We start from the raw sequence: 230,686 nt of genomic DNA, 5'->3' as shown, positions 1-230,686 counted from the left end.
GGGCGAGGGCAGGGTGGGTGACGGCCTGGGACACATTCAGGTATCGCAGGTCCTGCTCGACGTCACCCCATTGCTCAGCTGTCTTGCCGATCACTCGGCAGCTTCGGTGGCCCATACCCCGGCATTCCACCTCGCGAAAAATCACCATCTGCCCAAAGAGGCCGCTGACAAACCCTATGGCATAGCCGGTTTCAGTCCAGCACACCGGGTCCTGGCCGATGCCATAGGCGCCCACATGTTCATCGGCCTCGCACGAGTGGTGCCAGAGAAACTCACCTTCATAGAACCCCGAGTCGGCATCGAACTTGAAGTGCAGCGGTTCGACTTTGGTCATGCCTTCCAGGGTGTGCAGGTGGGTCCCGGCGCGAAATACAGCGGCGGCATCGGCCTGTGGCCAGCGTTCGCGTATCAAACGCGCATCCCGCGCACCGGAGGCGTAACCGGTGTGGGTGAACAGGCCGCGAGCCTGCTCCAGCCCCAGGCGCTCGATGACTTCCCCGCGCAAGGCGCCAAACGAGGAACTGTGCAGCAACACCATGCGTTGGTCGTTGAGCCAGATACGCCCGTCTTCGGGAGAAAAGAACAGACAGTCGGTCAGCTCCGCCGGCGTGGGCGAGCTGCTGTCATTGAGGTGGCGGCTGTCGCCCCGTGGATGATAGGGCGCGGTGGCCGCCCGGTCGTCGGGCAGCGCGCTGTGGGGATTAGTCATTGTTATGCCCCTGCAAAGCGAGTGATCGATATGAGTAACTGCGTAGATAGTTATTAAACATAACCTTATATTGAACAAGTGGTGCGCCGCGGTTTTTGCGGCCGATCGGCGAGTGATGTGTGAGCGGCGCGTGGCAGGCCCCGGCCAGAGCCTTCGCCGGTTTATGTCAGCGTCCGCGTGCGCAAGCGGCACAGCCTTTGCTCAAGGCTGGATGCGGCGTTTGCACACAATTACAAGAACCGGAGTTGCCATGCCAGTGTCTGAAACCACCTACCTGTTACAGCGGGCGATTGAGTCCGAATGCCTGTTCAACGGCGATTGGATACCCTCCTCGGGGTCCGTGATGCCGGTGATCGAACCGGCCACCGGCGAACCCCTGATGCGCTGTGCCATGGCCAGCCCGGCCGACATCGCCATCGCCAGCCGCAGCGCGGCCCTGGCCCAACCGGCGTGGGCGGCACTCGGCCCACGGGAGCGTGCCGAGGTGTTTCGCAAGGCGGCGGACCTGGCTCAGCAGTCCTTCGTCGAACTGGCGCTGTATGTCGCCCGTGAAACCGGAGGCGGGCTGTATAAGGGCGAACACGAAGTGCGCGAGGCGATTGTGCTGCTGCACCAGGCGGCGGGCCTGTTGTCGCAACCTCACGGGTTGGTGCTGCCGAGTGCGGCGGGTCGCCTGTCGTATGCGCGGCGTCAGCCCCATGGCGTGGTCGGGGTGATTTCGCCGTTCAACTTCCCTCTGGTGCTGTCGCTGCGCTCGGTGGCGCCGGCGCTGGCGGCGGGCAATGCGGTGGTGCTCAAGCCCGACCCGCAAACCCCGGCCAGCGGCGGTTTTCTCATCGCCCGGCTGTTCGAGGAGGCGGGCTTGCCCAAGGGCCTGCTGCATGTGTTGCCAGGCGCTGCGCCGGTGGGTGAAGCCCTGTGCCGCGACCCTAATGTGCGGATGATCGCCTTCACCGGTTCCACGGCGGCGGGGCGCAAAGTCGCCGAGGTGGCCGGGCGGCACCTGAAAAAAGTCGCGCTGGAACTGGGCGGCAAAAACCCGCTGATCATTCTCGAAGACGCCGACCTCGACCTGGCCGCGAACAACGCAGCCTGGGGTGCCTGGTTGCATCAGGGGCAAATCTGCATGGCGACCGGCTTGATTCTCGCCCATGAGTCCATCGCCGAAAGCCTCACACGCAAGCTGGTGGACAAGGCCCGTGCACTGACCGTGGGCAATGCTGCCCGGGGTGAGGCGGCGCTCGGCCCGTTGATCAATCAACGGCAATTGCAGCGCGTGCACGAGATCGTCAGCGACAGCCTGCAGGCCGGTGCACGGCTGGAGGCGGGCGGCGAATATGACCGGCTGTTCTATCAGCCCACCGTACTCAGTGGGGTACGGCCGGGCATGCGCGCCTTTGAAGTTGAAATCTTCGGCCCGGTGGCCACGGTGGTCAGTTTTGCCACGGACGAGGAGGCCATCGAACTGGTCAACCGCACGGAGTACGGCCTGGCGGCCGTCATCATCTCGCCGTCGGTCGGCGCGCCATGCCATTGGCGAGCGGCTTGATTGCGGCCTGTTGCACATCAACGACCAGACCGTGGCCGACGAATGCATCAACCCCTTCGGCGGGCGCGGTGCCTCTGGCAATGGCGGCAGCGTCGGCGGGCCGGCCGACTGGGACGAGTACACCCAATGGCAATGGGTCACGGTAAAAAACACGCCGCCGACCTATCCGTTCTGAGCCCTGGCTCATCCGTTTGATCCACCCATGCCTATACAAAAACAAGAGGGCTTGAACATGAACCTGCATAACAAAACCCTGATTGTCACCGGTGTCGCCTCCGGCATTGGCGCCGAGCTGGCGCGGCTCGCACGTTTCCGGGGGGCCACTGTCATTGGCGTTGATCGCCATGAACCACAGTTGACCCTGGATGGCTTCTTCCAGGCGGACCTGGGCGACCCTGCCAGCATCGATGCGCTGATAGCGCGCCTGCCGGTGCAGGTCGATGCGTTGTGCAACATTGCCGGCGTGCCCGGTACGGTGCCCGTGCAAACGGTGGCCGAGGTCAATTACCTGGGGTTGCGGCATCTCACTCAATCCCTGCTGCCACGCCTAGCGGCGGGTGGCAGCATCGTTAATGTCGCTTCGGTCCTCGGCGCGCAATGGCCGCAGCGCCTGGAACTGCACAAGGCCCTGGCCGCTACGCAGGACTTTGGGGCAGGGCAGCAGTGGCTCGCGGCCAATCCGGTGGAGCAGGCCAGCTGTTATCAGTACTTCAAGGAAGCGCTGATTGTGTGGAGCTTCCAGCAATCCCAGGGCTGGTTTCGCGATCACTCGGTGCGCGTCAACTGCGTTGCGCCAGGACCGGTGTTCACGCCGATTCTCGGGGACTTTGTCAGCATGCTCGGGCCTGAGCGGGTGGCCGAGGACAGCCAGCGCATCATCCGCCCAGCCCTGGCCGATGAGGTGGCGTCGGTGATCGCCTTCCTTTGCTCGGACGCCGCGCGCTGGGTCAACGGGGTCAATCTGCCGGTGGACGGCGGTTTGGCCGCCACCTACGTGTAGGCGTTGCAACAGCGGTTAGCCCCGGTGCGGGTCCACCGTGCCGGGGGTCTTGAACAACAACAAAAATACAGGACATCCAAGATGCTCAAGCCAATCTTGCGGACGGTTGCGGCCACGACTTTTGTCGCACTGTCATCAACTGCACACGCTTATGACTTGCCCGGACTCAACCTGGGCAGCACCAGTTTCTACGACGGCTCACCGGTACCGGCCGGGCCTGGCTGGTATCTGGAGGAATACCTGACGTATTCGCGAGCCAGCCGTTTCAATGATGCCAACGGCAACAAATTGAACGTGCCCAGGCAGGACCTGGTGGTCGTCGCACCCACCACGCAAATCATCTACGTTGGACAGCCCTGGGCGAATGGTGCGATGCCCGGCTTCACCCTGATCAATACGTCGCTGGCCCATGTTGATGTCGACGACGGCCTGCACAATGCAGCGTTGAGTTCCCGCGCGGGGTTTGGTGATTTGACGGTGGGCCCTTTCCTGCAACTGCCAACGATGACCCGCGAGGATGGCAGCCCGCTGCTGACTCAGCGGGTCGAGGCCGATATCACGATTCCGGTGGGTGCCTATGACCGCAACCGCTCAATCAATCCGGGCAGCAACTTCTGGTCGTTCAACCCGTATTACGCGGCGACTTACTGGTTCAGCCCTACGTGGTCGGCGAGCGGGCGTTTCATGTACCTGTGGAATGGCAAGAACAATGATCCGCAGGCGGGCTTTGGTGATGTGTCCAACACCCAGGCGGGGCAGGCGCTGCATGCCAACCTGACCGTGCAATATGCCCTCAGCCAATCACTGAGCGTAGGGTTGAATGGGTACTGGTTGAAGCAAATCACCGACACCCGGGTGGAGGGGCATGCCGTGAGCGGGCGCCGGGAAAAGGTCTGGGCCATTGGCCCAGGCCTGATCTATGCCTTCAGCAAGGAAGACGTGCTATCGGTGAATGCCTACTTCGAACAGCAGGCTGAAAACCGTACCGAGGGCGACAAACTGGTGCTCAATTGGCTGCACAAATTCTAGGCGTTGGTGTGCCCGGCAGCCCCGGGCGCATGCCGGTTCAACGGCGCCTTGCGCACCATGACGCTGATGATGGTCAGTGCGGCAATCACCACCCCGGGGGAGGTCGCCAGCAGTACCCCCGCGGTGCCGGCGCCGGCTGCGAGGAGTTGCCCGGCGGCCAGCGGTCCGGCCACCGAGCCCAGTCGGCCGACGGCCACGGCGGCACCGACGCCGGTGGCGCGCACCGAGGTGGGGTAGGAGGGCGGCGCCGAAGCGTACAGCACCAACTGCGCGGCCATAACGAACAAGCCGGCGGCGAAGCCGGCAATGGCCATGGGCACGATGCCCACTGACAGACCGACTCCGGCCAGCGCCGCCAGCAACCCGGCATACACGAACAGCACCACTTTGAGGGCATTGCAACGGTCCAGCAGCACGCCGCCGAGCAGCGAGCCAAGGGCACCGCCAATATTGAAAAGCATCTGCACCATGCCCGCCTGGGGCTTGCTGAAGCCCTGTTCCAGCAACAGCGACGGCAGCCAGTTGAGCAGCATGTACATCACGGTCAGCGTGAAGAAGTAGCTGAGCCACAAGGCCAGTGTGGTGCGTGCACGGCCTTCGCCAAACAGCGCCTGGCCGGTGGAAGGGCGAGGGGTATGGGTGCTGTCGAGTTGTTGGCGAAAGGCCGTGGACTCGGGCAGCAGCAGGGCCATCAGCGGCACGACCAGCAAGGGTGCCAGGCCGCCGATGATAAACGTGGTCTGCCAGTGCTCACTGGAAAACATCGCCACCACCGCGGCCAATGCGCCGCCCAGTGGCACGCCGCAGTACATGACGCTGATCGCGGTGCCACGCTTGCGTTCACTCACCGCTTCGGCGCACAGGGCGATCAGGTTGGGCAGCGCGGCGCCCAGGCCCAGGCCGGTCAGGAAACGCACCAGCAACAGGCTCGAGTAGCTTTCGACAAACGCGGTGCTCAGGGAAAACAGCCCGAACACCAGCACCGCCATCACCAGGATTTTCTTGCGCCCGATACGGTCGGCGACCCAGCCGCCGAAGAACGCCCCCGGCAGCAGGCCAATGATGCCGACGCTGAATACCCAGCCGAGCATCTTCGGGTCCAGAGCAAAACTCTGGCGCAACCCTGCGGCGGCGGTGCCGGCGGCTTGCAGATCGAACCCTTCGATCAGCGCAACGATAAAGCACAACGCAATAGTCAGCGTCGAACGACGCGATGGACTGTCCATGGGCAAACCTCATTGTTGTTTTTGTTGTGGTGGCGAGCTCGAGTGGCTGCTGGTTATTAAGATAACAAAGATAACTAAAAAATGAATCGTGGATTAAAAATGCCAAAAAATCGTAATAAATTAATTAAATTCATATAGTTGAGATGTAGATCCATAAGCAACTAAAAAATAGATAGTTTTATTAATGTTCGATTATCGCTCATTTGCAGTTGACGAGCACCGTCGGCTGTTTCCATTCTTGGCTCGCGAAGCTGACTGGGCCGAGCGTGTGCCACCCCAAAAACAACAACAAAAAATGGACATCGAACATGCCAGAACTCCCGATGGAGGGCGCCGTTGCCACGGCGTCAGTCTCCTGTGTGTCGAACAACACTCCACGCCTGCTCACGGCATTGCTGGCCTTGAGCGTGCTGCCCAGCCCGCTTTGGGCGGCAGGCTTTATCGACGACAGCCACGGCACCTTGACCTTGCGCAATTACTACCTGGACCGTGATTACAAGGACGACGGCGCGAAGACCGCCGCACGTGAATGGGCCCAGGCGTTCATTCTCAACCTGGAATCGGGATACACCCCAGGCCCGGTGGGCTTTGGCCTGGATGTGCGCGGGCTGATGGGGGTCAAGCTCGACTCGTCGCCAGACCGCAGCGGCACCGAGTTGTTGCCGGTGTCGGCCAGCGACAAGCGTGCCGCCGATGAGTACTCGCGCCTGGCGCCGACTGCCAAGCTGCGGTTTGCCCAAACCACCGTGAAGGCCGGCGACGTGTCGATCTTCCTGCCGTTCGCCTTTGCCAGTCCGTCGCGCCTGCAGCCGCAAACGTTTCGCGGCACCACCTTGAGTTCCAAGGACATTGATGGCCTGACCCTCAACACCGGCTATATCGACCGTATCAACAAGCGCGACTCTACTGACTACCAGGCCATGACCATCGCCTCGCCCAACCGGCGTTTCAACGCCACCGCCACCACCTCGCACCTGGCTTACGTGGGAGGGGATTACCAGGTCACCAAAGACCTCAGCCTGCGTGTCTATCACTCGGAAGTAGCGGACCTCTACCAGCAGGACACCTTCGCGTTGCTGCACAACCTGCCGTTGGGCGAGGGTGTGCTCACCAGCGACCTGCGCAGTTTCTTCAGCCGCGAGGACGGCAGTGCCAAGGCGGGGGAGGTGGATAACCGCAACCTCTCGGCCCTGTTTGGTTACCGTCTGGGCGGCCACCGCGTCAGCCTTGGCTACATGCATTCAAGCGGGGAGACGGCCACGCCCTATATCTCCGGGACCGAGTTGATGGGCATGAGCGAACTGACCATGAGTTCGGACTTTCTCAACGCCAAGGAGCGCACCTGGCAGGCCATCTACGACTATGACTTCGCGGCAGCGGGTGTGCCGGGGCTGAAGAGTCGGCTGCGTTATGTGCGTGGCGACAACATCGAACTGGCGGCTTTCAATGCCGAGGATCGCAAGGAGCGCGAGTTCCAGATGGAGCTGGGTTACGTGATTCAGAGCGGCCCGCTGAAAAACGTCGGGTTCATGGCGCGCAAGTCGATCTACCGCAATGACTTTCCGGGCGGCGCGGCCTTTCGCGATGAAAACCAGACCCGTTTCCTGGTGCTCTACACCTTGGCGCTCTGGTAAGTCGATCAGTCCTGATACACCTTCTTCAGCAAGCGCAGCAGCTCTTCACGCTCCTGGCCGTCGAGGGCGGCGGTGGCGTCAAGGTCGCTCTGTGCGGCGATTTCCTTCAGCGCTTTGAGCAAGGTTTCGCCGGTCTTGCTGAGGAAGATTCCGTAGGAGCGCTTGTCGGGTTTGCAGCGCACTCGCACGGCGAGGGCGCGGCTTTCCAGCTTGTTCAACAAGGGCACCACCTGGGGCGGCTCAATCGCCAGGGCGCGCGCGAGGTCGGCCTGCATCAAGCCGGGGTTCTGCTCGATGATCGCAAGGGCCGAGAACTGCGCGGGGCGCAGTTCGTGGTCCGACAGTCGGCCGATCAGGTTCTGGAACAGCTTGAGCTGGGCGCGGCGCATGGCGTAACCGATCAACTCGTCCAGCGCCGAATCGAGCGGCGCGCGTACCTCGGCGTGGTCGGGCAGGGCCTGGCTGGCGTCGGCGAGGTTGGAAGGCTTGGCCATGAACAGTGCAATCCTCAAAAGGTGGAGGTTAAGAAGGCTATCTAGTTTGCCGAGGTTGGCGAGCTATGGCTATGCCGGCTTTTCACGACGCCTGAAAAACGCAGGTTTCACATCGAAAAAATATTGGTTATTAAGATTAATAGTTAATTGACACAACTATATTTGCGGTTTAATTTCGAATCATCTTCACACCCAGAACAAGAGAGCACCGTCATGAGCAATTACGAAGGCCGTTGGACCACCGTCAAGGTTGAGATCGAGGAAGGCATCGCCTGGGTCATTCTCAATCGCCCGGAAAAGCGCAACGCCATGAGCCCGACCCTGAACCGGGAAATGATCGACGTGCTGGAAACCTTGGAGCAGGACCCTGCCGCCGGTGTGCTGGTACTGACCGGTGCCGGCGAAGCCTGGACCGCCGGTATGGACCTCAAGGAATACTTTCGCGAGGTGGATGCCGGTCCGGAAATCCTCCAGGAAAAAATCCGCCGCGAAGCCTCGCAATGGCAGTGGAAATTGCTGCGCATGTACGCCAAGCCGACCATCGCCATGGTCAATGGCTGGTGCTTCGGCGGTGGCTTCAGCCCGTTGGTGGCGTGCGACCTGGCGATCTGCGCCGACGAAGCCACCTTCGGCCTTTCGGAAATAAACTGGGGCATCCCGCCGGGCAACCTGGTCAGCAAGGCCATGGCCGACACCGTGGGCCACCGCCAATCGCTGTACTACATCATGACCGGCAAGACCTTTGGCGGGCAGAAAGCCGCCGAAATAGGCCTGGTCAACGAAAGCGTGCCCCTGGCCCAGCTGCGCGACGTGACCATCGAACTGGCGCGCAACCTGCTGGAGAAAAACCCGGTGGTGCTGCGGGCCGCCAAGCATGGCTTCAAGCGTTGCCGCGAGCTGACCTGGGAGCAGAACGAGGATTACCTCTACGCCAAGCTCGATCAGTCGCGCCTGCTCGACACCGAAGGCGGTCGCGAGCAGGGCATGAAACAGTTCCTCGACGACAAGAGCATCAAACCTGGCCTGCAGGCGTATAAACGCTGAAGAGCGCGGCCTTCTGGCCGCGCCGCTGTACCCTGCTTGAACGTATTCCCGATAAAGACAATAAAGAGGAATCACCATGCTGGACGTGCCCCTGTTGATCGGCGGCCAGTCGTGCCCCGCCCGCGACGGTCGAACCTTCGAGCGTCGCAACCCGGTGACCGGTGAAGTGGTCTCGCGGGTGGCCGCCGCGACCCTGGAAGATGCCGACGCCGCCGTCGCCGCTGCCCAAGCCGCGTTCCCCACTTGGGCGGCGCTGGCGCCCAACGAGCGGCGCACCCGTTTGCTCGCCGCCGCCGAGCAATTGCAGGCGCGCAGCGCGGAATTTATCGCCGCGGCCGGTGAAACCGGCGCCATGGCCAACTGGTATGGCTTTAACGTGCGCCTGGCGGCCAACATCCTGCGCGAAGCCGCGTCGATGACCACCCAGATCACCGGCGATGTGATCCCTTCCGATGTGCCAGGCAGTTTCGCCATGGCCCTGCGTCAACCCTGCGGCGTGGTGCTGGGTATCGCGCCATGGAATGCCCCGGTCATCCTCGCCACCCGTGCCATTGCTATGCCGCTGGCCTGTGGCAATACCGTGGTGCTCAAAGCCTCGGAGTTGAGCCCGGCGGTACACCGTTTGATTGGCCAGGTGCTGCAGGATGCCGGGCTTGGCGATGGCGTGGTCAACGTCATCAGCAATGCCCCGGCGGATGCTGCCGCGATTGTCGAGCGGCTGATCGCCAACCCGGCCGTACGCCGAGTCAATTTCACCGGCTCGACCCATGTCGGGCGCATTGTCGGCGAACTCTCGGCGCGTCACCTCAAACCGGCCTTGCTGGAGTTGGGCGGCAAGGCACCGTTGCTGGTGCTCGACGACGCCGACCTCGACGCTGCTGTGGCGGCGGCAGCGTTTGGTGCCTATTTCAACCAGGGCCAGATTTGCATGTCCACCGAGCGTTTGATTGTCGATGCCAAGGTCGCCGATGCCTTCGTTGCCAAGCTGGCGGCCAAGGTCGCAACCCTGCGCGCCGGGGATCCCGCTGCAGCGGATTCGGTGCTGGGTTCCCTGGTGGATGCCAGCGCCGGTACGCGCATCAAAGCCCTGATCGACGATGCGCTGGCCAAAGGCGCACGCCTGGTGGCAGGCGGTCAACTGGACGGCAGCATCCTGCAGCCGACCCTGATCGATGGCGTCACCGAGCACATGCGCTTGTACCGCGAAGAGTCCTTTGGCCCGGTGGCGGTGCTGCTGCGCGGTGACGGTGATGAAGCATTGCTGCGCCTGGCCAACGACTCCGAGTTCGGCCTGTCGGCGGCGATCTTCAGTCGCGACACCGGGCGTGCACTGGCCCTGGCGCAGCGGGTGGAGTCGGGCATTTGCCATATCAACGGCCCGACTGTGCATGACGAGGCGCAGATGCCCTTTGGCGGGGTCAAGTCCAGCGGCTACGGCAGCTTTGGCGGCAAGGCCTCGATCGAGCACTTCACGCAATTGCGCTGGGTGACCTTGCAGAACGGGCCACGGCATTACCCGATCTGAACCGGCGCCGCGACATAACAATAACAAGGCGGCTGTGATCCGCCTTGATGGAGGACATCCCTGTGAGTTCCGAATTCAGACCGCAACCCCGGCCCGCGCCGCGATACCGCGAGGTGTCCATCGGCCACGCGCCGGTGCAGGTCACTGAAGAGCAGGGCGTGCTGCATATGCGTTCCCTGGAGCCGCTGGCCGAATTACCGGCGCGCCTGCTTGATCGCTTGGTGCATTGGGCCCAGGTGCGGCCCGAGCAGACGTTTATTGCGGCACGCCAGGCGGGCGGTGATTGGCGCCGTGTCAGTTACAGGGAGATGCTCGACAGCGTGCGCGCGATTGCCCAGGGCCTGCTGGGTTACGGGCTCTCGGCGCATAAGCCGCTGGCGCTGCTGTCGGGCAACGACATCGAGCATTTGCAGGTGGCGCTCGGCGCCATGTACGCCGGCATTCCTTACTGCCCGGTGTCGCCGGCGTATTCGTTGTTGTCCCAGGATTTCGCCAAGCTGCGGCATGTGTGCGACCTGCTGCAACCGGGGTTGGTATTCGTCAGCGATGCAGCGGCGTACCAGCGTGCCATCGACGCTGTATTGCCAGCCGAGACACCGCTGATCTGCGTGCGCGGTCAGGTGCCCGGGCGCAGTCAGGTCAGCTTCGCCAGCCTGCTGCAAACACCTGGAGGCAGTGCAGCCGACCAGGCATTCGATGCAACCGGCCCCGACAGCATCGCCAAGTTTCTCTTCACCTCGGGCTCGACCAAATTGCCCAAGGCGGTGGTCACCACGCAACGTATGCTCTGCGCCAACCAGCAAATGCTGTTGCAGACGTTTCCGGTGTTTGGTGAAGAGCCGCCCGTGCTGGTGGACTGGCTACCGTGGAACCACACCTTTGGCGGCAGCCACAATGTCGGCATCGTGCTCTACAACGGCGGTACGTTTTACCTCGACGATGGCAAACCCACGGTCCAGGGGTTTGCCGAGACCCTGCGCAACCTCAAGGAGGTTTCGCCCACGGCCTACCTGACGGTGCCCAAAGGCTGGGAAGAACTGGTCAACGCCCTGGAACAGGACGCCGAGTTGCGCGAGCGCTTTTTTGCGCGAATGAAACTGTTCTTTTTCGCCGCCGCAGGTCTGTCGCAAAGTGTCTGGGACCGCCTCGACCGCGTGGCCGAACAGCATTGCGGTGAACGCATTCGCATGATGGCCGGGCTGGGCATGACCGAGGCCGCACCGTCCTGCACGTTCACCACCGGGCCGTTGTCCATGGCCGGCTATATCGGTTTGCCCGCGCCGGGGTGCGAGGTGCGCCTGGTACCGTTGGGCGGCAAGTTCGAAGGGCGCTTTCGCGGGCCGCACATCATGCCCGGATACTGGCGGGCGCCCGAGCAGACCGCCGAGGTGTTCGACGAGCAGGGCTTCTACTGCTCGGGTGACGCGATCAAGCTCGCTGACCCCCAGCAGCCGCAACTGGGGCTGATGTTCGACGGACGTATCGCCGAGGACTTCAAGCTGTCCTCCGGGGTATTTGTCAGCGTCGGGCCGTTGCGCAATCGCGCGGTGCTCGAAGGTTCGCCCTATGTGCAGGACCTGGTGATTGCCGCACCGGACCGCGAATGCCTGGGTGCCCTGGTGTTCCCCAGGCTCTACGAGTGCCGTCGGCTGTCGGGCTTGAGCGCCGACGCCAGTGACGCCCAGGTGCTGGCCAGCGCGCCGGTGCGCCAGTGGTTCGGTGACTGGTTGCAGCGGCTCAATCGCGAGGCCACTGGTAATGCCAGTCGCCTGGAATGGATTGCCGTGCTCGATGAGCCGGCGTCCATCGACCGTGGGGAAATCACCGATAAAGGCTCGATCAACCAGCGTGCGGTACTGCAATGGCGCGCGGCGAGGGTCGAAGCACTGTATCGCGGTGAAGACCCTACGATTCTGCGCGCCGGGCCCAAGCCTTGAACAGCATCGGGCAGTATTCGGCGTTTGCCGATGCGGCGGTTTTCGAGGCGGTGCGCACCCCGTGGGTCGACCTCGGTGGCGCCCTGTCCCAGGTGTCGCCCATCGATCTGGGGATCAAGGTTGGTCGCGAAGTGCTGGCGCGAGCCGGCATCGACCCTGGGGCGGTGGACAGCGTACTGGCCGGCTCCATGGCCCAGGCCAGCTTTGATGCCTACTTGCTGCCACGGCATATCGGCTTGTACAGCGGGGTGGCGCAAGCGGTGCCGGCACTGGGGGTGCAGCGCATCTGCGCCACCGGTTTCGAGCTGTTGCGCCAGGCCGCTGAACAGGTGCGTGACGAGGTGCAATTGGCCTTATGCGTGGCCAGTGAATCCATGTCGCGCAACCCGATTGCCGCCTACACCCACCGCAGCGGGTTTCGTCTGGGAGGCGAGGTGCAATTCAAGGATTTTCTCTGGGAGGCCCTGTACGACCCGGCCCCTGGCCTGGACATGATCGCCACCGCCGACAACCTGGCGCGCCGCTACAGCCTGAGCCGCGAGGCCGTCGACCGCTACGCCTGCGATAGCCACCAGCGCGCCTTGCAGGCGCAGCGTGACGGCGCTTGGGCTGAAGAAATCGTGACGGTCGATAACCAGGTGTTCGAGCTTGAGGGGTATCAACCCAGAGGCATCAGCCTGGCACGTCGGGCCAGTGCCGTCAGTGAGGACAGCCACCCACGGCCCACCGATCTTGCGGCCCTGACGCGTTTGCGCGCCGTGCATCCAGGCGGCGTGCAAACCGCCGGCAACAGTTGCGCAGTGGTCGATGGCGCAGCGGCAGCGCTGGTGGGGCGTGCCTCGGCCTGCACGCGTCCGGTCCTGGCCCGGCTGCTGGCCAGCGCGGTGGTCGGTGTGGCCCCCGAGTTCATGGGCATCGGCCCGGCGCCAGCGATCCGTCTGCTGCTGCAACGCAGCGGGTTGAACCTGGGCGACATCGGCCGTTTCGAGATCAACGAAGCCCAGGCGGCCCAGGTGCTCGCGGTGGCGCAGGAGCTGGAGCTGGACAGCACCCGGCTCAACGTCCAGGGCGGCGCCCTGGCCGTGGGTCATCCGCTGGCGGCCACCGGCCTGCGCCTGGTGATGACCCTGGCTCGACAACTGCGTCAGCACAACCTGCGCTACGGAATTGCCGCGGCGTGTGTGGGCGGTGGGCAGGGCATGGCGTTGCTGATCGAGAACCCTGTCTACCGCGCTTGATTTTTTTTAGTCGATGAGGTGTCTTGATGTGGAGCTATGAGGCGCCCTTGCGCGATATGCAATTTGTCCTGGAACACTGGTTGCAGGCGCCCGACACCTGGCGGTGCAGCCCGGCGTTCGAGGCCCTGGACCTGCCGCTGGCGCTACAGGTGCTGGAGGAGGCGGCACGCTTCAGTCAGGGCGTATTGGCGCCGTTGAATAGCAGCGGTGATCGCCAGGGCTGCCGCTGGCAGGCGGGGCAGGTCAGCACCCCGGACGGCTTTGCCGAGGCCTATCGCGCTTATGTCGAAGGTGGCTGGCCGGCGCTGGCGTGTGCCGAGGCCCAGGGCGGGCAGGGCTTGCCGCAGCTGCTCGATGCGGCGCTCCAAGAGATGCTCTACGCCAGCAATCACGCCTGGGCCATGTACACCGGGATCGCCCACGGTGCCTACTTGTGCCTCAAGACCCACGCGGCGCCCTGGCTGCAGGCGCGCTACCTGCCCGACATTGTCAGCGGCCAGGCCTTGCCCACCATGTGCCTGACCGAGCCCCAGGCCGGCAGCGATGTCGGCTTGCTGCGCTGTCGCGCCGAACCCCGGGCGGATGGCAGTTATCGCCTCAGCGGCAGCAAACTGTTTATTTCCGGCGGCGAGCACGACTTCACGGCTAATATCCTGCACCTGGTGCTGGCGCGCCTGCCCGATGCGGCGCCGGGCAGCCGTGGCATCTCACTGTTCCTGGTGCCCAAGCAACTGGACGATGGCCAGGCCAATGGTGTGCGGTGTGACGGCATTGAGCACAAGATGGGCATCAAGGGCAGTGCCACCTGTTCGCTGGTATTCGATGGCGCCCAAGGCTGGCTGATCGGCGAGGCCAATCGTGGCCTGGCGGCGATGTTCGTGATGATGAATTCGGCGCGCCTGCATGTCGGCCTGCAAGGTCTGGGGCATGTCGAGGCAGCTTGGCAGAATGCCCGTCAGTACGCCGCCGAGCGCTTGCAAATGCGCGCACCGTCAAGGCCGGAAGAGGTGGTGGCCCAGGCGGCTGACCCGATCCGCTATCACCCGGCCATGCGCCGTGTGTTGCTGGCGTTGCGCACCACCAGCGAGGGCATGCGCGCCATCGGCTATTGGGCGGCGCACCTGCTTGATCAGGCCGAGCATGAACAGGACGCGTCGGCCGCCGAGTTAGCGCCGTTGCTGACCCCCGTCATCAAGGCGTTTTTCACTGAACAGGGCTTTCGCCAGGCCAGCAATGCGTTGCAGGTGTTCGGCGGTTACGGCTATGTCACCGAGTTCGCCATCGAGCAAACCCTGCGGGACAGTCGCATCGCGATGATCTACGAGGGCAGCAATGAGATCCAGGCCAATGACCTGTTGCTGCGCAAAGTGCTGGGGGATGAGGGCCGAGCCTTTGGCCTGCTGCTGGCCGAGCTGCGCGCCGAGGCCGGGCAGGGCGGCCAGCATGTCGAATGCGCAGGGTTCTCCCGGGCGTTGGACAGCCTGTGCGACTCACTGGCCAGTGTGGTGAGCGCCCTACGTGAACGCTCGCACGAAGACAGTGAATACCCCTATCGGGCTGCGCCGGATTTCCTCCAGCTCTGTGGCGTGGCGTTGCTGGCCTTTGCCTGGGCGCGTGCGGCGCGGGTGTCCAGGGCGTTGCCCGAAGATGATCCGTTGCGTGCCGCCAAGCTGCAAAGCGCCGGTTTCTTTTTCGATTACCTGCCGTCCCGGCTGGCACAGCACCTGGGCGCCATAAACGGCGCACGCGCGGCGCTGGCGTTCATCTGACGGCGTCAGGCGCTTACGGTACTATGGCAGCCCACGTGTTCTGGAAGTTGCCTGGATGAGTAAACCCGGTCAATTGGTGCTGGTTGCACTGCGCAAGATGATTGCCAGCGGGGAGTTGGCGGCGGGCGAGCGGCTGATGGAAATTCCCACGGCGCAGCTGTTCGGCGTGTCGCGCATGCCCGTGCGCATGGCGTTCCGTACGCTCGAGCAGGAAGGGCTGCTGGTGCCCTTTGGTGGGCGCGGCTATCAGGTGCGCTCGGTCAGCCCCAGCGATATTGCCGGCGCCGTCGAAGTGCGTGGCGTGCTTGAGGGCCTGGCAGCGCGTCAGACCGCCGAGCTTGGTTTATCCGATGCGGCACGTGCGGCGCTGGAGCGCTGCCTGGTGGAAGGCGATCAACTGTTCGAAAAGGGCTACGTGACCGAGGATGACCTTGAGGTTTATCACGACCTGAACATGCGCTTTCACCAGGTCATCGTGGCAGACAGCCACAACCCTGCGATTGCTGATGCACTGGCGCGCAACGATCATCTGCCGTTCGCCTCGGTGACGGCGCTGGCGGTGGATCGCGAGGACATGGCCCGTGAATACCGGCGCTTCAACTTTGCCCACATGCAACACCACTCGGTGTTCGATGCCCTGGTCAATCGCCAGGGCGCACGGGCCGAAGCCATCATGCGTGAGCATGCCAACGCCACCTTGCGCTACGCCGAAATCTTCAGTGCAGCCACCGCCGACGCGCGCATGAAGGTGATCTTGCCCGCGTCGTGACGCGGTTCAGATATCGAGCACCAGCAGTGGGGTTTTCGAGCGCGAGCAGCAGGGCGTGAACTGGTCATTGAGGGCTTGTTCCTGCTCGGTGAGGAACAGGTCGCGGTGCTCCGGTACGCCTTCGAGCACACGGGTCAGGCAGGTGCCGCAAATCCCTTGTTCGCAAGACACGGCAATCTCGATGCCGTGGCTTTCCAGGACCTGGACCACGGTCTTGTCAGCCGGTATTTCAAACACCTGGCCGCTGCTGCCGAGCTTCACCGAAAAGCCGCCGTCGAGGCTGCTGTCCACCGGCGCCGCCGTGAAGTATTCGCGATGCAGGCAATCTTCCTGCCAGCCCTGGGCGCGAGCGCTGTCGAGCACATGCTGCATGAAGCCGCCGGGTCCGCAGACATACAGGTGCACGTCCTGCGCTGGCGCCGCCAGCACCTGGGCGGCATTCAGGGCGGTGTGAGGCTGCTCATCGAAATGCAGGAACACCTGCTCGGCAAACGCAGAATCCTTGAGCCGCTGCACAAACGCCGCCCTTTCACTGGCGCGGGCGCAGTAATGCAGTTCGAACTCGGCACCCGCGTGGGCCAGGCGTTCGGCCATGCATAGGATCGGCGTGATGCCGATGCCGCCGGCAAACAGCAGGCTGCGCCGCGCGTCGTGCGCCAGGGCAAACAGGTTGCGCGGTTCGCTGATCTTCAGGTGGGTGCCCTCGCGTACTTGCTCGTGCAGGCTGCGCGAGCCGCCCCGGGAGGCCGGGTCCTTGAGCACGCCGATCAAATAGCGATGCCGTTCTTCAGGGTGATTGCACAGGGAATACTGGCGCACCAGCCCGTCAGGCAGGTGCACGTCAATGTGTGCGCCGGCACTGAAGGCCGGCAGCGGCTGGCCGTCGACACTCGCCAGTTCATAGCTGCAAATGTCCTGGGCTTCGTTGTTACGGGATACCACCACCACATCGATCATGTTCAGTCCTCGCAAAGTTGTCGCGCTGTTCAGGCGGTGGTGGTGGCGATCAGTTGTGGTTCGGTGGCGCGTTCCTTGGCGATCAGACGCTCCAGGATCTTGCGTGACTGCACGCCGCCGGCATCGATATTCAGCTTGAGCAGGTTGCGCTCCGGGTGGGCGAGCAGGTTCTGCTGCTGGCGTTCGAGCATTTCCAGGTCTTCGCTGAAAATCTTGCCCTGGCCTTCGCGAATGCTGGCGGTCAGTGCCTGGTCCTGAGGGTTGAAGTTGCGCGCCATGCCCCAGAAGTACCAGATCGAAGTATCGGTTTGCGGCGTGATGAAGTCCACCACGATGCTTGCAGCCTTGTGCTCGGGCGCGGCGTTATAGCCGCCCTTGCCGGCGTGGGCCACGCCAACTTCGATCAGCACATGGCTGGGCGGGGTGAAGCGGCAGATCTGCCAGCGGTCCACCGGCACGTCATCGGCGAGGTTGTTGCCGCGTAGGGCCATGCGCCAGAACGGTGGGGCCATGATGTTTTCCATATGGCGTGCGGTGATCACTTCATCGCCTTGCACCGTGGTCACGGGCGGCGCTTCGTCGATTTCCTTCTGGCCGATGCTGGAGGCGTGAACGTAGGTTTCGTGGGTCAGGTCCATCAGGTTGTCGATCATCAGGCGGTAATCGCACTGGATATCAAACAGCCCACCGCCGTAGGCCCACTGGTCACTTACAGCCCATTCCAGATGATGAATCAGCGCCGGGTCGGCCTGGCTCTGATCGCCGGGCCACACCCAGATGAAACCGTAGCGCTCAACCACAGCAAAGGTATTGTTGCACGGGAAACCACGCACCCGCTGCCCGGGCATTTCGACCGTCTTGCCGTCGCCGCCCATGACCAGCCCGTGGTAGCCGCAGACCAGGTTGCCGTTCTCGACATAACCCAGCGAGAGCGGCGCGCCGCGATGGGGGCAGAAGTCTTCCACGGCCACCACAACGCCTTGCTGGCCACGATAAAACACCATTTTTTCGCCGCAGATCTGTCGACCCAAAGGCTTTTGCGCGATTTCATCGGGGGTGCAGGCTACATACCACGTGTTCTTGGGGTACATGACGACTCTCCAGGCAATGGATTATTTTTATTTAGTGGATCCATTAGATGTGGCGATGCAAAGAGAGTCAATCTTTCTTAGGTGTTTTGCTGGGCGATTATCGGACGTTTTGGGTTTTAATGGATCCACTGATGAGTTTTCAGTAACGAATCATCACCGACTTCAGCTCGGTGTAGTCATCAATGAATGCACTGCCGAACTCCCGGCCTATCCCCGAGGATTTGTTGCCGCCAAACGGCACCGCCGGGTCCAGCATCGTGTGCATGTTCACCCACACGGTACCGGCTTCGATGGCGGGCACCATGCGCAGGGCCTTGCCCAGGTCGTTGGTCCAGAGGCTGGCGCTCAAGCCGTACGGGGTGTTGTTCATCAGCGCCAGCAGTTCTTCTTCGGTGTCGTAGGGGAAGAAGGTCGCAATCGGGCCGAAGGTCTCCTCGTTGAGCAAGGTGTCGTTGACGCTGTTGGCGAGGATGATCGTCGGCTCGACGTAACAGCCCGGACGGTCGATCAGGTTGCCGCCATGAATGATGGTGTTGTTTTCGGCGCGAGCCTTGGCGAAGAACTCGCCGAGTTTGAGTTGATGCTGGCGGTTGGTGACCGGACCGAATTCGGTGCGCTCATCCAGGGGCGAGCCGATGTTCAGCGCGCTCAAGCGTTCGGCCAGTTTGGCCATGACCGCCTCGATCTGCGAGCGATGCACAAAGAAGCGTTCGGCGGCGGCGCAGATTTGCCCGGAATGTAAAAAGCCCGCTTCGATGATGCCGTTGACGGCCTTGTCCAGCTCCACATCGCGCAGGAACCCGGCCGAATTTTTCCCGCCCAGCTCAAGGGTGGTCCGGGTCAGCCCGGCACCCATGGCGCTCTGGCCCACCGCAATCCCGGTCGGCACGGAACCGGTGAACGACACCTTGTTTGTGCCGGGGTGCTCGATCAGCCCTTTGCCCACCATGCCGCCCCCGGTCAGGACATTCAGCGCACCGGCGGGAAGGCCGGCTTCAATCGCCAGTTCGGCGATGCGCAGGATGGTCAGTGGCGTGAATTCACTGGGCTTGATGATGATGCTGCATCCGGTTACCAGCGCCGAGGCGAGTTTCCAGATGGCGATCATGGTCGAGAAATTCCACGGCACGATGCCGACCACCACCCCCACGGGTTCGCGCAGGGTGAACGCGGTGTAGCGCTCGCCAGCGAAGGAGGGCAGCGACGGGGTGATGGTCTGGCCGCTGATCTTGGTGGCCCAGCCGGCGTAGTAACGCAGGAAATGCGCGGCCTGGTCGACTTCGAAGGCTCGGGAAATCTGGATGATCTTGCCCGACTGGCAGGTCTCGATCTGCGCCAGTTCTTCGCGGTGCTGCTCCAGCAGGTCGGCCAGTTTGAGCAGCACGTTGCCGCGTGTCGCCGGTGCCACTTGTGACCACTGCGTGAAGCCGCGCCGCGCCGATGCCACGGCCGCATCGATATCAGCCGGGTCGGCGTCGGCGACCTGGGCGATGACCTGGCCGTTGGCCGGGTTGATCACGTCCAGGGTCTGGTTGGAATGACTTTGAACGTAGCCACCGTCGATGAACAGCGCATGGTTTCGACTGAGGAAGGCTTCAACTTGGGGCAGCAGTGGAATATCGCTCATGGGGTTTTCCTGGTGGCAGACATTGAAAAGTCCGAGGTTAATCCCAGTGGCCTGGCCGGGCTTGACTGTGGCTGCCGCCTGTCATGTCTGTGGCTGCCAGCGCCTGTGGACGGCTGATCACCGCACGCCTATGAAAAGTACAATCTTGACTCTGGAAGGTGCATGTTCTGCCAGCAAGGCTCGCACCATACTGGCCCTGCATCCGGCGCCACTCCTGGATTTCACGAGTGGCCTGGACATCCAATAATAAGCAGGGCCATCCATGAAAAAGCCAAACCCGCTCCTCGAAGACCTCAAATCCATCCTGCCGACTATCGCTGCCAATGCCTTCATGGCCGAGCAAGACCGTAAGGTGCCCGCCGAGAATATTGCACTGCTCAAAAGCATCGGCCTGCACCGCGCCTTTCAGCCCAAAGCGTTCGGCGGCATGGAACTGTCGCTGCCACAGTTTGCCGACTGCATCGCCTTGCTCGCCGGGGCCTGCGCCAGCACCGCCTGGGCCATGAGCCTGTTGTGTACCCACAGCCATCAACTGGCCCTGTTCTCGGCCCAATTGCAGCAGGAGGTTTGGGGCACTGACCCGAACGCCACGGCCAGCAGCAGCATCGCGCCGTTCGGGCGCACCGAGGAAGTCGAGGGCGGTGTGTTGTTCAGCGGTGAAATGGGCTGGAGCAGTGGGTGTGATCACGCCGAGTGGGCGATCGTGGGGTTTCGTCGCAATAACGCTCAAGGCACTCAGGACTACTGTTTCGCGGTACTGCCGCGCAGCGATTATCAGATTCGCGATGACTGGTTTGCGGCGGGCATGAAAGGCAGCGGCACCAAGACCTTGATCATCGACAAGGTCCGGGTGCCGGAGCACCGCATCCAAAAAGCCAAGGACATGATGGAGGGCAAGTCCGCAGGCTTCGGGTTGTATCCCGACAGCAAGATTTTCTATTCGCCGTACCGGCCGTATTTTGCCAGTGGTTTTTCCACGGTCAGCCTGGGCGTCGCCGAGCGGATGCTCGAGGTGTTCCGTGAAAAAACCAAGACCCGCGTACGTGCCTACACCGGCGCAGCGGTCGGTGCCGCGACCCCGGCGTTGATGCGCCTGGCCGAGTCGACTCACCAGGTGGCCGCCGCCCGTGCCTTCCTCGAAAAAACCTGGGGCGAACACGCTGAACACAGTGAGCAGCAGCGATATCCAAGCCGTGAAACCCTGGCGTTCTGGCGCACCAACCAGGCCTACGCCACCAAAATGTGCATCCAGGCAGTGGACCGCCTGTTCGAGGCTGCCGGCGGCAATGCCTGGTTCGAACACAACGAAATGCAGCGCCTGTTCCGCGATTCGCACATGACCGGTGCCCACGCCTACACCGACTACGACGTCTGTGCACAGATCCTCGGCCGCGAGCTGATGGGCCTGGAACCCGACCCAAGCATGATCTGAACCGGCTTTTGATAACAACAATCAGGGCTGCGCCCGACGCAGCCCGGGAGTCTTGCATGTCTGAATCGACCTTTGACCCACGCGCCTTTCGCCGCGCCCTGGGCAACTTTGCCACGGGCGTGACCGTGGTCACCGCAGCGGATGCCTCTGGCCGCAAGGTGGGCGTTACCGCCAACAGCTTCAACTCGGTGTCCCTGGACCCGCCGCTGGTATTGTGGAGTATCGACAAACGCTCCAGCAGCCACGGGGTGTTCGAGGAGGCCAGCCATTTTGCGGTCAACGTGCTGGCGGCGGACCAGATCGACCTCTCGAACAATTTTGCCCGGCCCAAGGATGATCGCTTCGCCGAGATCGCCTATGAACCGGGCGAGGGCGGGGCGCCCGTGTTCGCCGATTGTTCGGCGCGGTTTCACTGCGAGAAATTCCAGCAGGTGGACGGCGGCGATCACTGGATAATGATCGGCAAGGTCGTGGCCTTCGATGATTTCGGCCGTGCGCCGCTGCTTTATCATCAGGGCGCTTATTCCATGGTCCTGCCCCATACGCGCATGACCAAGCGTGACGAGGGCCAGCCCCCCAGCAGTCATTTTCAGGGGCGCCTGAGCCACAACCTGTATTACCTGATGACCCAGGCCGTGCGTGCCTACCAATCCAGCTATCAGCCCCGGCAACTGTCCACCGGCCTGCGCACCAACGAGGCGCGGATGCTGATGGTGCTGGAGAACGACGCCCGCCTGAGCGCCAGCGACCTGCTGCGGGAAGTGGCGATGCCGGTGCGGGAAATCGAGGATGCCGTGGCTAACCTCAAGCGCAAGGGGCTGGTGGCCGACGACAACGGCGTCTATTTGACGCCGGCTGGTATCGAGCAGACGGAAGACCTGTGGGCCATCGCGCGTGAACAACAGGAGAAGGTATTTGCCGAGTTCAGCGCAGACCAGGTCGAAACCTTCAAGACCGTGTTGAAGCAACTGATCAGCCACTGCTGATTACCTTAGTCAAGGATAACCACTGTACCTGTGGCGAGGGAGCTTGCTCCCGTGGCGGCCTGACATTCGCTCGAACCCTATCAGGTGTAAATTGATCAAAATGTGGGAGCTGGCTTGTCGAATCGTCGCACCGCTGCGAAGGCGGCCTGCGAGTCGACCATGTGCTTGGGTTGGAATGAGTACATATCCATTTCTGCGGTAACGGCTAATTTGGGTTCCGCCCTTACGGCGGCTCACTTTTGATGGAGCGCAAAAGTAAGCAAAACGCTCTTGCCCCACCACTCTGCACCTCGCTTAGGCTCGGTGTGCCCTCACTCCGGTTTGAATCCGTGGGCCGCCGCAATGGGCCATCCTTGGCCCAGTGCGGCTAACCCGGCGTCCTGCCGGGTTACCCACGGATTCAAGCCTGCGTTCGGCCAGCGTGGGTGACGGGGCGCCTGAGATCAAAAGCAAAAGCACGGCGGCCTTATAGCCGACCGGATTCTTACTGTCGATCTGGGTCAACTGTGGGAGCTGGCTTGCCTGCGATGGCATCACCCTGGTTTACCTGATGTACCGAGTTGCCTGCATCGCAGGCAAGCCAGCTCCCACAATTTGAATCTCCATTCATAAGGCAGATATCCCCCCGGTGTCAGGGTAGTTGTCGTGTCCTCCGCTTTTTAAAGTATTCCGAGGGCGGCAAGAGTAAGGTCATGCCTTTCTACTCAGAAGGGCACAGCCACGGTCAGTTGACTGTAGAGGTTGGTGCCATTGCCACCCACCTGGTTACCCCCGGTGTCGGCATCCTTTTTGGGTTGGTAAATACCCACCAGCGGGCTGATGATCAGGTGGCTGTTGACCGCCCATTCGGCGTACAGGTCCAACTCCCGGGCATCCAGGTTCAATGCATCGTTTTTGCGCAGGGTATTGAAGTCGAAGTACAGCGCGCCGACCGTCAGGTTCTCCAGCGGCGTCGCCTTGAGACCGACGTGATGGACGCCGGTGTTGCTATTGAACGGGCCGGCATAGTTGGAGGCCACTTCACCCTGGAACCAGGTGCCGTAACCGGTGCTGAGCCCGGTAAACAGCGGGTCCCATTTTTGCGAGTAACGCGTGTAGCGGTAGGTCAGCTTCGGTGCCCAGCCAACATCGGCGAAGGTGTAGCCGGCCTCGGCATACCAGGCTTTTTCGGGGCCGGCATCCTTGTCTTGCCAGGCGTATTCGAAGGCGAAGCTGGCGTTGTCGATGCCCGCGCTGCCTTCGCCGCGCACGCTGTAGGTGTCCAGGCCCTCGCGCTGTTTCTGGAAGTCGCTGGCCCACTGGTTGGTGACGTTCATGCCGTGGACCCAGGTCAACCCCAACGTACCGGCGGCGCCCGTGTAGTCGAGGGTGCCCGCCGCCAGTTCGGTTTCTGCCTGGGCGCGGTTATCCGACTTGAGCCACAGCACCGAACCGTGCAGGCCCTCTTGCCCGCCCAGGCGCAGCACGGCAGTGCGGTCGAAGGCGTGCCGTGCCGCCAGGTAATAGGCGCCGCCACGGTTCAGCGCACCGTCAGCCGGGCCGTTGCCCAGGTTGGGGCCGTCGTCGTTGATCAGGAACCCCCGGCCAATCTTGACCACCTGGCGACCGACGGAGAAATCCACACCGTCCTTGCCCAGCGCCGGGAACAGGTCGGCTGAGCGCCATCCCAGGTACGCGTCTTCGATTTTGGTTGTGCGCTCGCTGCCATCGGTGTTGCCCGCTGCATCGCCGTCGCCCCAGGTGCCGGAGCTGACCCAATTGAGCGCGCCATACGCGCTGCCATGCCCGGCCAGGCCCTGATCGCCGCTCACCCCATACTTGATGAAACCTTCGCGCCAGGTCGAGCCGCCGGGAGTACCGTCGTAGTTGTGACGGCTGTTGAACAAGCCGTACACCGCCAGGAAGTCCGCGTTCAGATGCGTGTCATCGTCGGCATACAGCTCGTACGCCTGGGCCGAAGAGTGGCCGATCAGGAGCGCGATACCCAGGCCAACGGCCTTGGACAGCGTGCGGGTTTTCAGTGTGTGCTCCATTGTTATGTTCCCCAGCGTGGTTGGACAGCCAATAGGTCGAGGACGCATTAAGATGACCGGGAGCGGGGGAAGTCTTTCACCTGCGTGCCACGCAATTGATCCTGCCCGCCAAGCCGTATGCCTTGGCAGGCAGCAACAAAAGCGACGGCAGACATGGGCAAGACGATCAGCGTGTGTGAGGCGCACAGTGATTTTGCGCACGATGCCGTTTCGATCAAGGACTGGCTGGGGAGGGCTTTATTGCCGGCTCCTTGTACGGCTCGATGCATCCACTCAGAAATCCGCTTTCGAGGATCCGTACCATGTCGATCAATGACCGACTCACACAGCATTTGAAACGCGGCAGCGTCGGGTTTCCGACCGCACTGGCCAGCACCATTGGCCTGATCATGGCCAGCCCGGTGATTCTCACCGCGACCATGGGCTTTGGTATCGGCGGCAGCGCCTTCGCGGTGGCCATGCTGATCGCGGTAGTCATGATGCTGGCCCAGGCGACGACCTTTGCCGAAGCGGCCTCGATCCTGCCGACCACCGGTTCGGTCTACGATTACATCAACTGCGGCATGGGCCGTTTCTTTGCGATCACGGGCACGTTATCGGCCTACCTGATCGTGCATGTGTTCGCCGGGACGGCGGAGACGATTCTGTCGGGGGTCATGGCCCTGGTGAACTTCGAGCACCTCAACACCCTGGCGGAATCTGCAGGCGGTTCCTGGTTGCTTGGGGTCGGGTTTGTGGTGGTGTTCGGCATTCTCAATGCCTTTGGCGTCAGCGCCTTCGGCAGGACCGAGATCATCCTGACCTTCGGCATGTGGACCACACTGATGGTGTTTGGTGTGATGGGCCTGATCGCGGCACCGGCGGTGCAACTGGAGGGGTGGTTCGGTGTATCGCTGGTGGGCACCGACCTGGTCACCATTCTGTCGTTGGTGGGCATGGCCATGTTCATGTTCGTTGGCTGTGAGTTCGTTACGCCGTTGGCGCCGGACCTGCGCAACTCGGCCAAGGTCATGCCCAAGGCCATGATTTTCGGCTTGTTGAGCGTGGCCACCTGCATGTTCATCTACGGCGCCGCGATGAAGCGCCAGGTGGAAAACGTGTTGCTGGATGCCGCCACCGGCGTGCACCTGCTCGACACGCCCATGGCGATTCCCCGCTTTGCCGAGCAGGTCATGGGGGATATCGGCCCGCTGTGGCTGGGCATCGGTTTTCTGTTTGCCGGTGCCGCCACCATCAACACGCTGATGGCGGGTGTGCCGAGGATTCTCTACGGCATGGCGGTGGATGGCGCGCTGCCCAAGGTGTTCACCTACTTGCACCCGCGCTTCAAGACGCCGCTGCTGTGCATCCTGGTGGCGATGCTGATTCCGTGTCTGTACGCCCTGTGGTTGGGCGGCAACACCGATAACATCATGCACCTGGTGCTGGCGGCGGTGTGTGCGTGGAGTTTTTCCTACCTGCTGGTGACGCTGTCGGTGGTTATCCTGCGTATCCGTCGTCCCGATCTGCCACGGGCTTATCGCTCGCCGTTCTTCCCGTTGCCACAGATTCTTTCCAGCGTGGGTATCTTGCTGGGCATGTGGTTCATTACCCCGCCCGGCATGAACCCCGCGGATATTTATGTGCCTTTTGGGGTGATGCTCGGGGTCACGGCGGCCTACGCGTTGTTCTGGACATTGGTGGTGCAGAAGGTCAATCCATTCAAGCCCGCTTCGGTTGAAGAAGTGCTGGCCAAGGAGTTTTCCCATGAGCCTGGTAACCCTCACAACGCTTATCTCGAACAGGCTGCAAAAGCTGTCTGAGCTGTTCAGTGCCCAGCGGGCCCCGGCCGGGTACCGTCCCGGGGTCACGCTGGAGTACCTGCGACGCAACCTCGGGCAGGCAAGTTTTACCGCGACCGGGCCAGCCCGTGCTGCGTTTTGCCTGGATGATGTCGGCCTGCGGGTGGACGTTACCGAACGCACCGAAGCGCAATTGCTGATGCACCTGGTCATGACTGAATTCATGATCAAGGTGCCCGCCTCAGAGCAGGGCAGCGCACGCTTTGAGCTGCACCACAGCGGGTCGATTCGGCGCATGGGGCTGACCTGTCGGCAACGGGCCGGAGCGCCGGCGTTGCTGACCCGGCTCCAGGCTGCTTTGAACAACGACCTCGCCCTGCACCAGGCGTTGATGGTGCTGGACTTCAAACGCCTGCACATCGAGTTGAGCGGGCACCAGTGGCAGGTGCGGCTGGAACATATGGGCGGCAGCGAGGTGGTCAACCGCATGCCGTCGTTTCGTCGCTACATTCCGTTGAGCAGCGTGCAGCGGACAGGGTTGTTCACTGTTCTGGCGGGTTTGCAGCGAGTGTTGAGCTCGGTCTGATCGGGATACTTGGCATCATTAGTGCTTCAACAGTGGCTATCACGTACTTGTTGCGCCTATATAGATAACATGTTAACTATTAGCCAACAAAAACAAGAAGCCATTGTGGAGATGCCATGAGCACCTATCAGTCTGCGCGCTATGGGTTGGAAACCTGGACTCGGGACCTGCGAGCGGCCTGCGGCCATTTCGACACGGAACTGGCCTTCAACCGTGCGCTGTTCATCGGTGAAGTGTCCGTGCACTCCCGTGGCGGTCTGTCACTAGCCAACCTGCGGACCAATGCCGGCTTGATCAAGCGCGAGCGGCATAACGCCGATCACGATATGGACCAGCATTGTTTCCTCCTCAGCCAGCGCAGTGGCTATTGCCAGATCACCCAGAACGGCGAGGTCATTCAGTTGGCGCCCGGCGATATGTTGCTGATGGATTCCACGGGATCGATCGAGATCAGCCCTTTTGGCCTTATCGAACATACGTCCCTGTCACTCTCACGCAACGAAGTGTGCAGGCAGCTGGGCAGTGCATCGAAAACGTTCGGCAAGATCTCCTCGAGCAAGGCCTGTGGCCGCATGCTCCATGTGCTGATGGACCAACTGTGCAGAGAAGGACTGGAGGGGCAGGATTCGATTGAAGAGGCCGAGGCACTGCAAGCGGCGTTTGTCTCCTTGCTGGGTTCAGCCTTTGAGTTGCATGACGCACCGGGCGACTGCGCCGCGTCGTTGCAAGGCAGCAACCTGCGCAGCTACGTACAGAAAGTTATCGATGAGTCCCTGACCCAGCCCGGTTTGAGCCCGGTGGGCCTGGCCAGCCGCTTGAACATCTCGGTGCGTCATTTGTACCGTTTGTTTGAAGAGCAGGACGACAGCGTCTGCCGCTACATCCAGCGTGCACGGCTCAAACGCAGTGCGGACGATTTGACCAACCCCTTCCTCAAAAGTGAGTCGATCACATCGATCGCCTACAAGTGGGGCTTCACCGATTCCGCGCATTTCAGTCGCTCGTTCAAGAAGCAATTTGACCTGTCGCCCAAGGACTTTCGGTCTACCCATCTGCAGCAAGCGGTCGGTGCGGCGTAGGTTATCCATCGATCAATGAAACCGCTCACCCTGTCGGCCCACAACATCTGCGCAGTGGCGGTCGAACACTTTGCCGATCATGGCTACGACGCTTCATCGCTGAACGAAATTGCGGGGCGGGCCGGCATGCGCAAGGCGTCGCTGTATGCGCATTTTGTCAGCAAGGCGGCGTTGTTCCAGAAGGTCTTCGAGATTGCCCTGGCGCATGAGCATCAGTACATCACGCAGTGTTTCAAGGAGGAGGCCGGGCACACAGGAGTGCCGGGGCGATTGCACCTTGAGCGGCTGAGCGGGCGGTATGAAGGGTCGGCGCACCTGCGCTTTTTGTTGCGCACGGCGTACTTTCCGCCAGCGGATATTCGTAGCGTCATTACCGCAGGATTTGAGGGATACCTGGCGCGCATTCGCCAGGCCTTTCAGTCTGCCGCGCAAGATCGCTACAAGACGGTGCAACCTGGAACGCTTGAAGTGTTTAGCGACGCCTACCTGGGCATCGTCGACAGCCTGCATGTGGAACTGATCTATTCGACGCCCCAGGGCTATGTCAAACGGCTTGCGGCTTTGTCGCGGGTGTTCAGTGATTCACTGTCAATGCTCGAAAGCGCCGACCGCTATCTACCTGATACACCTCGATCAACATGTGGGAGGGGGCTTGCTCCCGATGAGGGCTGACACTCTGCCATCGGGGCATAAGTATCTACATATCTTAGAGCGAGCCCTCTGCGTAGCAGCTGTCGAGCCCCGGCGAGGCTGCGTCAGCGGTGTGTCAGACAGGCCGCAAACGCAGCCTCGCCGGGGCTCGACAGCTGCTACGCACTCTCACATTTGAAATCTGTAGATACCTATGGCCATCGCGGGCAAGCCCACTCCTACATTTGATCCAGGTTACACCCCGATTGAGGTCATTTCACTTCAGGCAACGTCGACCCGCCATCCACCACGATGGTCTGCCCGGTGATGTAAGCCGCCAGCTCAGACGCCAGAAACACCATCGCCCCGGCGATATCCTGCGCGGCGCCGAGGCGTCCCAGTGGCACGCGGCTGGCGATGTCGGCATTGACCTGGCTGTCGCCCAGGTTATCCATGGCCGGCGTGGCAATCATCCCAGGCTCCACACCGTTGACGCGCACCTGATAGGCGGCCAGTTCCAGCGCCGCATTGCGAATAAAGCCGTTCACCCCGGCTTTTGACGCCGCGTAGTGGCTAAGCCCCGGGTAGGCAACCCGTGGCCCGGTGACTGATGAAGTGACCAGTACACAACCGCCGCCCTGGCGCTGAAACATCGGCAAGGCGGCCTGGGTCAACCAGAACAGGGCCGAGAGATTGACCGCCAACGTGCGCTCAAGAATCGCCGGGGTGATCTGCGCGAACGGCGTCAACGGAAAGTAGCCGGCGTTGTGCACCAGAATATCCAGGCGGCCCCAGCGTCTTTCTATCCCCGCTACCAATTCGAGCACCGCCGCAGCATCGGCCAGATCAACGTCGATGGCCTCGACCTGACACGCTCGCGCCGTCAGGTCATCGGCCAGCGCCTGGGCTTGCGCCAGCCGAAGGTCGGCGATCATCACACGCGCGCCACGCACTGCAAACGCCTCGACGATGGCCCCACCGATGCCTTGGGCACCGCCGGTGACCAGCACGGTTTTACCGCTGAAATTCAAGTCGTCAGGCATGTGCGGTCTCCATATGGGCGTAGGCCAGCGTGGGCACATCGACGATGCTTGAACCGCCGTCGGCGACCAGGCTCGCCCCGGTGATGATCGAGGCATCGGGGCTGGCCAGGAAGCGGCACACCTTGGCGATTTCCGTGGCGCTGGCGGGGCGCCGCAACGGCACGTCGGCGCACACGCGGGCGTAGGCTTGCTGCAGCGTGTCGCCATGGAAACTCATCAGCGGCTGCATTTCCTGGTCTGCCATCGGCGTGGTGACCCAGCCTGGGCACACCGTGTTCACGCGCACGCCGCGTGGTCCGTAGTCCCTGGCCAGGGAGCGGTTGAGCCCGAGCAGCGCATGCTTGGCAGTGGTGTAGCCGCACACTTCGGGGCCGGCGGCCAGCGAGGCGATGGAGCCGAGCAGCACGATATTACCGGCGCTTTCGATCAGCAGCGGCAGGCAGGCGCGGGCACTGTAGAACGCGCTGTCCAGGTTGCTGCGCAACGCGGCCTCCCACGTCTGCGGGCTGGTTTGGGTGGCGCTGCCGACGCCATGGCCGCCGGCGCAGGCCAGCAGCACATCGAGGCGGCCGTAGCGCTCACGAATCTGTGCGACGAAGCCTTCCCAGGTAGCTGGGCAGGCTGCGTCGCCGACCAGGACCAGGCCGCCGGCGTCCCGGGCGACCTGCTCCAGAGGCTCGCGGCGACGGCCGATCAGCACCAGGTTGGCCCCTTCGGCGGCGTACAGCCGGGCGCAGGCGGCACCGATGCCCGTGCCGGCACCGGTGATCACGATGGTCCGCGGATCAGGCATCGGGATACTCCGTGCGGTTGAGCACTTGGCAGTAGGAACTGACGGGAAAGTTCGACAGCTCATCGAAGGACGCACCGGCATAGCCGAAAATCTTGCCGTCGCTGCGGTGCTGTTGCAGGTCGATCAGTACCAGGCCGAGGGTGGGGATGATCTTTTCGCGCCAGACGAACAGGTACAGTTGATCGGCAACCTTGTAGTAATGGCAGCGGTCGGTGTCGCACAGGCCTTGCTCCACGCCCTTGAGGCACTGCCAGGCATAGAACTGATCGTTCAGGTAGATGTGCTCGTAGACCTCGCTGGGGCTGTAGCGATACAGGTTGCGCAGGCCGGTCAGTTCCTGGGTCGGCGCGTGGGGGCATTGGCCGGCTTGCCAGGGTTGGTCCAGGCTGCCGTGCAGGAAGTCCACTTCCACTGAGGTCAGGGCCTTGCCGGCCAGGGCGCGGCTGTAAAGGTCTTGCTCGGTTTGCTCGCGGTTCGGCATACGCCCGATCACGGCGGTGAACGACGCCGTGGTGGTGTCCAGCACCAGGCTGATCGACCAGGCCTGGCCGGCTTCGTGCTTGATGAAATCGACCAAGTACAGGCCCGGGCGTACCGAGGTGGCGCGGTACGCGGCAGACCCGCTGGAGTGACCATCCGCCGCGTGCCAGTGCAGCGCCTCGGTGTCAAAACGATGCTCGATCTGCCAACCGTTGGCAAAATGCAGGGTGAAGGTCTTGCCGTTGAGGTCGGCAAGGTTGGGCAGGATGAACGCGTCGGTGGCAAAACCGTCGGCGAGGGCGCCTACGGTGATCCAGTCGGATGATGTGGTCATTGCATGGCTCCGGTTGATGGAATGGACATCCCGGATCATGCGGCGGGCAATCGGGCCCGCCTATCAACCGAAGGGTTGAGGCGGCTTAAAGAAACAGCGCGGCAACCAACTCGGTACGGCTGGTCACACCTGTCTTGCGAAACAGATGGATCAAGTGAGTCTTGATAGTGGGCAGGCCGACGTCCAGATCCAGCGCCAGTTGTTTGTTGCTCGCACCCTGACGCAACAACCACGCGATCTGGCGCTCCTTGGGCGTAAGCCCGGCCAGTGCATCGTCGCAGGGCTGCATATTGGCCACGGCCATTTGCAGCAACGCCTGCAAGGCATTGAGCTGAGCCAGTTGGTCGCTGGTAAACACCCCTTGCTCAGCGGTGCGCAGCAAGGAGATAGCCGCCTGAGGTTGGCTGGCGCGATGGGCGACGATCTCCACCACATCGACCACGCCATAACGCTGCAGGAAGTCTCGATAGCGGCGGCTGTCACGCAGCGGCTGGCGCGCCATGGCGAAACCCAGCGGCACCACCGTCAACCCGCTGGACAGGCAATTGCGCGGTTGCAGCGGGTCGAATTGACGGTAGTTGTCCAGATAGTCGCGGTGCATTTCACCGCTCATTCCGTGTAACTGGAAGTCGCGGGCTTGCAGCTGGCGGTCGACACAATAGAACGCCGCCTGGCTGACGGGGACCAGTTGCGTGAAAGCCTGCAGGCAATGGCCGGCGACTTCTTGAGCGGGGATGGCGTGCATGGTCAGTCACCTGCGCCGGAGAAAACACTGCCGGTCGAAGCCGGCAGGGGAGAGCGATCAGGCTACCGCGAAATAGTGCTTCACAAAACTCTCGCTCACCACCTCCCACAGCACCGGCGTGCCCTTGGTCACGAACCAGCTGTCGCCGGCCTTGTAGCGAGTGCTCTGGCCAGTGCTTTCGTCGGTCAGCACCACTTCCCCGGTGACCACGGTGGCTTGTTCGGCGAACGGGTAGACCATCCGGAACTTGCCTTGGGTGGTGCCGAAATAGGCACTGCTGACGGGGTCGGTCGGTGCACCAAAGGTCATTTTGCCAAAGGCTTTGACTTCACCTTCGAGGATCTCGGAGCCCAGGTCGGCAACCGTGCCCCAGGCATCGAGTTGCGACAGTTGGATATCTTTCTTGAGGGTGGTAACAGACATGGCAGTTCTCCTGTGAATGAAACAGCGGGGCTCAATCAACGGCGACCGTTGAAATAGCCCGAGAGTTGGTGAAGGCTTTTGCCGGCCGTGAGCAGCAGTGGGCGGATATGGTCCTTGCCCAGGATCTGCGCATGCTTGACCGAACTGATCAGGTCGTAGCGCGACGAGCCTTCGCTCATGCCTTCGGCCAAGACCTTGCAGATGATGTGGCTGGGCGTGACCCCGAAACCGGCGTAACCCTGTACATAAAAGGCGTTGGGGCGCCCGCTCAGCGTGCCGATCTGCGGAAACAGGTTGGCTCCGGTCGCCATCGGCCCGCCCCACGCCAGGTCGATTTTCACGTCCTTGAGGTACGGGAAAATCTTCAGCATCAGGTTACGGTTCCAGGCTTTGAGGTCCAGCGGGATGTGCTCGACGAAGGGCGTGGCCGCACCGAACAACAGACGGTTTTCGTTGGTGACCCGGTAGTAGTCGATCACCGGCCGAATATCGCTGTAGGCGCCGTGTATCGGGCTGATGCGGTTGATCATCTCGTCCGACAACGGTTCGGTCATCAGCTGGAAGGCGTAGGTATTGACGGTGGTCTTGTGCAGTTCCGGTTCCAGTTTGTTGAGGAAACTGTCGCAGGCCCACAGCAGCTTGGACGCTTTGACCGAGCCTCGGCCGGTGCGCACGGTGATGCGTTCGCCGTAGCTGACTTCCAGGGCCGGGCTGTGCTCAAAGATACGCACACCGTGGTCGGCCAGGGCTTTGGCTTCGCCCAGCAGCAGGTTCAGCGAGTGCACGTGCCCGCCACCCATGTGCAGCAACGCGCTGGTATAGGCGTCGGAGCCAATGATCTGATTGACCTCGGACCCCGCCATAAAGCGGATTTCGTCCTTGGTGTTGATCGACTTGAAGTCCTTCTCCCACGCGCGCAGGGTTTTTTCCTGGCGGGCGTTGAAGCCCATGTAGCCGTAGCCGTGGCAGAAGTCGGCGTCGATCGCGTATTTGGCGATGCGGTCCTTGATGATGCTGGCGCCCAGCTCGCTGATTTCAAAGATCTGGCGCAGGCCTTCGTCGCCGACTTGCTGCTTGATCTTTTCCAGGTCATGGCCTATACCCGCCATGATCTGCCCGCCGTTGCGGCCCGTGCCGCCGAAGCCCAGGTAGCGGGCTTCCAGCACCACAATGTTGGTGATGCCTTTTTCAGCGAGTTCCAGTGCGGTGTTGATGCCGGAGAAACCACCCCCAATCACCACCACATCGGCTTCCACGTCCTGCTCGAGCGTCGGGAAGCTGAGGTTGTATTTCTTGGTTGCCGAATAGTAGGTAGGCGTTTCGATATTGATCATGGCGCAGCCTGGAAAAGTGAAGGGAACGCGCTGCAGAGCCAACAAGAAGCTCTGTGCCTGTTGGGTGTATTAAGTGCCTTCCGAGCGGTAGGTGTCTTGATTCTGTGTGCCGCCGGTCTTGACCGTGGCTGCCAATATCAACCATGAACCTGGCCGGGCGGTAAAGCAGCACGCGGCGATCGGCGGTCAATGCTAGAATGTTGTTAATCTGTTAACTAATCACGACGCCGACATCCATGTCCAAACCGCGCCAATCCTTGACCCTTACTTTGCTCCAGGCGCGTGAAGCCGCCATGGGGTTTTTTCGTCCCTCGCTCAATCAGCACGGGCTGACCGAGCAGCAGTGGCGGGTCATTCGTATCCTGAGCCAGCACGATGAGCTTGAGATCAACCGCCTGGCCGAGCTGGCGTGCATCCTCAAACCGAGCATGACCGGTGTGCTGGTGCGCATGGAGGCGGCGGGCATGGTTGAGCGGCGCAAGGCGCAACAGGATCAACGCCGTGTGTTGGTGCGGCTGGCCGAGAAGGGGCAAGCCTGCTTCGACTCGATGAGCCAGAGCATGGAAGCCAATTACCAGCGCTTGCAGGCGGGCTTTGGCGAAGAGAAGTTGCAGACGTTACTGACTTTGCTCAACGAGCTGAAAACCCTCAAGCGCTAGTCAAGCGTGTTTGACGGGACGACCGCAGATCAAAAGCAAAAGCGCGACGGCCTTAGAGCCGACCGGCGTAGTAGTGAGCGGGCTTACCCCGCGCTGGGTGGCGAAGCCGCCCCAATAAGGACGCTGCGGTGTTTCAGAAAAACCGCGGTGCCTGGGTTTGGGGCGGCTTCGCCACCCAGCGCGGGGCAAGCCCGCTCACTACAATGATGTGTGGATAGTTATGCTCATCGGGGGAAAGCCCCCCTCCCACAGTTTGATCTTCATACATCCTAAGCCTACGTCAGTAGACACCGCCTGCAGTGCTTGCAGGCGCCGGTGAACCCTTGAAGGCCGCCGCCAGGGTTTGCAACCCGCGCATCAGCACCGTGGTATCCACGCCCACCGCTACAAACGCCGCACCCAGTTCGATATAACGCCGGGCCAGTATCGGGTCGGCGCTGAGAATACCGGCGGCTTTGCCGGCGTTGCGGATACGCGCGATGGCGTCTTCGATCGCCGCCTGCACTTCAGGATGGCCCGGGTTACCGCGATAACCCATTGATGCGCTCAGGTCCGCCGGCCCGATAAACACCCCGTCCACCCCCTCTACAGCCGCAATCGCGTCCAGGTTGGCCAGGCCTTCGCGGCTTTCGATCTGCACCAGCAGGCACATCTGCTCGTCGGCTTTGTCGAGGTAACCGGGGATGCTGTTCCAGCGTGACGCCCTTGCCAGCGCACTGCCGACACCGCGAACCCCGTTGGGCGGGTAGTGGATGGCCTTGACCAGCTCCCGCGCCTGTTCCGCACTTTCCACCATGGGGACCAGCAACGTCTGCGCGCCAATATCCAGCACTTGCTTGATCAGCGCGGTGTCGCCGATGACCGGGCGAATCACCGGATGGCTGGGGTAGGGCGCCACGGCCTGGAGCTGGCCGAGCATGCCGCGCAGATCGTTGGGCGCATGTTCGCCGTCGATCAACAGCCAGTCGAAGCCGGCATTGGCGGCCAGTTCCGCGCAGTAGGCATCGGACAATCCCAGCCACAGGCCGATCTGCGCTTCACCGCTGCGCAGACGATGTTTGAAGGTGTTGACAGGCATATCCATCAAGCGATCTCCGGTTAAACGAATCGGCAGGCAATGGAGCCCAGCATGTCGTAGTCGGCATGGAAGGTATCGCCCGGGTTGGCCGCGACAGGGCGGGTGAAGGAGCCGCCCAGGATGATTTGCCCAGGTTGCAGGGTCACGTCATAGGTGGCCAGTTTATTGGCGAGCCAGGCCACGCCCTTGGCCGGGTGATTGAGCACCGCCGCCGAGACGCCGGACTCTTCGATCACGCCATTGCGGTAGAGCACGGCGGGCACCTTGCGCAGGTCGATCTCGGTGGGGCGCACAGCGCGCCCGCCCATGACCACGCCGGCATTGGCAGCGTTGTCGGAGATGGTGTCGAACACCTTGCGGGTCGCCTTGGTGTGCGGATCGACCTGCTGGATGCGCGCGTCGATGATCTCCAGCGCCGGGATCACCCATTCGGTGGCGTCCAACACATCAAACATGGTCACGTTCGGGCCTTTGAGCGGCTTGCCCAAGATGAACGCCAACTCCACCTCGACGCGCGGCACGATAAAGCGTTCGAAGGGGATGTCGGTGCCTTCATCGAAAAACATGTCATCGAGCAGCGCGCCGTAATCCGGCTCGGTGATGTTGGATGAGACCTGCATGGCCCGGGAGGTCAGGCCGATTTTATGCCCGACCAGCTTGCGGCCGTCCTTGATTTTTTGTGCCACCCACGCGCGTTGAATGGCGTAGGCGTCTTCGATGGTTATTGCTGGGTGGTCCAGGGAAAACTGGCGAACCTGCTCGCGAGAACGTTCGGCCCGGTCGAGGCGGGCGGCGGCTTGCAAAATGAGCTGTTGATCAAGCATGACAAAGGTCTCTTACTGAGGGTTGACGATGGCTGCCTGGGTGCGCAGCACCAGCAAGCCACCGAGTGCAATGAGCAGCGCCAGGACGTAGAGGGCCAGGCTGGCGCTCTGGGTGGTGTCGCGCATCCAGCCGATCAGGTAGGGCGCAAAGAACGAGGCGATGCTGCCGAAGGAACTGATCAGCGCAATACCGGCCGCTTGGGTGTTGTTGGACAGGAAGGCCGGCGGCAGCTGCCAGAACATCGGCAACGCCGCGCTGGCACCCATGCCGGCGACGATCAAGCCGCCCAGCACCAGGGCCGGGTTGGCCGGGGCGAGCCCGGCGATGGCAATGCCGGCCGCCGACATCAGCAAAGGCACGCAGAGGTGCCAGCGGCGTTCACGGTGACGGTCGGACGAACGCCCGCAACCGATCATGAAAAAACAGCCAGCCAGATATGGCACCGCACTGAGCAGCCCGACCTTGCCGTCACTGCCGATGCCGGCGCCGTGGATCAGCGTCGGCATCCAGAACGCCAGGGTGTTGACCGCCAGCATCACCGCAAAATACACCGCCACCAATAGCCACACCTGCGGGTTACAGAGAATGGCCGAGAACGAGATGATCGATTTGCGATGTTCTTCCCGGTGCAGTTGCTCGCGCAGTTGTTGCTTCTGCGCGGGCGTCAGCCACTTGACCGTCTCAAAGCTGTCCGGCAGGCACTTGAGCACCACCAGCCCGAGCAGAATCACGGGGGCGCCTTCGATGACAAACATCCATTGCCAGCCGCGCAAGCCGCCCAAGTCGTGAAAGTGTTCAAGGATGCCGCCGGAGAGTGGCCCGCCGATCACGCCGGCCATCGGCACCGCGATGGCAAACAGCGCGATGACTTGCGCGCGACGACCGGCCGGGTACCAGCGGTTCAAAAACACCAGGATGCCCGGGAAGAAACCGGCCTCGGCCACGCCGAGCAAAAAGCGCAGCACATAGAAGCCCATCGCGCTGTCGATCAGGAACATGCACGTCGACAACGCCCCCCACACCACCATCAGCGTGGCGATCCAGCGCCTGGGGCCCACGCGGTCCAGGGCCATGTTGCTGGGTACGCCAAACAGCGCGTAAGCCACGAAGAACAGGCCGGCGCCGAAGCCGTAGACCGTGTCGCTGAAGTTCAAGTCAGCGCTCATCTGCATCTTGGCGAAGCCGATGTTGATGCGGTCGAGGTGGGCGAAGAGGTAGCAGATCAGCAACAACGGCATCAGCCGCCAGGTGATGGTGCCGTGGGTTTGGTCGTGTACGACGGTGTCTGGCGTGTCGGCGGTATTGGCTGTGCTCATGGTTTTATACTTTTTGTCTGAGAGGCCGATGGAACGAACAGGTGAGCGTGTTAACCCACCTGCGCTTTGAGGAAGGCGTGCACGTTGTTTTGCTTGAAGTTGAGCTGCTCGTGCAGCTCGATCATCTCAAACGACAAGGCCAGCAGGCGTTGGGCCTGCAGCTCGGCGAAGTGCTGGGTAATCACCGCGAAGAGTTGTTCGGCGACCTTCTGGCGTGTCGCCAGGTCGCGGCCATGCCCGACTTTCAGGGTCATGTGCATGAAGGAGTAGTCATGCTTGCCGTCGGCCATGCGCCAGGTGTCCAGGCGCACCCCGCGGCTGCGGATCCCGCCCAGGGGAAACACGCCGCTGTCGCCCAGGGTTTGGTGGACTTTTTCGAACAGGCCAGGCAAGTCGGCTTGCTGTTCAATGTTGTCGGTGTATTCAGCGATAAAGTGGGGCATGCAGGGCTCCTTCAGGCCGCGCGGCAATACCGTGCGGCCATACGGTCAAACAGGGAAAATAGCGTTGATCTGCCCGGTGCCCGAGCTGCCGAACGGCGCGGTGATGATCTCGGCCGGCTTGTCGTAATCCGGCCCGCCGAGCAAGCCCAGGAGCATGGCGGTGTCATGCATCTTGCCTTCGCCAAAACAATGCTCGGCGTAGTCCGGGAGCATGGCGCAGAACTCTTTCCAGCGGCCCTGGCGCCAGAGTTCCACCACGTGCAGGTCGACCTGCTTGTCGAATTCACGCGTCCAGTTATGGATATTGGCTTCGGCATTGCGGTCGTCGGAGAAGCGGTGCGACAGCGAACCCGAGGCCAGCACCACAACTTTGCGGTCGCTCTTCTCGATGGCCCGGCGTACGGCGGCGCCGAAGGTGAAGCTGTCTTGCAGGCGATGCCAGGCGCACCAGGCGGCAATCGAAACTACGTTAAGTTTTTGCGCGTCCGGTACGCCCATGTGCATGTAACGCATCGGCACCAGGGTGCCGTATTCCAGCTCCAGGCTCGGGATGTTGTGGGCCAGGGTACGCACGTCGGCGGCGTTGGCTTCGGCCGCGATCAGCTCGCCCAGCTCGGGGCAACCCGGGTACTCGTATTCCATGTTCTTGATGAAGTGCGGCAACTCGTTACTGGTGTAGATGCCCTTGAAGTGTGCGCCGCTGTTGACGTGATAGGCACTGTTGACCAGCCAGTGCACATCGAACACCACGGCGGTATCGGCGCCCAGCTCGCGGGCGCGACGGCCGATCTCCTTGTGACCGGCAATCGCCGCTTCGCGGCAGCCATGGTGTTTGCCGGGAAGCTCCGACAAATACATCGAGGGTACGTGGCAGATTTTCGCCGCCAGGATGACTTCGCCCATGCTGATTCTCCTGAAATTGTTGTTGTTGTCTTAGGTGCTTCTTGTGTCGCTCAGACGCCCCAGCGTGGAATGTGATGGCTGCCCATCGAGATGCACACGTTCTTGATTTCGGCGAACACTTCGAAGCTGTACTGGCCGCCTTCACGGCCCGTGCCAGAGCCTTTCACGCCGCCGAAGGGTTGGCGCAGATCGCGCACGTTCTGGCTGTTGATAAACACCATGCCCGCTTCGATGCCATAGGCCAGACGATGCGCCTTGCCGATGTCCTGAGTCCAGATGTAGGACGCCAGCCCGTATTCGGTGTCGTTAGCCAGTCGCAAGGCTTCGGCCTCATCCTTGAACGGGATCAGGCACACCACCGGGCCGAAGATTTCTTCCTGGGCAATGCGCATGTTGTTGTTCACGTCAGCGAACACCGTCGGCTGGATAAACTGGCCTTTGCTCAAGTGCGCCGCCAGGTTGGCCGGGCGCTCCAGGCCGCCGGCGAGCAGGGTGGCACCTTCTTCGATACCAATCTTGATGTAGCCGGTGACCTTGTCGTAATGGGCCTGGGTGATCATCGAGCCGACCTGGGTTTTCGGGTCTTGCGGGTCGCCGACGATCAGGCGTTTGGCGCGCGCGGCAAACTCGGCCACGAACTGCGGGTACACGCTTTCCTGGATGAAGATCCGGCTACCGGCGGTGCAGCGTTCGCCGTTGAGCGAGAAGATAGTGAACAGCGCGGCGTCGAGGGCGCGTTCCAGGTCGGCATCTTCAAAGATCAGTACCGGTGACTTGCCGCCCAGTTCCATGGAGTACTTTTTCAACCCGGCGGTCTGCATGATTTTCTTGCCGGTGGCGGTGCCGCCGGTGAAGGAAATCGCGCGCACGTCGGGGTGGCGCACCAAGGCATCGCCGGCGGTGGCGCCGTAGCCTTGGATCACGTTAAACACGCCCTTGGGAATGCCGGCTTCGACAGCCAGGCGCCCCAGTTCGTTGGCGGTCAGCGGCGACAGCTCGGACATCTTCAGCACGGCGGTGTTGCCCAGCGCCAGGCATGGCGCGGTTTTCCAGGTGGCCGTCATGAAAGGCACGTTCCACGGCGAAACCAGCGCACACACACCCACCGGTTGGTAGAGGGTGTAGTTGAGCATCTGGTCATCGACCGGGTAGCTGTGGCCGTCCATGCGTGTGCAGACTTCAGCGAAGAAATCGAAGTTGTGCGAGGCCCGTGGAATCAACACATTTTTGGTCTGGTGAATCGGCAGGCCGGTGTCGAGGGTTTCCAGTTCGGCCAGGTACGGCACGTTCTGTTCGATCAGTTCACCGAGCTTGCGCATCAAGCGTGCACGCTCTTTGGCCGGTGTGCCCGCCCACTTCGGGAAGGCCTCCTTGGCGGCTGCCACGGCTTGCGCGACTTCCTCGGCACCGCCGCTGGCCACTTCGCCGATGGCTTCACCGGTGGCCGGATTGTAGTTGACGAACACGTCTTTGCTTTCGACCTCACGGCCGTTGATCCAATGTTTGATCATGCTGCTCAAGCCTCTTTACGGGCGCTGAAGAACGCCGCTTCGCTGACAATTCGGTTAACCAGGCGGCCTACGCCTTCGACTTCCACAATCACTTCATCGCCGGGCACCACATCGGCCAGGCCCTCGGGCGTGCCGGTGGCGATCATGTCGCCGGGTTGCAAGGTCATGAAGCTGGTGAGGTATTCGATCAGGTAGGGAATGTCGAAAATCATGTCCTTGGTGCTGCCTTCCTGGCGCAGCTCACCGTTGATCCAGGTGCGCAGCGTCAGGTTGCCGGGGTCCGGCACATCGGCGACGTCGACGATCCACGGGCCGACAGGCGTGGTGGCGTCGCGGTTCTTCACGCGCAGGTTGGGGCGGTAGTAGTTTTCCAGGTAATCGCGAATGGCGTAGTCGTTGCACACCGTGTAGCCCGCTAGGTAGTCCAGGGCATCTTCGCGTTTGACGTTACGCGCCGGCTTGCCGATGACGGCCACCAGTTCGCACTCGTAGTGCATGTAAGCGACGTTATCCGGGCGCCAGGTCACCTGGTTGTGGCCGGTGTACGTGCCCACGGATTTGATGAAGGCCAGCGGTTCGGTCGGAGGCGTAAAGGCCAGTTCGGCGGCGTGGTCGGCATAGTTCAGGCCCAGGGCGAACATGCTGCCGGTGGCCGGTGGCAACCATTGCACCTGATCTTCGGCCAGCAGGCGGCCGTCGGCCAGGCGTACGGCGTTGTTGTCTTCGACATGGGCGAGGTGGACTTCGCCTTCAAAGGCTATACGGGCGTGTTTCATGCAAGCTCCTGTGACGCGGCCACGATGGGGTTGACGAGGCGGCCCAGACCGCTGATTTCGACTTCTACGGTGTCACCCGGCTGCACATCGACGCGACCTTCCGGGGTGCCGGTGATCAGCACATCGCCTGCGTGCAGGGTCATGAACTCGCTGATCTCGGCGATCAGCAAAGGGATATTGCGCACAAAGTTGGCCGTGCTGTTTTGCTGGCGAACCTCGCCGTTGACGTACAGCGTGATCGCCAGGCTATGCGGGTCGTTGATCTGTGCAGTAGGGATCAGCTCAGGCCCGACGGCACAGAAACCGTCACGGCATTTGGCTTTGACGGCAGGGCGGTAGTAGCTGTCTTCCGGCAGGCTGAATTCATTGACGATGGTATAGCCGGCCACGTAATCGAGGGCTTCGGCCGCGCTCACACGGCTGGCGCTCTTGCCCATCACCACGCCCAGGGCCGGGCCGGGTTGCAAGCGTTCGCCCGGGCCTGGGTGCACAACCTCGGCACCGTGCTGATTGCGCGTGTTGGGCGTCTTGATGAACAGCACCGGTTTGACCGGCGGCTTTTGATACGGCGGCTGTTCGAATTCGGCGAGGCGCTGCTTGAGCAGCCCCTGATAGTTCAGTGCGACACCGAACAGAGTGCCGGTCGCGACGTCATGCAAGGCACGGCTCATGCTTTCTCCTGGCAGAGCCATGGGGCAGCTCCGGATATTGTTAATGTGTTAACAGTTATAATTAAGATGTTAACTATCGTCAAGCGTGGCACACTCATTTCGCGGTGGTTGCGCTGTGCGAATCGGTGCAGGATGAGCGCCACCGCCATCACAAAAACAACGAGCAGCGTGCGATGACCGACCGTCAACCCATCCCGAACATCAACATCGGCCAGGTCTATGACCAGCGCTACAGCGACGCGCAGGTGCATTACGATCGGCTGGCCAACCTGGCGGGTTTCTTCGGACGCAACATGCCGGTGCACCGGCATGACCGGTTCTTCCAGGTGCATTACGTCAAAAGCGGCGCAGTGCGGGTGTACCTGGACGACCAGCAGTACGTCGAGTCGGGGCCGATGTTCTTCCTTACGCCGCCCACCGTGCCGCATGCCTTCGTGACCGAGGCCGACAGTGACGGACACGTGTTGACGGTGCGTCAGCAACTGGTCTGGCAATTGATCGAGACCGACCCCAGCCTGGCACCGGCCGGCGCGCAATTGCCGGCCGCGTGTGTGGCCTTGGCGCAGTTGGGGCCGCAATACGCAGGCGATATCTGCAGGGTGGACGCTTTGTTCGAGGCGCTGAGCGAAGAGGTGAAAGCCCCGCGCTCCGGACGCAGTGCGGCCCTGGACAGCTTGACGCGGTTGATCATGATCAGCCTGTTGCGGCTGTGCTCCCAGTCGCTGAAAGCCACACCTGCCCGCCACGAAGACCTGAAAATCTTCCACCGCTTCAATGAGCTGATCGAGGCGCACTACCAGCAGCACTGGCCGTTGTCGCGCTATGCCCAAGGCATTGGGGTGACGGAAGCGCGGCTCAACGATGTGTGCCGACGCATTGCCGACCTGCCGTCCAAGCGCCTGATCCTGGAGCGCCTGATGCAAGAGGCCAAGCGCCTGCTGTTGTTTACCGGCAGCTCGGCCAACGAAATCTGCTACCAGCTCGGTTTCAAGGACCCGGCCTATTTCAGTCGTTTTTTCCAGCGCTACGCACAGCTCACTCCGGGGGAGTACCGCCAGCGCCAATCGGGGTTGCGTTGAGCCAGGCATGGGGTCTTCGCGCTTTGGTCGGTTGATCGTGTACCGATCATCTTGAGCATTGCAGCGGTACGACAGAATGGCTTTTACGCGGAACCGATTGCACTTTTCACAGCGCCAACGCTGCTTGCAGCCACTGGCCGGCGACACTAAGCTGCCGACTCGCCCATTCAAGTGGTGCCGTTATGGCCAACCCCAGACCTTCGCTGACACTGACCCTGCTGCAAGCCCGTGAAGCCGCAATGGCTTTCTTTCGCCCGGCGCTGAACAAGCATGAACTGACGGAACAACAGTGGCGGGTCATTCGCATACTGCGCCAGCAGGGCGAACTTGAAAGCCATCAACTCGCCCAGCAGGCCTGCATTCTGAAGCCGAGCATGACCGGTGTGCTGACGCGCCTGGAGCGCGATGGCCTGGTGCGTCGACAGAAGTCGAGCCAGGATCAACGCCGGGTTTTCGTTGGCCTCACCGAGCGCGGGCAGCAATGCTTTGTCTCCATGAGTGAGGGGATGGAAAGCAACTACCAGAAAATCGAGGAACAGTTTGGCGCCGAGAAAATGGAGCAACTGCTGGCCTTGCTCAATGAGCTGAAAAATATCAAGCCTTGAGCGGGTCATAATTTAATTAATAAGTGAACGTCTTTGCCCGCTGACGGCATCGCAGCCGCGAATGCTCACTATCCATTTTCGGCACAAATGCACGACCGGTCCCAGGTTCGGAATGGAACTTGCGTGCTATCTGACCTGTAAGCCTTGGAACTGAAAAAGGTTGGGTCGATGAACAATAATAATGTGCTGATGCCTGTGGCCTCGGTGGTGCTTGCACCGGTGTTGCCCTTCCAGCGTTTTCTGACCAGCGACATCGATGAGCACGCGCGCAATATGGGCGGCTGGCAGGTTCGCTACGATCAGTTGTCCCCTGGCCCCTTTGAGGGTGAGCTGGTGGAGTTTCGCTCGGACTGGATGCAACTGGTGCGCGACCGCTCTAATCAGGCCATGATCAAGAGTGGTGTGGCCTGGAAAGGCGCAATCACCTTCAGTATTCCCTTGAGTGCCGACGGCCCGGTGTATTGCTCGGGGCATCCGGTCCACGAGCCCAGCCTGTTGGTGGCCCACGGTGAAAACCTTCCCGAGCTGCACACGCCACAGCATCTGGATTTGCTCGGCGTGGCCATTGAGGAGCACGCCCTGGAACATGCCCTGGAGCGTCAGGGCAGTGAGTTTCGAATTACCGATCTTCCCAAGTGTTACCGCTTGGGTGATTCATCTGTGCAGCGTGAACTCGCGGCGTTGTTCGATGAACTGGCGCGCTGCGACCAGAGCCGTGATGCAGTGCTGGGGCATGACTCGATTCGGCGCGGCATACGGGATGCGGTGATGCTGCATGTACTGGAATTGATCGCGCCGGATCGAGCGCCGCCCCTCAACCCCACGGCGCGCAAAAGGATGGTCGACCGGGCGCGCGAATATGCGCTGAGCCACCTCGACGAACCGCTGTCGATTCTTGATCTGTGCAACCACATCGGCGCCAGCCGGCGCAAACTCCAATACTGTTTTCAGGAAACCCTGGGCATCAACCCGGTGGCCTATCTGCGTGCGCTACGCCTCAATGCGGTGCGCCGCGAACTGCGAACCAGCACGCAACCTCATGGTGTGCAGGAAGTGGCGGCGCGCTGGGGTTTCTGGCATTTGAGTCGGTTCGCAAGCGATTACCGCACCCTGTTTGGTGAAAGCCCATCACAGACCCTGCGTCGCACTCAACTCTGCTGAAATCGGATAACCGGCGCACGGTGCCGCTGACTAGGATGGCCCACACCACTTGATGGGAGGGGCATTCGATGATTCATAACAATAACGCAAGCGCCGCACGTTTGACGGTGCTCACCCTGGGGCTGCTGGGTTGCTGCGCCAGCGTCCATGGCACCGAGAGCGGTGCGCCGACCACCGCCGTCGGTGTCTACGATTTCGGCGCGGGGATGATGCCGCCGGCCACACCGTTCGGGACCCTGGGGCTGCGCACGGCGTTTTACTCGGCCAACGTGCAGAAGGACCGCCACGGGCGCTCCGTCGACAACCACTTCTCACTGGATGTGTTGTCCATCGGCGTCGCCTACATGCGCATGACGGATCACACCGTGCTGGGCGCCACGTACGGTTTCGGCGCGGTGGTGCCGTTTTTCAAGATGGACGCCTCAGTCAAGGTGCCGACGCCGGTCGGTCCGCTGAGCCTGGAGGCCGATCCGTTTCGAATGGCTGACGTGCAATTGCTGCCGGTGATCCTGCAGTGGAACCTGTCGCCGAATCTGTTCATCAACACGCAGCTGCAGATCCAGACGCCCACCGGTGACTACGACAAAAATCGTTTGATTTCCCCCGGGCTCAATCACTGGACGTTCTCGCCGATCGTCAATGCCACCTACATCACCGACAGCGGCTTTGAGGTTTCTTCAAGCTTAGAAGTCGACGTCAATACCCGTAACCCCGCGACCGATTACAAAAACGGTATCGAGTACCGCCACGAGTTCGCCGTGGGCCAGCATGTGGGGCCTTGGACCTTGGGCCTGGGCGGTTACTACTACCGCCAGTTCACCGATGACGATGCGCCCGGGCTGCAATCGGGCAACCGCGCGCGGGTGCTGGCCATCGGGCCGGCAGTGAGTTACTTCAAGCCCGGTCTGCCGCCCGTGTGGCTGCATGCCTACAAGGAAACCGATGCCCGCAACCGTGCCGAGGGTTACACCGTGGCGCTGCGTATTTCTCAAAGTTTCTAAGGGGCTGGCCATGAATCCATCACGTTCCGATTGCGCATCACCACGGCAAGCCACCGGACGCCGTGAAGGGCTGGTGCTGATGCTGGGCAGCAGCCTGACCATTATGGGCGCGGTCATGGTTGCGCCGATCCTGCCCAAGTTGGCGGCCGAGTTCGGCCCGCTGGAGCCCCGCGCCGACCTGCTGGTACCCCTGGCGGTGACCGGGCCGGCGCTGGCGATTGCAGTGTGCGCGCCGCTGGCCGGCTGGTTGGCCGACCGGGTTGGGCGTAAGGCGTTGCTGGTGATCGCCACCCTGTTGTATGCCGTGCTCGGGGCCATCCCGGCGTTGCTCGATAACTTGCCCGCCATCGTCGGTGTGCGCCTGTTGTTCGGTGCGGCAGAAGCGGCGGTTATGACGTGCTGCGCCACGCTGATTGCCGACTATTGGCACGGCGAAGAACGGCTGCGCTACATCAATCGGCAAGTGGTGACCATCGGCCTGGTGGGCTCGCTGTTCTTTGTGATGGGCGGGGCGTTGGGCGAGCATTCCTGGCGCCTGCCGTTCCTGTTGTACCTGCTGCCACTGCTGTTGGTGCCGGTGATGATCAAGGTGCTGTGGGAGCCCGCGGCCACCCGGCAACCCATCGAGACGCCTGGGCAGGGCAGGGTGGCGATCCTGCCCTTGGTGATCGGTTATCTGCTGATTCTCAGCGGTATGGTCCTGACTTTTATCGTGCCGATCCAGACGCCGATTCTGCTGGTCAGCCTTGGGGTGACGTCGAGCACGATGATTGGGCTGTCGGCGGGCTTGGGTCTGCTGGCGACCTTGGGCGGTTCGTTGGCCTGGCCGCTGCTGCGCCGCCGCTTCGGTGTCGCCGGGTGCAATGCGCTGTTGCTGACCCTGTTGGCCCTGGGGTTATGGCTGCTGATGCGCGGGCAAAGCTACAACACGGTGTTGGTGGCGGTGCTGATCCATGGCCTGGGCGCGGGGCTGCTGGTGCCTAACGCAATGGCGCCGGTCATGAATGCCCTGAGCGCCAGGACCCGAGGGCGCGGCCTGGGGGGATTTACCGCGTTTCTGTACGTCGGCCAATTTGTCAGCCCGCTGGTGGTGGCCGTGCTCAGTGCTTACTCGGGCGACCTGCGCCACGCCATCCAGTGGCTGGCGTTCGCCAGTTTTGCCTCGGCACTGGTCTGGGCGCTGGCAGGCCTGCACGCACGGCGCAAAGCGCTCCCCCAGTCTTTCGGCTCAAGTCATTCATAATTAAGAGGAGATGATGATGGACATCCAGAACCTGCTGGACAATGAAGACGCCACCGGCCTGGCCGAGTGGGTCAGGCGCGGTGAAGTGCAACCTGGCGAGCTGCTGGAAGCAGTGATTGATCGTATCGAATTGGTCGAGCCGCATCTCAACGCGGTCGCCGAGCGGCTTTACGATTCCGCTCGCGAGGCCGCACTCGCAGCGCGGCCGGGGCGCGGCGTGTTTGCCGGGGTACCGACCTTGATCAAAGACCTGTTTTCGCCGGTCAACGGCGCGGCGATGACCAACGGCTCGCGCGCCCTGGGAGGCTTTCGCGCAGACTTTGAAGCCGAACATGTGAGCCGTATCCGCCGTGCCGGGTGTGTGATTCTCGGCACCAGCACCTCACCTGAATTCGGCACATCGTACTCTACCGAGTCCAGCCGTTTTGGCGCGACGCGCAACCCCTGGAATATCGACCACAGTGCAGGCGGTTCCAGCGGCGGCGCGGCAGCCCTGGTGGCCGCACGCGTCGTGCCCTTTGCCCATGGCAACGATGGCGGCGGTTCCTTGCGTGTGCCGGCGTCCTGCTGTGGTGTGTTCGGCCTCAAACCCAGCCGTGGGCTGCTGCCTTCCGGGCCGATGGTCGGCGAGGGCTGGGCCGGGATGGGCACCCCCCATGCCATTACCCTGTCGGTACGCGACAGCGCCGCGCTGCTGGATGCCACGGCCGGCATCGATCTGGGCGCACCTTACGCCGCGCCAATGCAGGCGCAGCCCTATGTCACGGCCCTGCAGCGTGACCCCCGGCCGCTGCGTATCGCCCTGGTGGAACAACTCGGGCCTTGGCCGACCTCCAGCGAGAGTCTGGACGCCGTGCGCCAGGCCGCGAGGTTGTGCCAGTCCCTGGGTCACCACGTTGAACCGGCCGGCCTGCCGGTGGCGCTGCCGACGTTTCTCGATCAGGTCTTCACCATCATCGGTGCAAGCACTCGCCACTATGTCGACGTGCTGGGCCAGATGCGCGGCTTCGCGGTGCAGCCTGATGAGCTGGAAGCCCGTACCCGCATTATTTTGCGCAGCAAGGGCGATGTCAGCGGTGCGCAGTACGCTGGGGCGGTGGAGTGGATTCATGCCTTGGGTCGGCAACTGGCGGTGTTCATGCAGGATTACGACCTGATCCTCTCGCCGACCCTAGCCCGCGAACCGGTGCCCATTGGCGAACTGGACCTGCAAGACGATCGCATGAGCCTGGATGAGCTGATCGAACGGTTCCACAGCTACTCACCGTACACGGCGCTGTTCAATGCCAGTGGGCAACCGGCAATGTCGGTGCCGCTGTACTGGAGTGCTGCCGGCCTGCCGATGGGCGCGCACTTTGCCGGCCGCTTTGGCGAGGAAGCGACCTTGTTCGCACTCGCCGCACAGTTGGAGCGCGCCCAGCCTTGGCGTGCACGCATACCGCCGATGAATGCCTGCGCCTCCCACCGTTAAAACCGCTGAAAGGCATTACGTGGCGCATGTTGTCGTACAACTGCTTGAGCTATGATGAGTGCTCATTCAAAAATCGAGAACAATGCGCCCGATGGACAAAAACCCCTAGAATTCAAAGGGTCGGAGGCCAGATGCGAGTCTCGTTTCCGCTCCAATCTCCTGGTTTGTATTCGCTGTATCGTCAATCTGTGGTTATTCGCGCCGCGTTTTGACGCAACTGATCTAGGTAGTTCGCCCATTGTTGGGCAGCCTCTCGGCGTTGCGCCAGCAATTGAGCCCGTGCATACACTGCCCCGAGCGCACCCGGCATTCGGTGGGATAAAGACAGTTCAAGCACGATAGGATCTATACCCAAATGCTCGTGGGCTATGGTCCGGTAGGTGGCGCGAAAGCCGTGGGCAGTAATGTTGTACTCCGGCCAGATACGCTGAAAGGACTTGAGCATGGAGGTCGGGTTTATGGGGCGTCCCGGATAGACCGGCGAGACGAACACCCAGCCTTTGCCTTCTTCATCCACCACGCGGGTTTTATGTAGCTCGCGTAACAGAACCAAGGCTTGTTCAGGCAACGGCACAATGTGTTTGCTCTTGTCCAGATGCTTGGTCTTGCTCACCACATAACGCCAATCGGCGCCCACCAAGTCGACATCTTCCCAGCGCATCTGCACCAGTTCGCCTGGGCGGACCGGCAACATGACCAGCAGGCGCATTGCGGTGGCAACGCTGCCGTCGTTGCAGTCATCAAGGCGTAGAAGAAACCTGCCCAGGTCGGATGGCCTTTCGATCGCCGGGTTGCTGGTCACGATGTGGCGGATCTTCAACTCCTCGATGTTGCTGAGCGCCACGTTGCGCTCCACCCAGCCGCGACCTTCGGCAAAGCCCAGAACGGCACGTATGATGGTGCGCACGCGCCGGGCCATGGCCATGGTGCGCTGGCGGCGCAACTCAGTGATGATCGTAGTGATGTGCTCCAACTTGATCTCGCTGATCGGTTTTTTGCCAATGGCAGGCAAGATGTGGTTGTTCAGCGCTCCGTTAAACCCCGAGATGGATTTTGTCACCAGTTCGGCAGACTTGAATGCCAACCATTGCTCGGCCACGTAAGCGAAGGTGCGCTCTTCATTGAGCAACTGTGCCTCGATCTTGGCGGTCTTGGCCTTGAGCGGAGCGGTGTGGTTAGCCACGTCGCGGCGTGCGCCGCGGGCAATGTCGCGCGCCTCCTTGAGGCTAATGTCGGGGTAAGCGCCGATGGAGAAGCGGTTTTCCTTCCCATGCAGCCGATACTTCAATCGCCAAACCTTGGAAGGGGATTTGCCGACCTTGCTCGACGCCCTCACCTCCAAGTAGAGGCCAGGAACTTCGCCATCGGCGTGTTTGCCAGGTTCGGTCAGTGAGCGGATCAAGGCATCGCTGAGTTTTCGTTTGAAAACAACCACATTATCTGGGGGCATCGGTGGGGGCATCCTTTTTAAGGAACCGAAATTTGCCCCCAATTATGCCCCCATGAGTCGTGGAATCCATTGGATTTAGACAGGCGGCAATGGACTGAAATTACCAATAAGCACTTGTTATAAAACAGTTTTATGGAATTTACTAGAATTCCATTACAGGCTATCGGGGTCCCCAAAAAACATCTGAATCCTCGACCTCAACCACCGCTCCCCCGGATCATTATCCTGCGACCCGCGCCACGCCATATGCAGCTCAAACGTGCGCACCGGCAACGGTGGGTCTTCGGCGCGCAACCCGCCCGCTGCGGTCAATGCCTCGGCGGCGTAGTCCGGTACGGTGGCGAGGATGTCGGTGCCCGCCAGCAATGTGCCCAGCCCGTTGAACTGCGGTACAGCCAATACCACGTGGCGTTTGCGATCGAGTTTTTCCAGCTCTTCGTCGATAAACCCGCTCAGGTCGCCGGCGAAGGACACGAGGGCGTGGGGGCGGGCGCAGAAGTCGTCCAGGCTCAAGGAGCCGGGTACGCTGTCGGCGCGCAGCAGTTTCGGCAGGCTGCGGCGCAGCACCTTGCGTTTGGCGTTGGCGGGCAGGTCGGCGGTGTAGCTCACGCCGATGGAAATTTCCCCGGAGGCCAGCAGGCCAGGCATCAGGATGTAGTTGACGCGGCGCACCACCAGCACGATGCCTGGCGCCTCGGCGCGCAGGCGTTTGAGCAGTTGCGGCAGCAGGGCGAATTCGACGTCGTCGGACAGGCCGATACGGAACACGGCGGTGCTGGTGGCCGGGTCGAATTCGGCGGCGCGGCTCACGGCGGTGGAGATCGAGTCCAGGGCCGGGGAGAGCAGGGCGAAGATTTCCACGGCGCGCGCCGTCGGCTCCATGCTGCGCCCGGTGCGCACGAACAGCGGGTCATCGAACAGCCCGCGCAGGCGCGACAACGCCGCGCTGATGGCCGGCTGGCCAAGGAACAATTTCTCGGCAGCGCGGGTCACACTGCGCTCATGCATCAAGGTTTCGAATACGATCAAGAGGTTAAGGTCGACACGACGCAGGTCGTTACGGTTCATCTTGTGTCCTGGAAGAGTCAGCAAACTTGACGTGAGCGGCCACATGTAAACAATGACCGGCATGAATCTTACGGGGAAAGGCTGGTACTCTGCACCGGATAATTGAGTTTTCCTACGATACTTGAGGTGAATGCCTCACTTGCGGAATCAATGACAGACATGTCGACTATTAATGGCGACCGGTGGCCTTACCCGGAAAGCCCAGATAGAGTTCATGGCATTAGAGGTTACTTTGACGAGGTTTGCGATGTCCCGCACGATCCGTTTTCACAAGTTTGGTCCGGCCGAGGTGCTCAAATGCGAAGAGCATGCAGCCGCACAGCCCGCACCGGGCGAAGTGCAGGTGCGTGTCGAAGCGATTGGCATCAGCTGGTATGACATTCTGTGGCGCCAGAACCTGGCGTCCTCCCATGCACGCTTGCCGTCCGGCCTTGGCCATGAGATGGCCGGTGTGGTGGTGGCCCTCGGTGAGGGCGTGGATGACTTGGCGGTAGGCGATAAAGTCGCCAGTTTTCCGGCCGAAAGCCCCAATGATTACCCGGTATATGGCGAGCAAATCGTATTGCCGCGCTCGGCATTGACCCGTTATCCGGATGTACTGAGCCCGATTGAAGCCAGCGTGCATTACACGCCGCTGTTGATCGCCTACTTTGCTTATATGGATCTGGCGCGGGTCAAACCCGGCCAGTTTGCCCTGGTGACCGACGCCAGCCACTGTGCCGGCCCCTCGTTTGTACAATTGGGCAAGGCGCTGGGTGTTCGGGTAATCGCCGCCACCAAGGACAGCGCCGAGCGTGAGTACCTGCTGTCGCTGGGCGCCGAGAAGGTCATCGTCACCGAAGAGCAGGACCTGCTGATGCAAATCAACAAGTTCACCGATAACCGCGGCGTGGATGTGGTGTTCGATGGCTTGGGCGGTCCGCAGATGTCGATGCTCGGTGACGTGCTGGCGCCCCGTGGCAGCCTGGTGCTCTACGGTTTGCAAGGCGGCAACCAGACGCCGTTCCCGGCCTGTGCAGCGTTCCAGAAGAACATCCAGTTCTTTGTGCACTGTATCGGTAACTTCACCGGCAAGCCGGAACTGGGCATCATTCAGGACCATGTTGCCTTGCAACGCGCATTGCGTGACATCAACCAACTGACGGCCGACCGCGTGTTGGTGCCACTGAAAACCACCGTATTTGCCTTCAACCAGTTTGTAGAAGCGCACCGTTACATGGATGAATGCCCGTGCCGCGAGCGTGTTGCGTTGCAGGTTGAGGCTGTTTGAGGTGTAGGAAGATTCGTAAATGAGTTTTGCAAACCCTGGGCGCATGGGGCAAATGCGCCATATGACAGGGTTGAATCCGCGCGTTGTCTGAAACGCGCAACGGCCGTCCGGTCCCGCAAACGATGCCCTTTTCCCCGCCGCCGCCCTGAAATTCAGCGCGGCGTTGTTGTGTCTGCGCCCTGCGCATTTGCCCCCGTCATTATCTGAACTGCTTTTTGGTCAGCTTCTGTATCTGTTAATCATTATTTCAGCCCTGATAATTAGCACTTCACTTTCAACTCAAGGACTGAGTTATGAATGATTTTCGGATTCATCAGCGGGCACTTCCTGCAACTACGAGTGCTACAGCCTCTGCCAGGACGCGAGGCGGTCGGCCCTCCAAGGGCGGATTTCAAACGATGCATGACTGGAGATTTAAGTTTGACAATTTTTATTTGTCAGATGGATCTTTGAATTCAAGGTTAAAGCGTTGTAGGAGCCTGTCTGAATATTCCTAGGAGCATTGCTGCCAATCGCCAGGATGCTGTGGTACGGCGCTTTCGCCCCAAAGATGCTGGGAGACGAGCCGCCTGAGCAGCACTTATCGATTTGTAACCGGGTGCTAGTGTTTATCTGTCGCACACACTGCACCGCAGGCAACGTTCTTACACACGCAATAGATCGGGCAACTACGCTCGGTAGTTGTTTTGAACTGATATTTCAACTCAGGTAGTAGAACTATGAGCGCTATTCACGAGCAGGCCATGAATTATGTTTACCAGCAAGTTCAACAACGCTTGGTTGGGTATTTCACGCGCGCGGAGCGCACTGCACTTCAATTGTTGATTCAGCGTATTGTCGTGGCCGCCGGCGGCATGGAACAAGTGGGTGATTACAAAGTGCTGGTGGCCCATGGCGGTGGTGAAGTCAGCAGCTACACCCTGGCGTTACTGCGTGCCGCACAGTTGAGTATCGCCGCGCGTGCGCCCAGGACCTTCCAGTTACGGGTGGCGACGCTACGCCACGCGGGTATGACGCAAGACACCCTCGAGGCGATTCATCGCGGTTACAGCCGGCTGTTTTTCCATGATGACGACCGGGTCGAGTTGTTGATGGTCGAAAACGAACAGGTGTTGCCCTTCAACCATCAGCGCCCGGCCTCCAGCCGCGGCTGTGAAGCTCACCAGCGCAACATGTTGATGGTGGGGCATCTGACCTCCGGCGATGTGCGCGCCACGCTGTGCAACGATGCCTACCTGGCACTGGGGGATTTCTATCAGCGCGTCACCGCCTGGAACGGTGGCGTGCACGCACTGGTCAGTGGCGACTCCGCGCGCAAACAGAGCCAACTGCTGGTCTGGCTGAAAAAAGCCGCCCAGGCTAAAACCGTCAAGGCTGCCAAGGGTAAACCGACGTCGCTTGGCGGGTTGTTTACGCGCATGGATGAGTGGAGCGGCGATTTCTACCGTGACCTCTACGGCGAGCACTATGTGCCCAAGGCTGACGTCAGCCCGGGAGGGTATCGGCACCTGGCCTATATCGGTATTGCCGACTTGCTTGAAGGCATCGACCGCGCCAGTGCACCGTTGCTCGTCGATTTCATGGCTTATACGCCAGATCTGCTGGGCTTTCACTTCAGCCACCCAAGCTTTGCCAACCCACCGTTGATGGCGCACCTGCGCGGCCTGCAAGCCGAATGCCTGCGCGAGCTGCATTACGAGGAAGGTGTCGAGGAGTTCCTCGAGCAGGCGCGCAATTACCTGCGGCGTCGGCGGGTGCCCGAAGAGCTGGTAAGCCAGGTGGCCGATCGCGGGGAGCGGGCGTTGGCGAGCAGCCTTGCCCAGCAATTTTTCGGCTTGGACGAGAACCAACTGGTCTGCCTGCTGTTTTCGCCTTTCATTCATCACGGCGAACGGCTGGAAGGCTATTTGCGTCAGTGCCACCCCGGCATGCTGGTGGCATTGCCTGAACTGCACAAGGTCTTGCAGGGCAAACCGGCAGCCGAGATGCTGCAGCAATGGGTCGCCGATGCCAGCGGGTTGCCGCTGCCTTTGCTCCAGCATCTGTACCGCAAGCGGCCGATGAACCTGGCCCTTCGCGGTGCCCACAATGCACCCGTGCAAAGGTCTCAAGCCCGTGACGGCATGGCCTTTCAGCTGTCTGGGCGATGACGCTGCGGGGCGCACGGCAGGCTGACTTTGCTTATCAGGCGGTTTATCGCTACATGATCAACCTGATTAACGAGGTCAGCACGGATACGCGCGTAAAGCTGCCGTCGCTGCGCCAGTTATCCCAGCGACTCAATGTGTCGATCTCCACCATCCAGTATGCGTATTCGCTGCTGGAAAAGGAGGGCAGGGTGTATTCAGTGGCCAAGTCGGGATACTACGCTTGGCCGCTTGCCGGTGGCCCAGTGGCGTGTCCCAGCGGGGATTTGCTTGAACGCCTCTATATGGCGTCCCGGCGCCCGGGCATGACCGTGCTCAGCGGCGATGAACCGGCCTTGCTGGCCTCACTGGACGGCGCCTTGCTGCGCCTCGAGCGCGAGCTGGTGCGTCAATATCCAGGGCACCTGCAGCCCTGGTCGCAACCCTGCGGGGTGTGGGAGCTGAGGGCGGCGCTGGCGGCTCGCTACACTTCGTCACCGACCCGCTGCTGGCAGGCTGATGACGTGTACATCGGCGCAGACATGCGCGGTGTGCTCGAGATCCTTATCGAGGTATTGGGCTTGCGCGGCGCCTCGGTGGTGGTCGAATCGCCCTGCGAGTGGTCAATCCTGCGCCTGCTGCAGGATGCCGGGGTGCGTATCCTTGAGCTGCCCTGGGGCAACGATGGCCGCCTGGAGCTGGCCTTGCTCGAAGGGATGCTGCGTAACGAGTCGGTGCAGCTGCTCGTGCTCTCGTCGTCGCTCAGCCTGCCGTCCGCCTTTGCCTTGCAGCCTCAAGACCGCCAGGCGGTGGCGCAACTGCTCGATCGGTACGATTGCTGGCTATTGGAAAACGACACCTGCGGCGAATTGGGATTCAAGCCGGCACCGGTTGCCCTGCGCGACCTGGTCAACCCTGAGCGGTTGGTGGTGTTTGCCTCTTTCGAGAAAATACTCGGCCCAGAGGCGCCGTTTGGCTACGCGTTGTCGCGGCACTTGAGCGGTGAATTGCAGCGACAGTTCCTGCTGCGCTCGTTCCGACTGTCCGCCATTCGCCAGCGCGCGATTGCACGCTTGTACCTGAGCGGCAAAATCGACCAGCACCTGCACCACTTGCGCGGGCTGCTGCTGGAGCAGGCAGGCGAAATGAGCAAACTACTGGGCCAGCACCTGGGTGATCAAGTGACTTACCGAATGCCGGCGGGCGGGGCGACCTTTTGGTTGGGCGTCACCCGGGCGGTGGACATGCGCAAGGCTTTCCACTACCTGCTGGCGCGTCAGGTCGTCATGGCGCCCGGTGAGCTGTTCAGCGTGTGCGGCCTGCACCACCAGCATCTGCGGTTAAGCAACACCTTCCACGGGCTGCCCAACCTGGACAGTGCCCTGGCATTGGTGGGCGAGGCGCTGCGTGATGCACAGATCAGCTAAATGCATGAAACTTCTCTGTGGCTTGTAGGATCAATACCGTCGCGTAGTAGCCTAACTCTCAGTAAACTGTCATTTTTTCCGAATCCTTCTTCTTCGAGGTTTATGCATGACAATCAGTCCTTTTGCGGGCAAGCCGGCGCCAGCTCAATTGCTGGTGGATATCCCGCGACTGGTCACGGCCTATTACACCGGCCAGCCTGATGCAGCGATCTCCACCCAGCGTGTGGCCTTTGGTACTTCCGGGCACCGTGGCAGCTCGTTCGAGCTGAGTTTCAACGAATGGCACGTGCTTGCCATCAGCCAGGCCATCTGCCTGTACCGTGAAGCCCAGGGCATCAACGGGCCCTTGTTCGTCGGCCTGGACACCCACGCGCTGTCGACCCCCGCAGGCGCCAGCGCCCTGGAAGTGCTGGCCGCCAACGGCGTACACGTGATGCTGGCCGAAGGCGATGAATACACGCCGACCCCGGCCATTTCCCACGCCATCATCTGCTACAACCGTGGCCGTACCAGCGGCCTGGCAGACGGTATCGTGATTACGCCGTCGCACAACCCGCCACAAAGCGGCGGCTACAAGTACAACCCGCCCAATGGCGGCCCGGCCGATACCCACGTTACCAAGTGGATCGAAGCCAAGGCCAACGAGCTGCTGGCCAACAAGCTGGCCGGGGTTAAACGCATTACCCACGCCCAGGCGCTCAAGGCCGATACCACCCATCGCCATGACTACCTCAACAGCTACGTAGCCGACCTGGTCAATGTGATCGACATGGACGCCATCCGCAGCGCCGACCTGCGTCTGGGCGTGGATCCGTTGGGCGGAGCAGGGGTGCGCTACTGGTCGGCGATTGCCGAGCATTACCGTTTGAACCTGGACGTGGTGAACACTGAGGTCGACTCCACGTTCCGCTTCATGAGCGTGGACTGGGACGGTCAGATCCGCATGGACCCGTCCTCCAGCTATGCGATGCAAGGCTTGATCGGCCTCAAGGAGCGTTTCGACGTCGCCTTCGCCTGCGACCCGGACCACGACCGTCACGGCATCGTGACGCCATCCGGTGGCCTGCTGGCACCGAACAACTACCTCGCCGTATCGATTGATTACCTGTTCCAGAACCGCCCAGCGTGGCGCGCCGATGCAGCCGTGGGCAAGACCGTGGTCAGCAGCGGCTTGATCGATCGCGTTGCGGCGCGTATCGGCCGGCGCCTGTTTGAGGTGCCAGTCGGCTTCAAGTGGTTTGTCGATGGCCTGTTCGAAGGCTCGCTGGGCTTTGGCGGCGAAGAAAGCGCCGGTGCCTCGTTCCTGCGCAAGGACGGCACGGTCTGGAGCACCGACAAAGACGGCTTGATCCCCGCTCTGCTGGCTGCCGAAATGACCTCGCGCAAAGGCCAGGACCCCAGCCAGATCTACCGTGGCCTGACGGATGCGCTGGGCGAGCCATTCGCGATTCGTGTCGACGCCAAGGCGACCCCGGCGCAGAAAGCACTGCTGGGCAAGCTGTCGCCTGAGCAAGTCACTTCCACGCAACTGGCCGGGGAAAGCATCGAGCAGATCCTCAGCCATGCGCCGGGTAATAACCAGGCAATCGGTGGTTTGAAGGTGATGACCAAGAACGGCTGGTTCGCCGCACGGCCATCGGGCACCGAGGACATCTACAAGATCTACGCCGAAAGCTTTGTGGGTGAAGACCACCTCAAGCAGTTGGTACAAGAGGCGCAGGTGCTGGTAGACGGCGCCATCTCTCAGTAACACCGCAGATCCAAACATGTGGGAGCGGGCTTGCTCGCGAATACGGTGTGTCAGTCGCTGGGTATATTGACTGAACCACCGTATTCGCGAGCAAGCCCGCTCCCGCATTGTTTTTTGTTAAGCCAGATCTACCAAGACGATTTCACTGTCTTCAACCGCTGTTACCCGCAACACCTGCTCATCTTCAACCGCCACCCCGTCTCGCGCTTGCGCACGCAGGCCATTGACTTCAATGACCCCCGTCGCCGGCACCAGATATGCACGGCGCCCGCTGTCCAGCCGATACTCGGCGCTTTCCCCAGCCTTCAGGTTAGCCGCCACCAGGCGTGCATCTGCCCGAATGCGCAAGCTTTCAGTGTCACCGGCCTTGCCACTGGCCAGGGTCACAAAGCCCTCACGATTGCCCTTGGGAAATGGCTTGGCACCCCAGGAAGGCGGCAGCCCGGCCTCATTCGGGATGATCCAGATCTGGAAGATCTTGGCCGGCGTGGCTTCCAGGTTGTATTCGCTGTGGGCAATCCCGGTGCCGGCACTCATGACCTGTACGTCACCCGCTTCGGTGCGGCCTTTGTTGCCGAGGTTGTCGGCATGGCTGATGGCACCTTCACGCACATAGGTGATGATTTCCATGTCGCGATGCGGGTGCTGCGGGAAGCCCGTGCCGGGCGCAATGATGTCGTCGTTCCACACCCGCAGGTTGCCCCAGTGCATGCGCTTGGGGTCGTGGTACTCGGCGAAGGAAAAGTGATGATGGGCATCGAGCCAGCCATGATGGGCGCCGCCCAGGGAGGTGAAAGGTCGAAGTTCGAGCATGATGGGTCTCCTGTGGATGGTGACTATCATCCAGCAGCGCATGATCGATAAAAAGCGTAAAAAATGCCGAATTCCAATCAGTTTATTCGATTGAATGCTGGCGTTTTGACTTTTACTTCATCGCCTAACTGCATGACAACAAAGCAATTGGCTGGAACTGTGCGCCGATTCCGGCGACCATGGCACCTTCGCCAGAACCAACCTCATCGCTGGAGTCCGCGTGCCGCGACAAACGCCTGATCTGCCCCCCGAACTGCGTCCCCTGGCAGAAATGCCCCTGCTGAAACGGCTCGCCGCCCGTTTGTTTGGCCATGGCCTGACGCGTTTGCGTGCCCAGCATCGGTTTTCCTGGCTGCACGGCCAGGCGGACGGCTTTCGCAGCGGGCACGAAGCCGGCGTGGAATATGGCTACCGCGAGGGCAAGGCCGACGGCATCGAGGAAGGCCGCCAGGTGTTGCTGATCCGCGACTTTCGCCCCGACGAGCACCGCGCGCCGGGTGTGGATGACAGCCTGTTCGACGATTGGCGCCTGCCGCTCACGGCCGACGTCAAAAAGCGCATGAAGGCTGACGTAGCACGTTTGCTGCCGGCCCACGCCCAGCCCAGTGCCGCGCAGTGGAAGATGATCTTCAGTGACACCCCTTCAACCTCGGTGATTGCCGGTGCCGGCGCGGGTAAGTCCACCTCGCTGGTGCTGCGCATCCTTTTGCTGACCCACTACCTCGGCTTTGAGCTGAGTTCCATGACCGTGGTGACCTTCACCCGCGAATCGCGCAAAGACTTCATCAACAAGCTCATGGAAATTCTGGGTTTGTGGGGCCAGCCCCTTGACTTCAAAGAAGCTCAGGCCGTGGTGCGTACCTTTCATTCACGCATCCTGCCGATGGTGCGCAGCCTGCCAGGCTTCGAACGGCTGCAAGCGTTTGAAAACCTCAGCAGCGGTTTCGAGGATGCCGACAGCAACCCCTTCGACCTGCGTGTCAGCGACGCCCAGCGCCAACAGATGAACACCTGTTATCACCGGCTGCATGGCCGCCATGCACGCTTTCGCGAGCTGATCGCACCGCTGGCCCGCCATGGCCTGCAACTCAAGGAGCTGGAGCGCGACCACCCCGACGTGAAGAAACGCATCGCTGTCACCGAACTGGCGGCCAAGCGCGATGAAGAACTCTGCGACGTGATCGAGGACCTGTGGTTTCGCGCCGGCGCCTGGCCGATCAAGGGCATAGAGCCGAGTCGCCAGACCTTCGAAATCAATAGTGCGCAATTTCACTGCCACGGCTACATCCCGGATCTGGATGCCTGGGTGGTGCTGGGGTTTGATCCGCGGGAAAACCCTCAGATCAACCGGCCCAATTCTAAGCTTTCGGTGCGGGCCGAATGGGCGGTAAAGCGCACCCTGTTTCAAGCTTTCTGTCGCAAACCATTGATATGGTTAGATAACTACGAGTCATCACGGCGCCTTTTAAGCAGCCTGGCGGGCGACGCCAGCGCCGGGCCTGGGTTTGATTACAAGGTCAAGGGCGAGCTGGCCTCGACGCCGCTGCTGGACAGTTTCGTGATGGCCGCCGGGTTTATCGAGAACCTCGGGCTGGATGTGCCCACGGCCGTTGGCCAAATGAGCTTCGCCAAGGACGACCCGGACCGCGGCTACTTTGAAGCCTTGAGCATTTTCTGGAAGGCCCTGGAAGATCACTTGCTCGATCAATCGCCGCCGATCATGACTTATAACCGCATGTTCTCGCTGTTCGGTGAGAACACCCCGGAAAACCTCAAGCTGCTCAGCGATCCGCTGCTGCGGCCGATGTCGCACCTGATGATCGACGAGTTTCAGGACGTATCGCCGCAGATCGTCTCGTGGATTCGCGCCAGCCTGCGCGAGATCCGCAGCCGTGGCCCGGCGATGCATGTGGGGCGTGGCGCGCAACGCTCCTCCTTGCTGTGCGTGGGCGATGACTGGCAGTCGATCTATGGCTGGCGCGGCAGTTCGCCCCAGTACTTCATGGCGTTCAACCAGGAATTCCCGTCGCCCAGCACCACCCGTGTGATGCTCAGCGAGAACTATCGCAGCCACCAGCACATCATCGACGCCGCCGAACATGTGGTGCGCGCAGCCCCGGCGATCCCCGGCAAGAAGGCCAAAGCCAGTGGCGAGCCCAAGGCTTTGCAGCCCGTGGTGGTACTGGAGCGGGACGACGCCGCACTGGGACGACAGTTGCTGGAGCACTATCAACGCGGTAATACAGTGCTAATGCTTTATCGAAAAAGTAGCGATAAGTTATTGATTAAAGAGCATATTCAGGCGGTAGTTAATGTAGATTCCAGCTTGCCGCCACAGGACCGGCGGCTTAAACAGCTGACTTATCACAGTGCCAAGGGCCTGCAAGCGGACGCCGTTTTCCTGCTTGGGGATTGCCAGCACGTCACCAGCTCGCCTTACAAAAACCAGGTTTACCGCATGGCGGGCCTGGGCAAGGACGGCGACAGCGAACCCTACGATACCGCGCAGAAAGACGAAGTGCTGCGCCTGGCGTATGTCGGCATTACCCGGGCGGTGAGCCATTGCTATTGGTATGTGGAAAAGCCGGAAGGCCAGGGCGTGAACGTGCCAAGGGCTTCGGAGCGGGTTGATGGGCGAAAGGCGTTTTTTGATGATCGGCGCAGCTAGCAGCTATACACAATTCCCACTGTGAGAGCGGGCTTGCTCGCGAAAGCGGAGTATCAGTGACAGATGTATCAACTGACAAAACGCCTTCGCGAGCAAGCCCGCTCCCACATTAGATAGTCATCGGCTTATAAATGAGCGTCACGCCCGCAACGACAGCGGCGGCACAAAACACTCCAGCTCATCCTCCACCGCTTCGATAATGCGCTCCACATCCGCCGCATTCATCACCGTGGCGCAAGGAATGCCGGCAATCGCGATCAACGTCTCGCCGCTGGCCCGGTCGAACAGGCGTGCGACCATACTGCCGGGGGCGTCCATGCTCCCCTCGAAGCCCATCGGATGGAAGTGCCAGCGCATCAGTTGGCAGGCATTGGGAAATGTCACTTTGTTCATATTGCCCACCTTGTTCATTGAGCGCTTCCTTTAGCTCGCGGCAGGGGGCCATGACCTTCACTGGTCGTGGCATCAAGAGGTTAAAAATAGCATTCGTTCGCAAGCGCGCGTTGACTTTTTAAGGGCCGTTCGGCAGTTCTTTCGCGATTATATGACATGGGTCATGTCTTACTCGTGACTAGGCAAAAGGCCATTAGTCAGAAGTTCCGATTGACCATTGAATGCCGCCGGCAAATTCGGCAATCTTCCAGGCATTCCCGCCGCAGAGCCGTCCATGCAGCCCGTTTTGAGTGAAGAGTGCGAACAAACCCAAGCCACCGGCGATCTGGTGTTGCGCCATCACCTGTGCTGGCGCCATCGCGACCTGGAGGGCGTGATGTCCTACTACCACCCCGACATTCAGTACCACGACTTCTTCCAAAACCGCGTGGTGGGTCAGGCCGAGTTGCGCGAGTATCTGCAGGCCAGCATGCCGCGTGGCGCCGACGAGGCGATCGAGCACATCGACCGCATTCGCGCCGACGGTGACACCGCGTTTATCCAGTACCGCATTACCCTGCGCGGCGGCCAGGGCCTGGTGTCATTTCGCACCAGTGAAGCGATCACCGTGCGCGATGGGTTGATCTGGCGCGTCAACGAATACGCCTCCCTGGTGCATGAACAGCCGGCCCAAAACCTGCGTCCGACGGTCAGCCGCCTGGGCTTGTCGCCCCAGCAATTGGGGCATATGGCCAACGATCTGCAGCAGTACTTCGAACTCAAGCAACCCTATCTGGACCCGGCGCTGGACCTGCAACGTGTGGCCAATGAATGCGGCTACAGCCGCAATCAGATTTCCTACCTGCTAAACCAGGTGCTGGGCCAGAGCTTCTACCGCTACGTCAACCAGGCCCGGCTCCAGCACCTGCTGGCCGCGCTGGACAAGGCCGTGCCGCCGATCAAGGTCGATGACCTGGCGTTTGCCGCCGGTTTTAATTCGCTGTCGGCGTTCTACAGCGCGTTCCGCCAACACACCGGGCAATCGCCCAAGGCCTACGTCAAACAAATTTCTCTGCGTGCACGCGCGCAAGACACTCCCTGACGCCACGCTCTAGGATCCAGCCTATCGAAACGAGGTTGGGGAGCTTGGCATGCCGGCATGGCGCAACATCAGTTTATGGATGGACCAGTTGGACGACCCGCTGGTGGCGCGGCCGTCCCTGGCGCATGACCTGGACGTCAATGTGGCGATTATCGGCGCCGGCTATACCGGGCTGTGGACCGCCTACTACCTCAAGCGCCAGGCCCCGGAGCTGAAGATCGCGATTATCGAAGCGCAGACCGCAGGTTTCGGTGCTTCGGGCCGCAATGGCGGCTGGCTGATGGGCAACCTGTTGGGCGAAGACCGCCTGCTGGCCGGCCTGTCACCGCCACAACGGCGCGCCTCGTTTGACCTGCTGCATGGCATCCCCGACGAAGTCGCCCAAGTACTGGCCCGTGAAAGCATCGACTGCGACTACCGCAAGGGCGGTGTGCTGTACTGTGCGGCGCGCTACCCGGAGCAGGAGGGCAGCCTGCGCCGTTACCTGGACACGCTCCACGCCCAGGGCCTCACCGAAGCGGATTACCGCTGGCTGAGCCCGCAACAGCTGGCCGAGCAGATCCGCATCGCCAGGCCGTATGGCGGCATCTATGCGCCCCATGTCGCGACCATCAACCCGGCCAAACTGGTGCGCGGCCTGGCGCGGGTGGTGGAGAGCATGGGCGTGACGATCTATGAGAACAGCCCCGTCACCCATTGGCAGTCCGGCAGCGTGCGCACGGCCAACGCCAGCGTGCGCGCCGCGTGGGTGGTGCCGGCGGTCGAAGGTTACGCCACCACGTTGCCGCCGTTGGGGCGCTATCAGTTACCGGTGCAAAGCCTGATGGTCGCCACCGAACCGTTGCCGGCCAGCACCTGGGATGAGATTGGCTTGAACCGGGGCCAGGCCTTTGGCGAAAGCAGCCGCCAGGTCACCTACGGGCAGCGTTCGGCGGATGACCGCCTGATATTCGGCGCCCGTGGCGGCTATCAGTTTGCCGGCAAGCTGCGCCATAACTTCGACCTGAGCACCGACGAAGTGGCGCTGCGTCGCTACCTGTTCAGCGAACTCTTTCCGCAGCTCAAACACGTCAAGATTACCCACTCCTGGGGCGGCAACCTCGGCATGTCGCGCAACTTCCGACCGCACATGCTCTGCGATCACACCACCGGCATCGCGCTGTCCGGCGGTTATGGCGGGGAGGGCGTCGGCGCCACCAACCTCGGTGGTCGTACGCTCGCCGACATGATTCTGGGCCTCGATACGCCGCTGACCACCCAGCCCTGGGTGATTCGCGAGCGTGGCCTGGACGCGCTCAAGGCCTGGGAGCCCGAGCCCTGCCGCTGGCTGGGTTACAACGCGATCATTCGCAGTTTTGTCCATGAAGACCAAGTGTTGGCCAACCCCAACAGCGCGCCCTGGCGGCGCAAATTGGCGACCGGCGTGGCCGGGTTCATGGAAGGTTTCATGCACTGAGATGTTTCACTCACACGGGAAAACCCATGAGCATCACTCACTTCAAAGACGTGCTGAATGCCCATCTGCCGGACGCCTCACCGGTAGCCATGCCCTTGGGCGAACCCATCGCCGTGGCCTCGACCTTAAGTGTTGAGCGCAGCGATGGCGTCGAAACCGGCATCTGGGCATGCACCCCAGGCCGCTGGCGCCGGCAGATCAACTCCCAGGAGTTTTGCCACTTCATCCAGGGCCGCTGCACCTTCACGCCGGACAACGGCGAAGTCGTTCACCTACAAGCCGGCGATGCACTGATGTTGCCGGCCAACAGCACCGGCATCTGGGACATCCACGAGACCGTGCGCAAGACCTACGTATTGATCCTGTAACGCTTTGATCCTTGATCGCCTGCCATAAAAACAGCCCTAAAACCGCCAGGAAATCGAACCATGAAAGCCATTGCCCTGTTGCCCTTGATGTGGGTGGCCGCTATCAGCCAGGCCGCCGAGACGGTCAAGATCTACAACTGGTCGGACTACATCGCGCCGGACACCACCAAAAACTTCCAGAAAGAAACCGGCATCGGTTTCACCTACGACGTATACGACAGCAACGAAACCCTTGACGGCAAGTTGATGACCGGCAAATCCGGCTATGACGTCGTGTTCCCCTCCAACCACTTCATGGCCCGGCAGATTCAGGGCGGCGCCCTCAAAAAGCTCGACAAGAGCCAGCTGCCGAACTGGAAAAACCTCAACCCGGTGCTGCTTAAGGCCCTGCAAAACAACGACCCGGGCAATGAGCATGGTTTCCCCTACCTGTGGGGCAGCACCGGCATCGGCTACAACATCGACAAGGTCAAGGCGGTGCTCGGCGATAACGCGCCCGTGGATTCCTGGGACCTGATCTTCAAACCCGAGAACATGGCCAAGCTGCAAAAATGCGGCGTGGCGATTCTCGATAACGGCCCGGAACTGCTGCCGGCGGCGCTTAATTACCTGGGCCTGCCGCCCCACAGCAAGAAGGCCGAGGACTACAAAAAGGCTGAAGGGCTGCTGATGAAAGTGCGTCCGTATGTAGCCTACTTCCATTCCTCGAAATACACCGCTGACCTGGCCAATGGCGACATTTGCGTGGCCGTCGGCTTCTCCGGCGACATCCTGCAGGCCGAAAGCCGCGCCAAGGAAGCCAAAAACGGCGTGAACATCGGCTACAACATTCCCAAGGAAGGCGCCGCCATCTGGTTCGACATGGTCGCCATGCCCGCCGATGCCCCGGACGAAAAAGGCGGTTACGCGTTCATGAACTACCTGCTGCGCCCGGAAGTGATGGCCAGCATCACCAACTATGTGCACTACGCCAACGGCAACGCGGCGGCTGACAGCCTGGTAGACCCTGCAATCAAGGCCGACACCAAGGTGTACCCGAGCCCGGAAATGATGGGCAAGTTGTTTGCACTGGAAGCAATGCCACTGAACATCGACCGGATTCGTACGCGGGTGTGGAACACCATTCGTACCGGGCGCTAGGCGTCACACTGAGCGCCCTGTGGGAGCAGGCTTTGATCGTTCCCACGCTCTGCGTGGGAATGCAGCCAGGGACCTCCGCGTCCCGGTTTTCAGGGATTTTCCAAATCATGCCCCAACGACTGGATAAACAACGAAAACAGTTCCGGCTGTGACGAAATATCCAGCTTTGCGTACAGGTGTCGCCGGTGCACCTTCACGGTGTCCGGCGAGATCTTCAAACGCTCGGCCATGGCCTTGGACGAGAACCCACGCAATACCAGGCGCGCCACTTCCAGCTCACGCTCCGACAGCACCCCACTGCCAAAGTGGCTCAACGCGTCGCGAATCTGCGTGTCCATCGCCGGTGCACGCTGGGTGCTTTGCTGCCAGTGCTGCTGCATCAGCGGCAGCACCCAGGCCGCCAGGGTGGTCATCAACCCGGTTTCTTCAAAGTTGAAGCGCCGCTGCATGCCCAGCGATAACGACAGCGTGCCTGTACCCGGCAATTGCAGAATGAATTGCACCTCGTCTTCCAGCACGTTGTCGTGGAAGTAGTTGAGGAAGTATTCACTCTGGCGAAAATGGTCCGGTGCCACTTCCTCCAGGCGATACACGCCGCTGGCATACCCTTCGCGGTAGGCCTGGTAAAACGGGTCGATCAGGTACAGGCCATTGAGATACACCAGCATCGAGGCCGGTTTGCTGGTGGGCTGGGCGTCGAATTCTTCCAGGGCCACGGGCGGGCCATCGAGGGGATAAAAAATCGCCAGGGCGTTATCGAACGGCAGGCATTGGTGCAGCAACAGCACCAGCTGTTTCCAGAAGCGCTCGCTGCCCAGGTGTGCAACGGTACGGCCCAGGCCAGCATGCATGCCGACCTCTCTGAACAGGCTCATAAACACGGCTCCAGCCCTCAATAGATCGGCCAAGGGTTCGGCTTTTGCCGCGTATCGTCAAGGGGAGTACGCCAATAGGGGAATTGGCCTGCATAAACGCAACGTTTACTTTGCCGTCATCCAGCGAGAAACATATCTCGCAAGCGCCCGACTTTTTTCGTTTCTGCCTCCTACCAAAAACAACGATAGAGGATAACGATATGAGTGCTTCCCTCGCGCCAGACGGCGTGCTCAAGCCAACCCTGAGTGTGTTCGATGTGGTGGCCATTACGGTTTCGGCGGTCACGCCGGCCAGCTCGGTATTCGTGATTGCACCCTTTGCCATCCAGCAGGCGGGCAGTGGTGTGTTCCTGGCGTTTATGATGGCGGCCTTGCTCGCGCTGATGTTCGCCTTCTGTTACGCCGAACTCGGTCGCGCCCATAACAGCGCCGGTGGTGAATACGTGTATGCCAAACGGGTGTTTGGTGGCATGGCCGGTTATGCGACGTTTCTGACCGTGCTGGTGATGCTGTTGTTTATCCCGCCGGTCTTGGCCACCGGTGCAGCGACGTACCTGAATAACGCCCTGGGCACTAAATTCGACTCGCAAACCGTGGCTCTGGTCATCGTGGTGTGCAGCTACGCCCTGGGTATCCTCAATATCAAGCTCAATGCCTGGATCACCGGCACGTGCCTGCTGCTGGAAGTAGCGGCGTTGCTGGTGATCGTTGTTATCGGCTTTGGCAACCCGGTACAACCGGCCAGCGTGCTGTTCCAGCCGCAGATCGTCGAAAACGGCGTGTTGCACCTGGCGCCCTGGGCGTTGGTGATCGGCGCCGTGGGCATCGGCCTGTTCTCGTTTAATGGGTATGGTCCGGCGGTATTGCTGGCCGAAGACATGAAGTGCGGTGGCAAAGGCGTGCACAAGGCTGTGCTGTGGTCGCTGGGGCTGGTGGTGGTGATCGAACTGGTGCCGATCACGGCGTTGTTGATCGGCGCGCCGTCGCTGAGCGCGATGATCAGCAGCCCTGACCCGATCGGCTATCTGCTGAGCAGCCATGGCAATGAAACCCTGTCACGTCTGGTCAGTGCCGGGATTTTCCTGTCGGTGTTCAACGCGATTGTCGCCATCGTCATCCAGATTGGCCGGGTGGTGTTCAGTAGCGGCCGTGATGCCCTGTGGACGCCGCGTATCAACGCGCTGTTTACACGTATCCACCCGCGCTGGGATTCTCCATGGCTGGCGACATTGTTTCTGGCCATCCCTTCGGCGCTGTTGAGTTTCAGCTCGAACCTGGCGGACCTGACGTCCTTCAGTGTATTGCTGATCATCCTGGTGTACCTGGTGGTGGCGTTGAGCGCGCTGATGAGCCGGGTGCTGCTGCGTGATCGCGAGCATCCGTATCGCATGCCGTTATGGCCGCTGCCGGCAGTGCTGGCCGTGCTGGGCGCCGGTTACCTGCTGGTGACCCTGATCGCGGCGGCGTCGGTACGCGACATCATGATCATCATCGGCTTGCTGGCCTTGTCGGTGATTTTGTATTGCATCAGTGGCCGGACGAGTCCGGCGTTTCAGAAATTGTAAGGAGTGGGTATGCGTGCACGTCAATTGGGCATTACGTTGGGGCTGGGCACGCCCGGCGAATTGAATGCCATCACCGATGTTCCCGGCGTCCGCGTGGGCCACGCCACGCTCAAGGCGAGTGTCGACGGCAAACAGGTGCGCACCGGCGTCAGCGTGATCCAGCCGCGCGCCGGGGAGGCACGCCGGCAACCGTGTTTCGCCGGCTACCACGTGCTCAACGGCAACGGCGACGCCACCGGCCTTGAGTGGATCAGCGAAGCGGGGCTGCTGACCACGCCGATCGCCATCACCAACACCCACAGCATCGGGATTGTGCGTGACAGCCTGATCGCTCTTGAGCGCGAGCGCCTGGCGGACCCGGCGGTGTATTGGTGCATGCCGGTGGTGATGGAAACCTACGACGGCTTGCTCAACGATATCTGGGGCCAGCACGTCAAGCCAGAACATGTACGCCAGGCGCTGGAGGCGGCCGAGGGCGGCCCGGTGCAAGAGGGCGCAGTCGGCGGCGGCACCGGCATGATCTGCCATGAGTTCAAGGGCGGTATCGGCACCGCCTCCCGGCGTGTGCCGCAGGAGCAGGGCGGCTGGACCGTCGGTGTGCTGGTGCAGGCCAACCATGGCAAGCGCCAGGAGTTACGCGTGGATGGCTACCCGGTGGGGCGCCAGTTGATGGACATACCCTCGCCGTTCGCCGAGCGGGGCACGCCGGGCATGGGTTCGATCGTAGTCATCATCGCCACCGATGCGCCGTTGCTGCCCCATCAATGCCAGCGCCTGGCACAACGCGCGTCCATCGGTATCGCACGCACCGGCGGCGGCACCGAGGATTCCAGTGGCGACCTGTTCCTGGCCTTCGCCACCGGCAATCACGGGCTGCCACCGGCAGACTACGGGCGCAAGGACCTGGCACTCAGCAGCGTGTTGCGCATGGTCAACAACGACCATATTTCGCCGTTGTTCAGTGCCGCCGCAGAGGCGGTGGAGGAGGCGATCATCAACGCGATCCTGGCGGGCGAAGACATGACCACTGAAGACGGCGTCACGGTGCCCGGACTTACCGACGAAGTATTAATCGGCGCGTTAAACAAGTGTGGTTGGAGTCTGGCCCGGTAATGGGGGACATGCACTTTATTAGCGCCGGTAGTGGCTCTTTAATATTGAACTATGACACCGTGTCAATATATTGGATCCATTATTCGAGAGCGCCGCTCATCAAGAGCGGCTTTACCGCTATTTAATATTTAAATAACACTGGGCGGCGATTTGCGACGCAAGCGCAATGCCCCCCAATAAACGCTGTGTGCGACTTCCTCAAGTTGAATCCACGTCACATTTTTGTTGCTGAAATATGTGTAGACGAAAGATTTCAAGTTGTGTCAGTTTCGATACGCCTTCAAAAGAGGCGAGTGATAGGACGATCCTCGCCCGCGAGGTTCCTGTCGAACAAAGACTGATGCACTTGCAAACAAGGAAGTACGTTTATGTCAAAAGTAAAAGACAAAGCTATTGTATCTGCCGCGCAAGCCAGCACTGCTTACTCGCAAATCGATAGCTTCAGCCATCTGTATGACCGTGGCGGTAACCTCACGGTCAACGGCAAGCCCTCGTTCACCGTGGACCAGGCCGCCGACCACCTGCTGCGCGAGAACGCTGCGTATCGGGACATTGATGGCAACGGCAAGATCGATCTCACCTACACCTTTCTGACCTCGGCTTCCTCGGCCACCATGAATAAACATGGCATCTCCGGGTTCAGCCAGTTCAACACCCAGCAAAAAGCACAGGCCGTACTGGCCATGCAATCCTGGGCGGATGTGGCCAAGGTCACCTTCACCGAGAAAGCCTCGGGCGGTGACTTCCACATGACCTTCGGCAACTACAGCAGCGGCCAGGACGGCGCAGCGGCCTTTGCTTACCTGCCTGGCACCAATGCCAAGTACAACGAGAGCGGGCTGGACGGTACCTCCTGGTACCTGACCAACAACAGCTACACGCCGAACAAGACGCCGGACCTGAACAACTATGGCCGGCAGACCCTGACCCACGAAATCGGCCACACCCTGGGCCTGGATCACCCTGGCGACTACAACGCCGGGACCGGCAACCCTTCCTACAAAGACGCGGACTATGGACAGGACACGCGTGGCTACAGCGTCATGAGTTACTGGAGCGAGAGCAACACCAACCAGAACTTCAGTAAAGGCGGGGTCGAAGCCTATTCGTCCGGCCCGCTGATCGACGACATTGCCGCGATCCAGAAGCTCTACGGCGCCAACTACGCCACCCGCGCCGGCGACACCACCTACGGTTTCAACTCCAACACCGGGCGTGACTTCCTCAGCGCCACATCCAATGCCGACAAGCTGGTGTTCTCGGTATGGGACGGTGGCGGCAACGACACCCTGGACTTCTCCGGTTTCACCCAAAACCAGAAGATCAACCTCAATGAGGCCTCGTTCTCCGACGTTGGCGGCCTGGTGGGCAACGTGTCCATCGCCAAGGGTGTCACCATCGAAAACGCGTTCGGCGGGTCGGGCAATGACTTGATCATCGGCAACAACGCGGTCAACGTGATCAAGGGCGGTGCCGGCAACGACATCATCTACGGCGGTGGCGGGGCGGACCAACTGTGGGGCGGCGCCGGCAATGACACCTTCGTGTACGGTGCCAGTTCCGATTCCAAGCCGGGTGCGGCGGACAAGATCTTTGACTTCACCTCCGGTTCGGACAAGATCGACCTGTCCGGGATCACCAAAGGTGCAGGCTTGAGCTTCGTCAATGCATTCACCGGGCATGCCGGTGATGCTGTACTGAGCTATGCCTCGGGTACCAACCTGGGCACCTTGGCGGTGGACTTCTCCGGGCACGGCGTGGCGGATTTCCTCGTCACCACCGTCGGCCAGGCCGTCGCCAACGACATCGTAGCCTGATGTAAAGCGCGCGGCGCTCCGGCGCCGCGCGCTCAGGATGGAGCATTAGATGCCGCGTTTTTCCCATTTGATCGCCTGTGCTTCACAGGTGTTGTTCGTTTCGGCAGGAGCCCACGTCATGGCGAGCAGTCTTGTTTTACCCACCACCGCGCAACTGGCCGGCCATTGGGAGTTGAAGCAGCAGGATCAGGTGTGCGCACTCGATCTGTTGGATCAGCCCAATGCCCTGGCCGGTGATGTTGCCTGCGCCGAACGTTGGCTGGGTGATAAACCGATCAGTTGGTCGCCGACCCCGGACGGTATCTGGCTGTTTAACACCGAGGGCAGCGGGATTATTCATTTGAACCGCGAAAAAGACGGTGAATACAAAGGGCATACAGCTTCAATCGCGGAACTTGTGCTGCAGCGAACACCTTAATTAAAACGTTATAAGCTTATAACTAGAGACTAATAGTTGGCCGTCCCACTTCAGGGCTGGGGCAACTATTGCGCGTCATTTGCTTTGGGGAAGATCAGACACTATGGCGAAGTCCCATGTGGTTGCGCCCTTATTCAGGGTGTTGGGTGAATACAAGAGTATTTTAATCAGCATCGGCTGCTTTACCGCCCTGATTAACCTGTTGATGCTGGTGCCGTCGATTTACATGCTGCAAGTGTACGACCGTGTGTTGTCCTCCCAGAATGAAACCACTCTGGTGATGTTGACGCTGATGGTCGTGGGCTTCTTTGTCTTTATCGGCACCCTGGAAGTGCTGCGCAGTTTTGTCGTGATACGCATTGGCAGCCAGTTGGAACGGCGCTTCAACTTGCGTGTGTACAAAGCCGCGTTTGAACGCAACCTGCAACGCGGCCAGGGGCATGCCGGGCAGTCGCTGGGCGATTTGACCGTGATTCGCCAATTCATCACCGGGCCTGCGCTGTTTGCGTTCTTCGATGCGCCGTGGTTTCCCATCTACCTGTTTGTGATTTTCCTCTTCAACGTGTGGCTGGGCGTGTTGGCCACGGCAGGCGCTGTGCTGCTGATCGCACTGGCGTGCCTGAATGAATACCTGACCAAAAAGCCCCTGGGCGAAGCAGGGGCTTTTTCCCAGCAGTCGACCCAGCTGGCCACCAGCCACCTGCACAACGCCGAGACCATCCAGGCCATGGGCATGCTCGGCGCACTGCGCAAACGCTGGTTCGCGGTGCATTCGCAGTTCCTCGGGTTTCAGAACAAGGCCAGCGACACCGGTTCGGTGATCACCTCGCTGAGCAAATCCCTGCGCCTGTGTTTGCAATCCCTGGTGCTCGGCCTGGGCGCTTTCCTGGTGATCAAGGGCGAGATGACGGCGGGTATGATGATCGCCGGGTCTATCCTGATGGGCCGCGTGCTCAGCCCCATCGACCAGCTCATTGCAGTCTGGAAGCAGTGGAGTTCGGCCAAACTGGCTTACCAGCGCCTTGATGACCTGCTGCGTGAGTTTCCACCCGAAGCCGAGCCCATGACCTTGCCGGCGCCCAAGGGCCAGGTGAGTTTTGAGCAGGTCAGCGCTGGTCCGCCGGGGCGGCGTGTGGCGACGTTGCAGCAAGTCAGTTTCAGCCTTGGCGCCGGTGAAGTGCTGGGCGTGCTCGGTGCCTCGGGTTCGGGCAAGTCGACCCTGGCCCGCGTGCTGGTTGGCGTGTGGCCCACCCTGGCCGGCACTGTGCGCCTGGACGGTGCGGATATCCATCGCTGGAACCGCGACGACCTCGGCCCGCATATCGGCTACCTGCCCCAGGACATCGAACTGTTCAGCGGCAGCATCGCCGACAACATTGCGCGCTTTTGTGACGCTGACCCGGAGCGGGTGGTGAAAGCCGCGCAACAAGCCGGAGTGCATGAGTTGATCCTGCGCCTGCCCCAAGGCTACGACACCGTGCTGGGCGACAACGGTGGCGGCCTCTCCGGTGGCCAGAAGCAGCGGGTGGCGCTGGCGCGTGCGCTGTACGGCGCGCCGCGTTTGATCGTGCTGGATGAACCCAACTCCAACCTCGACACCGTGGGCGAGGCCGCCTTGGCCAGCGCCATCGTGCAAATGAAAGCCCAGGGCAGCAGCGTGGTGCTGGTCACCCACCGTTCCTCGGCGTTGGCCCAGGCCGACAAGTTGCTGGTGCTCAGTGAAGGCCAATTGCAGGCCTTCGGCCCCAGCCAGGAAGTGCTGCGCGCGTTGTCGGGCCAGCAGCAGGAAGCGCCACGGGAAAAGGCCGGTGTGAGCCTTAGCCGTCAGTACCAGACCGGAAGGAATCCAGGCGCATGAGCAGCCTTACAGTTGAGCCCCGTTTTAAAGAGCGTGATGCCGGTTTTTTCGTGAAGATGGGCTGGTGGCTGACGGTTGTCGGCGCCGGTGGGTTTTTCCTCTGGGCCAGCCTCGCGCCCTTGGACCAGGGCATCCCGGTGCAAGGCACGGTGGTGGTCTCGGGCAAGCGCAAGGCCGTGCAAACCTTCAGCCCTGGCGTGGTCAGCCGCATCCTGGTGAAGGAGGGCGAGCGGGTCAAACAGGGCCAGCCGCTGTTTCGCCTCGACCAGACCCAGAACCAGGCCGACGTGCAGTCGCTGCAAGCCCAGTACCGCATGGCCTGGGCCAGCGTCGCGCGCTGGCAGAGCGAGCGTGACAACCAGGCCGCGATTACCTTTCCTGCTGAGCTGAGCGCCAACCCCGACCCGGCCCTGGCCCTGGTGTTGGAAGGCCAGCGCCAGCTGTTCAGCAGCCGCCGCGAAGCCTTTGCCCGTGAGCAGGCCGGGATCCGCGCCAATATCGATGGCGCCACCTCGCAACTGAGTGGCATGCGCCGTGCGCGCACCGACCTGTCCGCCCAGGCGCAATCGCTGCGTGATCAATTGGCCAACCTGCAACCCCTGGCCGACAACGGTTATATCCCGCGCAACCGCTTGCTGGACTACCAGCGCCAACTGTCCCAGGTGCAACAGGATCTGGCCCAGAACAGCGGCGAAAGTGGCCGAGTGGAGCAGGGCATTCTCGAGTCGCGCCTCAAGTTGCAGCAGCACAGCGAGGAATATCAGAAAGAGGTGCGCAGCCAGTTGGCCGACGCGCAACTGCGCAGCCTGACCCTGGAGCAGCAACTGACCTCGGCGGGTTTTGATTTACAGCACAGCGAAATCAATGCGCCGGCCGATGGCATTGCGGTCAACCTCAGTGTGCACACCGAGGGCGCCGTGGTGCGCGCCGGCGAAACGCTGCTGGAGATCGTGCCACAAGGCACGCGCCTGGAAGTGGAAGGGCGCTTGCCGGTGAATCTGGTCGATAAAGTGGGCACCCACCTGCCGGTCGATATCCTCTTCACTGCGTTCAACCAAAGCCGTACTCCGCGCGTGCCGGGCGAAGTCAGCCTGATCTCGGCCGACCAGATGCTCGATGAAAAGACCGGCCAGCCTTACTACGTGCTGCGCACCACGGTCAGCGAGGCGGCATTGGAAAAACTCCACGGCCTGGTGATCAAGCCGGGCATGCCCGCCGAGATGTTTGTGCGCACCGGCGAACGCTCGCTGCTCAATTACCTGTTCAAGCCGCTGCTCGATCGCGCCGGTTCTGCGTTGACTGAGGAATGAACATGCGCGTTGTGTTCATCACCTTACTGTTGAGCTGCACCAGTGCCCACGCCGCCATGGGCCCGTTTGATGTGTACGAGCAGGCATTGCGTAACGATCCGGTGTTCCTCGGCGCCATCAAGGAGCGCGACGCCGGACTGGAAAACCGCACCATCGGCCGTGCCGGGCTGTTGCCGCGCCTGTCGTACAACTACAACAAGGGCCGCAACAATTCCGAAGCGCACCTGCCGGACGGGCGCGGCGGCAGTTACCGCGACGACCGCAACTACAACAGCTACGGCTCGACCTTCAGCCTGCAACAACCCTTGTTCGACTACGAAGCCTACGCCAACTACCGCAAGGGCGTGGCCCAGGCGCTGTTTGCCGATGAGAGCTTTCGCGACAAGAGCCAGGCGTTGCTGGTGCGGGTGCTGAGCTATTACACCCAGGCGCTGTTTGCCCAGGACCAGATCGACATCGCGCGTGCCAAGAAAAAGGCCTACGAGCAGCAGTTCCAGCAGAACCAGCACCTGTTCCAACAGGGCGAAGGCACGCGCACCGATATTCTCGAAGCCGAGTCGCGCTATGAGCTGGCCACCGCCGAAGAGATCCAGGCGCTGGATGAGCAGGACGCGTCGTTGCGCGAGTTGGGGGCGTTGATCGGCGTGCAAAGCGTCGACATCCACGACCTGGCGCCGCTGAACCAGAGCTTTGCCGCCTTCACCCTGACCCCGGCCAACTACGACACCTGGCATGAATTGGCGCTGAGCAATAACCCCACGCTGGCGTCGCAACGCCAGGCCGTGGAAGTTGCGCGTTATGAAGTGGAGCGCAACCGCGCCGGGCATTTGCCCAAGATCACCGCGTATGCCAGCGCGCGCAAACAGGAGTCCGACAGCGGCAACACCTACAACCAGCGCTACGACACCAACACCATCGGCGTTGAAGTCAGCCTGCCGTTGTATGCCGGTGGCGGTATCTCTGCCTCCACCCGTCAGGCCAGCCGTGGCATGGAGCAGGCCGAGTACGAGCTGGAAGGCAAAACCCGTGAAACCCTGATCGAACTGCGCCGCCAGTTCAGTGCGTGCCTGTCGGGCGTGAGCAAACTGCGTGCGTATCAAAAGGCGCTGACCTCGGCCGAGGCGCTGGTGGTGTCGACCAAGCAAAGCATCCTCGGCGGCGAGCGGGTCAACCTCGACGCGCTGAACGCCGAGCAGCAGCTGTACAGCACCCGTCGCGACCTGGCCCAGGCGCGTTACGACTACCTGATGGCCTGGACCAAATTGCACTACTACGCGGGCAACTTGCGTGACACCGACCTGGCGAAAGTCGATGAGGCCTTCGGCCCGGTGAAATAAGCAACCATAAGAAGAATAAGGAGGGGTCAGATGATCACCCATTCACCACGTTTCAAACCGTTTATCGCAGGCTCGTTACTCCTGTTGTCCGTTGCGGCGCAGGCGGCCTACACCGAAACCGGCCAAGCGGGTAACCCGGCCAGTTGGCGCTCCGCCGAATTCCAGAGTGACTGGGGCCTGGGGCGCATGAAGGCCGACGAAGCCTATGCAGCCGGCATCACCGGCAACGGGGTCAAAGTCGGCGCGCTGGACTCGGGCTTTGACCCTAACCACCCCGAAGCCTCCAAAGACCGCTACCACGCGGTCAGCGCCAGCGGCACGTATGTGGATGGCAGCGCGTTCAGCACCACCGGCGCACTCAACCCCAACAACGATTCCCACGGCACCCATGTCACCGGCACCATGGGCGCGGCCCGTGATGGCGTGGGCATGCACGGCGTGGCGTACAACGCGCAAATCTACGTGGGCAACACCAACGCCAACGACAGCTTCCTGTTTGGCCCGACCCCGGACCCCAAGTATTTCAAGGCGGTGTACACCGCGCTGGTGGATTCCGGCGTGCGCGCCATCAACAACAGCTGGGGCAGCCAGCCCAAGGATGTCAGCTACCAGACCCTCGGCGACCTGCATGCGGCCTATGCCCAGCATTACAACCGGGGCACCTGGCTGGATGCCGCTGCGGATGTGGCCAAGGCTGGCGTGATCAACGTGTTCAGCGCCGGCAACAGCGGGTATGCAAATGCCAGCGTGCGCTCGGCCTTGCCGTATTTCCAGCCGGAACTGGAAGGCCACTGGCTGGCGGTATCCGGCCTGGATAAGGCCAATAACCAGAAATACAACAAGTGCGGGATTGCCAAGTACTGGTGCATTTCCACGCCTGGCGCGCTGATCAACAGCACCATTCCCGACGGCGGTTACGGGGTCAAATCCGGCACCTCGATGTCGGCACCCCATGCCACCGGCGCGCTGGCGCTGGTGATGGAGCGCTACCCGTACATGACCAACGAGCAGGCGTTGCAGGTGCTGTTGACCACCGCCACGCAGCTCGACGGCGCTGTCACTCAGGCACCGAATACCATCGTCGGCTGGGGCGTGCCGGACCTCGGCCGGGCCATGCACGGGCCGGGGCAATTGCTCGGCGCAATGAACGTCAACTTGGCGGCCGGGCAGGGTGATGTATGGAGCAATGGCGTCTCCGACCAAGCGTTGGTCCAGCGCCAGGCCGAAGACCGCGCCGAACACAGCGCTTGGCAGCAAACCCTGATCGACAAGGGCTGGCAGAACGGCGTGGGCGCGAATGCCAGCCAACAGGACCAGACCGATTACGCCGTTGGCACTGCCCGCGATCAGGCCGCGGCCAACCGCGTGTATGAAGGCAGCCTGATCAAATCCGGCGCCGGCAGCCTGGTGCTCAGCGGCGACAGCACGTATCGCGGTGCAACCAGCGTCAATGGCGGCCTGCTGGCGGTCAATGGTTCGCTGACCTCAGCGGTGACGGTCAACAACAGTGGCACCCTCGGCGGTTCCGGGCGCATCGGCGCCTTGAACGTCAACAGCGGCGGCACCGTGGCACCGGGCAATTCCGTGGGCACCTTGCAGGTGGCCGGTGATGTGAACCTGGGCGCAGGCTCCACCTATGCGGTGGAACTGACGCCCACCAGCAGCGACCGCATCGTCGCAGGCGGTAAAGCCGTGCTGGGCGGCGGCACCGTGACCCTGGCACTGGAAAACAGCCCGACACTGCTTAGCCAGAGCCAGGTGCAAAGCCTGATCGGCCGCCAGTACAGCATCTTGCAGGCGGCGGGCGGCATTCAGGGCCAGTTTGGCCAGGTGTTGCCGAATTACCTGTTCCTCGGCGGCAGCCTCGATTACGCCGCCAACGGCGTGCAGTTGGACGTGGGGCGCAACAACGCTGCGTTCGCCAGCGTTGCCGCCACGCGCAACCAGCGCAATGTCGCGACGGCGGCCGAGCAACTGGGCGCCGGCAACCCGGTGTATGAAAGCCTGTTGCAGTCGGACTCGGTGGCCACGGCTCGCCAGGGTTTGCAGCAACTGTCGGGTGAGATCTACCCGGCGCTTGGCGCGATGCTGATCAACGACAGCCTGCAACTGCGCGATGCCGTGGGCGAACGCCTGCGCCATGTGCCGGTGAGCGGCGAAAGCAACCTGTGGCTCAAGGCGCTTGGCGCCTGGGGCAAGACCGACAGCCGCAGCGAAACGGCAGGCTCGACCACCTCGATTGGCGGTTTGCTCGCCGGTGTGGACGGCGCTTTGGACGAGCAGACCCGCGTGGGTGTGGTGGCCGGCTACAGCGACAGCTCGCTGAACATGGGCAGTGGCACCCATTCATCGGCGTCCATCGACAGTTACCACTTGGGTGCTTACGCCGGGCGTGAACTGGGCGACTGGCGCGTCAGCGTGGGCGGCGCCTACAGCTGGCACCGCGGCGACGTAAAGCGTGACCTGCAATACGGCGCAGTCAGCGGCAAGCAAAAGACCAGGCTGGATGCGCGCACCGCGCAGTTGTTCACTGAAGCTGCCTACCGCATTCACCTGCAACCGCTGGCGCTGGAGCCGTTCGCCAACCTGGCCTATGTGCACCTGGACAGTGATTCCTTTCATGAAAAAGGCGCTGCGGCGGCGCTGGAGCGTGGCAGTGATCAGCGCGATGCGGTGCTCAGCACCCTCGGCGTGCGGGCCTTGAAAACCCTGCCACTGAACGACCATCAACAGCTGGAGCTGTCCGGTTCGCTGGGCTGGCAGCACAGCCTGACGGCGGTGGAATCCGAAGAACACTTGGCGTTTGTCGCCGGCGGGCCGTCCTTTGCCGTGCGCAGTTCGCCCTTGCTGCGCGATGCCGCGCTGGTCGGTGTGCAGGCCAGCCTGGCGCTGAACAAGGCCACGCGGGTCAACCTGGATTACAACGGCCAGTTGGGCGGGAGCGCGAAAACCCAAGGCGTGGGGCTGAGCCTGAACTGGCAGTTCTAAAAACACCGCAGCGATGATCGTTCCCACGCTCCGCGTGGGAATGCCTCGTGTGACGCTCTGCGTCACGCTTTGGACGCAGAGCGTCCTGGGCTGCATTACCACGCGGAGCGTGGGAACGATCGGGTTGGATTTCCAAAAAAGTGCAATAAGAAAACTAAGGAAGGTCACCGTGAACAAACGCAAACCAGGGTTAATGATCGCCACTCACACAGGCCCGAGCTACCCGCTCAAGGCTTTGAGCTGCGTGCCATACGGCGCGTTGCTGTGCTGCCTGGCAAGTCTGGGGACCGCCCAGGCCGCACCCTATGTGGAAACCGGCAAACTGGGCGATGCCGCCAGTTGGCGCAGCAACGAGTTCAAGGCCGACTGGGGCCTGGGCGCCATCCATTCAGACACCGCGTATGCCGCCGGCTACACCGGCAAAGGCGTCAAACTGGGCATCTTTGACCAGCCGGTGTATGCGCAGCACCCGGAATTCGCCAGCCCCAACAAGGTGGTGACGATTGTCACCGAAGGCATCCGCCAATACACCGACCCGTATATCCCGGTGAAGGCCGGCGATGCGTTCCGCTATGACGGCACGCCGTCCAAGGACTCCAACGGCAAGCTGGGTAACCACGGCACCCACGTCGGCGGGATTGCCGCCGGTAACCGCGATGGCGGGCCGATGCACGGCGTGGCGTTCAATGCGCAAATCCTCAGCGCCGAAAACGGCGACCCAGGCCCGGAAGACGGGATCATCCTCGGTAACGACGGTGCGGTGTACAAGGCCGGTTGGGACGGGCTGGTGGCCAACGGCGCACGCATCATCAACAACAGCTGGGGCATCGGCATTGGCGATCAATACGCCAAGGGCGGCCGCGATCCGGCGTTCCCCAACTTCACGGTCAATGAAGCCCAGGCGCAGTTCAACAATATCCGGCCGATCCTCGGCACGATTGCCGGCGGCGCCTACCAAGGCGCAATCGATGCCGCCCGCAGCGGCGTGCTGACCATCTTTGCCGCCGGTAACGACTACAACCGCAACAACCCGGATGCGATGTCGGGCCTGGCGTACTTTGTGCCGGAGATCGCGCCGAACTGGCTGTCGGTAGCGGCCTTGCAGCAAAACCCGGACACCGCGAGTGCCAACCCGTACGTGATCAGCACCTTCTCGTCGCGCTGCGGTTATGCGGCAAGCTTCTGCGTGTCGGCGCCCGGCACCAAGATCTTCAGTTCGATTATCAACGGCACCGACCTGAGCAACCTGACCAGCGATTGGGCCAACAAAAACGGCACCTCCATGGCGGCGCCCCATGTGGCCGGCGCAGCGGCGGTGCTGATGGAGCGCTTCCCCTATATGAGCGGCGAGCAGGTCGCCACGGTGCTTAAAACCACCGCCACCGACCTTGGCGCGCCGGGCATCGACGCGTTGTATGGCTGGGGCATGATCAACCTGGGCAAAGCCGTCAACGGGCCAGCAATGTTCGTCACCGCCGAGGATATTCCTGCTGAGTTCCGTATCGACGGCGCCTACGGCAGCAGCCAGTTTGTCGCCGACTTGCCAGGCATCGGCGCCGTGGTGGACGCCGGCAAACCGACCCAGCGCCTGTGCACCGACGTGCATTGCGGCCTGGATGTATGGAGCAATGCCATTTCCGGCCATGGCGGCCTGACCAAGCAAGGCATCGGCACGCTGGTGCTGAGCGGCACCAACACCTACAGCGGGCCGACCCTGGTCAACCAGGGCTTGCTGGCGATTAATGGTTCGGTCACGTCCGACGTTACCGTCAGCCAGACCGGTGTGCTCGCAGGCTCCGGCCGTATCGGCTCGTTGACCGCCAAAAGCGGCGGCACCGTGGCGCCGGGTAACTCCATCGGCACCTTGAATGTGGCGGGCAACGTGACCTTTGACGCGGGTTCGACCTACGCGGTGGAGCTGTCGCCCACCAGCAGCGACCGCATCGTTGCCGGCGGCACCGCCACGCTCAATGGCGGCACCGTGACCCTGGCCCTGGAAAACAGCCCGACACTGCTGACTGACGCCCAGGCACAAAGCCTGATCGGCCGCCAGTACAACATCCTGCAAGCCGCAGGCGGTATTACCGGCAGCTTCGGCGCGGTGCTGCCCAACTACCTGTTTATCGGCGGCACCCTCAACTATGCCGCCAACGGCGTGCAGCTGGACGTGGCGCGCACCAACAGCTTCGCCAGTGTGGCGGTCACGCCGAACCAGCGTGCGGTCGCAGCAGCGGCGGACCAGTTGGGCGCGGGCAATGCGGTGTATGAAAGCCTGTTGCTGGCGCCGAATGCGGCCTCGGCCCAGGGCGCGTTCCAGCAGCTCTCCGGCGAAATCTACCCGGCGCTGCAAAGTGCGTTGATCAACGACAGCCGTTACGTGCGCGAAGCCGTGGGCGAACGCCTGCGCCATGGCGAGATGGGCGCAGGCAGCGACACCCTCGACAGCCGTGGCAACGTGTGGGTCAAGGCCTTGGGCGCATGGGGCAAAACCGACAGCCGCAGTGACACCGCGGGCTACACCACGTCGCTGGGCGGCATGCTCGCCGGCGTGGATGGCGCGCTGGATGAGTCGACGCGTATCGGCTTGGTTGCCGGCTACAGCGACACCTCGTTGAACATGGGCAACGACACCCACTCCCGTGCCTCGGTCGACAGCTACCACTTCGGTGCCTATGCCGGGCATGAGATCGGCGCCTTGCGCCTGAGCGGTGGGGCGACCTACAGCTGGCATCGTGGCGATGTAAAGCGTGACCTGCAATACGGCGACGTGGCCGGCAAGCAGAAGGTCAAAGTCGATGCGAGCAGCACCCAGGTGTTTGGTGAAGCGGCCTACCGCGTCAACCTGCAACCGCTGGCCCTGGAGCCGTTCGCCAACCTGGCCTATGTGCATCTGAACACTGATGGGTTCACCGAAAAGGGTGACGCCGCCGCGCTCAAAGGCCACGACGATACGCGCGATGTGGTGTTGAGCACCCTGGGCGTGCGCGCCTTGAAGACCTTCAACGTGAACGATCACCAGCAACTGGACGTGTCCGGCACCCTGGGCTGGCAGCACAACCTGAGCAGCACCGATTCCGAGCGGCACCTGGCGTTTGCCTCGGGCGGCCCGGCGTTCGCAGTGGAAAGTGCGCCGATGGTGCGTGATGCCGCGTTGATCGGTGCGCGGGTCAGCCTGGCGTTGAGCAAGGATGCGCGGGTGAATTTTGATTACAACGGCCTGCTGGCCAGCAAGGACAAGGTCCACGGGGTGGGGTTGAGCCTCGATTGGGCGTTCTAAAGGGGGACGACACTTCTTAAAGTGAGGACCGGATTTATGTGGGAGCGGGCTTGCTCGCGAAAGCGGTGTATCAGTTAACCGATTCATTGGCTGAACCACCGCATTCGCGAGCAAGTCGAATCGTCGCACCGCCGCTCCCACATTTGGATCGCGGGAGATCAGATAGAGCTGCTCCATAGCCACACGTGTTTTTCGCTTTCTCTACAAATCCAACAACAGAGAGGCACTACCATGGGTATCTTTGACTATAAAAACCTCGGCACCGAGGGCTCCAAAACGCTGTTCGCCGATGCCATGGCGATCACGCTGTATTCCTACCACAACCTGGATAACGGCTTTGCCGTGGGTTACCAGCACAATGGCCTGGGGCTTGGCTTGCCGGCCACGCTGGTGGGGGCGCTGCTCGGCAGCACGGATTCACAAGGTGTGATTCCCGGCATTCCCTGGAACCCCGACTCGGAAAAGGCCGCGCTTGAAGCAGTGCAAAAAGCCGGCTGGACGCCCATCAGCGCCAGCGCCCTGGGCTATGGCGGCAAGGTCGATGCGCGCGGCACCTTCTTTGGCGAAAAGGCCGGCTACACCACGGCCCAGGTCGAGGTGCTGGGCAAGTACGATGACGCCGGCAAACTGCTCGAAATCGGCATCGGTTTTCGTGGCACCTCGGGGCCACGGGAAAGCTTGATTACCGACTCCATCGGCGACGTGATCAGCGACCTGCTGGCGGCCTTTGGCCCCAAGGATTATGCCAAGAACTACGCGGGCGAAGCCTTTGGCGGCTTGCTCAAAAATGTCGCCGACTATGCCAGTGCCCATGGCCTGAGCGGCAAGGACGTGGTGGTCAGCGGCCACAGCCTGGGCGGGCTGGCCGTCAACAGCATGGCGGATTTAAGCAACAACAAATGGTCGGGGTTCTACAAGGACGCCAACTACGTGGCCTATGCCTCACCGACCCAGAGCGCCGGCGATAAAGTGCTGAACATCGGCTACGAAAACGACCCGGTGTTCCGCGCGCTCGACGGTTCGTCCTTCAACTTGTCGTCCCTGGGCGTGCACGACAAACCCCACGAGTCGACCACCGACAATATCGTCAGCTTCAACGACCACTACGCGTCGACGTTGTGGAATATCCTGCCGTTTTCCATCGTCAACCTGCCGACCTGGGTCTCGCATTTGCCCACCGGTTATGGCGACGGCATGACGCGCATTCTCGAGTCCGGCTTCTACGACCAGATGACCCGCGACTCCACGGTGATTGTCGCCAACCTGTCCGACCCGGCGCGGGCCACCACCTGGGTGCAGGACCTCAACCGCAATGCCGAACCGCACAAGGGCAATACCTTCATCATCGGCAGCCACGGCAATGACCTGATCCAGGGCGGCAAAGGCGCAGACTTTATCGACGGCGGCAAAGGCAATGACACGATCCGCGACAACAGTGGGCATAACACCTTCCTGTTCAGCGGCCATTTTGGCAATGATCGGGTGATCGGCTACCAAACCACGGACAAGCTGGTGTTCCAGAATGTGGAAGGCAGCAACGACCTGCGCGACCATGCCAAAGTGGTCGGTGCCGACACGGTGCTGACCTTTGGCGCCGACTCGGTGACCCTGGTCGGCGTCGGGCATGGCGGCCTGTGGACGGACGGCGTCAGCATCGGCTGATCAATGCCAGTGTTGCCCCCGCCAGCCACCGCCCCAATACGGCCGGTGAGGGTAGCCGTAGCCATAGCTGTAAACATGATGGGGATAGTAGTAAGGCCGTGGGGCGTAACCCCAGTGCCCGTAATAAACCGGCGGCGGCGGAGGAGCGACCACGATGACCCGGGGCGGCTGACGGATGATGAGGGTGTCGGCAAACGTCGGTGCACTGGTTAGGGCCGCCAGGCTCAGGGGGATGAGTAACAGCGCGCGTGTCGTACGGGACATGAGTGCCATGGCCGTCTTTCTCCGTTCTACCGCCTTCGAAGATGAAGGCGGCTTATCGGTTAAACGCCGGGTTGGCGAAAATCCTTCGGTAAATAAATCTTCATCGATCAGCGGCGCAGCGCTGCGACGGGGTCGGCAGGCCTCACGCGTACTGATCGTTCCCACGCTCTGCGTGGGAATGCCTCTTGTGACGCTCTGCGTCACGCCTTGGGACGCGGAGCGTCCTGGGCTGCATTCCCACGCGGAGCGTGGGAACGATCAAGCAGGCAAGAAAAAGCCCCACATGGCGGGGCTTTTCATGTTCAGGCGTTTGCTTTCACTTTTCGCTGCGTACCGTGGCTACGTCATCAGCCTTGATGCGGATGTGCTTGCCGGCGATGTCGGTGAATTCATAGAACCCATCGGCTGTCTTGGTCTTGGGGGTGTCCTTGGTCAAATACTGCGTGCCATTTTGCAATGTCACTACGGTTTGCGTGGAGCAACCGGCCATCAGCAAAAAAGTGAGTGCAACCAGCGGCAGACCCAAATTCTTCATGTTCATTACCCTTACCTTTAACCCTGAAAAGTCCCGCGCCTGAGGCTTCGGGCCACAAATGTTACGCCATCAACTGTCCTATCTGATCACTTTTATACAAAAAGTTGCGTGGGCCATTTATCTATTACTGATTGCAACAGCCCGCCACTGGCGGCACTCTGTATGCATAACCAGTATTTGATCAGTGCGCGACATGGCCAACCCCCTCGACGACCCCTTGTATTACCTGCATAACTTCCGCCAAGTACTGCTGTGGCTGGGGCAGCGTTATGCCGATTTGCTCGACCCGGACGAAATGCAGTTTATTCAGCAATTCGACAGGTTGCCGCAGCCGTCCCAGGCGTTATTGGTGCGCATGGTGATGCGCAAAGGTGTGCATTTTCGTGGGAGCAAGCTCAATTACCTGGAAATCGGCTGCACCCACACGGCGGCGCTGGCGCTGGTGCAGCAGGGCTGGGTCGAAAACCTGAGCCCGGTGAGTGTTGATGAGCTGTTCGCGCTGCTGCAAAAAAGCGAAATCCTCGCCGCCTTCGCGCCCTGGATTGACCAGCCCAAAGGCAAGAAGGCCGACTGGCTGCAAGGGCTGGCGGCGCAGTTCCCTGAGTCACGCAGCTTTGCCCAGTGGTGCCCCAAGCTGAGCGACACGCTCTACAGTCTCACCGTGATGGACCTGTGCGACCGCCTGCGGCTGATGTTCTTCGGCAACCTGCACCAGGACTGGTCGGAGTTCGTGCTGGCGGACCTGGGCATCTACACCTACGAAAAAGTCGAGTTCTGCGCCGAGTCCCGTGGCTTGCGTAGCCGTGACGATGTGCACGGTTTTCTGTTCCTGCACCAATGCCAGCAAGCCTTCGAAGCCGGGCAGGCGTTGGACGAGGTACTGGCGCAGATCGTGCGGCTGGCCACCGACAACCCGTGGCTGGAAAAGCGCCGGGCTAAATTGCTGTTCCAGATCGGCCAATATTGCGAGCGCAGTGCCGAGCTGGAATTGGCGGCGCAGATCTACCGTGATTGCGCCTATCCCGGCGCGCGCTCGCGCTTGATTCGCGTGCTCGAACGCCAGGAGGATTACGCGCAAGCCATGGCCCTGGCGTGCGCGGCGCAGCAAGCACCGCAAAGCGCTGCCGAACAGCAACACCTGCTGCGCGTGCTGCCACGCCTGCGGCGCAAGCTCGGCGAGCCGGCGCTGCCCAAGGTCAAGCCGCGTGAGGTCACGCGCCTGGACCTGGCGCTGGTGCAGGCGCCGCTGATGTCGGTGGAATCCTGCGTGCAGGCGCATTTGAGTGAGCCCGATGCGCCGGTGCATTACGTCGAAAACGGGTTGATCAATTCGCTGTTCGGGCTGTTGTGCTGGGAGGCGATTTTCGCGCCGCTGCCGGGGTCGTTTTTTCACCCGTTCCAGCGTGGGCCGGTGGACCTGCACAGCGAGGACTTTCACCAACGTCGCGCAGCGTTGTTCGCCGCCTGCTTCGAACAGCTCACGGATGAGCGTTACAAAACCACCATCCGCCAGCGCTACGTCGACAAATGGGGCATCCAGTCGCCATTCGTGTTTTGGAACCTGCTCAGCGAAGAGCTGCTGGAACAGGCCCTGACCTGCCTGCCGGCTGAACACCTGCGTTACTGGTTTGAACGCCTGCTGCTGGATATCCGCGCCAACCGCGCCGGCATGCCGGACCTGATCCAGTTCTGGCCGGCGCAAAAGAGCTACCGCATGATCGAAGTCAAAGGCCCCGGCGACCGCCTGCAGGACAACCAGCTGCGCTGGCTGGAGTTCTGCGGCGAGTACCAGATGCCGGTCACCGTCTGTTATGTGCGCTGGGCGCAAACCGCTTGAGCTACAACGTTGCGGTGCGCGCGCTGTGCGAGTTCACGGCCAAGGTCGGCGACCTGGACCTGCGCTTTACGCCGTCGCCCAGCGCCCAGGAAGGCATCATCGGCCATCGCACCGTAGCCTCGCGTCGCAGCGCCCATTACCAGAATGAAGTGGCGCTGGAAGGCGAGTACCAGCAGCTCAAGGTGCGGGGCAGGGCAGACGGCTACGACCCGGACAGCAATCGCCTGGAAGAGGTCAAAACCTATCGCGGCGACCTCGATGCCCAGCCCGCCAACCACCGCCAATTGCATTGGGCACAGGTCAAGGTGTACGGCTGGCTGATGTGCCACAAACTCGGCCTGCAAGCGATCGACCTGACGCTGGTGTACTTCGATATTGTCGGCGAAGGCGAGACCTTGCTGAACCAGCGTTTTCAAGCGGCCGACCTTGAGCAGTTCTTCAACCGGCAATGTGCGCTGTTCCTCGGCTGGGCTCACCAGGAAATGTTGCACCGCGAGGCGCGCAACCATGCCGCCCAGGCCCTGGCGTTTCCCCATGCCGCGTTTCGTACCGGCCAGCGTGCATTGGCCGAGTCGGTCTACAAGGCCGTCAGCACCGGCCGTTGTCTGATGGCCCAGGCGCCTACCGGGATTGGCAAGACCGTCGGCACGATCTTTCCGATGCTCAAGGCGTTGGCGCCGCAGCAGCTGGACAAGGTGTTTTTCCTCACCGCCAAGACCCCCGGCCGCAAGCTGGCCCTCGACGCCGCGCACGTGCTCTACACCAGCAGCCCCGACTTGCCGTTGCGCGTGCTTGAACTGGTGGCGCGCGACAAGGCCTGCGAGCACCTGGACAAAGCCTGCCATGGGGATTCCTGCCCGTTGGCCAAGGGCTTTTATGATCGCTTGCCGGCGGCACGCGTGGCAGCGTCCAAGGTGCGCCTGCTGGACCAGCGCAACCTGCGCGAGGTGGCATTGGCCCATGAGGTGTGCCCGTATTACCTGAGCCAGGAAATGGCGCGCTGGGCCGACCTGGTGGTCGCCGACTACAACTACTATTTCGACTTCGGCGCGATGCTGTTCGGCCTGGCCCAGTTGAACCAATGGCGCGCCGTCGTGCTGGTGGACGAGGCCCACAACCTGGTGGAGCGCGCCCGCTCGATGTACAGCGCCAGCCTCGACCAGTACAGCCTCAAGACCCTGCGCGACAGCGCCCCGCAGCCGCTGAAAAAACCTTTGCAGCGCCTGAACCGCGAATGGAACGCCGTGCACAAGGACCAGCTCGCGCCGTACCAGGCTTACGCCGGCAAACCCGACAAATGGCTCCAGGCCTTGAGCCTGTGCAGCAGCGCCATGGGCGATTATTTCAACGACCACCCCGAAGCCCTCAGCGGCGACCTGCAAGCCTTCTATTTCGAGGCGCTGCAGTTTGCCAAGGTGGCGGAGCTGTTCAATGAACACTTCATCTTTGATATCAGCAAGCGCCAGTTCGGCAAACACAGCGCCTCGACCCTGTGCCTGCGCAACGTGGTGCCCGCCGAATTCATCCGCCCCAGGTTGACCGCCGCCCGCAGCAGTGTGCTGTTCTCCGCGACCTTAAGCCCACGCCACTATTACGCCGACTTGCTCGGTTTGCCTGGGGATACCGCGTGGATCGATGTGGAGTCGCCGTTCCAGGCCGAGCAACTGAAGGTGCGCATCATTGATGCCATCTCCACGCGTTTTGTGCATCGCCAAGCCTCCCTGGCGCCGATTGTCGAGTTGATTGCCGAGCAGTTTGCCAAGCAGCCGGGCAACTACCTGGCGTTTTTCTCAAGTTTTGATTACCTGCAACAGGTGGCGCAGTTGATGGCCGAGCGGCACCCGCAGATTGCGCTGTGGTTGCAGTCACGCGGCATGGCCGAGGCCGAGCGCCAAGGGTTTCTGGACCAGTTCACCCAGCACAGCCGGGGCATCGGCTTTGCGGTGCTGGGCGGCGCGTTTGGCGAAGGCATCGATTTGCCCGGCACACGCTTGATCGGCGCGTTTATCGCCACACTGGGCTTGCCGCAGCTCAACCCGGTCAACGAGCAGATGAAAGCGCGCATGGGCGCGATTTTCGGCGCGGGTTACGACTACACCTATTTGTACCCCGGCATTCAAAAGGTCGTGCAGGCGGCAGGCAGGGTGATCCGCAGCCAGCAGGATCGGGGCGTGGTGATGTTGATCGATGACCGCTTTGGCGAAGCCCGTGTGCGGCAGTTGTTGCCGCGCTGGTGGGCGGTGGAAGGGATGTAACGGCTGGAACATTAGTTCAGGCCGAACTCGGTGGAAAATGTGGGAGCTGGCTTGCCTGCGATGCAGACACCTCGGTGTGTCAGGTACACCGAGGTGTCTGCATCGCAGGCAAGCCAGCTCCCACAGGAAAGCCAGTCAACGCACGGATGCGCGGGTTTCCAGGGAGAACCTGAAGGTTGCACCGTGCCCAGGGCGTTCCACCAACTGGATGCTGCGCCCATGCAATTGCAGAATGCGGTGCACGATGCGCAGGCCCAGGCCGCCATCGCGGCGTGCGCCGCCGATGGTGAACGCGCGCAGGAACAAGCCTTCGCGCAGCTCGGCATCGATTCCCGGGCCGCTGTCGCTGACGGTGACCGCCACGGCACCGCCCTCGGGGGCCAGGATCACCTCGACTTCGCCATTCACCGGCGTATGGCGCAGCGCATTGTCCAGCAGGTTGGTGAGTACCCGCTCGATCAACCCCAGGTCGGCCAACACCGTCGGCACTTTGGGCGGTAGCGTGGCGGTGAGGGTAATGGCGCGGGCTTCGGCGGTGAGTTCGAACTTCTGGAAGATGTCCTGCACCAGATCCGGCAGCGAAAAGCCCTCAATCACCGGCTGCACAAAACCATGCTCCAGGCGCACCAGCTCCAGCAGTGACTGGGCCAGCCCGCCGACCTTGCGGCTCTGGTCCAGGGCGATGCCGAGGTAGCGCCGGCGTTCTTCGGGGCTCAGGCTCGCGTCCTTGAGGGACAGGGTTTCCAGGTAACCATGCAAGGACGCCAGTGGTGTGCGCAGGTCGTGGGAAATATTGGCGACCATCTCGCGGCGTTCCTGATCCTGGTGGGTAATGGCGCGCCATTGTTCGCCCAGGCGGTTTTGCATCTGCACGAAGGCGTGATCGAGCACCGCGATTTCATCGCCGCTGTCGAGTTCAGGCGCGCTGGTTTCGGTGGCTTTCGGCGCGCCGTTGATGTCGAACCGGCCGACCTTGTCGGTCAGTTGACGCAGTGGCCGGGTGATCCAGGCAAAGGCAAGCAGGCCAGCCATCAGGCAGAGCAGGGCGATCAGGCCGATGGACCACAGGGCGATCTTCAAGGCCATGCCGGTGGCGTCCTTGGCGTCGTACACATCATGGGCTTCGCCCAGCAGCACCACGTACAGAAAACCGGTTTGCTGGCCGCTGGCCTTGAGCGGCGCAGCGCTGAACACTTTGCGCCCGTCGACGCTGCGCGGGTCGTCGCCAAGGATCGGCAGCATGGCGCCGCTGAGAAAGCGCCGAACCGGCGCAAGGTCCACATGGTCACGCAGCAAATGCCCGCTGGGGGCGGCGTTACCGACCACGCGGCCGTCGATATCAAGCAGGTACACCTCGACACTTGGGTTTACCAGCATCAATTGGCTGAACAGGTTGCGCACGGCATCCGGCTTGAGGCCGTCGGCGTCCATCAGTTGGGTGTCGCGGGCAATGTGCGCCGCCAGGTCGCGGGACAGACCTTGCACCACTTCCAGTTCATGCATGTGGTTGGAGCGCACCTGCAGCCAGGCCGAGGTGCCGCTGCAGATCACCAGCAACACGGCAAACACCACCGACAGGCGTTGGGTCAGGGTCAGCTTCATGGCGCGCTCTCGGCGAATTTGTAGCCACGGCCCCACACCGTGAGGATGCGCGCCGGGTTGGCCGGGTCGACCTCGACCTTGGCGCGCAGCCGGTTGATATGGGTGTTCACGGTGTGCTCGTAGCCTTCGTGGCTGTAGCCCCACACCGCGTTGAGCAGGTCCATGCGCGAAAAGACTGTGCCGGGCTGGCGGGCAAAGAAGTACAGCAGGTCGAATTCGCGCGGCGTGAGGTCCAGGCGCTGGCCTTGCAGGGTGGCGTCACGGGTCAGCGGGTTGATGAACAACGCGCCCAGCTCAAGGCTGCCGGCGTCCATCTTCAGGTTACGCGCCATGGCGTCGACCCGGCGCAACAGGGCCTTGACCCGTGCCACCAGCTCCGGCATCGAGAACGGCTTGGCCAAGTAGTCGTCGGCGCCCAGCTCCAGGCCGAGGATGCGGTGCAGCTCGCTGGAACGTGCGCTGGTGATGATGATCGGTGTGTAGCGCGCCATGGCGCGGGCACGGCGGCAGATCTCCAGGCCATCGACGCCGGGCAGCATCAGGTCGAGGATCAGCGCATCCCAGCCACCTTGCTCGAGCAGGCCCAGGCCTTCGGTGCCGTCGGCGCTGTGCACCACCTCGAACTGCTCGTCGCGCAGGTGCAGGCAGATCAAGTCAGCAATATGGGCATCGTCCTCGACCACCAGGACACGTTTGGGCTGATCCATAACAGAAAACCTTTGCTTGTAGTCCGCGCATTGTGCGGGTTTTGACACAGTGTAGTTATCACGAATTGTTTAACTCTGCGTGAGGATTTCGCGACCGTCCAAGGCTCAGGATGGCGACATTGCTCATTGAGGAGAACGCCATGTACTCACGTCGACAAATGCTGCTGGCCGGTGGTGGCCTGGGCGTCGCCGTCCTGGCCGGAGGCCTGCTGAAACAGCTGAACATGGTCACCGAGGTCGAAGCGGCCGAGACCTTTGAGGTCAACCACACCGAAGCCCAGTGGCGCAGCGTGCTGACGGCCGAGCAATTCGACGTGCTGCGTGAGGAGGGCACCGAACGCCCTTACAGCAGCGCACTCAATGATGAACACCGTGCCGGCACCTTTGCCTGTGCCGGTTGCGCATTGCCGCTGTTCTCCTCGACCACCAAGTTTGACAGCCACACCGGCTGGCCAAGCTTCTGGCAGCCGCTGGACAACGCGGTCGCCAGCCATGTCGACACTGCCTATGGCGTGGTGCGCAAGGAAATCCACTGCCGCCGTTGCGGTGGCCATCAAGGCCACGTATTTGACGACGGCCCGGCGCCTACCGGGCTGCGCTATTGCATGAATGGCGTCGCCATGACGTTTACGGCGGCTTAAGCCGATGTCTATTTTTAATTCGTATAAGGGTCGATCCCATGTGGCTGCTGGTTCTCGCGTATCTGGGCGGCGTGCTGACAATTGTCAGCCCGTGCATCCTGCCTGTTCTGCCTTTTGTCTTCGCTCGCACCGGGCAGCCGTTTATGCGCAGTGGCTTGCCGCTGTTAGCGGGGATGGCGGTGACATTCGCCCTGGTGGCCTCACTGGCTGCGGTGGGCGGCGGTTGGGTGGTGCAAGTCAATCAATACGGGCGTTGGCTCGCGTTGCTGTGCGTTGCCCTGTTCGGGCTCACGCTGTTGCTGCCGCACCTGTCGGAGCGCCTGACGCGGCCCTTGGTGGCCGCCGGCAGTCGCTTGTCGGAAGCCGCCGGGGCCGATGCCAAACCGCGTCCGGGCGCGTCGTTCCTGATCGGCGTGGCCACCGGTTTGCTCTGGGCACCCTGCGCCGGGCCCATTTTGGGGCTGGTGCTGACCGGCGCCGCGCTGCAAGGGGCCAGCATCGGCACTACCTTGCTCTTGCTGGCTTACGCCGCCGGGGCTGCCACCTCCCTGGCCCTGGCCTTGCTGGTCGGCGGTAAAGTCTTTGGCTTGATGAAAAAATCCCTCGGCGCCGGTGAATGGCTGCGCCGTGGCCTGGGTGCGCTGATGCTGGCCGGTGTGGCTGCCATCGCCCTGGGCCTGGACACGGGCGTGCTGTCACGCTTGTCGACCGCCTCAACCGGCGGCCTGGAACAAAGCCTGGTGGATCAATTGAGCGCCAAGCCTGCACAGAAGAGCGGGGCGATGATGGCCGGTGGCGCCATGATGGCGGCGGCCAACCACAGCGACACACTGCCGATCGAAGGCACGCTGCCGCCGCTGGAGGGCGCGGTGCAATGGCTTAACAGCCCGCCGCTGACGGCCGAGGCCCTTAAGGGCAAAGTGGTGCTGGTGGATTTCTGGACCTACTCCTGCATCAACTGCCTGCGCACCTTGCCGTACGTCAAAGCCTGGGCCGAGAAATACAAAGACCAGGGTTTGGTGGTGATCGGCGTACACGCCCCGGAGTTTGCCTTTGAACGCGATGTGAATAACGTCACCAAGGCCATGAAAGACCTGGGCATCACCTACCCGGTGGCGATCGACAACAACTACAAGATCTGGCGCGCCTTCAACAACCAATACTGGCCGGCGCATTACTTCGCCGATGCCAAGGGCCAGATTCGTTATCACCACTTCGGTGAAGGCGACTACGCCGAGTCGGAGCGGGTGATTCAGCAACTGCTGCGTGAGGCCGGTGCAAGCCACGTCGCCGGTGGCTTGATCGAGGCTGATGCCAAGGGTGTGCAGCAGGCGCCGGACATGAACGAGGTGCAATCGCCGGAAACCTACCTGGGCTTTCAGCGTGCGGAAAATTTCGTCACTGCCGGCACCTTAGGCACCGACAAAGTCGTGAATTACCCGGCGGCCGGCCACCTGGCCCTGAACAACTGGACCCTGGAAGGCCCATGGAATGTCGGCGGCCAGCAAGCCACCCTCGACCAGGCCGGTGGGCGTGTGGTTTACCGCTTTCATGCCCGTGACCTGCACCTGGTGCTGGGGCCTGGCGCCGATGGCAAGCCGGTGCGCTTTAAGGTGACGATTGATGGCCAGGCGCCCGGCGATGCTCATGGCACCGATGTGGCGCCGGATGGCAGTGGCACGGTGACCGAGCAGCGTCTGTACCAGTTGGTGCGTCAGCCAGCCGGCGTTAAAGACCGCACGTTCAGCATCGAATTTCTCGACCCGCATGTGTCGGCGTATGCCTTCACCTTCGGCTAAGCCTGACATGAAGTGATAACCCAATCAGTGTGGGAGCGGGCTTGCTCGCGAAAGCGTTCGATCCGCCAAAGCTTTTGTGACTGTTGGACCGCATTCGCGAGCAAGCCCGCTCCCACATTTTGGCCCTGTTTATTCAGTTGCATTGGAGTGAATGTGATGAAGCTGCTCAAATTTTTCCCCGCGCTGGCCTTCGCCGCTTTCGTCGGCCAAAGCTCGGCGTTCTCCTTCGGTGGTGCCGATGACGCGGTGATGATCGCACCACCGGCCATGGACCTGCCCGCCGAGTCCGGTAACCTGCAAACCGCGGTGTTCGCCGGTGGTTGCTTCTGGGGTGTGCAAGGCGTGTTCCAGCATGTGCAAGGCGTGAAAAACGCCGTGTCCGGCTATGACGGCGGCGCGGCAAACACGGCCCAGTACGAGTCGGTCAGCGACGGCGATACCGGCCACGCCGAGTCGGTGTCGGTGACTTACGACCCAAGCAAAGTCAGTTACGGCAAGCTGTTGCAGATCTACTTCTCGGTGGCCCATAACCCCACTGAACTGAACCGCCAGGGCCCGGACAGCGGCACCCAGTACCGTTCGGAAATTTTCGCGCAAAATGCCGAACAGCAAAAAGTCGCCCAGGCCTATATCGCCCAGTTGGACGCCGCCAAAGCCTTCGACAAGCCGATCGTGACCCTGGTCGAGACGGGCAAGACGTTTTATCCGGCGGAGTCCTATCACCAGGACTTTCTGACCGAGAACCCGTCTTACCCTTACATCGTGATCAATGATTTGCCCAAGGTGGCGCAACTCAAGAAACTGTTCCCCGACCAGTACCGCGCCGAGCCGGTATTAGTCAAAAACCAATAACCACCCGGACTGATCGTTCCCACGCTCTGCGTGGGAATGCAGCCCAGGACGCTCCGCGTCCCAAGACGTGACGCAAAGCGTCACAAGAGGCATTCCCACGCGGAGCGGGAACGATCGTCATCAGGATTTGGCCTTGGCCAGGTACGGCGCCAGCCGGCGGCCCATCTCTTCACCCAGTGCCTGCAGCCCACTCAAGGGGCGCACCATCACTTCAAACTCGACGATCTGCCCCAGTTCGTTGAAGCGAATCATATCGATGCCCTTGAGCTGTTTTTCGCCCACGCGTGCGCTGAACTCCAGCACCACGTTAAGCCCGTCGGCACTCGCCAGTTCACGGTGATAGGCGAAATCCTCGAACACCTTGATCACCGTGTTGAGAATCATCGACACCACCGGCGCGCCGGGGTAGGGCGTGTGGGCCATGGGCGAGCGGAATACCGCGTCAGGCGCGAGCAGTTCGGGCAGGGCGGTGAGGTCGCGAGTGGCCAGCATGGTGTGCCAGCGTTGCAGGGTGTGGGCGGCGGCGGGATCCAGGTGGAGTTCGGACATGGGCTGTACCTGTTCTTATGTTGGGAAGGTCGTTCACCTGCCCAACATAAGAGCGGCACTCAAGCAGGGTCAATCACCCGAATTGACAGATAAGTAACCCGAATGCACTCACACCACTTCCAGGTAGGAGCTGTGAATCGCCCGCGCCAGTTCGCGCACGGTGTCGATAAAGTCCGTGAGCCGACTGTGCAAGCCGTCCTCCAGGATCTCATCGATGCCGGTATAGCGCAGGCGCGCTTCGAACTCGGCCGCCAGGCGCTGGGCTGTGCGCCCGTAACTGCCGGGCAAGTCGGCGAGGATATGGCTCAACTCCTCGATGCACGCATGCAGTGAGCGCGGTACATCACTGCGTAACAGCAGCAGCTGCGAAACCGAGCGCGCATTCAGCGCATTCGGGTACAGCTCGGTATAGGCTTCGAACGATGAAAGCGCACGGAGCAGGGCGCTCCACTGGTAGTAGCCGCGTGCCGAAAGGTCGCTGACTTCCTCCGATTCCTCGCCAAACATCTCGTAGCGCGCATCCAGCAGGCGCAAGGTGTTGTCCGCACGCTCGACAAAGGTGCCCAGGCGAATAAACCGGTAGGCGTCATTGCGCATGATGGTGCCGGAGGTGGCCCCGCGAAACAGGTGTGAGCGCTGTTTGACCCAGTCACAGAAGTGGCTGATGCCATGGCGCGCCAGGCCGCCGGCGGCGATGCTGCGCATTTCCAGCCAGGTGGCGTTGAGGTTTTCCCACATGTCGGCGGTGATGCGCCCGCGTACGGCGTGGGCATTGCCACGGGCCGCGCGCAGGCAGTTGTAGATGCTGGCCGGGTTTTCTTCGTCGAGGGCGAAGAAGTGCAGCATGCGTTCGGCGTCCAGTTGTTTATGGCGTTCGAGGTAGCTGTCCAGCGTGCCGCTGCTGAGCAGCGACATGGCCAGTTCATCCAGCCCGTCACTGCGCCCGGCCTGGGGCATCAACGACAGCGAATAACTGACTTCCAACATGCGCGCCAGGTTCTCGGCACGTTCCAGGTAACGGGACATCCAGTACAGATCTGCGGCGGTTCTACTCAACATACTCAGCCCTCCACCACCCAGGTGTCCTTGGTTCCGCCGCCTTGCGACGAGTTGACGATCAACGAGCCTTCCTTCAGCGCCACACGGGTCAACCCGCCGGGCACCAGGCGGGTTTCCTTGCCCGAGAGCACGAACGGGCGCAGGTCGATGTGCCGGGGTGCGATGCCGTTTTCGACGAAGGTGGGGCAGGTGGACAGGCTCAGGGTCGGCTGGGCGATGTAGGCGTGAGGGCGTGCCTTGATGCGTTGGCGGAAGTCCTCGATCTCGGCGGCGCTCGACGCCGGGCCGACCAGCATGCCGTAGCCGCCGGAACCCTGGGTTTCCTTGACCACCAGTTCGGGCAGATGCGCCAGCACGTGGGACAGTTCATCCGGCTTGCGGCACTGGAAGGTTGGCACGTTTTGCAAAACCGGTTCTTCGTCCAGGTAGAAGCGGATCATTTCCGGCACATAGGGGTAGATTGACTTGTCGTCGGCCACGCCGGTGCCGATCGCGTTGGCCAGCACCACATTGCCGGCGCAGTAAGCGGCGACCAGGCCGGGCACGCCGAGCATGGAATCCGGGTTGAAGGCCTTGGGGTCGAGGAAGGCGTCGTCGATACGCCGGTAGATCACGTCCACCGGTTTGGGCCCGTCGGTGGTGCGCATGAATACTTTCAGGTCGTGCACGAACAGGTCGGCGCCTTCGACCAGCTCCACGCCCATTTCCCGCGCCAGGAACGCATGTTCGAAAAACGCGCTGTTAAAGCGCCCCGGCGTCAGTACGACCACGTTGGGGTTATCGAGCCGGCTGGCGCTTTTAAGGGTTTTGAGCAGCAGGTTGGGGTAGTGGTCCACCGGCGCGATGCGCTGCTTGGCGAACACTTCCGGGAACAGGCGCATCATCATCTTGCGGTCTTCGAGCATATAGCTCACGCCGCTGGGGGTGCGCAGGTTGTCTTCGAGCACGTAGTAGGTGCCGTCGCCGTCGCGTACCAGGTCCACGCCGGAAATATGCGAGTAGATATCGCGGTGCAGGTCCAGCCCGACCATGGCCTTCTGATACCCCTCGTTGCCCAGCACCTGGTCTGCCGGGATGATCCCGGCCTTGATGATGCGCTGGTCGTGATAGATATCGGCGAGGAACATGTTCAGCGCATTCACGCGCTGGATGCAGCCGCGTTCGATCACGGCCCATTCACTGGCGGGGATACTGCGCGGGATGATGTCGAAGGGGATCAGGCGCTCGGTGTCTTGTTCGTCGCCGTAGAGGGTGAAGGTGATCCCGGCGCGGTGGAACAGCAAATCGGCCTCGCGACGCCGTTGGGCCAACAGTTCCGGCGGCGTATTGGCCAGCCAGCGGGAGAAATCCTGATAGTGCGCACGGCAGGCGCCGTTTGCGTCATTCATTTCATCAAAGAAAGATCGAGCCATTCCAGTACCTTGTCAGTGCCCAGGGTTGCCTTGGGTGGCACTGCCGCTTAAAAAAACGCATATTTTTATGAGCCTGTGGCTGACGGTGCCAACGGGCCTGGTCCTTACTTTCTTATGGGGTCGGCTCTGGGTCGGGGGGTAACGAATGCTCCTGTATCCGGGCAGATGAATGCATTAAGCAATGCCTGTGCCGGAACGGTGTCAAGGGAGTGATTACCTTGTGGCGAGCAAGCTCACTCGCTACAAAAGCGCTCGCCGCACTAGCCCGCTCACTACAAGGGTGCAGTGCATGCGCTCAATTGGTGCAGGAACAAACTTGAACTTCACCCAGGCCCGATTCTTCTAACAAGTTTCGTCACCTTGTGGAGCACGTCGTGCCCAGAATCATCTCTGCCAATACCCCGGCCGCTGCCGTGGACGATCACAGCGAACACAATGCCAAGATCTTCGGTTCGCCCAAGGACCGCCTCGACTTCTACCGCCGTGAAATCCAGTACGAAACCAGCATCCTGGCCAACCGCACCGACGCCTACCTCACGGCCCAGTCGTTCCTGGTGATCGCGTTTGTCTCCGGCATGGGCAACCTGAACCCTGAGTGGGGCAAGTTTTTTACTTTGATCGTGCCGGCGTTTCTGGCCTCCCTCGGCATTCTCAGCTCACTGAACGCCTGGCCGGGTATTCGTGCCGCCTACGAAATCATCGACCACTGGCACTACAAGCAGAGCGAGTTGCTGCGCAGCGAGCCGGTGATGGGCCTGGCCTATGACGATTCACCGCTGTTCTGCGAGACCGAGTCATCCCATAAGGGCTATCGCAAGTCGCTGCTGTTCTCCATGCGCGCGCCGTGGCTGTTCATGGTGTTCTGGGTGCTGCTGGGCGCCTATGCGTTTTATATCCAGGTGGATAACCCGGTGTCTTAAGCAATTTGAACTTCGTGGCGCTGGCTGGAACCTTAACTTTACGCACTGTGCGTTTTACACAGAGGTGATTTATGAACACCAGCAACGACCCCCAAACCAGCAACCGTAACGACCCGGCCATCGATCGCGGCGAGCCGGCGCCCGGCACCGCTGCCGATGCGCCCAAAGACCCGAAGCCTGCCAGCGACCCCAAAGCGCGGGAAAACGACTACAGTCCAGACTTCAAGCCTGAGCGTGCGCCCAAGCCTGAAACCGATGCTGATATCGACACCCAAGGCGGTTAGAGGAGACAGTCATGTCCCAGGAACTCGATGATGAAGAAGAACTCAATGACCCGGGCAACGAAGACCCGGGCTCATTGATGGATGATGCAGAAGTACCGCTCAACGATCTGGATGATGCCGCGGATGTAGGCAACACCGAACATCAGGACTGAGGGTTCGCCTTGGCGCGTCGTTCATACCAGGCCAGCATCGGTTGGGTGCTCAGGCCATGAACGACGATGCTCAAGGCGATCACTGAAATCGTCAGGTTTACCGCCAACGCGCTGCTGGTGCCGACCAGCCCGTGGTTGAGCGCGTAGAACAGGTAGTAAATGCTGCCGATACCGCGAATGCCGAACCAGCCCATCAAGCCGCGCTGCCGCGTGCTGATCAGGCGGCCCCAGGGTATGACCAGTACGCTGAATGGCCGGATCACGCAAAACAGCAGCGCAGCCACCGGCAGCGCCCGCCAATCCCAGTGGCTGACCAGCACAATGCCCAGCACGGTCACCAGGAACACTTCCATTGAGCGCTCCACCAAACTGCCAAACGACAGCATGTCGCCGAGCATCACGCCGGCGGCAATTTGCGTATCTTGCAGTTCACTGACATCGCCTTGCAGGGCTCGCTCAGGTTCCACTTCCAGATGGCCCACCACCGGCAGCGCCAAATGCTCCGAGGGCGTCTGCGAGTGCCCCGTGGAGCGGAACTCCGCCTGGCGCAAACCCAGCCCGGCGGCGAACACCGACAAAAAGCCGTAACCGCCCACGGCCTCGGCGGCCACATAGGCCAGGGCAATCAGCGCCAGGGTCAGGTAGTCGTTGGGGGACAACGTGCTGTCGTCATGGGTGATGCGCAACCACAGGGTCACACGCCCGATACCACGCCCCATCCAATAACCGATCAACAATCCGGCGGGGACCGCCCACACCAGGTTTTTCAGGACCCAGCCACCGAACCAGTCGCCATCAAATCCGCCGTGTTGCATAAACAGCAGGGCAAAGATCACAAACGGAAAGGCGGTCCCGTCATTCAAACCGGCCTCACCGGACAAGCCGAACCGCAGCGCGTCATAGTCCTGGGCATTATTGACCTGGACCAGCCCGGCCAGTACCGGGTCGGTCGGTGCCAGAATCGCGCCGACCAGCAGCGACACGCCCCAGGACAACGCGAACACATAATGCAGCGCCAGGCTTACACCAAGGATGGTCAGCAGCATCACGGGCCCGGCCATGCCAAACGCTACGCGCCAGGTACGATGCTTGAGCGGCAGGCGCAGTTTCAAGCCGCTGACAAATAGAGAGAACAGCACCGCGACTTCGGTCAGGTGCTCCATCCAGCGCGCCGAGCCTTTGATATCCAAGCCCAGGAGGTCGACGCCCAGCGGGCCAATGGCGACGCCCAGCAGCAGGCACACCGCCGAGGTGGTCACCGGCATCCAGCGCAGGTAGGAGGAGGTGAGGGCGAGGGTGAGCAGTACGGCGCCGAGTACGGCCATCCATAAAATAAACGTCATCGAGCATGTACCGGGCCGTGGTTTATCTCGGTTGGAGGACCACGGCTCGGTGCAGGTTCAATCAGATTCGATCAGGTATTGATCCAGGAATGGTCGGCCCCCACTTTCACATTGAATTTGTAGCGAAGCGGGAAGTAATGCTCCTTGGTCTGCTTGATCTGTACGGGCGCTATGATCGGCACCACCATGCCCTGATGCGCATAGGCCTCACTCATCCTTTGTTGAATGTTGACGACCGGACCCTGCGACACGAGTTTGCCATCGACCAACGTTGCTTCTTTAGTGAGGCCATCCAAACCCAAGTCGTACATGTCGGGCCTTTTCGTTTTAAGCGTGTCGTTAAACATATTCGGCCCTACGGTATCGAATATTTTTGCCTCGTATTCCTTGAACTCCGGGGTGAATTGGACGCTGCCATCGGCGCCGCGGGTGACCGTCGGTCGATTGTTCGTAAAGTAGGATTTGTTAGCCGAAAACCGTTTATTCATCTCCCTGATCATCTCGTCAAGCACCGGGTTGCCGGGGCGCGTAGCAAAGTTACTGGTGTTATAGAACGTTTTATAATCGGCCACTTGATGTGTCACGGGTAAACCGAGCAGCACATCGTCGGCGCCTGCGGCTATATCGACGGCACCGACGTTGCTTTGGATGAGATCATCGGTGTCCAGATAAAAACCACCGTGCTTATTCATGATCGGGTAGCGGGCTACATCCGAAGCGGCGGCCAGATTCTTCCCTTGGCCTTGTCGGAAATAGCTGTACATTTCACCGTTCTTCAACTGTTTGAATGCGGCATCTTCATTAAGGTTGAGCACCGTCACGCCAGGCACTTTCTCCTTCAATTTGCTTTCGATTTGTTTAAAAACAGCAGGGCTGTCGGCGTCCACGTGCAGGACTGATTTATACCCGGGGGCTCGGGAAGCGTTTTTGGCCATGTTTTCCACCAAGTGGGCGGGGATTTCCTGGCCCGCCCAAAAGTAATTCAGTGTTTTGGGCACAGGAGCCAGTTGTGTGGGAATTCTGGGGATCGACGAAATATCAACAAAGTTATAGTGGTGGTCGGTGGCTTTTTTAGCCTTTCTGGATTCTTCAAGTGTTCCCCGTTGCCATTGGCCTTTGGCGCTTCGCCAGTAATAGTGCTTACCTTGTTCGTGGGTACTTCTCCATGCACCGGCTGTGCTGTCGAAGAGAACTTCCTGATCGACGTTTTTGTAATTGAGCCTGAAAGGATTGCCTGAAGTTTCCACGCGTTTAATATCGTCCATCGGCACGACGAAGACCCCATCCCCCAACCTGAAAGGCGTCGGTGCTCCACTGGCGCCTCCCAGCAGGCGTTCGGAGCGGGAGATAGGGGCCCACCCTGAAGGGCCAAGATCCTTGACAGGTATGGCGGGGCTCGTGCCGTCCGGATGGCGGATGACGCGCTGGCCGTCTTTGACCTGGGACTCAAAGAGCCTGCCATCAACCTTCACATATTCCCGTTTACTGCGCCCGACAAACACGTTGTTCTGCAAGCCCGTGGTCGATAACTCGTCCGCCGCGATGTAGCGGGCTTCATAGCCGTGCAGGTCGTCCAGCGAGCGTACATCTCCACTGGCAGCCACGCGGTTGGGTTGAAAGTCTTTCAAGGGGGGGCCAATCGCGCGCTGCTTCACCGCATCGTATTCATGCCAATTGCCCTGAAACATTACGGCTTGGCGCTCGACTGTCGCTTGCCCCACCCTGGTCGTCCCGGTGGCTGCCAGGCCGTGCTGCTGGCTTGCGGTGCGGATGGCGTCGTCGCTGGCGATTGCGCGCAAACTGTTCGCGTCGCCGGGCGTGGGCACGGCCGGGACAAAGTTCTCCAGCGGTGTGCCATAGGCCTGTTGCGTGCGCGGATCCACGGCGTACCACTTCCGGGTCGCCTCATCGAATTTAGCCAGGGCCTTACTGGGGTGAGCACTGTTGGTAGCCCTGAATGTTCCTTCAGCGATATCGGCCTTTTTTGCCAATTTCAACAGGTCGACATTGCGGTAAGAACCGCGCAGGTAATTGACGCCTTTGTGGGCGTTGCCCGCTACAAACTTCACCCCCCTTGCAGCCCCGCGCGCGAGGTCATCAACACCCCCCAACGGATTGAGCGAGCTTGCTGCCGCCCGCCCAACAATCTTAAACACCTTGGCAGCTTTCGACAGCGCGGAAGCACCGGCGAACGAAGCTCTCGCGGCCCTGGCGGCGGAGCCGACGCCGACCACGAAACCAAAGATATCGAACGCCAGGTCGACAACGCCGTCAGCAGTCCTGCCTTCGTTGAAGTTCTTAATGGCGGACCTGAACGGGATCAGGCCCAGTATGACCTCGCGAATAGTTTCGACAGTGCGGTGTTCAGTCTGAAAGGTCGTGGTTCCCCTGGAGTAGGCGCCCAACGCAGGCAACTCCATGTCCTCGACCATTGCATCGACCAGGTACTGGGTTCTGGCGCTGGCAAAGTTCTTCGGTACGCCTGTAGCGCCTTCGCGTTCTTGCGTTATCCCTGCGGGGTACTCACCCTCGGGTTTTATTCGGTCGTATCGTTTGCCTCGGGCAGAATACCAACCCTCGGAGGGTTGGCTTTCTTTATAAACCTTGCCCGGCCGCCGGGTGACAGTGCCCTTCAGTCGGTCGATGGCGTAGGTCATGACATTGATTTGGCCGTTGACAGTGCGTCGGGTCTCGACCAACAGCACCCCTTCTTCAGTACGCAGGGGATGACTGGGGCTATCGTAGTCAATTTCTCTGCGCACGGCGATTTCACCGAACTCCAGATTCTGCCGGTCTTCCAGAGGCAGTTTGGAAATCAGAAACTTGAGTTGCGCCGACGTGATCTTCTTCACGGAATCAGCGTACTCGCGAAAGTCCGCGTTGAATTGCTTGACGGGATCCGGCAGGGGTTTGAGTTTTGCCAGTGCATCGTTGATATCAATTTTGTCTGATGATGAGACCCACGCCCCGCGCTCACCTCTGTCGGAGTCCGGTGGTGGGGACCTGAGCGCTCTGCCATCGATGTACAGGTCCAACAGTGAGTAGGGGCCGGGGAATTGGTAGGTGTAGGGTTTGGACTCAATGCACTTTTGCTCAAACAGCGCGGGGTCCATGTCGGGGAAGGTTTTTTTCAGATGTTCGAGCGCAATGGCTTTGGTAGTCGGCGCCTCGGGGGTTGGCAGTGCGGCCGCTTCGCTCATTTCGCCGACATGCAGGTCGTAGGCCTTGCGCACCTCATCCAAGTCGGTATCACTCGTTGGATAGCCCAAACCATTGGCAACAGCCCATGCTTTGATCCCTTCGTTCTGGGCAGCATATTCAATCTGCCTTTCCTCGTGCGAGATCGGTGCAGTGTCGGCCGCCAGCATGATTTGCGCATAGTCCATTTTGGCTGTCGCGCCCGGCGCTTTTGCTTCCACGCGGGCAACCGCCGTGGTGAAGCTGACCCAGCTGTGTGAGCCCACCGTCACCTCTTTGGGGATACCCTCGACCAGAAACTGCGGCGCGCGACTGGCAAGCATGGCGTAGGCCTGTACTGATGCTGTTTGCGCGGAGTCGGCGCGGCCGCCGGCGAGCATATGCGACTCCAGCTCCTTGACCACCGTCGATGGCGATTTGTGGCTGTTGTTCGCCGACACCAGTGGGTAGCCATCAATACTTGTTGCACCGCCGCCATTGGGGTATTTCCCCACGCCCAAGGCTGCCAGCAGCCAGTCGTTGGCACTGCCTTTAACGGAGCGCGCTTCGAATGTGGCTTGAATGGCCTCGCCCAGTGCCGCGCCCCGGGGTGAACTGATCAAACTGTCGATCAGTTGTCTGGGATTGCGCTGTTCCTGCGCGGAGACCGCTCGGCCGTTGAGCAGATAGTCCAGGACATTCTTGAAGGGTTTTAAACTGAGGTCGCCGAATTTCCCCTCGCTGATATAACTTCTCAGTCGTGTCTGGTCGTCCGGCGCGAGCGGTTCGGGCCACGCCAGCGCGCCGCCCAGGTTGCCATGGGGGGCGGCCTTGAAATTCGGCGTGAGGAGGGCACTGGCCAGGTTCTCCAGTTGCTCGGAGTTGGTGGGGATATCCCAGCCATGATCCTGTAGAAACTGCTGCAGGCTGACTTCGTTTGAGGCGCCAATGCCGGGTGCCCGATAGGTGCTGACTGCCGACAGAGGCAGCGCCTGTTTCAACTCGGTCTGGAGTGCCTCGATCTCTTTACTGCCATCTTCCAGGGCCATCGCCAGGCGTTGCAGTGCAGCGCCTGCCCGGTGCCAGTTGTGAATGTCACCCAGCGCCGCTTTCTGATGCTGAAGTGTTTCTTCGCTGCGCGCCTGGATCTTGTCCGCAAAGCGGGTTGGGTCGAGGGGATTGAAGTTATACGTCCGGTGGCTGATTTCGTCCGCTCGCTTGAGCATGCCGGACTGCGTCAGGTTCTGTGGCTCCTGATAAAACCGACCGACCAGCCTCCAGGGCACGGGTGCGTCCGGGCTATTGACGGGAGGTGCAAAAGGAATTTCGCCCTCTATGACGCTTGCGGCCTCAAGGATAGGCCCGCTCAGAGCAGCCCACTGGCTGTCGTCCTGACCCAGCGTGTGCAACGTGCGTAGCGGGTCAAGAGAACGCTCAAGGTAAAAGGATATCTGACCTGATTTGGCATCGATTTTTATCGAGGCGGGGTCAATTCCGGAGGCCTTGATCCACTGCTGAACATCGGGCGATTGGAAGGCATCATGCAAGTGCCGCCACCATTGGCCAAAGGTGGAGTGGGGAGGAATGTGATCGAAGTCGTTAACCTGAGTACGACGGCCAGCCAGGTTCAGGGCGATCGCGTATTGCATTGCCAGTTCGCTGTCTCCATTGGCACGTGGGGTGGCCTGCTCTTCCTGCGCGGCAGATGTGTCACGCTTTTGCCTTGAGAGCGGGGGGAGCAGAGGCAACGTTGGAGCAGGCGCAGGGCGTGCGATGACCTGACTGGAAATACTGTTCATAGGGGGGCTGACCTTGTGCGCGTGGGAATAGAGCCTCGACGTGGAACTAACGAGGTATTTCCCTTACGTAACAGCCGCTTCAGTTTGATTCCCTGCTCGCGCCGATTCAGTCGTTACCCTATATTTCGCCCCCCTGGGCCAGCCTGCCCGACCTAGGTTCAATGTGTTTCCATTAACTGCGAACCGATGGTTTTCATGCGGATCATGTCCATCAACTGGCGCAGCCCCGGTTTAAAGAGGTGTTTGGCTGGCACCTGACGGCCGATGATCTGACACATATCGACCGTATTCTTGTCAGCGCAATAAAAGATCCAATCGGGCCGGAATTTTTCGCCCCCGCCAAACGTTAGCCTTAACGACAGGGATGTCGGCACAAAAACACCCTCCCTGCTCGTCGAGGTTTTTGCATGAAGCGCGGTACCGTATTCAAGATCGCTGGTGGTTTGCTCGCTGTGCTGGCATTGCTGGGGGCCTGGCAATGGCGGGGCAACCCCGACGCGTTGTGGCGTATCGTCAGCCGGCAATGTGTACCCGACCAGCAACGGCATCAAAACCCCGGCCCGTGCCTGGCGGTGGATCTGGACCGCGGCTACAGCCTGCTCAAAGACCGCAATGGCCCGTTCCAGGACCTGTTGATTCCCGTGGATAAAATCACCGGCATTGAAGACCCGGCCTTGGGTCGTCACCTGCTGCCGCATTACTTTACCCAGGCCTGGCGGCACCGTGCGGTGCTGTCGGCGGGCCTGGTAACAGCAATCCCGGACGCTTTCGTCTCGGTGGCGATCAACTCCCGCTACGGGCGCTCGCAGAACCAGTTCCACCTGCACATCGCCTGCCTGCGCCCGTATACCTTCGCTTTCCTCAACCAACAGGGCGACAGCCTCGATGAACAGTGGCGCGTACTGCCCACGCGCCTGATGGGGCACACCTACAGTGCCCGCACGTTGTCGGCGGCGGACGCGGATGCGCGCGACCCCCTGGAGGTGTTGCGTGACTACGTCGATGCCCAGGGCGGCAGCATGAGCCAGTACAGCCTGCTGATGGCGCCCCGCGACGATGGCAGCTTTGTGTTGCTCAGCACCCACGTCACCTTGACTGAACTGAACCTGGGTTCAGCCGAGGAGTTGCAAGACCCTCGCTGTGACCTGATGACCCAACGGTAAGCCTCTATCAATCTGAGCCTTACCCCCATCAATGTCGAATTCCGCAAGGGTGTAAGGGCCAGAGCGACAGCGGAGTCACACTCCCACAAAAAAGCAGCTTTTCAGCTGATGCAGAATTCAGGCTCCCATCCCCAGGAAATGTTATTCACGACCTGTTCACTCGATAAACGACACCCCCTCAAACATACCCATTGAACGACTGTTCAGTTTGCACTATGTTGACCCCATCCACCCGTTAGCACACCAACGGGTTCGCGCTTTTTCTTCTTGAACGAGAGGCTCTGGCATGCGGTTTTCCCCCTTCGTAGAACGAATTGCAGGGCAGGGCGTCGCCGCCTGGGACATCCACCACGCAGCGTTCCAGGCCGCGAGCCAGGGCGAAGACATCATCATCCTCAGCGTCGGCGACCCCGATTTCGCCACGCCGTCGTTCATCACCGACGCCGCTGTCAGCGCATTGCACAGCGGCGATACCCACTACACCGAAATCCCGGGCCGCAGCGCCCTGCGCGAGGCCGTCGCAGGCCGCTACAGCAAGACCCTGGCGCGCTCACTGAGCGCCGAAAACGTGATCATCGTGCCCGGCGCACAAAACGCGTTGTTCATCAGTTCCCTGTGCCTGCTGCAAGCCGGTGATGAAGTGCTGGTGCTCGACCCGATGTACGTCACCTACGAAGCCACACTCAACGCCAGCGGCGCCACACTGGTGCGCGTACCGTGCTCGCCGGAGTCCGGGTTTCGCCTGGATGCACGCATGCTCGCCGCCGCCATTACCCCGCGCAGCCGCGCCATCTTTTTCTCCAACCCCAACAACCCCACCGGCGTGGTGCTCAACCCGCAGGAACTGCAAGCGATAGCCGACCTGGCCATTGCCCATGACCTGTGGGTCGTGGTGGATGAGGTCTACGAAAGCCTGGTGTTCGACGGCCAATACCACAGCCTCGCCGCGTTACCCGGCATGGCCGAGCGCTGCATCGTGATCGGCAGCCTGTCCAAATCCCACGCCATGACCGGCTGGCGAACCGGCTGGCTGATCGCCTCGCCGGACATGATCAGCCACGCCGAAACCCTGGTGCTGAGCATGCTCTACGGCTTGCCGGGGTTTGTGATGGAAGCCGCCACGGCGGCGGTGCTGGCCCATGATGAAGTGACGGTGGGCATGCGCGACATCTACCGGCGCCGCCGTGACCTGGTCGTGGCCGGCCTGAGTGCGTGCCCCGGCATCAAGGTGCAGGCGCCCCAAGCCGGGATGTTTGTGCTGGTGGACGTGCGCGGCACGGGCCTGGGCTCACTGGATTTTGCCTGGCGCCTGTTCCGCGAGGCGGGCGTGTCGGTGCTGGATGCCGCGGCGTTTGGCGAGCCGGCGCAAGGGTTTGTGCGGCTGTCGTTCACCTTGGGCGAAGCCCGCCTGGCTGAGGCCTGCCAGCGTATCGCCGGGTTTGTCGCCAAGCTTGCCGGTGAGCCGCGTGTGGCGCCGACGCCAAAAATCGAAGTGCTGGCGCCGGTCGAAGCGCGCAAGATGATTGAGGTGATCGACCTGCATAAGCGCTTCGGCAATATCGAAGTGCTCAAGGGCATCTCGCTTACGGCCAACGAAGGTGAGGTGATTTCGTTGATCGGTGCCAGCGGCTCGGGCAAAAGCACCTTGCTGCGCTGCATCAATATGCTTGAAGTGCCCGACCAGGGCAGCATTCATGTCGACGGTGAAAGCATCAAGCTCAATTACGGCATGCCCGGTGCGCCACTGGTGGCCGATGCCAAACAACTGGTGCGCATCCGTTCGACCCTGGGCATGGTGTTCCAGAACTTCAACCTGTGGCCGCACCGCACCGTCCTCGAAAACCTTATCGAAGCGCCCACCCAGGTGCTGCGCGAAAGCCGTGCCGAAGCCATCGAACGCGCCGAAGCCTTGCTCGACCGCGTTGGCCTGGCCGCCAAACGCAACGAATTCCCGGCGTTCCTGTCCGGCGGCCAACAGCAGCGTGTGGCGATTGCCCGTGCGTTGGCCATGCGCCCCAAAGTCATGCTGTTCGACGAACCCACCTCAGCCCTGGACCCCGAACTGGTGGGCGAAGTGCTGCGGGTGATCCGCTCCCTGGCCGAAGAAGGCCGCACCATGATCCTGGTCACCCATGAAATGGCCTTCGCCCGGGATGTGTCGTCCAAAGTGGCGTTTCTGCACCAAGGCTTGATCGAAGAAACCGGCACGCCGGACGCGGTGTTCTTCGACCCACGCAGTGAGCGTTGCCGACAGTTCGTCAACGCGCATCAAACTCGCTAACTCCAGAAAAAGACGGGGCAAATCATGAAATGCAAACGCATGGCAACGTGGTTGGGCAGTGCAGTGTTGATGTTGACCGCAGGTTTTACCCAGGCGGCAGAAAAACCCATCGTGTTTGCGGTGGCGGCCGAACCCTATCCGCCGTTCACCGTAAAAGGTGGGAACGGCCAGTGGTCGGGCTTTGAAGTGGACCTGATCCACAAGCTGTGTGAAGGCATGAAAGCCGAGTGTCAGATCAAGGAAGTGGCGTGGGACGGCATCATCCCGTCGTTACTGGCGAAGAAAATCGACGTGATTTTCTCTTCGATGTCGGTCACCGATGAGCGTGAAAAACAGATCGCCTTCAGCCGCGCCTATTACGATTCACTGCTGGGCGTGGCAGGCCCCAAAGGCGCCACGGTGGACATCACCCCCGAAGGCCTCAAGGGCAAGCTGATCGGCGTGCAGATCTCCACAGTCAGCGCCAACTACCTGAAGAAGTACTACGAAAATATCGCTGACCTTAAGTACTACGACACCCAGGAATCGGCCAACGCCGACCTGATCGCCGGGCGTATCGACTACATGATGGCCGACGACACCGCCATCGCCATGATGGTCAAGACCCCGGAAGCCAGCGGCCTGGCGCATATCGCCAGCGTGCCCTACGACCCGATCATCGGGCGCGGCGTCGGCGCCGGTTTGCGCAAGGAAGACACCGCGCTCAAGGCCCGCCTGGACAAGGCCATCGGTGAGCTGCTGGTGAGCAAGGACTATGACGACTTGTCCCAGCACTACTTCGGCCTGTCGGTCAGCCCGTGCAAGCGCGGCGACACGCCGGCGTTTGTGAGCAAGACCTGTGACAGCCCCTACCAGCCAATCGCCCAGAAGACCGAATAATGCTCGATCTCCTCAGCTTTGGTGACCAAGGATGGGGCAACGCACTGCTCAAAGGGTTATGGATGACCCTGCAAATCTCCGTCGGCGCATTTGCCGTGGGCTTGCTGATCGGCCTGGTGGTGGCCTGCGCCAAGCTCAGTGCGCCGCGCCCGATTGCGCTGTTGATGCGCGGTTACACCACGGTGTTTCGCGCGGTGCCGGAACTGCTGCTGATCCTGCTGCTGTATTACGCAGGCTCCATGGGCCTAAATGCCTTGATGCTGTGGCTGGGGTTTGCCCAGGTCAACATCAGCGGGCCGTTGGTGGCGATCCTGGTATTGGGGCTGGTGCAGGGCGCCTATGCGTCGGAGATTTTCCGCGCGGCGATCCTGGCGATTCCCCACGGCCAGATAGAAGCGGCGCGAGCCTTTGGCTTGAGCGGCGTTGGCCTGTTTCGCCGGGTGACCTTGCCGATCATGGCGCCGTACGCGTTGGCGGGCATGTCCAACCTGTGGATCAACCTGATCAAGGACAGCGCCTTGATCAGCGTGGTCGGCACCAACGAGCTGTTGTACACCGCCAAGCAGGCGGCGGGTTCCACACGTCATTATTTGCTGTTCTACCTCACGGCCGCCGCCTTGTATTACCTGGTGACGCTGGCTTCCAACTACCTGTCCGGGCGCCTGGAGCGACGTATTCGTCGCTGGATGCCGGTTGTCGAGTGAGGCGCGCATGCCTGAGTGGATAAGTTACTACGCGGGGCTGATCGCCAAGGGCTTGCAGACCACCTTGTCGTTGCTGTTGATCAGCGCGGTGCTGGGTTTTGCCCTGGCGGTGCTGGTGGCGCTGGCGCGGTTGTCACGCCGTAAGTGGCTGGCGCGCAGTGCGCTGGCCTACACCAGTGTGCTGCGCGGTACGCCGCTGCTGATCCAGATCTACATTTTCTACTACGGCCTGGGCAGCCTGTTCGCCCAGTTCCCGATGATTCGGGGCAGCTTTGTGTGGCCGTTCCTGCGTGACGGCTACTGGTACATTGTGTTTGCCCTGGTGCTGTCGGTGGGCGCCTATGTCGGTGAAGTGATTCGCGGAGGCCTGCTGGCGGTGCCCAAGGGCGAAATGGAAGCCGCTGCGGCGTTCGGCATGACCCCGCGTCAAGAGCTGCTGCGGGTGCGCTTGCCACGGGCGATGCGCCTGCTGTTGCCGACCCTGGCCGGTGAGACGGTGATGCTGCTCAAATCCACCGCGCTGGCGTCGACCATCGCCGTGGTCGACCTGCTGGGCGCGGCTAACGTGGTGCGTGCACAGACCTTGCAGATCTATCAACCCTTGCTGCTGGTGGCCAGTGTTTACCTGTGCCTGACCTTCCTGATCGAGGGCGTCTACGCCATCGCCGAACGGCGCGGCACGCCGTTGCGCAGGTCGGCGGGATGAAACAGGACCGCGCGCTGCAGGGAATTGCCCTGTGCTCACTGGCCTACGCGTTCCTGGCGTTGCAGGACGCGGCGATCAAATGGCTGGTGGCCGATTACTCGGTGTTCAGCATTCTGTTCTGGCGCAGCCTGGTGGTGGTCGGCGCCTGTGTGATCGCCGGCCGCATGGGCCTGTTGCGCAGGGCATGGACCTCGGTGAGCCGCAAGCGGCTGATCATTCGCGGGCTGCTCTCGCTGCTGGCGTGGTTGCTGTATTACACCGCCGCCAAGGACTTGACCCTGGCGGAAATGACCACCTTGTATTTCTCCGCACCGATCATGGTCACGCTGCTGGCTGCGCTGATCCTCAAGGAGCGTGCCAGTCGTGGGCAATGGGTGGCGCTGATCATCGGCTTTGTCGGCGTGGTAATCGCTTGTCGCCCGAACAACATGGTCGATCCGCTGCCCATCATGCTGACGTTGGCCGCCGCCTTGTGCTGGGCGTTCACCTATATCCAGCTGCGCCAGGTCGACCCGGCTACCTCGGTGCTGGAGCAGATGCTGATCACCAACGTGGTATTCGTGATGTGCATGGCGGTGACCTTGCCCTGGACCCACACCCCGGCGCCGACCCCGGCCTGGCTGGGGATGCTGGCCGCAGGTCTGGTCGGCGGCATAGGTCAGTTCCTGTTGTTTGCGAGTTTCCGCCGGGCCACGGCGACCTTGCTGGCGCCGTTCGAATACACCGGGTTGATTTGGGCGTTTTTGCTCTCGAGCCTGATCTGGGGCACGTCGATGGATGTGTCGCTGATCATCGGCGCGGTGTTGATCGCGGTCAGCGGCACCCTGGCCATGCTCAGCGCCCGCTACCCGGAATCACAGGACGTGGTCGGCGCCGAATGCGCCGTGACGCAACCCCTGTACCCAGCAGCGACAAATGTGCAGCCCGTTGGCGGGGCTGAAAGTGCCGGGGTTCAGACACCCCTCGAGCCAAAGCCCGTCGAGCATCGCCGATAGGCCGATGGCGGCCAGGTGGCTGTCGTCGATCTTGAGGTTTTCGCTGCGGGCCAGGTCGTCCAGCAGTTGCTGGATCAGCGCCAGGTAGGCGCGGTAGCTGTTTTCGTGGGACTGGTTTACGTGGGGCGAGTGGCGGATCAGGCTCCAGAACACCACCCACACGCCGAGCAGGTCGGGGTCCATCACCCGTGGTGAAAACGACGCGCGCAGAAACGCGTCCAGACGCGCGGCGGCGCCTTCGGCCAGCTCGACTTGCGCCCATAACGCGCTGGTCAGCTCATTGGCGAGCTTGTGGTAGGTCTCGGCGATCAACGCGTCGATGCTGCCGAAATGGTGGTTGAGCAAGCCCACCGACACCCCGGCTTGGGCGGCGATGCGCCGCACCGAAATCCCGGCGTGGCCGTCGCGGGCCAGGCAGGTGAGGGTCGCGGCGACCAATAGGTCACGGCGTTCATCGGGGTCGGCGCGGCGCAGTTTGGGAGGCTCGACAGTCACGGGAATGCCTTTGATGTAAGACCGGAGTGCTCAGGTTAATTGAACGTGTGTTCAATCTCTAGCGATTAAATGATCAGAGGAGGGCAAGGCATGGCAAAAGACCTTTCGTGGCAGGTGCCAGGCGATGCCGGCAACACGCTGCACATCGGCGCCTGGCGCTTTGAAGGCGACGGCAGTGGCCCCAAGGTGCACCTGCAGGCTGGCGTACACGCCGATGAAATCGCCGGAATGCTGGTGCTGCATCATCTGCTGCCGCGCTTGCAGGCGTGCCAGGCCCAGGGCCGTCTGCGCGGCAGCGTGACCGTAGTGCCCCAGGCCAACCCGTTTGGCATTGGCCAGTTTCGCCAGGGCAAATTGCTCGGGCGTTTCCATGAAGCCACCGGGCAAAACTTTAACCGCGCCTTCGATCATTCCCTGTCCATGGAACGCCCGGCGAGCAACCTGGCGCAATGGCAAAAAAGTCTGGTGCAGTTGGCGGCCGACGCCGACCTGGTGCTGGACCTGCACACCGACGATGAGGCCCTGCCGTACCTCTACATTCATCGCAGTTTCTGGCCCGACCACGGTCTGGCACTGGCGGCCGCATTACAGGCCGAGGTGGTGATTGTGTGGGATGAAGGCGGTGACGGCTCTTTTGAAGAAACCATCATCAACCATGGCGCGCCGCGCTTGGCCGCGACTGTCGAATTGCGCGGGCAAGCCGATGTCAGCGACGCGCTCGCGCAACAAGATGCCGATGGGCTGTGGGCGTGGCTGTGCATCAATGGCGTAATTGATGAAGTCGCCACGATCAGCGAATGGCAGGGCGAGGTGGTGGACATGGGCTGCATGGAAACCGTCCTGGCGCCCTGCGCCGGCGTGCTGGTGTTTGAAAAAAAACTGGGTGACCCGGTTGAGGAGGGCGAGCGTTTCGCGCGCATCATCGGCCGCCCTGGCGACCCGTCTTCGGAAGTGATTTTACGCGCGGCACAAACCGGGCGGATGGTGACAGGCCACCGCGAACGCCTGGTGGCCCAGGGTTCGGTGGCGGCCAAATTTACCGGGACGCGGTTGTCGGACAGCTACAGCGGCGGGGTGCTGGACCCTTAGATTCCCAGATACACACACACCTTGTGGGAGCGGGCTTGCTCGCCAAAGCGGTGTATCAGTGAAGGATGTATTGGCTGACACTCCGCTTTCGTGAGCAAGCCCGCTCCCATATTTTCAATTGTGGTGTGGCTCACGAACCCAGGGACCTGAACAGCTCAGGCACGCCGTCGAGCCTCGCCACAACGGCATCACCAGCCTCGTCCCAGGCTGCGTTTTTCCAGGAGCAAACGCTCAAGCTCTTGCATCGGCAACGGCCGGCTGAACAAGTAGCCCTGGATCTGATCGCAGCCGGCCGCCTTCAGAAACGCCAACTGCGCCTGGGATTCGACGCCTTCGGCCACCACACGCAATTCCAGGCTGTGGGCCAGTTCAATGATGGTGCGGGTAATGGCTGCGTCCTGCGGGTTGCTGGTGACTTCGCGGATAAACGCAATGTCGATTTTCAGCGTGTCGATCGGGAAGCGCCGCAGGTAGGCCAGGCTGGAATAGCCGGTGCCGAAATCGTCGATGGAGATTTTCACGCCCATCGCGCGCAGGCGTTGCAGGCTGGCGATGGTGTGCTGGGTGTTTTCCATCAGTGAGCTTTCGGTCAGTTCCACTTCCAGCCAATGGGCTTCAACGCCGGTATTTTTCAGGCTGCTGGCGATATCGGCAATCAGGTCGCCTTCAATCAATTGATGCCCGGAGACGTTCACCGAGACCTCCACCGCACCAATATCGCTGCGTTGCCACGCGGCGATCTGGCGGCACACGTTGTCGATGACCCAGCGGCCGACGGGCACGATCAGGCCCAGGGTTTCCAGCAACGGCACAAACACCGCCGGCGACACCGCGCCATGGCCGGGGCGGTCCCAGCGCAGCAGGGCTTCAAGGGCACACACGGCACCACTGGCCAGCTCGACCTTGGGTTGGTAATGCAGGGTGAAATCGCTGCGCTCCACCGCCAGACACAGGTCGTTTTCCAGCGCCTCACGGGCCAGGTCATGCACGGTTTCGCGGGGTTGATTCTGCAGTTGCTGTTCGAGCATCAGGCTATGGGTTTTCAATTGATCGCCATGGGCCTTGAGCCGCAGCAGGTTGCGCACCCGCAGCCATAACTCGATATGCTCCACCGGCTTGCTGAGGAATTCTTCGGCGCCGGTTTCCAAGCCGCTGATCCGCGCCTCGGACTCGCTGAGCGCCGTGAGCATGATGATCGGGATATTCGCGGTGGCGGCATTGCCCTTGAGTTGGCTGGCGACTTCATAGCCATCCATGCCTGGCATCATGATGTCCAGCAGGATCAGGTCGGGCGGTTGCTGCGCCACCAATTGCAAGGCTTCTTCGCCGCTGCTGGCGGTCAGGGTCTGGTAGCCCTCATGTTGCAGCAGGGTTTCCAGCAGCTTGCGAACCTGGGGTTCGTCATCAACGATCAACAGCGTTGCGGGTGAGCTGGCCATGGAGAGGACTCATGCAGAGGGTGTGGTGTGTGGGGGCAGCAGGGTGGCGATCACGCGGTACAGCTCTTTGTAGCTCAGGGGCTTGCTGACATACGCGTCGCAGCCGGCCTGGCGGGTTTTTTCGCAGTCTTCCTTCATGGCCATGGCGGTCAGGGCGATCACCGGGATGTGCGCGGTGTGGGGGTCTTGTTTGAGCAAGCGCGTTGCCGCCAGGCCGTCCATGCAGGGCAATTGGATATCCATCAGGATCAGCGCCGGTTGCTGTTCGCGGGCCAGGGTCAGGCCGGTTTCGGCGTCGGCGGCCCACAGCACGTTGTACCCGGCATTGACCAGTAACAGGCGCGCCAGGCGCATGTTCGCCTCGTTGTCTTCGACGATCAGGATGTCGGTCATTCGCTGGCCTCCCTGGCGCGATGCAGTGGCAACCACACCACAAAGCGTGCGCCCAGGTCGGGCTGGCTGGCCACCGCCACGCTGCCGCCCTGCAATTCGGTCAACTGCTTGACCATGGCCAGGCCCAGGCCAGTGCCTTCGAATTTGCGCGCCAGGCTGCTGTCGATCTGGCTGAAGGCCTTGAACAGTTTGCCCATGTTGTCCACGGCAATGCCGATACCGGTATCGCTGACGCTCAATTCAAGGAACTGCTGCTGCACACTGGGTGACAGGGCGAAGCTGTGCACGGGCCAGTCGCCGGCAATCCGCCCGACTTGATCGCGGCTGACCTCACGCACCGCCAGGGTCACGCAGCTGCCGTGCGCGCTGAACTTCACCGCATTGGCCAGCAGGTTGTAGATGATCTGCTTGGTCTTGCGCACGTCCAGCGCCAGGGTGCCGAAGTCACCCTGGCTGTCCAGTTTCAGTTGGATACGTTGCAGGGCGGCTTTTTCGCGCACGATCAACAAACTGTTGGCCAGCAAGCCTGCGAGTTCAACCGGCTCCAGTTCCAGGTCCATCATCCCGGCCTCGACTTTGGACAGGTCGAGAATGTCGTTGATCAGCGACAGCAAGTGCTGGCCACTGGTGAAAATATCGCCGATGTATTCGCGCTGGATATCACTCATGTCGCCCACCAGGCCGTCCTTGAGCGCCTCGGAAAAGCCGATTACCGCGTTCAGCGGGGTACGCAATTCATGGGACATGGTCGCGAGGAACTCGGACTTCATATGGTTGGCGTGTTCCAGCTCCAGGTTCTTTTCTTCCAGCGCGCGTTCAAAGCCCTGGCGCTCGAGTTCTTCCTGCTTGCGCGCAGTGTTGTCGGTGCCGATCAACAGGTAGCCGATGATCGTATCGTGGCGATTGCGCAAGGCGGTGACCGAGACCATCGCCGACAGGCGACTGCCGTCCTTGCGGATATAGGTCAGCTCGTAGATGTCTTCGATGCCCCGCGAGGCCTTGAATACCAGGGCTTCGAAGCCTGGGGTGATGGGCGTGTCGAGTTCCTGGCTGAGGGCGGCGGCGCGGGTGATCAACTCGGCGGGGTCGGAGATGTCGGCGGGAGTAATGCGGTTGACCACGTCACCGGCGGCATAGCCGAGCATGCGTTCAGCGCCGACGTTGAAGATCTGGATCACGCCTTTTTCGTCAGTGGCGATGCTGGAGAAATACGCGCTGTTAAAGATGGCGTCTTGCAGCGCGCCGGTCTTGAGCAGGGTTTTCTGGCGTTTGAATTCGACGATCTTTTCTGCGCGCGATTGCGGCGGGTCGGGTAAGGCTGAGTCCATCGCTTGGCTTCCGTGACATTCAGGTCCGACACCGGTGCGGCGGTGTCGCAGAGCATGCTCACAGAAGATCGCGTTGAAGCGATGAGGAGGAGATGAGGTCTTTGGACAATAGCAGAGATTATGGCGATTCAAAGGCTGAAAGCGTCCCTCCGGAAACTTTCTGCCTTCAAACGGATAGATCAACGCGCCGTGGCGAACGTCTGCACCCTTGGGATCCCGAATGTGAACAACAACGCTTGCATTGGCGGTCAGAGCGGGCAGGGCGGAAGGCTTATTCCGGGGGGGCTTTAAAATTCATTGCATCTGGACGCGCCTGGCATGCATTTCAGCGTTTTGCGCATGATGAAACGTTTCATCAAACCAAAAAATGCTCACGCAAGCGCTTGCGCGCGCAAATGCATCTGGCATAGAGTCGGCAACACTCGATTACAAAAATAATAAATCCAGGAGCTCATCCATGAGCCTTGAACCCTTGCTTGAGATGCAGGGCATCAGCAAAACCTTCAATGGTTTGCGCGTGCTCAAGAATGTCGGCCTGAAGGTTTACCCCGGTGAAATCCACGCCTTGATGGGTGAGAACGGTGCCGGCAAGTCAACCTTGATGAAAATCCTCTCCGGCGCTTACCAGGCCGACCCCGGCGGCGAAATCCGCATCGACGGCCAGCCCGTCGCCACCTTTGACCCCGCCACTGCCAAGACCCTCGGCATCGCCGTGATCTACCAGGAACTGAGCCTGTGCCCGAACCTCAGCGTGGCCGAGAACATCTACCTGGGCCGTGAACTGCGGCGTGGCTGGACCATCGACCGCAAGGGCATGCAAGAAGGCTGCGTCGAAGTGCTGCAACGCCTGGGCGCCGAGTTCAAACCCGCGACGCCCGTCAGCAGCCTGTCGATTGCCGAGCGCCAATTGGTCGAAATCGCCCGCGCCCTGCATGCCCATGCACGCATTCTGGTGATGGACGAGCCGACCACGCCGCTGTCATCGCGTGAAACCGACCGCCTGTTTGCCTTGATCAAACAACTGCGCAGCCAGGGCCTGGCGATCATCTATATCAGCCACCGCATGGCCGAGATCTACGAGTTGTCGGACCGGGTCTCGGTGCTGCGCGACGGCCAGTACATCGGCGAACTGACCCGCGATGCGTTGTCGGCCGAGGTGCTGGTAAAAATGATGGTCGGCCGCGACCTGTCAGGCTTCTACAAGAAGGAACATGCCGCGTACAACCCCGGCAACGTGGTGATGCGCGTGCGCGATATGGCTGACGGCAAACGCGTGCGCAATTGCAGTTTCGACCTGCACGCCGGTGAAGTGTTGGGCATTGCCGGGCTGGTCGGGGCTGGGCGCACCGAACTGGCGCGGCTGATTTTCGGTGCCGACCCGCGCACCTGCGGCACCCTGGAAGTGGTCGGCAAGACCGTCACCCAACTGCGAAACCCGGCGGATGCGATTCGCGCAGGGGTCGTGTACCTCACCGAAGACCGCAAGGCTCAAGGCCTGTTCCTGGACATGAGCGTGGCCGACAACATCAACGTGTGCGCCTGTGTGCCGGATGCACATGCCGGTGGCGTGCTGAACCGTGGGCACGCGGCGCAACGCGCTAACGATGCGATCAGGTCGCTGTCGATTCGCGTGGCGTCGGGCAAGGTCAATGTTGGCGCGCTGTCCGGTGGCAATCAGCAAAAGGTGCTGTTGGCGCGGCTGCTGGAGGTCAAGCCGCATGTGCTGATCCTCGACGAACCCACCCGTGGTGTCGACATCGGCTCCAAGTCCGAGATCTACCGCATCATCAATCAACTGGCGCTGGCCGGTGTGGGCATTGTGGTGATCTCCAGCGAGCTGCCGGAAATCATCGGCACCTGCGACCGTGTGCTGATCATGCGCGAAGGCCAGTTAGTGGCCGAAGTCGGCGGGGCTTCGGGCCACGTCATTTCCCAGGAACGAATTATCGACCTCGCCACTGGTGGCGATCAGGTGGCTGCCCATGGCTGATTCAATGATTGCAACAACCGGCAAGGCCGAGCGCGTGCGTGAGCTGATGCGTACCGTCGGCATGCTGCCGGTGCTGGTCTTGCTGCTGGTGGGCTTTGCCCTGGCCAGCGAAAACTTCCTGACGGTGCAGAACCTGTCGATCATCACCCAGCAAGCCTCGGTGAATGTGGTGCTGGCGGCGGGCATGACCTTTGTGATCCTGACGGCGGGTATTGACCTGTCGGTGGGCGCGATTCTGGCGGCGTCTGCGGTGGTGGCCTTGCAGGCATCGATGTCGCCGCAGTTCGGCATGTTCGGGATTGCGGCGGGCATTGGTTTCGGTCTGTTGCTGGGCCTGGTCAACGGCGGGCTGATCGCCTTCATGCGGCTGCCGCCGTTTATCGTCACCCTGGGGGCGCTGACTGCCATGCGTGGTTTGGCGCGTTTGCTGGCCGATGACAAAACCGTGTTCAACCCCGACCTGCCGTTTGCGTTTATCGGCAATGACTCCGTGCTCGGCGTGCCGTGGCTGGTGATCATCGCCGTGGCCGTGGTGCTGCTGTCGTGGTTCATATTGCGCCGCACCGTGATGGGCGTGCAGATCTATTCGGTGGGCGGCAACCCGGAAGCGGCGCGGCTGTCGGGCATCAAGGTGTGGAAAGTGCTGCTGTTTGTGTATGCCATGTCCGGCGCACTGGCCGGGCTTGGCGCGGTGATGAGCGCCTCGCGCCTGTTCGCCGCCAACGGCCTGCAACTGGGGCAATCCTATGAGCTGGATGCGATTGCGGCGGTGATCCTGGGTGGCACCAGTTTTACCGGCGGCGTGGGCACCATCGGCGGCACGCTGATCGGCGCACTGATTATCGCGGTGCTCACCAACGGCCTGGTGCTGCTGGGGGTATCGGATATCTGGCAGTACATCATCAAGGGCATCGTGATCATCGGCGCAGTGGCGCTGGATCGCTATCGCCAGTCCGGCGCACGTACCTGATTCACCTCAACAACAATCACAAGAGAGACCGGTATGAACTTCAAACGTATCTTTCCCGTTATGGCCTTGGCTGCCCTGATGTCCCATGGCGTCGAAGCCCGCGAACTCAAAGCCCTGGGCATCAGCATGGGCTCGCTGGGCAACCCGTATTTCGTGACCCTGGCCGACGGCGCCGCCGCACGGGCCAAAGAGCTGAACCCCGCTGTGAAAGTTACATCGGTGTCGGCCGACTATGACTTGAGCAAGCAGTTTTCCCAGATCGACAACTTCATCTCATCCAAGGTTGACCTGATCCTGCTCAATGCCGTCGACCCATCGGCCATGGCCTCGGCGATCAAGAAAGCCAGGGATGCCGGCATTGTTGTGGTGGCGGTGGATGTGGACGCCAAAGGCGTGAATGCCACGGTGCAAACCGACAACGTCGAAGCCGGCAAGCTGGCCTGCCAGTTCCTGGTGGACAAGCTGGCGGGCAAGGGCAATGTGATTATCCAGAACGGCCCGCAAGTGACCGCCGTGACCGACCGCGTCAAAGGCTGCAAGGCGGCATTGGCCGGTGCGCCGGATATCAAGGTGCTGTCCGATGACCAGGACGGCAAAGGCTCACGGGAAGGGGGCTTGAATGTGATGCAGGGTTACCTCACGCGCTTCCCGAAAATCGATGGCCTGTTCGCGATCAATGACCCGCAAGCCATCGGCAGCGACCTGGCGGCCAAACAGCTCAAGCGCAGCGGCATTATCATCACCTCGGTGGACGGTGCGCCGGATATCGAAAACGCGCTGAAGACCGACACCCAGATCCAGGCCTCTGCCAGCCAGGACCCTTGGGCAATGGCCCAGACTGCCGTCAACGTCGGCAATGACATTCTCAATGACAAAGCCCCGGCCGAAGCGGTTACCCTGCTCACGCCAAAACTGATCACCCGCGACAACGTTGCGACGTACAGCGGCTGGTCGAGTAAACATTGAGTTAAAGGGGAAAGCGTCGTGGTCACCATGGATGACGTGGCAAGCCGGGCCGGGGTGTCGACCTCGACCGTGTCCCACGTGTTGAACGGCACCCGCAAGGTCAGCCCGGCCACGGTGCAGGCGGTGCAGCGCGCGATTCAGGCATTGGGTTATATCCCCAACACCCTGGCGCGCTCGCTGGCGCGTTCGAGCACCAATACCATTGGCGTGGCGATCTCGGCGTTATCCAACCATTACTTCAGCGAAACCGTGCAAGCGATTGAAACCGAGTGCGTCCGCCACGGCTACATGATGCTGTTTGCCGACCCGCACGACGACCCGGAGCAGGAGTTGCGGGTGGTCACGGCGCTGCATCACCGGCGGGTCGACGGGATTTTATTGGCGCCGTCGACCGGCTCCAGCGCGTTGGAATATCTGCAGGCCAACGAGATGCCGACGGTGCTGGTGGACCGCATGATGAGCGCGCAGTTTGATCAGGTCGGGGTGGAGAACACCCAGTCCACCCAGGCGCTGGTCGCACACTTGATTGAGCATGGGCACCGACGCATCGGCTTTATTGCCGGACGCGAAGGGCTGAGCACTACCGATGAACGCGTGGCCGGTTACCGTGCGGCGTTGCAGGCCGCGGGGTTGCTGTTCGACCCACAGTTATTGGTCAACGGCGGTTCCAACAGCGAGCCTGCGCGGCAAGCCACCGTGCAGTTGTTGGCGTTGCCGGTGCCACCCACGGCAATCATGGCCGGCAATAACCTGATGACGCTGGGTGCCATGCACGCCCTGCGTGATGCGCGCATTGAGGTGCCAGGCCAGCTGGCCCTGGTGGGGTTTGACGATTTTGACTGGGCGGATTTCTTCGTGCCACGCCTCACCCTGATCGCCCAGCCGGTCAAGGAACTGGGCGCCCGCGCGGTGCATATGCTGCTGCAACGCATGGCCACGCCCGGCGCACCCACCCAAAGCGTGCGCCTGGCGCCGAGCCTGCAACGGCGTGACTCCTGTGGCTGTATTGAAGTGGAATAACTGACGTATGCGCAACCCTGTTTCCCTCGGCATAGACCTCGGCACTTCAGAGCTCAAGGCGGTCCTGATGGACGTCGACGGCAGCGTACTGGCCCACGCCGGTGTGCGCCTGAATGTTTCACGGCGCCACAGCGGCTGGTCCGAGCAGGCCCCCGAAGCCTGGTGGCAGGCCTGTTTGCAGGCGCTGGCGCAGTTACGTGAACACGCGGCATTTGCGCGTGTGGCGTGCATCGGCCTGTCCGGGCAGATGCATGGCGCGGTGTTGCTGGGCAAAGATAATCGTGTGCTGTACCCGGCCATTCTTTGGGATGACGCGCGCGCAGTGGCCCAGGCCGAGCAACTGGGCAGCGGCTTTGCCGACACCACCGGCAGCCTGCCGATGGCCGGGCTCACGGCGCCCAAACTGCTGTGGTTGCAGCAGCACGAACCCGAAATATTCAGGGCGATTGAGTGTGTGCTGTCGCCCAAGGATTACCTGCGGTTATGCCTGACGGGCGAGCGCATCAGCGATATGTCGGATGCCGCCGGCACCCTGTGGCTGGACGTCGCGCAGCGTGAATGGTTTGCGCCGATGCTGCACGCCACCGGCCTGACGTTGGCCCACATGCCCAGGCTGGTGGAAGGTGGTGCGGCGGGTGGTGCACTGAATGTCAGCGGGTTGGGCCTGTTGCCCGAGGTGGTGATTGCCGGTGGCGGCGGCGATAACCCGGTGGCGGCGGTGGGTATCGGTGCGGTCAATGCCGGTGACGGCTTTATCACCCTGGGCACCAGCGCGGCCATCGTCGCCATCACCGACCACGCCGCCGGCAACCCGGCCAGTGCCGTGCACAGTTTCTGCCACGCCTTGCCCAACCGCTGGTACACCATGGGCGCCATGCTCGCCGGGGCCAGTTGTCTGCGCTGGGTGACGCGCTTGACCGGCCAGCCGGATGAACAAGCATTGCTGGATCAGGTGCAGGCGCAGTTGCCCATCGAGCAGCCGGTGCCGCTGTCGACGCCGTTGTTTCTGCCGTACCTGGCCGGTGAACGCACGCCGCACAACGACCCGTTATTGCGCGGTGGGTTTATGAACCTGGGGCATGACTGCACCCCTGCGATGCTCGGTTATGCCGTGATGGAGGGCGTAGGTTTCGGCCTGCTCGATGCGCTGCGTGCGGTGCAATCGACCGGTGCCGACGTGACCGCCTGCGCCTTGGTCGGCGGCGGGGCCCGCAGTGAGTATTGGGCGCAGTTGCTGGCCAACATTCTGCAGCGGGAGATCTTCACGCTGCACGGCAGTGAACTGAGCGCGTGCGTGGGGGCGGCGAAGTTGGGGTTTATGGCGCTCGGCATCGACCTGTTGGCGGCGGGGATGAAGGTGAAGATGCGCTACAGGCCGGATGCCCGGCAACAAACGACGCTGAAGGCCCGGTATTGCAAATTCCAAGGCTTGCTGACTGCTGCAAAAGCGCTGCACGACTAACACTGCGAACACAGCTCTTTGTTGCCAGCAGGCTTGTTGTAGTGAGCAGGCTTGTTGTGGCAAGCAGGCTTGCCCTGCGTTGGGGCACGAAGCGGCCCCTATACCTGAAGACGCAATACACCTGGAAATACGCGGTGGCTGGCTTGGGGCTGCTGCGCAGCCCAGCGCAGGGCAAGCCTGCTCGCCACAGGGAGCCTGTTTGCTGGAACAGGTCGGTGCATCCAGTAAGCTTTTTATAACCAGGCCGCATCCCATAGCGGGTAATCACCAATGTGCTCGACCAGCCCGGCTCGCAGAGGGTTGGCGATGATATAGCGGGCCATTTTCAGAACATCTTCATCGGCTCGAACGGCGCGGTCATGGTAACCACGCTGCCAGAACCGTTCTCGGCTGCTTCGGGCTCGATTGATACTGAGCGTGCTGCGTGACTTGGTCTGGCGCATCACATCGCGCAGTGTTGAGTTGTTCAGGTCGAACAACCAATGAAAATGATCCGGCATCACCACCCACGCCAGTGAGTTGACCAGGCCCGCTTCATGAGTTCGTTTAAATTCTGCGACCAACAAACGGCCCAGCTGAAAATCCCGAAACAAGGGCAGACGCTGATGCACCACGGCAGTGACCAAATACGCTCGACCATTTTCTGAATAGCGGCCACGACGTAACAGATGGGAATTGGGTTGAGGACACACTCCGTTGTTCCTTGCATGAATAAGAGACTTTGACGCTAGCAGCGCAATCGCCCCAGCCCGGCACATTTGCGTGTCCCGATATGTCTACGCCCATCTCCCTGTGTTGAATCGTCCTCCGGTGGTGAGCAGGCTTGTTGTGGCGAGCAGGCTTGCCCTGCGTTGGGGCGCGAAGCGGCCCCTATACCTGAAGACGCAATACACCTGGAAATACGCGGTGGCTGGTTTGGGGCTGCTGCGCAGCCCAGCGCAGGGCAAGCCTGCTCGCCACAACAAGCCTGTTTGCCACAGGGAGTCTGTTTGCAACACTCAGCGGGTGTTTTCGGCCAGTTCGCGCAGCACCGTCAGCAACGATGTTTGCCCTTTAAGCACCTGCTCCTGCTCAAAACAGATCCAACCTTCATTGAACCCATCGACCATACGCATACGTGGCAAGGGGTTCTGGGCGCCCTGGGCACGCAACAAGGCTTCCCACGTCTCACGCGCCACCGCTTCAGCGTGCACGTCGCGGTCGAGTACCTGCGACAAGCCCTGGGCGATGTCGTTGGGGCTGACCCACTGGCCCTCCAGTTCAACCACCCGATGGCCGGCCCACGCCTGTTGCAGCAGCTGCGCGGCGAGGGTGCCGATATCTGCGGTGGCGATCATCGGCACGGCTTTGTCCAAAGGTTGCAGGAAGCTGTGGATCACGCCGGTTTCCCGCGCGGCAATCAGGTCGTACAGCGCGTTTTCCATAAACCAGGCGGGCCGCAGAAAGGTCACCGGCATGTCCAGCGAGCTCAGCGCTTGTTCCATCAGGGTGCGTTGGGTCAGCAGGTTGACCTCGGTGGCCTGGGCGCCGATGGTCGACAGGCACAGCACCTTTTTCGGCGTGGCCGCCTGCAGCGCCTGGCTGACGGCGGCAATCACCGCACGGGCTTCGGGGAAACCCGGCTGCGGATCAAATCCGGGAGGCGGCAGGATAAACACGCCGGTTGCGCCCTTGAACGCCTCGGTTAATGCCGGTGCGTCATCCATTTGCGCAAACACCACGTCGCAACCTTGATCGGCCCAGTAGGCCGCCTTGCCGGCATCGCGCATCACCGCGCGCACCGGTTGGCCTGCCTTGATGAGGTTGCGCGCCAGGGCGCCGCCGACTTTGCCTGTAATGCCTGTTATCACGTACATGAGCTTTATACCTGTGGGTTCCAATCAGTGGAGCCCAGCATAAAGATCGGCCAGTGATGACAGAATAGCGATTGCGTCACTGCGTTAGTGACGCGAAATCACTAATCACCCAAGGGCGGCAAACGGCGTTTTACCGGGGTTTTCTTGACGATGGCCGTATTGGTTTCGGCATAAGCGTTGAGACGGTCGAGCAGGCTGTCGAGCTGGTCCATGGTGCGCACATGCAGGCGTGCGATAAAGCAGTCATCGCCGGTGACTTTGTCGCACTCGGTGAACTCGGGGATCGCCTGGATCTGGCGCTCCACCTCCTGCAATTTGCCCGGCAAGGGGCGGATGCGCACGATGGCTTGCAGCAGGTAGCCAAAATGCCTGGGGTCGATATCCACCGTGTAGTGGGTCAACACGCCGCGCTCTTCAAGGCGCCGCAAGCGTTCGCCGACGCTTGGCGATGATAACCCGGTAATGCCCGCCAAGGCCTTGAGCGACAGGCGCGAGTCGTCCATCAAGGCGCTGATCAGTTGCTGGTCGATGGTGTCAATCATGCTGTCTGCCTAATAACAAAAGGTGAATAGAGTTTTTTGCCTTTTTATGTCGCTGGAGCCCTTAAGCAGCAGATTGCCATAATTGTGGCTCACTTGAGGAGCTTTCATCGTGGACACATCTATCCGTCGCGGGTCGTGGGAAATGGTCGCCGCCATGCTGATTTCGGGCACTATCGGCTGGTTTGTGCTGGTGTCGGGCGTATCGGTGATCGAAGTGGTGTTCTGGCGTTGCGTCATCGGCGCACTGGCCTTGTTGCTGGTCTGCGCACTGCTGGGTTACCTGCGCCTGGAATTGCTCACCTGGGCCAAATTCGGCTTGGCGATGCTCAGCGGTGTGGCCATCGTCGGCAATTGGTTGCTGTTGTTCGAGTCCTATTCCCACGCGTCAATCGCCATCAGCACGGCGGTGTACAACGTGCAGCCGTTTATGTTGGTGATGTTGGCGGCTGTAATTCTGGGGGAGAAGCTCACCGTGCAGAAACTCGCTTGGTTAAGCGTGGCGTTTCTCGGCATGTTGGCGATTGTCACTGCCCATGGAGAGCAGCAAAGCGGTGGCGCTGATTACCTGACAGGAATAGCACTGGCGCTGGGCGCAGCGTTTTTGTACGCGATTGCCGCACTGATCATCAAACGTCTGAAGGAAGTGCCGCCGCATCTGATGGCGTTGATCCAGGTGACAACCGGCGCACTGTTACTCGCGCCGCTGGTGCCTTGGAACAGCCTGCCGGTGTCCACCAATGCGTGGGCTGCACTGGTGACGCTTGGCGTGGTGCACACCGGTTTGATGTACGTGTTGTTGTACGGCGCGATCCAGAAACTGCCCACCGCCATTACCGGGGCACTGTCGTTTATCTATCCGATTGCGGCGATTTTTGTCGACTGGATCGCGTTCGGCCATCGCCTGGGCTGGCTGCAATGGCTGGGTGTGGCCGCAATCCTGCTGGCGGCCGCGGGGTTGCAGCGGGGCTGGTGGTGGCCCCGCGCCTCAAGGGCTAGTGTGTACCCTGAAAGATGATGTTTTCCGGGTTGAAATGCTCCACCTTACTGCCCGGCTGCGGCAACCCAAGGATATGCCCCTTGATCTTGCCCACCACGTGCATCTCGCACGGCTTGCAGTCGAACTTGAGGGTCAGCACTTCGTCGCCGTGAATCAACTGCATCGGCGCCACCTTGGTTTTCACGCCGGTCACACCCTTGGCCTGTTTAGGGCACAGGTTGAACGAGAAACGCAGGCAGTGTTTGGTGATCATCACCGGCACTTCGCCGGTTTCTTCGTGGGCTTCGAAGGCGGCGTCGATCAGCTTGACGCCGTGACGGTGGTAGAAGTCGCGGGCCTTCTGGTTGTAGACGTTGGCCAGGAACGACAGGTGCGCTTCCGGGTACACCGGCGGCGGCGAGGTTTCCGCTTTACGCCCGCCACGCGGGTGCGCGGCAACGCGTGCGGCAGTCAATGCCTCGATCACCTCACGGCGCAAGGCCTTGAGTTGCGAGTTGGGGACGAAGAACGCCTGCGGCGCATCCAGCTCGATGTGCGTGGCGTGGTACTCGGTGGTGCCGAGTTGGCCAAGCAGATCGCGCAGGGTGTCGAGCGCCTGTTCCGGCTTGTTGGCCACGCCAAACGGGCCGGGCAGGGTGACGCTGGCGTTGATGCCTTCTTCGCTGGTGGCGGTGACTTCAAGCTGGTCTTCACGCAGGCGTGCCACCCAGGCCAGGCCGATGCGGCGCTCGGCGGAGGTTTTGAGCAGCGCTTGTTGCCAGTTATGGTCGAGGTTGCGGTTCAGCGGATGGTTCGGGCGCAGCTGATGCAGGCCGGCCGGCATTTCATTTGGCTCAACGCGGTAGCGATAGCGCTTCTGGCCATCTTCCTCAAACTCGCCCTTGGCTTCGGCGATGTTGGCACGGAAACCCACAACCTCGCGCTTGACCAGCACATTGAGGCCATCGCCATTGGACAGCGGCTCATGGGTGACCACCTGCAGGTCACGCTTGCCGGCTTTTTCCACTACTCCCACCGGCAGGCCGGTAAAGGTCGGGGTATCGAAAGCGCCGATGTCGACCTTGCGGTCGGTGACGAAATAGTCGGTGCTGCCCCGGTGGAAGGTTTTCTCCGGGTCGGGCAGGAAGAAATGCGCAGTACGGCCGCTGGAGGCGCGGGCCAGGTCCGGGCGATCTTCAAGCACGTCGTCAAGGCGCTGGCGGTAATAGGCGGTGATGTTTTTCACATAGCCCATGTCCTTGTAGCGCCCTTCGATCTTGAACGAACGCACGCCGGCTTCGACCAGGGCGCGGATGTTGGCGCTCTGGTTGTTGTCTTTCATCGACAGCAGGTGCTTTTCAAAGGCCACGACGCGGCCCTGGTCATCTTTCAATGTGTAGGGCAGGCGGCAGGCCTGGGAGCAGTCGCCACGGTTGGCGCTGCGGCCATTTTGCGCGTGGGAGATGTTGCACTGCCCGGAGAACGCCACACACAGCGCACCGTGGATGAAGAACTCGACGGCCGCGTCGGTCTCGTCGGCGATGGCGCGGATCTCTTGCAGGTTCAGCTCACGGGCCAATACCAACTGCGAAAAACCGGCCTGGTCGAGAAATTTGGCGCGGGCCAGGGTGCGAATATCGGTCTGGGTGCTGGCGTGCAGCTCGATGGGCGGAATATCCAGCTCCATCACGCCCAGGTCTTGCACGATCAAGGCATCGACACCGGCGTCGTACAACTGATGGATCAGCTTGCGCGCAGGCTCCAGCTCGTTGTCATGCAGGATGGTGTTGATGGTGGTGAACACACGGGCGTGGTAACGGCGGGCGAATTCGACCAGTTGAGCGATATCGCTCACCTCGTTGCACGCATTATGGCGTGCGCCGAAGCTTGGGCCGCCGATGTAGATGGCGTCGGCGCCATGCAAGATAGCCTCGCGCGCAATGGCGACATCACGGGCCGGGCTGAGCAATTCCAGGTGGTGCTTGGGCAAGGACATAGTTTTTTTAGTCAGGCTTGTCACGGTTGAGGCGCGCATTGTAGCTGTGAAATGCCTGACCGGCATCTACCGCAGGGCTGCCTCGCTGAGGGAGAGGCTATTGAAGCCTCGTCCGGCGCAACCTGTGGGAGCGGGCTTGCTCGCTAATGCGGTGTGTGAGTCGCCACATGCATCAACTGACACGCCCTCTTCGCGAGCAAGCCCGCTCCCACAGTGGATCTGTGCTGTGGCTTGGAACTCAGGCTTTGGCTGCCATCGCGGTGACTTCCACGCGCATGCCTTCTACCGCCAACGCAGCAACGCCAACGGCTGCACGCACAGGCCAGGGCTTGGCGAAAAAACGCTTGTAGACTTCGTTGAATGCCGCGCGATCAGCCATGTCGGTGAGGTAGATGGTCAGGTGCATCACCCGGTCCATGGAGCTGCCGGCTTTCTCCAGCGCGACCTTCAGCGCTTGCAGGGTGCATTCGCTTTGCAGGGTGATATCGCCCAGTTCCAGGCTGCCGTCGGCGTGGGTCGGAATTTGGGTGGAGACCAGGATGCCATTGAAACCGATGACGTCGCTGGAGATGGAATCGGCATCCGGGTCGGGGGTGAAGGACAGGTCGTGGTTGGCCATGGGCGCCTCATAAAAAATTGGAACGAATGTTGGTGCGCAGTTTAAACACAGGGGGCGGCAAGGTCACGGCGTCCGTGACGGTGGTCGCTCACAACGTTGATAGGTAAGCTGGTGGGCTAAACAACGCTAAGTAAAGGGTAAGCACACCTGATGGCAAAAGAACTGATGACGGAGGCAGTGTGTTGGGACATGGACGCGAAGGTGTCAGCCCGCTTTGCCCATAGCGACAGAGCACTTTTTTATTTTTGCAAATGTTGCCTCGAAGAAGTTGTGGCTTCAATTTCGCAAAGGGATAACTTTTTTTTCAAAGCCCTGAATTCACATAAGCCAGGCTGCGCGCACGAAAAGGAAAAAACTCAAGCGTCCGACGTTCCTGTGCAACTCACTCCAAGAACTGCCCATATAGCACCGCCATTGATTCCCAGTCATCTGGGCAAACTGGCCAAACGACGTAAAAGCGCCAAACCTTCGCAGGCGCAAATGCAAGCGTTGGTAGCGCAAGTGAGTGAGGCGCCTGCCATGCACCCGGGCACCCTGGCCGAGGTGGTTGACGCATGGTCCGCGATGTCAGTGAGTCAACGTCACCAAGCGCCGTTATCGATCGCTGGGCGGCAACTGGCTTACTTCGACGCTTTCGCTCAGATGAACGCCTCCCAAAAGAACATTGCGTTACTGGAATGTGATCAAAAGGTCATTTATGCCCAAGCGACTGCCACTGTCCTGGACAAGGCCATCCTGGTTGTGACGTGGCTTAAGTTCGAGACAGCCAATAAGCCCGTGCCCATCCGGGTGAAAATCAAACCCACTGACCCTGTGGCCGAAGGATGGACCAGTGGCCAGCACGTAAGATTATTCCTCCACGGTCCTGTTCCTGCGCTTAATGCTCAGCAGACTTACTTTGAAATGCAGCCGTCGACCGATTACAGCGGGTTCATTGTCAGGCCCTGAGACGTTCTAAAACGCGCGGCATAGCGCCTGAATGCGCGGGCCACGAAACCATAGGCCCGCGCAACCAAGCCACTTACAACAGGGTAAACGGGTAGTCGACGATCACCCGCAGTTCATTCAACTTGCCATCGCGTTGGTCAGCGTTGGATGAAACCATGGCGTCACGCACGCGAAACGACAGGTTTTTCGCCGGGCCGCTTTGCAGCACGTATTTGGCTTCCACATCGGTCTCGTGGTGGTCGCCGTCGGCGCCGTAGTCCCCGGCATAGGCGCTGTTGGTCGGGGTGCGAGTACCGTTGATATCCGAGCCGTTGACGTAACGGGTCATGAAGCTCAAACCCGGTACGCCGTAGCTGGCCATGTTCAGGTCATAACGCACGCCCCACGACTGTTCGCCCGGCCCGTTGAAGTCGCCCCATTGGATCGAGTTGGCCAGGAACACCGAGTCGCCGCCTTCGCCCGCGCCGTTGTTGCCGGTGCCGATGTAGTCGAACGGCGTGTCGCCGTGGACTTTCTGGAACGACAGCGTCAGGGTATGCGCCGCCAGGAACGAGTAGGCCGCCGCCACCGAGTAGGTGGTGTTGTTGATGGCCCCGGCCTTGGCGCTGCCGGTGTCGAGGGTGCGGTACAGGTTGCCGTCCAGCGCCAGTGACTGGTCATGCCCCAGCGCGATCACGTAGTTGAGGTTGGTGTAGTACTGGCGCCAGATGTCCTCCAGCTCGCCGGCATACAGGGTCGCGCTCAACGACGGGGTGAAAGTGTATTTGCCGCCGACAAAACTTGCGCTGTTGGCCGCCACGTTGGCGTAGGTCGCGTAGATATCGTGGTCGTGGTTGCTGGTCATGCCACTGTTGGTGCTGGTGAAGTGCCCGGCTTCCAGGTCCAGGCCGGCGATTTCGCTGCTGGTCAGGTCAAAGCCGGTGGCGGTCTGCGGCAAAATACGCGTACCGCCGGTGGCGAATACCGGCGCGGTGGGTTGCATGTCACCGAATTTGAGCTGGGTCTTGGAGACCTTGATCTTTACCGCAGCGCCCACAGAACCGTAGCCATTTTCCGGGTCGCCATTGCGGTTGGTCGGCAATTCACCGGTGCCGGCATCGGCGTGGGTGGCGTCGAGTTTCATCGCGCCGTAGGCGTAGGCATCCACACCAAAGCCGATGGTGCCCTGGGTAAAGCCCGAGGCGTAGTTGAGCATCGCGCCTTGGGTCCAGTCGCGGTTGTCGGCCTTGCCACTTTGGCGGTCGCGGTCGAAGTAATAGTTGCGCAACAACCCGCTAATGCTACTGCCGTCGATAAAACCTTTGGAATCGGCCTGGTCGCTGACCGACTCGGCGAGGGCCGCTTGGCTGATACTGGCGCACACCGCCAGCGTTAACAGGCTCCACTGTTTGATCATGTTGTTACTTCCCCGGAATAATTAACGCGTGCACAGAAACACCGCATGCTTGGAGTGCGCTTAAGGTTGTATGGCAGATGTTTCAGGTAAGCGTAATGCTGTTTTTATTGTGCTCGACGTGGTTGTCGAAGCTGATTTTTATCACATTTTTCGAGGGATGCAGCGGTGGCGGGGATTAAACTGGATTAATTAAACTTCACCTCGTTTAATTTTTTAAAGGTGTAGCGTTGATGGGGTCTTAGCCGCTCTGCTTCGACAAAAACCTTTGGTTTGCCGCCGCAGGCTCTGCGGCGGATTTTTTTATTAAGTTAAACGCACTTATATAAAAATTCATCATCGCCATCGCTTTATCAATCATGGCTATATAAGTGTGCTGAATTTAATTCGGGTGTGTAACAACACTGTTGCATGTGCCTGGCTGCGGTCAGAGGTGGGAGCAAGCCCCTCCCGCCTAAAACCGATCTGCATCAATTACTCTTTTACATCCATAAACTCTTCAGCCCAGGCCACATAGCTTTCCGGCAATGTGTAGGTATGGGTCAGCTCCGTAGCGCTGAGGTTGGAGGTGCTGCCGGTCAGCTTGCGCTGGGCGCGCAGGCTGTCGTAAGTGGCTTTGATCGACGCAAAGTAGGCGCCGTGGCCGGCCACCACAATGCGCACGCCCAGGGCCGCCAGGCGCTCGCTGTCATTGAGCTGCGGGTTGCCGTAGGTCACCAGCATCAACGGCACCGTCAGGTTGGCGGCGATCTGCTCAAGGTGGTCGAAGTCTTTGACGCCAACCATGCAGATGCCGTCCGCGCCGGCTTTCTCGTAGGCCTTGGTGCGTGCGATCACATCTTCGGTGGGCAGCACGCCGGCATTGGTGCGCGCAATGATCGACAGTTCAGGGTCGACACGCGCTTCCAGCGCCGCCTTGACTTTGCCGATGCCTTCCTCGACGGAAATCAAGTCGGTGGACTTGCGCCCGAACTGCGCCGGCAACAGCGTGTCTTCAATGGTCAGCGCGGCCACACCGGCACGCTCAAGTTCTTCGACCGTGCGCATCACGTTCAGCGCATTGCCGTAACCGTGGTCGGCGTCGGCAATAAACGGCAGTTGGGCGACGCGGCCGATGCGGGTGGCCTGTTCAACGAACTCACTCAGTGTGATCAACGCAAAATCGGGGGCCGCCAGTACCTGCAACGAGGCGACCGAACCACCGAGGATGCCGACTTCAAAACCCAGGTCGGCGGCGATGCGCGCGGACATGGGGTCGAAGACGGAGGCGGTTTCAACGCAGATGTGTTTTGCAAGCAGTTCACGGAAGTTGCGGCGCAACGCTGAGTGAGAAATCTTTGGCATGTTCTTTCCTGGCTTTGGTCATCGTCATGTGACGATCAATGTCTATTCGTGGTGGCGCCAAGATTACCACGCAGAGGAACCGGGGATTATGACGTTTGAGCATGAGATAACGCCGAACATATGGATCATCGGTTCACGCTCAGGCGCTGGACAGACCGATTGCACCGTCGCAGGGCGGAGCCGCCCCATCCTGCACAACTGCTGTGCCGACACAGTGCTTAATCCCTGCAGACGCACTGCCTATAGTGGATTCAAACCCGCCCAAGCCTGAGGTGATTGATGAACCGCGAATTCAAACCCGACCTGACCGATGCAGTGCCAAACGAGCAAGTGGACGCCGAGTACTTCGAATACAGCAAGGCGGCCAACCCGATCAGTGCCAACCTGATTACCCGCATTCCCTACCACAGCTTCCCGGCCTCGCTGTACGACAGCGGCGCCTCGCGGGTGGTCGCGCTGGACCTCAGCGACGCGTTGGGCTGTGAAGGCCCGGCGACCGGGCCGGGGTTGTGTGCCAACTTTATTCGCTTGAACGCCGGTGATGCCCTGGACCTGCACCCCAATGCGACCTCACAGGTGTTTTATGTCATCGCAGGCGAGGGCCGGGTGGTGCAGGGCGAGCATGATATCCCATGGTCCAGCGGTTGCTTTATCGCGCTGCCTGGCCTGCAGCCCGCGCGTTTCAGTGCGTCACAGGATGCACGCCTGTACTACGTGCATGACGAACCGCTGTTGCGCTACCTGGGCGTGACGCGCAGCGCTGATCGCTTCGTGCCGACGCTGTATCCCGCCGCGCTGGCCAACCAGAAGCTGCGGGAAGCGGCGGATGATCCCCGCGCCCAGGACCGCAGCCGCATCAGCATTTTGCTCGGCAACCGCAATTTCCCCCAGACCCGAACGGTCACGCATGTGCTTTGGGCCATGTACGGCATTCTGCCGCCGGGCTCGATCCAGAAGCCGCACCGGCACCAGTCGATTGCGCTGGACTTCATCATCGACTGCCCCAAGGGCTGTTATTCACTGGTGGGCACGGAGCTGGACGCCGACGGCCAGATCCGCAACCCGGTGCGGGTGGACTGGTCGCCGGGCCTGGCGTTCGTAACGCCACCGGGTTATTGGCATGCGCATTTCAACGAATCGGACACCGAGGCATTCCTGATCCCGATCCAGGACGCCGGGCTGCAAACCTACCTGCGGGCCCTGGATATCCGCTTCAGCTGACAGTACTCGGTCAAAATGTGGGAGCTGGCTGGCCTGCGATTGCATCAACTCGATCTGCCTGATGTACCGAGCTGCTTGCATCGCAGGCCAGCCAGCTCCCACAGGTTTTGCTTTATTTCCAATACGGCGTTTCGCCCAGCTGTTCGACAATAAAGTCGATAAAACAGCGGACCTTGGACGACACGATGCGCTTGGGCGGGTAGACAAACCACACCGCAAACGCCTGTTCAGCCCCCAGGATGTTCCAGTGCGGCAACCAGGCCTGTAGCTCGCCCGCCTCAAGGCTTTTGCTCACCAGCCAATCCGGCAGCAAGGCAAAGCCCAGGCCTTGGCGTGCAGCGAGCAGTTGCGCGTCCAGGTCGTTGATACGGATACAGTCACCGTATACCAGCGGCAACACTTCACCACCGGCCTCGAAGGCAACATCATGGAGGCTCAAGATGGCGGGCAGGCCGGCCAGGTCTGCCGGTGTCGCTGGGGCCGCGTGCTGCTCACAAAACGCCGGGCTGGCCACCAACAGGTACTTCCCCGCGCAGATCTTGCGCGCCTTGAGCGTGGAGTCGGGCAGGGCGCCAATCCGAATCGCCAGGTCTACGCCTGAATGAATCAGGTTGACCTGGGCGTTATCCAGTACCAACTCCAGCTTGATTTGCGGGTAGCGCGCCAGGAACCGGTTCAAGACCGGCAGGATATGGTGTCGGGCAAACGCGGGCGGCAAATTGAGTTTGAGCACCCCACGGGGTTGCTGGTTGAGCGCCGAGGTGGCGGCCTTGGCTTGCTCAAGCTCATCCAGTACACGGCGGGCGTGCAGCAGAAACGTCTGGCCGCCTTCGGTCAGGTGCAGCGTGCGTGTCGAACGGTTGAACAGGGCGATGCCCAAATCCTGCTCAAGATCCTTCACGTAGCGCGAGACCGTGGATGCCTTGATGCCCAGTCGCTCAGCCGCCCGGGAGAAGTTATTGCCTTCGGCGGCCTCGACAAAGGCGGTCAGCGCAGCGAAATAATCCAAGTGCCGCCTCGGTGGTCAGCGTGGGTGAGCGCTCAGGTTACCGGCTGTGGTCAGGCACCGCCACGGGCACGGGGCCCGATTGTTAAGCCTCCTTGTGATTTTGTTCATGGGCAAAAATAAAGATTGAGTATTCACATCAAATGTTATTTTAATAACACCCATAAGAGCGTCACGACCGTCCTGGACGTGCTCGCAAAAAATGGGATGCACCCTGTAAATGACAATTGAACAGCGTTTGATGGAACAGGCCAAGCGGGCAGCCGAGCGTACGTATTCGCCTTATTCCAAATTTCCGGTCGGCGCGGCGTTGCTGACCGCCGACGGGGAAGTCGTACAGGGCTGCAACGTGGAGAATATCTCCTACGGGCTGACCAATTGTGCCGAACGCAGCGCTTTGTTCAGTGCCATCAGCCAGGGCCATGCGCCGGGCAGTTTCAGGGCCATCGCGGTTTACGCACCCAACGTTTCACTGATAAGCCCTTGCGGTGCCTGCCGCCAGGTGATGCTGGAGTTGATGGCCAAGGATGCAGTGGTGATTTGCCAGGGCAGTGGCCCGGCCGCCACGCGTACCTGGACCCTGGCGCAATTGCTGCCGGGCGCCTTCGACGCTTTCTAATCCTGGGCAGGCCAACCGGCCTGCGTCCGCTTGGTCCCTTGTTGAGACGCCTGCATGATCAGTCTTGTCGGAATAGCGACCCTTATTGTCATTGCCATTGCTTTATCCCACCAGCGACGCTCGATCAATTGGCGCACGGTTTCGGTGGCCTTTGTGATTCAGGTGTTGATCGGCGCTTTTGCGCTGTACGTGCCCTGGGGCCAGACCGTGCTCGCCGCGCTGTCGGGCGCGGTGGCGTCCCTGCAGCTCTACGCCAACAAAGGCATCGAGTTTCTGTTCGGCGGTTTGAGTTCACCGCATATGTTTGAAGTGTTCGGCAATGGCGGGTTTGTATTTGCTATCCGGGTATTGCCGATGATTGTGTTCTTCGGCAGCTTTATCTCAGTGCTGTATTACATCGGCGTGATGGGCTGGATTATCCGGCTGGTGGGCGGCGGCCTGCGTCTGTTGCTGGGCACCAGTCGGGTCGAGTCGATGGTGGTCACGTCGGCGATTTTCATTGGCCAGTCGGAGGTGCCGCTGGTGGTTCGGCCGTTCATTGCCAAGCTGACGCGCTCTGAGTTGTTCGCGGTGATGGTCGGTGGTTTTGCCGCAGTAGCAGGTTCGGTGCTGCTCGGTTACGCCGGGCTGGGGGTGGAACTCAAATACCTGATCGCGGCGTGTTTCATGTCGGCGCCGGGGGCGTTGTTGATGGCCAAGCTTATGGAGCCGGAAACCGAAGCGGCCCGCACCGACGAGGTGATTGAAGAGCTGGGGCAGGCCGAGAATCGGCCGACCAATATCATCGACGCGGCTGCCGAGGGCGCACAGGTCGGCTTGCGCCTGGCCTTGGCGGTGGGCGCGATGCTGCTTTCGTTTATCGCGTTGATCGCCTTGTTCAACGGGCTGCTGGGCTGGGCGGGCAACTGGTTCGGCTACCCGCAACTGACCTTGCAACTGGTGCTTGGGCACGTGTTGGCGCCCATCGCGTTTCTGCTCGGGGTGCCGTGGCATGAGGCGGTGCTGGCCGGCGGCTTTATCGGGGAAAAACTGGTGCTCAACGAGTTTGTCGCCTATGCCGACCTGGCCAATTACCTGACCGCAGACAAGGCCGCCGCAGCCGGGGTGCCGCTGTTGTCGGCACACACCCAGGTGATCGTCACCTTCGCCCTGTGCGGCTTTGCCAACCTGTCCTCGATTGCGATCCAGCTGGGCGGCCTCACGGGCATCGCCCCGCAACGGCGTCAAGAACTGGCGCGGCTGGGCCTGCGGGCCATGATCGGCGGCACGCTTTCCAACCTGATGAGCGCGGCGATCGTCGGCTTTTTCATTTCGCTGTAAGGAGCACAGTATGTGGTTGCCACAAGAAGTGATTCGCCGTAAGCGCGACGGGCATGCCCTGGCCGCTATCGACATTCAACGGTTCGTCGCCGGCATTGCCGACGGTAGCCTCAGCGATGGGCAAGTGGCGGCGTTCGCCATGGCGGTGTTCATCAAGGGCATGGACGTGAGCGAGCGCATCGCCTTGACCGAGGCAATGCGCGACTCCGGCCAGACACTGAAGTGGGAACTGCCGGGGCCTGTAGTCGACAAGCATTCCACCGGCGGCGTCGGCGACATGATCAGCTTGTTGCTCGCGCCCTTGCTGGCGGCCTGCGGCTGTTACGTGCCGATGATCTCCGGGCGCGGCCTGGGGCATACCGGCGGCACCCTGGACAAGCTCGAAAGCATCCCCGGCTACGACTGCCACCCCAGCACCGAACGCCTGCGTGCGGTGGTGGCCGAAGTCGGCTGCGCGATCATCGGCCAGACCGCCAACCTCGCGCCGGCGGACAAGCGCTTGTACGTGATCCGTGATGTGACCGGCTCGGTGGAGTCGATCGACCTGATCACCGCGTCGATCCTCGGCAAGAAACTCGCCGCCGGCCTCGATGTGTTGATCATGGATGTGAAGACCGGCAACGGCGCCTTTATGGCTGAGCCTGAGCAGGCGCAAGCACTCGCCGCCAGCATCGTCGCAGTGGCCAACGGTGCAGGAGTCAATACCCGTGCCCTGATCACCGACATGGACCAGCCGCTGGCCCGCAGTGCCGGCAATGCCCTGGAAGTGGCTGAAGCGGTCGCTTTGCTCAAGGGCGAGGTGCGCAGCGAGCGCCTGTGGGCGGTGACGTTGGCGCTGGCCACCCAGGCACTGACGATGGCCGGCCTGGCGAGGGACGAGGCTCAGGCCCGTGATCAATTGCTTCAAGCCTGGCAGAGCGGCGCGGCCTTGCAGCGCTTTGAACAGATGGTGGTTGCCCTGGGCGGCCCGCAGGGTTTTACCGACAAACCCGATGAGCATTTACCCAAGGCGGTCGTGTCGGTGCCGGTGTGGGCCGAGGAGGAGGGCTGTGTCACCGACATCGACACCCGAGCGGTGGGTTTGGCGGTGGTGACATTGGGCGGTGGACGCAGCCATCCGGACGATGTGCTGGACCTGTCCGTGGGCTTCAGCGAGTTGGCCTTTGTCGGCGAACACGTGAGCACGCAACGACCGCTGGGCTGGGTTCACGCGCGTACAAAAGAGCAGGCCGGGCAGGGCGCATCCGCCTTGCGCGCAGCCTATCGGCTGGGCGGTGAACGCCCGGCCGCGCGCGAATTGATCCAGGCAATCCTATGAGCAAGGCCATCGTATTAGTGCTGGACTCATTGGGCATAGGCGCGAGTGCCGACGCCGCGCTGTTTGGCGATACCGGCGCCGACACCTTGCGCCATATCGCCGAAGCCTGTGCCCGGGGTGAGGCCGATGGGCCATTGCGCCGGGGGCCTTTGACCCTGCCAAATCTGGGCCAGTTGGGATTGGGCGCCGCAGCGGCGGCCAGTGGCAATGGCCCGCTGCCAGGCAATTGGGGCGACGCGGCACCGATCGGCGCCTTTGGCCATGCGCGCGAGCAATCATCCGGCAAGGACACGCCGTCCGGGCATTGGGAGATGATGGGCGTACCGGTGCTGTTTGACTGGGGTTATTTCGAGCGACCGACCGAGTCCTTTCCACCGCAACTGCTCGCCGACCTGATTGAGCAGGCAGGGTTGCCTGGCATCCTGGGCAATTGCCATGCCTCGGGCACCACGGTGCTGGACGATTTGGGTGAATTGCACATCCGCAGCCGGCAGCCGATTTGCTACACCTCGGCCGACAGCGTGATGCAAATCGCCGCCCATGAAAGCCATTTCGGCCTTGAAGCGTTGTACAGGGTGTGTGAAATCGCGCGCACCTTATGTGATGAATACACCGTCGGCAGGGTCATTGCCCGACCCTTCACCGGCGAACACGCAGGTCAGTTCCGCCGCACCGGCAATCGTCGCGACTACACCGTGCCGCCGCCGTCAGCGACGTTGCTGGACAGCCTCTGCAACGCCGGCGGCAGCGTGCATGCGGTGGGCAAAATCGGCGATATTTTCGCCCATCGTGGTATCAGCCGCTTGTACAAGGCCGATGGCAACGATGCACTGTTCGATGCCACGCTCAAAGCCTACCGGGAAGCACCCGACAACAGCCTGGTGTTTGCCAATTTTGTCGACTTCGACATGCTCTACGGGCATCGCCGAGACTTGGCCGGCTATGCTGCCGCGCTGGAAGCGTTCGACCGCAGGCTGCCGGAGTTACTGGCGTTGATGGACCCGCAAACGTTGCTGATCATCAGCGCCGACCACGGCTGCGATCCCTCGCGCCCGGGCAGCGACCATACCCGCGAGCATGTGCCCGTACTGGCTTATGGTGCAGGCGTGGCGAAGGGCTGGTTGGGCGAGCGAGCCAGCTTTGCCGATATCGGCCAGACGCTGGCGGTGCACCTGGGGTTGGAGCCGTTGGCATGGGGCACGTCTTTTTTGCTGCGTGAGCCATAGCATCGCCAAGCGTCATTCACCCTAAACTACGTTAAGGTGTTGATCACTTATCCATCATTACGTGAAGCATGAATCGTCCATTATTTGTCTCCCTGGATGGCCCAAAAGGCACGGGTAAAACCACGCTGTTGGAAGCCGTTACCCAAGCACTGCGGGCCGACAACAAAAAGGTGATCCGTCTTTGCGAGAGAAAAAGCGATCCCTACAGGGCTGAGACCATGGCCCTGGTCAACGCACACGCCAGAAACCCCACCGATGATTCGGAGTGGAGCGTGTGTGAGCGCTTTGCGGATAGCCGGCTGTGGATTTCCCGGCACGTGCTGACTAAACAACCACCCGACAGCATCATCCTGATAGACCGTTGGTACCCTTCAGATGCCGCGTTTCGCCGCACAGTCCCGTTCGCAGACATATTGCAGTTAAACCTGGGCCGACACGTGCGAGTGCCGGACCTGCACGTGGGCGTTATCACCGACCCCGATATTTCATGGTCGAGGGCCGCGCAGCGACGGCGCGGGTTGGGCAGTACGTTGATCCATACGTTGCAGGAGCATGTCGAATGTACCCAGGCGTTCGTGCGAGCGGCGGGCGAACAGGGGTGGGTTTTGTGTCGTAATGAAGGGGCGATTGAACAGGCGACGGGGCAGGTGGTTTCCGAGATCTACGACGTGCTTAAGGCAGTCGAAGCAGGTTAGAGAAATAGCTGCTGCCATCCCAGCCCTGGGATGGCAGAGATACAAAGCCGATACTCGAAAGATTGCAAATGAGAATGAGTGGCAAATGAGATCCGTTGGTATATCATGCCTCCCGAATTCCAGGCAGGTTTACCTTCCCGTCCGCTCATCCATTAGGTCCAAAATCCATGCGTCATACCCTGATTTCTCTCTGCGTACTTCAGGCGGTTGCCCCTGTTGCCTGGGCGCAGGTGGCCGGCAGCGAAAATGCCAGCCTTGAGTTGCAAGCCATCAATGTCACGGGAGACGTAGACGCCGAGACGGCTCAGGGGCCTGTCAAAGGGTATCGCGCCACACGCTCTGCCAGTGCCACGCGCACTGACACCTCAATTCATGAGACGCCACAGTCCATCACCGTAGTGCCCAAGGACGTGGTCGAGGACATTGGTGCGACTCGCCTGCAGGAGGCCCTGGACTACGCCGGCGGCGTCGGCCGAGCGAACAATTTCGGTGGCCAAGGGCTTACCAGCTTCACGGTGCGTGGGTTTACAACCGCAGAGTTCTACCGTAACGGTTTTCCGATTAACCGGGGCTACCCCACCATGCCGGACGCCAACAGCATTGAGCGCCTTGAAGTACTTCGCGGGCCAGCGACGATGCTCTATGGGCGCGGCGATCCCGGCGGTACCTTCAACGTGGTCTCCAAACAGCCTTTGCCTGAACGTACGGTCACATTGGGTAGCCAGGTGGATGATCAGGGCATGAAGCGCGGCACCCTCGATGCCTCCGGCCCGCTGGATGAGCAAGGCCGCCTGGCCTATCGCCTCAACGTGGTGGGAGAGGGCGGCGACACCTTCCGCGACCATGTCTCAACCGAACGCTATGGGGTCACACCGGTACTGAGCTGGCAGGTCAATGACGACACCAAGGTGATTTTCGAAGGCGACTTCATGCGTAACAATCATCCGCTTGATCGAGGCCTGACCCGCTTCGCCAACCAGGGTGGCACGCCGTCCCGTGAGACCTTCTGGGGTGAAAAGTACGCCGGTAACCTGCACAACGATAACAACATGGCTCAGTTGCGCTTCGAGCATCTACTCAACGACAACTGGACGCTGGGCGGTGGTGTGCAGTGGTTGGACGGTACGATGAAGGGCAATGGTGTTGAGGCAAACAATGCCACCAGCCTCAACGCCGATGGCCGAACACTCCAGCGCAACTTCAACTACCGCAAGCTGGACTGGACCGACCAGGACTATCAACTGAACCTGACCGGGCGCTTTTCCACGGGCGGCCTTGATCACACGTTGCTGACCGGCATCGAGTATGAGAACTACGACTACAAGTCGATCATCCAACGCTCCAGCGGCGCGGCGGGAGCTTTCCCAATCGATATCTTCAACCCGGTCTATGGCCAGCCACGTCCGGCGCTGACGCGTACGCCGACCCACGACAAAGAAAACCTCAAGACTTACGCCGCCTTCGTCCAGGATCAAGTGGCGCTGACCGAGCGTTTAAAGGTGCTCGCCGGTGCGCGCTTTGAGCGCTTCGAGCACCAGTACGAATCCTACGTGCCCGGCGTCAGGAGCTGGAACGCCGCCGACAACGCCGTCACGCCGCGCATCGGGGTAATGTATGACCTCACTGACACGGTTGCGATCTACGCGGACGCCGCGCGCTCGTTCAAGCCCAACACGGGTGCCAGTCGTCAAGGTGGCGGATTCGAGCCGGAGAAGGGCAAGTCCTACGAAGTGGGGGTTAAGTGGGAAGCGCTGGACCGTCAATTGAGCGTCGATGCGGCGATCTATCAGATCGAGAAGAAAAATGTCCAGGGTGTCGACCCGGTTGACTCGGCCTTCAATGTCGCGACAGGGCAAGTCCGCAGCCGCGGCTTCGATCTGAACGTGGCCGGCAATCTGACGCCCGAGTGGCGCATGATCGGCGGCTATGGCTATGTGGATGCCGCAGTGACCCGGGACACTACCGTGCGCTCCGGAACACGGCTGGCGAATATTCCGCGCAGTAGCTTCAGCCTGCTCAACGTATACGAGTTTCAGGATGGTGCGCTTAAAGGGTTTGGCCTCGGCGCAGGTGGAAAATACGTAGCCGAACGTGCCGGGCAGACCGCCAATAGCACGTTCTCGATGGGGGCTTACACCGTCGTCGACTTGCTCAGTTATTACAAGGTCAACGAAAAGGTCAGGCTCAACCTCGACGTGAAGAACCTGTTCAACCGTGAGTACGACGAAGGCTCGTTCCTGAACTTCTACGCTTACCCTGGGGAGTCGCGTACGGTGCAAGTGGGGATCTCTTATACGCTGTAACCCAATCGGAATACGGTTCGTCGTGGGGGTTTGGCGAACCGTGGGCCGGCCTTGGATCGGGGCGGGCTGCAAACTGAGCGCGTGGCGGTGCTGACTTACCGTCGCCAGTGCGTGATACATAATTTAACAAGTGGGCGATGTCAGATGTTCATAAGCAGCTCATGAGCCTGAAATTACTGGCTAACTGCTCTAGAAATTAACGCCCCTGTTCATCAATTGATGTTCATAGACCCAGTTTCCCCGACATCCCTAGCCTCGCCGCCCCGACCTCTCACGGTCCCAGTCCAGAGGCTAATGGATGCTAGTTCAAAAAAACATGCTTTGGGACTTGGTTGAAAATCTGGCAGAACTTGGCAGGCTCAGAGTTGAGCAGTGTGGTTTGTCCCGGAGCTGTTCGCTCATGGCACCTCCCAACAGCCTCAATTGTTAGGCTCGAAGGTCTCTAGAGAATCCGGGGCGATTCAGTTCCTATTGGCTTAGATGGCGGCCACTATCGGCAGTACGCGATAGTGGCCTGAACAGAAAGGTCTGCGGGGCACCTCTCCACCATACTTTCTTTGCTTGTTCTACAAAATGCGAGAGCCAAACGGCATTACGATCGTGATGCTGCGTAAGCAGGGCGCGCTCTGAGCTCCGCCAATAAATCAGCAAAGAGCTTCAACTCACTCCTCCGTGTGGCTATACGATATCATCAGGCATTCTCAGTTTTGCTGTCGGAGAGGTCGAAGCACCTTCACATCAGGGGCTGCGCTGTGACTTATGATCCTGACCGCGAGTGGCCATCAAGATTCTTCAGTAAGGATGCAGGAATGGAAGTAGTTACTCAGTGGTTGGGTAGAATTGGCATCGCGGTGCGCTCAAAGATTCAGCAGATAGTGGGGCGCGCGTCCCTGCTCCAGTCCAGAGCGCTGCTGACACACAAGCTAGCAAGCGATGACGCGCAACCGAACGTTTTCGAGCCATTGACGCCGGTAGTCATGACCGACGAGCAGTCGGCTCGTTATCTGAGCGAGCTTCGCCATGCGTTGCTGAACGATCAGGTGCGAAACATTGCGATCACAGGTGATTACGGTGCTGGCAAAAGTAGCCTGATTCGAACGTTTGTAGAGAAGCATAGAGAGCTCAATTACGCATGGGTGTCTCTGGCCACCTTCGGAAAAGACGGTGTGGTTGATTCTCCATCACCTACAACTGCATCAGTATCAATACCGGCAGCAGTGCCCCCCCTCCAAAGCAATGAAAGTGCGAAGACGGACGTTTCCTCCGGCCAGCCAAAGACAACCAGCGATTTAAACTTGCTGGACCGGATCGAGGAAACGATCGTTCAGCAACTGCTTTATACGGTGAAGGCAAAGGACTTGCCCAAAACCCGTCTGAAGAGAATCGTCCAGGCGTCGAAATCATCGATCATTTGGTCAACGGTGTTTCTAAGCGCAGTTGTGCTTGGTGGCGCGCGTTTGTACGCAGAAAATCTAACGACCATTTGGTTATTCGAGCCAAGCTGGTTAGTAGATCTCCTGTTAAGGGTTCCAGACTGGGCGGCCGCTCTCGCAGTGACCGTTGGCATAGTTTCGTTGATTTATCGTGCTACGAGCCTGTTCTCAGCGTTCAATATAGATGGGCTCACCGTAAAGGGCGGAAAACTGGAGGCTACCAACCACGGATCAGTTCTTCACAAAAATATAGATGAAATTATCTACTGCTTTGAACGAAGCAACATTGATGTGGTTTTGATCGAAGACCTCGACCGCTTCGGTATTCAGGACGTTTTCTTCAGGCTCCGGGAAATCAATTTGATCATTAAGAACTCCCCGCAGATCAAAAGGCCCATATTTTTTGTGTACGCCCTGCGTGATGAGTTATTTGTTTCAAATGAAAAGACAAAGTTTTTTGATATCATCATTCCTGTCATTCCAGTTGTTAACTTTGAAAACTCTCAGCAAAAGTTGATTGAGCTACTTTCAGTTCGCAACATAAAAAATGAGACCCTTTACCATGGATTGAATCCTATTTTGGTGGAAACCGTTTCCTACTACATAGACGATATGAGGTTGTTGAAGAATATTGTCAATGAATTTGATATGTATGCCAGCTTGCTAACGTCTGAGATTAATCTGGATAAAAATAAGCTGTTGTCGATAATATTTATTAGGAATCTTTACCCTAAGGAGTATGCCGCGCTACTGCGGCGCGCCGGAACTATTTACGCATTATTTGAACTTTTCGAGTCATGGAAGGTTGGCCGGGTTGCTGAGATCGATGCCGAAATAGATACTGCAAGAGCAGAGGCAAAGCTCCGCAAGGAACTGGTGGCCAAGAATATAAAGGAGTTGCGGCAAAATCTTTGGTTTGACTTACTAAGTTTGACAGGCGCTGATTATGCACCTAATTTTGACGTGGAAGACGGTGGCTCCTACACCATGCTGCAGTTCCTTGACGACACAGTCTTTGAGAAAATTTCGAAAGGTAATGCTGACATTGCAGTAGGTAGATACGATTATCGTTTCTATAAAACCGGCAAGCGAATAAAGCTTTCGGAGCTCTTAAACTACGGATCTCCCTCTTATCTGAAAAAAGTTAGTTTGCTGTCCAGCAGTTCGGGGTCGCTGGCCGCCGCTATTAGCAAGTTGAGTCAAGAGAAAGAGCAAATTCAGAGAATGCCATTAAAAGGCGCTCTGGCTCACACCAGCTTCAATGAGAGGGTAGTCACACACTTCGCCTCCATGAAAGCAATGAGCTACTTGGTCAGAGCTGGCTTTTTTGGCACCGATTACACCGCGTACATCGGTTATTTTTATGCGGGCGCGTTGGGTATGGAGGACATGAACCTCATCCTGGATTTGCGTGCGGGCAAGTCACCTACTGTTGATAGCCCACTGGTAAACGCTGAGCTAGTACTTTCAAAGCTATCACACTCCGATTTGGCAGCAGGGAGAGGCTTACTGGTTGCACTCGTCGGATACCTTTGCTGCCCTGATAAACTGAAGGGTATTGGCAAAAAACATTCAGAGCTGGAGTCGATACTTGGGGGCAGCATCGATCATCTTGACCGTGTCGCACAGGTTGTCAATGGGCTTTTGGATAGCGAATCCCTTCCAGGGCTGGTGCGTGCTATCTATCATCACCAAGGGATTCTCTACCAAGCCTTGTTGACCAAGAGTGAGCAGCTCTCTGGCCCGCAAAATCGTCAAAAGCTTCTACGCGGTATTCTGTCTTCACTCAATGCAGATGAAATTGAGGATATCGAAGGCGATCCTGACGCGAGCTTTGTGCCTTTGCTTGAATCGCTTGAAGATGTCACATTGCTCATTCCTGGGCTTCGCAGCGAAACAGAAGGGTGGCAGTATTTTTCACAACATCCTGTGGAGTTTCATAGCTTGGGTGCAGATCACTCCCCTGACTCCCTTCAAGCCTTGATAGACCTAGGATATATCAAGCTCAATATTCAGATGCTGAGCCTGATCCAGATGACTCTCAATCCGGAGCGTAAGCCCGACTTACCCATCACTTATCAGTCCCTGAACGAACTGTCCATCACAGGCCTGGATCGACTGATTTTACGCGATCCTTCATCTTTCATTAGGGAGCTCCTTACCCAGCAAGGGATGCTGCCAGAGACATCGTCATCCCTGACCTGGCTTCTTCAGAGTATCTCTAAGAATGAAGGCCTGATGTTCTCATTGCTGGAGAGAACAGAAACAATCTTTGAATCCCTACAGGCGGTGCCTGAGATTTTATGGGCAAAAATTTTGGGGGGTGACTCCGTTTTGGCGTCCAAGAAATCGGTATTTACGTTTTTCGATTGGGCCTGGTACACCGAAGCTGGTGAGTATCTCGCCGTTGATCCTGTTCACGATGAACCAACGCACGCTGAAGCTACTTTGGCGTTTCTAGACTTCTTGGCAAGGCATCGAGATGAGTTGAAGAGTGTCCTGTGGGACGAAACCTCGGATCATGCTAACGACCTCCAAAAAACGTTGCTGTCGGACATTCGTTTCGATGATGCATCTCTGCGCGTTATTCTTTCAGAAACAGTCCTTAAACACACGTCAGTGTTGTCGGTGCCCATGACGACGACCCGTTGGCAGACGCTCGTTACGCTGGACTATCTCCCCTATGATCAAAAGGTGCTGGCTTGCGTCACAGATAATGCCCCGTCGTCTGTCGCGGCCTATCTGACAAGACGATGGGATAAGGCAGCGAAAGATTTTGATCCCGTTGCTGCTGATTTGGACGTTCTGATCGGAGTCACCAAGAGCGATAGGGTTTCGATCAGGGAGAAGGTTGATCTCTGGAGCGCGGTCAGCGCCGATTCGGTGAAGGAGCACGCTGGGGCGCGCGCCGAGATTGCTAGAACCTGTGAGATTGGAAATCAACACCAGGTCACCTATCCGGCTACGTGCACCACAATGCTCTGGTACGTTTCAAGCGACAACACGACACCTTCGAAACGTCGTATTGAAGCGTTCTTACAGATCGTGGCAACAAAGGGAGTGGAGTGGTCTCACACGGCCGGCATCCTCAAAAATCTCGACGAGGACGGGTTCAACAGGTTTGCTGAGAAGGATCGTAAATTCACAGTACTGAACTCTGACGTAAATCGGCGTTTCATCAAGGCTCTCGGAGCCAAAGGTTTTATAGGCAAGGTAACCGAGAAGAAGGACAGGATAGTCGTCAATGTGTTGACCAGCGCGCTGAAGTGAGGCTGAGCTCATTCTCTCGACAGCCCGTCTGAACTTGTCATTGAGCTTGTGAGGAGGGCCTCATGGCTATTAAGGGGCACTGGAAGCCTAATGCCCGTGTCATGCCGATCTTATCCTCACCTGATTTTTGCATGGATCAGTATCAACGGCCAAAATGGAAAAATCAGCACCCCGTACACCGCTTCCTTACAGACACATCAGGGGTCGAGTGACAGGTTTCCTTCACAATATCTGGTTTAACAAGTGGGCGATGTCTGAATCGCCCCGGATTCTCTAGACACCTTGCAAACTCATTGCGTAACGCTTTTCAAACTCTACCGGTGACAACTGATTGTTGAAACTATGGCGGCGTTTTGCGTTGTAGAACATCTCGATGTAATCAAACACATCACTACGAGCATCTTGCCGCGAGGTGTAGATTTTCCGCTTGATCCGTTCCCGTTTCAGAAGCTGGAAAAAGCTCTCGGTCACGGCGTTGTCATGACAGTTGCCTCGGCGACTCATACTGGCAACCAAATTGTTCGCTTTCAAAAAACTGCGCCAATCGGAGCTGCTGTACTGGCTGCCTTGGTCGGAGTGAACCATCACCTCCTGTTTCGGTTTTCGCCTCCAAACCGCCATCAATAACGCATCAATGGCCAAATCACTGGTCATCTGCGACTTCATTGAACAGCCAACGACCTGACGAGAAAACAGATCCAGGACCACTGCCAAATACAGCCAGCCTTCATCCGTACGAATGTAGGTGATGTCAGTGACCCAAACCTTATTGGACTCCAAGACATCGAACTGGCGTTTCAGCAAGCTGGGTGAGGCGACCGCTGGCTTACCGCCGTACCTGCAAGGGCGCCGTCGATACCCTGACTGAGAGCAAAGTCCTTCATCACTATTGAGATTTCGTACGGTCTATGGAGTCTAATGTTCACAGATTTATGTTCATAAGGGGCCTCTGACTTGTCTGCTGAAGACTCCCAGGATTGATTTTCCGATTAGAATTTTTTCCCACCAGACGAGTATGCTCGTGCAACAGGAATGTGATGAAGCTTCGTGACAGGTCGCAGAACAGACGAGCCTCACCCATGGTTAGCTCCTCATGCTCGCTAAGTGAGGCCCCATGGCGGATCCCTCCACCATCTGGGGCAGACAAGTAACCATAGGTGCCTGAGTTTGAGTTGGACGTAGATGAACGGAATGAGTATGGGCAACGGCGCCGCATCACCAGCTTGTACAAGCAGCGGTAGTCGTTGACCTGAAGAGAACCTGCACTGAATCAGTTTCATCGACAGCCACCTCATTCAAGGAATCGTCATGAACACTATGGACATGGCCCGTTGAGAGAGTAGACGTCAAATACGAATTGGTCGAATCAGTGACTTACGTAGCTTATGAACATATCTGACATAGCATCTCGTTTAACATAATATACATTATGCGTAACACGATGTTGCGTAATCAGGAGCAGTACGCGTCAGATTTGGAATCAGCTACTCCAGGTTTTTCACCTTCTCACTCATCGCTGCCACTCGACTGCTTAAGCGCCTCAACCTCATCTTTTTAAAGCACCACATGGCAACGCCTTTACGCATGATCTTTACTCGTCCCAACGCCACCTGTGCTCAAGGAAGATCTGCATGAAGCTCTATGCCGCCGTATTGCTCGCCGCTGCGTTGCTTGGCGGTTGCGATGTGAGCCTCAACAAACCATCGCCCAAGGTCGTGGCCTCCGATCCCGGAACCCTGCAGCAGCAACACCAGGTATTCGACAGCGCCTCTGCGTTTCTCATGCTGCTTGATGCCGGCGAACCTGCTAAGACCTGGGCAGCCGCGAGCCCGGTTATGCAAGCGAAAACCTCTGAGCTTGCGTGGGTGGCCGGGCTCAAAACGTTGCGTCTCGGACTGGGTTCGTTACAGGCGCGAAAACCCGAGAGCATTGGCTTTATTGTTGATCTGCCCGATGCGCCTGCAGGACGCTACGCAGTGATCGAGTTTGCCTCGACATTTGCCACCACCAACGTCAAAGAGAAAGTCATTTTTCGAGACGACGACACGCGCTGGGGGGTCGTGGGCTACTTTGTGCATAAGAACGTCACCTTTGGCGATGATGACAAGAACGCGCCCTAGCCTTATAGCTGAGGTTTTTTAGGAGGTTGTTCCTACACGGGTGAACTAGCCTCCTCCTTTTTTATATCCGTTAGATATAACTCAACTAAATGTATATTTAGTTGAGTTATATAAACAGTCTTCAGTAACTACCCACCGCCGCCATATCCACACCCACAATCGCAACCCCCGAGCTGCTGCCCAAGCGCGTAGCCCCGGCCTGAATCATCTTCACCGCCGTCGCATAATCACGTACGCCGCCGGACGCCTTGACCCCAACGCCAGTGCCTACTGTCTTGCGCATCAAGGCCACGTCTTCAAGCGTGGCACCACTGCGGCTGAACCCCGTGGACGTCTTGACGAAGGCCACCCCCAAATCCCGGCAGATTTCGCAGGCCTGGACCTTCTGTTCGTCGCTGAGCAGGCAGGTTTCCAGGATCACCTTCAACGGCACGGCGCCGCAGGCTTTGTGCACCAAGGCAATATCTTCACGCACGGCCTCAAGCAGGCCGTCCTTCAGCCAGCCGATATTGAGCACCATGTCGATCTCCCCTGCCCCGGCGGCTATCGCCCGTTCGGCTTCGAAGGCCTTGGTGTCGCTCAGGCCGGCGCCCAGCGGGAAGCCCACCACCGCACAGATCACCACGCGATTGTCGCTCAGGCAGGACGCCGCGTAAGGCACCTGCCCCGAGTTCAGGCATACGGAATAAAAGCCGTGCGCCTGCGCTTCCTCGCACAGGGTGCGAATCTGTTCACGGGTCGCATCGGGGGCCAGCAAGGTGTGATCGATGTACTTGGCCAATGCTGCGGGTTGAAGCGTATTCATATAACGTGCCCTTGCCTGTATGTTGCCAATGGTGGTGTGCCGCGTGTTGTGGCGCTCACATTAAGCGTTACAATATTAACAATTAATGTTACTTAATTAACACAAACAATCAAGCCCTGGAATGCCCGTGGACAGTAAAAAAGCCGAGCGACTCAAGCTTATCCAGCAAGCCCTGCAGGACCAAAGCGCCATTCACCTGCGGGAAATGGCGGCGCTGCTGGATGTTTCCGAGATGACCCTGCGTCGCGACCTCAGCCACTTCAGCGAGCATTTGCGCCTGCTCGGTGGCTACATCACACGGGTCGGCAGTGAGGCCGGTGATTACCGGGTCGCCGACCAAGGCACGCGTCACGTCGAAGAAAAACGCCGCATCGGCAAACTCGCTGCGCGATTGATACAGCCCGGTGACACGGTATTTTTCGACTGCGGCACCACCTCGCCGTTTGTGATTGATTTCATTCCCGACGAGCTGGAATTCACGGCGGTGTGCAGCTCGTTGAACGTGCTGCTCAAGCTGCAGAACAAGCCCAACTGCCATATCGTGTTGTGCGGTGGCACCTTTCACCGCAAGAACCAGGTGTTTGAAAGCAGCGCCGAAAGCAGCATTCTCGACAGCGTGCGTCTCACGTGGGCCTTTGTGACGGCGGCGGGCGTCAGCCAGGAATTTGGCGTGACCTGCTTCAATTTCAATGAAGTCGAGGTCAAGCAAAAAGTCCTGCGCCAAGCCCAACAGCGTGTATTGCTGGCGGACTTCAGCAAGTTCGACACGGTGCGCACGGCGCACTTTGCCAGCCTTGCAGACTTCCACTACGTGGTCAGTGACAAGAAAATCCCCCCAGCCTACAAAGACGCCCTCCAGGCCAGCGGCGCGCAATTGCTGGTTTAACCCAACAACATCTGGCGCTCCCGCGCATTCAAATAGCCGGTGGTCACGCTGAACGAAGCGCTGGCCCCGGGCGCCAGTACCCGCACGTGGCCTTTGGCTTTTTCGGCGGCATAACCTTCGGGTTCACAGGTTGACGGCAGTACGAACGCCGCCACTTGCTGGTCCGGCGAGTGCAGGATCCAGCGTGCGGCGTGCTCGAACTCCTTGGGTCGATAACGGGTGTAAAACGCCGCACCATTGGGGTGGTCCAGCAGAAAATGCGCATGGCCAGTGGCATCTGCGCCCACATCGTCGAAGAAAAACACGATTTCAGGGTCGTATAACGCCGGTGTATCGAGACACGCCAACTGCGCCGGATGCTCGGCCAGTTGCGCCATATACGCGCTCCAGTCCGGCGTTGGTTTAACGTGGTCCGGCACGCTGGTGCGCAGGCGCAAGCGCTGCATCCCCAGTGGCTCGACAAACTGCGCGCCGGCCACATAGGCGTAATTCATGTGGGCCATATACATCAGTTCCATGGGCTTGCCGGCCAGATTGGTGACGTCCAGGTCGATATCGAACAGGGCCGAATCGGCGCGTAGTGTCACGCTTGGGGTTGCCCTGTAGCGATCGCCAAAGCCCTTGGCATATTGGTAGGTGCCACCCAGGCGCACGACGCCCTCGCCCGTTTCCAGCCAGGCCGTGTCCATGGGCGCGCAGGGCATTTCGCCGTGCAAGGCATGGGTGTCATCCGGCGCCGGGCAGCCGTTGCGCAGCAAGCCACTGTGAAACATGAAGCAGCCGTAAGTGTCGATTATCGTCGGGCTGGGCCTTGGCTGCTCGAAGAGGTTAGTCATGGTCAGGTCGCAACCGTCGAACACCGCTGACCAGATCATCTGTCCCTGATAAGGCAACACCACCAGGCGTCCACGGCTGTTCTCCAGGCTCACGGCCAACACGCCGGACGGGTAAACCCAGGCACTGACCTTGAAGTCGTCGGATTGCAGCAGGACCTTTTCCTGCTCGCTGAACAGCACCGGATACAGCGGGATACGCGCGTTCATGAGGCCACCGCCGCGGCACCCGACGGCACGCTGTCCGACTGGCGCATACACTTGAGCGCATACATCACGATCACGATAAAGCACAGCAACGGCACGCTGTAGGCCAACTGCATGTTGCCACCGCTGGCGTCAGACAACAGGCCCTGGAAGATCGGAATCACCCCGCCGCCGACAATGCTCATCACCAGCAGTGAACCGCCGACACCGGTGTCTTCACCCAGGCCATCGATGGTCAGGCCGTAGATGGTCGGCCAGCACGGGCCGAGAAAAATGCTCACGCCAACCGCCGCATACACCGCGGAAATGTTCGGCACCAGGATGGTGTAGGCCAGCAGCACAATGCACAGCACGCCATATATCGCCAATACCCGGGCCGGGTGCAGGCGGCGCATCAGCAGGTTGGCGATCATCTTGCCGACAAAGTAGGCGGCAAACGTGGTCAGCAAAAACCACGACGCGCTGCGCTCATTCATGCCGCCCATTTGCATGGCCAGGCGAATGGTGAAACTCCACACACCAACCTGCGCGCCCACGTATAGAAACTGCGCGAGTACACCAAAGGTAAAGCGCGGGTTGCGCCACAGTCGGCCCAGGCTTTGGCGCAGGCTGCCGGATTTATTGTCGACGGGCTTATTGCCCTTGCAGGCCGGGAACCGGGTGATGGCGATCAGGATAAACATCAGCACCAGTACGGCGATCATCCACTTGTAGGGCAACAGCGTGGACTGGATCATCTGCAACTGCTGCACCGCCGCCTCGGAGGCGCTCATTTGCGTCAGTTGCTCGGTGGTGGCATCGGTGTCCTTGAACATCACAAAGCTGCCCACGTACACCCCGGCCATGGCGCCGAACGGGTGAAAAGTTTGCGAGATGTTCAAGCGCCGCGTCCCGGTTTCCCGTGGGCCCATCAGGGTTGAATAGGTGTTGCACGCGGTTTCCAGGAACGACAGGCCCGCCGCGATCACAAACAGGGCCAGCAGGAACATGCCGTATTTGGCGGTGGACGCGGCTGGGAAGAACAGCAGGCAGCCCAGCATGTACAGCAACAGGCCGATCAGAATCGTACTTTTGTAGCTCAAGCGGCGCACCACCATCGCGGCCGGAATCGCCACGAAAAAGTACCCCAGGTAAAACGCCGACTGCACAAAGGCGGTCTGGAAATCGCTGAGCAGAAAGGCTTTCTTGAAGTGCGCGATCAACACGTCGTTCATGCTCGCCGCTGCGGCCCACAGCGCAAAGATGCTGCACAGCAGGATAAAGGCGAACCAGGGCGTGCGGTTCAGATAGAAGCCATCGGGTGTCTGTTGCAGCGCAGGTTTGTTCATTATTGTTCTCCGGGCTGGGTTGAATGTATTACCGCTGTTGCTGGAAACGGGCGAACGCTTCGGCGTCGGGATAGGAGGTCTGCGTACCCAGCGCTGTGACCGAACAGGCCGAATATGCCACTGCCTGCTCCATGGCTTGGCGAATAGCGCCGTCGCGGCTCCAGTGCTGGATGAAACAACCGATAAAGGCGTCACCGGCGCCGGTGGTGTCACGGGCAACTACCCGCTGGCCAGGCACCTGGAACTCGCCCTCCGCGCCCACGTAAAGCGCGCCGTGCTCGCCGAGGGTGACGATCACGTGGCGAATACCGCGGGCGACCAGTGACTGTGCGGCGCTGCGGGCCGAGTCCGGCGAGTCCACGACTTTGCCTGCGATCAACGCCAGCTCCGATTCGTTGGGAATCAGGAAATCCAACTGCGCCAGGTGCTCGGCGCTCAAGTCGGCCAGGGCCGGTGCCGGATTAAGCAGCACTGCAATGCCATGGCGGCGGGCGAATTCGATGGCGTAGTAGACCGTGTCCAGGTTGATCTCCAGTTGCAGCACGATCAGCGTGCATTCACGCAGGTCGGCAGCCGCTGCCTCGATATCCGCCGGCAACAAATGCGCGTTCGCGCCTTTGACGATCAAAATGCTGTTATGGGAATCGGCCCGCACGAAAATCGGCGCCACGCCGCTGGAGACGCCCGGCACCCGCTGCACATAACGGGTGTCGATGCCAAAACGCTGGAAGTTGGCCAGGGTGTTGTCGGCGAACATGTCGTCACCGACCTTACTCAGCATCAGCACATCCGCGCCAAGCTTGGCCGCCGCCACCGCCTGGTTGGCGCCTTTGCCGCCGCACCCCAAGGCAAAGCCCGGCGCTTCCAGGGTTTCGCCCTGATCCGGCATGCGGTCGATGTAAGTAATCAAATCCACCATGTTGCTGCCGATGACTGCGATCTTGCCCATTGCTATCTCACCTTGTTGCGGCACGACCAGGCAGGTCGTAGCGCTCTTGTTTTGTTATTTAAATAACATTAAGTGTGATTATTCAATCTTTATTTTATGAAGATCCGTCAAGCCGCAGGAAAATGTAGCGTCTGTGTAAGCATCACCTTGTGTGCCCAGGTACAGCTCACTAAGCTGGCCGATCTTTTGCTTTGACCCGGAATCCCCATGTCTCGAAGTATTGCCCACCTGGCCTTGTTGCTCGGGTTGATCACCGCCATTGGCCCTTTCGCCATCGACAGCTATCTGCCTGCGCTGCCCACCCTGGGTGCCAGCCTGCAGGCGTCGCCGGCGGCCGTGCAGATGAGCCTCACGGTGTTCTTCATGATCATTGGCGTGTGCCAGTTGTTCTACGGGCCTATCAGTGATGTGTACGGGCGCAAGCCGCCGATTTACGCGGGCCTGGCGATTTTCGCGGTGGCCAGCGTCGGCTGTGCGCTGGCGCCGACGATTGAAGTGCTGATTGGCTTTCGTGCCTTGCAAGCCTTTGGCGCATGTGCGGGCATGGTCATTCCGCGCGCAGTCGTTCGCGACCTGTACACCGGCCACGAAGCGGCGCGCCTGATGGCCCTGCTGATGCTGGTGATGAGTGTTTCGCCGATCCTCGCGCCCCTGGCCGGCAGCGTGGTGATTTCACTCTGGAGCTGGCGTGAAGTGTTTGCGGTGCTCGCGGTGGTTTCGCTGTTGTGCCTGGTGATGACCTTTGTGCAACTGCCCGAAACCCATCCTGCCGAACGCCGCCTGGGCAAGACCCTGGGCAGTGCGATCGGCAGCTACGGCGCCTTGCTGCGCGACCCGGTATTTACCGGCCTGTCGGTGGTGTGCGGGTTTGGCCTGGCGACGTTCTTTGTGTTTATCGGCAGCGCGCCATTCGTGTACATCGAGTATTTCGGCCTCACGCCCACGCAATTCAGCCTGTGTTTTGCAGTCAATGCCGCGTCGTTCTTCGCCATGAGCCAGCTGACCGCACGCCTGAGTGCGCGTTTTGGCCTGGCACCGCTGATTCGCGGGTCGGTGATCGGCGTGGCGGTGGTCATGAGTGCGCTGGCCGTCACCACCTTGTGGAGCGACAACCTCGCCTTGATGATGGTGCTGCTGTTTATCGGTTTCGGTTTCCTCGGCCTGCTGCTGCCGGCCGCCGGGGTGTTGTCCATGGAGGATCACGGCGCAGTCGCAGGTTCTGCGTCGGCGCTGCTCGGTGCTATCCAGATGATCACGGCGGCCGTGTCGATGACGCTGGTTGGCGTGTTTGCCGACCATACGCCTGCGCCCATGCTGGTCGGCATTGCGCTGTGCGCGGTGGCGGCGATGCTGGTGACCTTGTGGACCCTGCGTCGTTTGCCGGCTGATCTGGCGCGTGCTTGACGCGTGGCTGACGCCATTCGTCGGGGCCGTCGCCGATCCGTTACAACTATCCCGGGCGGCAAAACAACTAACTCCATAGGCCCTCAAGACCTATGGAGACTGAAATGACCGACTACCCTCGCCCACCCTTCGCGCCTCAAGCCCAGTCCGTGCCAGGCACCCAGAAGAAAATGGACCCGTACCCCGACTGCGGCGAGAAGAGCTACAAAGGCTCCGGCCGGTTGGCCAACAAGATCGCGCTGATCACCGGCGCCGACAGCGGCATTGGCCGCGCGGTGGCCATCGCCTTTGCCCGTGAAGGCGCCGACGTGGCCATCGCGTATCTGGATGAGCATGAAGACGCCCGGGAAACCGCGCGCTGGGTCGAAGAGGCCGGCCGCCAATGCCTGTTGTTGCCGGGCGATATCGCGCAAAAAGCCACCTGCCAGGCGCTGGTGGACAAGACCGTCGAGCAGTTTGGCCGCATTGACGTGCTGGTCAACAACGCCGCGTTCCAGATGACCCACGAAACCTTCGAAGAAATCGAGGATGAAGAATGGGTCAAGACCTTCGATATCAACATCACTGCGATGTTTCGAATCTGCAAGGCGGCCCTGCCGCATATGAAGGCCGGCAGTTCGATCATCAACACCAGTTCGGTCAATTCCGATATGCCCAAGCCAACCCTGCTGGCCTACGCCGCCACCAAAGGCGCGATCGCCAACTTCACCGGTGGCCTGGCGCAGTTGCTGGGTGACAAGGGTATTCGCGTCAACAGCGTGGCACCCGGGCCGATCTGGACGCCGCTGATTGTAGCGACCATGCCCGACAAGGATGTGCAGAGCTTTGGCAGCGAAACACCGCTCGGCCGGCCAGGCCAGCCTGTGGAGGTGGCACCGATCTATGTGCTGCTGGCCTCGGACGAAGCCAGCTATATCTCCGGTTCACGCTACGCAGTCACCGGCGGCAAACCGATTCTCTAACTCGTTGCGACTATGTGGCAACGGCGCTCTTGTGGCGAGCAGGCTCGCCACAGGGGGGCCAAAATCTTTGCTATGTTTCAGAACTACAAATCAAACCGGTCCACCGCCCGACGCCGCTCGTTGTCATCGCGCACGTCATAACTGGCGGTGGTCTGGATATTGGTGTGATGCGCCAGTTTCTGCGCAATCGATAGATCGTGTTCTTCAATCACCCGCGTGATAAACGAGCGCCGAAAGTCATGGGGCATGATCTTCACGCCCACCTGCTCACCGCGTTGACGGGCGATGTAGTAAATCGCGTGCTTGGTGATGCGTTCACGGGTGATATGGCTGCCACGGCGGATACGGTTGAACAGGAAGCTATCGTCCTGCTCGCCTTCCTTGAGTTGCTCGCGACGAAACGCCAGCCAGGCCTGCAGCTTGTCAAACGCCCAGGCCGGGGCGTACTTGATCAGTTCTTTGTTGCCTTTACCAATCACCCGCAGGCTGCGTTCATCGAAGTTGATCTGCGCCAGGTCCAGGTTCACCGACTCGGACTTGCGCATGCCTGAACCATACAAAATGCCGATCACGGCGGCATCCCGCAGGCCTTGTGGGCGTGGGTCGGCGGCACAGACTTCCATCATTTCGCGAATCAGGCTGCGGCGCAGGTTACGCCCCTGGCTGAGGCGCGTGCCCGGAGTGGCCTTGACCGAGCGCATTTTCAACAGATGATCCTGGCTGATCAGGCTCATCCGCCAGGCCTCGTTCATCACCCCGCGTACCGCATTCACATACAGCGACGACGTGTTCGGCGCACAACCGTCCTCGCGCAAGGCGCCGACCAGGGCAATCACCTGTTCGGGTTGCAGCAGGTGCCAGTCGATCTCTTCCAGGTTGATGTCTTCATAGCCCAGGCGGTCGGCGGCATCTTGCAGCACGTAGCGCATGGTCAGTTGGCTGGAGGGCGCCAAGCGGGTGAGGTAAAGGGTCAGTGGGTTGCGGATAGACTCAGTCAAGGTAGATCAGCCTTTGGATTAAATACCTCGCTCAAGCCTTTGTTTAATCGAGGTATTTAGTGAATTGGCGAAGGCCGAGTCTAACCCGGGACCGGGCCTGGCACCAAATCGCGACACACATCACGGGGCCGATTCGTCGTCCTCGGTCGGGGGTTCACCCTGAGGCTGCGCCTGGGATTGGCTCCAGTCGGCGTCCTGTTTCTGCATCAGTGCAAACCAATGCTGACGCATGAACGCCAGGTAGCTGTCCGGCGCCTTGGCAAAGTCACTTTCATCGCCGTAACAGCCCGGCAGCGGCAACTCGGTGCCCTGCTCCTTGTACTGGCTGACCAGTGCCTGCTGCGCGGCAACGCTGCAGTCGGTAGGCAGCGGCATACCCCGCAGGGCACCGGCATCCTCGTCCCACCAGCTTGCGCCGACGCGATCGACACCGCGCAGGCGGTACTTCTGCGACTTGCCCACATGCATGATCAGCTTGAACTCGCGCGGGCTGACATCACTGGTGCAGGTGCGCGAATAGCCCACCGTGGCCTGGGTAATGCCATCGCCGGCAAGGTCAGTGACCTTGGTTGCCGTCATATCAAAACGCAGCCCTGCGTCGAATTCGCAATGCTGCACATCGTCATAAAGCATCCAGACCCGCTTGGGGCGGTCGCCGCCGAGCAAATACTGGGCCGCGTAGACAAACGCCGATTGGGTGCCGTCATCATCGCGTTCGCTGACCTGCTCGGCGAGTACCAGCAAGTTCTTGCCCTGGTGGTCATCCCAGGTATAGGCCGCGACCTGTTTGCCACGCACTTCCACGCCGTCCGGCACCTGCTCGACGCTGGTCAGCGCCACGCCATCGTCGGCTCGAACGGTGGTGACACAGGCCACCGCCATCAACACGCCCATCAATGCAGGCCGCAACTGGCCGCGCAAAATCCGCACACTATTCATCCGACTACCCTGGCAAGAGATGGCTTACTTTACCGGCACTTGAGGGCCAATGCAGAGAAGTTTGTTGAATTACCCTGCGCGTGAGCGCAACGGTGCAGAATCCGTTGCGGTTTTGCCCGCAGAACCAATCCCCAGGCGCCTCAGCGGTTTAGCTGAACCCTACCTGTCTACCTGTCAAATAAACGAGTTTTTCATCCGCCTTTCATATTCGTTCAACAATTTTCCGCTTAATCTTGGCCCCAGGACTTGAGAACGAACCGCGTCTTCCCCGACTAACCTGTTGATTACGCTTTACCTTTAGTAGTTTTCGTCTTTAATCTGCTAGCCCATGGAAGAAACCGTTGCCCGTCCTCAGGAAAGTCGAATGAATGCCGCATACGCACGCTACGTTGTTTAATCTTTCGGCGTTGTTTAACGATGGATTACTGCTGTTTTCACGCTCCAATTGTTCTAGCCCCGAGGTCATGAATCTTTGAAACCCTACCCTATTCATTGCGTGTCGATCGTTATCCCGGTCTACAACGAACAAGAGAGCCTGCCTGAATTGCTGCGTCGCACCACCGCAGCTTGCAAGCAACTGGCTTACGAATACGAAATCATCCTGGTGGATGACGGTAGTCGCGACAATTCCGCCCAATTGCTGGAAGACGCTGCCGCAGAAGACGGCAGCAACGTAGTGGCGGTGATCCTCAACCGCAACTATGGCCAGCACGCGGCGATCATGGCCGGCTTCGAGCAGTGCCGTGGCGAGGTGATCATCACCCTCGACGCCGACCTGCAGAACCCACCCGAAGAAATCCCGCGCCTGGTCGAGCAAGCCGCCCTGGGCTACGACGTCGTCGCCACCGTGCGTAACAACCGCCAGGATTCGGCCTTCCGCCGCTGGCCTTCGCGCCTGATCAACCTGGCGGTGCAACGCTCCACCGGCGTGGCCATGACCGACTACGGCTGCATGCTGCGCGCTTACCGTCGCACCATCGTCGACGCGATGCTGGCCTGCCGCGAGCGCAGCACCTTCATCCCGATCCTGGCCAACGGCTTTGCGCGCCACACCACCGAGATCCTGGTGCACCACGCCGAGCGTGAGCATGGCGAGTCCAAGTACAGCGCCATGCGCCTGATCAGCCTGATGTTCGACCTGCTCACCTGCATGACCACCACCCCGCTGCGCCTGCTGAGCATCGTTGGCTTCAGCCTCGCGGCACTCGGCATGCTGTTTGCCTTTGCGCTGGTGTTCCTGCGTTTGGTGTTCGGCGCCGAATGGGCCGGTTCAGGCATGTTCGTGCTGTTCGCGGTGCTGTTTGTGTTCACCGGCGGCCAATTCATCGGCATGGGCCTCTTGGGCGAATACCTGGGGCGCATGTACAGTGACGTGCGTGCCCGTCCACGGTTCTTTATTGAAAAGGTGCTGCGTAACCAACCCGCAGAACCGGCTCCGGTCGTCGTCGTCGACGGCCTGGCAACTTCCCACTCTCCTACTTCTCCTTCCGATCAGGTTTCGTCATGAATTCAAAAGCTGTTGTCTTCGCTTATCACGATATTGGCTGTGCAGGTATTGAAGCCCTGCTGACCGCCGGCTACGACATTGCTGCCGTGTTCACCCATGCCGACGACCCCAAGGAAAACAACTTCTACGGCTCCGTCGCCCAACTCTGCGCCCGTAACGGCATCCCGGTGCACGCACCGGAAGACGCCAACCACCCGCTGTGGATCGAGCGTATTGCCAAGCTGAACCCGGATTTCATCTTCTCGTTCTACTACCGCAACCTGCTGAGCGAAGCCCTGCTGGCCACCGCCAAAAAAGGCGCGTTCAACCTGCACGGTTCCTTGCTGCCTAAGTACCGTGGCCGCGCTCCGGCCAACTGGGTGCTGGTCAACGGTGAAACCGAAACCGGCGTGACCCTGCACCGCATGGTCAAGCGTGCCGACGCCGGCGCGATCCTGGCCCAGCAAAAAGTCATCATCGACCGCACCGACACCGGCCTGACCCTGCACGCCAAGCTGCGTGACGCGGCCACCAACCTGCTGCGCGATGCACTGCCACAGCTGGCCCAAGGCAAATTGGCCGAAACCGCCCAAAACGAAAGCCAGGCCACCTACTTCGGCCGCCGCACCGCGGCTCATGGCAAGCTGGACTGGAAAAAGCCGGCTGAAGAACTGTTCAACCTGGTTCGCGCGGTGACCCAACCGTACCCAGGCGCATTCTGCGCTGTCGGCGAGCACAAACTCATCGTTTGGCAGGCTGAAGTAGTCAAGGGCAACGAAGGCCTGGCCCCAGGCCGTGTGATCAGCGTCAACCCGCTGCGCATCGCCTGCGGTGAAGATTCCCTGGTGGTCAAGTTCGGCCAGCGCAACGAAAACGGCCTGTACCTGGCCGGTCCTTCCCTGGCTGACGAACTGGGCCTGGTCGACGGTTCCGTACTGCGCGGCGCCGAGTCCGGCCGCAAGCCACGTCGCACCCGTGTACTGATCCTGGGTGTTAACGGCTTTATCGGTAACCACCTGTCCGAGCGCCTGCTGCGTGACGACCGTTACGAAATCTACGGCCTGGACATCGGCTCCGACGCCATCGAGCGCCTGCGCAGCCACCCGAACTTCCACTACGTGGAAGGCGACATCAGCATCCACTCCGAGTGGATCGAGTACCACATCAAGAAATGCGACGTGGTCCTGCCGTTGGTGGCCATCGCCACGCCGATCGAATACACCCGTAACCCGCTGCGCGTGTTCGAACTCGACTTCGAAGAAAACCTGAAACTGGTTCGCTACTGCGTCAAGTACAACAAGCGCGTGATTTTCCCGTCGACCTCCGAAGTCTATGGCATGTGCCAGGACCAGTACTTCGACGAAGACACCTCCAACCTGGTGGTCGGCCCGGTCAACAAGCAGCGCTGGATCTACTCGGTCTCCAAGCAACTGCTGGACCGCGTGATCTGGGCTTACGGCGACAAGGGCCTGAACTTCACCCTGTTCCGTCCGTTCAACTGGATGGGCCCACGCCTCGACCGTCTGGACTCGGCACGTATCGGCAGCTCCCGTGCCATCACCCAGTTGATCCTCAACCTGGTGGAAGGTACGCCAATCCGCCTGTTCGACGGTGGTGAGCAGAAGCGTTGCTTCACCGACATCGCCGACGGCATCGAAGCTCTGGCCCGCATCATTGATAACGACAACGATGTCTGCAACGGCCAGATCATCAACATCGGCAACCCGGAAAACGAAGCCAGCATCCGTCAGTTGGGCGAAGAACTGCTGCGTCAGTTCGAAGCTCACCCGCTGCGCAGCAACTTCCCTCCGTTCGCCGGTTTCCGCGACGTAGAGAGCAAGGCGTTCTACGGCACCGGTTACCAGGACGTGGCACACCGCAAGCCAAGCATCGAAAACGCCAAGCGCCTGCTGAACTGGGAGCCGACCGTTGAGATGAGCGAAACCATCGGCAACACGTTGGACTTCTTCTTGAAAGAAGCCATGCTCGAAATCGCGGACAAGAAGTAATGCAGGCAGGCTTGCGAATCGACGTCGACACCTACCGTGGCACCCGTGAAGGTGTGCCGCGGTTGCTTGAATCCCTGGATGAAGCCGGGGTTAAAGCGACGTTCTTCTTCAGTGTCGGGCCGGACAATATGGGGCGCCACTTGTGGCGCCTGATCCGCCCGCAGTTTCTGTGGAAGATGCTGCGTTCCAATGCCGTCGGTTTGTATGGCCTGGATATTCTCCTGGCCGGCACCGCCTGGCCAGGCAAGCCGATCGGCCGTGACCTGGGGCACTTGATGCGCCAGGCCAAGGCTGCCGGCCATGAAGTCGGCCTGCACGCATGGGACCATCACGGTTGGCAAGCCAACACCGGACGCTGGAGCGACGCACAGCTGGTCGAGCAGATCCGTCGAGGCGTGGACACCCTGAGCGACATCCTGGGTGAGCGCATCGACTGTTCAGCCGCCGCCGGCTGGCGTGCCGATGAGCGCGTGGTGCAAGCCAAACAAGCTTTCAACTTTCGCTATAACAGCGATTGCCGGGGCACCAGCCTGTTTCGTCCGACCCTGGCCGATGGCAGCGCGGGCACCCCACAAATTCCGGTAGACCTGCCGACCTTCGACGAAGTCGTCGGGCCGGTAGTGGCTGCCAAAGATTTCAACGGCTTCATTCTTGACCGGTTCGCCGAGTCGAAGCTCAACGTTTATACGATCCACGCAGAAGTAGAAGGGATTCTGATGGCTGAAGATTTTCGCCAACTGCTCGCCCAGGCCGGGCAGCGCGGCATCGACTTCAAACCCTTGGGCGACTTGTTGCCCGCGGATGTCTCCACCCTGCCCCAGCAACAGCTGGTGCGCGGCGCGCTCAGCGGCCGTGAGGGTTGGCTCGGAGTGCAAAAGGCATGATCCGGCGCTGGGCATTGCCCCTGCTCCTGTTGGCGTTTGGCGTGTTTTACCTGTTGCCCCTGGCCAGCCATGGCCTGTGGATCCCGGATGAAACCCGCTATGCGCAGATCAGCCAGGAAATGCTGCTGACCGGCAAGTGGGCCTCGCCACACTTCATGGGCATCCGCTACTTCGAGAAACCCGCTGCGGGCTACTGGATGATCGCGCTGGGCCAGGCGATTTTCGGGCAGAACCTGTTCGGCGTGCGCTTTGCGTCCGCCTTGAGCACCGGGCTGAGCATCCTGCTGGTCTATCTGGTCTCGCGCCGGTTGTGGAGCGACCCGCAAAAAAGCCTGGTCAGCAGCGTGCTGTACATGAGCTTTGTCAGCGTGGCCTTGTTCGGCGGTTACGCCAACCTGGACCCGCAATTCACTTTCTGGGTCAACCTGACGGGCGTGGCCCTGTGGTTTTGTTTCGACAGCACCACACGCAACGGCCGCTTGGGGGCCTGGGCCTTGCTCGGTTTTGCCTGCGGCATGGGCTTTATGACCAAAGGTTTCCTGGCCTGGCTGCTGCCGGTGCTGATCGCCCTGCCCTACGCGATCTGGCAGAAACGCTTTCGTGAGTTGCTGGGCTATGGCGTGGTGGCCGTGGTCGTCGCCATTGTCGTCAGTCTGCCCTGGGCACTCGCCGTGCACCTGCAAGAGCCGGACTACTGGAACTTCTTCTTCTGGCACGAGCATATCCAGCGCTTTGCCGGCGATGACGCCCAGCATGCCGAGCCGTTCTGGTTCTACCTGCCGCTGATGGTCGCGTTCTCGTTGCCATGGATCGCCCTGCTGCCGTCCACGGTCAAACAGGCCTGGCTGGAAAAGCGCCTGCCCAAGACTGCGTTCCTGCTGCTGTGGCTGTTGATGCCCCTGGCGTTCTTCAGCCTGGCCAAAGGCAAGCTGCCGTCCTACATCATGCCGTGCCTGCTGCCATTGGCCTTGCTGATGGGCTCCACTCTCAGCGACAAGCTGACCAAGGGCCATGGCCGCGCTTTGCGTATCAACGGCTGGTTGAACCTGGTGATCGGCATCGTGGCCTTGCTGGCGATCAGTTGGTTCCAATTGAAGAAGCCGGTCTACGAGCCGGGCCAGGAAACTTTCAGCCTGGTGCTCGTGTTCACCTTCCTGTTCGGCTGGATCCTGTTCAACCTGCTGCAAGCGGCGCGCCCATTGAAACTGTGGGCTGCGCCGGTCATCGGCAGCTGGTTGCTGGTGGCCCTGGTGCCGGCCGCCCTGCCCCATTCGGTGGTTTATAACAAAACCCCGGACCAATTCATCATCGACCACTTGCCCGAACTGCAACCGACCACCGCCCTGCTCAGCAATGACCTTGGCGCTGCCTCGGCGCTGTCATGGCGCCTGGGTCGCCCGGACGTTGCGCTGTACAACACGGTCGGTGAAGTGAAGTACGGCATTGCCTACCCGGACACCGCTTATCGCAAGGTCGGTACCGCTGACGTCCAGCAGTGGATGAGCGAGGCGCGTAAAAAAGGCTCGGTTGGCGTGGTCATGCGGGTCAAGGGCGACGATGAAGTAGCCGAAGTGAACCTGCTGCCCCAAGACGGCAAGCGCTACGAGCAAGGCAATATCGTCATCCTGATTTTCCCACAGGCTGCGCAATGATCACTTTGCTTCTCCTGTTGGGCGCCTGTCTGCTCACCTGCATGGGCCAGGTTTCGCAAAAGTTTGCGGTGGAAAGCTGGCGTGACCAGCCCGACGGTTGGGCACCCAAATTGCGCTCGCCGTGGCTGTGGTCGGCGCTGGTGTGCCTGGGCCTTGGCCTGCTGGTATGGCTGCTGGTGTTGCAGCGCCTGGAAGTGGGCATCGCCTACCCCATGCTCAGCCTCAATTTTGTGCTGGTCACGCTGATGGCGCGGTTTGTCTTCCATGAACACATCGATGGCCGTCACTGGCTGGGTGTCGCCCTGGTGATCGGTGGCGTAGTGCTGCTGGGGCGTCACGTATGAGCCGCGCGCAAGGGTTTGCCCTGGCCTTGGGCAGTGTCGGCCTGGTCAGCGCGGCCCAGTTGGGCATGCGCTGGAGCATGACGCGCCTGCCATTGCCGACCGAATGGTTGAATGCGTTCAACAGCAACGCCATTGATCTGGGCGCCCTGGGCGTGGTGATCCTGGCGATTATCGCCTATGCGCTGTCGATGCTGTGCTGGCTTGGCGCGCTCAAGCACTTGCCCCTGGGGCGTGCCTATTCATTGCTGAGCATCAGCTACGCGCTGGTGTACCTGCTGGCGGCCAGCCTGCCGGTGTTCAACGAACATTTTTCGCTTTCAAAAACCCTGGGAGTGGCCTTGGTCATTCTCGGTGTTCTGGTTATTAACTCTCGTCGTGCTAGCGTTGCAAGCCCCAGGAATGCCCCATGAAAATCAGTGTATTTGGTAGCGGTTACGTCGGTCTGGTACAGGCCACCGTATTGGCCGAAGTCGGTCACGATGTGATCTGCATGGACGTGGACAAAAGCAAAGTCGAGTCGCTGCAAAAAGGCCACGTGACCATCTTCGAGCCGGGCCTGGCGGCCATGGTCAAGGAAAATCTGGAAAGCGGGCGCCTGCACTTTACCTTTGACGAAAAACTCGCTGTAGAACACGGTGAAGTCCTGTTTATTGCCGTGGGCACACCATCGGACGAAGACGGTTCGGCCGACCTCAAATACGTGCTGTCGGTGGGCGATGCCGTGTCCCGCCATCGCGTGGAGCCGGTGATCCTGGTGGAAAAATCCACCGTGCCGGTCGGCACTGGCGACACCCTGCGCGCCCATATCGAAAAAAACCTGCACATTGCCGGTCGCCACCTGGCGTTCGATATCGTCTCCAACCCGGAATTTCTCAAGGAAGGTTCGGCCGTTGCCGACTGCCGTCGCCCGGACCGCATCATCATCGGCTGCGAGCGCGAAGAGGTGCGTGAAGTCATGCGCGACCTCTACGCGCCGTTCAACCGTAACCATGACCGCATCATCTTCATGGACCTGCGCAGCGCCGAACTGACCAAGTACGCCGCCAACTGCATGCTGGCCACCAAGATCAGCTTCATCAACCAGATCGCCGAGCTGGCCGAACACCTGGGCGCCGACATCGAAGCCGTGCGTTTGGGCATCGGCGCCGATTCACGCATCGGCTACCACTTCATCTACCCAGGCTGCGGCTACGGCGGTTCGTGTTTCCCTAAAGACATGCGCGCCCTGATCCACAGCGCCAGGGAAGCCAACTGCTCCAGCGACCTGCTCGAAGCCGTTGAAGCGATCAACCAGCGCCAGAAGAGCAAGCTGTTCGAACGCATCAACGCTTACTTCAAGGGCGAGCTGCAAGGCAAAACCTTCGCCTTGTGGGGCCTGGCTTTCAAGCCCAACACCGATGACATGCGCGATGCCCCAAGCCGCGTGCTGATGGAAGCCCTCTGGGCGGCCGGCGCCAATGTCCGTGCGTTCGACCCCGAAGCCATGCAGGAAACCCAGCGCATCTACGGTGACGAGTCGCGCCTGACCCTGCTGGGCACGCCGGAGTCGGCCTTGAGCGGCGCCGATGCGTTGATCGTCTGCACCGAATGGCAGCAATTCAAGGCGCCGGACTTCGAACTGATCCACGCTCGCCTGAAAAACCCGGTGATCTTCGACGGTCGCAACCTGTACGACGGCGAGCGCCTGGCGCGCAAAGGCTTCAAGTATTTCCCGATGGGCCGTGGCGACTCCTGCGAGCTGCCGATTCCCCAGCAAAACTGGGTCGCGCCAGCCAAGGAAGCCTGAAGACGTGAACAAAGCTCAACCGCCGCTGCTTACAGCAACGCTGCGCAACCAGTCGCTGGGGCTTGGGCTCCTGGCGCTGGTGCTGTTTATTGTCGGCAACTGGCACCAGGCAATCATCGGCTTTGACTCGCGCTTTGTGGTGTTTGCCCAGGAAATGCTGCGCCATGGGCCAAGTTTTTTCCCCACCACCTATGGCCAGCCTTACGCTGACTACCTGGCGACCTCGACCCTGCTGACCTGGCTGTTGTCCTTGCCGTTCGGCGAGGTCAGCAGCCTGACGGCGTGGCTGCCCACGTCCATCGCTTCGGCGCTGATCGTGGTGCTGGTGTATCGTCTCACGGCGCCCTACTCCACGCGCTGGGGCCTGCTCAGCATCGCGATGTTGCTGCTCAGCAGCACCTTTATCAGTGAAACCCGCGCGGTGTCGCTGGACCAGATGCTCGCGGCCATCGCCTTGACGGTGTTCTACCTGGGCTATGCCCATGACCACTTCGGGGCGGCCAAACGCTTGCATTGGCTGTTCTTGCTGCTGATCCTGGGCTTTGCGGTGCGTGGGCCAATCGGCCTGGTGATCCCCACCGGCGTGCTGTGCAGCTACTACCTGATCAACCGCCAATGGCGCCAACTGTTCACCTTCGGCTTTATCGCCCTGGCCGTGCTGGCGGCGTGTGTCGGCCTGTTGCTGCTGTTGGCCAAGCTCAGTGGTGGCGAGGACTTCATGCAGGACGTGATCCGCATGCAGTTCCTGGGTCGCATGGACGGCACCGAAGGTTCCAGCGGCGTTTTGTATTACTTCACCAGTTCCATGGGCAACTACGCGCTGGCCTATCCGATGGCGTTGCTGGTGCTGCTGGCAGTCGCCATCGGCGGTCGCCGGGCACCCGACCCGGCACTGAAACTGGTGCTGTATTGCGCCGCAGCGGGTTTGCTGGTGATGCTCGGCCTGTCGGTCCCTCAGGCCAAGAAGGCACGTTACATCCTGCCGATGCTGCCCATGGCGGCGATTATTGCGGCCTATCCGTTCCAGGTCAGCCAAGGGCGGTTGTTCGCCTGGCTGCGCGGCTTGATGCTGGGCATCTGGACGCTGCTGCCGGCGCTGCTGGTGATCGGGCTGGTGGTGGCGCGCAAGCGTTACCCGGCGCAGTTGGACAACCTCGGGCTGATCTTCGGAGCACTGGGTGTGCTTCAAGTCGTGGCCTTGCTGTCACTGCTCAAGGTGCGTCTACGCCCGCTGGGGCCTGCACTCGCGGCGGTGCTGGCGCTGTGGTCGACCTACATTGTGGTGGTCGAACCGCTGGAACGCACACTCTACGACACCCGTACCTTCAGCCTCGGCGTCAAAGAACAGATCATGCAGCAACCGGCGCCGGTGGTTCTGCACGGATTAGGCAAAGATGCAAAAGCCATCAAGTTCATGGTCAACTTCAACTGCGATAAGGTGCCGCTGTTTACCCAGTCGGCCGCCGACCTGGCGCCGCTGCAAGGCCCGGCGTGGCTGGTGATGAGTGCTCAGGACTTCGAAAAACTGCAGGATCCGCGCTTGCGTTCGATCACGCCGACGCTCACCGGGGAATTCGACAAAGACCCGTATGTGTTGCTCCACCTGGAGAAAGTCAGCGCGCCGTAATCACGCTGACAGCGGTCTGACGGAAACGGCGCCCACTCCTTCGAGAGTGGGCGTTTTTCGTTATAACCGCCCGGAAAGCGCCTACACAGCTATGCGTAAACGCTGGCGCACTTTGCCTTCCGATGCCCGGAACCCAAATGTAGACTCCTTTTTCATGTGCGTTAACTATCTACTACCGGGCGCAGTCAGCCTTCCACGCACACCGACCTGCTTGATCAAAAGGGCAATGCCGTGCCAGAAGACCTGTTGCTTATCCCTGCGCCGAGGCTGGATCGATTGATGGCGTTGCGCGACGCCTTGGTGGCATTGAAGGGGCCGCTGGCCGACGACCCTGCACTGCAGGAGAACCTGCAAAGACAGCTGTTCAATGAGGAGACGGACAGTCGTGTACTCGGGCGCATCTGCACGCCACTGCCGCAACCGACGCATCGCATCATCTATAACGAGGGCAACTAACTGCATAATTTTTGCATTTAACCTTCATTAATATGCATTGGCGCCAGGGCAGCAAGCTCGGCACACTGCACAGGTTCCCCCAACTGTTGGAACGTTCAAAGGGCTTATCCGGGCAACCAGGCGAGCCTTTTTTTTCGCCTGCTGCTTTATGGATCGTGTCGATGCTCGCTCGCTGGTTACCCGCTGCAATCAATACCCGCCCCGCCGAATGGAGCCGCGCCGCGATTGGCATGGCCTTGGGCACGCTATTAAGCGTCTGGGTGTGTGCCCAGGTATTCGGTATGGAAGTCGCCTTGCACCTGCTCGGGCCGCTCGGTGCATCGGCGGTGTTGCTGTTTGCCGTGTCGTCCGGTGCGCTGGCTCAGCCGTGGTCGATTATCGGCAGCTACTTGTGCGCCGCCGTTGTGGCCTTGCTGGTGGCACGGGTACTTGGCCGCACATTGGGCAGCGCTTGCCTGGCGGCGGGCATGACCGTGGTCTTGATTTGCTGGCTGCGCTGCCTGCACCCGCCCGCCGGTGGCCTGGCGATGACGCTGGTACTCGCAGATCCGGCCTCCATTGCTCTGGGTTGGCAGGAAGTAGGCCCAGTGATGCTCGGTGCGGGCGCGCTGCTGGTCTGTGCACTGGCCTATAACAACCTGACACGTACGCGTTACCCCAAAGGTGCAGTCGAGCCGCCTGCCATCGTGCTGGGCAACACCGCGCCGATGACCGACGCTGCCATCACGGCAGCCGATCTGAAGCTCGCTCTGGCCGACATGGAGCAGTTCTTTGATGTGGAGCCGACCGAGCTGGAGCAATTGATCCACGCAGCAGAAGGCCATGCCCGGCGCCGTAGCATCGGCGAAGTGCTCGGCAGCCGCAGCGCTGCATAAATGCAAAAACGACCTGCATGATTCCGGGTTGTACTGGGCAAATTTGCACTGGTACGATCGCGAGATGGTTCGTACGCGAACATCTTGATAAAGAACAATAAAAGCAGGGAGTTAGTGATGACTGCTCAGGTTTCATCCGAAGCAAGCCAGGCCGTAATTCTTCAAGACGAGGTACTGGCTGAAGTCCGCAACCATATCGGCCACCTCACCCTTAACCGCCCCGCCGGTTTGAATGCCATCACCCTGGACATGGTCCGCAGTCTGACCACGCAGTTGCAGACCTGGGCGGATGACCCGCAGGTGTATGCCGTGGTGCTGCGCGGTGCCGGTGAAAAGGCGTTCTGCGCCGGTGGCGATATTCGCTCCCTCTACGACAGCTTCAAGCAGGGCGACAGCCTGCACCAGGATTTCTTCGTCGAGGAATACGCCCTCGACCTGGCGATTCACCATTACCGCAAACCCGTGCTGGCACTGATGGACGGGTTTGTTCTCGGCGGCGGCATGGGCCTGGTGCAAGGCGCCGACTTGCGTGTGGTGACCGAGCGCAGCCGCCTGGCGATGCCGGAAGTGGCCATCGGTTATTTCCCGGACGTGGGCGGCAGCTATTTCCTCTCGCGCATCCCTGGCGAGCTGGGGGTTTACCTTGGCGTCACCGGCGTGCAGATTCGCGCCGCCGATGCGCTGTATTGCGGGCTGGCCGACTGGTGTATCGACAGCGCCAAACTCGCCGAACTCGACCAGAAGCTCGACCGCTTGCAATGGCAGGATTCGCCGCTCAAGGACCTGCAAGGCGTACTGGCCAAGCTTGCGGTTCAACAATTACCCGACGCCCCACTGGCCGCGCTGCGCCCGGCGATCGACCACTTCTTCGCGTTGCCGGATGTGCCGAGCATGGTCGAGCAACTGCAGCAAGTCACCGTTGCCGACAGCCACGAATGGGCGCTTACCACCGCCAGCCTGATGCAGACCCGATCGCCGCTGGCGATGGCCGTGACCCTGCAGATGCTGCGCCGTGGCCGACGCTTATCGCTGGAGCAGTGCTTCGCGTTGGAGTTGCACCTGGATCGCCAGTGGTTTGAACGCGGCGACCTGATCGAAGGGGTTCGCGCGCTGATCATCGACAAGGACAAAACCCCGCACTGGAACCCCGCGACGGTCCATGAACTGGACGCCAGCCATGTCGAGAGCTTCTTCAGAAACTTCACGCAGAGCGAGAAATAAGCCATGCAAGATATTGAATACACTGAAGAACAAGTGATGATTCGCGACATGGCCCGCGACTTTGCCCGTGGCGAAATCGCCCCGCATGCGCAAGCCTGGGAAAAAGCCGGCTGGATCGATGACGCCCTGGTCGCGAAGATGGGCGAACTCGGGCTGCTGGGCATGGTGGTGCCTGAAGAATGGGGCGGCACCTATGTCGACTACGTGGCGTATGCCCTGGCCGTCGAGGAGATTTCCGCCGGTGATGGCGCCACCGGCGCACTCATGAGTATCCATAATTCAGTCGGTTGCGGGCCAATCCTCAACTACGGCACCGATGCGCAAAAACACACCTGGCTGGCCGAACTGGCCAGCGGCCAGGCCATTGGCTGCTTCTGCCTCACCGAGCCCCAGGCCGGGTCCGAAGCCCATAACCTGCGCACCCGCGCCGAATTGCGCGATGGCCAGTGGGTAATCACTGGCGCCAAGCAGTTTGTCAGCAACGGCAAACGCGCCAAGTTGGCCATTGTGTTTGCGGTGACGGACACGGAGTTGGGCAAGAAAGGTATCTCGGCCTTCCTGGTGCCCACCGACACGCCGGGCTTTGTGGTCGACCGTACCGAACACAAGATGGGCATTCGCGCTTCGGACACCTGCGCCGTCACGCTCAACCAATGCACAGTAGCCGAAGCCAACCTGTTGGGTGAACGCGGTAAAGGGCTGGCCATCGCCCTGTCCAACCTCGAAGGCGGGCGTATCGGCATCGCCGCGCAAGCGTTGGGCATCGCCCGTGCGGCGTTTGAGGCGGCGCTGGCGTACGCGCGTGATCGGGTGCAATTCAACAAGGCGATTATCGAGCACCAAAGCATTGCCAACCTGCTGGCCGACATGCAGACCCAACTCAATGCCGCCCGCCTGCTGATCCTGCACGCCGCACGCCTGCGCAGTGCCGGCAAGCCGTGCCTGTCGGAAGCCTCCCAGGCCAAGCTGTTCGCCTCGGAGATGGCTGAAAAGGTCTGCTCCTCGGCGATGCAGATTCATGGCGGGTATGGGTACCTTGAGGATTACCCGGTGGAGCGTTACTACCGGGATGCGCGGATTACGCAGATTTACGAAGGCACCAGCGAGATTCAGCGGATGGTGATTGCCAGGGAGCTGAAGAACTACCAGCTCTGACTGCCAGTTGCTCGTTCCCACGCTCTGCGTGGGAATGCATCCGGTGACGCTCCGCGTCACGCCTCAAGAGCTGACGCAGAGCGTCAAGGGCGGCATTCCCACGCAGAGCGTGGGAACGAACATCTTCAGGGTTTTCGGGTTACTGGTCCTTGAACTCAGGCGCGCGCTTGGCCACAAATGCCGCCATGCCTTCCTTCTGGTCCTGGGTGGCAAACGCGGCATGGAACACCCGCCGCTCAAAGCGCACGCCTTCAGACAAGCTCACCTCAAACGCACGGTTCACGCTTTCCTTGACCATCATGCTGATCGGCACGGACTTGCCGGCAATCAAGGCCGCGGTTTTCAGCGCCTCTTCAAGCAGATCATCGGCCGGCACGATACGCGCCACAATCCCGCAACGCTCAGCTTCGACGGCGTCGATAAAGCGCCCGGTCAGGCACATTTCCATGGCCTTGGCCTTGCCCACGGCGCGGGTCAGGCGCTGGGTGCCGCCCATGCCCGGGAGTACGCCGAGGTTGATTTCCGGCTGGCCGAATTTGGCGCCGTCACCGGCCAGGATAAAGTCGCACATCAAGGCCAGTTCACAACCGCCGCCCAGGGCGAAGCCGTTGACGGCAGCAATGATCGGCTTACGGCGGTTGGCCACGCGGTCGCTGTCGCTGAACAGGTCGTCGAGGTAGATCTGCGGGTAGGTCAGCTCGGCCATCTCTTTGATGTCGGCGCCGGCGGCGAAGGCTTTTTTCGAGCCGGTCAGCACGATGCAGCCGATCTGCGGGTCGGCTTCCAGGCCGTCCAGCGCCTGGTTCAACTCGCTGACCAGCTGCGCGTTCAAGGCGTTCAGGGCTTGCGGGCGATTAAGGGTAATCAGCCCGACGCGGCCCTGGACTTCAAGCAAAAGGGTTTCGTAACTCATTATCGGCTCCTTAAAGGTTGCGTGAGATGACCATGCGTTGAATATCGCTGGTGCCTTCGTAAATCTGGCAGACCCGCACATCGCGGTAGATCCGCTCCAGTGGGAAGTCGCTCAGGTAACCGTAACCGCCCAGGGTTTGCAAGGCGGCCGAGCAGACTTTCTCGGCCATTTCCGAAGCAAACAGCTTGGCCATCGACGCTTCGACCAAGGCCGGCTTGCCGCTGTCACGCAGGGCCGCGGCGTAATGCACCATTTGCCGGGCCACCGCGATTTGGGTCGCCATGTCGGCCAACCGGAAGGCCACGGCCTGGTGTTCGATCAACGCCTTGCCAAAACTTTCGCGCTCGCGGGCATAGTCACGGGCGGCTTCGAAGGCGGCGCGGGCCATGCCCACCGATTGTGAGGCGATACCGACGCGGCCGCCTTCGAGGTTGGCCAGGGCGATCCTGTAGCCTTCGCCCTCCTCGCCCAAACGGTTGGCGAGCGGCACTTTTACGTCTTCGAAGAGGATCTGGCAGGTGTCGGACGCATGTTGGCCGAGTTTGTCTTCCACTCTCGCTACCGTGTAGCCCGGCGAGTCGGTGGGCACGATGAACGCGCTGATGCCGCGCTTGCCAGCGGCCGGGTCGGTGACCGCAAACACAATCACGATCCCGGCGTTCTGCCCGGAAGTGATGAACTGTTTGCAGCCATTGAGCACGTAATGGTCGCCCTCAAGACGGGCGCGGGTTTTCAGGCTGCTGGCATCAGAGCCGGCCTGGGGCTCGGTCAACGCGAAGGCACCGAGCATGGCGCCGCTGGCCAGCGGCGTGAGGAACTGGTGTTTCTGCTGTTCGTTGCCGAATTTAAGGATCGGCACGCAACCCACCGAGTTGTGCACGCTCATGATGGTCGAGCACGCGCCATCGCCGGCAGCGATTTCTTCCAGGGCCATGGCGTAGGCCAGGTAGCCGGTGTCGCAACCGCCCCACTGTTCCGGCACCAGCATGCCGAAAAAGCCCAGCTCGGCCATTTCGCCGATGGCCTCCTTGGGGAAACGGTGCTCACGGTCCCACTCGGCGGCGAACGATTTCAGGCGTTCCTGGGCAAATTGCCGGGCCGCTTCGCTGATTTGCAGTTGTTCGTCATTGGGCAGCATGTTGAGTCCTTAATACAGGCATTCGACGGCCATGGCCGTGGCTTCACCGCCGCCGATGCAGATGGCGGCAACCCCACGCTTGAGGCCTTTCTGGCGCAGGGCCGAAAGCAACGTCACCAGGATACGCGCACCGGAAGCACCAATCGGATGGCCCAGGGCACAGGCGCCGCCGTGAATATTGACCTTGCTGTGGGGGATCTCAAGCTTGCTCATGGTCACCAGGCTGACCACCGCGAAGGCTTCGTTGATTTCAAACAGGTCAACGTCGCCCAGGTTCCAGCCGGTCTTGCTCATCAGCTTGCGAATCGCGCCCACGGGTGCCACCGGGAACAACCCGGGCTCATCGGCAAACGCCGCGTGCCCGTGGATCACCGCCAAGGGTTTGAGGCCACGCTGTTGTGCCTCGGACTGACGCATCAGCACCAACGCCGCCGCCCCATCGGAAATCGAGCTGGAGTTGGCCGCCGTCACCGTGCCGCCCTCGCGGAACGCCGGTTTCAGGCTGGCAATCTTGTCCAGCTTGGCCTTGGGCGGCTGTTCGTCATGCAGGATGGTCTTTTGCTCTTTGCCGACGGTGACCTGCACCGGAACGATTTCGGCGGCAAAGCTGCCGTGGGTGATGGCCTCTTGCGCGCGGGTCAGCGAGGCAATGGCGAAGGCGTCCTGGGCTTCACGGGTGAAACCGTTGTGCTCGGCGCAGTCTTCGGCAAAGGTGCCCATCAGGCGGCCCTTGTCGTAGGCGTCTTCGAGGCCGTCGAGGAACATATGGTCAAGCACCTTGCCGTGGCCCATGCGGTAGCCGCTGCGCGCGCGGTCGAGCAGGTACGGCGCGTTGGACATGCTTTCCATGCCGCCGGCGACCACCACGTCGACACTGCCGGCCAGCAGCGAATCGTGGGCGAGGATGGTCGCTTCCATGCCCGAGCCGCACATCTTGTTCAAGGTGGTGCAGCGCGTGGCCTTGTCCAGCCCGGCGCCCAAAGCGGCCTGACGCGCAGGCGCCTGGCCAAGGCCTGCGGGCAGCACGCAGCCGAACAGCACTTCGTCCACGGCATCCGGGGCAATCCCGGCCCGTTCGACGGCGGCGCGGATCGCGGCAGCGCCCAGTTGCGGCGCGGTCAGGCCTTTGAGGTCGCCCTGGAAACCGCCCATGGGCGTGCGCGCGGCGCTGACAATGACAATCGGATCGTTCATGCGGTGTTCTCCTTACTTGGCGGCCATGCGCAAGGCGCCGTCGAGACGGATCACCTCGCCGTTGAGCATGCTGTTTTCGATGATGTGGCGTACCAGCGCGGCGTATTCGCACGGTTTGCCCAAACGCGGCGGAAATGGCACGCCCGCGGCCAGTGAATCGCGCACTTCGGCGGTCATGCCGGCCATCATCGGGGTTTCGAAAATGCCCGGAGCAATGGTCATCACGCGAATGCCAAAACGCGCCAGTTCGCGGGCGGCGGGCAAGGTCAGGCTGGCGATGGCGCCTTTGGAGGCGGCATACGCCGCCTGGCCGATCTGCCCGTCAAACGCGGCCACCGAGGCGGTGTTGATGATCACGCCACGCTCACCGTCGGCATTCGCCTCGGTTTCAGCGATGGCCGCCGCCGCCAGGCGCAGCAGGTTGAAGCTGCCGATCAGGTTGACGTTGATCACCTGGGCAAAGCTGGCCAACGCGTGTGGGCCGTTCTTGCCGAGGATCTTCTCGCCACGTACCACCCCGGCGCAGTTCACCAGCCCGTGCAGGCCGCCAAAGGCTGCAACGGCGGCGTGTACGGCCGCTTCGGCGGCGGCTTCCTGGCTGATATCGGCCACAACGCTGCGGGCGTTGTCGCCCAGTTGCCTGGCTTTGGCCGCCACGGCGTCGGCGTTCAGGTCGACCAGCATCACTTTGGCACCGGCGGCAATCAGCATTTCAGCGGTGGCCGCGCCGAGGCCCGAAGCACCGCCGCTGACCAGGAATACCTTGTTTTCAATCTGCATCATTGTTTCCTTAAAAGTGGATCAGGCGATGGCCTGTGCCTTCGCAATTTCCTGATTACGCAAAATAAAGCGTTGCAGCTTGCCGCTCGGGGTCTTGGGCAAGTCGCTGACAAATTCGATTTCCCGTGGGTAGGCGTGGGCCGCCAGGCGCTTGCGCACGTGCAAACGCAGCTCTTCGGCCAGCTCCGGCGTGGCGCGGTACTGTTCATTGAGCACCACAAAGGCTTTGACCAGTTCGGTGCGCTCCGGGCAGGGTTTGCCGACGACGGCGGCTTCGACCACGGCCGGGTGTTCGACCAGTGCGCTTTCGACGTCGAATGGCCCTACGCGGTAGCCGGACGTGGTGATCACATCATCACTGCGCCCGACAAAGCTGATGCTGCCGTCCGGGTTCAGCTCCACGGTGTCGCCACTGAGGTAATACTTGCCGACAAATGCCTTGGTCTTTACCCCGTCGTAGCCGGCGAACCAGCACATCGGCGACTGTTCACGGTCAATGGCGAGGATGCCCGGCTGGCCCGCCGGCAGTTCCTGGTACTCATCATCGAGCACCACAATGCGGTGGCCCGGTGAGGCAAAGCCCGCCGAACCGACGTGCACGGGATGCGCCAGGCCATGGTGGTTGCACAGCACCATGCCCAGTTCGGTCTGGCCGTAATGGTCATGGATGGTCACGCCCAGGTTGTCGGCAAACCAGCGGATCACTTCCGGGTTCAGCGGTTCGCCGGCGCTGCTGACGATACGCAGCTTGCCCTTGATTGAGCGCGCGAACTGTTCGCCGCCGGCGATCAGCAGGCGGTATGCGGTGGGCGAACCGGTGAGGTTGGTAATCCCGTATTTATTGATCACCCGGCAGGTGCTTTCCAGGGTGAACGGCCCATCGTAGAACGTAATCGGGTGGCCCATGGACAACGGCCCGGTTACGCCAAAATAGATACCGTAAGCCCAGCCCGGGTCGGCGACATTCCAAAAGGCGTCCTCGGGGCGCAAGTCCACCGCGTCGCGGGTGTAGCTCTGGAACGCGACGATGGCCTTGAGCGGCACCGACAGCGCTTTTGACGGGCCGGTGGTGCCCGAGGTGAACATCAGCAGGAACGGGTCTTCTGCGCCCAGTAACACCGGCTCGCACGTATTCGAATAATTCGGCAGCTCAGCCCAGAAGCTGTAGTCGCCGCGCACGATGCCTTCGCCCTTGTCCCCGGCCACCGTGACGATGGTCGGGCAGCCCTCGACGTCTGCCAGCTTGGGGCGGTTGACCGCATCGGTGACCACCACTGCGGCGCCGGAGCTGTTCAGCCGATGCTCGATGGCCTTGGGCCCGAAGGCGGTAAACAGTGGCTGATACACCGCGCCGATACGCCACGTGGCGAACACCACCACCAATAACTCTGCCGTGCGTGGCAGCAGCCCCGCCACCTTGTCGCCGCGTTGCACGCCTTGGGCCAGAAGGAAATTGGCAAAGCGCGCCGCCTGGTCCTGCAATTGGGTGAAGGTCACGCTGGCACTGCGCCCGTCCTTGCCTTCCCAAAACAACGCAATGCGACCCGGCAGCGCGTGGCGGTCGCAACACTCCACGCAGGCATTCAAGGCTTGCAGGTTGCCGGACAGGGCGGCGTCGACGGTGTGCTGGTAATCGAAGGCAGTGGTGGCAGCCAAATACTCACGCATGGTTCCAAATCCTTGTGTGTTTTTATTTTCAGGACATTTTCACGACGAGAATCGTGGAAATAATCGCCCTGGCGCGCGGTGGCGGCAATGGTCAAAGCCTTCAACTTGGCTGACTGGTTTGGCTAATCATTGATCCGGCCTATCAGCCGGTCAGCCGCAGTGATTGGACGCTCGGGGCGCAACCTCCTAATCTCCAGGCCTGTGCCGCCGAAGAAGCCGTGTCCCGATGATCGTCCGTCCCAAACCCAACCTCATGGGTATCCTGTTTTCCCTTAAAGGTTCGATTGCCAAGCGCATCGCCTTGCGCAGCCTGATGGTCACGTTGCTGGCGTCGGTGATCGTGCTGGTGGAGACTCTGCACCCGGCCTACTTCTCCAAGGTCAATGCCACGCCGTTTACCTTGCTGGGGTTGTCGCTGTCGATCTTCATGAGCTTTCGCAACAACGCCTGCTACGACCGTTGGTGGGAGGGCCGCAAGCAGCTGGGGCAGATGGTCATTGAGGTGCGTTCGCTGATTCGCGAAACCCAGGTGCTGGGCGACTCACCTGAACGCGCCAGCCTGCTGCGTGGGCTGTGCGGGTTTGCCCACGGCCTGGTCGCGCACCTGCGCCGTGAAGATCAAGCCCGCGTCATCACGCCGTGGATTGCTGTGGACCCGATGCATCCCAATCTTCCCGACCACGTGCTGCAACAATTGGGCGCGCGCTTTTCGCGGCTGGCCGAACAGGGCGTGATCAGTGAATGGCGCTACACCCAGCTGGAAACCCGGCTGGTCAGCCTCAGCCTGGTACAGGCCGCCTGCGAGCGGATCAAAACCACGCCGCTGCCCTTCCCGTACACCTTGCTGTTGCACCGCACCATCTACCTGTTCTGCATTTTGCTGCCGTTCGCCATGGCCGAGCCGTTGGGCTGGTTGACGCCGGTGTTCACCGCCATCGTCAGCTACACGTTCTTTGGTTTGGATGAAATCGGTGATGATCTGGAAGACCCGTTCGGTTTCGATGAAAACGATCTGCCCTGCAATGCGATAGTGCGCACCCTGGAGCGCGAGATTATCAAAGCCCTGGGCGAGATCGACCTGCCCCCTGCCCTGGAACCGGTGGATTACGTGCTGGGCTGATACGGGTTTGACACTCGTCGTGGTCTGGCCGAAGCTTGAGGCTTTGCGATTAGCTGCCCCCAGCTTTTGGACGCCTGCATGTCAAAGTCACGCCGTTACTCCATCATCGGCCTGTGCGCCCTGTTGTTGCTTGTGTTGGTCACCTGGTTTTTCTCCCGTTCCACGCCGGTGGCCGTGCCGCCGGCGATTGCCCATGGTTACGCCAAGGCATTGAAGCAGGCGCGCAACGGCGAACCCGGCGCCGCCCGTGTGCTGTATCAGCAGCTGGGTCGCCCGGACCTGTCACCTGAACGCCGCGCGGCGTTACACGCGGAACTGCCCAATTACCCAAGCCCTCAGGCGTTGAAGCTGGCGGATAAAGACCTGGCCGATGAGTCGCCGTTGGTTCGCGAAGCGGCGATTCACAGCATTGTCGGCCTGGTGCCCAGCGGCCAGCGCACCTTGCTGCTTGGCCCGGCGCTGGATGACCCAGAGCAGGAAGTTCGCTTTGCTGCCGCCAATGCCTTGCTCGGCCTGTCGCCGGATACCCTGGGCCTGTATTTCGGGCCTTTGCAGCAAGTGCTCGATGAGTTTGTGAAAAAGCTCAAGGCTGAGCCAGAAACCGCCGAGGGCTGGACTCAGCTTGCACGCTTGTACATCCACAGCGCCCTGCTGCCGGACGCACAACATGCACTCGAGCAGGCCATGCGCCTGCAGCCGGACAACCTGCAAGCCGTGGTGGCGCAGATCGAATTGCTTGATAAACAGGGCAAGACCGACGAGTCCCGCCAGTTGCTGGCGCGGCAGTTGGCAGCGCATCCGGAGTCGGCCTACCTGCAACACGCTCTGGGCATGTGGCTGTTGCACCATGGGGAGCGGCCGTACGCGTTGCTTGGCCTGTCCAAAGCCGTGGAGCTTGAGCCCGATAATCAGGATTACCGTTTCGACCTCGCCACCACCCTGCACGCCCAGGAAGAAGTGGACGCCGCCCAGCGTCAGCTGGAAGAAATCGTTCAGCGCCACCCCGCCAATCGCAAGGCGCGTGTGTTGCTGGTCAACTATTGGAAAGAAACCGGGCAGTTGCAGAATGTGCAGGTATTGCTGGCGCAGTTGGAACAACAGAACCCGGATGATCCGGCGTTGCAGCAAGGGCTTTAGCTCCCACACAAAAGCAGCGCTTTGGCACAGGTCACAAATCCACCACGATTTATACGACAGGTTGAACCGCCACAAACCGCTACGGTCAAGTAAATATGGCGCGCCCGAGGTGACGCGCCCCCATTACATGTACGTGACCCGAGGGCACTTCTTGTCTACATCCAAAGAGCTGTTCAGTGAAAAGGCGGCCACCGGCATCGAAGGTCTTGATGACATTCTTTCCGGGGGGCTATCACGCAGCCACCTGTTCCTGCTGGAAGGCGAACCCGGCACCGGCAAAACCACCGTAGCGCTGCACTTCCTGCAAGCCGGCGCAAAAAACGGTGAGCGATCCTTGTACATCACCCTGTCCGAAACCGAGCGCGAGTTGCGCCAGGGCGCCAAGTCCCACGGCTGGGACCTGGACGACAACATTCATATCTTCGAGTTGACCCCACCGGAAAGCTTGCTCAACCCCGAGCACCAGCAAAGCCTGCTGTATTCCTCCGACCTGGAACTGGGTGAGGCCACCCGGCAGATTTTTGAAGTGGTGGAACGGGTCAAACCCACCCGCGTGGTGCTCGACAGTCTTTCGGAAATCCGCCTGCTGGCGCAAAGCTCGCTGCGCTATCGGCGCCAGATCCTGGCGATCAAACACTATTTTGTGCGCTATGACGCCACCGTGCTGCTGCTTGACGACCTGACCACCGAGTCCCTGGATAAAACCGTGCACAGCGTGGCCCACGGCGTAATTCGCCTGGAAGAGCTGACGCCCACTTACGGCGCCGAACGCCGCCGCATCCGCGTGGTGAAGTACCGTGGCCAGAAATACCGTGGCGGCTTTCACGACTTCACCATCATGCAAGACGGCATCCACGTGTTCCCACGCCTGGTGGCCGCCGAACATCGTGGTGGTTACGTGCGTCAGACCTTGAGCAGTGGCATCCGCGAAATGGACGCCTTGATGGGCGGCGGCGTAGAAACCGGCTCCAGCACGCTGATCCTCGGCCCTGCCGGTACCGGCAAATCCCTTATCTCGATGATCTTCGCCGCCGCTGCCGTGTCGCGCGGCGAAAAAGCCGCGCTGTTCATTTTCGATGAAGAGCTGGGCCTGTTGTTCGAGCGCATGAAAAACATGGGCATTGACCTGGCCGCGCTGCAAGACACCGGCAACCTGCTGATCGAGCAGGTGGACGCGGCGGAGCTGTCGCCCGGCGAGTTCTCCCACCGAGTCAGGCGTTGCGTCGATGAACGTGGGATCAAAACCGTGGTCATCGACAGTATCAACGGCTACCAGGCGGCGATGCCTGAAGAAAACTCTCTGATCCTGCATATGCACGAGTTGCTGCTGTACCTGAACCGTCGCGGTGCGGCGACGTTCATGACGGTGGCTCAACATGGGTTGGTGGGCGACATGCAGGCTCCCGTCGACATTACTTACCTGGCTGATACCGTGATCCTGCTGCGTTACTTCGAAGCACTCGGCAAGGTCCGCCGGGCTATTTCGATCATCAAGAAGCGCACCGGCACCCACGAGTCCACTATTCGCGAATACCGTATTGGCAGCACGGGTTTGACGGTGGGCGAGCCTCTGGACAACTTCCAGGGCGTACTGCGCGGTATCCCGACTTATATGGGCGCCGGTTCCCCCCTGCTCAAGGAAGAGGGCGTGTGACCGGTCTTTCTCCCGTCTCCGAGCGCGCAATTATCCTCGCGCCACTGGGCCGTGACGGCTCCCTGGCGCTGATGATGCTCAAGGAAGCCGGCTACAACGGCATGGTTGCCGCCAACCTGACCGTACTCTGCGAAGCACTTGAGCACGGCGTCGGTATGTTGGTGATTGCCGCCGAAGCCCTGCGCGGTGTCGATCTGGAGCCGCTGCTGACCTACCTGCATGAGCAGCCGGCCTGGTCCGACTTGCCCATCGTGCTGCTCACCCACCATGGCGGCAGTGAACAGAACGGCTCATCGCACCTGAGCGGTTTGCTGGGCAACGTGACCTTCCTGGAGCGCCCTTTCCATCCGGTGACCCTGATCAGCCTGGTGAGTGCTGCCCTGCGTGGTCGGCGCCGGCAATACGAAGCGCGTGACCGCCTGATCGACCTGAGCGAGAGCGAACTGCGCCTGCAACGCACCCTGGAAACCCTTGAGCAGCAGGTTGAAGAGCGCACGGCGCAACTGCGCAACAACGAAGAAGCGTTGCGCCAGTCACAGAAAATGGAGGCCGTCGGCCAGTTGACCGGTGGTATCGCCCATGACTTCAACAATATGCTCACCGGCATTATCGGCAGCCTGGAGCTGCTGCGCAGGCGGGTGGCCCGCGGCAAACTGGACGACCTCGACAGCTTGATCGACCTGGGCGTGACCTCGGCCAACCGCGCTGCCGGCCTGACCCACCGTTTGCTGGCGTTTTCACGCCGTCAGTCGCTGGACCCCAAGCCCGTGGAGATCAACCAGCTGGTCAGTTCCATGGGCGAATTGCTGCAACGCAGTATCAACGAAAGCATCGCTTTGGACATGCGTCTGAGCGATGAACTGTGGACCGCCGAGGCCGACCCCAATCAGCTGGAAAGCGCCCTGCTCAACCTGGTGATCAATGCGCGCGATGCCATGCCCAGCGGCGGTAGCCTGACTGTAGAGACCGCCAACCGCCACCTCGACAATGTGTTTACGGCCGCCTATGGCACCTTGCTGCCAGGCGATTACGTGGAACTGAGCGTGAGCGACACCGGCTGTGGTATTCCCGAAAGCCTGTTGGGCCGGGTCTTCGACCCGTTCTTTACGACCAAGCCGATCGGCCAGGGCACCGGCCTCGGCTTGTCGATGATCTACGGCTTTGCCCGGCAATCCCATGGCCATGTGACCATCCACAGTGAAGTCGGCAAGGGCACGACGGTCAGCCTGTTCCTGCCGCGCTTTGTCGGTGAGCGCATCGCGGACGCCGTCGTCAACCCGGCGCTGCTGCCCTTCGCCAATGCCGGCGAAACCGTACTGATCGTCGAAGACGATGCCGCCGTGCGTCTGTTGGTCAGCGCTGTGCTCAAGGAATTGGGCTATGCCTTTGTCGAAGCCGGCGATGCCAATACCGCCGTGCCGATCATCCAATCCGACCAGCGTATTGACCTGCTGATCAGTGATGTGGGCCTGCCCGGCATGAACGGGCGGCAACTGGCAGAAATCGGGCGGCAATTGCGCCCGGAACTCAAGGTCTTGTTTATCACTGGCTACGCCGAGCATGCGGCGGTGCGCGGGGGGTTCCTGGATCCGGGAATGCAGTTGATCACCAAGCCGTTTACCTTCGATTTGTTGACGGCGAAGGTGCGGGAGATGATCAAGCAATAGGGCTGCTGTCAGGCAGCCCTGGTGATTCAGGCCAGCAGGCGCTGGATATGCTCGTGCAAGGTATCCAGATCAAACGGCTTGGCCAGAATCGGCGCATTGCGCGTGATCGGGCTGTTGCAGTCGAGGATCTCCTGCGGGTAACCGCTGATAAAGATCACTTTCAATTCAGGTCGCAGCTTGATCGCAGGCTCAGCGATCTGCACGCCGGAAATCCCGCCCGGCAGGCGGTAATCCGTGACCATCAGGTCCAGGTGCGGCTTGGTGGCCAGAATCTCGAAGGCCTGCTCCCCATCGATCGCCTTCAGTACCCGGTAGCCAAGGCCTGCCAGGTATTCACCCAGCACAAACATAATGGATTCGTCGTCTTCGACGATCAGTACGACATCTTGTGCATCTTCACTCATGGGAAGCCTTTGTCCGGTCAGTTGCTGCAAGTACGACCATGGGGTCACGCAGAGGTTGCGTCGAGCTGACGATTGATTTCATTGCGGCTCTCCAAGTGGCAGGCACACCCGGAACAGCGCGCCCTCGCCTATCTGGCTCTCGACCTCGATGGTGCCGCCATGGGCCGTCACGATCTGCTCGGAAATAAACAGCCCCAGGCCCAGACCGGCCGCGACGTGGCTGGCCGAAACGCGTTCAAATTGCTGGAAAATACGCTTCTGGTTGTCTGCGCTGATGCCGATGCCACGGTCACGCACCTCGACGCGCGCCTCACCGTGTTCGGTGTACACACGCACATCCACCGGGCTTTTGGCACCGTAACGCAGGGCGTTGGTCAACAGGTTGGTGACCACTTGTTCAATACGGAACTCATCCCAATTGCCCTCCACCGGTTCATCGGCCACCAAGTGCATCGAAGAACCGGCGGATGCCACTTGCGGCTCGAAGTTTTTCACCAGGTTGCGCACCAGTTGCGCCAGGTCGAAGCGCGCCGGACGAATCGACAGTTTGCCGGTGCGGATGCGCGACACGTCGAGCATGTCTTCGATCAGGCGGATCAGGCTCTGGATCTGGCGCTCGTCGCGGTCGACCATGGCGTGCATCTTGTCCAGGGTGAACGCGGCGGCGTTATCCCGTGCCAGGTGCATCTTGCGCAACTGGGTCTCGAGGATCAGCCCGTTAAGCGGTGTGCGCACTTCGTGGGCAACGATCGACATGAAGTCGTCACGCATGCGCACGGCCTGCTCAAGCTCGGCCTGGGTGGCCTGCAGGCGCGTCAGCAGCAGCTCCTGCTCGCGGCGGCTGCGCTCCAGGGCTTCGACTTGCTGTTTCATCGCCTTGCTCTGGCGGTACAGGTCGACGAACACATTGACCTTGCTCTTCACCGCGTGGATGTCCAGCGGCTTGTGCAAAAAATCCACTGCGCCGCTTTCATAGCCTTTGAAGGCATAGTTGAGTTCGCGGCCGGCGGCGCTGACGAACACAATCGGGATGTTCTTGGTCTTTTCGGTGCCGCGCATCAGTTCGGCCAGCTCGAAACCGTTCATGCCGGGCATCTGCACATCGAGAATCGCCATGGCGAACTCATGCTCGAGCAACAGTGACAAGGCCTCGTCAGCGCTCAATGCCTTGAAGACCTGGCGATCTTCGCGCTTGATCAGCGCTTCAAGGGCCAGCAGGTTTTCCGGCAGATCGTCGACGATCAGCAGTTTGGCCTGGACAGTACTTAACATGGGGAAGATTCCAGGGAAGCCAGCAGTGAACCAATCTGGCTCAAGGTGAGAATATGATCAGGTGTGTGCAAGGCCAGCGCCGCCAGGGGCATCACGGCGATACGCGCTTCTGTGGGCTCTTGGACGATGGTGGTGCCACCCGAGTCTTTGACGTGGGCAAGGCCACGCGCGCCATCCTGGTTGGCGCCGGTCAGCAGAATCGCCAGCAGGCTGTTGCCGTAGGTGTCGGCAGCCGAGGCAAACAGGTAATCGATGGCCGGCCGCGAATGATGCACGCGGTCTTCCTGGCTCATCGACAGGCTGCGGTCGCTTTCTACCGACAGGTGATAGCCGGGGCCGGCGAAATACAGGGTGCCTGGCGCGATCGTTTCCTTGTCGCGTGCTTCTTGCACCGGAATGCTCAGGCGCCGCGCAAAAACTTCGGCCAATTGGCTGCGACGCTCGTCCGGCAGGTGCAGCACGGCGATGATCGGTAAGCCGAAGGTGTCAGGCAACGTACCAAAAATCGTCAGCAACGCCTCAACACCGCCGGCGGAGGCGCCGACGACGATGGCTTCAATCCCGCGTGGCGGGTTAGTTGCGGCGTCGCTCATGATTTTCGGTAGATCCGTTCCTGTTTGACCAAGGGTTCGAATTGCTTGCTGTAGGCGGAGAAATCCAGGGTTTCCTTACTGCCCAGCACCAGAAAGCCGCGATGGCACAGCGACTCATGAAACAACCCGAACGCTCGATCCTGCAACTTTTTATTGAAATAAATCAATACGTTGCGACATGAAATTAATTGAGTTTCTGAAAAGACGCTGTCGGTTGCCAGGCTGTGATCGGCAAAGGTCACGTTCTCGCGCAGCGTCTTGTCGAAGATCGCGTAATCGTAAGCCGCTGTGTAGTAGTCGGCAAATGAACGTTGGCCGCCCGCCTGCTGATAATTGGCGGTGTAGGCACGCACGTTCTCCAGGGAAAAAATCCCTTGCTTGGCTTTGTCCAGGGACGCCGGATTAATGTCGGTGGCATAAATGATGGTGCGGTCGAGCAAGCCCTCTTCGCGCAGCAGGATTGCCATGGAGTACACCTCCTCGCCCGTGCTGCACCCGGCGATCCAGATTTTGATCGAGGGGTAGGTCTTGAGCAGCGGCACCACTTCCCGGCGAATCGCCAGAAAGTGCGACGGGTCGCGAAACATCTCGCTTACCGGGATCGTCAGAAACTGCAGCAACTGCATAAAGGCCGTCGGATCATGCAACACCCGCTCCTGCAGCGCAGAAATGGTCGCGCAATCGAACTGGCGCAGTGCGTGGGCCACGCGGCGCTTGACGGACGCGCCGGAATAGTCGCGAAAGTCGTAGCTGTACTTGAGGTAAATCGCCTCAATCAGCAGGCGCAGCTCAATGTCGCTGCTTTTTTCCAAGAAAACGTGCTCCACTTAAATGCGTTCCATCTTCGGCAGCCATACGCGAATCAGCGAGAACAGCCGGTCCAGGTCGATCGGCTTGGCCAGGTAATCGTTGGAGCCTGCCGCCAGGCAGCGTTCCTGATCGTCCTTCATGGCCTTGGCCGTCACCGCAATAATCGGCAGTTTCTTCCAGCGCGGGTCCTGGCGGATCAAGGCAGTTGCCTCGTAACCGTCCATCTCCGGCATCATCACGTCCATCAGCACCAGGTCGATGTCCTCGACTTCATTGAGTTTGTCGATGGCTTCATGGCCATTACGCCCGATCACCACCACCGCGCCTTTGTGCTCCAGGGCACTGGTCAGGGCGAAGATGTTACGCACATCGTCGTCGACCAACAGGATCTTGCGCCCCTCGAAGACCTTGTCGCGGCTGCGGGCGGTCTTGAGCATCTTCTGGCGGTCATGGGACAGCTGGGATTCGACTTTGTGCAGAAACAGCGTCACTTCGTCCAGCAAGCGTTCAGGTGAGCGTGCGCCTTTGATGATGATCGAGCGCGAATACTTGCGCAGCTCGGCTTCTTCGTCACGGGTCAGGTTACGCCCGGTGTACACGATCACCGGCGGGAACGAGCAGATATCTTCGGTGGCCATGCGCTTGAGCAGCTCATTGCCGAGCATGTCCGGCAGCTTCAAGTCGATGATCATACAGTCGTAGATGTTGGTGCGCAGCAGGTCCAGGGCCGCTTGGGCGTAGCCGACGTCGGTGATTTCGATGTCATCGTCGCCGATCAGGCGGGCAATGCTGTCGCGCTGCAGGTCATCGTCCTCCACCAGCAGCACGCGCTTGACCTTCTGGGTCAGCTTGGCTTCCAGGCGCGCAAACACGTCCTTGAGCTCTTCACGGGTGGTCGGCTTCACCGCATAACCGATGGCGCCCATGTGCATGGCGGCTTCGACGCGGTCTTCGACGGAGATCACGTGCACGGGAATGTGGCGGGTATTGGCGTGTTCCTTGAGGCGTTGCAACACGGTCAGGCCGGAATGGTCAGGCAGGCGCATGTCCAGCAGGATCGCATCCGGGATGTACTCCTCGGCCAGGCTGTAGCCTTCGTCTGCGCCGTGGGCGACCAGGCAGTGATAGCCCAGTTCGTGGGCCAGGTCGAAAAGGATGCGGGCAAAGTTGGGTTCGTCTTCCACCACCAGGATGCAGCGCGTGGCGAACGGTGCCTTGTCGCGGTCGTCGGCAAAGCGCGGAATCTGTTTGGCATCGGCCACCGGCAGCGGTGAAATCGCCATGGGCTTGGGCGCCGGCGCCGCCACCGCCTGGCGTGGCGCCTCGATCGGCGCGGCACCCTCCTCACGCTCTACATAATGTTCCGGCAGTACCAGGGTGAACACGCTGCCCTTGCCCGGCTCGCTGGTCACGCTGATATAACCGCCGAGCAAACTCGCCAGGTCACGGGAGATCGAAAGGCCCAGGCCAGTGCCGCCGTAACGGCGGTTGGTGGTGCCATCGGCCTGGCGGAAGGCTTCGAAGATGCTTTCCTGCTGGTCCAGCGCGATGCCGATGCCCGAGTCGCGCACGGTAAAGGCAACGCCCTCCCCTGGCGCACGGGACACCGACAGGCTGACATCGCCCTGCTCGGTAAACTTGACCGCGTTGGACAGCAGATTTTTGAGGATCTGCTCCAGGCGCTGGCGGTCGGTGAACAGCATCGGCGGCGCGTCCGCTTGAATGTCCACCTGAAAACCCAGCTTGCGATCGGCGGCCAAGGGCTCGAACATCCCGCGCAGGCCATCGACCAGGCGGGCCACGCTGGAGTTTTCCGGACGCATTTCCAGCTTGCCGGCTTCGACCTTGGAAATATCCAGAATATCGTTGATCAGGTTCAACAGGTCGTTGCCCGCCGAATAGATCGACTCGGCAAACTTGACCTGCTCGGCGCTGAGGTTTTCCTGCGGGTTCTCGGCCAGCAATTTGGCCAGAATCAACGAGCTGTTAAGCGGCGTGCGCAGCTCATGGGACATGTTGGCAAGGAACTCGGACTTGTACTTGCTGGAGCGCTGCAGCTCGTCGGCACGGTCTTCGAGCTCCAGTTGGGCCTGGTTCAGCTCGACGTTCTTGCGGTCCATGGCATCGCGCTGATCGGACAGGATTTGCGTCTGTTCAGCGAGTTGCTCGTTGGTCTGCTCAAGCTCCGCCTGTTGGGTTTCCAGGTGGGCCTGGGACTCCTTGAGGATGCGCGACTGTTCTTCGAGTTCTTCGTTGGCGGTCTTGAGCTCTTCCTGCTGCACTTGCAGCTCTTCATTGAGCTGCTGGGTCTCGGCCAGCACTTCCTGCAGGCGCTGGCGATAGCGCGCGGCTTCGATGGAGGTGCCGATATTGCCGGCAATCAGTTCCAGCAACTCAACGTCACGTTCATCCAGTGGGCGCAGGAACCCCAGCTCGATCACGCCATTGACGCGGTCATCATCACTGGTGGGCACCACCAATACACTGCGGGTCGAACCTTCGCCCAGGCCGGAGCTGACCTTGAAGTAATCCACCGGCACATCGTCCAGGCGAATCAGGCGATCCAGCTGGGCGGCCTGGCCGACAATGCCCTCATCGCTGTAGATCGCCTGTTCTTTTTGCTCTTGCTCGCGGGAAAACCCGTAGGTGGCCACGCGCTTGAGGCCGCCGTGTTCTTCGCGCACGTAGAGTGCTGCAACCGCCGACCCCATGTATTGGGCAAAAAACTGCAGGATATTGCGCCCCAGCATATTCAGGGTCAGTTGGCCGAGCACCTGTTCGGCCAGTTCGGTCTGGCCGTTACGCAGCCAGGCCTGTTGCTCCAGGCGCCGGGCAATCTTCTGTTGCGACGCGAGGTTTGCGCTGTAACTGTCTGAAAGTACTACTAAATTTCTTCTTCCGATATAAGCCAGGAACCCGCTCAACCCGAGTACAAAAACCAGGTACAAGGTCACGCTGATAATCGTGGTGCGGGTCACATCGGCATTGCGGCTGAAGCGAAATGCCTGCTCCATCGCGACTGCATCCACGTATTCATTGCGGATCGCGTCGGTCAGGCTCTTGCCGCGTCCGGCCTTCACCGCCCCGCGGTAATCGCCGCCGTTGCGCTGCAAGTCGATCATCGACTGGGCGTACTTGTTCCACTCGTATTGCATCGACTCCAGGCGCTTGAGGCGATCGACCTGCTGCGGGTTGTCCGCCACCAGCTCCTGCAGGTTGTGCAGGTCACCAATGATGCGCGGCTTGGCCACTTCGTAAGGGTCGAGGAAATGCTCGTCGCCGGTGATCAGGAAACCGCGCAGGCCGGTTTCCAAGTCCACTGTGAGCTTGGACGACTCATTGAGGTTATTGATAACCCGGTCGGTGTGCTCCACCCACTGGATCACCGACAGCAAATAAGTGATCAGGCAAACGAAAAACACCGCGCTGAGCACGCCGACGCCCAAAGGTAACGCGACATTTCGGCTCAGCAGGGTACGGAAGCTCTTTTCATCGACGGACGACGCGGGAGTCATGGGCATGCCTTGGCCAAGTGCGGAAAAAGGGGGAGTTTGCCCGAATAGCAGTGGCCAAGGCTATGTTTGTGCGTTGTTTTGAAGCGTTTGCCTACAGGCCGCGACTGAATTTCGCGCCAATCCTGTCCGGTTTCGTCAGGCCACATACACACGTGCACACAGATGCGGCGGAACGTAGGTGAAGGGGGGCGGCACTCAGGATAGCGCCTCAGGAACACGGAAGATCTTTTGGAAGGCGTCTTTTTTGACCCACCAAGGTAACTCCAATGAGCATAACCGCCCCTACCCGCACAATTGCAGACAACCCCAGTCCTTTTGTCCTCGAAACTCCCGCACCTGCCCCAGCCCCCATTAACACCTTGCCGGCAAACACCCATCCAACCACTCAAACACGGCCCGCATCAACCCAGGCTCACGCGCCTGCATCCCACCCGCCGTCAGGCGACCTTAAAACGGAACTTGGACGCAAACAGAATTTGCAGTCTTTAGGGCAAAAGCTGCGTGACATCGCCACACGTCTGGGCATCGACGCCACTGTGCCTGCAATCCTGACGGCATTGCGAACCACACCGATGGATATTCATCCCGATTCAGGCTACCCGTCAGAAGCTGGCAGTACCGTTACCCTGGAGACCTACATCCAGTCGATGGGTTTGTCTGCGCCAAGCACCCATACTGGCCTGGTCGGCCTTGCCCATGCGGTCCTTAACCGGGCTCAGGAACACCCTTTAGGCAACTTTGGCGGTGGCCTGTCGTGGCCGCAGCCCCTGAGTGGCACTGAGCAACGCGCGCTGCAGAACGCCGCTGTTCAGTACGCCAACCGCCATCCAAACCCACCTCATTTGGGCGCAAGCCAGGGTGTGCTGGAGTATTTGAACAGCAACCAGCCGCTCACGGGTCAGGCGTCAGACGATCCCGCCAAAGCCCTGGAAGCCATCGTCAGTTCGCCTCGCGCACAGGCGTTCGGGCTGGCATTGCAGACCCGATTGAACGGAATCGCCACACAGACCAGTGTGAATGACTACACATTGGCCGCGATCAATGCGCTGCTGGACCCGGAATCCGTCACTGCACCGCATCGAAACAAGGTGGCCGGCTTCGATCTGGCGCAGCGAGCGCATTGGGGGCAACCACTCTCGGTTGTAAAAGAGGGGTTGACCCAACACTTGATTGACAGCGGCAAAACCACCCCCGAGATGGCCAAAACGGGTGCCTACTTGCTATTGGCAAGAAAGGCACCCGCGCTGCTGGTCAAGGACATCCCCGCCAATGTCACCTACGGCAGCGTGGCATGGGTCAACTTGTCGATCGCAGTGGCGGCTATTGAAGCCCAGACGCCGGGAAAAGTATCGAGCATGACGTTTGCCCAGGTCATGCTCGCAGCTGAAAACGCCACGTTGCAGGATCCTTCCGTCACCGCGCAGGCCCAGCAAGCGGCGTTGCTCGATTGGGGCGTTGTCAATAATGTGATCAGCCTTAAAACAGAGGGTGATTACAGCCATGACGACGTTGAGACGGTCAGAACCGAGTTCAACCGACAATTAACCCAGCGGGTAGCAGGTTCCAACGAGGTAGGCGCCGAATTTCCCAGTCGCGAACAAATGGCCCGAGCCTTGATAAAGGAGCGGTTTGGCGACACGGTGCCTCTTGAAGAAAAGCTCTTGAAGGTCAAGGACTCCAATCAAACGCTCTCGCAGCCGCTTTACGATCCGAATCGAGCGCCAGCGGGTATGTTCTCGCTGTTGGATATCGTGATGAGCGGGCTGCACGCCTATAAATGGGAAACTGAAGACCCGCGCATTCTCCAAGCGACTAAAGGCAAATCCCTCACCTTCGACGTGAATAAGACATTCAACGCACAATTAACCCAGACGATCGACACACGCAAGCAAGGCGTGGATAAGTTGATCAAATCCCTGGTGGCCGACCTTCCGCTCGCTGACAGGCAGAATTTCGAATATGGAAAGCTCGAGTTTTATCAAGATAAAACCTACCAGATACCCATCACGCCAACTAAAAATAAACTGATACACACCAGTAAAACATTGTGGGTAAAAGTCACAGGCGGGACGGACGATAAAGTCTATGAGATCGACCTGAGTAAAGGCGCCATCACCGTGGTGCCCGCTAGCGTATTGACCGAACAGCGTGAGCGCCATGCCAACAACATCTTCAGGAAAGAGCCGTTCACGCCGACCAGGGATCCTAAGCCAGACTTCAGCCAGGACAAGTCCGCCGGCATTCCATTACCCGTTCCTTCGAGTTTCTCAAGCGTTCGGACGCAGGCCCTCGCCGATGCCTTTGTCGAACATCTCGATCTTGATAATCAGGATGTGATCAAGCGGGCCAGAGGTTTCACCAGCTTCGACCAGCAGAGAGAAAACGATTGGAAGGTGACCGACTTTTTCCTGAATTTCATCCCGCTCAGGTCAGCGATCGTTAACGCCAGGAATGGTGACTACCTGGAAGCCGGGTTAGACCTGGCAATGGATGCTTTCGGTTTCGTGACGCTGGGCGCGTCGACGGCAGCGCGCGTGGCTACCACCAGCATCAAGACCGTGACGGCCGTTTCGAAGGGTTTGCGGGCAGCACGCATCATCGGTGCAGCGGCCATCAGTGCGTTCAACCCACTGAGCGGAATGGACGACTTGGTGAGAGGCATAGGCACAGGGGTCAAGTTTCTGGCCTCTAAAAGCGCTCGGGGCATCACTATGCTCAAGGGAGCTGCCGGCAGTTATGACCTGCTCAAGGCGGCCAGTAAACAGCATGGCGTTGTGGCAACAGGTACCTACAAGATCGCCGGGCATACCATTGAAAGCGGTGCCGCCTTTCAAAACGGAAAATGGTATGCCTTTGATCCGATCAGGCAGCAGCCCTACGGTACAGGGCTACTAGACTTCAAACCTGCAACCGTCGCCGCCAACGGTGAAATAAACAACAACTTCATAGATTGGCTGGCCACTTATATCGCTCCCGTACCAAAGGCAACCGGAGAACAGTTCAGGCAAGCCTTACAGGCAGCGCGACAAAGCGATCCAGCCGCTTACGCTCGAGGTCTTTCCGGGGTTATCGACGATATTCCGGGCTATCACTCGAGCATGAGGGTCTCGGAGATAAAAAGCCTGGCCGTCAGCAAGGTCGGGAATCCCGAAGCCATCGGCACATTGGCCAAAGAGATAGAAAGGCGCATGGCCATTCAAAGTCTTGAGAGCTTCAAGACTTTTGAAGCGGAAGTACTGGCCGAAGGTGGCAAGGCCACCATGATGCCGCAGAACTTTTACCTCAGCCAAACAGACCTGGCGTCCAATGGTGAGTGTGCAGCCCTGGTGAATATGATGGCGCTGGCCATTCTGAACAACCAGCGGGACACCTTCATCAATAACTTTTTCAAAGCCGCCAGGAATGCTAACGACACCAAGGTTCAGGCCTTTCGTAAAGAGCTGAACCAAATGCATCAGGTGCTCCGTGAGCAGTTTCACGGTACTCAACGCGTCAGCCAAGTGCCGTATACCGACATTGCTGAGCGGTTAAGCACCGCAACCCCTCCCATGTCCCTGAAGATCAGCACCCAGAATCATGGGCTTCTCGCGGGCGTCACGCTCGATAAAAACAACCAGAAGGAATGGTTTTTCTTTAATCCGAACTTCGGTATTGCAACCTTTCCTGATGAAGCGTCAATGCGAAAAGGGTTAGAAGTCTCCTTGAACAGCGGGAAGACGGCGGGCACGCTTGATCCGGTGGCCATTACCAAAGGCGTGCCGGAGTACAACATCAGCGAATTCAGCGAAGGAAACTTTATTATGACGGTGCCCTACAACAAACCGTATGCCCTGTTCAACACCACACTTTGACTTGACGCCCGTGGCGTCAATGGCCCGCTTGTAGCCTGTCATTGACGCTTTGCGCGCTCGGCGCGCCGCCGTGCATGCCACGCGACATTTGCATCCATTCCCTTCACAATGCCCCGCCAATGGAACTTGCCGAGAGGGCCGTGACTCAGTAGAGAACGGCCTTTCACCGCCAGACACCTGCCTTTCCATTTTTCAGGAATTCCCCTTATGTGCGCTGCCCCCTCCACCATCCTTGTAGTCGAAGACGACGCCATCGTGCGCATGCTGATCGTCGATGTACTTGAAGAGTTGGAGTTCTCGGTGGTTGAAGCTGCCGACGCCGAAGAGGCCCTCAAAATTGTTAAAAACACCGACCAGCCCATCGACCTGATGATGACCGATGTGGGCCTGCCGGACATGGACGGCAAGCAACTGGCCACTAACGTGCGCGAGCTTCGCCCCGCCCTGCCGATTCTGTTCGCCAGCGGTTATGCCGATAACATCGATGTGCCCGCAGGCATGCAAGTGATCGCCAAGCCGTTCTCCATTGACCAACTGCGTGACAAGGTCAAATCGATGTTGCCCGCTGCTTGAGCCCGAAACCAGCGGCGCTTTCGCCACGCGCAAAACCGTGAACATCCCCACACCCACAAACTGATGCGTTTGGTCAGCCGGCAAGTCTGAATGCCTGCTACCTTCCCATCGGCGTGGGCGCAGGCAAGGCCTGGAAAGCCGGCAGCACTATCGTCAATGCCTTTGTCGAGCCGCAATGGACGGTGGCACGCAAAGGCGATGGATTAGCTCGGTTCACGTTGTTTGCAGGGATTAACGTGACGTTCGGCCAATAAAACAGGAAACTCGGCGCTTTGATCCCACGCCCTCTATAAAGCACTCAGGAAGGACGCAACAACATGATTGGAAAACCGACGCGCCTGCTGTTGGCGAGCCTCTCGATACTCATGAGCACCGGCGCCTGGGCCGACTTCACGGCGACCCCGACTGAAGCCCGGGCCATTGCCAAGGAAGCCTACCTGTACGGCTACCCGGTAGTGGAGATGTACAAGACGCTCTACACCCAAGCCGTCGACAAAGGCGGTGCCAACTACAAGGCGCCGTTCAACCATATCGGCAATACCGCCCAGGTGTTCACGCCCAGGGACACTGCCTTCGTCACCCCGAACGCGGACACGCCCTACTCTTTCGTATGGATGGACCTGCGCAAAGAGCCGCTGGTACTGACCCTGCCCAAAATCGACGACAACCGTTACTACTCGGTGCAGTTGATCGACCTCTACACGCAGAATATCGCCTACCTGGGCACTCGCAGCACCGGCAACAATGGTGGCCACTACATGATCGCCGGGCCCGACTGGAAAGGTCAGCAGCCTGTCGACGTCGACCGCGTGATCTACAGCGAAAGCAACATCGCCTATGCGCTGTACCGCACGCAGCTGTTTGATGAAAAGGACCTGAACAAGGTCAAGCAGATCCAGAATGGCTACAAAGTGCAGCCGCTGAGTGCCTACGTGAAGCAGCCTGCGCCGGCCAAAGTGGCGAAGATCGAATGGCCCAAACCCATGGCAACCATGACCGAAGGCCCGCAGCTGTTTCGCTACCTGAACTTCATGCTGGCCTTTGCCGCGCCCCAGGACAGTGAAAAAGACCTGATGGCGCGCTTTGCCAAGATTGGTATCGCCCCCGGCGCGCCCTTCAAGGTCAAGGACCTGACCACTGAACAGCGTAAAGCCCTGGAAGACGGGATCGCCGATGGCCGCGCCGAATTTGCTGCGTTCAAGAAAGACAAGGTCGATACCCACCAAGTCACCAGCAGCGACCTGTTCGGCAGCCGTGACCGCCTGAAAAACAACTACCTGTACCGCTACGCCGGCGCCAACCTGGGGATTTTCGGCAACTCCACCGACGAAGCCATCTACATGACCTACTTCGTCGACAGCGAAGGCAAACCGGCCAACGGCGCACGTCACAGCTACACCGTACATTTTGCCAAGGACCAACTGCCACCGGCCGATGCGTTCTGGTCGCTGACCATGTACGACGCCAAGACCAAGCTGTTGGCGCCCAACCTCAAGAAGCGCTACCTGATCAACTCAGCGATGCTGCCCAACCTCAAGCGGGACGCCGACGGCGGCCTGACCCTGGCCCTGCAGCACCACGAGCCGCCAAAAGCCGAACAGAGCAACTGGTTGCCGGCCCCACCCGGTCCGTTTTACGCCGTGCTGCGGATTTACCTGCCCAAGCCTGAGGTGGGCAATGGTCAATGGAAGTTGCCGCCACTGACACCGCTTAAGTGATGCTGCGGCACGCGCCTCAAAATATCAGGCCGACAAGGGAGCATCACGTGCACGACTAAAACCTGTGGCGAGGGAGCTTGCGCCCTTGCCACAGCCAGTAGTCAGGGCTTTTTGAGCTTCACAAAGGACTGATGCAAGTCCGACGCCCAGCCGTCGATCACGCTTTTCACGTCATCGGCCTTCATCACCTGCGAGTCGTTGGACAACGGCTTGCCGGTGCCTTTGCGCACCACTTGGGCAATCACTTTGCCGCTGCCACCGTCGAGGAACTGCGCCTCGGTGCCCAGGGTGGTTTCCTGGTCACGAATGCCGGTGCCGGTGCTCACTGCAGCTGCCACCAGCGCCACGGGCACGTACTCGTAGGGCTTGAGGCTTTCAGTCTTGCTGCTGACGGCGGTAATGGCCGCGCGCACCACGATCACACCTGGGCCCGGCGCGCTGGCCAGCGGCAGCGACTTGGCCAGCTCACGCTTGAGCGCCTGGTTGTAATAGGTGTTGATGCCGTTGAGGGTGCTGTCGGGAATTTTCGCGGTGGCTTGGGGTTTGGGGTAGAACTGCGTCGGTTCAATGAACACTGCCGTGTAGTTACTCAGGTTCAGGTCGGGGTCAACCCAGCGCATCACCGCAGCCCCTGAAGGCGACTTCGCCTCTTTGAGGTGGCTGTAGTCCGAGAGAAAGCCTGAATACTCGTCCGGTTGCGTTACCTTGCCGGCACAGCCGACCATTGCGATTGCAACGCACAGCGTGCTGATCATTAGCCTTGATTCCATCATTGAACTCCCTGGCAGTCATCGTCGAGACACTGAGCTGTAGGTATAGCCAACTCTGGGAAAATCGCTGTTATTTCAAGCGAGCTGTTTGACAGCGTTGCAACCTGCGTCAAAGCCGCGATCGCGCGGGATCAGGCTCTGCAGCTGCGCAGCCAGGAAGTTGGCATCGAAGGCAAAGGTGTCCGGGTCTTTCAAACCGTTGGTTTTCTTCCACAGCCAATCGTTTTTGTCCGCCGGCAGCACCAGTGACACACTGCCGTGTCGCGCGGCTGTCAGGCCCATTACCGACACGGCTATCGAGCCGCCTGCCCCCATCACTTCCGGCACAAATTCCACGGCCTTGCCAGTGATATGCACGGTGAGCTTCTCGGTCTTGAAGGTCGAACTCTCGGCCGGCAGGCCAGGGCCGCTGGCGACATAAGCTTCACGTTGGACTTCAAGCAAACCGACGCTCTTGACCGGCTCCAGCCACTGCTCAATGTGCCCGAACAGCTCACCCAGCTTTTGTGCCCAGCGCGCCGATTGCAGATCAAATTGCTGTTTTTTATGCGCTTCGCTGTCGGCGTAATGACGAAGCATCTCGCCCAGTTGCTGTATATCGTCCATTGCCAATTTCCTTGGGTGAGCCAGGTTGCGAGGCATGATCATGGCAGATGCGGCGGCCGGCCGTATGATTACCGCCCGCGAAACTGCACCGGTGATTTGGCCGGCAACTGCGTATGACTAATGCGTGGCCGATGGGTAAGGTGAAGCAACATTCCTTGTCCGGAGTATCGCATGCGCACTATCGGCCTTATCGGCGGCATGAGCTGGGAGTCCAGCGCCGAGTATTACCGCATCATCAACCAGCGCGTGCGTGACCAACTCGGGCCGCTGCGCTCGGCGCAACTGTTGATGTACAGCGTGGACTTCGGCCCGGTGGAGCAGGCTCAGCATGCCGGGCGTTGGGACGACACCGCACTGATCCTTGAAGACGCCGCGCGCCGCCTGCAGGCCGGCGGCGCGGACTGTGTGGTGCTGTGTACCAACACCATGCATTTGGTGGCGCCGCGTATCGAAGCGGCGGTGTCGATTCCATTCCTGCATATTGCCGACGCCGCAGGTACGGCGGCGGTCGACGCCGGTACGTTGACCGTGGGTTTGCTCGGCACTGCGTTCACCATGGAACAGGACTTTCTCAAATCCCGCCTGGCCGCGCAGGGCTTGACCGTGCTGGTGCCGGAAACACACGAGCGCCAGGCCGTACACCGTATCATCTATGAGGAATTATGTGTCGGGGTGATCAGCGAGGCTTCACGCGAGGTCTACCAACGTGTGATCGAATCACTGGCGGCGCGAGGTGCCCAGGCGATCATCCTGGGCTGTACGGAAATCGGCCTGCTGATCAAGCCGCAGCACAGCCACCTGCCGCTGCTGGACACCACCGAGCTGCATGCGCAGGCTGCGGTGGCGTTTGCACTGCAGGATTAAGCCGACTGGCGCAGGCGCGCCATGCTCACGGTGTCGACAAACCGGCCGTCACGCAGGGCGTAATCGCGCAGCAGGCCTTCAACCTCGAAGCCAAACTTTTTGTACAGGCCTTGCGCGGCTTGGTTGTCGGCATACACCCTGAGTTCCACACGGTGCAGGTTCATCCAGTTGTCGGCCACCTCCAGTGCGGCGCTCAAAAGCCGCGAACCCACGCCTTTGCCCTGCCAGGCCGTCGCCACGCCCATGCCGAATGAGCCGACGTGGCTGCGCCGCACGCGCAGGGTCTGTTCCAGGCCAAGCTGGCCAATCACCTCGCCGCCATGCACCGCCACCAGCTGTAGCCGCCGCTCATTATCGAGAGCCAGCTTGTTGCGCCAGGACTCCACCGACTGATAAGGCATTTGCAGCACCTGACGGCACACGGCCGGGTCGTTATAGAGCGCAGCGACGCCTTCCAGGTGGGCTTCGGTAAAGCGCTGGATCACGATATGGGGTTCAGGTGCGTGCATTGTGTTTCATCCTTTGAAAGACAAGTGGCCGGTCAGTGTAGGGGCCGAGGCGGCACGCTGGCTAGGGGCTGACGGTTGTGGAAGCCAGCTCCCACATGTCAACCACGCTGGCCGAGCGCCGTGCGCCATACCCGCGCAATGTCCACCGCGCGCTCACGCAGCAAACGCGGCGCCTCGCTGCACGCCTGCTCCAGGCTCATGGGGCCGCACGGCAAGGCGAACGCGGCGTCCACTCCATGGGCGTACATGTGCTCATAGCCTTCGCCCAGGGTGCCGGCGATCACGATGACCGGCACCCCATGACGCTGAGCAATCCGTGCCACGCCAAAAGGTGTTTTGCCACGCAGGGTTTGGGCATCAAAGCGGCCCTCGCCGGTGAGCACCAGGTCCGCGCCACGCACGGCCGCGTCCAGGCCCACCAACTCGGCGACCACCTCCACGCCCGCACGGAACTGCGCCCCGAGAAAGGCCTTGGCGGCAAACCCCAGACCGCCGGCCGCACCGCTGCCCGGCTCATCGCGTACGTCGTTGGGCAGAACCTGGGCACAGTGATCGGCAAAGTGCCCGAGCGCCGCGTCAAGTTGTTCGACTTGCTGTGGGTCAGCGCCTTTTTGCGGGCCAAAAATGGCGGACGCGCCGTGCGGCCCGCACAGCGGGTTATTCACGTCGGCGGCGATTTCAAACCGCACCTGGGCCAAACGTGGGTCCAGGTGCTCCAGGCTGATACGCGTCAGCCCGGCCAAGGCCAGGCCGCCCGGTGCAAGGGCCTGATCCTGGGCGTTGAACAACTGCACGCCGAGCGCCTGCATCGCGCCTGCCCCACCGTCGTTGGTGGCGCTGCCGCCGATCGCCAGGATGATGCGTTGCGCACCGGCATCCAGGGCTGCGCGGATCAGCTCGCCGGTGCCGAATGTGCTGCTGATGCACGCATCACGCTGGCCGGTCGGTACGCGTTGCAAGCCGCTGGCTTCGGCCATTTCGATCATTGCGGTGTGGCTGTCTGCAAGCCAGCCCCAGCGTGCTTCGACTGCCTCCCCCAGGGGCCCGCGCACCGTTTCGCGACGCAGTTCGCCGTTGCAGGCGGCGAGTACCGCATCCACCGTGCCCTCACCGCCGTCGGCCATTGGGCACTGGATTAACTGTGCATCCGGCCATACCTGAACGAGCCCGTCGGCAATCGCCTGGGCAACGCCTTCGGCACTCAGGCTGTCCTTGAATGAGTCGGGGGCGATGATGATTTTCATGGGCTTTCTCCGGTTTTTATAACGCCCATGCTGCCAGTTGCCATCGGCAATGACGCCGGTCCGATGCACAAGTGCCGGTGAGGTTTGTTGTTCATTCCGACAAAGCCTGGGGCAATAGCTGTACGCCGAGGTACAGCGCGAGCATGCCGTCGAGGGTCAGCGGGTCGACGCCGCTGAGTTCGGCAATGCGTTCCATGCGGTAACGCAGGCTGTTGCGGTGAATGCCCAGGGCATCGGCACAAGCCTGGCTTTGGCCGTCGTGTTCACACCAACTGCGCAAAGTAGCCAATAACTGGCCGTTGGCGTCCTTGGCCAGGACTTTGCGCAAGGGGTTGAGCAATTCGTCCAGGGCGTCGTCGTTGCGGTGGCGCCAGAGCATCACCGGCAGGCGGTAGCGATTGAGGGTCAACAGCTGCGTTTGCGGCAGGATATCGCGACCATAGGCCAGCAAGTCTGTGACGCGGCGGTAACAGCGGCGCAACCCGGCCAGGCCATCGGCCTGCCCGCCAACCGCCACGCGCAAGACCTTCCAGCCCAGGCCCTGAAGTTTTTCCAGCAGTTTTGGGTTATCCACTGGAGTCGCCGCAGGCCTGCACCACAGCAAGGAAAACTGTGCAGAACTGACGCACCAACTGTCCGGGAATCGGCTGCTCAACCAGGCACTCAAGGCCTCCGCTGATTGGCCTGCACCCAGTTCGAACAGGTAGGGCGTGCGGGCCAGCTGGGGTTTGAGCCCCAACTGCCGGGCTTCATCGACCAGGCGCGGTGAGTCACCGCTGTCGGCCAGCAGCAAGGCCAGCAGATCATCACAGCGTTGGCGCCGCCACTGCTGCTCGGCTTGTTGATGGCGATGGCTGACCAGCATTTCGGCAGTCATGCGCACCAGTTGCGCGTAGGTGCGCAACAACTCAGGCTCGCCGGTGATGCCCAGCACGCCGATCAGGCGCTGGTCGTGCATCAACGGCAAATTGATGCCGGGCTGCACACCTTTCAGGTGTTTGGCGGTCTGGCCATCGATTTCCACGACCCTGCCGTTGGCCAACACCAATTGCGCGCCTTCATGCCGGGTGTTGATTCGCTCCGGTTCGCCACTGCCGAGAATCAGGCCCTGACTGTCCATGACATTGACGTTATAGGGCAGGATCGCCATGGTGCGATTGACGATATCCTGCGCCAGGTCATGATCCAGCTCGAACATGGGGCTAAGTTCCTTTAAAGGCGTGGTTGTACAGAAGCACAGCGCAAAGCCCGCTTGACTGTGCGCGGGCACAAAGACAGCACCCAGCAAGGTGGCCGAGACTCTTTGGGCGATCAACGTTACCCTCGCATCGCGAAAAATCATAATAAAGAGAGACTGCCATGTCACAGAGCGCCGCTGCCACACTGGCCACCGATGACGATAAAAACGCCATCTACAAGCGCATTACCCTGCGCCTGATCCCCTTCATTTTTATCTGCTACTTGTTCAACTACCTTGACCGGGTGAACGTTGGCTTTGCCAAGTTGCAGATGCTCGATGCGTTGAAATTCAGCGAAACGGTATACGGCCTCGGTGCCGGGATCTTCTTTATCGGCTACGTGCTGTGCGGCGTGCCGAGCAACCTGGCGCTGACCAAATTCGGCCCACGGCGCTGGATTGCACTGATGATGATTGTCTGGGGCACACTTTCCACGTGCCTGCTGTTCGTCACCACCCCCAGCCACTTCTACGGCTTGCGCCTGCTGACCGGTGCCGCAGAAGCCGGGTTCTTCCCCGGCGTGGTGCTGTACCTCTCGCAGTGGTTCCCGACCTTTCGCCGTGGGCGGATCATGGCGTTGTTCATGTCGGCAATTCCGGTGTCCGGCCTGCTGGGCAGCCCGTTTTCCGGCTGGATCCTCAACCACTTCGCCGCGGGCCAGGGCGGCCTGGCGGGCTGGCAGTGGATGTTCCTGCTGCAAGGCATTCCCACCGTGATACTCGGCGCCCTCGCCTACTTCCTGCTCAGCGACAGCTTTGCCAACGCCAAGTGGCTCACGCCCCATGAGCGTGCGGTGCTGGAAGCCGATCAGGCGACGGATTTGGCCAACAAGCCGAAAACCACCACCGATTCGCTCGGCGAAGTGTTCAAGAACCCGGCGATCTGGGCGTTCGGGCTGATCTACTTCTGCATCCAGAGCGGCGTGTACGCCATCAACTTCTGGCTGCCATCGATCATCAAGAACCTGGGCTTCAGCGATAACCTGGTGATTGGCTGGCTGAGTGCGATCCCTTACCTGCTGGCCGCCGTGTTCATGCTGCTGGTGGGCCGCTCCGCCGATTTGCGCAAGGAACGTCGCTGGCACTTGGTGGTACCGATGTTGATGGGCGCGATTGGCCTGGTGATTGCGGTGAACTTCGCCACCACCCCGGCCCTTGCGATTCTCGGCCTGACCATCGCCACCATGGGCGCCCTTACCGGCCTGCCGATGTTCTGGCCGGTGCCCACTGCCCTGCTCAGTGCGGGTGCGGCGGCTGGCGGTTTGGCGCTGATCAACTCCATGGGCCAGATGGCGGGGTTCCTGAGCCCGTATATCGTCGGCTTTGTGAAGGATGCCACCGGGTCGACGGACATGGCGTTGTACTTGCTGGCGGCGGTGATTGTGGCCGGCAGTGTGCTGGCGTTGCGCATGACGCGTACCTTGAAGGTATAGCGCGGCCTCTGTGGGAGCTGGCTGGCCCGCGATGCAGACACCTCGGTGTATCAGGTACACCGAGTTGATGCCATCGCAGGCCAGCCAGCTCCCACACAAGCAGGTCCCACATTTCTATTTTGTGTTTACAACAGGCCGCCGCCGTCGATATCCAACACGGCGCCGGTTATAAAGCCATTTTCCATGGCCAGCACATACCCTGACGCGACCTCCTCTGCTTGACCCACTCGCCCCACCGGCAACGCCCCTGCGGCCTTGGCGAACATCGCCAAGCGTTGCTCTTCTGCCAGCCCGGCATACGCTGGCGTGTCGATCACGCCGGGGCTGATCACGTTGACGCGCCGTGGTGCCAGTTCTTTTGCCAACTGCTTGCCCAACGCTTCAGTCGCAGCATTGATACCCGTCTTGATGAACTGCCCTGCCATTAACTTACGGCCCAACTGGCCCGAGGTGAGGCTGATGCTGCCGTGCTCAGCCAAAAATGGCAGTGCCTGCTGGATCGCACGTAAGGCGCCCCAGAGTTTCACGTTGAAATTATCCTGAGCCTCGTCCAGGTCCGTCTCGATCAACGGTTTGGCCCGCACCGACGGGCCGGAGGTAAACACCAGATGATCAAAGCGCCCGACCGTTTCGAACAACCGTTGCAACGAAGCGCTGTCGGTGACGTCGACGGGTTCGCTGCGTACGCCATTGTCGACACCGGAGGTCAAACGGCGCCCGGCCAGCACCACCTGTGCGCCACGGGCGGTGGCGGCCTCGGCCACGGCGGCGCCGATGCCGCTGCTGCCGCCGATCACGATGACGGTTTTACCGCTGAGGGAAGATGTCATGGGGTTGTTACCTGGCTAAGAAAGTGAGCGTTGATCTTCTCAGCTTGGCAATCGGCGAAAAATCCCGGTAAAACGACAAGATCTTTAAAGGATTTTTACAAATGAGCTCGACCCTGGACCTTGAAGTGTTCGTGCGTACCGCCGACACCGGCAGCCTGTCGGCGGCGGCGCGCAGCCTCAACCTCACCCCGGCGGCGGCAAGTATTGCGCTCAAGCGCCTGGAAACCCGGCTGGGCATCCGCTTGCTCGCCCGCTCGACACGCAGCATGCGCCTGACCGAAGAAGGCCGACGCTACCTGGACAGCGTGCGGGTGGCCCTCGAAGCGCTGGCCGAAGGTGAACAGGCGATCAAGCAACAAGGCCAGAGCTTGAGTGGGTTATTGCAACTGGCGGCACCTTCGGACTTCGGCCGTAACGTACTGCTGGGTTGGCTGGATGAGTTCAAGCTCGAACACCCGACTATCCGCCTGCAGTTGCTGCTTAACGACAGCAACGCGGATTTGTTTCGTGACACCGTCGACATCGCCCTGCGCTTTGGTGTGCCAAGGGATTCCAGCCTGGTGGCGTTGCCTGTGGTGCCTGGCCACCATCGCATCCCCTGCGCCAGCCCCGACTACCTGGCGCGCCATGGCACACCGCGCACGCCGGCTGACCTGGCGCAGCACAGCACGTTGCGCTACATGCGCCGTGGGCAGGCGAATAGCACCTGGTACTTTCGCCAGGGTGCCTTGCTGCAGGAGGTGGAGGTGTCGGGCGACTACCTGAGCGATGACGGTGAAATCGTGCGGCGCTGGGCGCTGGCAGGCCACGGCATCGCTTATAAGGCCAACCTCGATATTGCCGGCGATATCAAGGCCGGGCGGCTGGTGCCGTTGCTGCCCGACTGGCAAGGCGAGCCCACGCCGTTCAACCTGATGTGCCCACACCGCCTGCAAGTGTCGGAACGGGTGAAAGTGCTGCATGGCTTTTTACAGCAGCGTTGCCAGGCCTTGCTCAATCCATGAAGAAACACGCGCAGGGCTTGTTCCAGAGCTGCCGAGTCTGGTATTGCATGGGTAACGTTTACCTGCCATGAGGAGCTTTGCATGATTTACCGCACATTGGGCCAGTCCGGGTTGAAGGTCAGCGCACTGACCCTGGGCACCATGATGTTTGGCGAGCAGACCAACACGCAAGACTCGCTGCGCATCATCGACAAGGCCTGGGACCAGGGCATCAATTTTATCGACACGGCCGACGTCTACACCGGCGGGCGCTCCGAGGAAATCGTCGGCGAAGCGATCACCCGCAATCGGGCGGATTGGGTGGTGGCGTCCAAAGTCGGTTTCGGCCCGGCAGACGGTTTGCCCAACCGCAGTGGCTTGGGCCGCAAGCGCATGTTCAATGCGTTGGAAGCGAGCCTGACACGCCTGGATACCGACTACCTGGATATCTACTACCTGCACCGTGAGGACCACGGCACACCGCTGGAGGTCACCGTGTCGGCGATTGGCGACCTGATCCGCCAAGGCAAAATCCGCCACTGGGGGCTGTCCAACTACCGGGGCTGGCGTATCGCCGAAGTGATTCGCCTGGCCGAACGCCTGGGTGTCGACAAACCTGTTATCAGCCAGCCGCTGTACAACATCGTCAACCGTCAGGCTGAAGTCGAGCAGATCACCGCAGCCGCTGCCTATGGCTTGGGCGTGGTGCCTTACAGCCCATTGGCACGCGGGGTACTCAGTGGCAAATACGCGCCCGACGTGACACCCGAAGCCGGCAGCCGTGCGGCGCGCCAGGACAAACGCATCCTGGAAACCGAATGGCGGGTGGAGTCGCTGCGCATCGCCCAGCAGATTCAGCAGTACACCCAAGGGCGCGGCGTGGGGATTGTCGAGTTTGCGATTGCCTGGGTGCTGAATAACGCGGCGGTCAGTTCGGCCATTGTCGGGCCGCGTACCGAGGCGCAGTGGGACGCGTACACCGGGGCGCTGGACGTGAAGATCACGGCAGAAGATGAAGCGTTTATTGACTCGCTGGTGACGCCGGGGCATTCGTCTACGCCGGGGTTTAATGATGTGAGCCATTTTGTCTCGGGCCGCATTGCGCGCTCGTAGCAGATAAAAACCGTTCGCCCTGCCCTTGTGGCGAGCAGGTAAACCTGCTCGCCACTGTTTCAAGCAAAGCCCTGCCCGTGAGTAAATTTCTGCAAAACGCCCCTAAACAGTGCGACCAACCATCACCAAAAGCACCATAATCACCTGCTGAAACTCCCCTTCTTTGTGTATCAGACAGTTTTCGCGAGGACAGTGTGTCTAAAGGTGTTGTTTTATCGGTCTTGGCCTCGGTGTTGTTTGCCGTGATGTACTACTTCACCTCGCTGCTCACGCCCTTGAGCGGCCTGGAGATTTTTGGTTGGCGCATGCTGCTGACCGTGCCGTGCATGACTGTGTTCATGATCGTCAGCGGTGAATGGCGGCGTGTGTGGGAGTTGCTGCAAATGCTGGCGGCGAAGCCGCGATTGATCGGCGGCGTGGTGCTTTCGTCCGCGCTGCTGGGCGTGCAATTGTGGCTATTTATGTGGGCGCCGCTGAACGGGCGCAGCCTGGATGTGTCGGTGGGGTATTTCCTGTTGCCGCTGACCATGGTGTTGACCGGGCGCCTGGTGTACGGCGAACGCTTGTCGCGCTTGCAGCAGATCGCGGTATTTTTTGCCGCACTCGGGGTGCTTAATGAGCTGTACCAGGCCGGTGGTTTTTCCTGGGCCACCCTGGTGGTGATCATCGGTTACCCGGTGTATTTCGTGGTGCGTAAATACCTGCACACCGATCATCTGGGCGGCTTGTGGCTGGACATGGCGCTGATGCTGCCGGTGGCCTGGTGGTTTGTGCAGCATGGCGAACAAGGTTTTGCGGTGCTGGATGTGCATCCCAAGCTCTATGCCTTGATCCCGATACTGGGTTTGATCAGTGCTTCAGCGCTGGTGAGCTACATCATCGCCAGCCGTTTATTGGCCTTTAGCCTGTTCGGGTTGCTCAGCTATGTGGAGCCGGTTTTACTGCTCTTTGTGGCCTTGTTGTTGGGCGAAGGCATCAAGGGCGGGCAATGGCTGACGTATATTCCGATCTGGCTGGCCGTGATGGTGCTGGTGTATGAAGGCTTCAAACATTTGGTGCGTCAGCGCAAAGCTTAAAAGGTGCAGGCACTAAAAAGCCCGGCTGAAAACCTTCTCGCCGGGCTTTTTTGTTGCTGACGCTTAGTCGGTGGTCAGTACACCGCGACGTACCTGGTCGCGCTCGATCGACTCGAACAGCGCCTTGAAGTTGCCCTCGCCAAACCCATCGTCGCCTTTGCGCTGGATGAATTCGAAGAACACCGGGCCCATCAGGGTTTCCGAGAAGATCTGCAGCAGCAGGCGCTTGTCGCCCTCGATCGAGGAGCCGTCCAGCAAAATACCGCGCGCCTGCAGTTGGTCCACCGGCTCGCCGTGGTTTGGCAGGCGGCCTTCGAGCATTTCGTAGTAGGTGTCCGGCGGCGCGGTCATGAAGCGCATGCCGATCTTCTTCAACGCATCCCAGGTCTTGACCAGGTCTTCGGTGAGGAACGCCACGTGCTGGATGCCCTCGCCGTTGAACTGCATCAGGAACTCTTCGATCTGGCCGGCGCCCTTGGACGATTCCTCGTTCAGCGGGATGCGGATCATGCCGTCCGGGGCACTCATGGCCTTGGACGTAAGGCCGGTGTATTCGCCCTTGATATCGAAGTAGCGTGCTTCACGGAAGTTGAACAGTTTCTCGTAGAAGTTGGCCCAGTAGGCCATGCGGCCGCGATACACGTTGTGGGTCAGGTGGTCGATGACCTTGAGGCCCGCCCCTACCGGGTTGCGGTCGACACCTTCGAGGTACACGAAGTCGATGTCATATATCGAGTTGCCTTCACCGAAGCGGTCGATCAGGTACAGCGGCGCACCGCCGATGCCCTTGATGGCCGGCAGGTTGAGTTCCATCGGGCCGGTTTCGATATGGATCGGTTGGGCGCCCAGTTCCAACGCGCGGTTGTAAGCCTGCTGCGAGTCTTTGACCCGGAACGCCATGCCGCACACCGACGGGCCGTGTTCGGCGGCGAAGTACGAGGCCAGGCTGTCGGGCTGGTTGTTGAGGATCAGGTTGATCTCGCCCTGGCGGTACAGGTGCACATTCTTGGAGCGGTGGGTCGCGACTTTGGTGAAGCCCATGATCTCGAAGATCGGCTCCAGGGTGCCCGGAGTGGGCGATGCGAATTCAATAAATTCAAAGCCCATCAGGCCCATTGGGTTATCGTATTGGTCGGCCATTTCGGCACCTCATCATTCTTGTAAGTAGCAAGCAGTCAATTACAGGCAAGGATGAGGTTGCAGGGTGGCGCGCACGAGAGACCCCGCACGCTGCGGGCGAGGAAGTCACCAAAGATCAGGGGGGAGCCGAGTAGCTTCATGATTACATCAGTCTCTGACGGCCGAGGCTTGCGTGAGCGCAAGTCCATATTCTTGTATGCGTAAATCGATTCTACACAGCGTAACAGTATTTGTCCGCACTCTCATCAAATCCCTATTGCGCTGGGCTGCGCAAGGGGTTTGTTGCACAGATAGATGCCCAACAGGATCACCGCGCCGCCGAGCGCCATGGGTAACGTTAGCTGTTCGCCAAGCAGCAGCGCGCCGCAGATCACCGCCGTCAGCGGGTTCAGCGCGATAAACACGCCTGCGCGGGTCGCGCCGATACGCCGGATGCCATCGTAATAGCCGATGTACGCCAGCGCGGAGCCGAGCACGCCCAAATACAACAGGCTCACAACCTGCGGCAGGTGCAGGCTGCCAAGCCCTGCAAGCGTGAAGCGCCCGGCGAGCGCGGTGACAGCCGTCAGCATCAGGGTGCCCAGCAGCACTGACCAGGTGACCGTTTGCAACGGCCCCAGGCTTTGATTCAATGCGCGGGAAAACAACGAGTAAATCCCCCACCCCAGCACACAGCCGAACACCAGCAGGTCGCCCTGCCAGGTACTCGATGCACCTTGCAGCAACTGCGGGTTGCGACTGACGATCACCGTCGCAGCGCCGGCCAGGCACAACGCGATACCCAGCACCCTGGCAGTGCCGAGGCGCTCTTTGAACAACCACCAGGAAACCAGGCCGATCACCGCCGGATTCAACGCCACGATCAACGAAGCGCGCGAGGCGTTGATGTACTGCAGGCCGTAGAAAAAACACAGGTTGTAGAAAAAGATCCCGAAAAACCCCAGCACCGCCAGATGCAGCAGTTGCCGGGGACGTGGCCGCGCCAGCGGGATGCGTGCACACAGCATAAACAGCAGCAGCGCAAGGCTGGCCAGGATAAACCGCAGGCTGGCGGCCAGCAGCGGGTCGACTTGATTGGCCAGGTAACGTCCGGCGACAAAAGTGCCACCCCAAATCATGGTCACAGCGGCCAGCTTCAGGTAGGTGAGGCGATCAGACGGAGGTTGCATTAGCAGTTGCTCGACAGGCGACAGGATGGGCATATTCTTCGACTAATGATCAGTAATCGTAAAATGAGCCTTTACTCATGACCTTGACCCAACTGGAAATTTTTTCTCTGGTGGCCGAGCTGCAAGGTTTCACCAGTGCGGCGCACCGCCTGGGCATCAGCCAGTCGGCGGTGTCCCATGCCGTCAAGGCCCTGGAACAGGAGCTGGGCGTGGAATTGTTTCGGCGCCACCAGACGCTGGTGGAGCTGAGCGATATCGGCGCGCAATTACTCGGGCGCGCCCGTGCCATGCTGGGTCTGGCCGCGACCTTGCAGCAGGAAGCCGCCGATGCCCGTGGGATGAAGCGCGGTACCTTGCGCATCGGCTCCTTCGGCCCCACCGCGTCGGTGCGTTTGTTGCCGGCAATTCTCAGCCATTTCCGGATGGCCTACCCCGGCATTGAAGTGCATGTGGACGAAGGGCCAGACCGGCAAGTTATCCAGTGGCTGGACGAGCGGCGCGTCGACGTGGGTTTTGTGGTGCTCGCCGACACGCCAACAGACAGTGAACGCTTCGACACCGTGGCGTTGTTGGAGGATCAGTTGGTCGCGTTGTTGCCGCCCACCCATGCGCTGGTTGCCAGCGCGTCGGTGCCTTTACAGGCACTGTGTGATGATCCGTTCATCCTCACCGAAGCCGGCTCATCGGAGCTGGTGATGCGCTTGTTCAGCGTCGTCGGTTTGCGGCCCAACGTGCGTTATCGTTGCGCGCAATTGCTCAGCACGCTGGCGGCCGTCAGCCGTGGCGACGGCGTGAGCATCGTGGCGCAGGCATCGCTGCCCGATCACGCCGACGGCCGTTATGTCGAGCGGCCGTTGTCGCCGCCCGTGCCGCGCCGCATCGGCCTGGCGGTGCTGGATCGCCGCCAGGCCTCGCCTGCCACACTGGCTTTTCTCGCGCTTGCGCAGAAGTGGGTCACCGATAGACCAGGGTAAATGTCGCCAGGCCATTGGCCGTGCCGGGTTCAATCGTCGCGGCAGTCTGGATGTAGTGCGCCGTCAACGGCAGTTCGAAGGTGCCATTGGCGCCAGCGCGGCCCAGGGGTTGATCGGCAGTACGAGCGCCCGCAGCGGGGCCATAAGTGATCACGCGACCACCAAACAGCACCTGCAAGGCCACGCCCTTCGCGGTAGAACTGGCGGTCAGCGAAAGCCGATCACTGCGGTTGGCCGGTTGCGTCTGGTCGACCAATGTCACCCGCACGTGCTGCTGTGGACTGCCGACGGGGCATTGCAAAGTGATCGTCCCGCTGCCATTGCCGGCGACGCTGTGAATGCCCTTGAAGGCTCGGCTTTCCACGGCCCCCAAGGCAATCGCCACGGTGGAGGTCGACACACTGCAGGTGGGCCGGCTGGGTTCGCCGATTTCGATGCTGCCGAAGTTAAAGGCATGATACGTAGGGTTGGTGTACAGGTTTAGGCCCGAGAATGTTCGAGGTGTGACCGTGCCGCCCTGGATGGGGCCCGTGACCACAAAAAACACCCGCCCACGTACACCCCAAGTCGCCAGGCCGGGGTGGATGGGCCCGCGCAAAAGCGTGTTGCCAGTGGTCACGATTCGCATCGGGCCGCCGTCACGGTCCTGCGCCATAAACGCAAAACCGACGCCCTGCACGCCGGTCTGATACACCGGCATGGCGAGCGACGAGTGGCCCAAATATTGGCCGGTCCAACGAATGTCTCGGGATATATTGATGTACGACCAGTATTTGATGATGACGTCGGTCGTGTAAGTGCACCTGAGTCCATGCGCGGCTTCAATGGGATAGCCATCCGGGCTACCCAGTACCTGGCCGACCACCGGGTTGGCCGGGACGTTGATACGCGGCACCGAAAGTACCGTCGGCGAGCCGGGATCGCAGGCGACGCCGGCCTGGGCGCTTGCGGTGAGCATGATGACTGCGCAGGCCAGCACGGCAAGCATCACCCGCCGCGTGCGGCAAGGAAGCTTCATCAACTGTTTTCCTTGTGTGTAGAGGTGTCGGGGGTGCATCGGCTGACCAATTGGTCCGCACTTTGCTGGCGCCGGTCGGGGTCTCGGGGCGGCAACCGGTAATGGATAAAACAACGATCGCGCGCCGCTTGCGCCCACTGCACGGTCAACCTGCCGTGGTCGGCAACCCCGCGCACAAAGGCCTTGCCCGCCTGGCCGACAACCCCCACTTCGTTGCCCTGTTCATCCAATACCTGGGCGGCGAACGGCAACGGCTTGCCATTCGGATGGGTCGCCTTGATCACCACCGCCCGGCCGCTGACGGTCTCGAACTTGACCAGCGATATTGCGCCCAAGGTCGGTACCACGGAGCGGTTCGACTCCTTTAATTCCACGTCCATGGGCATGCCTTGCGGGTCGATGTCCACGGCGTTGGGCTGGTACGCCCGCAAAGCAGGCATGACCCCATAACCCTGCTTGTTGATAAGCACCCCGGAACCGCCGAGCTGCGCTCCCTGGGCATCCGGGGCATGCACCAGCGCCGACGCTTCACCGAGGTTTTGTGCCAGGGTGACGCCACCGCTGTGGGCGATCAGGCCGCCGTCGACGCTCACGGACACTTGCGCATTGCGCCGGCTCTGACCATACCCGCCGCGCAGGTTGGCGGCGTGACTGCGATAGCCTGCATAGGCGTTGAAACTTGAACCGCCGTGATCGCCGCTGCCACGACTGCCGACCAGGCCGTAATGGGTGTGCGCCTTCTCCCCCAGCAAGCCATTGATGCCGAGTTGTTGCTGACTGCCGCGTGAATCACCCGCATCCCGCGACAGTGAACTGCTCAGGGTCGGTGCGTGCGTGCCCTCGCCCAATGGCATGGAGAGGCTCAATACCCAGTGATTCTCCACGCGTTCGGTGCGCGTCGAGCGGCCGAAGAAAATGTCCTCGGCGCGTTCACGGTCGCTCGCCCGATACAGTTCGCTGACCCTCGAACGCTGCGCCGAGAGGTTCCAGCTCAGTGACTTCCAGTTGGCCCCATAACTGGCGGTGAACGACGTCTGGCGCCCTTGCTGCCCGGCCCAGTAGTCAGTAGAGCTGCCATACACACTCAGGGTGCCCTCCCCCAACTGCTGGCTGATCGTCAGGTCCAGGCGGCTTTTTTGCCGCGCATAGCTGTCCAGGTTCCCGCCGTGACGGCCCAGATCGCGCACATTCAAGGCGTCCGGCAGGTTCAGGTAGCCGGCGGTCGAGAAGCGATAGGCGCCGAGCGCAAAATGCGTTCCCGAAAACGGCAGGTTCTTGTTATAGGCCAGGCCAAGGCTTTGTCCGCGCGCTACCGCCTGCCCCTGCACCTGTGTGCGCGAGTGGGTGGTGTCCAGGGCGAACGCACCAACGGCTGTACTTAGCGCCAGGCCCGCCTTGCCTTGGCTATAACCCTTGGAAAGGGTGGTGCCCCCGTAAACGGTGAGGCTGTCGATCAGCCCATGTTGCAGCGTGCCTTGAAACACCGAGGCGTTGGCATCGCTGACGCCATGCTGCTGCACCTGTCCCACCGTTGCGCTGTAGTGCGTGGCGCCGTAACGCAATAGCTGCGGGGCCACCGAATAAGGCACGACAAAGGTGCTGCGCCGCCCATCTACCTCGGTGACACTGACGTCGAGGTCGCCTCCGTAGCCCGTGGGGTAGAGATCATCGATCACAAAAGGCCCGGGCGCCACCGTGGTTTCGTAAAGGGTGTAGCCGTTCTGGCGCACCGTCACCGTGGCATTGCTGTCGGCAACACCGCGCACCTGAGGCGCATAACCTTGTTGCGACGGCGCCAGCATCCGGTTATCAGTGGCCAGCGTAACGCCGCGCACGCGCACGCCGTCGAGGATCTGGCCGCTGCTGAAACTGTCGCCCACGGTCAGTTGCGACTGCCAGGCGGCAACGGCGCGTTGCAGGTAGGTGGCCGTGGCTTGATAAGGCAAGTGGCCGCTTCGTGAAGCCCAGGCTTGCCCGCCCTGGTGGCGCAGCCGCCAGTCACCCAGGTTGACCCCGCCGTCCAGGCCCAGGTAACCGCGATCTTCACCCGCACCCGAGGTCACCGCCGCGGCGCTGAAGGTGTAATTGAGCAGCGCGGCATCAATGCCTGCGTCCCATTGGGCGGGGTCAACGTAGTCGCGAGCAGAGCGATTGATGTAGACCTGCGGGATACTCACGTCCAGGGTCAGGGACTCGACATCGACATGGCTGCTGGCCATGGGAATCCATGCGGCGAAATCGCGACAAGCCTCCTCGACGGCTGCCTCGGTGTTGCGCAGTACCACCCCGAGTTCGGCCAGTTGTTGCGCGCTCACACAGGGGTGCGCAGCGTTGTGTTTGTCCACGTTTACGAAGGTGATCGGGCGACGGCCCAGTGATTGCCCGTTGAGTATCACGTCAACGCGATAAACCCCAGGCGTCAACACATTGCCGGTATTGAAGCGCGAGAGATCCGCCGGGCTGGACACACCGCTGGTAAAAGCCTCCAGATCAAACAACAACGGGGCAGCCTCGGCCGATAGCACAAGCGTGCTCAGCAAGCCGAACAGCAACAGCAGTCTAGGATGAGAAAGCAGCCAGGCAGCGCCTTGGCAGAATGTGAGTGGCAACAAGGCTGGCATAGTCAGAACTTCAGAGGAGCACGCTGCGGCGCGGAAAACGTGCCGTAGTCATTGATGAATTTGAAATGCACTTGCGCATCGGCGGGGATGGTCTGCACGGCCTTGTGCACCCTCAGGGTCAGGTTGCCGCCAGGCGGCACCATGCCCTCTTGCGCCTGCAGCAGCGGCGCGTCTTTTTGCGGGCCCATGGCCAACGCCACCTCGTTGAATGTCACGTGATAGGCCGATGGGTTGTGTACCTCCAGCAGCGCCACCTGGGCACTGCGGCGCAAGGTCCAGCGTAATTGCGTGGGCGCTTCGTTCGGGCTGCCGGGCAGATCGGCCGGGCGAAAAAACACTTTGGTACGGATACGAAAGGCGAACTGCAGGTGGTTGGCCGGGGCATCATCGGCCTCGGTGTTGACCTTGGGCGGGATCTCCAGCGCATTGAGCCAAAACAACGATTCCCGATCCGCCGGCAGTGGCTCTTGGGTGTAAACCAGGCGCACGGCCTGGCTTTTCTGCGGGTTCAGGCGAAACACCGGCGGCGAAAGGCTGAAAGGCACCTCGCTGTTAGAGGGGTCTGACGCCGGGTCTCCCTGGTCCAGCCACACCTGTACCAGGCGCGGAGCGCGTTCGTCGTCGTTGGTCAGGCGCAAGGTGATTTCGCGACGCTGTTGCGGGTAAATGTGCCGCGTACCGTCGATCACTACGCCGGCATGGGCAATGGATGGCCATCCGCTGCACACCGAAATGGCGAGCAGCAAGGCAATTGCGAACAGGAGTCGAGCAAACATGGGGCGGTCCTCCAAGGCGCTGTCCGGAGCCTGGCGAACCGCCAGGCTCCGGGCCCTGATCAGGGGAACGTGACGGAGTACAGCACCTGCGTGCTTACCGGGCCTGGGGTTGCGGCGCCGGTGGCGAAGTACTGGGCCGCAAACGGCAGCGACGCTTCACCGTTTTCAGGGACTTTTGCGCTGCTCGAATTGAGCGCCAGGCGCAAGTCCATAGGCTTATGGGTTGTGCCGTCGACAATCTGCACCTCAACGAGGCTGGCAGGCGCGGGTTTGGCCGGCGCTTGATTCTTCAAGTTGCCGGTAGCCGGGTTGATCGCCGGGCTGCTGCTCTCAAACAACACCGCCACCGTCGTATCCTTGGGGCACGCCCCCACACGCACGACAAACGGGGTGGTGCCGGCTGTCTGACCTTTTGCCGCCAGCGCGCTGGCCTGAACCTTGTTGAGTACAACGGCAAAGTTCGGGCTGGCGCCAGGCGCCGAGCCTGCCCCGCCACTGATACTGCAGGTGGTGCCGGTGATTTCACCGGTCAAGCTGATGGTACCGTCTGCGGCAAAAGCAGGCAGCGCGGCGACGCCGGTAGCGGCCAGGAAGGCCGCGGCCAGTCGGAGGTTATTCATTGCAGGTAGTTCCTTATCAAGTCGCGTTAACGGGTTACGAAACGAATTTCAACAATTGAAAGACGAGGGTCGACCGTCCCGCCAGAAGTGGGCTGAAACGGCTGAGAGAGAGGCTGGAAGGGGCGGTGCTTCGAAGTCTCTTACTTTTTGCAACGATGTTTATCTTGCCAAGCAGAGACAATCGCAACAACTGACCGAACGGCTAGGTCAAGGCGTGCCAAACAAGTGAGCGACACTGCGCAATGCCAACTATCATCGGCACACACCCGTCTTTTTATTCCGTTATTGGCTGCCTCTATGCCCCTCACTGCCAAAGGCCCCCGAAGCCGAACCGCACGCGCGCTCATCAGCAGTGCCTGCGGCCTGATTCCCGTTTTATTGGGGGTTGTGATTCTTCATTGGCAAGCCGAACGCACCCTTGAGCAAAGCACCGCCCAAACCGCGCTGGAGGCTGTGCGCCAGTTCGATTTAATGCTCGACAACACCGCCCTGGCCGCCCAGACACTACTGCCGCTGGCCGGCCAGCCTTGCGACAACGGCGCGCAACTGGCACTGCGCGAGCAGGTGACGCGGCGCCCTTTTGTGCGGGCAACCACCTTGTCCTGGCAAAAAAACATCTATTGCAGCTCGTTGTTCGGCGACAGCTACCAGTCACCGGTCAACCCGGACGACTACGTAGCGGGCACGCTGTGGTTGATGAACGGCAACCCGGTAACGCCCGATACTGCGTTATTGGTTTACCGTCGGGTCGATGGCGATAAAGCCGCGTTTGCCTCGGTTGACGGCTACCATCTGACCAACGCCTTGCGCCTGATCAGCCGCTACGCGCACCTGATCCTGCAAGTGGGGCCCAACTGGCTGGACGCTGACGGCAAGGTGCACACCACTGCGATGCCGCAGTTTGCGGTGGCCCATCAGCACCTGGCCTCTGAGCGTTACCCGTACAGTGTCGATGCCGGCATGCCCGTCGGTGAGGTGTGGCGGTACATGGAGGCGCGTTACCCGGCGCTGTTCAGTCTGTTGGTGTTCTTTGGGGTACTGGCGGGCGCGCTGGCCCACTGGCTGCAAAAGCGCTCGTCCGCGCCGACCCATGAGTTGCAGCGGGCACTGGGGGCCAATGAATTCATTCCGTATTTCCAGCCAGTGGTGCGTGGCGACACCCGCGAATGGGCCGGTTGTGAAGTGTTGATGCGCTGGCGGCACCCGAAGGAAGGCCTGGTTCGTCCTGACCTGTTTATCCCGCTGGCCGAACATTCGGGCCTGATCGTGCCGATGACCCGCTCGTTGCTACGCCAGACCGCCGCACAACTGGCCCCGCATGCCGGACGCTTCAGCCCGGGCTTCCATATCGGCGTGAACATCACCGCCAGTCACTGCCAGGACCTGGACCTGGTGCAGGACTGTCGGGAATTTCTCGCTGCGTTCGCCCCCGGCCAGGTGACGCTGGTACTGGAGTTGACCGAACGTGAGCTGATTCAGCCGACCGACACCACCGCCCGCCTGTTCGACGCCCTGCATCAACTGGGGGTGATGATCGCGATTGATGACTTCGGCACCGGCCATTCCAGCCTGGGTTACTTGCGCAACTTCAATGTCGACTACTTGAAAATCGATCAAAGCTTTGTCGCCATGATCGGCGCCGATGCACTCTCACGGCATATTCTGGACAGCATCATAGAACTCAGCGGCAAGCTGGACCTGGGTATTGTGGCCGAGGGCGTGGAAACAGCAGAGCAATGCGAATACCTCGCGGCCCAAGGTGTGGACTTCCTGCAGGGCTACCTGTTCGGTCGGCCGTTACCCTGTGAAGCGTTCATTAAGTCGCTGACCAGCCATTGAATAGCCATCTAGTGCGGAGGATGAAATAATCTTATTCAGGTAACGCCGTGATTTACTCGTGCGGCATTAACTACTACAATTTTTCCTGCCTGTGCTGAACTCGCAGAAAGGCCTCTTTCTTTGAGTTACCTTAAAGCTCTCGGCTTACACGCTTTATCTGCAGTTGATATCAGCCAACTACACTATTGGAGTACAGATTTTGTCCAGACTTGCCGAATTTCGCGCAGCAGAAAAAGCCCTTCAAGAGCAGCTGGCTCAGCTGGAATCCTTGAAGAACGACGCCGGCCTGAAAAAAGAAATCGAATTCGAAGAAAAGCTGCAAGGCTTGATGAAGCACTACGGCAAAGGCCTGCGCGACATCATCTCGATCCTTGATCCCAACCCTGGCAAAGCCAGCGCTGCCGCCGCCGCACCAAAACAGCGCCGCGCACGTGTAGTCAAGGTTTACCACAACCCGCACACCGGCGAACTGATCGAAACCAAAGGCGGCAACCACCGCGGCCTGAAAGCCTGGAAAGAACAGTATGGCGCTGCCACTGTAGATTCCTGGTTGCGCGGCTGATCGAAAGACGCGTACAAAAAACCCCGCGGATGCGGGGTTTTTTTTGCTTCGAAAACGAACTTGATTAACCGATCACTTTGTTCAGAAACGAGCGAGATAACCCGTTCAAAGTTTAAGGCTATCTCGCACCGAATTGACTTCGTCCTTACTGGCTTCATAGGCTTCGGCCTGGCCGGCAAAGGAAAAGACATAGGCTTTATCGGTATCAACTGCGCCGACCAATGTTTGTGACAATATGTGCCGGCCGTTCTCGGTAATCACGCAAGTAGTTTCCAGCGCGTCAAGACGGCTCAATGTGCTGGTGTGCATCTTTGTGCACACGCTTTGATAACCGCTGCCGGCAAAATCCTTCTGGATGGATTTGCGCATTTCCAGCAGTACACCTTCAAGATTAACTTTGTGACCTGCCTCAATCGGTGTGCCGGTCAACTCCATGACCATCAAGGTGTTACCGTTTTCATCATTCTTGATGGCGCGCTGACGGGACACCGCCTGAGGTTTTACCGGCGCGTCGTCGTCGGGCACGACTTCCTCGACTTGCCAGCCACTGGGCCAATGAATTTCCGGATCGGCCGCCAACACAAAGGGGCTGCTCAACAACATACAGACAGCGCTCAACAGCGGTTTACGAAATTCAATCATCAAGACAAACACCCAAGGTTCAAGCGTCGAAGTTTGAGCCTGGCACCCTTGACTCGCAAGGCCTGAGTGACCTTTTTCATTTGGCTCGCCCGGCCACGCTTGCGTATCATGACGGTGCGGCACGGATGCCGGCCGCAAGCCAAGGGACCACTCAAGTCACGAGTCGCGTTTGCCCCATTTTTTCTGGAGGGCCCATGAGCCTGCACGATCTGAACACTTTCCCGGGCGTCACTGCCCAACCTGACGCCGCCACTTCGAACTTCGTGTTCAACCACACCATGCTGCGGGTCAAGGACATCACCAAGTCGCTGGACTTCTACACCCGCGTCCTGGGCTTTTCCCTGGTTGAAAAACGCGACTTCCCTGAAGCCGAATTCAGCCTGTATTTCCTCGCCCTGGTGGACAAGGCCCAGATCCCGGCCGACGCCGCTGCGCGCACGCAGTGGATGAAGTCGATCCCAGGCATCCTGGAACTGACCCACAACCACGGCACCGAACACGACGCCGACTTCGCTTACCACAACGGCAATACCGACCCGCGTGGCTTTGGCCATATCTGCATCTCGGTGCCAGATATCGTCGCGGCCTGCGAGCGTTTTGAAGCGCTGGGCTGCGATTTCCAGAAGCGCCTGAGTGATGGCCGCATGAAAAGCCTGGCGTTCATCAAAGACCCGGATGCTTACTGGGTTGAGATTATTCAGCCAGCACCGCTGTAAGCGTTCTGCGTGACGCGAAGCGTCACCGGATGCATTCCCACGTAGAACGTGGGAACGAGAAAACCCCATGATCACTCATGGGGTTTTTTATTTTCGGTACCTGATTTTATGCCGGTGCTGACGTGCGGATCAGGTGATCAAAAGCACTCAGCGAAGCCTTCGCGCCCTCGCCCACCGCAATCACAATCTGCTTGTACGGCACGGTCGTCACGTCACCGGCAGCAAACACGCCCGGCAGTGAAGTTTCGCCACGCGCATCGACGATGATCTCGCCGCGCGGGGTCAATTCCACCGTGCCTTTGAGCCAGTCGGTGTTGGGCAGCAAGCCGATCTGGACAAAAATGCCTTCCAGTTCGATGGTCTTGAACTCGCCGCTGTCGCGATCCTTGTACGCCAGGCCGGTGACTTTCTGGCCATCGCCTTTGACTTCACTGGTGAGCGCACTGGTGATCACGTCCACGTTCGGCAAGCTGTGGAGCTTGCGCTGCAACACCGCATCGGCGCGCAATTTGCTGTCGAACTCGAGCAAGGTCACGTGGCTGACGATACCGGCCAGGTCAATGGCCGCTTCAACGCCGGAGTTACCACCGCCGATCACTGCCACACGCTTGCCCTTGAACAACGGGCCGTCGCAATGCGGGCAGAAGCACACGCCGCGGGCCTTGTATTCCTGCTCGCCCGGCACACCCATTTCGCGCCAGCGGGCGCCGGTGGCCAGAATCACGGTTTTGGACTTGAGGGTCGCACCGCTTTCAAAGCGAATTTCGTGCAAGTCACCGGCGTTTTTGGCCGGCACCAGGCTGCTGGCACGTTGCAGGTTCATGATGTCCACGTCGTACTGACGCACATGGGCTTCCAACGCGCTGGCCAGTTTCGGCCCTTCGGTCTCCTGCACGGAGATGAAGTTTTCGATGGACATGGTGTCCAGCACCTGGCCGCCGAAGCGCTCAGCTGCCACGCCGGTGCGGATGCCTTTACGTGCAGCGTAGATCGCAGCAGCAGAACCGGCCGGGCCACCACCTACAACCAGTACATCAAAGGCGTCTTTGGCGCTGATTTTCTCGGCAGCCTTTTCGATACCGCTGGTGTCGAGCTTGACGAGGATTTCTTCCAGGCCCATACGGCCCTGGCCGAAGTTCACGCCATTGAGGTACACGCTGGGCACTGCCATGACCTGGCGCTCATCGACTTCAGCCTGGAACAGCGCGCCGTCGATGGCGACGTGGCGGATGTTCGGGTTAAGCACGGCCATCAGGTTCAGCGCCTGAACCACGTCAGGGCAGTTCTGGCACGACAGCGAGAAGTAGGTCTCGAAGCTGAACTCGCCTTTCAAGGCACGAATCTGTTCAATCACTTCGACACTGGCCTTCGACGGGTGGCCACCGACTTGCAACAGGGCCAGCACCAGCGAAGTGAATTCATGGCCCATGGGGATGCCGGCAAAACGCAGGCTGATATCGGCACCCGGGCGGTTGATGGAGAACGACGGCTTGCGCGCATCATTGCCATCGGTTTTGAGGGTAATCAGCGTGGTGAGGCTGGTTACGTCCTGCAAAAGGGCCAGCATTTCCTGGGATTTCGCACCGTCGTCGAGGGAGGCGATGATCTCGATCGGCTGGGTGACCCGTTCCAGGTATGACTTCAACTGAGCTTTAAGATTGGCATCCAACATACGGGCGATTTCCTGTTAATTCGGTTTATTGCAGACAAAAAAACGCCCGAGCGAATCTCGCCCGGGCGTTTTGAGGGCGGTGCAGCTTACTTAAGGTGCGGCAATCCGCCCTTGATGTTTCACAGACTTAGATCTTGCCGACCAGGTCCAGGGACGGAGCCAGAGTAGCCTCGCCTTCTTTCCACTTGGCTGGGCAAACTTCGCCTGGGTGAGCAGCGACGTATTGAGCGGCTTTGATTTTGCGCAGCAGCTCGGAAGCGTCACGGCCAACACCGCCGTCGTTCAGTTCAACGATTTTGATCTGACCTTCCGGGTTGATCACGAAAGTACCGCGGTCTGCCAGGCCGGCTTCTTCGATCAGTACGTCGAAGTTGCGCGAGATGGTCAGGGTTGGGTCGCCGATCATGGTGTACTGGATTTTGCCGATGGCTGGCGAAGTGTTGTGCCAGGCAGCGTGGGCAAAGTGGGTGTCGGTGGAAACGCTGTAGATCTCGACGCCCAGTTTCTGGAATTCGGCGTAGTTGTCAGCCAGGTCTTCCAGTTCGGTTGGGCAAACGAAGGTGAAGTCGGCTGGGTAGAAGAAAACTACCGACCATTTGCCTTTCAGGTCAGCGTCAGTCACATCTACGAAGTTGCCGTTTTTGTAGGCGGTCGCTTTGAACGGTTTTACTTGGCTGTTGATGATAGGCATCGGTGACTCTCCGTCAGTGGTTGAAAAGTTGATGAGATGAATCCTACTCACTCTTTCCATCGATGGCTCATTGGCAAACCTGATGCTGACGATTGGTTTTCTCTATCAGGTCTGCGTATTAATAGAAGAAATCTCAAAGCAGCGGTTGGGTCGCCAAGGTCATGCCCAAAAAGGGTGTCGCTTCAACATAGCGCATGGCGGATTTCATGTCGCTCCAGCCGACGTAACTCATCAGCGACTTCAAATCCCAGCCGCTGCGGTGGGCCCAGGTGGCAAAGCCGCGGCGCAGTGAGTGGCTGGTGTATTGATCGGCAGGGATGCCCGCGCGCTCCAGGGCCTGGCGCAGCAACGGGATCACGCTGTTGGGGTGAAGCCCGTCCCCGCCCAGGTTGCCCCAGCGGTCTACCCCACGGAACACCGGGCCGCGCACCAGGGCCGAAACGCTCAGCCATTCGCTGTAGGCCTGCACGGGGCACAGGCGCAGCAGTGCCGGGGCCTGGTAGGTCTTGCCGAGGTTGTCGCGGTCACTTTTGCTGCGCGGCAGGTACAGGCTGATGCCGGCGCCGGGCACCGCTTGCACGTGTTCGATGTTCAGGCGGCACAACTCGTCGCTGCGAAAGCCGCGCCAGAAGCCCAGCAGGATCAGCGCAGTGTCGCGCTTGGCGCGCAGCAATCGCGGCTGATCCTGCGCCTCACGCGCTTGCCTGGCTTCAACTTCAAGGGAGGCCACCACCTGCTCAAGGTGCTTGAGCTGCAAAGGCTCGGCCTGCTTCTCCTGCGCCGGGTGCACCGCCCGGATGCCCTTGAGCACCTTGCGCACCACCGGCGCCTTGGTCGGGTCCGGGAAACCCTGGCTGGTGTGCCACTGCGCCAGCGCCGAAAGCCGCAACTTCAAGGTGTTGACCGCCAGCACCCCGGCATGGGCCACCAGGTAGCGCGCCACGCTGTCGCTGGTGGCCGGCAGGAACCCGCCCCAGCTCACTTCAAAATGCTCGATCGCCGCGCGATAGCTGCGCCGCGTGTTATCGCGGGTGGCGGCATTGAGGTAACGGTCCAGGTCGCTCATGAAAGGCCTATTCGTACTGCTGGCGGGTGTCTTGAGGGTTAAAACGCGTATGACACGGGATAATACGCCAATATCCCATCTGTTAATTCATGAATTTTAACGGTATTTTATTTGTGATACAGTATGTATCTACATACCACGTACCACAGTACTAAATCGACGGGGACCCCATGGCGCGCGGCGGCATAAACAAAGCAGTGGTTCAAACGGCACGCCTGGCGATCCTGGCCCGTGGCGAAAACCCCAGCATCGATGCGGTACGCATCGAGATGGGCAATACCGGCTCAAAAACTACAATTCATCGCTATTTGAAGGAGCTCGATGACAGCGAAACCCGGCTGACGATCACCCAGGCGCCCATCGACGACGAGCTGGGCGAGTTGGTAGCGCGGCTGGCCCAGCGCCTTAAAGACAAGGCCCAGGAGCCGATTGACTTGGCGCTGGCGCAATTCGAACAGCAAAAAGCCGCCCTGCTCGCTCAGGTGCAAGCGCTTGAAGAAGCCCACGGCCAGCTCAAGCAGCAATTTGATATCCAGGCCGCCGCACTCGCCGAAGAAAGCGCCGCCTTGCAGACCGCCAGCACCAGCCTGCAAACCGAACAAACCCGCAATGCGGGGCTCAGCCAGGCGTGCAGCGATTACGAGTTGCGCATCAATGACAAGGACGAGCAGATTCGCTCACTGGAAGACAAGCACCTGCACGCCCGCGACGCGCTTGAGCACTACCGCAATGCGGTCAAGGAGCAACGCGAGCAGGAACAACGGCGCCATGAAGGCCAGTTGCAGCAGGTGCAGGCCGAGCTGCGCCAGGCGCAACAAAGCGCCATGGTGCGTCAGGACGAGATCACCCAGCTGCATCGCGATAATGAGCGACTGTTGATCGAGCACCGCGTGACCAGCAAGGAATTGACCGCCTTGCAGGAGCAATCACGCAAGGACCAGGCGCAACAGCAAACACTCAGCGAACAGCTTGGCCGGATAGACAGCGAACGCACCCTGCTTCAGGAGCGTTTGCGGGTTGCGGTAGAGGACAGTCAAGCGCGCCAGGCGGCGCTGAGCGAGCAACAGCAGCTCAGCAAAACCCTGGAGCTGGACCTGATCAAGGCGCAGGCCAGTATCGAGGCATTGCGCCTGGCGGCCGTCGTTGCAACGCCGCCAGAGGCAACCGCCGAGGCCTGATCAGCTCGCCACAGGCGTGCGCATGGTGACGAACTCTTCCGCCGCTGTGGGGTGCACGCCGATGGTTTCATCGAAATGCTGCTTGGTCGCGCCCGCCTTGAGCGCGATCGCCAGGCCCTGGACGATCTCACCCGCATCCGGCCCGACCATGTGGCAACCCAGGACCTTGTCGGTGTCGGCGTCGACCACCAGCTTCATCAAGGTTTTTTCCTGGCAATCGGTCAACGTCAGCTTCATCGGCCGGAAGCGGCTTTCGAAGATCTGCACGTTATGGCCGTTTTGCTTCGCATCTTCTTCGCTCAGGCCCACGGTGCCGATATTCGGCAGGCTGAACACCGCGGTCGGGATCATCGCGTAATCCACCGGACGGTATTGCTCAGGCTTGAACAGCCGACGCGCAACCGCCATGCCTTCGGCCAGCGCGACGGGCGTCAATTGCACCCGCCCGATCACATCGCCAATCGCCAGGATCGAGGCTTCGGCGGTCTGGTACAGGTCGTCGACTTCGACAAAGCCACGCTTATCCAATTTGACCCCGGTGTTTTCCAGCCCCAGGTTGTCGAGCATCGGGCGGCGGCCGGTGGCGTAGAACACGCAATCGGCTTCGAGCACGCGGCCGTCTTTGAGGGTGGCCTTGAGGCTGCCGTCGGCCTGCTTGTCGATGCGCTCGATATCGGCATTGAATTGCAGGTCGAGGCCGCGCTTGGTCAGCTCTTCCTTCAGGTGCGTGCGCACCGCGCCGTCAAACCCGCGCAGGAACAGGTCGCCGCGATACAGCAAGGTTGTCTGCGCGCCCAGGCCATGGAAGATGCCCGCAAACTCGACGGCGATGTAGCCACCGCCAACGACCAGCACGCGCTTGGGCAGCTCTTTGAGGAAGAACGCCTCGTTGGACCCGATGGCATGCTCACGCCCCGGAATTTCCGGGATCTGCGGCCAGCCGCCTGTCGCGATCAGGATGTGTTTGGCCGTAAAGCGCTCGCCATTGATCTCTACCTGGTGCGGATCAATCAAACGCGCGTGCCCTTCGTGCAGGGTCACGCCGCTGTTAACCAGCAGGTTGCGGTAGATGCCATTGAGGCGGTTGATTTCGCGGTCTTTGTTGGCGATCAGGGTCGCCCAGTCAAAGTTCGCTTCACCCAGTGACCAGCCGAAACCGCTGGCCTGCTCAAAGTCTTCGGCGAAATGCGCGCCGTACACCAGCAGTTTTTTCGGCACGCAGCCAACGTTCACGCAGGTACCGCCCAGGTAACGGCTTTCAGCTACCGCCACTTTGGCGCCAAAGCCTGCGGCAAAGCGCGCCGCGCGAACACCGCCGGAACCGGCGCCAATTACATACAGATCAAAATCGTAGGCCATTTCACTCTCCTCGGCAGCTCATCAGCATACCGACTTACATGGGGCTGAAAAACGAAAAAGCCACCCGAAGGTGGCTTTTGGGCGAGCTACTGTGAATCAGTAAGCCTTACCGGTCTTGTAGAAGTGCTCGTAGCAGAAGTTGGTGGCCTCAATGTAGCCTTCAGCGCCACCGCAGTCGAAGCGACGGCCTTTGAATTTGTAGGCAATCACGCAGCCATCTTTGGCTTGCTTCAACAGGGCGTCGGTGATTTGAATTTCGCCGCCTTTGCCTGGCTCGGTTTCTTCGATCAGCTTGAAGATGTCCGGCGTCAGGATGTAACGACCGATGATCGCCAGGTTCGAAGGTGCATCTTCCGGCGCCGGCTTTTCAACCATGTCGCGCACACGGATCAGGCCATCACCGATGTCGTCGCCGGCGATCACGCCGTACTTGTTGGTTTCCTGAGGGTCGACCTCTTGAACCGCAACGATGGTGCAACGGTATTTCTGGTACAGCTTGACCATTTGGGTCAGTACGCCGTCGCCTTCCAGGTTGACGCACAGGTCGTCCGCCAGGACCACGGCGAACGGTTCGTCACCGATCAGCGGGCGGCCGGTGAGGATGGCGTGGCCAAGGCCTTTCATCTGGGTTTGACGGGTGTAGGAGAACGAGCACTCGTCGAGCAGTTTACGGATGCCGACCAGGTACTTTTCCTTGTCGGTGCCCTTGATCTGGTTTTCCAGCTCGTAGCTGATGTCGAAGTGGTCTTCCAGCGCGCGCTTACCACGGCCGGTAACGATGGAGATTTCGTTCAGGCCGGCATCCAGTGCCTCTTCGACGCCGTACTGAATCAGTGGCTTGTTCACCACCGGCAGCATCTCTTTGGGCATGGCTTTGGTCGCTGGCAAGAAGCGAGTGCCGTAACCGGCTGCTGGGAACAAGCATTTCTTGATCATATAAGTCCTTACAAAGGGCTGTGCGTACGGAATTCGGCGCAGTCTAATCAGGCCGCAGTCACCTTACAATGGGTCCTGCTGGCGTTGCGATGTCAACATAGAGAAAAAATGTGCGCGTAAGTTCCGCTGATCCTACGAAGAGCATTTATTCGGGAGGCGATATAACCCGTCATCGCCCCTTCGCTTACGAGCGCCTCAATGGTTTTAGCACGCTTTTCGCTGCACGGCACTGGCCTGCAACAACTTGCGCGCCTCGGGGCCAATTGGCGCTATCATTGTTCGCCTGAACCACACCACGAGATTGATAGATGTCAGAACCCAAAGGCGTAAACGGCTACCTGATCACCAAGCGAGCGGACGGCTGGCACCTGATCAACTTCCACGGCGACAGCGTCGCCGGGGTATTCGCGAGCGAAAGCATGGCCGTTGCGGTGGCTGAAGTGTTTGTGGACGAAGCCGGCCACGCATCGAGCAAGCGCCCAAAAGATAAAAAGTAAGCGTCATTGCTTGCGCACAAAGCCCCGGTCGACGGGGCTTTTTTGTGTTTGTCTGTACCTTGATGGCCGTTCGCTATAATCTTGCTGAAAACGCCCCACGACAGTGTCTGCGCCCCACCTACACCCTCAACGACGACCCAACTCATGAACAAGATTCTGGCACTGACTGCGGCCCTGGCGCTGATGACCGGCTGCACCACCACGTCCGACACCTACCTGAAAAACGGCGAGCAAGGCCTGACCATCGACTGCTCGGGCGAGGCCAATTCGTGGGCCAGTTGCTACGAAAAAGCTGACGCTTCGTGTGCAGGCACCGGCTACCGCATCGTCGGCACCGAAGGCACGCCGGCACTCAAGGAAAGCGACAAGACCCTGGGTAAGGACGTGGGCAACTTCAAAAGCCGCAGCGTCGTGGTGGTGTGCAAGTAACCCTGCGCGCTACAGATGAACTTCGGCGAACTTGATCCCCAGGCCACGCAAGGTCTCGATCAGGTCGTCCAGGCGCGGGAATGACTCAACCTCGTCCTGATCGTCAACCAGGAAGTAACTGCGACCGCCGCTCTTCTTGAAAAATACGATCCACTCGCCCAGGTCGGCGGGGTTCTGGATGACATGGGTGGCCGTTATCTGGCCTTCGGCATGTCGGGCTTTAACGTGTTCTCGTTTCATGACGTGCTTTCCAGGAAGGACAAATGCCGCGCAAACCCAGGGTTTGAGCGGCATCTTTGCATTGAATGGCGCATTGAGTGGCCGACAGTTTAACGGATGCCCTGCCCGATCAGCACGCCCTCTACCGTCTGACCGTAAAGATTGACGCCGTCATTGGCGTGAAACTTGACCCGGATGAACGACGCAGCCGTGTTGATTCGGTGCATGCCGGCGTCCCAGTTGTGGGAATCCTTGCCCCACAGCGGCCGCATCACATAGCTGTCACCGACCTTCTGCCCCTGCCCTTCGCCGCCGCGGCAAGCTACGCAGGGCATGGCGCCGGGCTGTGAGTCGCCTTCGGCAAAGACCTTTTTTCCCGCCAGCGCGTGAGCATTGCCCACTAGCAACAGCAACGCACTGCCTATCGACAGTCGTTCCAGAAACATCATCACGGCTCCTCCCTTATAGTTATAGGCTTAGACTACAAACGCATAGGCCTACAAACAGTAGGGCAATGATCCTCAGGCGAGAACACTCCGATAGACGCAAAAAAAAGCCTGACGCTGCAACGGCAGGGTCAGGCTTTTCTATCGGGTTCAGTACGCGGATAAACCAGAGGCTCAGCCGGAGATGCAATCCTCCCCGGCTTTCTTGATGTCGCCTGGGCGAATCGGCACATTTGACATGCTTTCATAGAGCTTGATACTGCTGCCGCTGGAGCGCTCTTCGATCTCGAAGATTGCCGAAGGGTCGGCCGAGAATTTCTGCGGCACAATAACCTGTACACCGTCCTTATGCGGCTCAATCTGCGGCGGCCGGCGCGTCGCTTCCAGTTTTCGGACCACACACGCGGCATATTCAGGCGGTTTTTTGCCTGAAATAACCACTAAGGTTGGCGGGGTCTGCTTGATATCTGCAACCGAAGCACATCCACCTAACGCCAAGGCCAGAACCAACACACTCCACTTCATACTTAAACCTCCGATAAAGACCCTACGACAGCGTAGAGAGGAAATTTCTCCCGCATATGTAGGATTTATCTCTGAAAACTCGGGAAATAACTGTTTTAAATTGTCGAAGTCGTCGACGACGACCCGATAATAATCGCGTCAGGGCTGATAAACTCTATCTTAACCTACGTATCATTCTGATTTTTCAGAAAAAGCCCTTCTGGAGACACCCCCATGAAATTCATCCACCAGCGCGAGCACCTCAACGAGGGCGACATCGTTGTCATCGAATGCTCGCAGACCTGCAACATTCGCCTGATGAGCGATGCCAATTTCCGCAGTTTCAAGAACGGCGGCCGCCACACCTACCATGGCGGCGCGTTTGACAAATTCCCGGCGAAAATCACCGCCCCCAGCACCGGGTTCTGGAACATTACCCTGGATGTGGTCACGCGCCGCGCCATCAGCGTTACCCGCAAACCTGCGTTGTCCCACAAGATTCGCATTGTTCGCCGCACCAGCACCAAACTAAGCTGAGCCGAACCCTCGACAGGAAAACCGCTGTGACTAAATACGTTATGAAGTACAAGCTCAATGGCGAACGTCGCTTTGAATTCGCCCTGCTGCAATCGGGAAGCGTTGAAGAAGCCAAGGAAGCCCTGGCAAAAATCCACGATGCCACCGATGAAATCACCGACATCACCGTGAGCAAGGCGCTGTAAACCATGCCAGGCCCGACGGCTGATCTGTTCGCTGAGGATGCCTTGCAGCAACCGGCGGGGCGCGAGCAGATTGGCGAAGAGTCCTACGTGCTAAAGGGCTTCGCCCTGCCCTGGATCGACCGCCTGCTGCCCGAGTTGCGACGGGTGTTGGCCCAATCGCCGTTCCGGCAAATGGTCACACCCGGCGGTTTCACCATGTCGGCTGCACTGAGCAGTTGCGGCGCATTGGGTTGGACCACCGACAGCGCAGGCTACCGCTACAGCCCCATTGACCCACGCAATCAGCAGCCCTGGCCGGCTATGCCCGAGACGTTGCGTGAATTGGCCACGCTTGCCGCAGCCGAAGCTGGCTTCAGCGCATTTGCCCCGGACGCCTGCCTGATCAACCGCTATGTGCCCGGCGCCAAGATGTCCCTGCATCAGGATAAAAACGAACGCGCCTATAGCGCGCCTGTGGTTTCAGTCTCCTTGGGCCTGCCGGCGATCTTTCTGTTTGGCGGCCATGAGCGCAGCAGCAAAACTCAAAAAATCTCACTGTTCCACGGCGACGTAGTGGTCTGGGGCGGTGTCGATCGCTTGCGTTTTCATGGGGTGATGCCAATCAAGGAAGGCGTGCATGCGGTCATGGGCCCGCAGCGCATCAACCTGACCTTTCGCACCGCCGGCTAATTTGACCGCAAGCTTCAGAGTGTCGGCCATCAGCAACGCGGTTAATCTGGCCGTGATCCGTCAAGAGTGCAGGCCATGACCACCGAACAAGACCCACGCTGGGCCGCTATCGTCGCCCGCGATGCCAAGGCCGACGCCGTGTTTGTCTACGGCGTTAAAACCACCGGCGTGTATGGCCGTCCCAGCAGCGCCTCGCGGTTGCCACGCCGGGAAAACATCGAGTTCTTCGACACCCCGGCACAAGCTGAAGCGGCCGGTTATCGCCCGAGCAAACGCGCGGCCGGCGACCAGACGCAATTGGCGGCCCATCACGCCCAGCTGGTGGCCGAGGCATGCAGGCAGATCGAGCAGGCCGAAACCGCGCCCAGCCTGGAAGCCCTCGCCCATGGCGCCGGGCTAAGCGTGTTCCATTTTCACCGCGTATTCAAAGCGGTGACCGGGCTGACACCCAAGGCCTACGCCAACGCCTTGCGTTCGCGCAAAGTCCGCCACAGCCTCAAGGGCGAGCATTCGGTGACGGATGCGTTGTATGACGCGGGTTTTAATTCCAACAGCCGCTTTTATGAATCCGCCAATCAAGTGCTTGGCATGAAGCCCAGCGACTACAAAGCCGGCGGCACCAACAGCACGATTTTGTTTGCCGTGGGCCAATGTTCGCTGGGGGCGATTCTGGTGGCGCAAAGCCAACGCGGCGTGTGTGCGATTTTATTGGGCGATGACCCGGACGCCCTGCTGCGCGACCTGCAAGACCAGTTCCCCAAAGCCGAACTGGTCGGTGCAGATCATGAATTCGAACAGTTGATCGCCCAGGTCGTGGGTTTTATCGAAGCCCCTGCCCTGGGTTTGAATTTGCCCCTGGATTTGCGCGGCACTGCCTTTCAGGAAAGGGTGTGGCAAGCACTGCGCGACATCCCGGTGGGCAGCACCGCCAGCTACGCGCAGATAGCTGCGCAGATCGGCGCGCCCAAGTCATTTCGCGCGGTGGCCCAGGCCTGTGGCGCCAACAGCCTGGCGGTGGCGATTCCCTGCCACCGCGTGGTGCGCAGTGATGGAGAGCTGTCGGGCTACCGCTGGGGCGTAGCGCGCAAACGGCAACTGTTGGAGCGCGAACAGTCGGTGAAACCCTAGGGAATACCGGTATAGACACCGGCTGTTATTTGATCGCTTGCAGCGCCCGCGCCGTTAAAGCCCCAGTTTTCGTTTACGGAATTCGGCCACCTTATGCCGATTGCCACACAAGGCCATGCTGCACCAGCGGCGCTTGTGAGCCTTGGTCCGGTCATAAAACCACAGGATGCATTCCGGATGCTCGCAGCGGCGAATCAGGTTGAAGTCGCCTGCCACCAATAAATTAGCCGCGGCCTCGGCAAGCGGCGACAACAATTGCTCGGCGGTCTGCACTTTGCGTTGGCGCTCCAATTGCGGCGCGCCGGATGCCGGCCAAAGCAGCTGCGGGTGGCTCACCGCCTTGCGCAAAAAGCCATTGAGGGCCGCCGGGTTGCCCGCCTGGCCCTGCTTGCGTGCGGCGACCAATTCACGAATCACCTCACGCAGCTCCCGCGCGGCGCGCAGCAACGCACCGTCATCAAATACCGGAATGCCGCCCGCCTCGGCCCACTGCAAACGCACCAGCCAACGCTGCACGTCCGCGTCCGCCTGCCAGAAATCCCACGGCACGCCGTCGATAGTCGCCAGGGTATTAAGCATGTCCAGCACGGGCTCATCGGCCAGGACATAAGGTTCGAGCGGTGCAACTGAGGGCGCAGAGATGGCCATGGTGAATCCTCTTGATCACGGCGCAATCGTAACCGTTATTTTCATTTTTGTGTAGTTACATCCGGCAAGTTTATAACCGGTATAAAACGTTTGACAGGTTACAATTTTGAGCGCAGATTTTTAGACGAAGTAACCACTAAAACAAACCAATCAAGTTACAAAAGGCGTACTGATCATGTCTATCCAAGCCCCTGTCGTTCGCTACCACCACGTCGACGCCGACGGCGTGCGCATGTTCTACCGTGAAGCCGGCGACCCGGCGGCCCCGGTGATGTTGCTGCTGCACGGCTTTCCGAGTTCTTCGCATATGTACCGCGACCTGATCCCGCTGCTGGCCACGCGGTTTCGGGTGATCGCGCCGGACTTGCCAGGTTTCGGCTTTACCGAAGTGCCTGCAGAACGCGACTACCACTACAGCTTCGACAACCTGGCAACCACCGTGGGGC

General features: G+C 60.6%; 194 protein-coding genes and 5 pseudogenes (2 of these 199 only partly in view). 112 read left to right on the top strand and 87 right to left on the bottom strand.

The window, feature by feature from the left end; all coding sequences use genetic code 11:
- Positions 1-598, bottom strand: a pseudogene (locus tag BLV67_RS05310) (sigma 54-interacting transcriptional regulator) (it extends 1,051 nt beyond the left edge of the window).
- 361 nt (positions 599-959) lie between these two features.
- Between BLV67_RS05310 and BLV67_RS05305 the strand changes: the two are divergent.
- The 3 genes and pseudogenes from BLV67_RS05305 to BLV67_RS05295 all read left to right on the top strand — a co-directional run bounded on the left by BLV67_RS05305 (position 960) and on the right by BLV67_RS05295 (position 4,287).
- A pseudogene (locus BLV67_RS05305) lies at positions 960-2,433 on the top strand (benzaldehyde dehydrogenase).
- Positions 2,434-2,490: 57 nt separating this feature from the next.
- Positions 2,491-3,258 carry a coniferyl-alcohol dehydrogenase gene (locus tag BLV67_RS05300; protein ID WP_069787609.1) on the top strand — a complete coding sequence of 256 codons (768 nt, stop codon included), beginning with the start codon at positions 2,491-2,493 and terminating at the stop codon, positions 3,256-3,258.
- 81 nt (positions 3,259-3,339) lie between these two features.
- Positions 3,340-4,287, top strand: coding sequence for a SphA family protein (locus tag BLV67_RS05295; protein ID WP_069787608.1), 948 nt, complete (start codon positions 3,340-3,342; stop codon positions 4,285-4,287).
- Here BLV67_RS05295 and mhpT read toward each other — a convergent pair.
- The gene (mhpT, locus tag BLV67_RS05290) at positions 4,284-5,513 is read right to left on the bottom strand and encodes a 3-(3-hydroxy-phenyl)propionate transporter MhpT (RefSeq protein WP_069787607.1); all 1,230 of its coding nucleotides are present in this window, start codon (positions 5,511-5,513) and stop codon (positions 4,284-4,286) included. The genes BLV67_RS05295 and mhpT overlap by 4 nt on opposite strands.
- Positions 5,514-5,836: 323 nt before the next feature.
- On the opposite strand from mhpT, the gene BLV67_RS05285 reads away from it, so the two are divergent.
- Positions 5,837-7,147: an OprD family porin gene (locus BLV67_RS05285; RefSeq protein WP_425272297.1), complete on the top strand. Its 1,311-nt coding sequence runs from the start codon at positions 5,837-5,839 to the stop codon at positions 7,145-7,147.
- 5 nt (positions 7,148-7,152) lie between these two features.
- On the opposite strand, the gene BLV67_RS05280 is transcribed toward BLV67_RS05285, so the two are convergent.
- Positions 7,153-7,641: a MarR family winged helix-turn-helix transcriptional regulator gene (locus BLV67_RS05280; protein WP_069787605.1), complete on the bottom strand. Its 489-nt coding sequence runs from the start codon at positions 7,639-7,641 to the stop codon at positions 7,153-7,155.
- A gap of 213 nt (positions 7,642-7,854) precedes the next feature.
- Here BLV67_RS05280 and BLV67_RS05275 point away from each other — a divergent pair, with 213 nt between their 5' ends.
- The 6 genes from BLV67_RS05275 to BLV67_RS05250 all read left to right on the top strand — a co-directional run bounded on the left by BLV67_RS05275 (position 7,855) and on the right by BLV67_RS05250 (position 15,923).
- Positions 7,855-8,685, top strand: coding sequence for a p-hydroxycinnamoyl CoA hydratase/lyase (locus BLV67_RS05275; protein WP_074854416.1), 831 nt, complete (start codon positions 7,855-7,857; stop codon positions 8,683-8,685).
- A gap of 76 nt (positions 8,686-8,761) precedes the next feature.
- Positions 8,762-10,210: an aldehyde dehydrogenase gene (locus tag BLV67_RS05270; protein ID WP_069787604.1), complete on the top strand. Its 1,449-nt coding sequence runs from the start codon at positions 8,762-8,764 to the stop codon at positions 10,208-10,210.
- A gap of 62 nt (positions 10,211-10,272) precedes the next feature.
- Positions 10,273-12,147 carry a feruloyl-CoA synthase gene (locus BLV67_RS05265; protein ID WP_069787603.1) on the top strand — a complete coding sequence of 625 codons (1,875 nt, stop codon included), beginning with the start codon at positions 10,273-10,275 and terminating at the stop codon, positions 12,145-12,147.
- The gene (locus tag BLV67_RS05260; protein WP_069787602.1) at positions 12,144-13,385 is read left to right on the top strand and encodes a thiolase family protein; all 1,242 of its coding nucleotides are present in this window, start codon (positions 12,144-12,146) and stop codon (positions 13,383-13,385) included. Before BLV67_RS05265 ends, BLV67_RS05260 begins: the two co-directional genes overlap by 4 nt.
- Before the next feature lie 26 nt (positions 13,386-13,411).
- A complete protein-coding gene (locus tag BLV67_RS05255; protein ID WP_069787601.1) occupies positions 13,412-15,154 on the top strand; it encodes an acyl-CoA dehydrogenase in 1,743 nt (580 codons plus the stop codon).
- Positions 15,155-15,209: 55 nt separating this feature from the next.
- A complete protein-coding gene (locus tag BLV67_RS05250) occupies positions 15,210-15,923 on the top strand; it encodes a GntR family transcriptional regulator (RefSeq protein WP_069787600.1) in 714 nt (237 codons plus the stop codon).
- Between the two features lie 6 nt (positions 15,924-15,929).
- Here the strand turns inward: BLV67_RS05250 and BLV67_RS05245 are convergent, their stop codons facing one another.
- From BLV67_RS05245 to BLV67_RS05235, 3 genes are all read right to left on the bottom strand, one after another.
- Positions 15,930-16,880, bottom strand: a complete 951-nt coding sequence (locus BLV67_RS05245) for a PDR/VanB family oxidoreductase (protein ID WP_069787599.1) — start codon at positions 16,878-16,880, stop codon at positions 15,930-15,932.
- A 29-nt stretch (positions 16,881-16,909) separates the two neighbouring features.
- Positions 16,910-17,971 carry an aromatic ring-hydroxylating oxygenase subunit alpha gene (locus BLV67_RS05240; RefSeq protein WP_069787598.1) on the bottom strand — a complete coding sequence of 354 codons (1,062 nt, stop codon included), beginning with the start codon at positions 17,969-17,971 and terminating at the stop codon, positions 16,910-16,912.
- A gap of 139 nt (positions 17,972-18,110) precedes the next feature.
- On the bottom strand, positions 18,111-19,598 hold the full coding sequence (locus tag BLV67_RS05235) for an aldehyde dehydrogenase family protein (protein WP_069787597.1): 1,488 nt from the start codon (positions 19,596-19,598) through the stop codon (positions 18,111-18,113).
- A 262-nt stretch (positions 19,599-19,860) separates the two neighbouring features.
- Here BLV67_RS05235 and BLV67_RS05230 point away from each other — a divergent pair, with 262 nt between their 5' ends.
- Both BLV67_RS05230 and BLV67_RS05225 read left to right on the top strand, forming a co-directional pair.
- A complete protein-coding gene (locus BLV67_RS05230; RefSeq protein WP_069787596.1) occupies positions 19,861-21,030 on the top strand; it encodes a p-hydroxyphenylacetate 3-hydroxylase oxygenase component in 1,170 nt (389 codons plus the stop codon).
- A 56-nt stretch (positions 21,031-21,086) separates the two neighbouring features.
- Complete coding sequence (locus tag BLV67_RS05225; RefSeq protein ID WP_069787595.1) at positions 21,087-22,016, top strand: p-hydroxyphenylacetate 3-hydroxylase reductase component; 930 nt, start codon at positions 21,087-21,089, stop codon at positions 22,014-22,016.
- A gap of 704 nt (positions 22,017-22,720) precedes the next feature.
- On the opposite strand, the gene BLV67_RS05220 is transcribed toward BLV67_RS05225, so the two are convergent.
- On the bottom strand, positions 22,721-24,049 hold the full coding sequence (locus BLV67_RS05220) for an alginate export family protein (RefSeq protein WP_069787594.1): 1,329 nt from the start codon (positions 24,047-24,049) through the stop codon (positions 22,721-22,723).
- Between the two features lie 302 nt (positions 24,050-24,351).
- Between BLV67_RS05220 and BLV67_RS05215 the strand changes: the two genes are divergently transcribed.
- From BLV67_RS05215 to BLV67_RS05200, 4 genes are all read left to right on the top strand, one after another.
- The gene (locus BLV67_RS05215) at positions 24,352-25,851 is read left to right on the top strand and encodes an APC family permease (protein ID WP_069787593.1); all 1,500 of its coding nucleotides are present in this window, start codon (positions 24,352-24,354) and stop codon (positions 25,849-25,851) included.
- Complete coding sequence (locus BLV67_RS05210) at positions 25,796-26,416, top strand: DUF3156 family protein (RefSeq protein ID WP_069787592.1); 621 nt, start codon at positions 25,796-25,798, stop codon at positions 26,414-26,416. The genes BLV67_RS05215 and BLV67_RS05210 overlap by 56 nt, the downstream gene beginning before the upstream one ends.
- A 116-nt stretch (positions 26,417-26,532) precedes the next feature.
- On the top strand, positions 26,533-27,495 hold the full coding sequence (feaR, locus tag BLV67_RS05205) for a transcriptional regulator FeaR (protein ID WP_069787591.1): 963 nt from the start codon (positions 26,533-26,535) through the stop codon (positions 27,493-27,495).
- A gap of 15 nt (positions 27,496-27,510) precedes the next feature.
- Positions 27,511-28,167, top strand: coding sequence for a TetR/AcrR family transcriptional regulator (locus BLV67_RS05200; RefSeq protein ID WP_069787590.1), 657 nt, complete (start codon positions 27,511-27,513; stop codon positions 28,165-28,167).
- A gap of 230 nt (positions 28,168-28,397) precedes the next feature.
- Here the strand turns inward: BLV67_RS05200 and BLV67_RS05195 are convergent, their stop codons facing one another.
- From BLV67_RS05195 to BLV67_RS05170, 6 genes are all read right to left on the bottom strand, one after another.
- Entirely contained in the window at positions 28,398-29,168 is a 771-nt protein-coding gene (locus tag BLV67_RS05195) for an SDR family oxidoreductase (RefSeq protein WP_069787589.1), read from the bottom strand.
- On the bottom strand, positions 29,161-29,961 hold the full coding sequence (locus BLV67_RS05190) for an SDR family NAD(P)-dependent oxidoreductase (protein WP_069787588.1): 801 nt from the start codon (positions 29,959-29,961) through the stop codon (positions 29,161-29,163). The genes BLV67_RS05195 and BLV67_RS05190 overlap by 8 nt, the downstream gene beginning before the upstream one ends.
- Positions 29,954-30,775, bottom strand: coding sequence for a molybdenum cofactor biosynthesis F family protein (locus BLV67_RS05185; RefSeq protein WP_069787587.1), 822 nt, complete (start codon positions 30,773-30,775; stop codon positions 29,954-29,956). Before BLV67_RS05185 ends, BLV67_RS05190 begins: the two co-directional genes overlap by 8 nt.
- 85 nt (positions 30,776-30,860) lie before the next feature.
- Positions 30,861-31,520 carry a helix-turn-helix transcriptional regulator gene (locus BLV67_RS05180; protein ID WP_069787586.1) on the bottom strand — a complete coding sequence of 220 codons (660 nt, stop codon included), beginning with the start codon at positions 31,518-31,520 and terminating at the stop codon, positions 30,861-30,863.
- 57 nt (positions 31,521-31,577) lie between these two features.
- A complete protein-coding gene (locus BLV67_RS05175; protein WP_069787585.1) occupies positions 31,578-31,943 on the bottom strand; it encodes a cupin domain-containing protein in 366 nt (121 codons plus the stop codon).
- 35 nt (positions 31,944-31,978) lie between these two features.
- Entirely contained in the window at positions 31,979-33,277 is a 1,299-nt protein-coding gene (locus tag BLV67_RS05170) for an NAD(P)/FAD-dependent oxidoreductase (protein WP_069787584.1), read from the bottom strand.
- A 236-nt stretch (positions 33,278-33,513) separates the two neighbouring features.
- Between BLV67_RS05170 and hpaR (BLV67_RS05165) the strand changes: the two genes are divergently transcribed.
- A complete protein-coding gene (hpaR, locus tag BLV67_RS05165; RefSeq protein WP_069787583.1) occupies positions 33,514-33,936 on the top strand; it encodes a homoprotocatechuate degradation operon regulator HpaR in 423 nt (140 codons plus the stop codon).
- Between the two features lie 280 nt (positions 33,937-34,216).
- Here the strand turns inward: hpaR (BLV67_RS05165) and hpaI are convergent, their stop codons facing one another.
- Genes hpaI through BLV67_RS05125 form a run of 8 tightly spaced genes read right to left on the bottom strand, consistent with a single transcriptional unit; the run spans position 34,217 to position 41,459 of the window.
- Entirely contained in the window at positions 34,217-35,020 is an 804-nt protein-coding gene (hpaI, locus tag BLV67_RS05160) for a 4-hydroxy-2-oxoheptanedioate aldolase (RefSeq protein WP_069787582.1), read from the bottom strand.
- Positions 35,021-35,034: 14 nt separating this feature from the next.
- Complete coding sequence (gene hpaH, locus BLV67_RS05155) at positions 35,035-35,838, bottom strand: 2-oxo-hept-4-ene-1,7-dioate hydratase (RefSeq protein ID WP_069787581.1); 804 nt, start codon at positions 35,836-35,838, stop codon at positions 35,035-35,037.
- 12 nt (positions 35,839-35,850) lie between these two features.
- On the bottom strand, positions 35,851-37,155 hold the full coding sequence (locus BLV67_RS05150; protein ID WP_069787580.1) for an MFS transporter: 1,305 nt from the start codon (positions 37,153-37,155) through the stop codon (positions 35,851-35,853).
- Positions 37,156-37,205: 50 nt separating this feature from the next.
- Positions 37,206-37,598, bottom strand: coding sequence for a tautomerase family protein (locus BLV67_RS05145; protein ID WP_069787579.1), 393 nt, complete (start codon positions 37,596-37,598; stop codon positions 37,206-37,208).
- Between the two features lie 45 nt (positions 37,599-37,643).
- Entirely contained in the window at positions 37,644-38,501 is an 858-nt protein-coding gene (hpaD, locus tag BLV67_RS05140) for a 3,4-dihydroxyphenylacetate 2,3-dioxygenase (RefSeq protein ID WP_069787578.1), read from the bottom strand.
- 50 nt (positions 38,502-38,551) lie between these two features.
- Positions 38,552-40,012: a 5-carboxymethyl-2-hydroxymuconate semialdehyde dehydrogenase gene (hpaE, locus tag BLV67_RS05135; RefSeq protein WP_069787577.1), complete on the bottom strand. Its 1,461-nt coding sequence runs from the start codon at positions 40,010-40,012 to the stop codon at positions 38,552-38,554.
- Positions 40,013-40,017: 5 nt separating this feature from the next.
- Positions 40,018-40,788 (bottom strand): fumarylacetoacetate hydrolase family protein, encoded by a 771-nt coding sequence (locus BLV67_RS05130; RefSeq protein ID WP_069787576.1) that lies wholly within the window; start codon positions 40,786-40,788, stop codon positions 40,018-40,020.
- Complete coding sequence (locus tag BLV67_RS05125; RefSeq protein WP_069787575.1) at positions 40,785-41,459, bottom strand: fumarylacetoacetate hydrolase family protein; 675 nt, start codon at positions 41,457-41,459, stop codon at positions 40,785-40,787. Before BLV67_RS05125 ends, BLV67_RS05130 begins: the two co-directional genes overlap by 4 nt.
- A gap of 173 nt (positions 41,460-41,632) precedes the next feature.
- On the opposite strand from BLV67_RS05125, the gene hpaA reads away from it, so the two are divergent.
- From hpaA to BLV67_RS05095, 6 genes are all read left to right on the top strand, one after another.
- The gene (hpaA, locus tag BLV67_RS05120; protein WP_069787895.1) at positions 41,633-42,538 is read left to right on the top strand and encodes a 4-hydroxyphenylacetate catabolism regulatory protein HpaA; all 906 of its coding nucleotides are present in this window, start codon (positions 41,633-41,635) and stop codon (positions 42,536-42,538) included.
- Positions 42,539-42,720: 182 nt separating this feature from the next.
- A complete protein-coding gene (gene hpaR, locus BLV67_RS05115; protein WP_069787574.1) occupies positions 42,721-43,143 on the top strand; it encodes a homoprotocatechuate degradation operon regulator HpaR in 423 nt (140 codons plus the stop codon).
- Positions 43,144-43,311: 168 nt separating this feature from the next.
- The gene (locus tag BLV67_RS05110; RefSeq protein WP_069787573.1) at positions 43,312-44,304 is read left to right on the top strand and encodes a helix-turn-helix domain-containing protein; all 993 of its coding nucleotides are present in this window, start codon (positions 43,312-43,314) and stop codon (positions 44,302-44,304) included.
- A gap of 68 nt (positions 44,305-44,372) precedes the next feature.
- On the top strand, positions 44,373-45,305 hold the full coding sequence (locus tag BLV67_RS05105) for a SphA family protein (protein WP_069787572.1): 933 nt from the start codon (positions 44,373-44,375) through the stop codon (positions 45,303-45,305).
- Between the two features lie 10 nt (positions 45,306-45,315).
- Positions 45,316-46,548, top strand: coding sequence for an MFS transporter (locus tag BLV67_RS05100; protein WP_069787571.1), 1,233 nt, complete (start codon positions 45,316-45,318; stop codon positions 46,546-46,548).
- Between the two features lie 13 nt (positions 46,549-46,561).
- Entirely contained in the window at positions 46,562-48,019 is a 1,458-nt protein-coding gene (locus BLV67_RS05095) for an amidase (protein ID WP_176727931.1), read from the top strand.
- A gap of 181 nt (positions 48,020-48,200) precedes the next feature.
- Here the strand turns inward: BLV67_RS05095 and BLV67_RS05090 are convergent, their stop codons facing one another.
- Both BLV67_RS05090 and BLV67_RS05085 read right to left on the bottom strand, forming a co-directional pair.
- The gene (locus BLV67_RS05090) at positions 48,201-49,469 is read right to left on the bottom strand and encodes a tyrosine-type recombinase/integrase (protein WP_069787569.1); all 1,269 of its coding nucleotides are present in this window, start codon (positions 49,467-49,469) and stop codon (positions 48,201-48,203) included.
- Between the two features lie 153 nt (positions 49,470-49,622).
- A complete protein-coding gene (locus tag BLV67_RS05085; protein WP_069787568.1) occupies positions 49,623-50,537 on the bottom strand; it encodes a LysR family transcriptional regulator in 915 nt (304 codons plus the stop codon).
- A gap of 247 nt (positions 50,538-50,784) precedes the next feature.
- Between BLV67_RS05085 and BLV67_RS05080 the strand changes: the two genes are divergently transcribed.
- The 4 genes from BLV67_RS05080 (at position 50,785) to pgm (ending at position 57,110) form a co-directional block, all read left to right on the top strand.
- Positions 50,785-51,807 carry a zinc-dependent alcohol dehydrogenase family protein gene (locus tag BLV67_RS05080; protein WP_065930108.1) on the top strand — a complete coding sequence of 341 codons (1,023 nt, stop codon included), beginning with the start codon at positions 50,785-50,787 and terminating at the stop codon, positions 51,805-51,807.
- Between the two features lie 719 nt (positions 51,808-52,526).
- Entirely contained in the window at positions 52,527-53,957 is a 1,431-nt protein-coding gene (locus BLV67_RS05075) for a hypothetical protein (RefSeq protein WP_069787567.1), read from the top strand.
- Positions 53,954-55,360: a GntR family transcriptional regulator gene (locus tag BLV67_RS05070; RefSeq protein WP_069787566.1), complete on the top strand. Its 1,407-nt coding sequence runs from the start codon at positions 53,954-53,956 to the stop codon at positions 55,358-55,360. Before BLV67_RS05075 ends, BLV67_RS05070 begins: the two co-directional genes overlap by 4 nt.
- Before the next feature lie 106 nt (positions 55,361-55,466).
- The gene (gene pgm / locus BLV67_RS05065; RefSeq protein WP_069787565.1) at positions 55,467-57,110 is read left to right on the top strand and encodes a phosphoglucomutase (alpha-D-glucose-1,6-bisphosphate-dependent); all 1,644 of its coding nucleotides are present in this window, start codon (positions 55,467-55,469) and stop codon (positions 57,108-57,110) included.
- A 117-nt stretch (positions 57,111-57,227) separates the two neighbouring features.
- Here the strand turns inward: pgm and BLV67_RS05060 are convergent, their stop codons facing one another.
- Complete coding sequence (locus tag BLV67_RS05060) at positions 57,228-57,923, bottom strand: pirin family protein (protein WP_065930104.1); 696 nt, start codon at positions 57,921-57,923, stop codon at positions 57,228-57,230.
- Between the two features lie 220 nt (positions 57,924-58,143).
- On the opposite strand from BLV67_RS05060, the gene BLV67_RS05055 reads away from it, so the two are divergent.
- Positions 58,144-60,591 (top strand): UvrD-helicase domain-containing protein, encoded by a 2,448-nt coding sequence (locus BLV67_RS05055; RefSeq protein ID WP_069787564.1) that lies wholly within the window; start codon positions 58,144-58,146, stop codon positions 60,589-60,591.
- Positions 60,592-60,729: 138 nt separating this feature from the next.
- Here BLV67_RS05055 and BLV67_RS05050 read toward each other — a convergent pair whose 3' ends face one another.
- Positions 60,730-61,002, bottom strand: coding sequence for a DUF1652 domain-containing protein (locus BLV67_RS05050; RefSeq protein ID WP_026013572.1), 273 nt, complete (start codon positions 61,000-61,002; stop codon positions 60,730-60,732).
- Positions 61,003-61,258: 256 nt separating this feature from the next.
- On the opposite strand from BLV67_RS05050, the gene BLV67_RS05045 reads away from it, so the two are divergent.
- Genes BLV67_RS05045 through BLV67_RS05030 form a run of 4 tightly spaced genes read left to right on the top strand, consistent with a single transcriptional unit; the run spans position 61,259 to position 65,029 of the window.
- Positions 61,259-62,065, top strand: a complete 807-nt coding sequence (locus BLV67_RS05045) for a helix-turn-helix transcriptional regulator (RefSeq protein ID WP_069787563.1) — start codon at positions 61,259-61,261, stop codon at positions 62,063-62,065.
- A 49-nt stretch (positions 62,066-62,114) separates the two neighbouring features.
- The gene (locus BLV67_RS05040; protein ID WP_069787562.1) at positions 62,115-63,521 is read left to right on the top strand and encodes an NAD(P)/FAD-dependent oxidoreductase; all 1,407 of its coding nucleotides are present in this window, start codon (positions 62,115-62,117) and stop codon (positions 63,519-63,521) included.
- A 26-nt stretch (positions 63,522-63,547) separates the two neighbouring features.
- On the top strand, positions 63,548-63,889 hold the full coding sequence (locus BLV67_RS05035; protein ID WP_069787561.1) for a cupin domain-containing protein: 342 nt from the start codon (positions 63,548-63,550) through the stop codon (positions 63,887-63,889).
- 60 nt (positions 63,890-63,949) lie between these two features.
- On the top strand, positions 63,950-65,029 hold the full coding sequence (locus BLV67_RS05030; RefSeq protein ID WP_065930099.1) for a polyamine ABC transporter substrate-binding protein: 1,080 nt from the start codon (positions 63,950-63,952) through the stop codon (positions 65,027-65,029).
- 89 nt (positions 65,030-65,118) lie between these two features.
- Here the strand turns inward: BLV67_RS05030 and BLV67_RS05025 are convergent, their stop codons facing one another.
- On the bottom strand, positions 65,119-65,904 hold the full coding sequence (locus BLV67_RS05025; protein ID WP_069787560.1) for a helix-turn-helix transcriptional regulator: 786 nt from the start codon (positions 65,902-65,904) through the stop codon (positions 65,119-65,121).
- A 200-nt stretch (positions 65,905-66,104) separates the two neighbouring features.
- Between BLV67_RS05025 and BLV67_RS05020 the strand changes: the two genes are divergently transcribed.
- The 10 genes from BLV67_RS05020 to BLV67_RS04975 all read left to right on the top strand — a co-directional run bounded on the left by BLV67_RS05020 (position 66,105) and on the right by BLV67_RS04975 (position 83,249).
- Complete coding sequence (locus BLV67_RS05020; RefSeq protein ID WP_069787559.1) at positions 66,105-67,469, top strand: APC family permease; 1,365 nt, start codon at positions 66,105-66,107, stop codon at positions 67,467-67,469.
- Between the two features lie 9 nt (positions 67,470-67,478).
- Complete coding sequence (locus tag BLV67_RS05015; RefSeq protein WP_069787558.1) at positions 67,479-68,582, top strand: DmpA family aminopeptidase; 1,104 nt, start codon at positions 67,479-67,481, stop codon at positions 68,580-68,582.
- Between the two features lie 368 nt (positions 68,583-68,950).
- Positions 68,951-70,399: a serralysin family metalloprotease gene (locus BLV67_RS05010; RefSeq protein WP_069787557.1), complete on the top strand. Its 1,449-nt coding sequence runs from the start codon at positions 68,951-68,953 to the stop codon at positions 70,397-70,399.
- 49 nt (positions 70,400-70,448) lie between these two features.
- Positions 70,449-70,817: a protease inhibitor Inh/omp19 family protein gene (locus BLV67_RS05005; protein WP_069787556.1), complete on the top strand. Its 369-nt coding sequence runs from the start codon at positions 70,449-70,451 to the stop codon at positions 70,815-70,817.
- Between the two features lie 103 nt (positions 70,818-70,920).
- Positions 70,921-72,675, top strand: a complete 1,755-nt coding sequence (locus BLV67_RS05000) for a type I secretion system permease/ATPase (RefSeq protein WP_069787555.1) — start codon at positions 70,921-70,923, stop codon at positions 72,673-72,675.
- Positions 72,672-73,985, top strand: coding sequence for an HlyD family type I secretion periplasmic adaptor subunit (locus BLV67_RS04995; RefSeq protein ID WP_065930093.1), 1,314 nt, complete (start codon positions 72,672-72,674; stop codon positions 73,983-73,985). The genes BLV67_RS05000 and BLV67_RS04995 overlap by 4 nt, the downstream gene beginning before the upstream one ends.
- Before the next feature lie 2 nt (positions 73,986-73,987).
- Positions 73,988-75,322: a TolC family outer membrane protein gene (locus BLV67_RS04990; protein WP_065930092.1), complete on the top strand. Its 1,335-nt coding sequence runs from the start codon at positions 73,988-73,990 to the stop codon at positions 75,320-75,322.
- Between the two features lie 30 nt (positions 75,323-75,352).
- Positions 75,353-78,310: an autotransporter serine peptidase EprS gene (gene eprS / locus BLV67_RS04985; RefSeq protein ID WP_069787554.1), complete on the top strand. Its 2,958-nt coding sequence runs from the start codon at positions 75,353-75,355 to the stop codon at positions 78,308-78,310.
- Between the two features lie 169 nt (positions 78,311-78,479).
- Entirely contained in the window at positions 78,480-81,587 is a 3,108-nt protein-coding gene (locus BLV67_RS04980) for an autotransporter outer membrane beta-barrel domain-containing protein (RefSeq protein ID WP_069787553.1), read from the top strand.
- A 231-nt stretch (positions 81,588-81,818) separates the two neighbouring features.
- Positions 81,819-83,249, top strand: coding sequence for a polyurethane esterase (locus tag BLV67_RS04975; protein WP_069787552.1), 1,431 nt, complete (start codon positions 81,819-81,821; stop codon positions 83,247-83,249).
- On the opposite strand, the gene BLV67_RS04970 is transcribed toward BLV67_RS04975, so the two are convergent.
- Positions 83,250-83,513 (bottom strand): hypothetical protein, encoded by a 264-nt coding sequence (locus BLV67_RS04970; protein ID WP_239694269.1) that lies wholly within the window; start codon positions 83,511-83,513, stop codon positions 83,250-83,252.
- A gap of 316 nt (positions 83,514-83,829) precedes the next feature.
- Positions 83,830-84,054 (bottom strand): YgdI/YgdR family lipoprotein, encoded by a 225-nt coding sequence (locus BLV67_RS04965; RefSeq protein WP_017135598.1) that lies wholly within the window; start codon positions 84,052-84,054, stop codon positions 83,830-83,832.
- 187 nt (positions 84,055-84,241) lie between these two features.
- Between BLV67_RS04965 and BLV67_RS04960 the strand changes: the two genes are divergently transcribed.
- Positions 84,242-85,885 (top strand): VRR-NUC domain-containing protein, encoded by a 1,644-nt coding sequence (locus BLV67_RS04960; RefSeq protein WP_065930088.1) that lies wholly within the window; start codon positions 84,242-84,244, stop codon positions 85,883-85,885.
- The gene (locus BLV67_RS04955) at positions 85,882-88,140 is read left to right on the top strand and encodes an ATP-dependent DNA helicase (protein ID WP_069787551.1); all 2,259 of its coding nucleotides are present in this window, start codon (positions 85,882-85,884) and stop codon (positions 88,138-88,140) included. The genes BLV67_RS04960 and BLV67_RS04955 overlap by 4 nt, the downstream gene beginning before the upstream one ends.
- Before the next feature lie 135 nt (positions 88,141-88,275).
- On the opposite strand, the gene BLV67_RS04950 is transcribed toward BLV67_RS04955, so the two are convergent.
- Positions 88,276-89,742 (bottom strand): sensor histidine kinase, encoded by a 1,467-nt coding sequence (locus tag BLV67_RS04950; RefSeq protein ID WP_069787550.1) that lies wholly within the window; start codon positions 89,740-89,742, stop codon positions 88,276-88,278.
- Positions 89,739-90,449: a response regulator transcription factor gene (locus tag BLV67_RS04945; protein WP_065930085.1), complete on the bottom strand. Its 711-nt coding sequence runs from the start codon at positions 90,447-90,449 to the stop codon at positions 89,739-89,741. The genes BLV67_RS04950 and BLV67_RS04945 overlap by 4 nt, the downstream gene beginning before the upstream one ends.
- Before the next feature lie 140 nt (positions 90,450-90,589).
- Here BLV67_RS04945 and msrB point away from each other — a divergent pair, with 140 nt between their 5' ends.
- From msrB to msrA, 3 genes are all read left to right on the top strand, one after another.
- Positions 90,590-91,090 (top strand): peptide-methionine (R)-S-oxide reductase MsrB, encoded by a 501-nt coding sequence (gene msrB, locus BLV67_RS04940; protein ID WP_069787549.1) that lies wholly within the window; start codon positions 90,590-90,592, stop codon positions 91,088-91,090.
- A 38-nt stretch (positions 91,091-91,128) separates the two neighbouring features.
- Complete coding sequence (locus BLV67_RS04935; RefSeq protein ID WP_065930083.1) at positions 91,129-92,889, top strand: cytochrome c biogenesis protein DipZ; 1,761 nt, start codon at positions 91,129-91,131, stop codon at positions 92,887-92,889.
- 156 nt (positions 92,890-93,045) lie between these two features.
- On the top strand, positions 93,046-93,741 hold the full coding sequence (gene msrA, locus BLV67_RS04930) for a peptide-methionine (S)-S-oxide reductase MsrA (RefSeq protein WP_069787548.1): 696 nt from the start codon (positions 93,046-93,048) through the stop codon (positions 93,739-93,741).
- A gap of 120 nt (positions 93,742-93,861) precedes the next feature.
- Here the strand turns inward: msrA and BLV67_RS04925 are convergent, their stop codons facing one another.
- From BLV67_RS04925 to BLV67_RS04915, 3 genes are all read right to left on the bottom strand, one after another.
- Positions 93,862-94,290 carry a nuclear transport factor 2 family protein gene (locus BLV67_RS04925; RefSeq protein ID WP_069787547.1) on the bottom strand — a complete coding sequence of 143 codons (429 nt, stop codon included), beginning with the start codon at positions 94,288-94,290 and terminating at the stop codon, positions 93,862-93,864.
- A gap of 108 nt (positions 94,291-94,398) precedes the next feature.
- On the bottom strand, positions 94,399-95,349 hold the full coding sequence (locus BLV67_RS04920) for an alpha-E domain-containing protein (protein ID WP_065930080.1): 951 nt from the start codon (positions 95,347-95,349) through the stop codon (positions 94,399-94,401).
- A 2-nt stretch (positions 95,350-95,351) separates the two neighbouring features.
- Positions 95,352-96,761, bottom strand: a complete 1,410-nt coding sequence (locus tag BLV67_RS04915; RefSeq protein WP_065930079.1) for a circularly permuted type 2 ATP-grasp protein — start codon at positions 96,759-96,761, stop codon at positions 95,352-95,354.
- Positions 96,762-97,135: 374 nt separating this feature from the next.
- Here BLV67_RS04915 and BLV67_RS04910 point away from each other — a divergent pair, with 374 nt between their 5' ends.
- The 3 genes from BLV67_RS04910 to BLV67_RS32895 all read left to right on the top strand — a co-directional run bounded on the left by BLV67_RS04910 (position 97,136) and on the right by BLV67_RS32895 (position 98,117).
- Positions 97,136-97,681 (top strand): hypothetical protein, encoded by a 546-nt coding sequence (locus tag BLV67_RS04910; RefSeq protein ID WP_069787546.1) that lies wholly within the window; start codon positions 97,136-97,138, stop codon positions 97,679-97,681.
- A 71-nt stretch (positions 97,682-97,752) separates the two neighbouring features.
- The gene (locus BLV67_RS04905; protein ID WP_069787545.1) at positions 97,753-97,965 is read left to right on the top strand and encodes a hypothetical protein; all 213 of its coding nucleotides are present in this window, start codon (positions 97,753-97,755) and stop codon (positions 97,963-97,965) included.
- An 11-nt stretch (positions 97,966-97,976) separates the two neighbouring features.
- Complete coding sequence (locus BLV67_RS32895; RefSeq protein ID WP_163005441.1) at positions 97,977-98,117, top strand: hypothetical protein; 141 nt, start codon at positions 97,977-97,979, stop codon at positions 98,115-98,117.
- Here BLV67_RS32895 and BLV67_RS04900 read toward each other — a convergent pair.
- From BLV67_RS04900 to BLV67_RS32890, 3 genes are all read right to left on the bottom strand, one after another.
- A complete protein-coding gene (locus tag BLV67_RS04900; protein WP_069787544.1) occupies positions 98,108-99,460 on the bottom strand; it encodes a cation:proton antiporter in 1,353 nt (450 codons plus the stop codon). The two genes, BLV67_RS32895 and BLV67_RS04900, sit on opposite strands and share 10 nt — an antisense overlap.
- Positions 99,461-99,531: 71 nt before the next feature.
- Complete coding sequence (locus BLV67_RS04895) at positions 99,532-104,436, bottom strand: glycosyltransferase family 32 protein (RefSeq protein WP_244160695.1); 4,905 nt, start codon at positions 104,434-104,436, stop codon at positions 99,532-99,534.
- 158 nt (positions 104,437-104,594) lie between these two features.
- Positions 104,595-104,810 (bottom strand): hypothetical protein, encoded by a 216-nt coding sequence (locus tag BLV67_RS32890; protein WP_167365870.1) that lies wholly within the window; start codon positions 104,808-104,810, stop codon positions 104,595-104,597.
- 33 nt (positions 104,811-104,843) lie between these two features.
- Between BLV67_RS32890 and BLV67_RS04890 the strand changes: the two genes are divergently transcribed.
- The 6 genes from BLV67_RS04890 (at position 104,844) to BLV67_RS33235 (ending at position 111,164) form a co-directional block, all read left to right on the top strand.
- Positions 104,844-105,599, top strand: a complete 756-nt coding sequence (locus BLV67_RS04890; RefSeq protein ID WP_069787542.1) for a CDP-diacylglycerol diphosphatase — start codon at positions 104,844-104,846, stop codon at positions 105,597-105,599.
- A 286-nt stretch (positions 105,600-105,885) separates the two neighbouring features.
- A complete protein-coding gene (locus BLV67_RS33475) occupies positions 105,886-107,880 on the top strand; it encodes an aminotransferase class I/II-fold pyridoxal phosphate-dependent enzyme (RefSeq protein WP_069787541.1) in 1,995 nt (664 codons plus the stop codon).
- Between the two features lie 24 nt (positions 107,881-107,904).
- Complete coding sequence (locus tag BLV67_RS04880; protein WP_065930073.1) at positions 107,905-108,759, top strand: transporter substrate-binding domain-containing protein; 855 nt, start codon at positions 107,905-107,907, stop codon at positions 108,757-108,759.
- A complete protein-coding gene (locus BLV67_RS04875; protein ID WP_056859985.1) occupies positions 108,759-109,463 on the top strand; it encodes an ABC transporter permease in 705 nt (234 codons plus the stop codon). Before BLV67_RS04880 ends, BLV67_RS04875 begins: the two co-directional genes overlap by 1 nt.
- A gap of 7 nt (positions 109,464-109,470) precedes the next feature.
- Positions 109,471-110,169 (top strand): ABC transporter permease, encoded by a 699-nt coding sequence (locus BLV67_RS04870; protein WP_069787540.1) that lies wholly within the window; start codon positions 109,471-109,473, stop codon positions 110,167-110,169.
- Positions 110,166-111,164: a DMT family transporter gene (locus tag BLV67_RS33235; RefSeq protein ID WP_069787539.1), complete on the top strand. Its 999-nt coding sequence runs from the start codon at positions 110,166-110,168 to the stop codon at positions 111,162-111,164. Before BLV67_RS04870 ends, BLV67_RS33235 begins: the two co-directional genes overlap by 4 nt.
- Here BLV67_RS33235 and BLV67_RS04860 read toward each other — a convergent pair.
- Positions 111,120-111,548 (bottom strand): annotated as a pseudogene (locus BLV67_RS04860) (TetR family transcriptional regulator C-terminal domain-containing protein); the annotation flags it as partial. The gene BLV67_RS33235 and the pseudogene BLV67_RS04860 sit on opposite strands and share 45 nt — an antisense overlap.
- Before the next feature lie 201 nt (positions 111,549-111,749).
- On the opposite strand from BLV67_RS04860, the gene BLV67_RS04855 reads away from it, so the two are divergent.
- Entirely contained in the window at positions 111,750-112,748 is a 999-nt protein-coding gene (locus BLV67_RS04855) for a M14 family metallopeptidase (protein WP_069787538.1), read from the top strand.
- 188 nt (positions 112,749-112,936) lie between these two features.
- On the opposite strand, the gene BLV67_RS04850 is transcribed toward BLV67_RS04855, so the two are convergent.
- From BLV67_RS04850 to BLV67_RS04840, 3 genes are read right to left on the bottom strand one after another with little or no spacing between them, the layout of a single operon-like run.
- Entirely contained in the window at positions 112,937-114,187 is a 1,251-nt protein-coding gene (locus BLV67_RS04850; protein ID WP_069787537.1) for an EAL domain-containing response regulator, read from the bottom strand.
- Between the two features lie 9 nt (positions 114,188-114,196).
- Positions 114,197-114,580, bottom strand: coding sequence for a response regulator (locus BLV67_RS04845; RefSeq protein WP_069787536.1), 384 nt, complete (start codon positions 114,578-114,580; stop codon positions 114,197-114,199).
- Positions 114,577-115,908: a sensor histidine kinase gene (locus tag BLV67_RS04840; protein ID WP_069787535.1), complete on the bottom strand. Its 1,332-nt coding sequence runs from the start codon at positions 115,906-115,908 to the stop codon at positions 114,577-114,579. Before BLV67_RS04840 ends, BLV67_RS04845 begins: the two co-directional genes overlap by 4 nt.
- Positions 115,909-116,365: 457 nt before the next feature.
- On the opposite strand from BLV67_RS04840, the gene BLV67_RS04835 reads away from it, so the two are divergent.
- Genes BLV67_RS04835 through xylB form a run of 5 tightly spaced genes read left to right on the top strand, consistent with a single transcriptional unit; the run spans position 116,366 to position 122,316 of the window.
- On the top strand, positions 116,366-117,898 hold the full coding sequence (locus tag BLV67_RS04835) for a sugar ABC transporter ATP-binding protein (protein ID WP_069787534.1): 1,533 nt from the start codon (positions 116,366-116,368) through the stop codon (positions 117,896-117,898).
- Positions 117,891-118,868, top strand: coding sequence for an ABC transporter permease subunit (locus BLV67_RS04830; RefSeq protein ID WP_017135608.1), 978 nt, complete (start codon positions 117,891-117,893; stop codon positions 118,866-118,868). Before BLV67_RS04835 ends, BLV67_RS04830 begins: the two co-directional genes overlap by 8 nt.
- A 33-nt stretch (positions 118,869-118,901) precedes the next feature.
- Positions 118,902-119,834 carry an ABC transporter substrate-binding protein gene (locus BLV67_RS04825; protein WP_069787533.1) on the top strand — a complete coding sequence of 311 codons (933 nt, stop codon included), beginning with the start codon at positions 118,902-118,904 and terminating at the stop codon, positions 119,832-119,834.
- An 18-nt stretch (positions 119,835-119,852) separates the two neighbouring features.
- The gene (locus BLV67_RS04820) at positions 119,853-120,854 is read left to right on the top strand and encodes a LacI family DNA-binding transcriptional regulator (RefSeq protein ID WP_069787532.1); all 1,002 of its coding nucleotides are present in this window, start codon (positions 119,853-119,855) and stop codon (positions 120,852-120,854) included.
- Between the two features lie 7 nt (positions 120,855-120,861).
- Positions 120,862-122,316 carry a xylulokinase gene (xylB, locus tag BLV67_RS04815; protein WP_069787531.1) on the top strand — a complete coding sequence of 485 codons (1,455 nt, stop codon included), beginning with the start codon at positions 120,862-120,864 and terminating at the stop codon, positions 122,314-122,316.
- 233 nt (positions 122,317-122,549) lie between these two features.
- On the opposite strand, the gene BLV67_RS04810 is transcribed toward xylB, so the two are convergent.
- The 3 genes from BLV67_RS04810 to BLV67_RS04800 form a co-directional block, all read right to left on the bottom strand.
- A complete protein-coding gene (locus BLV67_RS04810; protein ID WP_065930062.1) occupies positions 122,550-123,008 on the bottom strand; it encodes an REP-associated tyrosine transposase in 459 nt (152 codons plus the stop codon).
- A 306-nt stretch (positions 123,009-123,314) separates the two neighbouring features.
- The gene (locus tag BLV67_RS04805; protein ID WP_069787519.1) at positions 123,315-124,172 is read right to left on the bottom strand and encodes an NmrA family NAD(P)-binding protein; all 858 of its coding nucleotides are present in this window, start codon (positions 124,170-124,172) and stop codon (positions 123,315-123,317) included.
- A 101-nt stretch (positions 124,173-124,273) separates the two neighbouring features.
- Positions 124,274-124,714, bottom strand: a complete 441-nt coding sequence (locus tag BLV67_RS04800; protein ID WP_065930060.1) for an Lrp/AsnC family transcriptional regulator — start codon at positions 124,712-124,714, stop codon at positions 124,274-124,276.
- Positions 124,715-124,823: 109 nt separating this feature from the next.
- Here BLV67_RS04800 and BLV67_RS04795 point away from each other — a divergent pair, with 109 nt between their 5' ends.
- The gene (locus tag BLV67_RS04795; RefSeq protein WP_069787518.1) at positions 124,824-125,729 is read left to right on the top strand and encodes a DMT family transporter; all 906 of its coding nucleotides are present in this window, start codon (positions 124,824-124,826) and stop codon (positions 125,727-125,729) included.
- Here the strand turns inward: BLV67_RS04795 and BLV67_RS04790 are convergent.
- Positions 125,707-127,686: a peptidase U32 family protein gene (locus tag BLV67_RS04790; RefSeq protein ID WP_065930058.1), complete on the bottom strand. Its 1,980-nt coding sequence runs from the start codon at positions 127,684-127,686 to the stop codon at positions 125,707-125,709. The two genes, BLV67_RS04795 and BLV67_RS04790, sit on opposite strands and share 23 nt — an antisense overlap.
- 238 nt (positions 127,687-127,924) lie before the next feature.
- A complete protein-coding gene (locus tag BLV67_RS04785) occupies positions 127,925-128,305 on the bottom strand; it encodes a RidA family protein (RefSeq protein ID WP_017135617.1) in 381 nt (126 codons plus the stop codon).
- A 150-nt stretch (positions 128,306-128,455) separates the two neighbouring features.
- Between BLV67_RS04785 and BLV67_RS32270 the strand changes: the two genes are divergently transcribed.
- Positions 128,456-129,253: a hypothetical protein gene (locus BLV67_RS32270; RefSeq protein WP_141722740.1), complete on the top strand. Its 798-nt coding sequence runs from the start codon at positions 128,456-128,458 to the stop codon at positions 129,251-129,253.
- Between the two features lie 73 nt (positions 129,254-129,326).
- On the opposite strand, the gene BLV67_RS04775 is transcribed toward BLV67_RS32270, so the two are convergent.
- Positions 129,327-130,649 (bottom strand): OprD family porin, encoded by a 1,323-nt coding sequence (locus BLV67_RS04775; RefSeq protein WP_069787516.1) that lies wholly within the window; start codon positions 130,647-130,649, stop codon positions 129,327-129,329.
- 471 nt (positions 130,650-131,120) lie between these two features.
- Positions 131,121-131,990 (bottom strand): isocitrate lyase/PEP mutase family protein, encoded by an 870-nt coding sequence (locus BLV67_RS04770; RefSeq protein WP_065930054.1) that lies wholly within the window; start codon positions 131,988-131,990, stop codon positions 131,121-131,123.
- A 279-nt stretch (positions 131,991-132,269) separates the two neighbouring features.
- On the opposite strand from BLV67_RS04770, the gene BLV67_RS04765 reads away from it, so the two are divergent.
- Positions 132,270-133,211 (top strand): cupin domain-containing protein, encoded by a 942-nt coding sequence (locus tag BLV67_RS04765; RefSeq protein ID WP_065930053.1) that lies wholly within the window; start codon positions 132,270-132,272, stop codon positions 133,209-133,211.
- Positions 133,212-133,323: 112 nt separating this feature from the next.
- Here the strand turns inward: BLV67_RS04765 and BLV67_RS04760 are convergent, their stop codons facing one another.
- Complete coding sequence (locus BLV67_RS04760; protein ID WP_069787515.1) at positions 133,324-134,220, bottom strand: LysR family transcriptional regulator; 897 nt, start codon at positions 134,218-134,220, stop codon at positions 133,324-133,326.
- A 217-nt stretch (positions 134,221-134,437) separates the two neighbouring features.
- Here BLV67_RS04760 and BLV67_RS04755 point away from each other — a divergent pair, with 217 nt between their 5' ends.
- The 7 genes from BLV67_RS04755 (at position 134,438) to BLV67_RS04725 (ending at position 146,401) form a co-directional block, all read left to right on the top strand.
- A complete protein-coding gene (locus BLV67_RS04755) occupies positions 134,438-134,836 on the top strand; it encodes a cytidine deaminase (RefSeq protein ID WP_069787514.1) in 399 nt (132 codons plus the stop codon).
- 54 nt (positions 134,837-134,890) lie between these two features.
- Entirely contained in the window at positions 134,891-136,156 is a 1,266-nt protein-coding gene (locus BLV67_RS04750) for a NupC/NupG family nucleoside CNT transporter (protein ID WP_017135630.1), read from the top strand.
- A gap of 10 nt (positions 136,157-136,166) precedes the next feature.
- Positions 136,167-137,474, top strand: a complete 1,308-nt coding sequence (deoA, locus tag BLV67_RS04745) for a thymidine phosphorylase (protein WP_069787513.1) — start codon at positions 136,167-136,169, stop codon at positions 137,472-137,474.
- On the top strand, positions 137,471-138,700 hold the full coding sequence (locus BLV67_RS04740; protein WP_065930049.1) for a phosphopentomutase: 1,230 nt from the start codon (positions 137,471-137,473) through the stop codon (positions 138,698-138,700). The genes deoA and BLV67_RS04740 overlap by 4 nt, the downstream gene beginning before the upstream one ends.
- Positions 138,701-138,768: 68 nt before the next feature.
- A complete protein-coding gene (locus BLV67_RS04735) occupies positions 138,769-139,395 on the top strand; it encodes a dTMP kinase (protein WP_069787512.1) in 627 nt (208 codons plus the stop codon).
- 167 nt (positions 139,396-139,562) lie between these two features.
- Complete coding sequence (locus BLV67_RS04730) at positions 139,563-141,698, top strand: TonB-dependent siderophore receptor (protein ID WP_069787511.1); 2,136 nt, start codon at positions 139,563-139,565, stop codon at positions 141,696-141,698.
- Positions 141,699-142,507: 809 nt separating this feature from the next.
- Entirely contained in the window at positions 142,508-146,401 is a 3,894-nt protein-coding gene (locus BLV67_RS04725; protein WP_069787510.1) for a YobI family P-loop NTPase, read from the top strand.
- 273 nt (positions 146,402-146,674) lie between these two features.
- Here the strand turns inward: BLV67_RS04725 and BLV67_RS04720 are convergent.
- A pseudogene (locus BLV67_RS04720) lies at positions 146,675-147,304 on the bottom strand (IS3 family transposase); the annotation flags it as partial.
- Between the two features lie 728 nt (positions 147,305-148,032).
- On the opposite strand from BLV67_RS04720, the gene BLV67_RS04715 reads away from it, so the two are divergent.
- Complete coding sequence (locus BLV67_RS04715; protein ID WP_069787509.1) at positions 148,033-148,521, top strand: DUF4019 domain-containing protein; 489 nt, start codon at positions 148,033-148,035, stop codon at positions 148,519-148,521.
- 121 nt (positions 148,522-148,642) lie between these two features.
- On the opposite strand, the gene deoC is transcribed toward BLV67_RS04715, so the two are convergent.
- Positions 148,643-149,326: a deoxyribose-phosphate aldolase gene (gene deoC / locus BLV67_RS04710; protein ID WP_069787508.1), complete on the bottom strand. Its 684-nt coding sequence runs from the start codon at positions 149,324-149,326 to the stop codon at positions 148,643-148,645.
- A 127-nt stretch (positions 149,327-149,453) separates the two neighbouring features.
- Here deoC and deoR point away from each other — a divergent pair, with 127 nt between their 5' ends.
- On the top strand, positions 149,454-150,212 hold the full coding sequence (gene deoR, locus BLV67_RS04705) for a DNA-binding transcriptional repressor DeoR (RefSeq protein WP_069787507.1): 759 nt from the start codon (positions 149,454-149,456) through the stop codon (positions 150,210-150,212).
- Here the strand turns inward: deoR and BLV67_RS04700 are convergent.
- Genes BLV67_RS04700 through rbsK form a run of 3 tightly spaced genes read right to left on the bottom strand, consistent with a single transcriptional unit; the run spans position 150,209 to position 153,529 of the window.
- On the bottom strand, positions 150,209-151,255 hold the full coding sequence (locus tag BLV67_RS04700; RefSeq protein WP_069787506.1) for an aldose 1-epimerase family protein: 1,047 nt from the start codon (positions 151,253-151,255) through the stop codon (positions 150,209-150,211). The genes deoR and BLV67_RS04700 overlap by 4 nt on opposite strands.
- Positions 151,252-152,580, bottom strand: coding sequence for an L-fucose:H+ symporter permease (fucP, locus tag BLV67_RS04695; protein ID WP_017135709.1), 1,329 nt, complete (start codon positions 152,578-152,580; stop codon positions 151,252-151,254). Before fucP ends, BLV67_RS04700 begins: the two co-directional genes overlap by 4 nt.
- A gap of 28 nt (positions 152,581-152,608) precedes the next feature.
- Positions 152,609-153,529: a ribokinase gene (gene rbsK / locus BLV67_RS04690; protein WP_069787505.1), complete on the bottom strand. Its 921-nt coding sequence runs from the start codon at positions 153,527-153,529 to the stop codon at positions 152,609-152,611.
- Between the two features lie 207 nt (positions 153,530-153,736).
- Here rbsK and BLV67_RS04685 point away from each other — a divergent pair, with 207 nt between their 5' ends.
- Together BLV67_RS04685 and BLV67_RS04680 are read left to right on the top strand one after the other, a co-directional pair.
- Positions 153,737-154,933 carry a multidrug effflux MFS transporter gene (locus BLV67_RS04685; protein ID WP_065930026.1) on the top strand — a complete coding sequence of 399 codons (1,197 nt, stop codon included), beginning with the start codon at positions 153,737-153,739 and terminating at the stop codon, positions 154,931-154,933.
- A 104-nt stretch (positions 154,934-155,037) separates the two neighbouring features.
- A complete protein-coding gene (locus tag BLV67_RS04680; RefSeq protein ID WP_065930025.1) occupies positions 155,038-155,895 on the top strand; it encodes an SDR family oxidoreductase in 858 nt (285 codons plus the stop codon).
- Positions 155,896-155,978: 83 nt separating this feature from the next.
- Here BLV67_RS04680 and BLV67_RS04675 read toward each other — a convergent pair whose 3' ends face one another.
- Complete coding sequence (locus BLV67_RS04675) at positions 155,979-156,893, bottom strand: site-specific integrase (RefSeq protein WP_065930024.1); 915 nt, start codon at positions 156,891-156,893, stop codon at positions 155,979-155,981.
- Positions 156,894-157,013: 120 nt separating this feature from the next.
- Entirely contained in the window at positions 157,014-157,832 is an 819-nt protein-coding gene (locus BLV67_RS04670; protein WP_065930023.1) for a M949_RS01915 family surface polysaccharide biosynthesis protein, read from the bottom strand.
- Positions 157,833-158,304: 472 nt separating this feature from the next.
- Here BLV67_RS04670 and arnC point away from each other — a divergent pair, with 472 nt between their 5' ends.
- The 12 genes from arnC (at position 158,305) to BLV67_RS04615 (ending at position 171,327) form a co-directional block, all read left to right on the top strand.
- Positions 158,305-159,339 carry an undecaprenyl-phosphate 4-deoxy-4-formamido-L-arabinose transferase gene (gene arnC, locus BLV67_RS04665; protein WP_056860018.1) on the top strand — a complete coding sequence of 345 codons (1,035 nt, stop codon included), beginning with the start codon at positions 158,305-158,307 and terminating at the stop codon, positions 159,337-159,339.
- On the top strand, positions 159,336-161,327 hold the full coding sequence (gene arnA, locus BLV67_RS04660; protein WP_069787504.1) for a bifunctional UDP-4-amino-4-deoxy-L-arabinose formyltransferase/UDP-glucuronic acid oxidase ArnA: 1,992 nt from the start codon (positions 159,336-159,338) through the stop codon (positions 161,325-161,327). Before arnC ends, arnA begins: the two co-directional genes overlap by 4 nt.
- Positions 161,327-162,211 (top strand): 4-deoxy-4-formamido-L-arabinose-phosphoundecaprenol deformylase, encoded by an 885-nt coding sequence (arnD, locus tag BLV67_RS04655; protein WP_069787503.1) that lies wholly within the window; start codon positions 161,327-161,329, stop codon positions 162,209-162,211. The genes arnA and arnD overlap by 1 nt, the downstream gene beginning before the upstream one ends.
- Positions 162,208-163,863: a lipid IV(A) 4-amino-4-deoxy-L-arabinosyltransferase gene (arnT, locus tag BLV67_RS04650; RefSeq protein WP_069787502.1), complete on the top strand. Its 1,656-nt coding sequence runs from the start codon at positions 162,208-162,210 to the stop codon at positions 163,861-163,863. Before arnD ends, arnT begins: the two co-directional genes overlap by 4 nt.
- The gene (gene arnE / locus BLV67_RS04645; RefSeq protein WP_056860014.1) at positions 163,860-164,207 is read left to right on the top strand and encodes a 4-amino-4-deoxy-L-arabinose-phosphoundecaprenol flippase subunit ArnE; all 348 of its coding nucleotides are present in this window, start codon (positions 163,860-163,862) and stop codon (positions 164,205-164,207) included. Before arnT ends, arnE begins: the two co-directional genes overlap by 4 nt.
- Positions 164,204-164,617 carry a 4-amino-4-deoxy-L-arabinose-phosphoundecaprenol flippase subunit ArnF gene (gene arnF / locus BLV67_RS04640; RefSeq protein ID WP_069787501.1) on the top strand — a complete coding sequence of 138 codons (414 nt, stop codon included), beginning with the start codon at positions 164,204-164,206 and terminating at the stop codon, positions 164,615-164,617. Before arnE ends, arnF begins: the two co-directional genes overlap by 4 nt.
- Entirely contained in the window at positions 164,614-165,993 is a 1,380-nt protein-coding gene (locus BLV67_RS04635; RefSeq protein ID WP_065930018.1) for a UDP-glucose dehydrogenase family protein, read from the top strand. Before arnF ends, BLV67_RS04635 begins: the two co-directional genes overlap by 4 nt.
- Before the next feature lie 4 nt (positions 165,994-165,997).
- Positions 165,998-167,620: an ArnT family glycosyltransferase gene (locus BLV67_RS04630; protein ID WP_069787500.1), complete on the top strand. Its 1,623-nt coding sequence runs from the start codon at positions 165,998-166,000 to the stop codon at positions 167,618-167,620.
- A gap of 231 nt (positions 167,621-167,851) precedes the next feature.
- Positions 167,852-168,076, top strand: coding sequence for a type VI secretion system contractile sheath small subunit (locus tag BLV67_RS32265; RefSeq protein ID WP_341865566.1), 225 nt, complete (start codon positions 167,852-167,854; stop codon positions 168,074-168,076).
- A 161-nt stretch (positions 168,077-168,237) separates the two neighbouring features.
- Complete coding sequence (locus BLV67_RS04625; RefSeq protein ID WP_069787499.1) at positions 168,238-168,951, top strand: HPP family protein; 714 nt, start codon at positions 168,238-168,240, stop codon at positions 168,949-168,951.
- 117 nt (positions 168,952-169,068) lie between these two features.
- On the top strand, positions 169,069-170,172 hold the full coding sequence (locus tag BLV67_RS04620; RefSeq protein ID WP_065930015.1) for an enoyl-CoA hydratase/isomerase family protein: 1,104 nt from the start codon (positions 169,069-169,071) through the stop codon (positions 170,170-170,172).
- A 3-nt stretch (positions 170,173-170,175) separates the two neighbouring features.
- Positions 170,176-171,327, top strand: a complete 1,152-nt coding sequence (locus BLV67_RS04615) for an acyl-CoA dehydrogenase family protein (protein WP_069787498.1) — start codon at positions 170,176-170,178, stop codon at positions 171,325-171,327.
- Positions 171,328-171,466: 139 nt separating this feature from the next.
- Here the strand turns inward: BLV67_RS04615 and BLV67_RS04610 are convergent, their stop codons facing one another.
- Genes BLV67_RS04610 through BLV67_RS04590 form a run of 5 tightly spaced genes read right to left on the bottom strand, consistent with a single transcriptional unit; the run spans position 171,467 to position 177,020 of the window.
- Positions 171,467-172,240, bottom strand: coding sequence for an enoyl-CoA hydratase (locus tag BLV67_RS04610; protein WP_065930014.1), 774 nt, complete (start codon positions 172,238-172,240; stop codon positions 171,467-171,469).
- A gap of 10 nt (positions 172,241-172,250) precedes the next feature.
- Entirely contained in the window at positions 172,251-173,378 is a 1,128-nt protein-coding gene (locus BLV67_RS04605) for an acyl-CoA dehydrogenase (RefSeq protein WP_069787497.1), read from the bottom strand.
- A gap of 9 nt (positions 173,379-173,387) precedes the next feature.
- Positions 173,388-174,572, bottom strand: a complete 1,185-nt coding sequence (locus BLV67_RS04600) for an acetyl-CoA C-acyltransferase (RefSeq protein ID WP_065930012.1) — start codon at positions 174,570-174,572, stop codon at positions 173,388-173,390.
- A gap of 12 nt (positions 174,573-174,584) precedes the next feature.
- Positions 174,585-175,352 carry an SDR family NAD(P)-dependent oxidoreductase gene (locus BLV67_RS04595; protein ID WP_069787496.1) on the bottom strand — a complete coding sequence of 256 codons (768 nt, stop codon included), beginning with the start codon at positions 175,350-175,352 and terminating at the stop codon, positions 174,585-174,587.
- A gap of 21 nt (positions 175,353-175,373) precedes the next feature.
- The gene (locus BLV67_RS04590; protein WP_069787495.1) at positions 175,374-177,020 is read right to left on the bottom strand and encodes an AMP-binding protein; all 1,647 of its coding nucleotides are present in this window, start codon (positions 177,018-177,020) and stop codon (positions 175,374-175,376) included.
- A gap of 226 nt (positions 177,021-177,246) precedes the next feature.
- Here BLV67_RS04590 and BLV67_RS04585 point away from each other — a divergent pair, with 226 nt between their 5' ends.
- From BLV67_RS04585 to BLV67_RS04570, 4 genes are all read left to right on the top strand, one after another.
- Entirely contained in the window at positions 177,247-178,140 is an 894-nt protein-coding gene (locus BLV67_RS04585) for a bestrophin family protein (RefSeq protein WP_069787494.1), read from the top strand.
- Positions 178,141-178,218: 78 nt separating this feature from the next.
- Positions 178,219-179,277, top strand: coding sequence for a HEAT repeat domain-containing protein (locus tag BLV67_RS04580; protein ID WP_069787493.1), 1,059 nt, complete (start codon positions 178,219-178,221; stop codon positions 179,275-179,277).
- Between the two features lie 151 nt (positions 179,278-179,428).
- Positions 179,429-180,931, top strand: a complete 1,503-nt coding sequence (locus BLV67_RS04575) for an ATPase domain-containing protein (protein WP_069787530.1) — start codon at positions 179,429-179,431, stop codon at positions 180,929-180,931.
- Positions 180,928-182,598 (top strand): ATP-binding protein, encoded by a 1,671-nt coding sequence (locus BLV67_RS04570; protein ID WP_069787492.1) that lies wholly within the window; start codon positions 180,928-180,930, stop codon positions 182,596-182,598. The genes BLV67_RS04575 and BLV67_RS04570 overlap by 4 nt, the downstream gene beginning before the upstream one ends.
- A gap of 26 nt (positions 182,599-182,624) precedes the next feature.
- Here the strand turns inward: BLV67_RS04570 and BLV67_RS04565 are convergent, their stop codons facing one another.
- The 5 genes from BLV67_RS04565 to BLV67_RS04545 form a co-directional block, all read right to left on the bottom strand.
- Entirely contained in the window at positions 182,625-183,002 is a 378-nt protein-coding gene (locus BLV67_RS04565; protein ID WP_017738124.1) for a response regulator, read from the bottom strand.
- Between the two features lie 78 nt (positions 183,003-183,080).
- Complete coding sequence (locus BLV67_RS04560; protein WP_065930006.1) at positions 183,081-184,274, bottom strand: hybrid sensor histidine kinase/response regulator; 1,194 nt, start codon at positions 184,272-184,274, stop codon at positions 183,081-183,083.
- Positions 184,268-184,867, bottom strand: coding sequence for a chemotaxis protein CheB (locus BLV67_RS04555; protein WP_065930005.1), 600 nt, complete (start codon positions 184,865-184,867; stop codon positions 184,268-184,270). The genes BLV67_RS04560 and BLV67_RS04555 overlap by 7 nt, the downstream gene beginning before the upstream one ends.
- Positions 184,864-185,694, bottom strand: a complete 831-nt coding sequence (locus BLV67_RS04550; RefSeq protein ID WP_065930004.1) for a CheR family methyltransferase — start codon at positions 185,692-185,694, stop codon at positions 184,864-184,866. Before BLV67_RS04550 ends, BLV67_RS04555 begins: the two co-directional genes overlap by 4 nt.
- Positions 185,695-189,192, bottom strand: coding sequence for a response regulator (locus BLV67_RS04545; protein ID WP_074854413.1), 3,498 nt, complete (start codon positions 189,190-189,192; stop codon positions 185,695-185,697).
- A 266-nt stretch (positions 189,193-189,458) separates the two neighbouring features.
- Between BLV67_RS04545 and BLV67_RS04540 the strand changes: the two genes are divergently transcribed.
- From BLV67_RS04540 to BLV67_RS04530, 3 genes are all read left to right on the top strand, one after another.
- The gene (locus BLV67_RS04540) at positions 189,459-193,043 is read left to right on the top strand and encodes a hypothetical protein (RefSeq protein ID WP_141722738.1); all 3,585 of its coding nucleotides are present in this window, start codon (positions 189,459-189,461) and stop codon (positions 193,041-193,043) included.
- 207 nt (positions 193,044-193,250) lie between these two features.
- Positions 193,251-193,616: a response regulator gene (locus BLV67_RS04535; RefSeq protein WP_065930001.1), complete on the top strand. Its 366-nt coding sequence runs from the start codon at positions 193,251-193,253 to the stop codon at positions 193,614-193,616.
- A 317-nt stretch (positions 193,617-193,933) separates the two neighbouring features.
- Positions 193,934-195,334 carry a DUF1254 domain-containing protein gene (locus tag BLV67_RS04530; RefSeq protein WP_065930000.1) on the top strand — a complete coding sequence of 467 codons (1,401 nt, stop codon included), beginning with the start codon at positions 193,934-193,936 and terminating at the stop codon, positions 195,332-195,334.
- A gap of 101 nt (positions 195,335-195,435) precedes the next feature.
- Here BLV67_RS04530 and BLV67_RS04525 read toward each other — a convergent pair whose 3' ends face one another.
- Both BLV67_RS04525 and BLV67_RS04520 read right to left on the bottom strand, forming a co-directional pair.
- The gene (locus tag BLV67_RS04525) at positions 195,436-196,104 is read right to left on the bottom strand and encodes a DUF3313 domain-containing protein (protein WP_069787490.1); all 669 of its coding nucleotides are present in this window, start codon (positions 196,102-196,104) and stop codon (positions 195,436-195,438) included.
- A 75-nt stretch (positions 196,105-196,179) separates the two neighbouring features.
- Positions 196,180-196,710, bottom strand: coding sequence for a hypothetical protein (locus BLV67_RS04520; protein WP_065929998.1), 531 nt, complete (start codon positions 196,708-196,710; stop codon positions 196,180-196,182).
- Between the two features lie 171 nt (positions 196,711-196,881).
- Between BLV67_RS04520 and BLV67_RS04515 the strand changes: the two genes are divergently transcribed.
- Positions 196,882-197,574, top strand: coding sequence for an aspartate/glutamate racemase family protein (locus BLV67_RS04515; protein ID WP_069787489.1), 693 nt, complete (start codon positions 196,882-196,884; stop codon positions 197,572-197,574).
- Here BLV67_RS04515 and BLV67_RS04510 read toward each other — a convergent pair.
- The 3 genes from BLV67_RS04510 to BLV67_RS04500 form a co-directional block, all read right to left on the bottom strand.
- Positions 197,571-198,083, bottom strand: a complete 513-nt coding sequence (locus BLV67_RS04510) for a GNAT family N-acetyltransferase (protein ID WP_065929996.1) — start codon at positions 198,081-198,083, stop codon at positions 197,571-197,573. The genes BLV67_RS04515 and BLV67_RS04510 overlap by 4 nt on opposite strands.
- A gap of 98 nt (positions 198,084-198,181) precedes the next feature.
- Positions 198,182-199,327 (bottom strand): glycerate kinase, encoded by a 1,146-nt coding sequence (locus BLV67_RS04505; RefSeq protein ID WP_069787488.1) that lies wholly within the window; start codon positions 199,325-199,327, stop codon positions 198,182-198,184.
- 91 nt (positions 199,328-199,418) lie between these two features.
- Positions 199,419-200,525 carry a sugar diacid recognition domain-containing protein gene (locus BLV67_RS04500; RefSeq protein ID WP_065929994.1) on the bottom strand — a complete coding sequence of 369 codons (1,107 nt, stop codon included), beginning with the start codon at positions 200,523-200,525 and terminating at the stop codon, positions 199,419-199,421.
- A 161-nt stretch (positions 200,526-200,686) separates the two neighbouring features.
- Here BLV67_RS04500 and BLV67_RS04495 point away from each other — a divergent pair, with 161 nt between their 5' ends.
- Positions 200,687-201,997: an MFS transporter gene (locus BLV67_RS04495; protein ID WP_065929993.1), complete on the top strand. Its 1,311-nt coding sequence runs from the start codon at positions 200,687-200,689 to the stop codon at positions 201,995-201,997.
- Positions 201,998-202,122: 125 nt separating this feature from the next.
- Here BLV67_RS04495 and BLV67_RS04490 read toward each other — a convergent pair whose 3' ends face one another.
- Positions 202,123-202,827, bottom strand: a complete 705-nt coding sequence (locus BLV67_RS04490) for an SDR family oxidoreductase (protein ID WP_069787487.1) — start codon at positions 202,825-202,827, stop codon at positions 202,123-202,125.
- 101 nt (positions 202,828-202,928) lie between these two features.
- On the opposite strand from BLV67_RS04490, the gene BLV67_RS04485 reads away from it, so the two are divergent.
- The 3 genes from BLV67_RS04485 (at position 202,929) to rarD (ending at position 205,999) form a co-directional block, all read left to right on the top strand.
- Positions 202,929-203,831, top strand: a complete 903-nt coding sequence (locus BLV67_RS04485; RefSeq protein WP_056860058.1) for a LysR family transcriptional regulator — start codon at positions 202,929-202,931, stop codon at positions 203,829-203,831.
- An 81-nt stretch (positions 203,832-203,912) separates the two neighbouring features.
- Positions 203,913-204,923 carry an aldo/keto reductase gene (locus BLV67_RS04480; RefSeq protein WP_069787486.1) on the top strand — a complete coding sequence of 337 codons (1,011 nt, stop codon included), beginning with the start codon at positions 203,913-203,915 and terminating at the stop codon, positions 204,921-204,923.
- A 194-nt stretch (positions 204,924-205,117) separates the two neighbouring features.
- On the top strand, positions 205,118-205,999 hold the full coding sequence (rarD, locus tag BLV67_RS04475) for an EamA family transporter RarD (RefSeq protein WP_065929990.1): 882 nt from the start codon (positions 205,118-205,120) through the stop codon (positions 205,997-205,999).
- Between the two features lie 63 nt (positions 206,000-206,062).
- On the opposite strand, the gene hppD is transcribed toward rarD, so the two are convergent.
- Together hppD and BLV67_RS04465 are read right to left on the bottom strand one after the other, a co-directional pair.
- Positions 206,063-207,139, bottom strand: coding sequence for a 4-hydroxyphenylpyruvate dioxygenase (hppD, locus tag BLV67_RS04470; protein WP_069787485.1), 1,077 nt, complete (start codon positions 207,137-207,139; stop codon positions 206,063-206,065).
- 245 nt (positions 207,140-207,384) lie between these two features.
- Complete coding sequence (locus BLV67_RS04465; RefSeq protein WP_069787529.1) at positions 207,385-208,308, bottom strand: DMT family transporter; 924 nt, start codon at positions 208,306-208,308, stop codon at positions 207,385-207,387.
- 77 nt (positions 208,309-208,385) lie between these two features.
- Here BLV67_RS04465 and BLV67_RS04460 point away from each other — a divergent pair, with 77 nt between their 5' ends.
- Complete coding sequence (locus BLV67_RS04460) at positions 208,386-209,282, top strand: LysR family transcriptional regulator (RefSeq protein ID WP_069787484.1); 897 nt, start codon at positions 208,386-208,388, stop codon at positions 209,280-209,282.
- On the opposite strand, the gene BLV67_RS04455 is transcribed toward BLV67_RS04460, so the two are convergent.
- From BLV67_RS04455 to BLV67_RS04440, 4 genes are read right to left on the bottom strand one after another with little or no spacing between them, the layout of a single operon-like run.
- Positions 209,263-210,300: a fimbrial protein gene (locus BLV67_RS04455; RefSeq protein ID WP_065929988.1), complete on the bottom strand. Its 1,038-nt coding sequence runs from the start codon at positions 210,298-210,300 to the stop codon at positions 209,263-209,265. The genes BLV67_RS04460 and BLV67_RS04455 overlap by 20 nt on opposite strands.
- The gene (locus BLV67_RS04450) at positions 210,300-212,921 is read right to left on the bottom strand and encodes a fimbria/pilus outer membrane usher protein (protein ID WP_069787483.1); all 2,622 of its coding nucleotides are present in this window, start codon (positions 212,919-212,921) and stop codon (positions 210,300-210,302) included. Before BLV67_RS04450 ends, BLV67_RS04455 begins: the two co-directional genes overlap by 1 nt.
- 2 nt (positions 212,922-212,923) lie before the next feature.
- On the bottom strand, positions 212,924-213,697 hold the full coding sequence (locus BLV67_RS04445; protein ID WP_065929986.1) for a fimbrial biogenesis chaperone: 774 nt from the start codon (positions 213,695-213,697) through the stop codon (positions 212,924-212,926).
- A gap of 59 nt (positions 213,698-213,756) precedes the next feature.
- The gene (locus tag BLV67_RS04440) at positions 213,757-214,317 is read right to left on the bottom strand and encodes a fimbrial protein (protein WP_069787482.1); all 561 of its coding nucleotides are present in this window, start codon (positions 214,315-214,317) and stop codon (positions 213,757-213,759) included.
- 297 nt (positions 214,318-214,614) lie between these two features.
- On the opposite strand from BLV67_RS04440, the gene BLV67_RS04435 reads away from it, so the two are divergent.
- Complete coding sequence (locus BLV67_RS04435) at positions 214,615-216,156, top strand: EAL domain-containing protein (protein ID WP_065929984.1); 1,542 nt, start codon at positions 214,615-214,617, stop codon at positions 216,154-216,156.
- Between the two features lie 199 nt (positions 216,157-216,355).
- Positions 216,356-216,718, top strand: coding sequence for a histone-like nucleoid-structuring protein, MvaT/MvaU family (locus BLV67_RS04430; protein ID WP_065929983.1), 363 nt, complete (start codon positions 216,356-216,358; stop codon positions 216,716-216,718).
- A 105-nt stretch (positions 216,719-216,823) separates the two neighbouring features.
- On the opposite strand, the gene BLV67_RS04425 is transcribed toward BLV67_RS04430, so the two are convergent.
- Positions 216,824-217,360 (bottom strand): DUF4946 domain-containing protein, encoded by a 537-nt coding sequence (locus tag BLV67_RS04425; protein ID WP_069787528.1) that lies wholly within the window; start codon positions 217,358-217,360, stop codon positions 216,824-216,826.
- A gap of 194 nt (positions 217,361-217,554) precedes the next feature.
- Here BLV67_RS04425 and gloA point away from each other — a divergent pair, with 194 nt between their 5' ends.
- The gene (gene gloA / locus BLV67_RS04420) at positions 217,555-218,076 is read left to right on the top strand and encodes a lactoylglutathione lyase (RefSeq protein WP_065929982.1); all 522 of its coding nucleotides are present in this window, start codon (positions 217,555-217,557) and stop codon (positions 218,074-218,076) included.
- A 106-nt stretch (positions 218,077-218,182) separates the two neighbouring features.
- Here the strand turns inward: gloA and ahpF are convergent, their stop codons facing one another.
- From ahpF to BLV67_RS04405, 3 genes are all read right to left on the bottom strand, one after another.
- Positions 218,183-219,748 (bottom strand): alkyl hydroperoxide reductase subunit F, encoded by a 1,566-nt coding sequence (ahpF, locus tag BLV67_RS04415; protein ID WP_069787481.1) that lies wholly within the window; start codon positions 219,746-219,748, stop codon positions 218,183-218,185.
- Between the two features lie 127 nt (positions 219,749-219,875).
- Entirely contained in the window at positions 219,876-220,439 is a 564-nt protein-coding gene (ahpC, locus tag BLV67_RS04410; protein ID WP_003173835.1) for an alkyl hydroperoxide reductase subunit C, read from the bottom strand.
- A gap of 133 nt (positions 220,440-220,572) precedes the next feature.
- Positions 220,573-221,505, bottom strand: coding sequence for a site-specific integrase (locus BLV67_RS04405; protein ID WP_069787480.1), 933 nt, complete (start codon positions 221,503-221,505; stop codon positions 220,573-220,575).
- A 170-nt stretch (positions 221,506-221,675) separates the two neighbouring features.
- Between BLV67_RS04405 and BLV67_RS04400 the strand changes: the two genes are divergently transcribed.
- Positions 221,676-222,683 (top strand): DNA-binding protein, encoded by a 1,008-nt coding sequence (locus tag BLV67_RS04400; protein WP_065929980.1) that lies wholly within the window; start codon positions 221,676-221,678, stop codon positions 222,681-222,683.
- Here the strand turns inward: BLV67_RS04400 and gorA are convergent, their stop codons facing one another.
- Together gorA and galU are read right to left on the bottom strand one after the other, a co-directional pair.
- Positions 222,684-224,042 carry a glutathione-disulfide reductase gene (gorA, locus tag BLV67_RS04395; protein ID WP_069787479.1) on the bottom strand — a complete coding sequence of 453 codons (1,359 nt, stop codon included), beginning with the start codon at positions 224,040-224,042 and terminating at the stop codon, positions 222,684-222,686.
- Positions 224,043-224,138: 96 nt separating this feature from the next.
- A complete protein-coding gene (gene galU / locus BLV67_RS04390; protein ID WP_003212579.1) occupies positions 224,139-224,978 on the bottom strand; it encodes a UTP--glucose-1-phosphate uridylyltransferase GalU in 840 nt (279 codons plus the stop codon).
- A 308-nt stretch (positions 224,979-225,286) separates the two neighbouring features.
- Between galU and BLV67_RS04385 the strand changes: the two genes are divergently transcribed.
- On the top strand, positions 225,287-225,475 hold the full coding sequence (locus BLV67_RS04385; protein ID WP_017135493.1) for a hypothetical protein: 189 nt from the start codon (positions 225,287-225,289) through the stop codon (positions 225,473-225,475).
- A 144-nt stretch (positions 225,476-225,619) separates the two neighbouring features.
- Positions 225,620-225,904, top strand: coding sequence for a hypothetical protein (locus tag BLV67_RS04380; RefSeq protein WP_017135492.1), 285 nt, complete (start codon positions 225,620-225,622; stop codon positions 225,902-225,904).
- A 9-nt stretch (positions 225,905-225,913) separates the two neighbouring features.
- On the opposite strand, the gene BLV67_RS04375 is transcribed toward BLV67_RS04380, so the two are convergent.
- The 3 genes and pseudogenes from BLV67_RS04375 to BLV67_RS04365 form a co-directional block, all read right to left on the bottom strand.
- Positions 225,914-226,144 (bottom strand): hypothetical protein, encoded by a 231-nt coding sequence (locus tag BLV67_RS04375; protein WP_065929978.1) that lies wholly within the window; start codon positions 226,142-226,144, stop codon positions 225,914-225,916.
- An 89-nt stretch (positions 226,145-226,233) separates the two neighbouring features.
- Positions 226,234-226,452 (bottom strand): annotated as a pseudogene (locus BLV67_RS33095) (c-type cytochrome); the annotation flags it as partial.
- Positions 226,453-226,743: 291 nt separating this feature from the next.
- Positions 226,744-227,094 (bottom strand): hypothetical protein, encoded by a 351-nt coding sequence (locus BLV67_RS04365; RefSeq protein WP_065929976.1) that lies wholly within the window; start codon positions 227,092-227,094, stop codon positions 226,744-226,746.
- 213 nt (positions 227,095-227,307) lie between these two features.
- Here BLV67_RS04365 and BLV67_RS04360 point away from each other — a divergent pair, with 213 nt between their 5' ends.
- From BLV67_RS04360 to ada, 4 genes are all read left to right on the top strand, one after another.
- Positions 227,308-227,610, top strand: a complete 303-nt coding sequence (locus BLV67_RS04360) for a DUF1883 domain-containing protein (RefSeq protein WP_003173824.1) — start codon at positions 227,308-227,310, stop codon at positions 227,608-227,610.
- Between the two features lie 26 nt (positions 227,611-227,636).
- Positions 227,637-227,795, top strand: coding sequence for a hypothetical protein (locus tag BLV67_RS32885; protein ID WP_017135489.1), 159 nt, complete (start codon positions 227,637-227,639; stop codon positions 227,793-227,795).
- 3 nt (positions 227,796-227,798) lie between these two features.
- Positions 227,799-228,464, top strand: coding sequence for a DNA oxidative demethylase AlkB (gene alkB, locus BLV67_RS04355; protein WP_065929975.1), 666 nt, complete (start codon positions 227,799-227,801; stop codon positions 228,462-228,464).
- A 75-nt stretch (positions 228,465-228,539) separates the two neighbouring features.
- A complete protein-coding gene (gene ada, locus BLV67_RS04350) occupies positions 228,540-229,592 on the top strand; it encodes a bifunctional DNA-binding transcriptional regulator/O6-methylguanine-DNA methyltransferase Ada (RefSeq protein ID WP_069787477.1) in 1,053 nt (350 codons plus the stop codon).
- A 54-nt stretch (positions 229,593-229,646) separates the two neighbouring features.
- Here the strand turns inward: ada and BLV67_RS04345 are convergent, their stop codons facing one another.
- Positions 229,647-230,240 carry a CGNR zinc finger domain-containing protein gene (locus BLV67_RS04345; protein WP_069787476.1) on the bottom strand — a complete coding sequence of 198 codons (594 nt, stop codon included), beginning with the start codon at positions 230,238-230,240 and terminating at the stop codon, positions 229,647-229,649.
- A 175-nt stretch (positions 230,241-230,415) separates the two neighbouring features.
- On the opposite strand from BLV67_RS04345, the gene BLV67_RS04340 reads away from it, so the two are divergent.
- A protein-coding gene (locus tag BLV67_RS04340) for an alpha/beta fold hydrolase (RefSeq protein WP_069787475.1) crosses the window boundary here: on the top strand, positions 230,416-230,686 show its start. Its footprint extends 608 nt past the window's final position; only the first 271 of its 879 coding nucleotides appear in the window; the start codon lies at positions 230,416-230,418; its stop codon lies beyond the right edge, outside the window.

Source organism: Pseudomonas salomonii (assembly GCF_900107155.1).
Taxonomy (GTDB): domain Bacteria; phylum Pseudomonadota; class Gammaproteobacteria; order Pseudomonadales; family Pseudomonadaceae; genus Aquipseudomonas; species Aquipseudomonas salomonii.
The sequence above is the reverse complement of the archived record's forward strand: the minus strand, read 5'-3'. Positions and strand labels throughout refer to the sequence as shown.

Coding starts and splice junctions, on each gene's coding strand:
- BLV67_RS04755 (WP_069787514.1), top strand. CDS start 134,438: ATGACAATTGAACAGCGTTTGATGGAACAGGCCAAGCGGGCAGCCGAG.
- BLV67_RS04625 (WP_069787499.1), top strand. CDS start 168,238: ATGCTCGCTCGCTGGTTACCCGCTGCAATCAATACCCGCCCCGCCGAA.
- BLV67_RS05190 (WP_069787588.1), bottom strand. CDS start 29,961: ATGCCTGATCCGCGGACCATCGTGATCACCGGTGCCGGCACGGGCATC.
- BLV67_RS04590 (WP_069787495.1), bottom strand. CDS start 177,020: ATGCGTGAGTATTTGGCTGCCACCACTGCCTTCGATTACCAGCACACC.
- BLV67_RS04405 (WP_069787480.1), bottom strand. CDS start 221,505: ATGAGCGACCTGGACCGTTACCTCAATGCCGCCACCCGCGATAACACG.
- hpaE (WP_069787577.1), bottom strand. CDS start 40,012: ATGATCAAACATTGGATCAACGGCCGTGAGGTCGAAAGCAAAGACGTG.
- BLV67_RS05010 (WP_069787557.1), top strand. CDS start 68,951: ATGTCAAAAGTAAAAGACAAAGCTATTGTATCTGCCGCGCAAGCCAGC.
- hpaR (WP_069787583.1), top strand. CDS start 33,514: ATGTCCAAACCGCGCCAATCCTTGACCCTTACTTTGCTCCAGGCGCGT.
- BLV67_RS04880 (WP_065930073.1), top strand. CDS start 107,905: ATGAAATGCAAACGCATGGCAACGTGGTTGGGCAGTGCAGTGTTGATG.
- BLV67_RS04725 (WP_069787510.1), top strand. CDS start 142,508: ATGGAAGTAGTTACTCAGTGGTTGGGTAGAATTGGCATCGCGGTGCGC.
- BLV67_RS04850 (WP_069787537.1), bottom strand. CDS start 114,187: ATGGCCAGCTCACCCGCAACGCTGTTGATCGTTGATGACGAACCCCAG.
- BLV67_RS05210 (WP_069787592.1), top strand. CDS start 25,796: ATGAGCCTGGTAACCCTCACAACGCTTATCTCGAACAGGCTGCAAAAG.
- BLV67_RS33235 (WP_069787539.1), top strand. CDS start 110,166: ATGAAACAGGACCGCGCGCTGCAGGGAATTGCCCTGTGCTCACTGGCC.
- BLV67_RS04855 (WP_069787538.1), top strand. CDS start 111,750: ATGGCAAAAGACCTTTCGTGGCAGGTGCCAGGCGATGCCGGCAACACG.
- BLV67_RS33475 (WP_069787541.1), top strand. CDS start 105,886: ATGCGGTTTTCCCCCTTCGTAGAACGAATTGCAGGGCAGGGCGTCGCC.
- BLV67_RS04380 (WP_017135492.1), top strand. CDS start 225,620: ATGAACAAGATTCTGGCACTGACTGCGGCCCTGGCGCTGATGACCGGC.
- BLV67_RS04785 (WP_017135617.1), bottom strand. CDS start 128,305: ATGGCCAACCACGACCTGTCCTTCACCCCCGACCCGGATGCCGATTCC.
- galU (WP_003212579.1), bottom strand. CDS start 224,978: ATGATCAAGAAATGCTTGTTCCCAGCAGCCGGTTACGGCACTCGCTTC.
- BLV67_RS04680 (WP_065930025.1), top strand. CDS start 155,038: ATGACCGACTACCCTCGCCCACCCTTCGCGCCTCAAGCCCAGTCCGTG.
- BLV67_RS05240 (WP_069787598.1), bottom strand. CDS start 17,971: ATGTACCCCAAGAACACGTGGTATGTAGCCTGCACCCCCGATGAAATC.
- BLV67_RS04825 (WP_069787533.1), top strand. CDS start 118,902: ATGAACTTCAAACGTATCTTTCCCGTTATGGCCTTGGCTGCCCTGATG.
- BLV67_RS04495 (WP_065929993.1), top strand. CDS start 200,687: ATGTCACAGAGCGCCGCTGCCACACTGGCCACCGATGACGATAAAAAC.
- BLV67_RS04975 (WP_069787552.1), top strand. CDS start 81,819: ATGGGTATCTTTGACTATAAAAACCTCGGCACCGAGGGCTCCAAAACG.
- BLV67_RS04520 (WP_065929998.1), bottom strand. CDS start 196,710: ATGGACGATATACAGCAACTGGGCGAGATGCTTCGTCATTACGCCGAC.
- BLV67_RS04385 (WP_017135493.1), top strand. CDS start 225,287: ATGTCAGAACCCAAAGGCGTAAACGGCTACCTGATCACCAAGCGAGCG.
- arnA (WP_069787504.1), top strand. CDS start 159,336: ATGAATTCAAAAGCTGTTGTCTTCGCTTATCACGATATTGGCTGTGCA.
- BLV67_RS04555 (WP_065930005.1), bottom strand. CDS start 184,867: ATGAGCGACGCCGCAACTAACCCGCCACGCGGGATTGAAGCCATCGTC.
- BLV67_RS04535 (WP_065930001.1), top strand. CDS start 193,251: ATGTGCGCTGCCCCCTCCACCATCCTTGTAGTCGAAGACGACGCCATC.
- BLV67_RS04950 (WP_069787550.1), bottom strand. CDS start 89,742: ATGAAGCTGACCCTGACCCAACGCCTGTCGGTGGTGTTTGCCGTGTTG.
- BLV67_RS04805 (WP_069787519.1), bottom strand. CDS start 124,172: ATGTACGTGATAACAGGCATTACAGGCAAAGTCGGCGGCGCCCTGGCG.
- BLV67_RS05270 (WP_069787604.1), top strand. CDS start 8,762: ATGCTGGACGTGCCCCTGTTGATCGGCGGCCAGTCGTGCCCCGCCCGC.
- alkB (WP_065929975.1), top strand. CDS start 227,799: ATGCCAGGCCCGACGGCTGATCTGTTCGCTGAGGATGCCTTGCAGCAA.
- BLV67_RS04875 (WP_056859985.1), top strand. CDS start 108,759: ATGCTCGATCTCCTCAGCTTTGGTGACCAAGGATGGGGCAACGCACTG.
- BLV67_RS04735 (WP_069787512.1), top strand. CDS start 138,769: ATGAATCGTCCATTATTTGTCTCCCTGGATGGCCCAAAAGGCACGGGT.
- BLV67_RS04620 (WP_065930015.1), top strand. CDS start 169,069: ATGACTGCTCAGGTTTCATCCGAAGCAAGCCAGGCCGTAATTCTTCAA.
- xylB (WP_069787531.1), top strand. CDS start 120,862: ATGCGCAACCCTGTTTCCCTCGGCATAGACCTCGGCACTTCAGAGCTC.
- BLV67_RS04765 (WP_065930053.1), top strand. CDS start 132,270: ATGAACCGCGAATTCAAACCCGACCTGACCGATGCAGTGCCAAACGAG.
- BLV67_RS04920 (WP_065930080.1), bottom strand. CDS start 95,349: ATGTTGAGTAGAACCGCCGCAGATCTGTACTGGATGTCCCGTTACCTG.
- BLV67_RS32270 (WP_141722740.1), top strand. CDS start 128,456: ATGGCAAAAGAACTGATGACGGAGGCAGTGTGTTGGGACATGGACGCG.
- BLV67_RS04440 (WP_069787482.1), bottom strand. CDS start 214,317: ATGAATAACCTCCGACTGGCCGCGGCCTTCCTGGCCGCTACCGGCGTC.
- hpaA (WP_069787895.1), top strand. CDS start 41,633: ATGACCGACCGTCAACCCATCCCGAACATCAACATCGGCCAGGTCTAT.
- BLV67_RS04800 (WP_065930060.1), bottom strand. CDS start 124,714: ATGATTGACACCATCGACCAGCAACTGATCAGCGCCTTGATGGACGAC.
- BLV67_RS04480 (WP_069787486.1), top strand. CDS start 203,913: ATGATTTACCGCACATTGGGCCAGTCCGGGTTGAAGGTCAGCGCACTG.
- BLV67_RS04485 (WP_056860058.1), top strand. CDS start 202,929: ATGAGCTCGACCCTGGACCTTGAAGTGTTCGTGCGTACCGCCGACACC.
- BLV67_RS04990 (WP_065930092.1), top strand. CDS start 73,988: ATGCGCGTTGTGTTCATCACCTTACTGTTGAGCTGCACCAGTGCCCAC.
- BLV67_RS05195 (WP_069787589.1), bottom strand. CDS start 29,168: ATGCCTGACGACTTGAATTTCAGCGGTAAAACCGTGCTGGTCACCGGC.
- BLV67_RS04400 (WP_065929980.1), top strand. CDS start 221,676: ATGGCGCGCGGCGGCATAAACAAAGCAGTGGTTCAAACGGCACGCCTG.
- deoC (WP_069787508.1), bottom strand. CDS start 149,326: ATGAATACGCTTCAACCCGCAGCATTGGCCAAGTACATCGATCACACC.
- BLV67_RS04595 (WP_069787496.1), bottom strand. CDS start 175,352: ATGCAGATTGAAAACAAGGTATTCCTGGTCAGCGGCGGTGCTTCGGGC.
- BLV67_RS05050 (WP_026013572.1), bottom strand. CDS start 61,002: ATGAACAAGGTGGGCAATATGAACAAAGTGACATTTCCCAATGCCTGC.
- BLV67_RS04600 (WP_065930012.1), bottom strand. CDS start 174,572: ATGAACGATCCGATTGTCATTGTCAGCGCCGCGCGCACGCCCATGGGC.
- hppD (WP_069787485.1), bottom strand. CDS start 207,139: ATGGCCGACCAATACGATAACCCAATGGGCCTGATGGGCTTTGAATTT.
- BLV67_RS04610 (WP_065930014.1), bottom strand. CDS start 172,240: ATGAGTTACGAAACCCTTTTGCTTGAAGTCCAGGGCCGCGTCGGGCTG.
- hpaH (WP_069787581.1), bottom strand. CDS start 35,838: ATGCTTGATCAACAGCTCATTTTGCAAGCCGCCGCCCGCCTCGACCGG.
- gorA (WP_069787479.1), bottom strand. CDS start 224,042: ATGGCCTACGATTTTGATCTGTATGTAATTGGCGCCGGTTCCGGCGGT.
- BLV67_RS04935 (WP_065930083.1), top strand. CDS start 91,129: ATGTGGCTGCTGGTTCTCGCGTATCTGGGCGGCGTGCTGACAATTGTC.
- BLV67_RS04565 (WP_017738124.1), bottom strand. CDS start 183,002: ATGAGTGAAGATGCACAAGATGTCGTACTGATCGTCGAAGACGACGAA.
- BLV67_RS05200 (WP_069787590.1), top strand. CDS start 27,511: ATGAAACCGCTCACCCTGTCGGCCCACAACATCTGCGCAGTGGCGGTC.
- BLV67_RS32895 (WP_163005441.1), top strand. CDS start 97,977: ATGTCCCAGGAACTCGATGATGAAGAAGAACTCAATGACCCGGGCAAC.
- BLV67_RS05285 (WP_425272297.1), top strand. CDS start 5,837: ATGGAGGGCGCCGTTGCCACGGCGTCAGTCTCCTGTGTGTCGAACAAC.
- BLV67_RS04345 (WP_069787476.1), bottom strand. CDS start 230,240: ATGGCCATCTCTGCGCCCTCAGTTGCACCGCTCGAACCTTATGTCCTG.
- BLV67_RS05170 (WP_069787584.1), bottom strand. CDS start 33,277: ATGATCAATATCGAAACGCCTACCTACTATTCGGCAACCAAGAAATAC.
- BLV67_RS05020 (WP_069787559.1), top strand. CDS start 66,105: ATGAGTGCTTCCCTCGCGCCAGACGGCGTGCTCAAGCCAACCCTGAGT.
- BLV67_RS04925 (WP_069787547.1), bottom strand. CDS start 94,290: ATGTCCGAACTCCACCTGGATCCCGCCGCCGCCCACACCCTGCAACGC.
- BLV67_RS05040 (WP_069787562.1), top strand. CDS start 62,115: ATGCCGGCATGGCGCAACATCAGTTTATGGATGGACCAGTTGGACGAC.
- BLV67_RS04790 (WP_065930058.1), bottom strand. CDS start 127,686: ATGTCCTTGCCCAAGCACCACCTGGAATTGCTCAGCCCGGCCCGTGAT.
- BLV67_RS04905 (WP_069787545.1), top strand. CDS start 97,753: ATGAACACCAGCAACGACCCCCAAACCAGCAACCGTAACGACCCGGCC.
- arnD (WP_069787503.1), top strand. CDS start 161,327: ATGCAGGCAGGCTTGCGAATCGACGTCGACACCTACCGTGGCACCCGT.
- BLV67_RS04585 (WP_069787494.1), top strand. CDS start 177,247: ATGATCGTCCGTCCCAAACCCAACCTCATGGGTATCCTGTTTTCCCTT.
- BLV67_RS04425 (WP_069787528.1), bottom strand. CDS start 217,360: ATGATTGAATTTCGTAAACCGCTGTTGAGCGCTGTCTGTATGTTGTTG.
- ada (WP_069787477.1), top strand. CDS start 228,540: ATGACCACCGAACAAGACCCACGCTGGGCCGCTATCGTCGCCCGCGAT.
- BLV67_RS05100 (WP_069787571.1), top strand. CDS start 45,316: ATGAATCCATCACGTTCCGATTGCGCATCACCACGGCAAGCCACCGGA.
- BLV67_RS04730 (WP_069787511.1), top strand. CDS start 139,563: ATGCGTCATACCCTGATTTCTCTCTGCGTACTTCAGGCGGTTGCCCCT.
- BLV67_RS04635 (WP_065930018.1), top strand. CDS start 164,614: ATGAAAATCAGTGTATTTGGTAGCGGTTACGTCGGTCTGGTACAGGCC.
- BLV67_RS05090 (WP_069787569.1), bottom strand. CDS start 49,469: ATGCCCCCAGATAATGTGGTTGTTTTCAAACGAAAACTCAGCGATGCC.
- BLV67_RS04360 (WP_003173824.1), top strand. CDS start 227,308: ATGAAATTCATCCACCAGCGCGAGCACCTCAACGAGGGCGACATCGTT.
- BLV67_RS04890 (WP_069787542.1), top strand. CDS start 104,844: ATGAAGCGCGGTACCGTATTCAAGATCGCTGGTGGTTTGCTCGCTGTG.
- BLV67_RS05225 (WP_069787595.1), top strand. CDS start 21,087: ATGTCTGAATCGACCTTTGACCCACGCGCCTTTCGCCGCGCCCTGGGC.
- BLV67_RS05035 (WP_069787561.1), top strand. CDS start 63,548: ATGAGCATCACTCACTTCAAAGACGTGCTGAATGCCCATCTGCCGGAC.
- BLV67_RS04455 (WP_065929988.1), bottom strand. CDS start 210,300: ATGAAGCTTCCTTGCCGCACGCGGCGGGTGATGCTTGCCGTGCTGGCC.
- rbsK (WP_069787505.1), bottom strand. CDS start 153,529: ATGGGCAAGATCGCAGTCATCGGCAGCAACATGGTGGATTTGATTACT.
- BLV67_RS05060 (WP_065930104.1), bottom strand. CDS start 57,923: ATGCTCGAACTTCGACCTTTCACCTCCCTGGGCGGCGCCCATCATGGC.
- arnE (WP_056860014.1), top strand. CDS start 163,860: ATGATCACTTTGCTTCTCCTGTTGGGCGCCTGTCTGCTCACCTGCATG.
- eprS (WP_069787554.1), top strand. CDS start 75,353: ATGATCACCCATTCACCACGTTTCAAACCGTTTATCGCAGGCTCGTTA.
- BLV67_RS04445 (WP_065929986.1), bottom strand. CDS start 213,697: ATGTTTGCTCGACTCCTGTTCGCAATTGCCTTGCTGCTCGCCATTTCG.
- BLV67_RS04540 (WP_141722738.1), top strand. CDS start 189,459: ATGAGCATAACCGCCCCTACCCGCACAATTGCAGACAACCCCAGTCCT.
- BLV67_RS04775 (WP_069787516.1), bottom strand. CDS start 130,649: ATGATCAAACAGTGGAGCCTGTTAACGCTGGCGGTGTGCGCCAGTATC.
- BLV67_RS04605 (WP_069787497.1), bottom strand. CDS start 173,378: ATGCTGCCCAATGACGAACAACTGCAAATCAGCGAAGCGGCCCGGCAA.
- BLV67_RS05215 (WP_069787593.1), top strand. CDS start 24,352: ATGTCGATCAATGACCGACTCACACAGCATTTGAAACGCGGCAGCGTC.
- BLV67_RS04580 (WP_069787493.1), top strand. CDS start 178,219: ATGTCAAAGTCACGCCGTTACTCCATCATCGGCCTGTGCGCCCTGTTG.
- arnF (WP_069787501.1), top strand. CDS start 164,204: ATGAGCCGCGCGCAAGGGTTTGCCCTGGCCTTGGGCAGTGTCGGCCTG.
- BLV67_RS04900 (WP_069787544.1), bottom strand. CDS start 99,460: ATGACGTTTATTTTATGGATGGCCGTACTCGGCGCCGTACTGCTCACC.
- BLV67_RS05130 (WP_069787576.1), bottom strand. CDS start 40,788: ATGAAACACGCCCGTATAGCCTTTGAAGGCGAAGTCCACCTCGCCCAT.
- BLV67_RS04670 (WP_065930023.1), bottom strand. CDS start 157,832: ATGAATAGTGTGCGGATTTTGCGCGGCCAGTTGCGGCCTGCATTGATG.
- msrB (WP_069787549.1), top strand. CDS start 90,590: ATGTACTCACGTCGACAAATGCTGCTGGCCGGTGGTGGCCTGGGCGTC.
- BLV67_RS05150 (WP_069787580.1), bottom strand. CDS start 37,155: ATGAGCACAGCCAATACCGCCGACACGCCAGACACCGTCGTACACGAC.
- BLV67_RS04525 (WP_069787490.1), bottom strand. CDS start 196,104: ATGGAATCAAGGCTAATGATCAGCACGCTGTGCGTTGCAATCGCAATG.
- arnT (WP_069787502.1), top strand. CDS start 162,208: ATGATCCGGCGCTGGGCATTGCCCCTGCTCCTGTTGGCGTTTGGCGTG.
- hpaD (WP_069787578.1), bottom strand. CDS start 38,501: ATGGGCGAAGTCATCCTGGCGGCGAAAATCTGCCACGTACCCTCGATG.
- BLV67_RS05075 (WP_069787567.1), top strand. CDS start 52,527: ATGAGCGCTATTCACGAGCAGGCCATGAATTATGTTTACCAGCAAGTT.
- BLV67_RS04960 (WP_065930088.1), top strand. CDS start 84,242: ATGGCCAACCCCCTCGACGACCCCTTGTATTACCTGCATAACTTCCGC.
- pgm (WP_069787565.1), top strand. CDS start 55,467: ATGACAATCAGTCCTTTTGCGGGCAAGCCGGCGCCAGCTCAATTGCTG.
- BLV67_RS04500 (WP_065929994.1), bottom strand. CDS start 200,525: ATGTTCGAGCTGGATCATGACCTGGCGCAGGATATCGTCAATCGCACC.
- BLV67_RS04945 (WP_065930085.1), bottom strand. CDS start 90,449: ATGGATCAGCCCAAACGTGTCCTGGTGGTCGAGGACGATGCCCATATT.
- BLV67_RS04700 (WP_069787506.1), bottom strand. CDS start 151,255: ATGAACGCGCGTATCCCGCTGTATCCGGTGCTGTTCAGCGAGCAGGAA.
- BLV67_RS04845 (WP_069787536.1), bottom strand. CDS start 114,580: ATGACCGACATCCTGATCGTCGAAGACAACGAGGCGAACATGCGCCTG.
- BLV67_RS05300 (WP_069787609.1), top strand. CDS start 2,491: ATGAACCTGCATAACAAAACCCTGATTGTCACCGGTGTCGCCTCCGGC.
- BLV67_RS04715 (WP_069787509.1), top strand. CDS start 148,033: ATGAAGCTCTATGCCGCCGTATTGCTCGCCGCTGCGTTGCTTGGCGGT.
- BLV67_RS05085 (WP_069787568.1), bottom strand. CDS start 50,537: ATGAACCGTAACGACCTGCGTCGTGTCGACCTTAACCTCTTGATCGTA.
- fucP (WP_017135709.1), bottom strand. CDS start 152,580: ATGAACAAACCTGCGCTGCAACAGACACCCGATGGCTTCTATCTGAAC.
- feaR (WP_069787591.1), top strand. CDS start 26,533: ATGAGCACCTATCAGTCTGCGCGCTATGGGTTGGAAACCTGGACTCGG.
- deoA (WP_069787513.1), top strand. CDS start 136,167: ATGTGGTTGCCACAAGAAGTGATTCGCCGTAAGCGCGACGGGCATGCC.
- BLV67_RS05245 (WP_069787599.1), bottom strand. CDS start 16,880: ATGATCGATGTGGTGGTGGTATCCCGTAACAACGAAGCCCAGGACATT.
- BLV67_RS04375 (WP_065929978.1), bottom strand. CDS start 226,144: ATGAAACGAGAACACGTTAAAGCCCGACATGCCGAAGGCCAGATAACG.
- BLV67_RS04490 (WP_069787487.1), bottom strand. CDS start 202,827: ATGACATCTTCCCTCAGCGGTAAAACCGTCATCGTGATCGGCGGCAGC.
- gloA (WP_065929982.1), top strand. CDS start 217,555: ATGAGCCTGCACGATCTGAACACTTTCCCGGGCGTCACTGCCCAACCT.
- BLV67_RS05255 (WP_069787601.1), top strand. CDS start 13,412: ATGTGGAGCTATGAGGCGCCCTTGCGCGATATGCAATTTGTCCTGGAA.
- BLV67_RS05095 (WP_176727931.1), top strand. CDS start 46,562: ATGATGGACATCCAGAACCTGCTGGACAATGAAGACGCCACCGGCCTG.
- BLV67_RS04460 (WP_069787484.1), top strand. CDS start 208,386: ATGACCTTGACCCAACTGGAAATTTTTTCTCTGGTGGCCGAGCTGCAA.
- BLV67_RS05015 (WP_069787558.1), top strand. CDS start 67,479: ATGCGTGCACGTCAATTGGGCATTACGTTGGGGCTGGGCACGCCCGGC.
- BLV67_RS04740 (WP_065930049.1), top strand. CDS start 137,471: ATGAGCAAGGCCATCGTATTAGTGCTGGACTCATTGGGCATAGGCGCG.
- BLV67_RS05145 (WP_069787579.1), bottom strand. CDS start 37,598: ATGCCCCACTTTATCGCTGAATACACCGACAACATTGAACAGCAAGCC.
- BLV67_RS05280 (WP_069787605.1), bottom strand. CDS start 7,641: ATGGCCAAGCCTTCCAACCTCGCCGACGCCAGCCAGGCCCTGCCCGAC.
- BLV67_RS05185 (WP_069787587.1), bottom strand. CDS start 30,775: ATGACCACATCATCCGACTGGATCACCGTAGGCGCCCTCGCCGACGGT.
- hpaI (WP_069787582.1), bottom strand. CDS start 35,020: ATGGATATGCCTGTCAACACCTTCAAACATCGTCTGCGCAGCGGTGAA.
- BLV67_RS04830 (WP_017135608.1), top strand. CDS start 117,891: ATGGCTGATTCAATGATTGCAACAACCGGCAAGGCCGAGCGCGTGCGT.
- BLV67_RS04965 (WP_017135598.1), bottom strand. CDS start 84,054: ATGAACATGAAGAATTTGGGTCTGCCGCTGGTTGCACTCACTTTTTTG.
- mhpT (WP_069787607.1), bottom strand. CDS start 5,513: ATGGACAGTCCATCGCGTCGTTCGACGCTGACTATTGCGTTGTGCTTT.
- BLV67_RS05230 (WP_069787596.1), top strand. CDS start 19,861: ATGAAAAAGCCAAACCCGCTCCTCGAAGACCTCAAATCCATCCTGCCG.
- BLV67_RS04615 (WP_069787498.1), top strand. CDS start 170,176: ATGCAAGATATTGAATACACTGAAGAACAAGTGATGATTCGCGACATG.
- BLV67_RS04835 (WP_069787534.1), top strand. CDS start 116,366: ATGAGCCTTGAACCCTTGCTTGAGATGCAGGGCATCAGCAAAACCTTC.
- ahpC (WP_003173835.1), bottom strand. CDS start 220,439: ATGCCTATCATCAACAGCCAAGTAAAACCGTTCAAAGCGACCGCCTAC.
- BLV67_RS05110 (WP_069787573.1), top strand. CDS start 43,312: ATGAACAATAATAATGTGCTGATGCCTGTGGCCTCGGTGGTGCTTGCA.
- ahpF (WP_069787481.1), bottom strand. CDS start 219,748: ATGTTGGATGCCAATCTTAAAGCTCAGTTGAAGTCATACCTGGAACGG.
- BLV67_RS04895 (WP_244160695.1), bottom strand. CDS start 104,436: ATGAACAGTATTTCCAGTCAGGTCATCGCACGCCCTGCGCCTGCTCCA.
- BLV67_RS04465 (WP_069787529.1), bottom strand. CDS start 208,308: ATGCAACCTCCGTCTGATCGCCTCACCTACCTGAAGCTGGCCGCTGTG.
- BLV67_RS04915 (WP_065930079.1), bottom strand. CDS start 96,761: ATGGCTCGATCTTTCTTTGATGAAATGAATGACGCAAACGGCGCCTGC.
- BLV67_RS04530 (WP_065930000.1), top strand. CDS start 193,934: ATGATTGGAAAACCGACGCGCCTGCTGTTGGCGAGCCTCTCGATACTC.
- BLV67_RS04770 (WP_065930054.1), bottom strand. CDS start 131,990: ATGCCAAAGATTTCTCACTCAGCGTTGCGCCGCAACTTCCGTGAACTG.
- BLV67_RS04870 (WP_069787540.1), top strand. CDS start 109,471: ATGCCTGAGTGGATAAGTTACTACGCGGGGCTGATCGCCAAGGGCTTG.
- BLV67_RS04995 (WP_065930093.1), top strand. CDS start 72,672: ATGAGCAGCCTTACAGTTGAGCCCCGTTTTAAAGAGCGTGATGCCGGT.
- BLV67_RS04685 (WP_065930026.1), top strand. CDS start 153,737: ATGTCTCGAAGTATTGCCCACCTGGCCTTGTTGCTCGGGTTGATCACC.
- BLV67_RS05125 (WP_069787575.1), bottom strand. CDS start 41,459: ATGAGCCGTGCCTTGCATGACGTCGCGACCGGCACTCTGTTCGGTGTC.
- BLV67_RS05220 (WP_069787594.1), bottom strand. CDS start 24,049: ATGGAGCACACACTGAAAACCCGCACGCTGTCCAAGGCCGTTGGCCTG.
- BLV67_RS04545 (WP_074854413.1), bottom strand. CDS start 189,192: ATGACTCCCGCGTCGTCCGTCGATGAAAAGAGCTTCCGTACCCTGCTG.
- BLV67_RS04560 (WP_065930006.1), bottom strand. CDS start 184,274: ATGTTAAGTACTGTCCAGGCCAAACTGCTGATCGTCGACGATCTGCCG.
- BLV67_RS05235 (WP_069787597.1), bottom strand. CDS start 19,598: ATGAGCGATATTCCACTGCTGCCCCAAGTTGAAGCCTTCCTCAGTCGA.
- BLV67_RS05070 (WP_069787566.1), top strand. CDS start 53,954: ATGACGCTGCGGGGCGCACGGCAGGCTGACTTTGCTTATCAGGCGGTT.
- BLV67_RS04750 (WP_017135630.1), top strand. CDS start 134,891: ATGATCAGTCTTGTCGGAATAGCGACCCTTATTGTCATTGCCATTGCT.
- hpaR (WP_069787574.1), top strand. CDS start 42,721: ATGGCCAACCCCAGACCTTCGCTGACACTGACCCTGCTGCAAGCCCGT.
- BLV67_RS05080 (WP_065930108.1), top strand. CDS start 50,785: ATGTCCCGCACGATCCGTTTTCACAAGTTTGGTCCGGCCGAGGTGCTC.
- BLV67_RS05005 (WP_069787556.1), top strand. CDS start 70,449: ATGCCGCGTTTTTCCCATTTGATCGCCTGTGCTTCACAGGTGTTGTTC.
- BLV67_RS04840 (WP_069787535.1), bottom strand. CDS start 115,908: ATGGACTCAGCCTTACCCGACCCGCCGCAATCGCGCGCAGAAAAGATC.
- BLV67_RS05175 (WP_069787585.1), bottom strand. CDS start 31,943: ATGTCTGTTACCACCCTCAAGAAAGATATCCAACTGTCGCAACTCGAT.
- BLV67_RS04435 (WP_065929984.1), top strand. CDS start 214,615: ATGCCCCTCACTGCCAAAGGCCCCCGAAGCCGAACCGCACGCGCGCTC.
- BLV67_RS05180 (WP_069787586.1), bottom strand. CDS start 31,520: ATGCACGCCATCCCCGCTCAAGAAGTCGCCGGCCATTGCCTGCAGGCT.
- BLV67_RS05000 (WP_069787555.1), top strand. CDS start 70,921: ATGGCGAAGTCCCATGTGGTTGCGCCCTTATTCAGGGTGTTGGGTGAA.
- BLV67_RS05025 (WP_069787560.1), bottom strand. CDS start 65,904: ATGAGCCTGTTCAGAGAGGTCGGCATGCATGCTGGCCTGGGCCGTACC.
- BLV67_RS05295 (WP_069787608.1), top strand. CDS start 3,340: ATGCTCAAGCCAATCTTGCGGACGGTTGCGGCCACGACTTTTGTCGCA.
- BLV67_RS05045 (WP_069787563.1), top strand. CDS start 61,259: ATGCAGCCCGTTTTGAGTGAAGAGTGCGAACAAACCCAAGCCACCGGC.
- BLV67_RS04970 (WP_239694269.1), bottom strand. CDS start 83,513: ATGTCCCGTACGACACGCGCGCTGTTACTCATCCCCCTGAGCCTGGCG.
- BLV67_RS04505 (WP_069787488.1), bottom strand. CDS start 199,327: ATGAAAATCATCATCGCCCCCGACTCATTCAAGGACAGCCTGAGTGCC.
- BLV67_RS05105 (WP_069787572.1), top strand. CDS start 44,373: ATGATTCATAACAATAACGCAAGCGCCGCACGTTTGACGGTGCTCACC.
- BLV67_RS04450 (WP_069787483.1), bottom strand. CDS start 212,921: ATGCCAGCCTTGTTGCCACTCACATTCTGCCAAGGCGCTGCCTGGCTG.
- BLV67_RS04365 (WP_065929976.1), bottom strand. CDS start 227,094: ATGAAGTGGAGTGTGTTGGTTCTGGCCTTGGCGTTAGGTGGATGTGCT.
- BLV67_RS04510 (WP_065929996.1), bottom strand. CDS start 198,083: ATGCACGCACCTGAACCCCATATCGTGATCCAGCGCTTTACCGAAGCC.
- BLV67_RS05275 (WP_074854416.1), top strand. CDS start 7,855: ATGAGCAATTACGAAGGCCGTTGGACCACCGTCAAGGTTGAGATCGAG.
- BLV67_RS04515 (WP_069787489.1), top strand. CDS start 196,882: ATGCGCACTATCGGCCTTATCGGCGGCATGAGCTGGGAGTCCAGCGCC.
- BLV67_RS05030 (WP_065930099.1), top strand. CDS start 63,950: ATGAAAGCCATTGCCCTGTTGCCCTTGATGTGGGTGGCCGCTATCAGC.
- msrA (WP_069787548.1), top strand. CDS start 93,046: ATGAAGCTGCTCAAATTTTTCCCCGCGCTGGCCTTCGCCGCTTTCGTC.
- BLV67_RS05250 (WP_069787600.1), top strand. CDS start 15,210: ATGAGTAAACCCGGTCAATTGGTGCTGGTTGCACTGCGCAAGATGATT.